Origin of the sequence: Arcobacter cryaerophilus gv. crypticus (genome assembly GCF_002993025.1) — a bacterium.
GTDB lineage: Bacteria > Campylobacterota > Campylobacteria > Campylobacterales > Arcobacteraceae > Aliarcobacter > Aliarcobacter cryaerophilus_B.
Window position 1 is genome coordinate 197,393 of sequence record NZ_NXGI01000002.1, and the last position, 230,686, is coordinate 428,078.

Genomic DNA, 230,686 nt, shown 5'->3' on the forward strand with positions numbered 1-230,686 from the left:
AAATAGTTTTAAGCAACAAAGAGGTTGAAAAACTAAAAGCTCTTTTACTTGAGTACGATATTAATATCAAAGATGAGAAAAGTAAAAATGATGGTTTAAATTTAGCTTTAAATGATAGTTCAAATCAGATTGCTTTAAAAGATGAAGAGCTAAAACTTCTAGCCGATAAACTTTTGGTGCAAACACAAATTCACCAAAAAATGGTAGAGGATTTTGATATTGCAAAATTAAAAATAAAAACTCTAACAGGAATAAAGCTAAATGTTATAGCTAAATTAAAAGAGAAACTAGGTAACTCTATACATGTAGATGAAAAAAGTGGAGCTATAAAATTTTCATCAAATATATTATTTGATCAAAACTCTTATATTTTAAAAGAGGAAGCTAAAAAAGAGTTAAGTAGTGTTTTGAAAAACTATCTTTCGCTTTTATTAGATGATAAAGAGATATCAAAATATATAGAAAACATAACTATAGAAGGTCACACAAACAGCGATGGAACATATTTGGCAAATCTTTTATTGTCTCAGCAAAGAGCATTGGCTGTTATGCAGTTTTTATATGAATCAAATATTGTGGATAAAAAGCTTTTAAGCACTTTTGTAAACTCAAGTGGAAGAAGTTCTGCTGATTTGATTTTGGATAAAAAAGGACTTGAAGATAAAGATGCTTCAAGAAGAATTGAAATTAAGTTTAATATTAAAAATGAAGAAGCTATAAAAGAGATACAAAACTATTTGGATAAACAAAATAAAAATAGAGTTCAGTAATAAAAAACCACTATATACTCCTACACATTTGGAAGAGCTAAGTAATGAAATAAAGCAAAAAATTGTAGAGAAAAACCTAAATATCTTTCAAAAGATATTTAAGTTTTTATTTGGGAAGAAAAGAGTTAAATCTTAGAAACTCAGCTTTAGCTCTTCTAAAATATTTTTAGAAAAAATATAAGCTCTCATATTTTGTGGGATTTTTTGAATTCTACAAATCTCTTTAAACTCTTTTGGTAATATCATTTCTACTTTTGGAGCTATTAGAATATATTTTTGAGTAATTGCAATATTTATTTTGTGAGAGATTGTTATTTCTTTTTGTTTGATTATCTCATCTCTTTGTTTTTTACTTATTAAAAATCCTCTTTTTTTTAAAGATTTATCGATAATTCTAAGATTTAGATTATCATCTTTTAAATTTTCAAAAACTTCTAACTCTTCAAGAGTTATTATAGGTTCTAATTTAAGATTTAAAGAGTTTAAATCATTTTCCAAAAAAGAGAAACTATTTTTAATTCCACTTTTGAATTCATTTAGAAATTTATCTGAAAAGTTGTGTCTAAAGTAGTTTCTTTTGTATTTTTCATCTATATTTGAGCTGTCAATAAAATATTTTATTTTATTATCTTTTAAATATTTTTCTAACTCATCTTTACTTATATTTAAAAGTGGACGAAAGATTTTGTAATCATTTTTTTCTTCAAACTCTTTTATTCCAAAAAGTTCAACCAGTCCAGCACCTTTTGATAGTTGCATTAAAAACCACTCTAAGCGGTCATTTAGTTGGTGAGCTGTTATTAGAGTTTCATAATAATTCTCTTTTATAATCTCTTCAAAAAAACTATATCTTATATCTCTTGCATTTTTTTCAAAATTTGAACTATTTTCTAGTTTAATATCTTTAATAAATATCTCTTTTTTATACTCTTTTGCCAAATTTAAAGCATATTCTATTTCATCTTTTGATTGTTCTCTTGTATTATAATTTACAATTGCAATATCAAAATCAATTTTGTGATTTAAAAGTAAGAAAAAAAGAGCACTACTATCAACTCCACCTGAAAAGGCCAAAAGATTTTTGCTATTTTTTATCTTACTAAAATCCAAAATCATAATATGTTTTTATATTTTTCTTAAAATCTTTGCTAGAAGTATATTTCCAGCTAATTGCGTCGCTTCTACTTCATAAATCTCTCCAAAAATTATTGGAAGTTCCTTTTCATTATCATTTATATAAATTTCTCCATCAATTTGCGGTGCCCAAAGAGTTTTTCTAGCACTTAAAAGATATTCATGCTCTTCACTTTCTCCATCAACATATACTTCAAAAGTTTTCCCAATATCATTTTCTAAGGATTTAATAGTTGTTTGAGAAATTATATCACCTAGAATTTCAGCTCTTTCATCTATTAATTCTTGCTCAATTTTATCATCTCTAGTTTCTGCTGATGTTCCTTCTTCATCTGAATATGAAAAAACATTTCCTCTATCAAATCCAAAATCTTCTACAAACTCACAAAGCTCTTCAAAATCTTCTTCACGCTCCCCTGGATGTCCTGCTATAAAAGTTGTTCTTACAAAAGAGTTTGGTTTTGATTTCATATATTTCATAAGCTCAATTAGTTTTTCAGCACCTTTTCCTCTTTTCATAATTTTTAGTATATTTTGAGATATATGTTGAAGTGGCATATCAAAGTAGTTTACAAAAACTTTTGAGTCAGCAATTTTATCTATTAAATTGTGTGTTGTTGTACTAGGATATAGATATAAAATTCTGGCAGTTTTTACACCATCTATATTTTCAACAGCATCAATTAACTGCTCTAATCCATCATTAAATCCTAAATCTCGTAAATATGAAGATGAATCCTGTGATACAAATGAGAAATCTTTGAAACCTTTTTTTACCAAAATATTAACTTCTTTTATTAAAGAATCAAGAGTTCTTGAATGAAGTTTTCCTTTGAATGATGGAATAGCACAAAATGAGCAAGATTGATTACAGCCTTCACTTAGTTTTACATAAGCATGATAGTTTGAGCCTGTTATTACTCTATCATTTTCTTCACTTGCTAAAAATACCTCATTTGAAAAACTACTTCTTTTTTCATGAACTAATCTATCAATTTTGTCATAATCTCCAACACCTGTAAAAATATCTATCTCAGTAAGCTCTTTTTGTAAATCATCTTTATATCTTTCACTTAAACATCCAGCCATAACCAAAACAGAATCTTTTTTTCTTTCATTATGTAAGTTTAAAGTTGTATTTATACTCTCTTCTTTTGCACTATCTATAAATCCACAAGTGTTTACTATGATTAAATCGGCTTGAGTTTCATCATCTGTTAGTTCATAGTCTTTTAATTTTCCTAACATTACTTCACTATCAACTAAATTTTTTGTACACCCAAGGCTTACCATATGTAGTTTTTTCTTTGGTTTTTCTTCACTAAATTTCATCTAATATTATCCATCATTTATAAATTTTTGAAAGATTTTAGCTAACTTTTGCATTTATATAAATTAATAAGTACAAAAATAGTATTATAAAAGTCTAAATAAAATTTAGGAGAAAATTATGTTTAAGAAATCAAATTTATTTTTGACTATTTTGATACTTATTTTAGGATTAGCTTTAAACTCTTGTGGTTCAACTAAAGGATTAGAAGCAGGAAATAGTAATCAAGTTTTAAAAAATACAAAGTGGGAACTTAAAAGCTTAAATAAAAAAGATATAAAAAAAGTTGAAAAAGTTGCTATCATAAATTTTGAAAAAGAGAATAAAGTTTTTGGAAATTTAGGTTGTAATAGCTTTTTTGGAAAAGTTGACATAAAACCAAATAATATTAATATTTCTAAAGTTGGTAGTACTATGATGATGTGTTCTGATATGAGTGTAGAACATGATTATATGGAAGTTTTAGATAAAGTAACAACTTATAAAATAGATGGAAATACTCTAATATTTTTTGATAAAAATAATCAAGAGATAGCAAGATTTATAAAAAGGTAGTTTTAACTACCTTTTTAATTTATTTTTTCACATCCAAATATTATCAAGAAGCCTGATATTTCCAAATCTTACAACTACTAAAATTATTGTATTTGATTGTTCAATTATACTGATTTCATCAAATTTTCTATCAACAACTTTTACATACTCTACATCAAGTCCAGCTAAAACATCATAGATTTTATCTTTTATTATTTTTGAATCTCGCTCACCTTTTGCTATTAGGTTTCCAGCCATATATATTGATTTTGAGATTTTAAGAGCTTCCTCTTTTTGTTCAGGAGTTAAATATACATTTCTAGAACTAAGTGCTAATCCACTATTTTCTCTTACAATATCACAAGCAACAATATTTATAGGCAAAAATAGGTTTTTTACCATTTGTTGTATAAGTGCTAATTGTTGAGCATCTTTTTTACCAAAATAAGCATTTGTAGGAAGTGTAAGATTAAACAATTTTAAAACAACTTGTAAAACACCATCAAAATGCCCTGGTCTTGTAAATCCTTCAAGTACATAGCTATTTTGTGGCGCTTTTATTAAAACTTCATCTTTTTCATACATAGTATTTATATTTGGCATAAAAAGATAATCAACCTTGCACATTTGACAAATTTTTATATCAGCTTCATCTTTTCTTGGATATTTATCTAAATCTTCACCTTTTAAAAATTGAGTAGGATTTACAAAAATAGATACTATTACAACTTCATTTTCAGCTCTAGCTTTTCTTATTAGTGAAATGTGACCATCGTGTAAAGCACCCATTGTTGGAACAAAACCAATTTTTCCAATTAAATTATTTCTAATATTTTGTAACTCTTCAACAGTTTTAACTATTTGCAATATATATTCCTTTAAAAGTTTTAATTATTTTTTATTTTTCACTGTAGTTTGGATTTAATTTTAATAAAACTAAATCAGCAAACATATTTCCAATAAGTGTTAAAAATGCTCCAATTATAAGTATTCCCATAATTACAGGATAATCATGGCTTAAAGCACTTTGATAAAATAGAAGTCCCATTCCATCTATTGAAAATATTGTCTCTAAAATTACACTTCCACCAATAACTCCTGGAAGTGAAAGTCCCAAAAGTGTAATAACAGGTGGATATAAGTTTGGTAAAATGTAGTATCTTAAAATTTTTTTATTATCCAATCCTCTAGCTCTTGCAAAAAAGATATAATCACTTTTTAAAATCTCAATTGTTAAAGCTCTTATATATAAAATCAAACTTCCAATTCCACCAAAAACTATTATAAAAATAGGAAGTGCTAAATGCCAAGCAAAATCTAAATAATAAGTTAAACTTCCATCATTTGGTACACTATGAAGTCCAGCTATTGGGAAAAGTTCAAATTGTATAGAAAAAACCAAAACCAAAACAAGTGCGAGATAAAAAGATGGCATTGAAAAACTTAAAAGTGAAAGTTGATTTGTAAATTTATCAAATATTGACTCTTTTTTCATAGCAGATTTAATTCCAAAATAAAGGCTTATTATAAATATTAAAATCATAGATACAATATTTATTGTCAAAGTTATTGGAATTCTACTTAAAATCTCCTCTTTTACTCTCTCTCCACTTGAAAAAGATATTCCAAAATCTAATTGCAAAATTGAGTAAACCCAAGAGAAAAATTGTACATATAGTGGTTTATCAAGACCGTATATAGCTTTTAGTTGCTCTATTGCTTCAGGAGTTATATTTGGATTTAACTCTCCACTTGCAAAAAATGAGTTAGGAGCTAAATTTATAGCAATAAATGATATTAGGCTAATAATAAATAGCATAATGATAAGATATAATAGTTTTTTTATAAAGATATTCATGGTTAAGATTATACAAAAGATAGGTTTAAATGATAGGTATAGATATAGTTAGTATTGATAGAATAAAAAAGATGCATGAAAAATTTGGTGATAAATTTTATGATAGATTTTTGTGCGAAGATGAAAAAAAACTTGTAAAATCTCCTCAAACTGCAGCTGGTTTTTGGGCTGCAAAAGAGGCTGCTAGTAAAGCTATTGGTACTGGAATTGGAGAGATTTGTTCATTTTATGATATAAAAATTAAAAAAGATGAAAACAATGCTCCAAAAATCAAATATAGTAAAAAATTAAGAAAAAGATTTAAAATTAAAAAATCAAGTGTTAGTATCACACATGATGGTGGTTTTGCAATAGCTGTTGTGGTAAATAGTTTAAAAAAATAAAGTTTGATATAAATCAACAAAAGAGTTTCAATAATATATTAAAATTACTTTACTCTAACATAGAGCTTGTACGAGTGGACTTGCCCCTAAATCTCTCCTAATAAGTCCACCGTACAATTTTTGTTCTATCAAATTATGAAAATCAAAACTAAGGTAAATTATATGAATATAGATTTTTTTCAAGATATTGAAACAATTATTTTAAAAGATAAATTAGGAAATTTTTTGGGTGTTGATGAGGATTTTGTATATACTTTTAAAGATGTTGTAAAACTAAGCGGTCATTCATGTCCAACAGTTGCTGGAGCTTATCTTATGACTATAAAAGCTTTAAAAGAGTTGTACAAAAATGAGTTGCCAGTTCGTGGTGAAATAAGAGTTGAGTTAAGAGATGCAAAAAGTTCTGGAACAACTGGAGTTTTAGCAAATGTAGCTTCATTTATAACAGGAGCCAAAGAAGAAGATGGATTTAAAGGACTTCAAGGGCAATACTTTAGAAATAATCTACTTAAATATGAAGCACCAATAAAAGGTGATATGAGATTTACAAGGCTTGATAATCAAGAAAAAGTTGAAGTTATGTATGATTTGTCAAATATCTCTTTGAGTGCTTTTGATGGAGGTTTAATGCAAAAAGGACTTCAAGGAATTGCAACAAAAGAGGAACTTGAAACTTTTGGAGCTGCTTGGCAAAAAAGAGTTAGTGAGATTTTATTAAAATACAAAGATGATGTAGTAAAAATAATAATAAACTAGGCTTAGTTCTTAAAGCTTTTAGAGTTTAAATAATTACCCAAAAAGCTTAAAGATGGTTTGAATAACTGTAGTATTTATTAAATCTACAAAAAATGCTCCACAAAGTGGAACTATTAAAAATGCTTTGTGAGAAGAGCCATACATATTTGTAATGGCTTGCATATTTGCAACTGCTGTTGGAGTTGCTCCCAAACCAAAACCACAATGCCCAGCTGCTAAAACACTTGCATCGTAATTTTTACCCATTACTCTAAATGTTACAAAATAAGCATATAAAATCATAATTAAAACTTGTGAAACTAAAATTACAGTTAAAGCACCAGCTAGATTTGATAGTTCCCAAAGTTTTAAAGATATTAGAGCCATTGCTAAATATAAAGATAATGATGCATTTCCAAATACATCAATAGCTCTATCAAAAATCTCAATCTTTAGGATATTTTCTAAGCTATTTCTTAAAATTACACCACCTGCAAGTGCCCAAACGAAAGTAGGTAGTTCAAACGCACTTCCTTTTGTTAAATTTGTTATAAAATCAGCAAAAGCCAAACAAGCTGCAAAAAGAGCTAAAGTTGATATTGCACTATTTGTTGTGATTAATCTCACAGCTTTTGGATACTCAAAAGGAACAAATTCATCAATTACTTTTTCATCTTTAGAGTCATCTTGTTTTCTAGATTTTTCATTAGCAAGTTTATATCTATTTATTAAAAATTTTGCCAGTGGTCCACCAATAATTCCACCCATTACAAGACCAAAAGTAGCAGCTGCCATTCCAAGAGCCATAGCTCCTTCAATTCCATATTTTGTCTCTAAAATCGAACCCCAAGCACCAGCTGTTCCATGTCCACCAGTTAGTGAAATAGAACCAGCAATAAGACCAATAAGTGGATCAATTCCTAAAACTGTAGCAAGAGATATTCCAACAAAGTTTTGAACTATAATAAAACCAGAAACTACTAAAATAAAAACTAAAAGAGATTTTCCTCCCTCTTTTAGTTTTGTAAAATTTGCACTAAGACCAATTGAGATAAAAAATATAAGCATAAAACTTGTTTGAAGTTCACTACTAGTTGTTATACTATAACCCCAAAAATTATATACAAATGTAGAAATTGTTGCTGCTACAAGACCACCAGCAACTGGTTCTGGAATATTGTATCTTCTTAAGAATTCTATTTTATTTACTAAAAATTTACCAATAAGCAAAACTATAACAGCAGCGATTAGTGTATAGTAGGCATTAAATGTAAAATTCATAAGTTTTCCTTTTTTAGAATATTTTATTGTTTTTTACTTAAATTTATATATCTTTCTAGGATTATTTTTGCAGCAATAGAGTCAATTCTTCCATCTCTTACTTGCTTTACTTCGCCTTTCATAAGCTCTTTTGCTTCAATTGAGCTTAGATTTTCTTCGCAAAATTCATAAGGAATTTTAAGTTCTAGTAAATTTGTGAAGTGTTTTATTCTATTTTGTGTATCTATACTTGAGCTTGGAAATCCAATTATTAGTTTTTCTATTTGCCACTCTTTTAAAAAATTATTTACTTCAAGAGCAGCTTGATTTCTATTTTTTCTAATAATTGCATTTTGTGGAGTTACAATATCACTCATAAGAGAGATTGCAACCCCAACTCTTTTTAGACCAACATCAATTGAAGCTAATCTCAATCTAAAATCTCACTTGCAACTTCAAATTTATTGTTTGCAGTCATTAGATGAATTTTTGGATGAATTTTATTAATCTCTTTAAATAGATTTTTGCTTAAGTGCATTCCAACTTTATACTCCTCTTCCTCACTAATACTATGAGCTCGTTCAAGTTCATCTATCCAAAATTGAGGGACATGAATTCCTGGAACTTGTGCAGATAAAAATAGTGCAGTTCTTAGTTTTGTAATAGGAAATAGCCCAAGTATTAGTTGTGATTTTTTCTTATCACCTTCTACATTCTCTTTTGCAATTTCAAAGCTTTCAAGTAGTTTTTTTACATTTTCAATGTCAAAAACAGGTTGAGTTATAACTCCAACAGCACCGTTTTGAATCTTTAAATTCATCTTTTTTTCCAAACTCCCAAAATTTTTAGCATATGCATTTACAACTGCAAATGGAAATATCTGTTTTGGTTCAATTTTAAAAGGTCTTCCTGCAAAATCCATACCATAGTTAAAAGATTTAATCATCTTTAAAAGCATTAAAGAGTTTGCTTCAAAAACACCTTTACTATTTGGTTGATCACTCATTTTTGCAGGATCTCCTGTAAGAGCTAAAATTGCTCTAATATCAAAATCATTAGCTCCTAGTAAATCAGATTGTAAAGCTATTTTATTTCTATCTCTCATTGTCATTGTTGCAATTACTGGTTTTTTAAACTCTGTTTGAAGCTTTAAAGCAGCAAAAAGTGAGTTATATTTTAATTTTGCCAAAGGATTATCTGTGCAAGTAAAGCCATCAACTTTTGAATCTATTTTAAATTTTTTGATTTTTTCTACAATATTGTGCATTGATGGTTCGTGTTGAGGTGTTGTTTCAAGTGTTAAGTATTTACCATCTTGAAGTTTAGAAATTAGTGTTTCAAACATAAAAAAGCTTTCCTTTTTAAACTATTTAGTTAAATTTGGCTAATATTATACCCTTTAATATTTAAAGTTTTAGGATATTTATGAAATTAGCAGTTTTTGATTTTGATTCAACACTTATGGATGGAGAAACTATAGATTTTCTTGCAGATGAGTTTGGAATTGGAAGTGAAGTAAAAAAAATAACAGAAGAGGCTATGAGTGGAAGATTGGATTTTTTTGAATCTTTAATTCAAAGAGTAGCACTTTTAAAGGGAATGGATTATAAAAAAGTAGTTGATATTTGTGCAAATCTTCCTTTAATGACAGGTTCAAAAGAGATTGTAAAAGAGTTACAAAAAATGAATTATAAAGTTGTTTGTTTTAGTGGTGGATTTAGATTAGGAACATCACCTGCTAAAGATAAATTGGGACTTGATGCAGATTTTTCAAATATTTTACACCAAAAAGATGGAGTTTTAACAGGACTTGTTGGTGGTGATATGATGTTTGGCTACTCAAAAGGTGATATGATACAAAGACTTCAAGGTCTTTTAAAAATATCAAAAGATGATACATTGGTTTGTGGAGATGGTGCAAATGATTTAAGTATGTTTGAAAAAGCTGATACAAGAGTTGCTTTTTGTGCAAAAGATATACTTAAAAAAGAGGCAAATATAATTGTTGATACAAAAGATTTAACAAAAATTTTAGATTATATAAAGGCTTAAGAGATGAAAGAGTTTGAAGAGATAAATTACTCAATTTGGTGTGATTTTATTGAAAGAGATTTTTTAGAAAATAGATTTCAAGAGATAATAAATGATGAAATTATAAAAGGTGCTACATCAAACCCAGCTATTTTTGAAGCTTCAATTACAGGTTCTGTGGCTTATAAACAACAACTTGATATGCTTCAAGCAAATGAGAATAAAGCAATTTATGAAGAGTTAGCATTTAAAGATATAAGAAGAGCAGCTGAGCTTTTAGAGCCACTTTATAAAATTAATACAAATAATGGATTTATCTCTATTGAAGTTGATCCTCTTTTATGTGATGATGCAGCTGGAACTATAGAAGAAGGACTTAGAATTTACAAAAGTTTAAATGCTGATAATGTAATGATAAAAATCCCAGCAACTACTGCTGGATATATTGCTATGAGAGAGCTTAGTTCAAGAGGAATTCATATAAATGCAACTTTGATTTTCTCACCACAACAAGCTAGAAATTGTGCAATGGCACTTGATGAGGGAATTAAAGCTTCAAATAAAGATACAAAAGGTGTTGTATCTGTTTTTGTTTCAAGATTTGATAGATTAATGGATACAACTTTAGGTGCAAAAGGTCTTGGTGCATCTAAACTAGGTATTTTAAATGCTACAAAATGTTACTATGAAGTAAATAAATTAGAGAATTCAAATATAAGAACACTTTTTGCAAGTACGGGTGTAAAAGGAAATGAGTTGAATCCTACATATTACGTAGATAATTTGATATATCCAAATTCTGTAAATACAGCACCTTTGGGAACTATCGAAGATTGGTTAAAAGATGGAAAAAAAGAGCAAAGTGTTATTATAAGTGAAGATGAGTGTGATAAATATTTTAAAAGTTTAGAACAAAATGGAATTAAATTAAATGATGTTTATGAAAAGCTTTTAAATGAAGGTCTTGATGCATTTAAAGTATCATTTAAAGAGTTATTATCAAAATTAAAACATTAATTTTGATTTAAGATATATTGGATAAAATTTATCCAATGATAAATATAAAAGGTAAAAAAATGAAAACATGGAATCCAAGTAGTTGGAGAGATTTTCCAATAAAACAACAACCAACTTATAATGATTTAGTAACTTTGAAACAAGTAGAAAAAGAGTTAGCATCTTATCCTCCACTTATTTTTGCAGGAGAGGCTTTAAATCTTAAAAAACAACTTGCTAAAGTTGTAAATGGTGAGGCTTTTTTACTTCAAGGTGGAGATTGTGCTGAATCATTTAATGTATTTAATGCTACAAATATAAAAGATTTATTTAAAGTAATGATGCAAATGGCAGTAGTTTTAACATTTTCAGGCGGTTGTCCTGTTGTAAAAGTTGGACGAGTTGCTGGACAGTTTGCAAAACCTAGAAGTGCTGATTATGAAGATATAGATGGATTAAGTCTTCCTTCATATAGAGGTGATATTGTAAATGATATAGATTTTGATATTGGTTCAAGAGAGCCAAAAGCAAAAAAACTTCTAAAAGCATATAATCAAAGTGCGGCAACTATGAATCTTTTAAGAGCATTTGCAAGAGGTGGAATGGCTGATTTAAATCAGGTTCATTTGTGGAATTTAGACTTTGTAAAAGATAACACTTTGGGTGCAAAATATGAAGAAATAGCAAATAAGATTAGTGAGAGTTTAGCATTTATGAAAGCATGTGGAATTACAAGTGAAAACTCTCCACAGCTAAATCAAACAACACTATTTACATCTCATGAAGCACTTTTATTAAACTATGAAGAGGCACTTACAAGAAGAGATTCAATCACAAAAGATTGGTTCAATTGTTCTGCTCATATGTTATGGATTGGAGATAGAACTAGAGAACTAGATGGTGCTCATATTGAGTATTTTAGAGGAATCAAAAATCCAATTGGTTGTAAAGTTGGTCCATCTATGAAAGAGGATGAATTAATCAAACTAATAGATGCTTTAAATCCAGAAAATGAAGCTGGAAGATTAAACTTAATTGTAAGAATGGGTAATGAAAAAATAGCTGAATATTTCCCTAAACTTTTAGCAAGAGTTGAAAAAGAGGGTAAAAAAGTTTTATGGTCAAGTGATCCAATGCATGGAAATACTATAAAAGCTGAAAATGGTTACAAAACTAGAGATTTTGAAGCAATTTTAGGTGAAGTAAAACAGTTTTTCCAAATTCATAAAGCTCAAGGCTCATATGCAGGTGGAATTCACCTTGAGATGACAGGACAAAATGTTACAGAGTGTACAGGAAGTAGATCTTCGGCTGTAAAAGAGAGTGATTTAGCAAGTAGATATCACACGCAATGTGATCCAAGATTAAATGCTGATCAAGCTCTTGAGTTATCATTTATGATAGCAAATACTCTAAAAGAAGCTAGAAAATAAGTAAAAAAGTAGATTAAATCTACTTTTTTATTTTAAAAACTCTTCAATATTTTTTGCCACTTTTTCTATCAATCTTTTTCTAGCTTCAATACTAGCCCAAGCTATGTGAGGAGTTAAAAGAAGTCTTTGTTTATTTTTTACACTTAAAAGTGGATTATTTTGCTCAATTGGCTCTTTTGTAACAACATCGAGTCCACAATAAATATCTTTTTCATCTAAAATTTTTGCCAAATCAGTTTCATTTATAATACCACCACGACCAAGATTAAGTAAAATAGCACCATCTTTTAAAAGATTTAGCTCTTTGTATCCTAATAAATCTTTTGTTTTTTCATTTAAAGGTGCATGAACAGATATAATATCGCAAGTTTTTAGCAACTCTTCTAAGCTTACACTTTTATACTCACTATTTTCATTTTTGCCACTTGTAGAGTAATAAAACACTTCACAAGAAAAAGCTTTTGCTTTTTTTGCAAAATCTCTACCTATCTCTCCAAGACCAATGATTCCAACTTTTTTTCCATCAAGTTCATAAAATGGCATATCTATATGAGTAAAAATATCGTTTTTTTGCCAATTTCCATCATCTACATATTTTTTGTAATAATCTAGTTTTTGCACAAAGTAAAAAATCATTGAAAACCCTAACTGCACAACACTTGAAGTTGAATAACCTGCTACATTTTTTACATCAATATTTGCTTCTTTTGCATAAATTAAATCTACATTATTTGTACCTGTTGCTGTTATGCAAACTAGTTTTACTTTTGAGTTTTCTAACTCTTCTTTTCCTACATAAACCTTATTTGTTAAAATAATATCTGCATCTTTTATTCTTTCTTTTGTTTCATCAGGGTTTGTTACATCAAAAGATATTACACTACCAAATTTCTCAAAGATTGATACATCTATATCAAATCCCAATGTTTTTCTATCTAAAATCACTATTTTCATTTTTTTTATCCTTTTAATTTATTGGTTCCCTATAAACTAAAAGGAACCATTTATGTTAAACTACTTTTATCGCAATTTATAAAAAATTGCTAAAGTAGCAAAATTCTAAAGGGCTTCGAGAACGAAGCTTCTTTATATTATTAATCTCTTCTATGAGCAATTCGTGGAGGAGTTACCTCTTTTTGTAAATCAATACTAAGATTATTGTAAAAAAGCTCTCCATAGTTTGTTTCACGGTTTATTGTCTCGTAGGCTTGAGTAATCGTGTTATTGTATTTTACTGCATCTTGAAGTATCTTTAAAATCTTTACAGAATCCAAAAAATTTACATGAGATGGTGCTTCTATTGATGAACTATAGTATTTGTGCATTCTTTCAACTAAGCTTTTATTTCTTATTTCTATAAAAACAGATTCTATTGGGGATTTAAAAAATAGTATTTTATTTTTTACATTTATAGATATATACGTTGTTTCCATTCCATATATCTTTCTTGAAAATGAGTCAAAAAGAAAAAGTTTTTTATTATAGTTATTGTTAAAAAGCTCATGCATAAGTTCAAGTATTTTTATTTTTTCATCTCTTGTAAAAAAATTTCCAATACTTGCAAAACAAAAACTAAGAACCGATTTTATAGAGTACCACTCAGTTGTATCGTAGTCATATCTTAGCATTTGGTTAATTCTTTCTTGTTTTAAATCTTCTATATCAGAACTATTTGTTGTTTTGTACACTTTTCGTACAGCACTATCTCTATACATTGGACCTGGGAATTGTGCTTGAATTACAAACCTTCTATTTTTTTCATGCTCAATTATATATTGAAGTCTTCCTTTGTAGTCTTCATCTATAATTCTAACCTCTTTTTGAGGTATAGAAGTAATAGATTTCAAAAACTCTTCACCACTACAAGCATCTTCCCAAATATACTCAGGGTATCTAAACTCTTTACAAATTTTTGCTTTAATTTCACTACTTATCTCAATACCACTAACTCTATCAATCCATGACGTAATTGTTCTTCTATCTTTATCAATCAAGTTAGCAAATTTTGAAATACTAAGGTTTGAACGATTAAATATCTCTATAAACTTTTCTATTGAATTTTTAAAATCCATAAGCTTCCTTTAATAAAATTTTCGTATATTGTACAAAAATAATGCATAAAAACAAATTATGTTCAAATTATAAAAAATGTATAAAAATTGTAAAATTAGATTTTAAATCATACATACAAAAAAAATCAAAATAGATATAATTTTCTCTACAATATTTTAAAAGGATATACAAATGACAAGTGCAGGAAAAAGATTTAGAGAAGCCCTAAAAGCTTCAAGTCCACTACAAATTGTTGGAACAATTAATGCTTACCAAGCATTACAAGCTACAAAAGTTGGGCATAAAGCTATCTACTTAAGTGGTGGAGGAATTGCAAATGCATCTTATGGTTTACCTGATTTAGGTATGACAATGATTGAAGATGTTTGTATTGATGTTAGAAGAGTTACTTCTATTTGTGATACTCCACTAATCGTTGATGCTGATACTGGTTGGGGACATGCATTTAATGTGGCTAGAACTGTTAAAGAGTTTATTAGAAGTGGTGCTGCTGGTATGCATATTGAAGATCAAGTTGCTGCAAAAAGATGTGGGCATAGACCAAATAAAGAGCTTGTAACTACTGAAGAGATGTGTGATAGAATCAGAGCTGCTGTTGATGCTAAAAAAGAGTTAGATCCAGATTTTTATATAATTGCTAGAACTGATGCTCATGCATCTGAGGGTCAAGCTGCTGCGATTGCTAGAGCTAAAGCTTATGTTGAAGCTGGTGCTGATGCTATTTTTGCTGAAGCTGTTCACACTTTAAAAGAATATAAAGAATTTACAGATGCTATGACTGTACCTGTTTTAGCAAACATTACTGAATTTGGAGCAACTCCAATGTTTACAACTGAAGAGTTAGCAAGTGTTGGTATTGATATGGTTCTTTATCCACTTTCAGCATTTAGAGCAATGAATAAAGCTGCACTTGCTGTGTATCAAGAGTTAAAAGATAAAGGTACTCAAGAAGGTGTACTTGGAACAATGCAAACAAGAATGGAGTTATACGATATGTTAAATTACCATGCTTATGAGCAAAAAATGGATGAACTATTTTCAAAAGGTAAAGCTAAATAGTTAGCTTTTCGTATTTTATTTAAAATTAAATCAAACTAAGGAGAAAATATGAGTACTACAAGTACAGAGTTTAAACCAAAAAAATCTGTTGCACTTTCAGGTGTAGCAGCTGGAAGTACAGCATTATGTACAGTTGGAAATACAGGAAATGATTTATATTATAGAGGATATGATATTTTAGAATTTGCTGAAAAAGCTGAATTTGAAGAGATTGCATATTTAATAGTTCATGGTGAGCTACCTAATAAAGAGCAGTTAAAAGCTTATAAAGCAAAACTTAGATCTTTTAGAGATATTCCAGAAGGTGTAAAAGTTGCATTAGAGCAATTACCAAAAAATTGTCATCCAATGGATGTTATGAGAACAGGTTGTTCAGTTCTTGGAGCATTAAATCAAGAAGATGAATCTCATCCAAAAGCTGCAGCACAAGATATTATTAATAAATTAATGGCATCTTTTGGTTCTATGCTTTTATACTGGTACCATTTTGCTTATAATGGAAAAAGAATCAATGTTGTAACTGATGATGATACAGTTGGTGGACATTTCTTACATTTATTACATGGTGAAAAACCAAAAGAATCTTGGGTTAAAGCTATGCATGTATCTTTAATTTTATATGCTGAGCATGAATTTAATGCTTCAACTTTTACTTCAAGAGTAATTGCTGGAACAAATTCAGATATGTATTCTTGTATTACTGGTTCTATTGGTGCTTTAAGAGGTCCAAAACACGGTGGTGCAAATGAAGTTGCATTTAGAATTCAAGAAAGATACTCATCAGCTGATGAAGCAGAAAAAGATATCAAAGAGAGAATTGCTAAAAAAGAGATTATCATTGGATTTGGACACCCTGTTTATGCTACAAGAGATCCAAGAAATGTTGTTATTAAAAAAGTTGCAAAAGAGCTATCTGAAGAGAATAAAAATATGTTAATGTATGACGTAGCTGCAAGACTTGAAGAAGTTATGTGGGATCAAAAGAAAATGTTCCCAAATCTTGACTGGTTCTCTGCTGTTTCATATAACCAAATGGGAATTCCAACAGATATGTTTACTCCTATCTTTATTATTGCAAGAGTTACAGGATGGGGTGCACACGTAATTGAGCAAAGAGAAGATGGAAAAATTATTAGACCATCAGCTATCTATACTGGACCAGAGCCTAGAGCTTTCGTTCCTTTAGAAGAGAGAAAATAATCTTTAAAATTTAGGCTAAATTTAGCCTAAATTTCTTTTTACAATAAATTTTAAAAAATAAAAAAACGGAAAATAAAATGACAAACGAAAAATATCTTAAACAATTAAATGGTTTAGATGTTAAATATTATGATGTAAAAAGTGCAGTTGAAGATATCACACCTGGTTCTTTTGCAAAACTTAACTATACATCAAGAGTATTAGCAGAAAATTTACTTAGAAAATGTCCAAGTGAGGATTTAAAAGATTCACTTATTCAATTAATAGAAAAAAGAACAGACAAAGATTTCCCTTGGTTTCCATCAAGAGTTATTTGTCATGATATTCTAGGACTTACAGCTTTTGTTGACCTTGCAGGTTTAAGAGAAGCAGTAGCTGCTAGTGGTGTAGATCCACAAAAAATCAATCCAGTTGTTCCAACTCAATTAATCGTTGACCACTCTTTAGCAGTTGAGTGTGGTGGATTTGATCCAGATGCTTTCCAAAAAAATAGAGATATTGAAGATAGAAGAAATGCTGATAGATTTGATTTTATTAACTGGACTAAAAAAGCATTTGATAATGTAGATGTTATTCCTCCAGGAAATGGTATTATGCACCAAATTAACCTTGAGAAAATGTCTCCAGTTATTCATAATATTGATGGAATTGCATCTCCTGATACACTTGTTGGAACTGATTCACACACTCCTCATGTTGATGCTCTTGGAGTTATTGCTGTTGGTGTTGGTGGACTTGAAGCTGAAAATGTAATGCTTGGAAATCCATCTTATATGAGAGTTCCAGAAATTATTGGAGTTGAAATAACAGGTACTAGAGGTACTGGAATAACTGCTACTGATATAGCTTTATCAATGACTTCTTTCTTAAGAGATAACAATGTAATTTCTGCATATTTAGAGTTTTATGGAAGCGGAATTAAATATCTTGATTTAGGTGATCGTGCAACTATTTCAAATATGACTCCTGAATATGGTGCAAGTGCTGCTATGTTTGCTATTGATGATAAAACTATTGATTATTTAAAAATTACTGGAAGAACTCCAGAGCAAGTAAAATTAGTTGAAACTTATGCAAAAGCAAATGGATTATGGGCAGATAGCTTATGCGAAGCTACATATGCAAGAACAATTAAATTTGATTTAACAACTGTTACAAGAACACTTGCAGGTCCTTCTCAACCGCATAAACTTCTTCCAACTTCAGCACTTGATTCTGAAGGAATTGCTAAAAAAATTACTATTTCAAATGATGTTATGCCAGATGGTGCGGTTTTAATTGCTGCTATTACATCATGTACAAATACTTCAAATCCAAGAAACGTTGTTGCAGCTGGATTATTAGCTAAAAAAGCAAATGAGCTTGGATTAAGTAGAAAAAGATGGGTAAAATCTTCACTTGCACCTGGTTCAAAAGTTTCTGAAATATATCTAAAAGATTCAGGATTATTAAGTGAATTAGAGAAATTAGGATTTGGAATTGTAGGTTTTGCTTGTACAACTTGTAATGGAATGAGTGGAGCACTTGATCCAAAAATCGAAGCTGAAGCAACTGCAAGTGGTGTTTACACAACTGCTGTTTTATCAGGAAATAGAAACTTTGATGGAAGAATTCACCCATTTATTAAAGAGGCATTCCTAGCTTCTCCTCCACTTGTAGTTGCTTATGCACTAGCTGGAAGTATTAGAGTTAATATTGAAACAGGTGTTATTGGAATTGACAAAAATGGAAATGAAGTAAGACTTAAAGATCTTTGGCCAAGTGATGAAGAGATTGATGCAATTGTTTACAAATCTGTAAAACCAGAGATGTTTGCAAAAATATATGACCCAATGTTTGCAAAATCAGACAAAGGTGAAAAAGCTGAGCCATTTTATAAATGGGATGCAAAATCTACATATATTCAAAAACCACCATACTGGGAAGATGCTTTTATGAGTATGCCAGCTCTTAAAAATTTAAGACCGCTTGGAGTATTCCCAAATGATATTACAACAGACCACTTATCGCCTTCAAATGCTATTCAAGCAAAAAGTGCATCTGGTGAGTATTGTTTAAAAATGGGATTACCGCTTGAAGATTTAAACTCTTATGCAACACATAGAGGTGACCATAATACTGCACTTAGAGCAACTTTAGCAAATCCAAAACTATACAATGAGATGGTTAAAGATGAAAATGGTAAAGTTAAACAAGGCAGCCTAACAAAAATAATGCCAGAAGGCAAAGAGTCAAGAATGTGGGAAGCAATAGAGACTTATATGGAAAGAAAACAACCATTAATTATCGTTGCTGGAACAAACTATGGACAAGGAAGTTCAAGAGACTGGGCAGCTAAAGGTGTAAGACTTGCAGGTGTTGAAGTTGTAATTGCTGAATCAATTGAAAGAATTCATAGAACAAACCTTGTTGGAATGGGTGTTTTACCACTACAATTTAAAGATGGTGAAACAAGACACACTTATAATATCGATGGAACTGAAACATTTGATATTTTAGGAAACATTGAGCCAAGAGGTGATTTAACAGTTTGCCTAACTAGAGCAAATGGTGAAAAAGTAGAGTTCAAAGTAACTTGTAGACTTGATACAACTGCAGAAGTTGAAGTTTACAAAGCTGGTGGAATTTTACAAAAATTTGCAAAAGATGTTATTGCAGGTAAATAATATTTTTAAAAGTGAAGCTTTTTGGCTTCACTTTTTTTTAATTTAAGATTTTCTAAAGTGATTAAAAATTATTTTAAAAAGTTTTAAAAGCTTAAAATCTAGGAGAATATAAATGAGTACATACAAACCACAAATAAAAGTTAAAGCAACTTATATGAGAGGTGGAACTTCAAAGGGAACATTTTTTAATATAGCAGATCTTCCAAAAGAGGCTCAAGAAGACAAAGTAAAAAGAGATAAACTTCTTCAAAGAATAGTAGGAAGCCCTGATATTTATAAACAACAAATGGATGGTATGGGAGGAGCAACTTCTAGTACTTCTAAAGCTATATTAGTTGGAAAATCAACTGTTGCAAATCATGATGTAGATTACTATTTTGGACAAGTTGCAATTGATAAAGATTTTATGGATTGGAGTGGAAATTGTGGAAATTTAAGCTCAGCTGTTGGACCTTTTGCAATTCATGAAGGACTTGTTGACAATGTTCCACAAAATGGTGTTTGTTGCGTAAGAATTTGGCAAGCAAATATCAAAAAAACAATCCTTTGTTATGTAACAATGGTTGATGGGCAAGTAAAAGAGATGGGAGATTATTATATTGATGGTGTTGCATTTCCTGCCCAAGAGATAAATCTAGAGTTTGCAGAGCCAGTTGATCCAAGTGAAGAGTTATTTCCTACTGGAAATTTAATAGATGATTTAGAAGTTCCTGGTATTGGAACATTTAAAGCAACAATGATAACAGCTGGAATTCCTACAATATTTTTAAATGCTAGTGATATTGGATATAAAGGAACTGAACTTCAAGCTGATATTAATAGTGATGCTGAAGCTTTAGCAAGATTTGAAAAAATAAGAAGTTATGGTGCTTTAAAAATGGGTTTGATTTCTGATTTAAGTGAAGCAGAAACAAGACAACACACTCCAAAAATTGCTTTTGTTGCACCAAAATCTGATTTTACAACTTCAAGTGGAAAAGAGGTAAAAGCTTCTGAAATTGATTTACACGTACGTGCTTTATCTATGCAAAAACTTCACCATGCAATGATGGGAACAGCTTCAGTTGCTATTGGTGTTGCTGCTTGTATTCCTGGAACTTTAGTAAATATAGCAGCTGGTGGAGGTGAAAAAACTGCTGTTGAGTTTGGACATCCATCTGGAACACTAAAAGTTGGAGCAGTAATTAAAAATGAAAACGGAAAATATATTGTTGATAAAGCTACAATGAGCAGAAGTGCAAGAATAATTATGAAGGGTGAAGTTTACGCACCTGCAGATATTATGGGATAAATTAAAATTAAGGCTTAGCCTTAATTTTAACTCTTTATATAAATTTTTAAATTACTTTAACTTCTCTTTTTTCAAACTATCTTCTAGTTTTTTTAAATCATCTATTTTTTCTTGAGCAGTTTTTACAAACTCTTCAAATGCAAAACCCTTTTCTATAATTTCATACAAATACGGTCTATCTTTTCGCCATTTTCTTATAGTTCTTGCATCAATTCCCAATAATCTTGCTTTATCTTGTTGTGTTAGTTTCATAAAAAAACTCTACAAGAAACAATCTATTAAAAAAATTCGGCTCATTGTTCCTCTTTAATTTATTATTAGGAATAATATGTATATAATCTTTTCATATTTCGGAAAACTATTCCTATTTTATATGTTTTAGGGGAAACAAAAATTGCTATTTAACTCATACGAATTCATATTTTTATTTTTACCAATAACTTTTATACTCTATTTTTATCTATTAAGCCAAAGATTAATCCTTGGTGCAAAGATATTTTTAGTAATTGCAAGTTTGTTTTTCTATGGATATTGGAATTTCTCTTATGTTCCTTTGATACTACTTTCTATATTTGTAAACTATAGTGTAGGATTAAGTTTAGTAAATCATGAGAAGATAAAAGTAAATAGTAAAACAATTTTAATCTTTGGTATATTGTTTAATGTAGGATTACTAGGATACTTTAAATATACAGATTTTTTACTTGATAACTTTAATGGTATTTTTGGCTCTAATATTCCACTTCCTCATATTATTCTTCCTTTGGGTATTAGCTTCTTTACATTTACTCAAATAGCATTTTTAGTTGATGCATATAAAAAAGAAGCAAAAGAGTATAGCCTTGTAAACTATATGCTGTTTGTAACATATTTTCCACATCTTCTAGCTGGTCCAATTTTACATCATAAAGAGATGATGCCACAATTTGCAAGTATTTATAACTGGGTTAAAAATTATAGAAATATAGCATTAGGACTTTTTATATTCTCTATTGGATTGTTTAAAAAAGTAGTAATTGCAGATACATTTGCAGTATGGGCAACAGCTGGATTTGATACAGCAACAACTCTAAACCTAATAGAAGCATGGGCTACAAGTCTAAGTTATACATTTCAACTATACTTTGATTTTAGTGGTTATACAGATATGGCTATTGGAATATCTTTGATGTTTAATATAAAACTTCCAATAAACTTTAACTCCCCATATAAAGCTTTAAGTATTCAAGACTTCTGGAGAAGATGGCATATGACACTATCTAGATTTTTAAGAGATTATATTTATATTCCTCTTGGTGGAAATAGAAAAGGTGAATTTAGAACATATACAAACCTAATAGCAACTTTTTTAATAGGTGGACTTTGGCATGGAGCTGGATGGACATTTATAGTATGGGGACTTCTTCATGGTATTGCACTTGCAATTCATAGATTCTGGCAAAGCTTAGGATTTAAAATGAATAAAATCCTAGCTTGGTTTATTACTTTTAACTTTATAAATATAACATGGATATTTTTTAGAGCAAAAGATTTTGAGAGTGCGATGAAAGTATTAAAAGGGATGTTTGATATTTCAAATATAGTTTTACCAAATCCACTAGCAGGAAAACTTGGATTTTTAACTCAATATGGAGTTGAGTTTGGTGGATTTATTGCAAATCTTGATAGTGATGGTGGTAAAACTTTAGTTCCAATGATATTTTTTGCATTTATTTTAGTTTTATTTTTCAAAAATTCTATGGAAAAAAGAGATAGTTTTAAAGCAAGTTATTTAAAAATTATTTATCTTGTATTCATTTTATTTTTATCTTTTTATTCAATGATAGCTGTAAAAACAGAATTTCTGTATTTTAATTTTTAGGATTTAATATGATAACAAACAAAAAATTTTCAATAATTGTTTTTTTTATATTTATAATTATTTTTCTTTTTGTATCTATTCCTTCTTTTTTTATTTACAAAATATTACTTAATTCAAAAGAAGATTTAACAATACAAGAAGTTGTAAAATTTCAATTAGAAAATGATGCTGTGTATAATTCTTTGGATATGAACACTTTTCAATATAAATTAGAATTAATAAAACATATTAAACCAAAAGTTATAGCACTAGGTTCATCAAGAGTTATGCAATTTAGAGAAGAAAGTTTTAATACAAACTTTATAACAACTGGAGGTGCAATGAATTATTTAAATGAGGGGTATTTGTTTTTACAAGAAATGATAAAAATACATAAACCAGAAATTATAATTTTAGGTTTAGATTTATGGTGGTTTAATGATAATTACAATCAACCAAATAATTTTAATCATATAAATAAAATAGAAGTAGATATAAAAAATAAAATAAATACAACATTTTCAAGAATTCTAAAAAAAGAGTTGGATTTAAATATGTTTTTTAGTTTTAAAGAACAAAACTATTTAACCAATTATGAAAATATTGGATTAAATTCAATTAAATACTCAAATGGTTTTAGAAAAGATGGCTCATATCATTATTCATTATTTATTTTAGGAGATGCAAAAAATAGTGATATAAAATTTTCAAATACTTTTAATAGAGTAGATAATGGGAGTAGTAGATTTAAATATGGAAACCATATTTCAAAAGAAAGAGTTGAAATTTTTAATGATATTCTTAAATTTACAAAAGATAATAATATAAAATTGATATTATTTATACCTCCTTTAGCGAATGAAGTTGTTGAAAGAATGGATAATTTGGGTAATAAATATAATTTTGTTATAGAATTTAGAAACTTAATAAAAAATAGTAATATAGAAAATTATGATTTTCATGATATGAGAGATTATTATAAGAATAGTTGTGAGTTTGTAGATGGTTTTCATGGTGGTGATGTAGCATATCAGAGAATATTAAAAAAAATGTATGATGAAAATTCAAGTTTATCAAAATATTTAAATATAGAATTTATAAATAAATCTATTGAAGAAAATGAAGGAAAAACTTTAACCATTTTTGATAAAAGCAAATATAAAAAAATTGAAGAGAATGATTATTTAGAATTAGGTTGTATTAAATAGTATTTAATTTTTTTCTCAAACCATTTTTAGTTACAATAAAACTTTATTTTTAGGAGTTAAAATGCAAAAATTAGAGTTATGGCACAATATTTCTTGCTCAAAATCAAACAGTGCAAAAGATTTTTTAGAGCAAAATAGTTTTGAAATATCAGTAAGAGATTATCTACTAAATCCACCATCAAAAGTTGAGCTTGAGGAGTTATTAAAAAAATTAAATATCTCTATTTTTGAGCTAGTGCGAACAGGTGAAGAGATTTACAAAGATTTAAAACTAGAAAATATCAAAGATGAAGAGAAACTAATAGAAGCTGTAATCAAAAATCCAATTTTAATACAAAGACCAATTTTAGTTGCAGAAAACATGGCTTTTATAGTACGACCACCAGTTAAAATAGAAGATATAGTAAATAAGTTTTGATAGAAAAGTTAAAAATAAATTGTCTTAAAAAAGTTTTAGCTATAATCTAAACTAAATTTTGAAAAATAAGAATAATTAGGATAAAAAATGGGTCAAACAATAACAGAAAAGATATTTAGTGAGCATGTAGGGAAAAAAGTTTTTGCTGGAGAGATTGTAAGAAGCAAAATTGATATGGTTATTGGAAATGATATTACAACTCCAATTTCAATAAAAGCTTTTGAAGATGGTGGTTTTGAAAAACTTGCAAATGCTGATGGATTTGCAATAGTTTTAGATCACTTTATTCCTGCAAAAGATATTGCAAGTGCAAATCAAGCAAAAATTTCAAGAGATTTTGCCTATAAACACGATTTAAAAAACTTTTTTGATGAAAAAGATATGGGAATTGAACATGCACTTTTACCCGAAAAAGGATTAGTATTACCAGGTGATGTAATTATTGGAGCTGATTCTCATACATGTACTCATGGAGCTTTAGGAGCATTTAGTACTGGAATGGGAAGTACAGATATCTCTTTTGGAATGATTACGGGCGGAAACTGGTTTAAAGTTCCTGAATCAATAAAAGTTGTATTCAAAGGAAAGCCAGCTCCATTTGTAACAGGAAAAGATTTAATCTTAGAAATTATTAGAATTTTAGGTGTTGATGGAGCTTTATATAAAGCTTTAGAGTTCACAGGTGATACAATTGCATATTTAAGTATGGATGATAGATTCTCTTTATGTAATATGGCTATTGAAGCAGGGGCTAAAAATGGAATTGTTGCATATGATGATATTACAAAAGAGTTTTTAGATACAGTTTCTAAAAATAACAATGGCTTAAGAGCTGAGCCAAAAATCCACTATAGTGATGCTGATGCTACATATTGTCAAGTAATAGAGATTGATGTTGAAAAACTAGAGCCTGTAATTGCATATCCATTTTTACCATCAAATGGTCACTCTATGTCTCAAGCAGTAAGTGATAATATAAGAGTTGATCAAGTATTTATTGGAAGCTGTACAAATGGAAGATTGAGTGATTTTAAAGTTGCTTCTGAAATTTTAAAAGATAAAAAAGTTGCACGACATGTAAGACTTATTATAACTCCAGGAACTCAAAAAATTCTAAGAGATGCTACAAAACTTGGATACATTGATATTTTAGTTGATGCAGGAGCAGTTGTTTCAAATCCAACTTGTGGTGCATGTTTGGGTGGATATATGGGAATTTTAGGAGATGGAGAAGTATGTATTTCTACAACAAATAGAAACTTTGTTGGAAGAATGGGTTCACGAAGCTCAAAAATATATTTAGCAAATAGTGCTGTTGCAGCTGCTAGTGCAATTTCTGGATATATTACAGATCCTAGAAGCTTATAATTATGACTATCAAGCCATTTGAAATACCATGTGTTATTTTAAGTGGAGGAAAAAGTTCAAGAATGGGAGAGGATAAATCTCTTCTTCCCTTTTCTTCTTCAAATACTTTAATAGAGTTCCAATTTAATAGATTAAAGCCATATTTTAAAGATATTTATATCTCTTCAAAAAACGATAAATTTGATTTTTTAAAAGATAAAACAAAACTTATTTTAGATAAAAATCAAGAAGTTTACTCTCCAATTCTAGCTTTGCAAACAATATTAGAAAAATTTGATAAAGTTTTTATAATAACAGTTGATACGCCTTTAATTAAAATATCTTCAATAAAAAAACTTCTAGAAAATTCAAATAATTTTGATATAACTATTGCTCAAACAGAAGAAAAAACTCACAATCTTTGTGGAATATTCTCAAAAAATATAAATAATATTATAAATTCAATGATAAAAGATGATATTCATAAAATAAATTACCTAGTAAAAAACTCAAAATTTCAAATCATAAATTTTAATAATGAAGATGAATTTTTAAATATAAATGAGAAAAAAGAGTATGAAAAAGCTCTTAATATTATAAAATAAACTAATAATATATTTAAAATAATAGCTTATTTAAGTAAGTATAATGTTATGATTTTTTAGATAATATATTTAATATTTTGTCAAAAGGAAGTTAAATGAAAAATGATGAGATGAAAAAAGCATTAGAAATTGTTGATAGCGAATTAAAAAAAGCTGGAATTTCAAGAAGAGATGCTTTTAGACTTGCAGGTCTTGGTGGAGCTGCTTTTTTAGCTGGTGGAACGAATGCTGAAGCTGCAACTATTGCAAAAGCTAGTGAAGCAAAAGGAAAAATCTTAATTATTGGTGGAGGATTAGCTGGTATTTCAACAGCTGCTAGATTATCAAATATCTTAAGCGAACCTGACATCACAGTAATTGAGCCAAATCCAAAATCTGTCTCATATCAAGCTGGAACTACTTTGGTAGCAAGTGGAATTTACTCTTCAAAAGATGAGTTAATTTATGAGACAAAAGATTTTTTACCAAAAGGTGTAACTTTAATCAAGGATAAAGCAGTAGAGTTTAATCCTGAAGCAAATAAAGTTACTTTGGCTTCTGGAGATATTTTAGATTATGATTTTATGATAGTTGCAGCTGGAGTTGTATTAGATTTTGGTTCTATAAAAGGTCTTGAAGCAATAGGAGAATCATATACAAATGGAGATGCTTCTAAAATTCTAAAAGTTTTTGGAAATAATGGAATTACATCTGTTTATAATATTGATAGTTCTGAAGATATGTGGAAACAAACTCAATCTTTTATAGAAAAAGCAAAATCAGGTGAAAATTTAAAAGCTGTTTTTACAGCTCCTAGTACAGCTGTAAAATGTGGTGGAGCACCAAAAAAAGTTATGTATCTTATGAATTCTAGGCTAAATGAAGCAAATGCAAGAGCAAATGTTTCATTAGATTACTATGATGATAGCGGAAGATTATTTGGTGTAAAAGAGTATGCTGATGCAATTGAGAAACAATTTATAGAAAGAAATATGAAGTGGAATTTTAATCATAATTTAGTTGAAGTTGATATTTCAAAAAAAATAGCAATATTTAATAAACACTGGGAAGAAAAAGGTGAATATGATAAAGATTTAGAAGAACATGAAATTGTAAAGAAAAATCAAAAAGTTGAAGTACCTTTTGACTTTTTACATATAACACCACCTCAAAAAGCACCAGATGAGATTGGAAAGTCTGAAATAGGTTCAGAAAGAGGTTGGGTTCCTGTACACAAAGAAACACTACAACATGTAAAATATAACAATATTTTTGCTCTAGGAGATATAGCTGCTGTTCCTATGGGAAAAACTGGTGGAACTGTAAGAAAACAGTACAAAGTATTAGTTGATAATTTGATTTCAGTTATGGAAGGAAAAGAACCAACACAATATTTTGGTGGATATACAGTTTGCCCACTTATTACAGATATTGGAAAAGTAATGTTAGCTGAGTTTGACTGGACTGCAAAACCAACTCCATCATTTCCTTTGGATCCAACGCAAGAGAGATGGATTTGGTGGTTAATGAAAGTTTATATGCTAAAACCTATGACTATGTATGGAATGTTAAGCGGAAAAGCTTAATTTATATGAGTTTTAAAAATTTCAAAAAAAAGGTTATTTAAATGAAAAAGTTATTTACAGTTTTATCTATTTGTTTTCTGTTTTTATTTGCAAATGCTCAAGAAACAGATAATCTAAAAGAGCCTACTTCAGAAGTAAAAGAGCTTATAAAAAAATATAAGTTAAAAGAAGTAGATTTTGATTATGTTAAAAAAGCTATCGGAGTTGGAAATAGGAGTTCTGTTGAAGCTATTTTAATTGATGCAAGACCTCAAGTGAAATATCAAAGAGGAACTATTCCTTCTAGTTTGAATATTGCAGATACTGATTTTGAAGCAGGTTATAAACAACTTTTAGATGTTTCAAAAGATAAAGAGCTAATAGTATTTTGTGGAGGATATGCTTGTACAAAAAGTGCTATTGTTGCAAATTTATTGATTAAAAAAGGTCATAAAAATGTAAAAGTTTATAATGCAGGAGAGCCTGAATGGTCTAAAAAAGATTATTTAGAGGTTGATACAATAGTTGTAAAAGCTTATTTTGAAAATAATAGTGCTTTGCTTGTAGATGCAAGACCACATGTTAAATATTTACAAGAGACTATTTTAGGAAGTATTTCAGTTCCTGATACAAATTTTGATAAATTAGCAGGAAGATTTCCTATTGATAAAGATGAAAAAATTGTAGTTTTTTGTGCAGGATATGAGTGTGAAAAATCAAATATAGTTGCAGATAAATTATATAAACTAGGATATGAAAATGTTGTTGTTTATGCAGGCGGTCTTCCTGAATGGAAAAAACAAGCTCTTCCAACAACAGTAGGAGCTAAAAAAATCGATACTGTAAAAAAAGAACAAAAACCGCAATTTAGTAAAAATGGTGCAAAAATTGGAAGCGATGAGGGAAGTATTGATGGTGAGTGGTTAAAAGCTTTTATTGTTGAAGATAAAATCCCAAATTATATACAGTTTGTAAATGTATTGCCAGAAAAAGAGTTTAAAAAAGGACATATTAAAGGTTCTATAAATATTGAAGCAGACAAACTTTCAGCAAAAGAGATTGTTTCAAAATTACCAAAAAACAAAACTATAATTTTTAATTGTAGTGCAGGCTCTAGATCTATTGAGGCTTGGATGAAACTAAAAAAAGATGGTTTTGATGTGAGTGAAATTTTTTACTTTGATGCAAATATTAATTGTAAAGGTGAAAATTGTAAAATTGAAGTAAATGAGCCTTTAGAATAAAAAGGTTTATTTATCTTTGACATAAAAAAAGGGATGGTTTTAAAACCATCCCTTTTTTATTTGAATGCAAATTTATTATTTAAGTGCTGCTTTAGCAGATACTACTAAAGATGCAAATGCAGCAGAATCATTCATAGCAAGGTTTGCTAAGATTTTTCTATCAAGTTCAATACCTGATAATCTTAAACCATTCATGAATCTTGAGTAGTTAATATCATTTAATCTACAAGCTGCATTGATTCTGATAATCCATAGTTTTCTAATATCTCTTTTTTTCTGTCTTCTATCTCTGTAAGCATAAACAAGACTTCTTTCTAACTGTTCTTTAGCTTTTCTAAAGTGTTTTCTTCTTCCACCAAAGAATCCTCTAGCTAGTTTTAATACTTTTTTGTGTCTTCTTCTTCTTACAACACCAGTTTTTACTCTTGGCATATTTTTCCTTTCTTTACCGTTATTTTTAATAAGGTGTCGGATTTATCCGAACTTATCCATATAATATGGAGGGACAAAATTACTATATTTTAGTAATTACGCTAAACATAAAGCTGAAAGAATTCCAGAAACATTTGTACTATGTACAGTTTGTGGTCCTCTCAAATTTCTTTTTCTTTTTTGCGTTTTTTTAGTTAAAATGTGGCTTCTAAAAGCAGAACCTCTTCTGATAGTTCCATTTTTCTTTACTTTAAATCTTTTAACAGCACCTTTAACGCTTTTCATCTTTGGCATAAAGAAATCCTTTCATATAAATTTGCATTTTTCATAGTGAAAAAGTTTTGGATTATACTCAAAAAAATATTAATAAATGATTAAAATATATATTTTATTTTAAATAGATAGTTTAAAAAAGATTAGTTAAAACTAATCTTTTTTAGGAGTTACAAGAAGATTTACGTATCTACCTTCTAGTTTTGGATCTTTGTCCATAACTGCAATATCTTGAATCACAGCCCAAACTCTTCTTAAAACTTCAACTCCAGCTTCAGGATTTGCCATCTCTCTACCTTTTAGAAAAACTCTAAATTTAACATGATTTCCTTCTTCTAAGAACTCAATTGCATGTTTTACTTTGTAGTTAATATCATTTTCAGCAATTTTTACAGATAGTTTTATCTCTTTAACAACTACTATTTTCTGATTTTTCTTTGCCTCTTTTTTCTTTTTCTCTTGTTGATATTTGAATTTACTATAATCCATAATCTTTGCAACAGGAGGAACACCATCTGCTGCTATAAGAACTAAATCAAGTCCAGCTTCATCTGCAATGGCAAGAGCCTGAGCAGTAGGAATGATTCCATAGTTTTCCCCACTATCATTTGTACATCTTACCTCTTTTGCAGTAATATCCTCATTCATAATTACATCTGATTTTTTATTATCTCTACTCAAATTCTACTCTCCTTGTTTATTTTATTTAGTAAGTCAATAAAATCTTGCTTACTTAAATTTGATTGTTCTCTAGTTCTTCTATTTCTTAAAGCAATAGATTTATTAGTAACCTCTTCATCTCCAATAACAACTATCATTGGAACTCTCTCTTTTTCTGCCATTCTAATTCTTTTATTTAAACTTTCGTTCATATTAAAGATTTTAGAATCAATACCATCTTCAACTAAATCTCTTTGTAACTCTTTTGCATATTCAAGATGAGAATCAGCAATTGGAACAAAAATAACTTGAGTTGGTGCAATAACAAATGGAAATTCACCAGCACAATGTTCAGTTAATATTCCAATAAATCTTTCAAAAGAACCAAGAATTGCTCTATGAATCATAACTGGTTGTTCTTTTTCACCTTTGTCATTGATAAATTCAGCATTAAATCTTGAAGGTAAGTTCATATCTACTTGAACTGTTCCACATTGCCATTTTCTACCAATTGCATCTAAAATTTTAATGTCGATTTTTGGACCATAAAATGCTCCACCACCTTCGTCAATTCCATATTGAATATTTTTCTCATTTAAAGCATCCATAATTCCAGCAGTTGTTTTTTCCCAGAAAATATCATCACCAATTGCTTTTTCAGGTTTTGTAGAAACTTCAATCTCATATTTAAAATCAAACATTTTAAGTAGTGAATCAACAAACTCTAATACTTCAAAAATTACTTCTTTTATTTGGTCTTGTGTACAAAAGATATGTGAATCATCTTGAGTAAATTCTCTAACTCTAAATAATCCATGCATTGCTCCTGACATCTCGTGTCTATGAACAACTCCATACTCAAAAAGTTTTTTTGGTAGGTCTTTATATGAAACTAGGTTATTTTTAAAGATTTGAATATGTCCAACGCAGTTCATTGGTTTTATTCCATACTCTTGATCATCAATAGTAGTAAAATACATATTTTCTTTGTAGTTTGCATAATGTCCTGAGATTTTCCACATTTCTGCTTTTAGAATTTCAGGTCCTCGAACTGGTTCATACCCTCTAACTCTGTGAGCTTTATATAAAAGATGTTCAAGTTTACTTCTTAATCTTGCACCATTTGGCAACCACATAGGAAGACCAGCTCCCACATCGTCATTAAATGTGAAAAGTTCAAGTTCAGTTCCTAGTTTTCTATGGTCTCTTTTTTTAGCTTCTTCAATCATTTTTGTGTAATCAAATAATGCTTGTTTATCAAAAAATGCAATACCATAAATTCTAGTAATCATCTCATTTTTTTCATCACCACCAAGATAAGCACCAGCAACACGTGTAAGTTTAAAACTTCTAATCATTCTAGTGTTTGGTAAGTGAGGACCTCTACATAAGTCTTCAAAATCACCTTGTTTATATATAGTTAAGGTATCATCTTTGATATTTTTTAAAACAGCTTGTTTTAATTCATCATTTTTGAACTTTTCAAAAAACTCTTCTTTTGTAGTTTCATGTCTAGTAATAGGTAGTTTTCTATCTGCGATTTCTTTCATTTTCTTTTCAATAGCAGGTAAATCTTCATCAGAAATTTTACTTTCTACTTTAAAATCATAATAAAAACCTTCTTTTACAACAGGTCCAACAAAGAATTTTGCTTCAGGATAAAGTTCTTTGATAGCTTGAGCCATCATGTGAGCGCAAGAGTGTCTTAAAATATCTAAAGATTCTTTTGAATCATCGGCTTTTATAATATCTCCTTTGATATTTAAAGCTTCCGCAGTCTGAAGGTCATAAACTTGACCATCATATAATAAACCAATTTGTTCCAATATTTTCCTTTTTTTCAAAGTTTTATAAAATGCAATTATTTTATCTTAAAAAAACTTAAACAATATAAATCACATAGTTATTTTAGTAAGATTTGGTTACAATTTATTTATGATTTTAAATATTTCTAAAATAAAAACTGAAGCATTGTTACTATTTTGTAGAGACTTAATAAATACGTATAAAGATGTAAAACCAAAAACAAAGTCTGATTTGGAACTTTATCATGAGTTTGAAACTATTAATAGTGATATTTTAAAACAACTTTCAAATATTTTATACGAACCAAAATATTATATAGATAATCAAAAGAACTTTAGAGTAAAAGCTATTTTAAAATGCTACAACTTTATATCAAAAGAGCTTGAAAAAAACCTCAAGCAAAATGAAGAGTTTAACCCATCACTTCTATATTTTTCTATTTTAGCACTTTGGTTTAAAGAGTTAAATAAAGAGGCAACTAGCAAAGAATTCATCTTTTTTACACTATATCCATATTCATTTATTTATGATAAGTTTTTAATAAAAATGAGTGATGTTGAGTATAAAATTATGAATATAAAAATGATAGATTTATCTGAAATAATAGTTTCAAAATACGATAGATTAGTTTTATAAAGATAGAATTAACTATCTTTATAATTTAAAAATTAGCAAGAAGGAACATTTCCTGAATCACTTGCAAACTCAATAGAGAAATCCATAACATGTTCAAGTAGGCTCTCTTTTATATCTCCAGCTTTTACATTTGGACAAAATTTCATAATCTCAGCTTGCGCTGTTCCATCTGCTTTGATTTTTCTCCACTCCTCTTGAGTATGTTTTAAAGCAAATTTTGCTCCATCCATTCCACAAGGCTCTTTAAGGAATTTTATAAATGCTTTTTGTCCTTTTTGAACATCTGCAAAAGCCGAAGTTGACGCAATAGCTAAAGCTAAAGTAGAGGCTGCTAATATTTTTAATAGTTTCATACTATTCTCCTAAATTAAATTTAGATACAATTATAACCTTTAGATATAAAAAGTGTCTTAAATTTATAAAAAAAAGAGTAAAAATTGCAATATAATATTTTAAAAAAAATTGTTCGCTATTTAAGTGAAAATGCCCGAGATATAAGGTTTATAAAAAGAGTTGATAACAATATAATTATAATAGAATTTAATAATAAGAATATTATATACTTTGATTTAAATAAATCAAATGCGAAAATATTTAAATCAAAAGAGCAAATATCTTTAAAAAAAGATTTTAATGCACCATTTGATGTGATGCTTCAAAAAAAGTTTACGAATTCAAAAATTCAAAGTATTGAGATTTATAACAATGATAAAATTATAAATATAAATGTAAATTCAAGTTCATCTTACAAAAAAGAGAATTTGATTTTGCAGCTTGAATTTACAGGAAAATATACAAATATTATAATTTTAGATGAAAATAGAACTATTTTGGAAGCCTTAAGACATATTGATGAGTATTCATCTTTTAGAGTTATAAAAGTTGGAGTAAAACTTGAAGAAATTCCTAAAAAAGATTTTGTACCAAAAGAGTATGAAATAGAAAATATTGAAGATTATTTATATCAGGTTTATGATGAACAAGTTAAAGAGAATTTAGAAAATATTAAAAAACAAAAAATTTCAAATATTGATAGAAATATTAAAAAATTAGAAAAAATTTTACACTCTTTACCAAAAAAAGAGGATTTGGAAAAAGAGTCTGAAGATACATACACTAAAGCAAATCTAATTTTAGCAAATTTGCATACTATAAAAGCGTATCAAAAAGAGCTAAAAATTGAAGATTATAATGGTAAATTGATAATTATAGAGCTTGAAAATATGAAAAATCCAACTATATTTACAAATGATTTATTTAAAAAAGCAAAAAAATTTAAACAAAAAGCTCTTAATATAACAATTGAAGAGAGTAACTTAAAAGATAAATTAGATTTCTTAAAAAAATTAAGATTAAATCTTCAAAATGCAAGTTCAATTGATGAGTGTGAATTTTTGTCTCCAAAAAAAGAGAAAAATCAGATAAAAACAAAAAAAGCTCAAAATTGTGAGAGTTTCTTTTTTGAAGGTTTTAAAATAATGTTGGGTGCTAATGAGCGAGAAAATATATATTTACTTGAAAATTCAAAAGCTAGTGATTTTTGGTTTCATCTAAAAGATAGACCATCTTGTCATGTTATTGTACAAAATAGTAAAAAAGATTTACCACAAAATATAATAGAAAAAGCAGCAATTTTATGTGCAAAGTTTAGTGTAGATTTTGGCGGTACTTATGAAGTTGATTTTACTCAAAGAAGAAATGTCAAAATTCAACATGGAGCAAATGTACTTTACAATCCTTATAGTACTATTTTGGTTAAAGTTTAACATAAGAGATAGTTAATAAAATTTAAATATAATATTTGAAATTGAATATTTTTTAGGAGAATATAATGAAAAAAATTAGAAATTTGACACTAAGTATAGTTTTAGCTTCAACACTATTTAGTGGATGTGCAACGACGGAGTTACAAACTAATGTAAGAATGTCTCAAAGTGTTTTTATTGACCCTGTTAAAAAAGAGTTAAGAACAGTATTTATATCTAGTAAAAATACTAGCGGACAGCCAATAAATCTTGAACAAAGTTTATCAAATGAACTACAAGCAAAAGGTTATAAAGTTGTTGATGACCCAGATGAAGCTACATATATTTTGATGGTAAATGTACTTTATTGTGATAAAAAACAAGAAAATAATGTAGCTGGTGCTGCTTTGGGGACAGGTGCAATTGGAGCTGGTGTTTCTGCATATAATAATGGGGGAGCAGGTCAAGCTATTGGAGTTGGATTAGGAGCTGCTGTAATTGGTGGACTTATTGGCAAAGCAACAGAAGATACTATTTATCAAATGCAAGTTGATATATTAATAAAAGAGAAATCAAGAGGTTCAGTGTTGACTCAAAATTCAACACTAGCTTCTCAAGCAAGTGTAAGAGATAGTAAAAAATCAGGATTTGTAAATAGTTTTGGTGGAGATGTAAGAAATACAGATGCTATTGGACAGATTAATTCAAATATAGCAAATGATAAAACTCAATATTATGAAGAAGAGAGAAAAGAGTATAAAACAGTAATGTTAGCAGAAGCTACAAAAATGAATTTAACTTTACAAGAAGCAACACCAATTTTAGAAAAACAGATTGCAAATCAAATCTCTGGATTATTCTAAAAAATTAAAATGCACTAAATTTTGGTGCATTTTAAAACTCTCAAAATATAATAATACAATCGATTTAAAAGCGAAATTTTAGTAAAATATTGTAATTTTAGTTTAAGGTAAGCTTTATGTTTAAAATACTTGGAAATTTATCAACAAGAGTAAAAACAGCTCTTGTTTTGTTTGTGCTTTTTTTGATTATTGCATATATAGATTCATACTTTCTATTTTGGCTCGTATTTGGAGTCGTTCTTATGGTTGCAGTACGTGAAGCAAAAATGCTATATGGATTAGAAGATAAGAGCATATATATCTATGTTTTATTACTTTGGTTAGCTGTATATTTCTATCCAATGCCTGTTGATTTAATATTTATTGTAGCAATTGGTTATGCTTCACAATTAGCATATAAAAGAAAACTTGATAAAAAGATGATTCTACCTCTTCTTTATCCAACAGCATCATTTGTTTTTTTAATCTCTTTATACAGTGAATTTGGAGTAATGGTACTATTTTGGTTACTAATAATAGTTGCAGCTACTGATACAGGAGCTTATTTTGCAGGAAAAACTTTTGGAAGAACTCCATTTTGCGAAACAAGTCCAAATAAAACTTTAGAGGGTGTTGTAGGTGGTATGGTTTTTGCTGTTATCTTGGGAGTTTTTACTTCTATAAATGAAGTTGGGATTTTAGGAGCTATTATAGTTTCAGCTATCGTATCGTTATCTTCAGTTTTTGGAGATTTATATGAAAGTTATCTAAAAAGAGAAGCTGGAGTAAAAGATAGTGGAAATATTTTACCAGGACATGGTGGAGTTTTAGATAGAGTTGATGGGTATTTATTTGGAGCGATAGTTATGTTAGTTTTATTAAGGATAATTATTTGATACTTCTTGGAAGTACAGGTTCTATTGGAGTAAATACTCTAGAAATTGCAAAAAAATTTGCTCTAAATGTTGAGGTTTTAGTAGCTGGAAGAAATATTGATTTACTAAATTCTCAAATAAAAGAGCATAATCCAAAAAAAGTGATAATTGCTTCTAAAGATGATATAAAAAAAGTAAATCACAAAAATGTATTTTTTGGAGAAGAAGCTATACTTGAAGCAATAGAAAATAGCTCTTCAAAAACTGTGGTAAATGCTCTTGTTGGTTTTTTAGGATTGAAACCAACATTAAAGGCTATAGAGTGCGGTAAAAAAGTTGCTTTGGCAAATAAAGAGTCTTTGGTAGTTGCTGGAAAATTTATTGATCAAAAAAATTTAAGTGCTATTGATAGTGAACATTTTGGACTTTGGTATTTGCTTCAAGATAAACAAATAGATTCTATGACAATTACAGCAAGTGGAGGTTCTTTTAGAGATTATCCGCTTGAAGCTTTGAAAGATGTATCTATAAAAGAGGCTCTTAATCATCCAAACTGGAAGATGGGAAATAAAATAACAATAGATAGTGCGACTATGACAAATAAAATGTTTGAGTTAATCGAGGCTGCTTGGCTTTTTGGTACAAAAAAACTAGATGCTGTTATTGAGCCAAAATCTTTGGTTCATGCATTTGTAAATTTTAAAGATGGAAGTACAACAGCTCATATTGCAAATGCATCTATGCAACTTCCAATATCTTATGCAATTTTAGGAAGAGTTGATTGTGAGATTTTAAAACCTATTAATCTACTTGAAATATCATCTTTAGAGTTTAAAAAAATAGAAGAGAGTAGATATCCAATCTGGTCTTTAAAAGATGAGATTTTAAATAATCTTGACTTAGGTGTTGTTTTAAATGCAGCAAATGAAGTTGCTGTTTCAAAATTTTTGAGTGGAAAAATAGGATTTTTGGATATTTCAAAAATAAGTTTTGAAGCTATAGATATATTTAATAGTTTAAAGGCTTCAAATATTGAAGATATTTTTGAAATAGACAAAGAAGTAAGGAGATATTTTGACTCTTGATTTGTTAATTCCTTTTGGAATTTTATTAATCTTAGTAATATATCTAATTTATACAAGAGTAAAGTTTGAGAAAAATATTGTAAAGCTATATGAAGATAAGCTAGAAGAGTGGAAAAAACATTCAAAAAATGATGAAAAAATAGAAACTAAAAAAGAGTTAGTAGCTCTTGTTTTTAAAAAAGATTATAAAATAACTATTGAATATTTTGATGAAAAAATAGAAGATAATCTAAAAAGAGCAAAATTTGAAATTTATAAATATGGAATTAAAGATGAAGAAAAATAAAAGAGTTTTAATTTTACATGGGCTTAATGGAAGCTCATATCCTCATTGGCAAGCTCATTTGGCAATGGATTTGATTAAAGAAGATTTTATAGTATCTTTTCCTGAGTTACCAAATAAAAATAGTCCAGATTTAAAAATATGGAAAGATTTCTTAAAAGTAGAATTAGAACATTTTAAGCCAGATATTGTAGTTTGTCACTCTTTGGCAAATATTTTATGGTTTCATATTTGTGATGAACTAGATATTAATTTAGATAAATTAATGCTAGTTGCACCCGTAAGAAATGAAGTCTTAGAAGATGCTAAAAGCTTTTTTCCTTATCCTGAGTCAAAAAATCTAAAAGCAAAAGAGATTATAATGGCGGCTTCAACAAATGATCCATATATGAGTTTAGAAGAAGCGATAGCTTTACAAAGTAAATTAAATATTGGTATGAAAATTATGGAAGATGCAGGACATATAAATGCTAGTTCTGGATATGGAAAACTTGATTGTGCTTTGGATTGGATAAAAAGAGAAGAAGTTTGTGAAAAACAGGAGTAAAAAAGTATGATACTAGCAATCGAAAGTTCTTGTGATGATAGCTCTATTTCTATTACAAAAATAGATACTTTAGAGCTAGTTTTTCATAAAAAAATATCTCAAGAAATAGAGCATAGTATTTATGGTGGAGTTGTGCCTGAACTTGCAGCTAGACTTCATATAGAAGCATTACCAAAAATTCTTGAAGAGTGTAAAGAGTATTTAAAAGATTTAAAAGCTGTTGCTGTTACAAATGCCCCAGGTTTAAGTGTAACTTTAACAGAAGGTGTTTCTATGGCAAAAGCAATTAGTATAGCTTTAAATATTCCATTAATTGCTGTAAACCATTTAAAAGGACATATTTACTCACTTTTTATAGAAAAAGAGGCAATATTTCCTATTACAACTCTTTTGGTTTCAGGTGGACATACTCAAATAATTGAAGCAAATAGTTTAAACGATATGAAAATTTTAGCAAAAACACTAGATGATAGTTTTGGAGAGAGTTTTGATAAAGTTTCAAAAATGTTGAATTTAGGATATCCTGGTGGTCCAATAGTTGAAAAGTATGCAAAAAATGGAGATGAAAATAGATTTTCTTTTCCAATACCACTTTCTCAAAGTCCAAAAATAGAGTTTAGTTACTCAGGACTTAAAAATGCAGTTAGACTTGAAATACAAAGACTAGAACGCACCACTTTAGAAGAACAAGATATAAGTGATATATGTGCTTGTTTTCAAAAAGCAGCTGTAAAACATATCTTGCAAAAGCTAAAAAAACTTTTTAAACAAAAAACTATCAAAAATTTTGCGATAGTTGGGGGTGCAAGTGCAAATTTATATTTACGAAGAGAACTTGAAAATATCTGCTTGGAATATAAATCAACTTTGCATTTAAGCCAGTTAAGGTATTGCTCAGACAATGCTGCTATGATAGGAAGAGTTGCGGTTGAGCAGTATCAACAAAATGATTTTATAAATCTAGAAGATTTAGATATAAAAAGTAGATTAAAGGAGTACTAAAATGGGAATAGTGGAAAAATTGTCTTTTGGTCTTGGCGCAAAACTAGAAGGAAATAGTTTTGATACAAAAAAAGAGGATAAAGACAAAGTGAAAATACAAAAGAAAATTGAAAAAGTAGTTTTACCAAAAAATCAGCATCAATTAGTTTTTTCTCTTGAAAAAAGAAATGGAAATCCAGTTACTATTATTGGTAAATTTCAAATAGAAGATGAAAAGATAAAAGATATTTTAAGATTACTTAAGACAAAACTTGCCTGTGGAGGTTCAATAAAAGATGAATATGTTGAAATCCAAGGTGATTTAAAAGATAAAATAAGAGTTATTTTAGTTGATAATGGATGGAAATTTAAAAACTAATAACTAATTAAAGGAGTATTTCCAGTGAAAAAGATATTTGATGAAGTAAGAAGTTTGGATAAAAGAGCAATAGAAGAATTTCACTTTACAGAAGATATCTTGATGGAAAATGCTTCTTTATCTCTAAAAAATTATATAACAAAAAAATTCAAAAAAAATAGTTCTATTTTAATTGTTTGTGGAAGTGGAAATAATGGTGCAGATGGCTTAGCACTTGCTAGACATCTTTTTGGAAAATTTGAAGTTTTTATATATTTGCTAAAAAATCCAAAAACTCAAATTGGAAAAATACAAGAAAAAAGAGCAAAAAGTTTAGGTGTAAATTTTGTAGATGAGATTTTTCAAGCAGATATTATAGTTGATTGCTTGTTTGGAACAGGCTTAAACAAAGAACTAGATGAAGATAGTGTATTTTTAATAAATAGTTTAAATAGCTTTAACTCATTTAAAATTGCCTGTGATATTCCAAGTGGAATAAATAACTTAGGACAGCTTACTAAAACAGCTTTTAAAGCAGATATTACGATAACTATGGGTGCTTTAAAAACTGCACTTTTAAGTGATATTGCAAAAGATTTTGTAGGAAAAATAAAAGTTGCAACTTTGGGATTGGAAAATGAGTTTTTTCAAACTAATACAAATAAATATCTACTTGAGAAATCTGATTTAGATTTGCCTTTAAGAGATATACAAAACACTCATAAAGGAACTTTTGGACACTTAAATGTAATTTGTGGAGATAAAATAGGTGCTTCAATAATAGCTTCGCAAGCTGCTTTTTCTTTTGGAGCAGGGCTTGTTACAATAGTTTCACAAAATGAAAAAAATATACCATTTCATATAATGCAAACTAAAAGTGTGAGTAAGAATTGTACAGCAATAGCTTTGGGTATGGGATTAGGAGAGTTTGAATCTCTTAAACTTGAAGAGATTTTAAAATTAAATATTCCAAAAGTATTAGATGCAGATATTTTTTATAATCCATTAATAGTGAAATATTTAGATGAAAATGTAGTTTTAACTCCACATCCAAAAGAGTTTATATCTCTTTTAAAACTAACAAATATTGCTGATATTTCTATTAAAGATTTACAAGAAAATAGATTTTTATATGTTGAAAAATTTTGTAAAATATATCCCAAAGTAACACTTTTATTAAAAGGTGCAAATGTAATTATTTCTCAAAATAATAATATGTATATAAATAAGTTTGGAAGTCAAAAACTAAGCAAAGGTGGAAGTGGTGATATTTTAACTGGTTTAATATCTTCACTTTTGGCTCAAGGATATAAACCTTTGGAAGCAACTATTTGCGGAAGTTTAGCACACACATTAGCAGCAAAAAAATATAAAAAAAACAACTACTCTTTAACTCCAAAAGATTTGATAAAAGAGATAAAAAAACTATGAAAGTAGTTATAATTCAAACTACAACTTCAAGTAAAGAAGAAGCAAAACAAATAGCTAAAATTTTGATTAAAGATAAACTTGCTGCTTGTATACAACTAAAAGAGATTGAATCTATTTATAATTGGGATGATAAATTATGTTGTGAAAGAGAAACACTTTTAAGTATAAAAACAAAAAAAGAGCTTTTTTCTAAAGTTAAAAGCAAAATCTTAGAACTTCATAGTTATGATATTCCAGAAATTATTGAGTTAGATATTTCAAATATTAGTGAAGATTATTTAAAATTTATAAAGGAAAATACAATATGAGTGATATTTTAAAAATAGGAAAATATGAGTTAAATAGTAGATTAATTGTTGGAAGTGGTAAATATAAAGATTTCCAAACTACTAAAGAAGCAACACTTGCAAGTGGAAGTGAGTTAATCACGGTTGCAATTAGAAGAGTAAATATTACAAATCCAAATGAAGAGAATCTATTAGATTATTTTAAAGATACAAATATTAAGTTTTTACCAAATAGTGCTGGATGTAAGAATGCTCAAGAAACAGTGACAACTTTTAGACTTATGAGAGAAGCCACAGGTATTGATTTAATTAAACTTGAGATAATTGGAGATTTTACTAAGACTTTGTATCCAGATGTTATTGAAACTATTAAAGCTTGTGAAATTTTAAAAAAAGATGGTTTTACAGTTATGGCATATACAAGTGATGATTTAATTGTTGCAAAAAGACTTGAAGATGCTGGTGCAGATGCAATTATGCCTTTAGCAGCTCCAATTGGAAGTGGTTTAGGTGTTCAAAACAAATATAATATTGCATTTATAAAAGATAGTGTAAAAGTTCCTGTTATAGTTGATGCTGGAGTTGGATGTGCTAGTGATGCTGCAATTTGTATGGAGCTTGGAGCAGATGGAGTTTTAACAAATACAGCAATAGCAGGAGCCAAAGACCCAATTTTAATGGCAATAGCTATGAAGCACGCAGTTATAGCTGGAAGATTAGGTTATAAAGCAGGAAGAATAGAGAAAAAACCATATGCAAGTGCTAGTTCTCCACTTGATGGTTTAATACAATTTTAGACAATTTCAAGGAATTTTGTATTTTCTACAATATTTCTTGAAAAGCTCTTGACAAAAGAGAAAATATATAATATAATTCCGTCCACTTTTTGAGTAAAAAGGTGTTTATCGGGGCGTAGCGCAGTCTGGTTAGCGCACCTGGTTTGGGACCAGGGGGCCGGAGGTTCGAATCCTCTCGCCCCGACCATTTATATAGTATAAACATGTGGTAGGTATAGCTCAGTTGGTTAGAGCATCTGGTTGTGGTTCAGAGGGTCGCCGGTTCGAACCCGGTTACTTACCCCATTATGTTTATTTTAAATTTTTTATGCTTCCATAGCTCAGCTGGATAGAGCAACGCCCTTCTAAGGCGTAGGCCGTACGTTCGAATCGTACTGGGAGTACCATTTTAGTTTAGAATACCAACTAAACTTTAAAACTTTATATGCGGATGTGGTGAAATTGGTATACACGCCAGACTTAGGATCTGGTGCCTTACGGTGTGGAAGTTCGAGTCTTCTCATCCGCACCACTTTATACAACTAAAAATTAATAATTTTGCGGGAGTAGCTCAGTTGGCTAGAGCTTCTGCCTTCCAAGCAGACTGTCGCGAGTTCGAGTCTCGTCTCCCGCTCCATTTAAAAGCCTTGTCTAAGAGTTAGTCTTTTAGGCAAGGCTTTTTTATTTCTAGTAAAAATTCTTTTAAAAAATAGCTCCACCGACACTCATTCCTACTGATCCTCCACTATTTATATTTGTACTAAGAAAACAACCAGTGAAAAGTATATTTATAAGAATTACTAAAAGTATATATTTGAAAAATTTCATTAAATGCTCTTTTGTTTTTTTGATATTTTATAATAAGGATTATTAAAAGAATAGTTTGAAATATATAAAACTATATTTATAGTTTAAAAGTAGTGCTTATCTAAAATAGATAAGCACTTTTAATTTAAGCAATAACTGCTAGAGTTTGACCTTCTTCAACTGCTTTTGAAGGTTCTGTTAGAATTTTACTAATTGTTCCAGAAACTGGTGCAACAACATCTATTTCCATTTTCATAGCTTCAAGTATCATTATTTGTTGATCTTTTTCAACTCTATCACCCTCTTTTACAAGGATTTTCCATACATTTCCATTTACAGGAGCTATTGCTTCTGTTCCATTGTAAACAGGTTTTGCAGGTGCTACTGGAGCTGCTTGAACAGGTGCTTGTTGAACTACTTGTTGCACAGGTTGTGCAACTTGAATATTTTGAACATCTCCTTCAAAAACCGATACATTAAATCTTTGACCATCTACAACTACCGTATAATTTCCATTTGACATTTTATTTTCTCCTATTTGTTTATTTTCATCTTTTTTTTCATTTTTTCTTACATTTAAAGGTGCATTACCTTTTAAAAATGTAATACCTTTTTCATCACAAGCTGCAGCTATAAAAATATTTTCTTCAGTTGCTTCTATTCCTTCAATTTCTAATCTTTGTCTCCAAACATCAACTTTTTTCTTTGGATCTTCATCTGCAATATCCAAAGGATTTCTTTTTGTTGGTTCAAGTTTTAGTTTTTCACTTGCTAGTTTTATAATATCTGGATCAGCTTCAACTGGAGTTTTACCAAAGTATCCCAAAACCATCCGACCATATCCAGGAGCTATTTGTTTCCATGGACCAAACATTACATTTGCATATGCTTGTTGCCAATAAAATTGAGATACAGGAGTTACACTTGTACCAAATCCACCTTTTACAACTACTTCTTGCATAGCCTTGATTACTTCAGGGAATTTGTTTAAAGTTCCATTATCTCTCATCATTTGAGTATTCGCAGTTAATGCACCACCTGGCATTGGTGAGAATGGAATAAGAGGTGAAACTTGAGTTGCTTCTGGTGGTAAAAAATAATCCTTTAAACAATCAGCTAAAACTTCTTCATATTTTAAAATTTTATCTATTTGCAAACCACCTAAATCATAGTTCATACCTTTTGTTGCATGAAGCATTGTAAGAATATCAGGTTGAGATGTTCCTCCACTAACTGGAGATGCTGCTAAATCTATACCATCTGCACCAGCTTCCAAAGCTGCTAAATAACAAGCAACCGAAACACCAGCTGTTTCATGAGTATGAAGTCTTATGTGAGTAGAATCTCCTAAAAGTTTTCTAGCCATTTTAATTGTTTCAAAAACTTTATTAGGACTACTTGTACCACTTGCATCTTTAAAACAAATAGAATCAAATGGTAAACCACTATCTAAGATGTTTCTTAGAGTTTTTTCATAAAAAGGAATATCATGAGCACCTGTACAATTTGGTGGCAAATCCATAAGTGTTACAACAGCTTCATGTTTTAAGCCATATTTTTTAATACATTGTGCACTATATTCAAGATTTTGAACATCGTTTAATGCATCAAAATTTCTAATAGTTGTTGTTCCATGTTTTTCAAACATTTTTGCATGAAGTTCAATTAATTCCCTGCTTCCAGTATCAAGCATAACTGTATTTATACCACGAGCTAGAGTTTGTAAATTTGCATCAGGACCAACAATAGCTCTAAATTTATCCATCATATCGAAGGCATTTTCATTTAGGTAAAAAAACAAAGATTGAAATCTTGCTCCTCCACCAAATTCAAAGTGAGTAATACCTGCTTCTTTTGCAGCTTCAACAGCTGGAAAGAAGTCATTCATTAAAACTCTTCCTCCAAAAACAGATTGAAATCCATCTCTGAAAGTAGTATCCATAATATCTATGTATTTTTTTGACATATTTTTCAACCTTTTTTGTTGTGATGCTGTATAGCAGCCATAATAGCAGCAACTTTTCTAGCATCAACACCATAAGAGCCTTGATTTGGACTTTGCGATATTACATTATTGTAAATAACTTGAGATGGAGTATCTTTATCTTTTTTTGGAAAAAATTCAACAAAAGTTACACCTTTTGCTTTTAATAAAAATCCAATAACCAAAAGTATAGACGTTCCTATTCCCATAATCATAAAAAAGCTAAATATAGCTTGTAGTAGGGCTTCCACATTTCTCCTTTAAGTATTTTATATCAACACTTGATTTTAAAGTACCGTATTCTAGGAAAATTTTATATTTTCTTCTTCTTTTTTGGTGCTTTATAAATTGTTGTTTAGTGCTTATTTTATCTAACTTTTGATAAAATTCTCTTATGAAAAAAGAGACATTAGAAAAAAGAACAAAAATAGCAAATGATATTATGTATTATATATACACTCATATTGAAACAAACATCGATATTGAAGAGCTTAGCATTGATTTAGAAATTAGTAAGTTTCATATGCATCGTGTTTTTAAAGAGATTTTTGGAAGAAATATTTATGAGAGTATAAAATCAATTAGGCTTCAAAAAGCTTCAAATTTACTTCTTACAAATAGATATTCAACAATTTCTAGTATTGTAAATTCATGTGGTTACTCTTCACAATCATCTTTTATAAAAATATTTAAAGATAGATTTGGTATGAGTCCAAAAGAGTGGAAAAATGGTGGATACAAAGAGTATTCAAATGAGATTATAAAACAATCAAAATTTGCTATGAAATCTAAAGCTAATTTTGACAATATTACACCAACTATTGTAAAAACAAAGGCTATAGAGAGCTATTATATACGTAATCGTGGTTATAATAAAAATATTGAAGAGACATGGCAAAAGCTTCAAACTTGGGTTTTGACAAATAATATAAAACAATATAAAAGAGCAGCACTTTTTCATGATAACCCAACAATTACTCCTCTTGATGAATGCCAATATATTGCTTGTATCATAGTTGATGATGATAAAAATATAAAAAGTGATAGAATCCCAAAATTCAAAATAGCTGAAGGTGTTTATGCTAAATTTGATTTAAAAGCAAAAAATGAAGATTTACTTCCATTTATTCAGTGGGTTTATCATGAATGGTTACCAAGAAGTGATTATGAAACAACAACAAAACCATCATTTGCAATATATGAAAGTGTTGATTTTATAAATTTAGACAATGAATATGATTTTAGTTTTTATGTTTCAATAAACTATTAAATGCTATTTAGCCATCTTTTTAAAAATTCATCTCTTGAATATAGTTTTGCTCCTAAATCAAATTTATACTTCATGTATGGATGTCCTAAATTCCAAAAGTCAAATTTGTTTTCTTCTAAATAAATAGCCAATAGTACCATTTGAAGTTTACCCCAATTGTTATACTCTTTAGATTTTGAAGAAAAACCTGTTAGTGAAGTATATGTTTTAGAAATAATATAACCAATCTCACCACTTACTAATTTTGCGTTATTTTTATCATATAATTCAATACTAACTAATTCAAAGTTTAAACTAATATTTTTTAATGTATTTAATTTTATTAATAACTTTTCGTAATTTTCTTCAATCCAAGAATCTTTATGATAATTTTTAATTTCATTTAAAACAGATTGAAAATCGTTATTTATACAAAAGTGATGCTCTCTATTTTTTATAAGAGTTTTTACCTTTTTACTAATATGAAGATTATTAAAATCTAAAATAGCATATTCAAATTGTATTTCAGGAAGTAGATAAAAATTATTTTCAAGAATAATAGAAGTTGAAATAAATCCAAATTTACAAAGCTTTATATAAGTTTCTAAGGATAAATCATCGCATAAGTAGTAATTTAAATTTTTATTTGGATAGATATTTTCAAAGATAAACTGCTTGTGTAGTTGCTCTTTTGATATTAGATATAAAAAATCTTGACTCAAAATATAAATATAGTTTAAAATAGAGAAAAATCTCTATTTTAAAAGCTTTCCCATTCATCATCATCTTTTTTAGATGATTTTATTTCAGTCTGTTTTATATCTATTTTTGTATCCATAGATTTTTTTGGAGCTGATGGTTTAGTTTCTGTAGTTTTTTTAGTAGTTTCAATAACTAAATTATTATTTTTAACTGTAGAATTAATTTTTTTATTCTCTTTTTCAACATCTTCTTTTCCCACAAATTGTTTGTTATGTGAGTCACTAACAATTTTTTTAGCAATACTATCCGCATTTATTGCAATAGTTTTTGTATCTGAAGCAATATTCGCATTTTGTTGTGTCTGTTGATCAAGTCCTGTTACTGCATCATTTATCTGTGTAATTCCAGCTTGTTGCTCTTTTGAAGCTGTTGCAATTTCATTTATTGTTTGACTTTGTTTTTCTATATTTTCAAGAAGTTCTGTATAACCTTGAATCATCTCAAAACTAATATTTTTTCCTTCATTTGCTTTTGATGTAGCATTTTGAACTATATTTTTTATCTCTTTAGCAGCTTCAGCACTTCTACTTGCAAGATTTCGAACCTCTTGAGCAACAACAGCAAAACCTTTTCCAGCTTCTCCTGCAGTTGCAGCTTCAACTGCAGCATTAAGTGAAAGAATATTTGTTTGGAATGCTATTTGGTCAATTACTGCAATTGCTTCATTAATTCTATTTACTTGATTATTAATCTCATCCATAGCATTTGTTGTCTGATTTGCTAATTGTTGACCTTTTTTTGCTGAATTACTAACTTCGTTTGAGAATCTAGTCATTAATTCTACATTATTTGCATTACTAATTACTGTTGATGTTATCTCTTCAAGAGCAGCAGCAGTCTCTTCTAAAGAAGCAGCAGCAGAATTTGAACTTTGATTTAGTACATTTACATTCTCTAAAAGCTCTTGAGAACTATTTTCTAGCATTAGCCCTGTTCCATATGATTGTCTTAATAAAGCAGAAATTTCATCTCCTAATTCATTCATAGCAACAGCAATTTTTGCATAAGGACTAGGAAATCTAGCTGTAAAGTCATATTTTTTAAAGCTATCTATTACAAAAAGTAATCTATTTATATCTCTTGCAATTGTATGTTCTAAGTAATGTTGCATTTTAATTAAAAGTTCTTTTAAAACTTTCAAATTTTGAGTATCTGGTTCAGCTTCTATTTTTGCAAGCATATTTCCACTTGATAGCTCTTTTATGAAAAGTTCAGTTGCATGTATAAACTCATCATCTTTTTTTATAGAGCTTTCAGTTTTTTCAATATTTTCATTTATTACTTTTGCAATTTCACCAAACTCATCATTACTTTTTAAATCTATTAGTGTAGCACTTTTACTCTCTTCATTTAAAAATGAGAAAAATCCTAATATACCTTGTTGAAGTTTATTTAAAGATTTTACAATAAAACTTATAGTTAAAGATGTAAATGTAATACTAATTGCCATAACAATAAGCGATAATATTACAATTAAAGTAAGAGATTTATTTGAAGATGATACAGAATTTTTAACCATATTTGTTGCATAGTTTGTAGTTCTTGTTTTTTGTTCCTCTAGAAGCTTCCCAAAAGTAACAGAAAGAGGAATCATTTTTCTTACGCTATCTTCATATTCAGATAATAAATAAGATAGTTTTTCTTCATCTTTATTATTAATTATTTTTCTTAGATTTTCATCTATTGGTTCATGTGATTTTTTCCAATCATTAAATGCAGCTTCTAAAGTAGCAAAAGCTTTTTTACCAGCTTCAGTTTGTCTTGGAGTACTTGCAAAGTATTGCCAGTTTTTATTAATATCATTCCAAGCTGTTTCTCTACTCTCTTTAATTGCTTGAAGATTTTTTGAGTAATCAGAATTTTTGTGAACTGAAAAAACCTCATGAGTCATAGCTCTAATTTTATATCTTAAAGTATCCAATTCAGCAACAGCTATTAATATTGGTATTCTTTCATCTGATATGTTGGTAAGATCATTTGATGAGCTTTTTGTATTAAAATATGAGACAGCCGAAATAGTAATCAATGATAAAATAAATACCAAAGATAAAGCTATTAATCTATTTTTTATAGACATAATTCCCCTTTTTAAATAAAGTTAAAAATTATAGCTAAATTAAGATAATATTTATAAAGAAGCTTTAGTTCTTTTGTATATCAATAGGTAGTAAAATAGTAAATTTTGCACCAAAATAAGGTGTATTGTTTTCGATAAAAGTATCATTTTTTACACTTATTTCACCATTTAGATGTTTTGTTACAATTTGTAGTGACATATAAAGACCAATTCCTGTTCCTTGGCTTTGATGTTTTGTAGTAAAATATGGTTCAAAAACCCTATCTATAAACTCATCTTTTATGCCTCCACCATTATCTAAGAATTCAATATATAAATTATTTTCATCATGATTTATTTTTATATATATTATTTTTTTTTCTATTTGGCTTGAAGATAAAATATCAATTGAATTTGAAAAAAGGTTAAGGATTACTTGAAATAATTCATTTTGATATGATAAAATCTCTACGTCATCTATGTGTTCAATAACTTTAATATTGAACTTATCAAATCTACTTTTTATTAAATCTTTAGATTTTTTTATTAGTTGTGATACATAAAATTTATTCATCTCTTTATTTGGAGAGAAAAAATTTCTAAAATCATCAATAGTATTTGATAAATATTCAGATGTTTTATTTATATTTTTTAAAGCTTCATAAAATTCATTATCATTTAAAATATTCATCTCTTTTTTTATTTTTAAAGAGCTTGAGATTGTAGATATTACAGATAGTGGTTGTCTCCACTGATGAGCTATATTTTCAATCATCTCTCCCATTGCTGCCATTTTTGATTGCTGATTTAAAATTGCCTCTTGTTCAAGTAATTCTTTTGTTTTTTTATCTATAGTTACGTGTAAGTTTTCATTTAAATGCTTTAATTCTTTTGTCTTTTCTTCAACTGTATATTTCAATTTTTTGTTTAAAATATTTAAAGTTGCTGTTCTATGGATAAATGCGATAGCACCAAAAAATACTAAAAAAATCAAAATCAAAACAGTTGTGTAGTCTATTGAAGTTTTAAACTGTACATTATTCCAACTATTAACAATAACCATAAGTTCACTAGCTGGTATAGTTGCCATTGTTTTATTTATTATTGGAATTAAATCTTTATACTCTTTTCTAACCATAATTTTTAAAGAAAAATCAATTCCTGTATTACCACTAACTTTTAAATCTTTGAATTCAAATTTTGCAATATTGTATGTAAGAATGGGTTTTATATCAACAAAAGCAAAAACTTTATTTTTTGAGACTAGATTTAATCCTTCTTCTACGCTATTTACTAAAATTAAATCAAGATTTGGATATTTCTCTTTTAGTAAATTGTGTACTGTGAAATTATTTCCAACTGCAATTTTTTTGTTTATAATTTCATCTAAGTTTTCTATAAAGTGTTCATCTTTTTTTGTAACTATTGATATTGGAAATTTTAAATACTCATTAGAGAAATATGCAAAATTTTTTCTTGATTCGCTCTCTCCTGTACTAAAAATAATATCACTTTTTTTACTTTGAAAACTTTTTATTTGTTCATCAAAAGAGTTAAAAAAAGTATTTGTAGTTTTTAAATTTAGTTTTTTTACAATAATTTCCCAAAATTCAGATGATATTCCAAGAGCTTTATTATTATCTTCTTCAAAACTAAATGGATACCAATTTTTCGTAATAGCAACATTGAAATGAGTTTTTTCTATAAAATCTTTTTCTTGTTTAGTTAATTCAATATTTGTGTTAATATCTTGTGAAAAAAGATTTATAACTAACAATATTGTAGTTAAAAATATTTTCATTTTTTTCCTTTTTAGAAACTAATAAATTATTATAGCAAGAAATTTTAATTTTTATTAATTTTTTCCTCTTTTATTGGTAAATTAGCAAGTGCTGCAACTATTGCTAAAGCTATATCTAAATACCACATTAAAGAGAAATTACCATAACTATTTATAAATAATCCACCTAAATATGCTCCAAAAAAACCACCAATTTGATGTGATAAAAGAGTTAATCCAAATAAAGTTGCAAGATATTTTGTTCCAAAAAGTTTTCCTACAATTCCTGCTGTTGGTGGAACTGTTGCAAGCCAAGTAAAACCAATTGCTATTGAGAAAATATAAAAAGTTAACTCAGTTTTAGGAGATAATAAATATATAATAATCATCAAAGCTCTACTTGCATAAATGAAAGCTAGGATATATTTCATTTTATACTTTGTTCCCAAATATCCAGCATATAAGCTTCCAAAAATATTAAAAAGTCCAATTAAAGCCAAAGAGTAAGCTGAAACATTTGCACTATGCCCACAAAGAGCAACTTCATGGGGAAGATGTGTAACCAAAAAAGCTACATGAAATCCACAAGTAAAAAATCCCAAGTTTAAGTATAAATAGCTTTTATCTTTTAAAGCTACTTTTAATTGCTCTTTTAATTTTATATCATTTTGTACGATATTTTCTTGTTTTATTTCTTCTTTACTTTTTGAAGATAGAATTTTTGCTAAAGGAATAGTTAAAAGTGTTGAAAAAGCAAGAGCTACCATAGAGTAAATCCATCCAAAACTATTTATAATAGCTTGTGATAGTGGAGCAAAAACAAATTGCCCAAATGATCCGCCAGCATTTATAAATCCACCAGCAAATGATCTTTTTTCGCTAGGAAGATTTTTTGCTGTTGCTCCTATTAATATTGAAAAACTTCCAGCACCAGCACCAGCTGCTACAAGAAGCCCTAAAGTTAAAATAATTGAAAATTCTGAAGTTAAAAAAGGAGTTAAAATTAAACCAAAAAACATCAATAAAGCACCAAAAACTAAAACACCAAAAGAGCCTTTTTTATCTGCAATTGCACCAAAAATTGGTTGAGTTAATCCCCAAATAAATTGCCCAATTGCAAGTGCTAAACTAATAGAGATAATATCAAGAGAAGTTGAAGAGTTTATAGGAGCTATAAATAAACCCAAAGATTGCCTAACTCCCATTGTAATTGCTAAAATAAGTGATGAAGAAAGTATTAAAATCCAAATAGTTCTATTTTGAGTGTTTGTCATTTTATAATCTTTTTTTTGGAATTTTAGATTAAAAAGTCTTAAACATAGTTTCGATATAATCTTTCATAATTTTAAAAATCACTCACAATATAGGATAATCTATGTCAAAACAACTACTACAAAAACAAGCAGATACAATAAGATTTTTAGCTGCTGATATGGTACAAAGAGCTAATTCAGGACATCCTGGAGCTCCTATGGGACTTGCTGATATTGCAACAGTTTTAAGCAAGCACTTAAATGTAAATCCAGCCGATGAAAAATGGCTAAATAGAGATAGATTGGTATTTTCAGGTGGTCATGCAACTGGTTTGGTTTACTCTTTACTTCATTTATGGGGATTTGATGTATCAGTAAATGATATGAAAAACTTTAGACAATCAGGTTCAAAAACTCCAGGACATCCAGAATATGGACATACTCATGGTATTGAAATCACGACAGGACCACTTGGACAAGGAATTGCAAATGCTGTTGGATTTGCAATGGCAGGAAAATATGCACAAAATTTATTAGGAAAAGATGTAATAAATCATAAAGTTTATTGTCTTTGCGGAGATGGAGATTTACAAGAAGGAATCTCTTATGAGGCAACTTCAACTGCAGGGCATATGAAACTTGATAATCTTGTAATTATTTATGATAGCAATTCAATCACGATTGAAGGAGATACAAGCCTTGCTTGGAGTGAAAATGTTAAAAAAAGATTTCAAGCGATTGATTTTGAAGTAATTGAAATAGATGGACATAATTTTGATCAAATTGATAAGGCTTTTGTTCAAGCAAAAAATTCAACACAACCAGTTCTTATTATTGCAAAAACTATTATTGCAAAAGGAGCTGTTACACTTGAAGGAAGTCATCACTCACACGGAGCTCCTCTTGGAGTTGATGAGATAAAACAAGCAAAAATAAAAGCTGGATTTAATCCTGATGTTGATTTTGAAGTGAGTGCAGATGTAAAAGGTGCTTTTGATAAATTAATTATTGGTTCAACTTTACAAAACAGTTGGAATGAAAGTTTATCTAAAGAGACAAAAGTAAAAATAGATGAGTTACAAAATCCAGATTTTGACAGTATTGTTTATCCAAATTTTGAAGCTGGAAGTAGTGTGGCTACAAGAGATTCAAATCATAAAATATTAAATGCTATTGCTGAAAAAATTCCTAGTTTCTTAGGTGGAAGTGCTGATTTAGCACCATCAAATAAAACAGAATTAAAAGATATGGGAGATTTTCCAAATGGAAGAAATATCCATTTTGGTATTAAAGAACATGCAATGGCAGCTATTGTAAACGCTATGAACTTATATGGTTTATTTAGAGTTTATTCAGCAACATTTTTTGTTTTCTCTGATTATTTAAAACCAAGTGCAAGAATTGCAGCACTGGCTTCTATTCCTCAACATTTTATTTGGACACATGATAGTATTGGTGTTGGAGAAGATGGACCAACACACCAACCAATTGAGCATTTAGGACAATTTAGAGCTTTACCAAATTTTTATACATTCAGACCTGCTGATGCAACTGAAAATGTTGAAGCATGGGAAATAGCACTTAAAATGAAAGCTCCAACAGCATTTGTTTGCTCACGTCAAGGTTTAAAAGTTTTAAAAGATGATAAAGCTTTTGGAAGTGTTTTAAATGGTGGATATCTATTAACAAAACGAGAGAATGCAACTATCACAATTATGGCAAGTGGAAGTGAAGTTAATTTGGCATTACAAACTGCTTGTGCTTTAGAAAAAGATGGAATTCTTGCAAATATAGTTTCTGTTCCTTGTTTTGATTTACTTTTAGAGCAAGATGAAACTTATATAAATAAAATTATTGATCCAAAAACAAGAGTTTATGCAGTTGAAGCAGCAAGAGCTCTTGAGTATTATAAATATGCAGATGTAGTATTTGGAATGGATAGTTTTGGAGCTAGTGGTCCTGCTGATAAGCTTTTTGATGAGTTTGGATTTACAGTTGATAAATTAAAATCAAAAATTATAGCAGACCTTAAAATTCTTAAGGAATAGATGAAAGATTCACTTTTTGTATATGGCACATTGATGCCAAACTGTCCAAATGGATATGTTTTAGAAAATATTATTGGAAAATTTGTCCCTGCAACTGTAAAAGGAAAATTAATAGATGCAGGTTGGAGTGCTAGCATGGGATATCCTGGTATTAGGCTTGAAATGGGAGATGATACTATTCATGGATTTTTGTTTTACTCTGATAATTTGATAAACCATTGGGAAAATCTTGATATTTTTGAAGGTGAAGAGTTTAGTAGAACTTCAATTATTGCTGAAAGATATGATGAGCTTGAAGTACAAACTTATATTTATACATTAAAAGATGAGATTATTGAGATGTATGAAGAGAAAATTTAAAAATGATAGGAAATTTAGGATTATTTTTTATTGCAGCTTTTTTTGAAATATTAGGATGTTTTGCTTTTTGGTTATATTTTAGACTTGAAAAAACTCCTTGGTGGATTGCATTGGGAGTTGTTTCTTTGATTCTTTTTGCTTATATTTTGACAAAAATCGATGTGGAACATGCAGGAAGAGTTTATGCGATTTATGGAGGAATTTACATAGTATCTTCTTTATTGTGGTTGATTTTTATTGAAAAAGAGAGTTTTAATCGTTGGGATATTATTGGTGCGGGTATTTGTATTTTAGGAGCAAGTATTATATTAATTGGAAATCAAAAATAGGATAAAAAAGAAATTTTAATAAGAGGCTTTTTTAAAACAATTTAAATAAACTTTAAACTTTTATATATTATGATATTCATTATCATTTTAAAAAAGGAAACATTTTGTGTAATAATACTCTTTTAGGACAAAGACTAAATTTAAGCAGTTCTAGTGATATTTTTGATAATTTAATCAAAAAAAATGAGTGGGAAACTTTGATTAGATTATTTAGTTTAAATATTTTGGATATAAATCATAGAGATTGTAAAGGTAGAAATATTTTATATTTTGCAATATTAAATAAAAAATATGAGTACATAAAGATACTTTTTGATTTAAGAGTTAGTTCTAAAGTAAACTTTTGTCTAAATGCAATCAATTTTGCTGTTTGTCTAGATGATATAAAATCTTTAGAGATACTTTTAAAATGTGGTTTAAATGTAGATGTTTTAGATGAAATAGGAACTTCACCTTTAATATATGCAATTTTATACAACAAAAAAAAGAGTGCAGAATTTTTGATTAAATTTGGTGCTGATCTTGAGTTAGAAGATTTTATGGGGAATTGTGCAAAGAAATTATTACAAAAGTAATAGATAGTTATAGATTTTAACTACAAATCAAATCTAAAATTTTCTCTATATTTTGATAGAAATTATCATTTTTTTCTATCAAAATTAAATCTTTTGCATAGCCTTTTGAAGTAATAAGTTTTGCACTTTCAACTTCTATGTTAAAATCATCAAAAACTTTTGCAATATATGCAAAAAGTCCTTTTTGGTCTTTTGTATTTATTTTCATAGATGCTAAATATTCACTATGATTAAAGTCTATTTTTACATCATCTTTTTTTATAATTGGTTTATTTATTCTTATTTTTTTATTCATATCAAAAGATTCATGTATTATTTCTTCAATTAAATAGAGCTCTTCATCTAAAGCTTTTTTTGAAAAGCATATTTCAAAATTCTTTTTATCATCATATAGTTTGAAAATATTCATACTATTCATATCCATATATTGAAGTCTTCCCAATAAATATCCCAAATTTAAAGGAATTTTTCTAATAATTCTAATTTTTAGAAAATCATCATTTATAATATCAAAACTGTAGTTTTGTACATCTTTTGCTTTTATTGCAATATTTAAGATATCTTTGCTTTTTAGTCTTAAAAACATCTGATTTGAAGATATTTGAGCTATTTTTCTTTTTAAAATATTTGGCAACTCTTGATATTTTTCCAAAGTCTTCATTTTATTTAGTTTTGAAACTCTAGTAATACTCTCTTTTATAAGTTCTGGATTTTCAAAAGCTAAGATGCTTTTTTTATAAAGTTCTTTTAAAAGCATTGAAATTGAGCTATTGTAAAGAGGTTTATTGACTGCACAAATATCACAATAAGTTACAACATATAAAATTTTTAGTTCATTTATATTTTTGAATAATCCTATAAAATTTAAAATAGCTTTTTGTGAATAAATATCTTCATTTGTTGCAGTTCTTGACATTTGGTCGTGGTGTTTTATGATATTTGCACCCATTTTTATAAATTCATCATCAAAACCAAAATTTTTCATGGTTTTTTTGAAAATATTTTCTCCAATAATATGATGATCTTTTTTTCTTCCTTTTCCAATATCATGAAAAAGTGCAACAAGTCTTGTTAAAATTTGCTCCTCTTTACAAAGAGAGTTAAAAACGGATTTAATAAACTCATCATCTATGTACATACTATATTTTACCGTTTGAAGGGTGTGAATATCTACTGGATGTTTATGATAACCATCAAATTGAGCTAGATTTGATGTTTTTTTGAAGTTGGGAATTAAACTATTTATTAGCTCACTATTATAAAATAGTTTTAAAATAGGGTACAAATTCTCATTTGTAAGAAGTATTTTAATATCTTTTTTTAGTGATTTATTTATAATTTTTGGTATTTTAACCTTACTTGCAAAGTATATGTAAGACCTATCAAAACCTTTTATTGTTTGAGGAAATGATATTAGCTCTTTTAAAAGAGTTTTTAAATCAACAAAACTTCTATGAAAAGAGCAATATATCTTATTTTCTAAAATATAAATACCTTTTTTAAATCTTGATTTTCGTAAAATTTCTAAGTTTGAAACATCAAAAAACATAGTTCTTATAAATTTTGAACTCATGTTTGAGTGAAAATTATGAATTATGTGAAGGCTTGAAAATAGTTTTGCCATAAACTCAAACTCATTTTTAAAATTCAGTTTGTTACTTACTTCAGGAAGGGAGTCAAAAGTAATTGTATCTACCTTTTTTTTATGAATAGTATGAAGAGCATTTCTTGTTTGAAATAAAAAATCTAAAGCAATTGTAAACTTTTTATAAGAATCATAATTCAATTTTGTACCTACAAGTTCTTTTGCTTTTTGAACATCATACACAACATTTAAAATCCAAAAAAGCATATTTGCTTCTCTTATTCCACCGTAACCATCTTTTAAATTTACTTGCATATTTAGTGGATATTTTAGTAATCTTTGAGTGTGAGTAGTTAGTTGTTCTTGTACAAAAGCTTTTTTATCTATTTGTCTTAGATTTTTTACAAACAATTCAAAATCTTCATAAATCTTTTTTGAACCAAAGATATATCTTGATTCAAGAAGTGAAGTTTTAATTGTAATATCACTTTTTGCTAAATCATACATTTCATCAATATTATCAATATTTACAACTCTTAATCCAAGATTTAATCCACAATCCCAAGCAAAGGCTACAAATTTTTCTATGATTTTTAAAATATCATAAGATTTACTATTTTTGTATAAAATCATAACATCAATATCAGAGTGTAAACATAACTCTACTCTTGCATAAGAACCTAATGCAACGAAGCTAACAAATGAATTATGCTTAAAACTATTTGCACTTAAATAAGAGAAAATTTGGAATAAAAATATATCTATATTTTTTGTATTTTGTTTGAAAAAGAGTTTACTATTGCTTGTATTTGCACTATTTTTATAATCTAGATAAGTTTTTTTAAATACTTTTGATATTTCAAAACTACTTTTATCTTTGAAGTTTTCTATATCAAAAGATTTAATCATTGTTTTGAAATATCTATTTCAAACTCTAAAATCATATTTTCAGCTAATTTATTTAGGTTTGATTTGTTGTTTGAATCATCAACACCAAAGCTTAGATTTAAAATATTCTTGTGATATCTTTTTAAGAATTCCAAGATATTTGGCGATTTTTTATTTGAGTTATTTATTGATGCTCCTAAATCAATAAGTTCTAAAACAACACTTTTTTTACCCATAAAAGCAGCATAATTTATAGGTTTTGCTCCAAAACTATCTGCTTGATTTACAATAGTATTGTTGTATTGAGATATTGTTTTAATATATTTTTCTTTATCTTTAAAAATTGTCGTATGGATGAGGTTTCTTCCTTTTTCATCTACAAAATTTGTGTCTACTCTTAAATCCAAAAGAAGTTTTAAAATATCATCTTTATCGTTTAAAATTGCAAACTCCAAAGCTGTAATACCTCTGTCATTTTTCGCATTGATATCAACTCCTGCAACAACTAAATTTTTTATAGTATTTAATAAAACTCTTCTATTTTCAACTCTTTTTTGCAAATCTTGCTCTAAAAGATGAAAAATAATATTATTACCATTTATATCAGTTGAATTTATTTGCAAGTTTTTTGTTCTTAAAATCTTAAATAATGAGAAGTTAAAATTTAATAAACTATCAAAAAACAGTGGTTTATTTTTAGAGTTTAATCTATTGAAATCAAGATTATAGTTTTTTGTTAAGGCCTCTAAAATATCTTTGTATTGAGCATTTTGATTTAAATTTTCTTTATAAATCAAATCAAGGTTTTGCTCATTTTCTAAATGTAAGATAATATTGATAAGAGTTTCAACTACACAAACATTGTCTCTATTTTTGAATTCTAAATTTGCACCTTTTTCAATATATAGTTTAATCAAATCCATATTAGCTATGCCATTTAATATTAAAATTGATAAAACTGTAAGACCTTCTACATTTTGTCTATTTAGATTTAATTTTTCAAGATTGTTTAATAAATAGTGAATTAAATCTCTATCTAAACTTCTTGTTATATTAAAAAAGATTGTCTCATTTTTATTATCCATTGCTTGAACATTTATATTTTGCTGTACTAATGCTTTTATTAATTCAGATTGACTATCTTTTTTTTCTCTATTTTGAATTTCTAAAAAGTGTTCAACTGCTTTCATTAAAATATTTTTATTTTCATGATTTTTTATATTTAAGTTAAAACCTAGTTCAGCTGCTCTTTTTATAAAAGCAAAAGCTTCTAAACCTTTTGTAGCAGCGAAAAATAAGTAGCTAATTGATTTGTTATTTGGGATTGTTGGATTTGCACCTTGATTTAATAAATATATAGCCAAATCGAGATTTTTGTAACAATTATCAAGATGTAAAACAGTATCTCCAATTTTATTTTTATGGTTTAAATCAATTTTTTCTAAAGAGACTATTTTTTTTATTATATTCATATTGCCATTTAATACAGCATCAAAAAGAACATTGTTTCCATTATTATCACAATTTGTAAAAGAACTTGTTTTTTGTATTAAAAATCTAACTATTTTTTTATTTGCATTATGAATTGATTCTTGCAGAACCGTTCTATTTTTGTTGTTTAAGTGGTTTAAATTAGCACCAAAATCTAATAAAGTTTCTAGAAGTTTACTGTCTTTTGAGTATATTGTATAAAATAATGCACTCTCTTTTAGATTGTTTTCAAGTTCAAAATCAATCTTATTTTCAAGTAACCATAAACAAGAATTGTATAAATCTTTTTTACAGCAAGCTATTAATATAGGTTCACCGTTTAAGTATAAAGAGTTTAAATCTATTTTCGATTTCTCTTTTATTTTATTTAAATTCTCAATATTTAAGTTATGGCTTAAAAGCTCTTTGATTAAATCATCATTTGAAAATTTCTTAGCACCAAGCAATCCTAGCATAATTTTTATTTCCTAAATTTTTTTTATTATATTACAAACAAAGTAATTTAAATATTAATTAAAGAATATTTCAAAAAGTGTTACCAAATTATACACTAAAAAGACAAAGCATATAAATATTTTGATTTTAAGCTATAAGTAAGATATTTTTATCTTTATTTAATTTTTTATCTGATAAAATTCCGTTCGTCCAGCGCTGGAGACTTTACTCTCTAAAAGGACTACTTTATGGAAACTATGTCTGATATGTCATATATTATTGACACACTCTACGTACTGTTTGCGATGACTTTGGTTGTTTTTATGTATCCTGGCTTTGCTATGTTGGAAGCTGGAATTGTTAGAACAAAAAATGTTACTGCTGTCTTAACTATCAATATTCTTATTTTTTCAATTGCATCTTTAGCATTCGTTTTAGTTGGTTATTCTTTAGCATTTGGAGAAGGACTAAACGATGAAAATATAAATTATGCAACAGTTTTATTTCAGATGGCTTTCGTTGGAAAGGCAATGAATGTTATGAGTGGTGGTATTAGTGAAAGAGCTAGAATAATACCAATAGCAATATTTACAGTAATTATGAGTTCTGTTTTATACCCTTTGGTGGTTAATTTAACGTGGGGTTCAAATTTCCTAAAAGATACAATCTTAGATATATCATCAATGCATGATTTAGCAGGTTCTACAATTATACATAGTACTGGTGGTTGGGCTTTATTGGCTGCTTTACTAATTGTTGGAGCTAGAACTGGAAGATATACAAAAGAGGGTGGAGTTAGAGTTATTCCTGCTTCGAATATTCCTTTGGTAACTTTGGGAGCTTTACTTTTATGGATTGGTTGGTTTGGATTTAATGGTGGAAGTGTAGGAAGTATTACTACAAAAGAGAATGCACATCTTGTTTCATTGGTAATTTTAAATACAAATACAGCTGGTTTTGCAGGAGCAATTGCAGTAGCTATTATGATGTATGTTATGTACAAAAAGTTTGATATTACAATGATTTTAAATGGTGGTTTAGGTGGTCTTGTTTCAATTACAGCAGCAGCTGATGTAGTTGGTGTTTACTCTCCTATTTTAATAGGGGCAATTGGTGGAATACTAGTTGTTCTTGGTGTATTTATGTTTGACAAATTAAGAATAGATGATCCTGTTGGAGCTTTATCTGTACATTTAATAAATGGAATTTGGGGAACATTAGCAGTTGGAATTTTCGCTTCAAATGGCGATGATATTACATTCTTAGGACAATTAAAAGGTGTTGTATTTGTTGGAGTATTTGTTTTTGTAAGTTCTTATGTATTGTTGTATGTTTTACATAAAATTATACCAATAAGATCAAAACGAGACCAAGAATTACAAGGTTTAGATGTTGAAGAGTGCGGTTTGGAAGCTTATCCAGAATTTAAACGAGCATTCTAATAATATTAGTTTAATAAAATTTTGTTAAAATAATTGAACTAAAGAAAGGATTAATATTGAAAAAAATAGAAGCTATAATTAAACCATTTAAACTTGAAGATGTGAAAGATGCATTAACTCAAGCTGGAATTTCAGGTATGACTGTATTAGATGTTAAAGGTTATGGAAGACAACAAGGACACAGCGAACTTTATAGAGGTGCTGAGTATGTTGTTGATTTTTTACCAAAAATTAAATTAGAGTTAATAGTTGCTGATGAAGATGTTGATAAAATAATAACAGTAATCACAGAAGCTGCAAAGACTGGAAATATTGGGGATGGGAAAATATTTGTTTCATCTATTGAAAAAATCATAAGAATTAGAACAGGTGAACAAGATGAGGAAGCTATCTAAATGGAAAAAACATTTATTTTAAATGAACCTTTGGATATGCACTTACATTTAAGAGATGGTGACATGCTTCGGCTTGTTGCCCCTCTTACTTCAAACAGTTTTAGTGGTGCTTTGGTTATGCCAAATTTAGTTCCTCCAATTACAACAAAAGATGCTTTATTATCGTATAAAAAAAGAATTATTGAAGCATGCAAAGATGATAATTTTACTCCATATATGACACTATTCTTTCAAAATAACTATAGCTTTGAATTTTTGGAAGAGATTAAAGATGAGATAATTGGAATAAAACTATATCCAGCAGGAATTACTACAAACTCTGAAACGGGAGTTTCTTCTATGGATATTGAAGTTTTAAGAGCTACTTTGGAAAATATGAGCCGCCTTGGAATTCCACTTTGTATTCATGGTGAAACAAATGGTTTTGTAATGGATAGAGAAAAAGAGTTTATGCCAATTTATGAAAGTATTGCTTCATCTTTTCCAAATTTAAAAATCATTATGGAACATATTACAACAAAAGATGCAGTAGAACTTTTAGATAAATATCCAAATCTTTATGCAACAGTTACTTTGCACCATTTACTAATAACTTTAGATGATGTAGCAGGTGGAATGCTAGACCCACATCTTTTTTGTAAACCAATAGCAAAAAGACCAGAAGATAGAACTGCACTTTTAAATGCAGCTTTAAAAGCTCATCCAAAACTTATGTTTGGAAGCGATAGTGCTCCTCATCCAAAACATAAAAAAGAGTGTTGCGGTTGTGCAGCAGGTGTATTTACATCACCAATTGCTTTACAAGTTTTAGTTGAACTTTTTGAAAAACATGATAGTTTAGATAATCTAAATGATTTTGTATCAAATAATGCAAAAAAGATTTATGGATTAAATTCAAAAGATAAAACTATAAAATTAGTTAAAAAAGATTTTACAGTTCCAGCTATTTATGAGTATAAAGATGAAAAAGTTGTACCAATGTATGCAGAAAAAACTATATCTTGGAGTATAGAGAGTATTAAAAAATAGGCTATTTTTATAGCCTATTAGAAATGAGAACTTTTTCTTTCACTTATTAGTTTTTTAATATTTTCAGCATTCTCTTTTGCTTTTTGTTCTCTTTCTTCTCTCATAAGTCTAAGAGATTCTAGAGTTTCTTGTTTCTCTTTATCAAGATTTGATCTAATCTCAATAGCTTTTCTATTGTTTGAAATTCCACAAACAGCCGAAAACTTCTCTTTTTTATTCACATAAACTATACTATCAGAAGATACTGCATTTTTGTTAAATACAATTATATCACCCTCTTTTAAATTTAAAATTTCTAAAGTAGTCATTTCTGTTTCAGCCATAATTGGTTCTATTTTCATTCTAGCACCTGAAATTAGAGTTTTTATATCTTGTTTTCTGCTTAGTTTTTTATTTTTACCTTCACTAAAAATCTTATCAACAATTTTATTTAATAGAGGTTCAATATAAGAAATAGGGTAGCAAATAGATAAAAAACCTGAATCTTCATCGATAGTTATTTCAAAAACTACAAGTAAAACTATATCGTGGTCTGAAACTATTTGTATAGCATTTGCATTTGTATCACTAGATTCTATTTTAAAATTTAAACTAGAAACATCACTCCAAGTTTTATATAAAATTTTAATAAACATTTTATAAAAATGCTCAAGAACTTTTATCTCTATTTCTGTTAATTCTCTATCTAGATTATCCATAGTGTTTACAGCACCACTTCCTAGTAAATCAGCTATTACCTTATGTGAAATTGTAGGGTTGCACTCTATTACTATTCTTCCATCAAGAGGTTTCATAGATAATGTACTAAGAGATGTAACTTGAGGAATAGATAAAATAAACTCACCATAAGTCATCTGTTCAATTGATGTAAGTTTTACATCTACAACTTTTCTAAGCATTGAGCTTAAATCATTTGTAAATTCTCTAAGCATCTTATCATGCATTGTTGTAAGAGCTTTTAGTTGGTCTAGTGTTACTCTATTTGGTTTTTTAAAGTCATAGATAGAGTAATTTTTCTCTTTAGCCGTAAATTTATCAAGTGGATTTGTTCCATCAATATCATCCCCTTGCTCAGCTATATCTAAAAGAGCATCTATCTCATCTTGACTTAAAAATTCTGCCATCGTTCATTATCCTCTTAATTCAATATCAACATCAATTGCACCCATTTCTTTAATCATTCTAAGGGTGTCTATAATCTCATTCATAGGAACTTTCATTACCTTCATAGAACGAACTAAATCAGATACAGTTGGCTCTTTTTTTGTATTTATCATAGCATTGTTTATATCAATTACTGGTTTGTCTGCAATTTTTACATTATCACCAATATCAACACCTTTATTTATAGACGGATTATTCCAATCTACTTCTCCTAATCCTGATTTATCAATTCTTATTGTGAAATTATTTCTTGCTATTACTATTGGTGAAATAACAATATCACCACCAGCAATAATAGATTCTCTATTTACATCAATTATAAGTTTTTTTCTAAATGTAGAGTCTAGTTCTATATTTTCAACTTTTGAAATAAAGCTTACTATTGACATATTGTTTGGTTTTTGAACTTCAATAGTTCTAGTATCCAAAGCAGTTGCAAGTTTTTGTCCAAATATTTCATTTATTTTTTTCTCTACTAAGTCAGCATTTTTTGCAGAATTTTTATATAGACTCAACTGAATAGATTTTTCACCTTGAAGTTCATAATCTATCTCATTTTCAACTGTAGCACCTTCATATATAAAACCTGTTGTTTTATTATTTGTGTTTGCTACAACAGTTCCTTGAGCAACTGCATAAACATTTCCATCAACACCTTTTAGTTGAGTCATTAAAAGTTCACCAAAATCTATAGATTTTGCATCACCAATAGTAGAAACTGTGATTTTAATTTTATCACCTTGTCTTGAAAATGCTGGTAAATCAGCAGTCACCATAACAGCGGCAATATTTTTTGAATTAATAGAACCAGCTGGAATTTTTATATATGAGTTTGTAAGTAAGTTTTGTAAGCTTTGCATTGTAAACTTAGATTTATCACCAGTTCCTGGTAATCCAACAATAAGACCATAACCAATAAGTTGATTGTCTCTTATTCCAATAACATTTGAAATATCTTTTATAGTTTGAGAATATAAAGAGCAAATAAGTAAAGAGATGATAATAAAAATTTTCAAAAAAATCCTTTATAAATTTTTAGTTTTTATTTTATCAAAACTTTAATAAAAAAAGGTATAATCAAAGCAAAAATTTAAATTATATAGGGCAAAAGATATTGAATATTTTCATCTACGGAAATCAAAACTTTAAAAATGAAGTAAATAAAATTTTAGTAAGTTCTAAAATAGAGTCAATTTTAGAAGATGTAAAAATAGAAGATATATTAAATATTGATGTACTAAAAGAGAAAATAGCTGCTAACCCAAACGATATTTATTTGATTGATGAAGATAAAATAATAAAGAAAAGCAGATTTAAATTTTTAAAGCAAAAAGATGGAATACAAGAAGAGTTTTTACTTCAGTATGGAGTTAATGATTTATCAATTGATTCATTAGAAGAGATACCAAACTATATAATTAGAAAATACGAAAGAAATGTTTCAAAAGAAAAAGATAAAAGTTTAGAGTTAAAAGATGAAGATTTGGTTTTGGATAGTGAGTTAGCAAGCCTTTTACAAAGTAAAGAACAAGAAGATGACAAACATTTGACTAGTTCTATTTTAGAAGAACCAGTTGGAATCAATATAAAAGAACTTGATAATTTAATTGAAGTTGACACTTCAGATGAAGTTAAAACAGAAACAAATTATATTAATATGGAAGATTTTGATGAAAATTTTGGTTTGAACAATGTCTCTTTCGATTATGATGATGATTCAACTTTTAATGAAGATTTAAAAAATGATGAGGATTTACTACAGGATATTTTGAATGCTAGTATAGTTGATGAAAATGATTATGAGTTTGTTGGTGAGACTTTTGAAGATACAAATTTTTTAGATGAGATTTTTCCAAATAATACAATTTTTGATATGAATGAAACTAGTATTGAACCTATAAATATAGTTTTGCAAGAAGAAGATAAAAAAGAAGATAGTCTAGAAAGTATTAAAGATTTTGATTTTGATAAAGTTTTTGAAGATATAGATGTTAGCAAAAATGAAGATATTAATAAAATAGATAAAAATATTGATATAATTGATAATTTAGAGGAAAAAGCCGAAGAAGAAAATCTAAATGAGCAAAGAATAGAAGAATTAGATGAGTTTATTTTAGAAAATTTTGATTTTGAAGACCTTGATTTGAAAAATCAAGAGCCAGCTGATGTAAGTAAAAAAGGAGAAGATATGAGTGATGATTTTTTAGAGCTAGATAGTTTAAATGAGCAAGATTTAATTGAAGCTTTGAGTAGTTCAAATATATCAAATACTATGCAAATTGATACTCAAAATAGAGAAGAACATCAACAAACAGAAAGTTTAAATAGTAATTTTGATATTGACAGTTCAAATATAAATGATATAGCAAGTTTAATATCAAAATTGTTAAATAATAAAACTTTAGAAATTACAATAAAAATAAAAGAGTAATATGGATTTATTGGCAATTGCTCAAAATACAGTTAAAATAATTTTGCTAGTTGGTATGCCAGCACTTATGGTTAGTATGGTTATAGGACTTATAATATCAATATTTTCTGCTGTTACACAAGTAAATGATGCGGCACTATCTTTTGTACCCAAAATGATTTTTGTATCTGCATTTATATTGTTTACACTTCCTTGGGTTGGAGATAATATTGAAACATTTACAATTGAATTATGGAATATGATTTTAATATTTGGTAACTAAATGATAAAAAAACTATACAATCTTAAAAAAACACAAACCGAACAAAAACTAATAGAAAAATCAAGTTTAGAACAAGAAGTTTATAAAATAGATGAAGAAGTTGGAGATTTAAATCATAGAATAAATACAACAACTGTTGAGAGATTAGGCTCAATTTCAGATTTTATGATTTTAGCTATGCACAAAGATAATTTAAGATTTGAGGTAAAAAATTTATTAAATAAAAAAAATCAACTTCTAAAAAAAATAGATGATATATTTGTAGAGATTATAGAATTGCAAAAAGAGAGTGAACAGTATAAATATATTTTGGATGAAGAGAAAGAGCAAAAAAGAAAAGATGCTTTGCGCTTTGAAATATTAGAGAGTGAAGAGTTTATTCAAAGTAGATATATTAAAGGAAAAAATTGATAAATAAAATTTTAATAATAATAGTTTTTTCATTGTCTTTAAATGCAGCTGTTGAAACAAGTAGTTCTTTAACTAAACAGAAAATGGAAGTTTTAGAGTTAAAAAATGAATTAAATAATTTTTATAATGAAAAAGAGAAAGAGTATCAAAGACAAAAAAAAGAGCTTGAAGATATCTTAACAAAAATAGAGCAAGAGAAAGCAGAAATTAAAAGATTATATGAAAAAAATGATGAAACATTAAAAGATATAAGAGCTGAGGTTGTTAAAAAAACTATAAAAGTTTTTGAACTTATGAAGGCAAAAGTTGCTTCTGATATTTTTGATCAAATGATACTAGAAGGTAAAATTGAAGATGTTTTTGATATAATCGTCAGATTAAAGGAATCAAATGTATCAAATATTATGAAAACTATGAGTGTTGAGAATTCATCAAGATTGGTTCAAAAATTAGAAAGATACAATAAAGATAAGCAGAAAAGGGACTAAAAAAATGGCAGATGAAAATGAAGTTGTAAAAAAAACATCAGATGGTAAAGGCTTACTAATAGTTTTATTGGTACTTGTGATTGTTCTTATTATGGCAGTTGCAGGTGGAACATATTTTTTATTAAATAAAATTTCAGCTAGCAATCAAGGTTCAAATAATAACACAGAAGAAGTTGCAAAAACTTCTTCTAGCTCACAATCTGGAAGCGATGCAAAATTTAAAGCAGATGTGAATGAATTGGTTTTAAATCTTACAGATTCAAAAGGTAGAGAAAAGATTATGAAACTATCTTTTTCTATTAGAAGTAGCGACCCTCTTATTGCAACAATAGTTCAGGATTATTTAGCAGAAATTACAGATGTTGTTATTACTCAAATAAGTTCAAGAAGTTCAGAAGAGCTATTAACTGTTGGTGGTAAAAATTTATTAAAAGATGAGTTAATATCAGAAATAAATAATGTAATTAATTTTGTTACAAAGAGTAATTCTAACGTTGTTAGTAATATTCTTTTTACAACTTTTGTAATAAAATAAGAGAAAATGATAGTAAAAGTTAGAAAAAAGAGTAGCAGCTCAAAGATTTTAAAATTAATTATTATAGTTGGACTTTTTTTTGGAATAGTATATATTTCTCTTTTAATAAAAGAAGAAAACCTTTTGTCAATTGAGCTTGAAAAAGCAAGGGAAGATGAAAAAATAGCTATTCAAATTGAGCATGAAAAAAAAGAAAAAGAGAAATTAGATGCTCAGAGAATTATTTTGATTGAAGTTGAGAAAGTTGTTGATTTAATTGGACAAAATAATATAAATGATATAAAAATTGTTAAGAATAAAGTTGTTTATATTTTAAATCCAAATACAAATATAGATGCTATAAATATTAGATATGGAGCTATGGCACTTATAAAAAAAAGTTTCAAAGAGATTGTAGTAGTAGTTGATTTGGAACATATTTTAAAAGGTAAATTAGGATGAAAAATATTTTATTTTTATTTATAATCTCTTTGTTATTTACATCTTGTGGAGCATTAACTGAACCAAAAATCGATTTTACAAAACCACCACAACAAGTAACAAAAGAACCTCCAGTTGTTAGAAAAAATAAAGGTTCTTTATACTCAGTTCAAGGAACATCTCTTTTTGCTGATAAAAAAGATTTACAAGTTGGAGATATAATTCAAGTTGTAATAAGTGAAGGAATTACACAAAAAAGTGATAATAAAAGAGAGTTAACTAGCGATAGAAAGAATGAATTTGGTGGGGGAATGTTTGCTTCTATGGGAGGAAATCCACTAAATAGTACAGTTGGAAATGTAACTAATAAAGCAAACTCTGTATTTGGAGTAAATTTTAATACAGAAAGTAGTGATAGTGATAAAGGAAAAGTAAAAACTCAAGTAAATGAGAATTTTGATACTAAAATATCAGCTATTATAGATGAAACTTATCAAAATGGTAACTATTTCATAAAAGGAAATAAAGAGGTTATAATTGATGGACAAAAACAAGAAATTGTAATAACTGGAGTTATAAGACCATACGATATAACATCTGATAATTCAGTAAACTCTTCACAAATCGCAAATTTGAAAATGCTTTATAAAAAAGATGGAGCAGAGGCTGATTTACTGCAAGTTCCATGGGGAACAAAAATATTAAGAGCAATATGGCCATTTTAAACTAAAATTAAGAAATGTAATGCAATAATTTTACATATTATAAAAAGGGAGTAAATATGTTTTCTACATTGAGTGTTTCTCAAACAGGGCTTAACACATCAAAGTATGCAATTGAAAATGTTAGTAACAATCAAGCAAATAGAAATACTCCAGGATACAAAAAAAGAGTAGCAGATTTAAGCGAAATTAGATTAAATGGCGTACATATAACTGGTCAGGGAGTAAATTTTGGTGGAATATCAAGAGTTACTTCACAATATATGTATGATAAATTTATGCAAGAAGCAACAAAAGCTAACTATTTGGATAAATCTTCAAATATGCTAGGTGGAATTGAAAAAATTTTTGCAGAAACTGATAGTAGTGGTTTCTCAGTTGATTTAAATAGATATTTTCAATCTGTTGAGAGTTTAAGAACAAATCCTAGTTCAGAAGTAAATAGAAGTTATATGCAAACTCAAGGTGCTGTTATTGTTGAATCTTTGCAAAATTTATATTCAAGTATAGAAAAACAAGCACAAATAGAAAAAGTTGAGTTAAAAACTGATGTAAAAAAAGTAAATCAGATTTTAAAAGAGATAGCAGATATAAATGTAAAAATTGAAAAATATGATCCATCTGTAAACGATTTATTGGATAAAAAAGATTTACTTGAACTTGAATTATCAAAATTTGTTGATGTTGATATAAATAGAGATGCTGGTTTTTATGAGATAAAAATAGGTGGAGTTGCTGCCGTTAGTAATAATATTTTTCATAAAGAGATAGAAATAGAAGATAGATTAACTCCTCAAATTGATAAGTTTAATCATATTAGACAAAATGCTGATGGTTCTAGTACAGTTTTTGATGCTTTGAAATATAATGCAGACTTTACACTAAAAACACCATCTTATGATGCTGATGATACTATAACTTATAAGTTAAACAATGAGTTCTCTGTAAGTGTTACGATTGGTGAGACTATTATAGGTGATTGGGATGGTGATCCAAATACTGCTCTTACAACTATGACTGTTGATAATGATAATTTAACAAGAGCATTTATGGTTAAGATAAATAGCGATCCAAATATGAGTAAACTTGTAACCGCTCATAATGGTGAATATACTCTTGACGCAAGTGGTAACAAAATTCCTATGTATCCAAATAGTGATAATTATTTAAAAATAGAGTCAAATTTACCAGGAGTTGAAAATGAGTTTACAGGAAGATTTAGTATTGAAAGAAAAACAGGGACAGCTGTAGATTCAAGAGAGACAATATATAAAAATGATAAAGAGAGTAAAATTGCACAAAGTGATACAGTTTTAACTATTTTGGATCAAGATTTGAATTTAAAAAGTGGTTCTATGAGAGCTCAAGTTGAGAATTTAGCTACTTCAAATCCAAATAATAAGTTCCAAAAATATTTAGACCAACTAGACCAATTTGCTCAAACTTTAGCAGATGTAAATAGTTCATACATAAGAGTTGGTGAAAATGATTATGTTTATGGAAGAGATGCTTCTGAAGCTCATAATACTGCACCATTTCCGCCAAATGGTGGAGATATTGTAAATATGAATTTGTTTAGTGGTTCTAGTATTAAAACATTAAAATTTGATAAAAATGCAGTAAATGATTTGAGTCAACAAAATTTGGATTATTTAGCAACACTTCAGTGGAAAGATAATTTATCATTTAAAAGTGGAGCACAAAATTCAAATGATGTAAACTCTACTTCTTTTGTTGAATTTTATAGAAATTTAAAAGTAGGAGTTTCTACTGATAAAGAGGAAGCTAGTTATGGCTTTGAAGTTCAAGATGCAATTGCTAATAATCTAGGAACAGCTTATAATGAAGTTGTAAAAGTAAATTCAGATGATGAGATGATAGATTTGATGAAATTTCAAGCAGCATTTAGTGCAAATGCTCAAGTTATTTCAGCAGTTGATGAAATGATACAAACTCTTCTTGGTATGAAGAGATAAAACTTAAAATAAGGAGTAGCAAATGGCAGAAGGAATCTTAGGACTAGGACAAGGTCAGGCAGCTTCACTAAATAGTGATATGCTCGAAAAATTAAAAGCTGTTGATAGAAAAGCTACAGTTGAACCAATAGAGAAAAAATTAGAGAAATTTGAGAATGAAAAAAAAGTTATTTCAGAAGTAACAACAAAAGTGAATGAACTTTTTGATGCTGTTAAAGTTTTCTCTTTAAATCAAAGTAGTGGGTCAAATGCTTTTCAACAAAAAAGTGCAAATGTTTCTGGAGAAGGAGTTGTTTTTGATTCAGATGATTTAAGTGCTTTAAGAACTGGAAGTATGAGAGTTGAAGTGGTTGAATTAGCACAAAAAGATGTTTGGCAAACGAGTGGTATTAGTGGTACTAAAGACCAGCTAGTAAATGCTGGAGTGATTACAATAAATGGTAAGAACATTGACACAAGTACAATGTCATATACAAAATTAACTGAAGAGATAAATAAATTAAGTGGAGTTCAGGCTTCTCTTGTAGATAGCTCAGATGGAAAATTTAGACTATCAATTAAAAGTACAGAAACAGGAACAGATAATAAAATAAATTTTAATACTAAGGATGCATCTGGAGATGATGTAGGACTTAGTGTAGGTGCTGCAAAGTTATTTGGTAATGGCACAACATTGGATGAGAGTCTTAATGTTTTAAAAGCTCAAGATATGGAATTAAAAGCAGATGGTGTGGATTATTCATCTAGCTCAAATACTGTTACAATTGATGGATTAAAAATAACAGCTACAAAAAAATCTGGTGATTCAACAATTAATATAGAAAATGATACAACAACTCTTTCAGCTCAAATGAAAAATTTCGCTGATAAATTCAATGAGTTAAGAGCAACTATTGAAAATGAGATTTATAGTGCTGATGCTAGTGTTGATAATAAAGGTGCTTTAAGAGATATGCTAGCAACTATCAAAAATGAACTTTTTGGAACAGGTTCAGGAGATAAATCTATATTTAGCTTTGGATTTTCTCTAGATGAGAAAAGTGGAGATATACTTTTTAATCAAAAAGATTTTGAAGCTTCAATAAAAAATGGAACAGCTGATTTAGAAGCTTTATTTGCAGGAACACCTGATAAAAAAGGAATTGCAACATCTGTGGATGAAGCAATTAGTATTAGTGGAGTTACAAAAAATCTTTTAGATTATGAGATAAATATGCTAGAAAGAGAAGAGAGATTAAAAAAAGATAAAGAAGCTGCAGAAACAACTCTTGATAATAGATACTCTATAATGGCTCAACAATTTGCTTCATATGGAGTTATGATAAATCAAATGGAATCATCTTTTGCTGGTTTAAAAATGCTTATTTTACAATCACAATCTTCTAATTAGGAATATTAAAAAAGGTGGCTTTTAAGCCATCTCGCATTTAAGTAAATATATAATATACTAAAATAAATTGTTTTTGGAGTTAAATTTTATGGGGATTGAGTTATATAATCAACAAAATGCAGTATCAGATGACCCTTATGCTTTGGTTTTAAAACTTTATGAAGGTATCATAAAGTATTTATCCTTTGCAAAAAATGCAATAAATAATGGTGATGTTGAAAGTAAATTTACATATATAAATAAGTCAATTGCAATATTTGATGAACTTAGAAATGTTTTAGATTTTGACGGAGGAGAAGTTGCATACTATTTGGATGGTTTATATTTGTACCAAATAGAGACTCTTTTTAGTGCTGGAGTTGATGATAATTTAAATTCAATCAATCAAGTTATCAAAGTTACACAAGGATTAATTGACGCATGGAAAGAAGAGACTGGTCTATAAAACTTTTGAAAGAGTTAATTTATATTGACTCATTAGAATCTTATGAGAAAGCAAATAATTTGGTTTCTTGGTATAGTGAGTATTTTTCTAAATCTAGTATAAATGAGTTAGATTTGGAATTAAATGACTTGAAAGTATTAGAAGAGTTATTTTATAGAAATATTAACTTTTTAAAAGAGCAACAAAAGCAAGCTGGCGAAGAGTTGAAGAATATAAAAAAAATGAAGAGTTTTCTAAAGCATTAGAAAACTATTTTATAAAATATCCTTCATCAAGATTATTAAATATAATATCTTTTGGAAGCTTTTTTCTAAGCCTTTTTATCAAACTTCTAATTGCATCTAAGCTTTTGAAATCTCCATCATATACAACATCTTCTATTAAAGTATAGTTTACACATTTTCCTTGATTGCATATTAGAAGATGAAGAAAATTCTTTTCGTTTTTTGTAAGTTCTATCTCACTATTATTGTGTATAAATTTTTTTGATTCCATATCAAATAGTGTCTCATTATCAAAATTGAAAATATTACTATTTTTTTTAAATTTTGCAAGTTTAAAAAGTAATTCTTGAATATTAAAAGGCTTTTTAATATAGTCATCACAGCCTTTTAAATAAGCACCTTTTATTGTATCAATATCAATATTTGCACTCATAATAAATACAATTGAGTTTTTATTAATTTGTTTTATTTTTTCTAAAAGTAAAATACCATTTAAGTTTGGAACAAAAATATCTAGTATAAAGAGTTCATAATCACCATTTATATTATCAAGTGCAACTTTACCATCATAAAAAGAATCAACAATAAAATTTTCACTTTCTAGCATATCTTTTATTGATTCATTTAATGAAAAATCATCTTCAAGCAAAAAGATTTTCATAATAATTCTCCCTAAAATTATTAATCATTTAGAATATATCTAAAAGTATTTATAGAGTTTTGACTTAAAACCTCTATTTCAAAATTATATTTTTTACAAATATCACTAACTATTGCCAAGCCCAAACCATGTCCCCCTGTATTTTTATCTTCTCTTTTATATTTTTTGAATATTCCTTTTGGATTTTCAATTTTAACACCTTTTGAGTGAAATTCAAGGATATTATCTTTTAAAATTATAGATATAGTTGAACCAATATTTGAATATTTTATAGCATTTGAGATATTGTTATCAACCAATCTGTTTAGTTCTATTTTACTCATTTTTGGATAAAAATTATTGTTAGTTATAAGTTCTATTTTTCTATTTTGACAATCTGCAATTGTACTAAAATACTTTACACGATTTTCTAACGCTTTTTGAAGATTTATTTCAACAATTTCGTACTCAATTTTATCTTTTGTATGAAGGAAAGTCATATCTTCATATGAATTTTCTAAAGTTTTCAAAGCTCCATCTATCTTTTTTGTATATTTATCTTCACCATAAAGTTTCTCTCTTAGTTGAATATTTATTGTAATAATTGATAGTGGAGTTTTTATTTCATGAATAGAGTGTGCAATAAATTTATCTTTATAGTTTAAAAGTAGCTCTTTAGTTCTTAGTTTATAAGTAAGATATATAGCAGTTGCTCCAGCAATAAAAACAAAAAATGAAACTAATTTTAAATATAAAATATCTCTAATAAATTTATTCTCATCAAAAACAATACAATATAAAATTTCGGCATCTGTATAAATTGGACTATCTTGAAGTAAGTAAGCTATGTGAAGCTCATCATTATCAATTTTTTTGTGATATGAAATGTAACTATTATTTCCCAATATTCCCAAAAGTTCACTTCCTTTTTTTAATCTACTTTCTAGTTCTTCTATTGTTTTTTTATGAGAAGGTGCAGTTTTAAAAGCAAAATTTCCAACATAATCATCAGAAATAATATATGAGATAGATCTTTTAATAATTGGAGTATTATTTATAAACTCTTGTATTTCTCTTAATTCACTAATAAACTCATCATAAGAGTATGATAGTTGAAAATATTTACCATCTTTTAGACTAGAAGTAGAGTAACTTACAAACTTCAGAAACTCTAAAGAGTATTCAGGAATTGCTACTTCTACTTCTTCACTATTTTCAAATTTATTAAACTGTTTTTTAAGTAAAGAAAAATCTACTCCAATATCTGTAAAAATTGAGCTATCTTCTATTATTAAATCTTTATTTATTATAAAAACTTCAAACTTATTATCTTTTAAATCTTTATTTAAAATTGTTTTTATAGTATCAACATCTAAACCATCTTCGAAAAGATTTAAAGCAATTTTGTGTTTTTCTTTTATAAACTCTTTTTTGTTGTGATACTTTTGTAAAACTTTTGTTAACAGAGCAGAGCTTTTATCTTTAATTTTGAAAAAAAGTATCTCTTGATTTTTTGAGTTATTTAGTTTTATATTTTCTTGTAGTATAAAATATGCAAATAGTGTAATAAATAAAAAAATCAAGATATTTACAAATAACAATGTTGATGATTTTGGTAATTTTATATTCAATTTTACTCCTAAAATGTTAATTCTACTCAAAATTAGTTTAAATTAGTAATTATTTTAAAAATTACTAATTTTGCCACTTGATTGACATTTAGCTAATATATAATTATTTTGCCGAAAAGGTTAATAAAAACGAACAAGGAAAATACTTTGAATAGTTCTATTAGTATAGGAGATTTCTATATGATAGATTTCTCGTCATCAAATGATTTAGGGGCAAAAACTACTTTTTACGACTATATCGAAGAAGAGTTTGAAGAAGATGATGAAAAAGACTGGATAAAGTTAAATAATAATGTTTTTATTGATATAGAAGGCATACCTTATTCTATATTCATCTAATTTTAAAAGAGAGGTTTTGCCTCTCTTTTTTTTATGCTAAATTGACTTTTTTTTCAGTTTTTATTTTTTCTCTATTTTCTTTAAAGTTTAAGTAAAACTCTATTTCACTAGGAGTTAAAATTTTTATAGTATTTGTACTTCCTGGAATTCCAACAGGATAACCAACCGTACATATATATAATCCTAATTTATTTAGAATTTCTCGTTTTTCTAAACTTCTTAACATTCTTTGAATCATCTTTGAAGCTTGAGCCTCTTTTACTGTTGTAATTGGTTCAACTCCCCAAAGAGCAGTTAGACCAGTAAGTGTCTCTTTATCGTGTGCAAAAGTATACAAAGGTGTTATTGGTCTATATCTTGACATTTTTCTAGCAGAATTTCCGCTACTTGTAAGTGATAAAATACCATCTGCATTTAAATCATCAGCAAGTTTTGTAACTGTTGCTTGAATTACATCAAACTCATCAAGATATGTAAATTTGTATCTTTTTTCGTGATCAAATATTTTTTCTGTTTGACTTATAATATTATGCATTGTTTCAACAACATTTACAGGGTTTTCTCCAACTGCACTCTCTTCACTTAGCATTACAATATCAGTTCCATCCAAAACAGCATTTGCAACATCTGAAATCTCAGCTCTTGTTGCTCTTTCATTTTGTGTCATAGATAAAAGCATTTGAGTTGCAGTAATTACAGGAATTCCTTTTGCATTTGATTTTTTTATTAACATTTTTTGAATTGTAGGAACATCATAATATGGAACTTCTATTCCTAAGTCACCCCTTGCAACCATTATTCCATCACTTGCTTCTATAATTTCATCAATATTTGAAACAGCATCAAATTTTTCTATTTTAGCTATTAGTTTACCTTTGTAATCTCCTAAAAGTTCTCTTGCTCTTCTCATATCTTTTGCATTTTGAACAAATGATATTGCAAAATAGTCAACTCTATTTTTTACTCCCCAAGCAATATCAATTTCATCTTTTTTTGTAATAACTTCAATATTTATAACTGTATTTGGAAAATTAACCCCTTTTCTTGAGCTTAAAGTTCCACTGTTCTCAATTTGTGCTTTTACATTTGGTGTTATTTCTATTACTTTTGCTCTAATAATTCCATCATATAAATAGATATATTCATCAATTTTGATTTTTTCTAAAATATCTGGATAATTTATAGATACTACATACTCTTTAGGTCCTTTTTTATATCCAACAATCTCTTCTTTTTCAAAAGTTACAGTGTCACCAGCTTCTAATAAAAAGGGTTCTTTTAGCTCTCCAACTCTTATTTTTGGTCCAGATATATCTTGAAGTATTCCTACAATCTTCTTTTTATTTTCCATGGCCTGTCTTATATTGTTTAAAGTTTCTTGATGATACTCGTGACTCCCATGTGAAAAATTAAGTCTAAACATATTTGCACCAGCATCAATTAATTTTTCAATCATCTCTAAACTATTACTTGCAGGTCCTAGTGTTGCTAAAATTTTTGTTTTTTTATCCATAAAATATCTCCTATTTTGTTTTGTTATTATATTAAATTATTGATTACTTTTTAATTACAAATTACTATAAAATAGATATAAGATGAATATTAGTATAATTTCGGATAATATTAATAGGAAGAAGATGAAAGTTATTATAAATGGGCAAAATAAAATTTTAGAAGATAATTTAAGCCTACAAGAAATTATACAAAATTTGAATATTGAAGATAAAGTTATGGCTTGTGCTGTAAATATGGATATTGTAAAAAAAGAGAGCTGGAGTAGTTATATACCAAAAGATAATGACACAATAGAGCTTTTAAACTTTGTTGGTGGTGGATAATTTATGAGTCGAGAAAAAGGAGACTTTGCTGAAAAAAGAGCAATCTCTTTTTTAACTGACTTAGATTTTATTATTGTTGAGACAAATTTTTATGCTAAAAAACTAGGAGAGATTGATATTATTGCAACAAAGGATAATGTCTATCATTTTTGTGAAGTAAAATCTGCACAGAACTTTGAGTTAGCTATTCAAAATTTAACAAAATCTAAGTTATCAAAGATAAAAAGAAGTGTAGATTATTATTTACAAATAAAAAAATTAGATGTAGCATTTTGTATTGATGCGATTATTGTAAATGATGATTCAATTGAGATTTTAGAAAATATTACAATGTAAAAAGACCAAAGGTGAAGGTCGCAGAAACACCTTTGGTTTTATTGTATATACTTTTGTAGTACAGAAGAATTATAATTTATTTTAATAGCAGTAAACTAGCATTTTGTAAAAATATTTTAAAATTTACTTTTATACTATTTTTATACATGTAATATTACTTATGGAGAGTTTTTTGTACGAAAAAGAGTTAGGGATTATAAAAAAATCAAATAGATTTAGAAAAAGAGTTGTTTTTGAAAAAGATTTATTTGATCTTGCTTCAAATGATTATCTTGGACTTGCACAAAATAGAAAGCTTTTTAAAAAAGCATTTAAAAGAGTTTCTAAATATCATTATTTTTCTCCAAAAGCATCTATGCTTGTAAATGGTTATTCTAAAATTCATAAAAAATTTGAAAATTTACTTTGTAAAGCAAATGGTTTTGAAAAAGGAGTTATTGTTGGAAGTGGATTTTTAGCAAATATCTCTATGATAGAAAGTTTAGTTAGAAAAGGTGATACTCTTTTTATAGATGAAGATTATCATGCAAGTGGGATTTTAGCTTCTAAACTTCTTCCTCAAAATCAAGTTGTAACTTTTTTTCATAATGATGAAAAAGATTTAGAAGAAAAATTAAGAAATTGCACATCAAAAGGACGAAAAATTGTAGCTATTGAGGGTGTTTACTCAATGAGTGGAAATATTGCAAAAAAAGAGATTTTTGATTTATCAAAAAAATATAATACTTTATTAATTGTTGATGAAGCTCATAGTTCAGGTGTTATTGGTGAAAATCTTTTGGGAATTTTTGATTATTATAATATAAAAATAGAAAAAAACCATATAAAAATGGGTACTTTAGGAAAAGCTTATGGTTCGTATGGAGCATATATTTTATCTTCAAAAAGTATAATAGAATTTTTACAAAATAGGGCAAAACCAATTATTTATTCGACAGCTCCATCTCTTTTTGATACAGCTTTAGGATACGAAAGTTTAAAATATATTTTAAAGAATAATAAAAAACTAAAGCAAAAAATTAATGAGAACTTAAGTATAATCCAAAGCTATTTAGGAATAAGTTCAAAATCGCTTATAATCCCAATACTAGTAAACGACAATAAAAAAGTTTTAAAGATACAAAAAATCTTAAAAGAAAATGGCTTTTTGGTTGGTGCTATAAGGCAACCAACAGTTAAAAAGGCGATTGTTCGGCTTATCGCAAAGATTGATATAAATTCTGATGAGTTGATAAAAGCTTGTAATTTAATAAAGGATTTAAATGCAAATAAATGATTTAATCAAAGGTAATAAAAAATTTAGAGAAGTTAGATTTTCAAAATATGAGACAGATTTAAAACAATTATCAAAAGAGGGTCAAAATCCAGATATTTTGTTTATTGGTTGTAGTGATAGCAGAGTTACACCTGAGTTGGTTTTGGATACAAGACCAGGTGATATGTTTACACTTAGAAATGTTGGAAATTTTGTTCCACCATATAATCCTGATGAAGATTTTCATGGAACAAGTGCGGTTATTGAATATGCTGTAAATATTTTGGAAGTTAAACATATCATTGTTTGTGGGCACTCTCATTGTGGAGCTTGTAAGAGTTTATATCAAGATTTAGGAGATAGTCCTGATTTGGTAAATGTTAAAAAATGGCTAGAATTAGGTAAAAAAGCAAAAGAGTACACACTTTTGGCAACACTTGATAAAAATGATAAAGAACAATTATATAGAACAACTGAAAAAGTATCTATTGTTTATCAAATGGAAAACCTTCTTTCTTTTCCATATATTGTGAGAAGAATAAAAGAGGGAACACTTCAAATTCATGGTTGGTACTATAAAATTGAAAATGGAAGTATTGAATTTTATGATGGAACTGATTGCACATTCAAACCACTAGAAGAGTTTAAAAATGAGTTATGAAACAAGAAAATTACCTAAAAAAACTATTGTTATAATATCGATTCTTATTGTTTTAGGAATTTTTGTATTTGTTTGGTTGGAAACATTAAAAAGTGAAAAGTTTAATGAAGTTTTGATTGACTTAGGACATAAAGATATTAAGGATTTAAAAGTAGTAAATAGAATGAATGTTGAAGATACTATAACTAAAGAAAAAAGTTATGTTTATAAATTAACATTTTTCGATAATACTTTAAATAAAACTTGTATAGGTTTTGTATCTAAGCAAAGAGACAGAACTTATACAAAAGATTTTGATTGTAAATAAGAGGAAATTATGACTTTGATTGAGAAATTGGAAAATGGTACTAGGTTAAACTATGAAGATGGAGTTAAACTTTTTGACTTAGATGTTATTACTTTAGGACATTATGCAAATAAAATAAGAGAGCAAAAACATCAAAAAAAGACATATTTTAATATAAATAGACATATAAATCCAACAAATATTTGTAAAGATGTATGCCAATTTTGTGCATATAGTGCAAGTAGAAAAAATCCAGACCAATATACTTTAAGTCATGAAGATATTTTAGAAACTGTAAAAAACTCATCTAAAAATGGCATAAAAGAGGTTCATATAGTTTCTGCTCACAATCCACACACTGGTTTAGAGTGGTATATGGATATATTTAAAAAAATAAAAAAAGATTTCCCAAATATACATATAAAAGCTCTTACAGCTGCTGAAATTCATTTTTTAAGTACACAGTATAATTTAAGTTATGAAGAACTTATTGATACTATGATTAAAAGTGGAGTTGATTCAATGCCAGGTGGTGGAGCTGAAATTTTCGATGAAAAGATTAGAAAAAGAATTTGTGGAGGAAAAGTAAGCTCAGAACAATGGTTAGAAATTCATAAACTTTGGCACAATAAAGGTAAAAAAAGTAACGCTACAATGCTTTTTGGACATATAGAATCAAGAGAACATAGAGTTGACCATATTTTAAGATTAAGAGAACTGCAAGATATTACAGGCGGATTTAATGCTTTTATTCCTTTAGTTTTTCAAACAGAAAATAACTATTTAAAAGTAAAAGAGCCAGTAACTGCAAATGAAATTTTAAAAACTTACGCAGTTTCAAGAATTTTACTTGATAATATTCCAAATATTAAAGCATATTGGGCTACTTCAACTGTAAAATTAGCTCTTATAGCTCAAGAGTTTGGTGCAAATGATGTTGATGGAACTATTGAAAAAGAGTCAATTCAAAGCGCAGCTGGGGCAAAAAGTAAAAATGGTGTTGCTCAAAATGAGTTTGTTGATTTAATAAAAAACTCTGGATTTATTCCAGTTGAGAGAGATAGCGTTTATAATGAACTAAAAATTTATTAAAATTTATTTAATAAATTTTAGTTCCCAAAATATTACATACAACAACCATTTCCACAGCAAGAGCTAATAGGTTCATCTTTATAAAACTTTATTACCAAATTATTAAACATCTCTTGTATTTGAAAATTATGTTTTTTACAAAAAGTTTTATTCATAATGTTTTTTATCTCAATTGCTTTAAAAAGAGCATCATCTTTTGAGGAAAACTCAAAGCTACCATTTAAATTACTATTTAAAAAACATTTACATTTATCTTGAATTAATATTTTATACATTTTTTTACCTTTAATTTTTAAACTCGAAAGCTTATCAAAAAATTTATTAAAGCAATAAAATAGTAAAAAAAAGTTAGAATAAAGGATTAATAACTACGGGGGAATATATGCATATTACAAATCTTCTATCACAATACTTTGGTAAATTTGCGAAAAAAGAGTTTCCAAAACCAATCCAAGAACTTATAAATGGTGCTTACACAAAATTTATGAAACTAGACTTGAAAGAGTTTAAAAATTCAAAACATTACAAATCTTTAAATGAACTTTTTACAAGAGATTTGATAATAAAAAGAGATATAGATATTTCAAAAGATATTTTTATTTCTCCAACTGATAGTTTAATTACTGAGTGTGGTAAGCTAAAAAATGATACAGCTTTACAAATAAAAGGTATGGAATATAGCGTTGAAGAGCTTCTTACTTATTATTGTAGAGATAATTTTTCAAAAGTAGAAAATGGTGAATTTATGAATTTTTATTTATCGCCAAAAGATTACCATAGATATCATTCACCAGTTGATTTTAAGCTAAAAAAACTAATACATGTACCTGGAAAACTATATCCTGTAAACTTAAAATATCTGAACAAAGAGATTGAGCTTTTTGTTCAAAATGAAAGAGTTGTTTTAGAGTGTGAAAAAGATGGAAAAATCTTTTATATGATTTTTGTCGGAGCTTTAAATGTTGGGCAAATGGTGTTTGAATTTGAGCCAAGAGTCGAAACAAATAAAGATGCAAAAGAGATAAAAGTTTATACATATGAGAATATTGAAATTTCAAAAGCTGACTGCTTGGGTTATTTTAAAATGGGATCTACAGTTGTAATGATTTGGGAAAAAGATTTTGTAATTTTAGAGGATTTATTAAACCAAAATGTAAAATTTGGTCAAAAAATTGCAAAATATTGATTTGTTAAATACTCTTTTAATAGCAACTACATTTTTAGCAATTGTCTTTATAATTTTATATATAAGACAATTAAAAAATGAAAAAAATATTTGTAAACAAGTTATTCATACTGCAAAAAAAGAGGTAGAAGAGAGACTTTACAAAGATGAACTTACAGGTCTTAAAAATAGAAAATCTATTGAAGATAGTATAAAAGGTAAAGATTCAGTTGTTGCTATTTTGCTTGATGTAGATTCTTTTGAAGATTTAAATGAACTTTATGGATTTATAAATGCTGAAGAAGTTTTAAAAGAGTTATCAAATATTTTAAAAGGCTTTGAAAAAACTCACAATATGGTTGCATATAGATTAAGTGGTGATATTTTTGCTCTTACAAATATAAACAATATACCATTTGAAGAAATTTTTATCTTAATTGAAGAGTTAAACAAAGCATTTTTGAATCGAAAAATTTTTGTTGATAAACTGAAAGTTGATATTGTTGTGTCTATGACAATTGGAGTTTCAATTTTTCAAGAAGAGCCTATATTAACTGCAGCAATGGCTTTAAAAAAAGCAAAATCATTAAATCAAACTTGCTTTGTTTATAATAATGAACTTGATTCCAAAGAGCTTATTATACAATCTCTTTACTGGAGAGAAAAGATAAAAAAAGCAGTTGAGGAAGATAAAATAACACCTTTTTATCAGCCAATAGTAAATAGAAACCAAGAGATAATAAAATATGAATCTTTGATGAGAATAAAAGATTTTGATTGTAATAATGAACTTGTTATTGTTACTCCCGATAAGTTTTTAGGAATTTCATTTAAGACAAAACAGTATTTAGAACTGTCAAGAATTATTATCTCAAAAAGTTTAGATAATCTTTTGAAAACTAAAAAAAATATAACTATAAATTTGAGTTTTAGAGATATTTTGAATTATGAATTTATAGATTATTTAGATAATGTTTTGGAAAAATTAAAGTTTGAAGATAGAAATAGGCTCGTATTTGAAATCTTAGAGAGTGAAAATTTGAGTGATTATGATTTTTTAGAAGAGTTTGTTTTGAAATATAAAAAACTAGGTTGTAAAATAGCAATAGATGATTTTGGAAGTGGATATTCAAATTTTATTAGAATAATAAGACTTAAGCCTGATTATTTAAAAATCGATGGAAGCCTAATAAAAAATATAGATAAAGATAATAACTCTTATGAGATTGTAAAATCAATAATTGCTTTTAGTAAAACTTTAAAAATTAAAACTATTGCTGAATATGTACATAGTGAAGAAATATTTAATCTTTTACTTGAACTTGATGTAGATGAATTTCAAGGTTACTATTTTGGAAAACCAGATGAGGAATTTTTATAAATTAATCTTCCAAAAAGTATTTTTTGGATAAATTTTATCAAAATATAAAAGGAGAAAAAATGAGTATTATTACAAAAATAGAAGAGCTTGATTTATCAGGTACAAAAAAAGGAAAAATTGTTATTTCAAATGTAACTGAGCCTTATGGTGCAAATACAGCTGATATTGTAAGTATCGCAATTGCACTAAACGGAGAAGATGTTCAATGGAAAGCACATATTCCTTATGAAAATATTGATGGATTAATAGAAGCTTTAAATAAAGCAAAAAATCTTAAAAAATAGAGCTAAAAAAATATATTGTGATATAATTCCTTCTATATTTAGGGGGATTTATGTTACAACTAAAAATTATTGGAAGAGTAGAAACTATATCGATTTTGGATTTAGAACTTTTTGATTTAGACGCAAAAATTGATACGGGAGCTTACTCAAATTCTCTTCATTGTGATGATATATTTGTAGACGAAGATAACTTTGTACATTTTAAATTGTTAGATAAAATTCATCCTTCATACCACGGAAAAAAATTAAAAATACCACTTTATAAAACAAAGAGTGTAAAAAGCTCAAATGGTCTTGTTCAATTACGAGCTTCTATAAAAGTTCAAGTAAAATTTGCAGGAAAAGTTTATCAAACTGTAGTTTCATTGACAAATCGTGCTGATATGAAATACCCTATGTTAATAGGAAGAAAGTTTTTAAAAGATAGATTTTTGGTTGATGTTTCAAAAAAGAATTTAATAAAGTAGGAAATAAAATGTTAGTTTATATATTATCAAGAAATAAAAATTTATATTCAACGCAAAGATTGTTTGAAGAGGCTTCAAATAAAGGCTGGGAAGTAAGAGTTATTGATTATTTAAAATGTACAATAGAGATTATGAAAAATGAGCTTGTTGTAAATTATGAGGGTGAAGTATTAAAAGTTCCTGATGCAATAATTCCAAGAATTGGTGCAAGTAGAACATTTTTTGGTGCAGCAATAGTAAGACACTTTGAGATGCAAGATGTATTTTCGACAACTGGGAATTTAGCACTTACAAGAAGTAGAGATAAGCTAAGAAGTCTTCAAGTTTTGTCAAAACATGGTGTAGATTTACCAAGAACTGTTTTTGCTTCAAATAAATCAAATGCAAAAGATGTAATAGCACTAAGTGGTGGAACACCTTTGGTTTTAAAAATTTTAGAAGGAACTCAAGGTGTTGGAGTTGTTTTGGTTGATAGTAAAAAAGCCGCAAAATCGGTTTTAGATGCCTTTTATGGGATGGATGTAAATTTACTTGTTCAAGAGTATATTGAAGAAGCTAGCGGAAGCGATATAAGAGTTTTTGTTGTAAATGGCGAAGTAGTTGCTGCTATGAAGCGACAAGGAGCAGAAGGAGATTTTAGGTCAAACCTTCATCAAGGTGGAAGCTCTAGCGTTTATAAATTAAATAGAAAAGAGAAAAGTATAGCTCTAGCAGCTGCTAAATCTATGGGGCTTGGAGTTTGCGGAGTTGATATGATAACTTCAAAAAGAGGACCTTTGGTTATGGAAGTAAACTCAAGTCCAGGATTAGAAGGAATTGAAAAATCAACTGGAATAAATGTTGCACTAAAAATAATGGATTATATAGAGAAAAATATAAAACCAGATTGTCCAACAAATCCAACAAAAAGAAAGATTAAAAAAGATAGCATAGGTGCATAATAAATAAAATATTATAAGTAAATATAATATTTTATTTTAAACTATTCATTTACTAATGTAATATATAATTTAATTTTTTAAAGGATAGATATGCGAAAAGTTATAGTTTTTTTAATATTTACTAATTTCTTATTTTCTTATGAAGAGTTAAATATTGATAATTTTGATGAAAAAATAAAAGGTAAAAATGCAATTATTGATTTTTATGCTTCTTGGTGTCCACCTTGTAAGATTTTGGCAAATAATTTAGAGGATTTTGAGATTATAAAACCTGATAATGTTGAAGTTTTTAAGGTAAATATTGAAGATGAATTAGTTTTGGCAAAAAAATATGGTGTAAAAAGATTACCAACTCTAATCTATTTTAAAGATGGGAAACCAATAAAAGAGTATGTGGGAATAAAAACATCTCAAGAGCTTTTAGATAGTTCAAAAATAGATTTTAAATAGGAGAGAGAAATGAAAAAATTATTACTATTTTTAATGCTATTTACTTATAGTTTTTCAGTAGAATTTGGCAATAAAGTATTGGAACCTGAAGAGGCATTTAAAGTAGTTTTTATAAAAAATGAAAATAGTTTAAATATAAAAGTAGAGCTAGGTAAAGATATCTATTTATATGATGATAAACTTCAAGTAAATATTACAAAACCTAAAAAAGTCGAACTTTTAAAAGAGTTAGAACTAGCAAAACCAGTTGCTTATGATGGTTTTATTGTTCATTTTGATGATTTAAATATTGAAATTCCATATAACTTATTAAAATCAAAACTAGATTCAAATAAGTATGAAATTGAGTTTAAGTTTCAAGGTTGTTCAAAAGCAGGGCTTTGTTATGCTCCAATGAGTGAAAAACAAGTTGTATTTTTTGAAGCAGATGTAAACGAAGAAGTTATCACTCAAGTTACAGAAGATATAAAACAAAAAGATGAATTAACATCTTCTTTAACACAAGACACAGAAGCTTTAAGTGAAACAGATAATATAGCAGCATCTTTAAAAGATTCTAGCACTTTAATTGTTCTTGCAACATTTTTTGGATTTGGTCTTTTATTGGCATTTACACCTTGCGTTTTTCCTATGATTCCAATTTTATCTTCTATTATTGTAAAAGCTTCACAAAATGAGAGTATGAGTGCTAAAAAAGGCTTCTTTTTATCTCTTGTTTATGTACTTGCTATGAGTTTTGCATATACAATAGCAGGAGTTATTGCTGGAATTTTTGGAGCAAACTTACAAGCATCTTTACAAAATCCTTATGTTTTAATCTCTTTTGCTTTTATTTTTATAGCTCTTGCTTTTTCTATGTTTGGATATTTTGAAATAAGACTTCCAAGCTCAATTCAAACAAGAATAAGTAAAACAACTGAGGGTAAAGAGAGACAAGGAGTTTTAGGAGTTGCAATTATGGGGTTTTTGTCTGCATTAATTGTTGGTCCTTGTGTTGCTCCTCCACTTGCTGGTGCTTTAGTTTATATAGGTCAAACTGGAGATGCAGTTTTAGGAGGAATGGCACTTTTTGTAATGAGTTTGGGAATGGGAGTTCCACTACTTTTAATTGGAGCTGGAGCTGGTAAGTTTATGCCAAAACCAGGTGGCTGGATGCAAAGTGTTACAAAAATCTTTGGATTAGTTATGCTAGGTGTTGCTATTTGGTTACTTGATAGAGTTATAAATCCAACAATATCTATGTATTTATGGTCATTTCTACTTTTAGGAAGTGCTATTTATTTAAGAGTTTATACACATATTATTTCACAACTTATATCAACAATAATATTTATTTTTGGTGTTATTATGATTGTTGGTGCTGTAAGTGGAGCAACAAATCCACTAAAACCACTTGATAAATTTACAAGTAAAGTTTCACTTGCACAACAAGATGAATTAAAATTTATAAAAATTCAAAATATTGCACAACTTGAAGATGCTATTTTAAAATCTTCAAAACCTGTAATACTTGATTTTTGGGCAACTTGGTGTGTCTCATGTAAAGAGTTAGATGAGATTACTTTTAAAAATGATGAGGTTATCAAAAGACTTCAAAATTTTACACTTTTAAAAGTAGATGTTACTCAAAATAGTGAAGATGATAAAGCAATTCAAAAAAAATTTGGAATTGTAGGTCCTCCTGCATTAATTTTTTGGGATGAAAATAAACAAGAGGTAAAAAGTGCAAAAATAGTTGGTTATAAAAATCCAAAAGAGTTTTTAGAAATCTTAGATAAAAACTTTAAGAATTAAATATCTTTAATATATAATAAATCCTTTTTTTAGGATTTATTATGGAATTTACTACAGAATTTTTAATTTTTGCTTCTATTGTTATTTTTTTATCGGCATTAGTTCAATCTACTATTGGTTTTGGCTTTCCTATGATAGCAACTCCTCTTCTTGCAATGGTTACAGATATGAAAACAGCTGTTATATATGTTGCTATTCCTACTTTAGTATTAAATTTAAGTGTATTAATTATTGAAGGAAATTTTTTAAAAACCATAAAGAGATTTTATCCTTTAGCGATTATGGCGATGATTGGAAGTGCAGTAGGAACACAAATTTTGATTTATAGTAATTCTGAAATATTTAAATTACTTTTATCAATTTCGATTCTTTTTTATCTTTTTAGCCAAAAAATATCTTTTGAAATGCCTTGGGTAAGAAGTAAACCAAATTTAGCAACTTTTGTTTTTGGTTTAAGTGCTGGTGTTATTGGTGGATTAACAAATGTTATGGCATTGGTTTTAATTATCTATTCTTTAGAGGCAAGACATAGTAAAAAAGAGATAATCCAATCTACCAATCTCTGTTTTATGTTTGGAAAAATTATTCAAATAGCCATTTTTATCTACCATGGTTCATTTACTCAAGAGATATTACAAACATCTTTATATAATCTTTTAATTGTTGGAATCTGTTTGATGATAGGTTTTAATTTAAGAAAAAAGATAGCTTCAGATAGTTACTTTAAATTTATAAAAGCTTTTTTATTTTTAATGGCAATAGCTTTGATTTTACAAACTTTTTTAAATTGAAGATGGGATATTAGCCCATCCTCATAATATATTATATAAATATAAATACACCAATAATAATTGGAATTAAATATATAAATCCGAATAAAGCTCCTAAAGACCACCATTTTGCTTGTGAAATATATCCAGCTCCATACCAAATAGGAGAAGGACCACAACCGTAAGGAGTAATAATTCCCATAACACCTAAACTTCCTAAAAGAAGAATAGTAAATGGAAGAATTTGTTCTGCTGGTAAAATAGATACAGCAATAGTAATAAATACTGGAAGTAAAGCACTTACATGTGCTGTTGTACTAGCAAAGAAGTAATGAGCAATATAAAATACTACAATCAAAGAGATTATTGCTACAGTTAAATTAATATCTCCAAATACACTTGATATATTTGTTTCAAGATATTTGATTAAACCAATTTTTCTTAAACCATCTGCTAAAGCAACTAAAGTAGCAAACCATATAAATACATTAAAAGCAGCTTTATCTGAAAGTAAATCATCCCATGTCAAAATACCTGATAAAATAATTACAGAAACAATACAAATAGCAGTTGTTGTAGCATTTATTCCTATCTCTTTTCCAAAAATCCAAAGTACAAGTGCAAGAATTGCAAGTCCCAACATTAAATACTCTTTGAAAGTCACACCACCTAATTTTTTTAATTCCTCTGCAGCCCAAACTGGTGCTTCAGGAGATTTTTTTTGTGTAGGTGGATATATTACATAAGTAAGCCATGGAGTTAAAATAAATAGAGGAATCATAAGAGGAAGCATAATTTTCGCCCACTCTATCCAAGGAACAATAATATGAGCATCATGTTGAGCAACCATTCCAACTGCTAAAACATTTGGAGCAAGAGCAGTTAAAAACATAGAACTTGTTACGCATGTTGATGCTATTGCAACCCAAGAGATATATGCACCAATTTTACGTGGCTCATGATCTGGTAAAGAGTTGAAAATTTGTGGAATATTAATAGCAACAGGGTAAATTGTCCCACCGCTTCTTGCTGTATTTGATGGCATAAATGGAGCTAAAACTAAATCAGAAAATGCAACCGCATAACCTAAGCCTAATGTGCTTTTCCCCATATATTTAACCATTAACAAAGATATTCTTTTTCCTAGACCAGTTTTTTTATAACCAGCTGCAAACATAAATGCTGCAAATATTAGCCATATTGTAGTGTTTGAAAAACCAGATAGAGCCCATTTAATACTCTCGCCTGAATTTCCCATTAAACCTAAAACAGCAATAAGAGAGATACCAGCAAAACCTATAAGAGCTGCTGGAATTGGCTCTAAAATTAAACCAATAATTACAGCTAAGAATATACCAAAAAATCTCCAAGCTTCAGTGCTTAAGCCTTCAGGTGCAGGAATAAAGTAAATAATTAGCCCCAATAATACAGGTACAAGTAATTTTATATTTTTACTTGACATAAAACCTCCTAATAAAAAATTAAGGAATTATAATATAAATTTATTACATTTAGATTATAAGAATATATTAAAGAATATTTTATAATCGAATCTTTGCTATACTTTATAAAAATTTAGGAGATATATTGAAAATTAAATTATTAATTACATTATTTATAGGGATGTTTTTTGTTGCATGTAGTGCAAAAAATGAAGTAGGAAAAAATGAAGAGTGGAAAATTCAAAATGATCCTTATTATAAACATAAAGTTAGTCAGTTTGAGATGTTAAAAGATAGAAACAATATTGAAATTATGATGTTGGGTGATTCTATTACTGATGAGGGTGAATGGAGTGAACTTTGGGGAAAAGTAGTTCAAAATAGAGGTATTAGTGGAGATACAACAAGTGGAATCTTAGATAGACTTTATACAGTAAATCCAAACATAAAAAGAGTTTTTATAATGATTGGCGTAAATGATATTATGAGAGGCACTAGTGAAGATATAGTTTTTGAAAACTATAAGAAAATTATAAAATTCTTTAAAGATAAAAATATAGATGTTGTTATTCAATCTACATTATATATAGGAGAGAGTAGAAAACAAAATTTTAATCCAAAAATTGAAAAACTAAATCAAAATTTAGAAGAGTTTGCAAAAAGCAATAAAATTGTTTTTATAAATCTAAATCCAATTTTTGCACCGCAAAAAACTCTTTTAAAGAATTTTACAAAAGATGATTTACATTTAAATGCAGATGCATACAAATTATGGATAGAAACTTTAAAAAAGCTTAAATATTAAAAAAATAAGAGATAATGCTTGACAACTGGATTTGTTTTTTTGTACAATGAAAAACATTTTATTTTGACAAAAAGGGAAAAGTATGAGAATAAGGACTAGTTTACTTACAATTGTTTTATTTAGTTTCATTTTCTCTGGTTGTGCAACAACCTCTACAAGTCAAAATAACCTCTCTACTCCAGATAATAAATATTCATACGATGCTAAGTCAAATCAAGAACAAAAACACTTAAAAAATCATAATTTTATAGATGATATTACATATTCAAAATATATGTCAAAAAGAGATATGACTATAAATAAAGAGTTATTTAGTTTTTATAATGAGTGGAAAGGGACAAAATATAGAATGGGTGGATACACAAAAAAAGGGATAGATTGCTCTGGATTTGTGCAAAAAGCTATTTTAGAAAAGTTTGATTTAAAACTTCCTAGAGATAGTAGATCTCAATCACTTGTTGGAACAACTATTAAAAAAAGTGAATTACAAATGGGTGATTTAGTATTTTTTCATACAGGAAAAACAAAGCATGTAGGTATTTATATTGACAATGGTCAGTTTATGCATGCTTCTACAAAAATTGGAGTTACAATCTCTAAAATTGATGATGACTATTTTAGAAATAGATATTGGAAAGCTACAAGAGTTTTAAAATAATTTTATAGATTTTAAATCTCTAAAATTTTAGACATACAAAAAAGTAAAATCACACAAACAACATACATTTTTAAGGCATAAAAGATATTTAACTTGAATATCTCCTTTGGATTACAGTTATATCTAGCACTCATTGTAAGATTTAATCCAGATATTGGAGAAGTTGATACTGTTGTTGCCCAAGCCATTAAAAATGTCATAGCAAGTAGTGTATGATTTGCACTGACAAAAAAATCTCCTAAAATTGATATAGAAATAATTGGATGAATTCCAACAAAAGCTAAGAAAATGAATATTAAAAGAGTAACTGCTGCAATTTTATAATCAAAAACTTCAAATGGCAGAGTGAAATTAAGTCCTAAAAGTACACTACTTGCCATTATTCCAAATAATCCTGCAACTAAAAAAAGAGATATTTCACTCTTCATTTTTGGTAATTCATCTATAATATGAAATTTTAGAATCTTAAGACTATTTATTAAACCTTTTTTTATAGGTAAAATAAATATTGTAAGTAAAAAAGCAAAAGAAGATATTAAAAGGATTATTTTAAAATCTTCATACAAATAGTGAGTAATTAGAACAAAAAAAGCTAATACAAGAGGTAAATATAATGTTTGTAAAGATAAAGGATAACCATAAAAACTATCTAAATCAAATTTACTTTTTATTACTTCAAGATATGTAATAAAAAATGCTATAAAAGCTATAACTGTTCCAAAAGATATTATTGAAAAGGCATTTAGATTTGGAGCATAGGTTAAAGCTGCTGCAAAAGCCACAAAAAAAGGTGACCAGTAAGCATCACTTGCAAAAGATCTAGTTAAAACAATAATTTGTAAAGGTGAGAGTTTTGCTTTTTTATACATTTTATCAGCTACTAAAAGTAATGCAGATAGATTTATAATTGAACCAAATAGATGAACTCCCAAATAAGTCTTAATAAAAGATATTTTTCCTCTAGGTAACTCCTCTTTATCTTTTTTAGGAGCTGTTATTAGTTTTAAAAATCCAACACTGATTAAAAGAGTTAATAGATATAAGTTTACACTAAATGCTTTTTTTATATCTATATAAAAATTATTAAAATAGCTATATAAAAATGAGATAAGTGTAAAAAATAGTAGAGTTAATATAAGTTTTTTTGATTTTATTGTAAAAAATAGTATAAAAAAAGCAATCCAAATAAGAATAACTGAAATCATTTTTAACTTATTGTCAAAAAAATATGAGTAAATTGAGAATACAAAACTCAAAAATATAAAAACTCCACCAAGTCTTGACAAATAAAGCATTTAAAACCTTTTTATTAAAATCGTATTATATAAAAACTTAGTATAATCCAAATAAAAAAGGACTTTCTTTGATACGATTAGGTTCAAACTCTCCTACAAGAGCTAAAATTTTAGAAGCTTTTAATATAGAATTTATACAAAATGGTGGGAATTTTGATGAAGATAGCATACTTACTACAAACCCAAAAGAGTTTTGTTTTTTGGCTACAAAAGGTAAATTTGATGAGCTTTATTCGAAATTTGGAGTAGAAGATATGCCTTTACTTGTTGCTGATAGTGTTGTAACATCTCAAGAAAAACTTCTTAGAAAACCAAAAGATTATGATGATGCAAAATCTATGCTAGAGCTTCAAAGTGGGAGTAAAACAAGTGTAATTTCTTGCTTTATTTTTAAAAGTAAAAATGTAGAGTTAATAGATATATCTATTACAACTTATGATTTTATGGAATTTAATAAAAAAGATATGGAAGATTATCTAAATAGCAAAGAGTGTTTTGGAAAAGCAGGTGCAATTATGGTTGAAGGTTTTTGTAAACCATATATAAAAAGTGTAAAAGGTTTCGAAAGTACAGCTATGGGGCTTAGTATAGAAAAATTAATTCCATTTTTGAATTCAAATAGTTTTAAATAATTTTCTATTAAAAAAAACAACTAAAGCTACAATAATAATTAAAAATACAAAAAAAGTTAGCATAATATTCCATCCAAATGCTTTGTAAATATATGAAGGAATAATAGAACCACTTGCTCCTCCCAAATAGTAAAAAGTAAGATACATTCCAGAAGTTAGTGATTTTTGTGAATTTTTCATTGAATTTGCAAGTTGAGTACTAACAGTATGAGTTGTAAACATTCCTATACAAACTAAAAATAAAAATAAAAACAGATATAAAATATCCTCATTTAGTAAAAAAATAATTGAAAAAATATAAAAAATAATAGCAATAAATATTGTATTTATTTCACCTTTAAAAAATGATACAATCTTTTTTGATGTAAGAGATACTAAAATTCCCATACCATATCCCAAATACAAAAGAGCAATTTGAAATTCTGAAACATTGTTTGATAGCTCTTTTGCACGAAATGGTAAAACATTTAAAACTCCAGAAAATACAAAAAATACAAAAAACATTACAAAATAGATTACTAAAAATCTTTTATCTTTTAAAATATTTATAAGATCTGAAATTTTAGGTTTTATAATATTTGCATCTCCATTAAAATCCAATCTTCTTATTAGTAAAATAGATATAAATATTGCAACAGATAGAGAATAAAATACATATTCATATGAAAATGTTGTAGCTATAAACCCTGAAAAAACTCTTCCAATAAGCCCACCAAAAACAGTTCCTGCAACATAAATAGACATATTAAATTTTATATTTTCATTATCTATGTTTGCCAAAATACTCATCAAAGATGTCAAAATAGCTGGAATTACTAAGGCTTCACAAACTCTAAAAAATAAAAATAGTTCATAATTTTGAGATAATCCTAATAAAATATTTGTAATAAGTAAAACTATTGAAGCATTTATTAGCATTTTCTTTGCATTTACTTTTTCTAAAATATATCCATAAATTATTGGAGCGATTGCTAGGAAAAATAGAATAACCGCTGTAAATTGTGAAGCTTCTATAATAGAGATATTAAATTTTGATGCAAGAAGTGGTTGAAGTGGTTGTGTTGCATACATAACAGACATTGTAACAATAAGACCATAAATAATAATTAGCAAATTACTTTTCAAATAGCATCCTTTTAAAAGTTGAATTTTACTCTTAAAGGTATTTGTTTATAGTTAAGCAAAAGATTAAAATTAGGGCTTAAGCCCTAATTTTATTAATCAAATGAAGGTTTTGGTGTAGAATCTGTTGATTCTGGAAGTTGTGGATAAGTAATAGCTGGTTTAGTACCTTTTAGGGCTTTTAAAAATGTTACAATTTTAGCTGCATCATTATCTGATATATCAATTCCCAACTGTACAGAACCCATCTCTTTTACTGCATCTGCTAGTGACCAAATTTGTCCATTGTGGAAATATGGAGCAGTTTCAGTAATATTTCTAAGAGTTGGAGTTTTAACCATACCATTTTCATCACCTTTAAAATCACCAACAGTTATAAATTTATATTTGTTAGCAACTTGAAATGGTTGCATTGTTCCACCAAGAGCAATTCCTGTATGACAAGCTGTACAACCTTTGTTTAAAAATGTAGTTAAACCTTCTTGCTCATCTTTTGTTAAAGCTTTTGTATCACCATTTAAGAATTTATCAAATCTTGATGGAGTAACTAAAGTTCTTTCGAATGTAGCAATTGCGCCTGTGATTTTATCAAAATCAACTTTTACATCTTTACCATATGCTTTTTTAAACTCTTCAACATAAGCTGGAATTGAGTTGATTCTTTCAACAACAAGTGCTGGAGGTGCAGCCATTTCTGGACCTGCTTGAATAGGACCAGCAGCTTGATCAGCTAAATGAGGACTTCTTCCATCCCAAAATTGTGCTTTAAAAAACACTGAGTTATAAACTGTTGGAGAGTTTAAATGGTGCGGATTTGCCGTCCAACCGTGACCAATAGCTGCTGGAACTGCATCTGCTCCACCAAGAGCTAAGTTGTGACATGTGTTACATGAAATAAGATTACTTCTTGAAAGTCTTGGATCAAAATATAGTTTTTTACCAAGCTCAACTTTTGAATCTGTAATTGGATCTTTTGGATCATTAATTAGTTTCATTAAAACTTGTTTGTTTGAAGGAATAGCTTCCAAACCTGCATTTTTTGATTTTGTAATCAAAGACTCACTTGCAAAAAGTGTACTTGCACCCAAAAGTAGTGCTAAAGAAATTTGTAGTTTCATAATTAAATCCTCCTAAATGATTTAATAAATCATAGGATAAATTTTATTAAATAAAAGTTAAATTTATAGTTTTTTTGAAATATTATTATAAATTTAACTTATAATACAAGATATATTTTGTCTTGTTTTAAATTAAATTTACGATTTGGTTTGGTAGAAGTTGTAGCGATTCTTCAACTTTTTTTGTATCACCATGTTCTATAAAATTGTCTTCATATTCAAAAGATTTTAAAGATATATTAGTAATGTTTTTTTCACTTAATGCTTCTAGTATAGCACTTAAAACTCCACCTTGTTTACATGAGTCACTAAAAATGTACCAAGAGTTATATTCTTTTGATAAATTTATTAAAGTATCAATGTCAATTGGTTTTACAAATCTTAAATCTAAAATAGCAATATCTTCTTTATGTAATTTTTCAACTTCAATAGCTTTTGATACACCACTTCCATATCCAATAAAAAGTTTATTTGAAGTACCACTTTTAAGTAATTCTGATTTTCCAAATTCAAATTTTGAAGCTTTAAAATCAAGTTTAGCAAATGCACCTCTTGGATATCTAATAGCACATGGACTATTTAAAGAGTATGCGAAATCCAAAGAATATTCCAATGTTTCATTATCTCTTGGAGCAAATAAAACCATATTTGGAATAAATCTTAAAAAACTAATATCAAAAGCTCCTTGATGAGTTTCACCATCATTTCCTACAATTCCAGCTCTATCCATAGCAAATACAACAGGAAGATTCATAATACAAACATCATGAATAATTTGATCAAAACCTCTTTGCAAAAATGTAGAGTAAATTGTTACAAATGGTTTAAAACCTTCTTTTGCCATAGCAGCCATTGAAGTAATTGCATGTTGTTCAGCAATTGCTACATCCCAAAATCTGTTTGGAAACTCTTTTATTAATTTATCCATTCCAGTTCCACTAGGCATTGCAGCAGTTACACCAACAATATTTTCATATTTTTTTGCTAGATTAAGTAGTGCATCTGAAAAAACTGCTGTAGCACTTTTTTCTGCACCTTTTTTTATAAATTCACCATCTTCAACATTAAAAGGTCCAACTCCATGCCAATGTTCATGTTGTCCTTCAGCAATTTTATATCCTTTTCCTTTTACTGTTCTTGCATGTACAATTACTGGTTTATTCATAGATTTTGCAATTTCTAAAACCTCAATAATTTCTTCAATATCATGCCCATCTATAGGACCAATATAATCAATTCCCATCTCTTCAAATAAAATTCCAGGAGTTATTAATTTAAAAGAGTTTTCAACTCTTTTTGCTAGATATGTTGTTCCTTCTGGCATATTGTTACGTATAAATTTATCAACACTTGTTTTAAAACTTTGATAAAACTTTCCAGCTAAAAGTTTTGATAGATATTTTGATATCGCACCTATTGGTTTTGCTATACTCATTTCATTGTCATTTAGAATTATTACAACTTGAAGTTTTAAATCTCCTAGCTCATTTAGTGCTTCATAAACCATTCCAGCACTCATAGAACCATCTCCAATCATAACAACTGGAACTCTATTTTCGCCTTTTAATTTTATAGCTTTAGCAGCTCCAACAGCAAGTGAAATTGAAGTTGAGCTATGACCAGCTACGAAATAATCAGCTTTATTTTCATTTGGTTTTGTAAAACCACTTAAACCACCAAATTGTCTAATCGTTTCAAACTCTTCCCATCTTGAAGTAAGAAGTTTATGAGGGTAACATTGATGAGAAACATCAAAAATAAATGGGTCATTTTCTACATCAAAAACATAATGCATCGCAATAGTTAATTCAACCGCCCCTAAAGTTGAAGAAAAATGTCCACCTTTTCTTGAAACAACATCAATAATTCGCTCTCTTATTTTAGAAGATAACTCATCTAACTCTTTTAATGATTTTCCTTTTATTTGCATCACTAAACTCTATTTTAACTCTTCTAAAACTTCATCCAAAAGCTTAAATAGTTTTGTATTTTGTTCATTTGTTCCAATAGTTATTCTAATTGCATTTAATCCATAACCAGTTAAATCTCGAACAATCATACCTTTTTCTAAAAGTTTTTGAGCTACATTTTTTGATATAAAATTTTTCAATAAAATTGTAATAAAATTTGTATATGAAGGAATATATTCAAAACCGTTATCTTGACAATATTCTTCATATCTTTTCATTTCAATAAAGTTTTTTTCTATACAATCTTGCACAAACTTCTCATCTTTCAAAGCTTCAATAGCAGCTGCTAAACTTAAAGTTGTTATATTAAAAGGAGCTCTTATTTTATAAAAAGTCGAAATAATATCTTCATGTGCAAAACCATAACCAACTCTCATTCCTCCAAGAGCGTAAGCTTTTGAAAAAGTTCCTAAATATATTGCATTTGGAAAAGTTTCTATTAACTCTTTTGGACAAATTCTTTTTTTCTCATCTTTAAAGCTTGCATACTCTTGATAAGCCCCATCAACTACAACTAATGTATTTTTATTAATAGTTTCTAAAAATTCATAAATATCTTTTTTATCCAAACACTCTCCAAGAGGATTGTTTGGAATACATAAGAAAATAATATCAGCTCCATGTTTTTTATAAAGATTACTAAACTCTTTTAAGTTGTGTTGAGATGATTCTGTTTTAATAATTTCAGCTCCAACTTGTTTTGCATAAATTTCATACATAGCAAAAGTTGTTTTTGCCATCAAAACTTTTGATTTTTTTTTGCATTTTGCATGAATTGCAAACTCTAAAACTTGATCACTTCCAGAACCTATAATTACATTTTTGCTATTAAGATTGAACTTATTTGCTAAAGCTTCTTTTAATTCAAACATAGAGTCATCAGGGTATAAGTGCATATTTTTTACTAAATTTTTTATTTTAGTTACAACTTTTGGATTAGTACCATATGGGTTTTCATTTGAAGCTAATTTTACAACCTCTTTTGGGTCTATTCCATACTCTCTTACAACTAATTCTATTGGTTTTCCAGCTTCATAAGTTGATAAATTTTTTAATACTTTATTGAATTTCATTTTTATTTTCCTTTTAAATATCTTTTATCTCTTTTACATAAGAGCCTAAAATTTTAATACTAGATTTATGTTTTTCAAAAACTTTTTTAACATTTTCATCATCTTTGTGTCCATCAAAATCTATAAAAAATATAGAGTCTCCTTCAACAATATGTGATTTTATTTTTGTTAAATTTATTCCCTCATTATTGAAATCATTTAAAAATCTTACCAATCCACCTTGTTCATCAGGAAGATTTACTAAAATCGAAGTTTTATCATTTCCACTTGGACTATTTTCAAAATCACTTAATATGAAAAATCTTGTTTTATTGTTGTCTTTATCTTCTATATTTTCAAATAATATTGGAAGATTATACAATTTTGCAGCAACATGAGAACATATTGCTGCACTATTTTCTTCAATTGCTGCTAGTTTTGCGGCTTTTGTAGTTGATTCTACAGGAATAAGCTCAACTTCATCAAGTCCAAAATTTGTCAAAAACTTTCTACACTGATCAAACGCTATATCTTTTGAATATATTTTTTTTATATCGCTTATTTTATCGCAAGTTGTAGCAAGTGTGTGATGAATATTTAATACAACTTCAGCAACTATTTTTGAGTTAAAATTTGTAAATCCATTTATTGTGTCATTTACAATTCCATTTGAAGAGTTTTCTATTGGAACAACTCCAAATTTTATTTTTTTAGACTGTAACTCTTTGAAAATACCTTTAATAGAACTAATTGAAACATAAGAACTCATAGCTCCGAATCTACTTTCAGCTGCTTGATGGGTGAAGCTTCCTTGAGGACCTAAATATCCAATATTTTCAGGTAATTCTATATTTCTTGATATTGCAAATATTTCTAAAAAAAGAGCTTCTATAGCACTTCTATTTAAAAGACCATTTTTTTCTTGATTGATTTTTTCAAGTCTATCAATAATAGATTTTTCTCTATCTGGTCTATAAATAGCTCCGCCACTTTTTGCTTTTAAAGCTCCAACTTTATGAACTAATTGCATTCTTTCATCTAAAAGCTCAAGAAGTTTATTATCAATACTATCAAGCTTATTTCTTAGTTCAAGTAAGCCATCTTCACAACTTGCCATACAAAATCCTTATTTTATAAACTCTTCTTCTAAAGCAATTAAATCTTCAAAAGTTTCTCTTTTTCTAATTAGTCTATCAATTCCATTTTCAACAGCAATTTCTGCTACTCTTCCTCTTGTATTGTAGTTACTTGCCATTGTAAAACCATAAGCTCCAGCACTATAAATTGCAACTAAATCATTATGCGCTGTTTTTGGCAGTTCTATATTTTTTGCAAAAAAATCACCACTTTCACAAACAGGACCTACAAGATTACAATCACTAAACTCTTTATTGTCATTTAAAACTTCAATTTTATGATAAGCATTGTATAAAGCAGGTCTTATTAAATCATTCATAGCTCCATCAACTATAACAAATCTTTTGTTTCCATTTACTTTTTCATATAAAACTTTTGTTACAAAAACTCCAGAATTTCCAACTATAAATCTTCCTGGTTCGCAAATAACTGTCAAATCAAGTCCAAACAGAACATCTAAAATTGATTGTGTATATTCATAAGTATCAATTAATACTTCATCTTTATACACAATTCCTAATCCTCCACCCACATCCATAAAAGATAGGTCTATTTTAATAGCTTTTAAATTTCTAATTAAATCAGCAACTATTTTGATTGCATCTTTAATTGGTTGAAGTTGAGTAAGTTGAGATCCAATATGACAATGCATTCCAGTTGGTTCTAAAGATTCACTATTTTTACACTGAATATACATTCTTTTTGCTGTATCAATATCTACACCAAATTTATTTTCATGAAGTCCTGTTGAGATATATGGATGAGTTTTTGGATCAATATTTGGATTTACTCTTATAGAGATTCTTGCAACTTTATTTAACTCTTTTGCAATAGTTTCAACTCTATTTAGCTCTTCAGCACTCTCTACATTTATCATTAAAATATCAAGTGTTAAAGCTTCTTTAATTTCATCATCACTTTTTCCAACACCTGAAAATATTATTTTGTATGGAGGAATTCCTACTTTTAAAGCACGTTTTACCTCTCCAATACTAACACAATCAGCTCCTGCTCCTAGATTTGCTAAATGTTTTATTACACTTAAATTTGAATTTGCTTTAACTGCATATGCAATCAAAGATTTTCTTGCTCTAAAAGACTCTTTTAATTGTGTGTATTGAGCTGTAATATGATCAAAATCATAAACATAATATGGTGTTTGATATTTGTTTGCCAATGCTTTAAAATCTATATTCATATAATAATCCTATTGTTAAAATTTTAAATCTAAACTCTTAAAAGTTTAAATTTAAAATTTTGATATAAAAAAAGATAAGAAAAAATTCTTATCTTTTAAAAATTTACTTATCAGTTCCATTCCAAGCAATTTTTGGTTTTCCACTATCTTCATCAAATGCAACTGCTGGCATACCCATTATATTGAATCCACTATCAACATAGTGAATTTCACCAGTTACTGCACTACTTAAATCACTTAATAAGTACATTCCAGAGTTTCCAACTTCATCAATTGTTACATTTTTCTTTAAAGGTGAGTGAGCTTCATTCCATTTTAGCATAAATCTAAAATCACCAATTCCAGCTGCTGCTAAAGTTTTAATTGGTCCTGCACTAATAGCATTTACTCTAGTTCCATCACGACCTAAATCTTCAGCTAAATATTTTGTAGTCATTTCTAAAGCAGCTTTTGCTACACCCATTAGATTATAGTTTGGAATATATTTTGCTCCACCATAGTAAGTTAGAGTTAAAATTGAAGAGTTAGAAGATAAAAGTGGTTTTAATTCACGAGTAACTTCTATTAGTGAAAATACAGATACATCCATTGCTATATCAAATGCTTCTTTTGTTATATTGTGAAATCTTCCACTAAGTCCTTCTTTTGGAGCAAAAGCAATTGAGTGAACAATAAAATCAATCTCACCTAAATCTTTTTTTAAAGACTCTCTTAAAGCAACTATCTCTTCAGGTTTAGATACATCACAAGGGTAAACTAGATTAGAGCTTCCAAATTCAGCAGCTATTGGTTCAACTCTTTTTTTAAGTGCATCATTTAAATATGTAAATGCAATTTGTGCACCTTGTGCATGACAAGCTTTTGCAATTCCATAAGCAATTGATTTATCATTTGCTACACCTAAAATAACACCTTTTTTACCCTTCATTATCATCTTATATCCTTTGTATTTTCTAAAATTTTTATAAAATCTTCTATTTTCCATGAAGCCGTTCCAATTAAAGCTCCATCAACATTTTCTATTTCGCAAAGCTCTTTTACATTTTCAACTTTTACGCTTCCACCATAAAGTAAAGGTTTGTCGATTTTTGATTTTATTGCATTATGCACTTGCTTTATATCTTCATTTGTAGCAGTAACACCTGTACCAATTGCCCAAACAGGTTCATAAGCAAGAATCAAATTTTCATAATTTGTATCAATTCCAATAAATTGTTCAAAAATATACTCTAAAGTTTTTTCTAAACCATCTTTTTTTACTTCTAAAGGTTCACCAATACAATAAATAATTTTAAATCCTAAATTCTTATAAAACTCATATTTTTTTGAAACCTCTTCTTGAGTTTCACCTAAAATATGTCTTCTTTCACTATGACCTATTAAAATAGTTTTTATATCAAACTCTTCAAGTTGCTCTAAACCAATCTCGCCAGTAAAAGATCCATTTTGAGTAGGATATGCATTTTGAGCACCAATAAAAAGTTTATAATTTAATTCAAATGAGTCCAAAGATGTTGAAGTAGGGAAGATGTAAACTTCATCTTGAACTTCATTTGATTTTAAATATTCATTTAATTTTTTAACAAATAAACTTGTGCTCTTTCTCGTATGATTTGTCTTAAAATTACTTGCAATTATTGCCATTTATTTATCATCCTCAATAACTAATGCTTTAACTCCAGGTAATATTTTCCCTTCGATTAACTCTAAAGAAGCTCCACCACCAGTGCTTATAAATGTCATATCATCTTCATCACCAGTAATTCTTACTAAATCAGCTGTATCTCCTCCACCAACAACAGTTGTTGCATATGAACTAGCTACTGCATGAGATATTTTTGTACTTCCTTTTGCAAATTTTTCCATCTCGTAAACACCCATTGGTCCATTCCACAAAATTGTATTTGCATCACTTAAAACTTCACTAAATAAAAGGGCAGTTGCAGGTCCTATATCAAGTCCCATCCAAGATTTTGGCATCTCTTGAACTGGAACAATTTTAGCAATTGCTTCAGCGTCAAAAGCTTCAGCTGCAACAATATCAACTGGTAAGTAAAGTTTTACACCTTTTTGTTTTGCTAAATCCATAATTTTTAAAGCTTCAGGAATTAAATCCTCTTCAACAAGTGATTTTCCAATTTCATGACCTTGTGCTTTTAAGAATGTAAATGCCATTCCTCCACCAATTACAATTTTGTCAACTTTTGGAACAAGGTTATAAAGAGCTTCAAGTTTTCCAGATACTTTTGAACCACCAACTATTGAAACAAATGGTCTTTTAGGATTTTCAACAATATGGTGGAAAAATTTAATCTCTTTTGCTAGTAAAAATCCAGCAGCTTTATGCTTCATATCAAAATATTTTGCAATTCCTTCAACTGAAGAGTGAGCTCTGTGAGAAACTCCAAATGCATCATTTATATAAACATCTGCCATGGAAGCTAATTTTTTACTAAGTTCTTCATCATTTTTTGTCTCACCATCTTCAAATCTCATATTTTCTAAAAGCATTATTTCACCAGTTTTTAACTCATTAGCCATTTTTAAAGTTTCAGTACAAACTACATTTGGTGCTAGTTTTATCTCTTGTTTTAATAAAATATGTAATCTTTTTGCTATTGGAGAAAGTGAATATTTTTCTTCAAAACCACCTTTTGGTCTTCCAAAGTGACTAGCTAATATAACAGAGCAATCGTTGTCGATACAATATCTAATTGTGTTTAGAGCACTTCTAATTCTTCTATCATCAGTTATATTGTTGTATTCATCAACAGGAACATTAAAATCACATCTTATAAATACTTTTTTACCAGTAATATCTATGTTTTTTATCTCTTGAAGTTTCATATTATTCCTTATTTTTTTGATACATAAATAGCTAAATCTACAAGTCTAGCCGAATATCCCCACTCATTGTCATACCAGCTCATAACTTTTATCATATTTCCACCAATAACTTGTGTTAAATCTGAAGCAATAATTGTTGAGTTTGTATTTCCTATAAGATCGCTTGAAACTAGCATATCATTATCAACTGCTACTATTCCAGAAAGTTCTTTTGATTTTTGAGTAAATAAAGCATTGATTTCTTCTTTTGTAGTATCTTTTTTAATTAAGAAATTTACATCTACCATTGAAACATTTGGAGTTGGGACTCTTACACTTTGACCATGAAGTTTTCCATCAAGTTGAGGCATTATTAATTTCATAGCTTTAGCAGCACCTGTGCTTGTAGGAATCATATTAGCAGCACCAGCTCGGGCTCTTCTTTTATCAGATTTATGTTTTACATCTAGGATGTTTTGGTCATTTGTGTATGAGTGAATAGTTGTCATTAAACCTTTTTCTATTCCAAAAGCATCATCAATTATTTTTGCTATTGGTCCAAGACAGTTTGTAGTACAAGATGCATTTGAAACTATATTTTCACCATCATAAGTTGACTCATTTACACCTATAACATAAGTTTTTGTATCATCTTTTGCAGGAGCACTCATAACAACTTTTTTAGCACCATTGTTTATATGAACTTGGCATGACTCTTTTGTTAAATATGCACCTGTACACTCTAAAACAATTTCAGCTCCACAATCTTTTGCAAAAGTTAGCTCTTTTGCATCTCTTGTTGAATAAAGTTTTGCATTAATTTTCCCCATTTTTAGGTAACCATTTTCAACTTTAACATCACCTTCAAAAGTTCCATGAACAGTATCGTACTTTGTAATATATTCAAGCATTGAAGCTTCTGCTGTATCATTTATAGCAACTAGCTCTATGTCACTTCTTGTAGCAATAATTCTAGCTACACATCTTCCTATTCTCCCAAATCCGTTTATTGCAACTTTAATAGCCATCTAATCCCTTTATTAAAATTCTAAATGGCAAATATTTTATCTAAAAATTGCTATAATATAATTTAATCATAAAACAAAGGTAAGTTTTTTTTGAAAATTGCGATTTTTGGTGGTAGTTTTGACCCAATTCATATTGCTCATAAAAAGATTGTGGAAACAGCTTTAAAAGAACTAGATATTGATAAATTAATCATAGTTCCCACATATCTTAACCCTTTTAAAAAAGATTTTTTGTTTGAACCTAAAGATAGATTTAAGCTATTGCAAAAAGTTTTTAAAGATGAAAAAAGAGTTGAGATTTGTGATTTTGAGATAAATCAAAAAAAACTAAGCTACACTTATGAGACGATTAGATATATTAAAAGTTTGTTAAATCCTAGTAAAATCTACTTTATAATAGGACAAGATAACCTGAAATCTCTTCATAAATGGCATAACATAGATGAATTAAAAGAGAATTTGGAGTTTGTAGTTGCTTCAAGAGATGGTTATGATTTGGTCTCAAAGGAGTTTAAAACTATCGATATAGGTATAGATATTAGCTCTACAAAGCTAAAAGAAGATCTAGATTTAAACTTTGTGCCAAAAGAGATTTGGCAAGATTTAATAAATTTAAAAAAAGGAAAAATTTGAATAGTAGAATAAATAAAATTAGAGATATTTTAGATGATAAAAAAGCCTCTGATATTGAGATTTTTGATTTAACATCAAAAGATTATTTAGTGGATTATGTTGTTATTGCTACAACTTTAAATCCAAAACATGGATTTGCGCTTTTAGATCATTTAAAAACTGAGTTAAAACCAAGTGGTGAAGAGTTTTTAAGAGTTGATGAAGATGATAACTGGACTGTTATTGACTTAGGAGATGTTTTTATTCATTTAATGAGCGAAAAATATAGAGAAAAATATAATCTTGAAGATTTTTTAGATAGTTTTCAAAGACCAAAAGAGTAACAAATAAAAACAGAAGAGATTACATAATCTCTTTTGCTTCAATTCCAAGAAGTTTAAGTCCTGTTTTTATACTTAATTTTGCCATACTTAAAACTTTTAAGTAAGTCTTTTCTTCATTGCTTCCAATAATTTTGTGCTCATTATAAAACTTATGAACACTAGAAGCTAGATTGTATAAATATTCAGTAATTTTTTGCATATCTCTTTTTGAAAAAGCATCTTCTAAAACAGATTTTAAAAGAAGTGATTCATAAACTAAATTTAAAGCTTCACTATTTAAAGCTTCAAAACTCTCATCTTTTATATCTTCAAAACTTAAATTTGATTTTACAAAAACTTGATTTATTCTAGCGTGTGCATAATTTATATAAAAAATTGGATTGCTTGAGTCTTGATTTTTTAGCATATCAATATCAAACTCCAAGTGAGTATCGCTTTTTTTAGTTAAGAATATAAATCTTAAAGCATCACTTCCAATTTCAGTTGTTATATCAGACATTAATATAACATTACCAGCTCGTTTACTCATTTTATAAGGTTGTCCACCTTTAAGAAGTTGAACCATTTGAGATAAAATAACTTCAAGTTTTGAAGAGTCATTTCCTAAAAATTCAATAGCAGCTTTTACTCTTGTGATGTATCCGTGGTGATCAGCACCCCAAATATTTATATATTTATCAAAGTTTCTATCAAATTTATTTTTATGGTAGATTATATCTCCAGCTAGATATGTAGGAATTCCATTTTCTCTTACAACAACTCTATCGCTATCATCACCATATTTTGTTGAGTTTAAATAAACTTTTTCATCTTTTGTATAAAGCGAACCATTTTTTTCTAAAACATCTTTTGTATTTTCCCATGAGCTATAAAGAGATTTTTCAGATACGAAATTTTCGAAACTTACTCCTAAGTCACTCAAATCTTTGATGATAATTTGCATTACAATATCTTTTGCAAAAATCGCCATCTCTTCAAATCTGCTTTCATCATAGATAATATCTTTTCCATATTTTTCTATTATTTTCTCTGCAATTTCGATTAAATATTCGCCTCTATAATAACTCTCTGGATATTTAACCTTCTCTTTAAATATAAAATCTCTAGCAGCTAAACTAACGCTAATTCCAAGAAGTTGCATTTGAGCACCAGCATCATTTATGTAGTACTCTGTTGTTATAGGATATCCTAAATACGTTCCAACTTTATATAAAGTATCTCCAAAAACAGCACCTCTTGCATGACCAATATGAAGAGGTCCAGTTGGGTTTGCACTAACATACTCTAGAAGTATTTTTTCAGTTTTTACTTCACCTTTTGCAAAATCATCTTTTTTCAATAATGCTTCATTTGTAAGTTTTTCAATAAAACTTTTTGATAAAGTAAAGTTTATAAAACCTTTTACAGCTTCTATTTTCTCAAATAATTCACTATTTTCAAGTTTTGAAACTAATTCATCTGCTAAAATCATAGGAGATTTTTTTAGCTCTTTCGCCAAAGAAAAAGCAACAGGTGTTGCAAAATGACCAAGAGAACTATCTTTTGGTTTTTCTAAAACAATACTTTTTTCTAATTTTTTCTCTATAAATTCTTTAACTATATTTTGCAAGTTCTTCTCTTATTATTTATTATAAAATTCATATTTTATGAATTTTTTATCTCTTCTTTTTGTGTTGGAATTTCTGTTTTTTTATCTGTTTCAGTTGGTTTATTAGCTACTTCTTCATTATCATCTTCTTTAATAGCTTTTTTGAAGTTTCTAATACCAGTTCCTAAACCCTTTGCAAGTTCTGGGATTTTTTTCCCACCAAATAAAATCAATACAATTATAACTATAATTACTAGTTCCATTCCGCTTGGCATACTCATAAAAATCCTTTATAAAATTAAGCTTGTTTTGTTTCTGTTGAAGAAGTTGATTTTGTATCTGCTTTCTTCTCATTTTCTTCTACTTTTGAAGCAGTTGCTACTTCTTCATCGTCTTCTTTTACAGCTTTTTTGAAGTTTTTAATACCACTTCCTAAACCTTTTGCAAGTTCTGGGATTTTTTTCCCACCAAATAAAATTAACACGATTAAAACAATTACTAATAATTGCATACCACTTGGCATATGCATAGCTATTCCTTTTTTTGATATAAAAAATATTATAACCAAAAAAGCTTAAAGATTTTTAACTATAATCACTTTATTAAAAAGATAGCTAGTTTAAATCCAATTAATACAAAAAATATTGACCCAATAAGATTTGATAAAATATTTAATATAGCATAATTTAATGAGCTATTAAAGAGTAAATAACTATCTAATGCAAAAGTAGAAAATGTTGTAAGACCACCTAAAAATCCAGCTATTAAAAATGCTTTGATTATAGTTGAAACATCATGTGTAGAAAAATAAGCATATAAAATACCTATTATAAAAGAGCCAAAAATATTAACTAAAAGTATTCCAAAAGGAAAATTTCCCAACTCCATTTTATGAACATAATCTACAGCATAAAATCTTAAGATAGAACCAAATGCTCCACCAAATCCAACAGCAATAGCTATTTGAAAATTAAGAGACATAGTTTTTGTACTCTTTTTCAAAAACTTCTTTCATATTTTTTTCACAATCTTCATACCAAGATGTATTTTTACTTGCAAGAACAGGCTCTAAATATACAACTTTAACAACTCCAGGAGATGCTTCAATTTTTTGAGAGTTCACGATATTTCTAGTGTTAAACATAACAACTGGTTGAATTTTTAAGTTAAATTTATTTCCAATCATTTTTGCGCCAGCTTTAAACTCACCAATGTAAGTTCCATCACTTCTTGTACCTTCTGGAAACATTGCAATTGGGCGACCTTTTGATAATCTATCTTTTACTTCACTTAAAAGATGAATAAGCCCAGCTTTATTCTCTCTATCAATACTTATCATTTTTGGTGCTTTTATTATGTGTCCAAAAAAGAATAGGTCTGTTATCTCTTTTTTTGCAACCCAAGCTATATTTCTATTATGTAGATGTTCCATTACAATAATATCAAGCATTGATTGATGATTTATTAAGATTAAATCACAGCTTTCATCTAAATTTCCTTCAATTTCAAGCTTGATTCCAAGAAAAAACATCTGGATTTTCATCCATATTTTTATAACTTTATGTGTATGATTTCTAAATAAATACATAAAAAATACAACAATTGCAACACTTATGGAAAATTGGATAAAAACTATTAAGCCTCTAATTTTTTTCAAAACTTTCCTCCTTTACCCAACCAACAAAATCACTATCAACGCCTAAAACTTTTACAAAGTTTTCTCTTTTTTCTAAAGCTTCAACTTTTTCATCTTTTTGTGTTCTAAAGAAGACTGTTGAGTTTTTTGTTGGTAAAATATATATATAAGAGTCTGTTTTAATTACACCTTTTTGATTTGGTAAGTTATATAAAACAGCAACAATTAAAGATAAAAAAGTGAAAAATAGAACAATCTTCCATCTTTTCCAAATATAAATTAAAAGAAAAATTACAAAAACAACAATAGCTGCTATTTTTTTATATTTTTCAAAAGTAGAGTCATTTGGATTCAAATCAGTTTGAGTACTTACTAACTCATTTTGCAAAACAAGTGGTACTTTTACCTCTTTGAAACTATTAGTTGCAGTATTAAAATATGTAAAAATTAGATTTTTTTGAAAAATTGGAGTCACAAAATAGTAAACTAAATTTTCAATATTTTCCCACTCTTTTATATTTGAAACTCCTTGTTCTTCTATATTTTTCAAAGAAAAATCACTTAAATTTGAGTTTATTGCATCTAAGTCAATTATTGTAAGGGCATTATCATTGTTGTATTGCTTTGTTTTATATGCTTTTAATATAATATTTTCAGCTACGATATTTGAGTATCTATCATCTGCTTTTCCAATATTTGAGATTTTTAGTTGTAGCGGTGCTAGTGTACTTTGATCTATTAATTCATTTGAATTAAAAAGACTAATCTCAAAAAGTGGTAGTGAAAAATTTGTATTTTTTACTTTGAAGTAGTAACTATTTTCATATTTATCATTTGATATTTTTTTCCAAGAAGAGTTTGGATTTAAAACCTCAATATTTGAAGAGTTTAAAAATTTTGTACTTATATTTGTAAAATGTGAAGTAGTAATCATAGCTTCAATTTTTATTTCAAATTTTTGATTTTTGTATATATTTGTTGGTGTTTTTGTATATGATAAATATAAGTTTTTTGCTGCAAATAAATTTATAGAGCAAAAAGTTGCAAAGATTAAAAAGAGTATCGATACTTTTTTCATAAGTTGTTAGCTAGATTAAAATAGAAGAACTCTTCTATTTTAATAAACCTTTTAGCATATTTACACCATCAGTTGAACCTAAAATATCTTCAATAGCACGTTCAGGATGAGGCATTAGACCAAATACATTTCTCTCTTTATTACAAATTCCAGCAATATTCGAAATACTACCATTCATACTTATTTCTTCACCATCTTTTGTGCAATATTTTAGAAGTATTTGATTGTTTTTTTCAAGCTCTTTTAATCCAACTTCATCAATAAAATAGTTACCATCATGATGAGCAACTGGAAGATTTACAACATCTGCAATATTCAAAAGTCTTAAAAAATCATTGTTATTGTCAATAACTTTAAGAGTGTGATATTTTGAAATAAAGTGTAAAGTATCATTTCTTTTCATTGCACCTGGAAGAAGCCCAGCTTCAAGTAAAATTTGAAAACCATTACAAATTCCTAAAACTTTTCCACCATTTGAAGCAAATTTTTTAACATCTTCCATAATGTTTGCAAATCTAGCAATTGCACCACTTCTTAGGTAATCTCCATACGAAAATCCACCTGGAACAATAACTAATTCAATATTTTCTGGAAGTTTTGACTCTTTATGCCAAACAACAAAAACTTCACAACCTAACTTTTCAAAAGCATATTTTGCATCAAATTCACAGTTTGTTCCTGGAAATTGTAGAACTGCTACTTTCATAATTAACCAACTATATCTATACTATAATCTTCAATTACAGTATTAGCAAGAAGTTTTTCACACATTTTTACAACTTCTTCTTTTGCTTTTTCTTTGTCATTTGAGTTTAATTCTATAATAATTTGTTTTCCTACTCTTACATCTGATATTAAATCTTTAAATCCCAAAGTTCCTAAAGCATGATTGATTGCCTTACCTTGATCATCTAAAACACCTTTTTTTAATCCTACATTTACTATTGCTTTCATCATTTTTCCTCTAAATTTTTTGCAAATTATATCTAAAGATTTATTTGCTTAGTCTTTCTAAAATTGTTTTATATCCACTTAATATTTTATCTTCTATCTCTTTTGGAACAACAACTGCTAATTTCTCTCCAGATTTCAAAGATTTTGATTGTTCTTTCCAGTTCTCTTTTTTACCGAAATCTCTTAAAATTTGTTTATCCATTGAGATGAAGTTACTGTTTTTAAAATCTTCTAAAGCTATAAATCTTGAACTTTCAGGAGTTAAAACTTCGTCTCCTAAAACCCAATTACCATTTTCATCTACAAAAATTTCGAACTTTGTATCAACTACAACTATTCCTCTATCTTGTGCAAAAGTTGTAAAATCTTTAAAAAGTTTTTCCAAATTAGAGATAATTTCAGGGAAAGTTTCTCTTACTTTCTTAGAGTTTAGAGGCTCGTCTTTTAAGCCTTTTGTTGTTGGAGTAAAAAGTGGAGTTTCAAATTTATGCCACTCTTTTAGATTTGAAGGCAAATCTAATCCATATGGATCTTTTCCATCTTGTAAAGCTTGAAATAAAGAACCTGTTAAGTAGTTTCTAAAAATTAATTCAAATTGTACAACTTCTCCATCGATATTTGCTTCAAGAGCTTTGCATAGCTTCATAAGTTGACATCTAGGAGAAACAGATATGTTGCTAGATATTTTTTCATCTAAAATTGCAGTTTTTATACCGCTATTTGCTGCAAATTTTGCTCCAAAATTTGATATCTCTGTTTGTATAATTCCTTTTCCTTTTATTTCAAAATTTAAAGGAATATCAAAAACAGATGTTCTATCACTTCTTACAAGTAAAACTTTTGCTTCATCTCCTGGACAACTATATAAATCAGCATTTTTTCCTATATAAAAAAGGTTGTAGCCAATATTTTCTAACTCATCAAAACCTTTTTTTGTAGTTGTTTTTTTATTTTCTGGCCAAAGATTTAAAGATTTAATTTTTTCTATATTCATAAAATTTCCTAAATTATTTATTCATTATAATTAAGCTTTTTAAAACTGCTAAAGATGTATTTAATTGGTTGTCATTTTGTAAATCATCTTTTGAAATGATTTTTTTACTCTCATCTTTTACAGCTTTTTCTTCAGCTTTTAATTTATCATCAACCTTGTTTAGCTCACCCTCAAGATGTTTTTTAAGGTCAGCTTCTTTTATTTTCAAACCATTATCTTCACTTTGAACAACTTTTCCAGCACTTGCAATAATATCAGGAGTTACACCCTCTGCTTGAATTGTTCTTCCACTTGGTAAATAGTATTTTGCGATAGTTAATTTTATATTTTCAGTTTTTTCATTGTCAATTGAAAGAACAGCTTGAACTGAACCCTTTCCAAAAGTTTTTTCACCTATTAAAATAGCTCTTTTGTGATCTTGTAAAGAACCACTTACAATTTCAGATGCCGAAGCAGAACCTTCATTTACAAGAACAACTAAAGGTAAATCTGTTTTTGTTCCAAATTTGCTTGCTTCAAATTTTTCTTCATCTGAAGCATCTCTTCCTTTTTGTGAAACAATAACTCCATTTTTTACAAATAGATCAACAACACCAATTGCTTGATTTAAAAGACCACCAGGATTATTTCTTAAGTCAAGAACTATTCCTTTTACATCTTTATTTTCTTTTATAGCTTTTTCTAAATCATTTGTAACTTTTGTATCAAAGCTTGAAATTCTAAGATATAAAAGATTTTCTCCCTCTATTTTTTTTGCAAAAACAGATTGAACTTTTATAATATCTCTTTTCATTGCAATTTCTAGAGGTTTATTATCACCTTTTCTTACAATTGTTAGTTTAATATCTGATTTAGGCTCACCTCTCATCATATTTACAGCTTCATCTAAAGTTATTCCAATAGTTGAAGTATCATTTATTTTTAAGATTATATCACCTGATTTTACACCTGCTTTAAATGCAGGAGTATCATCTATTGGTGATATAACAGTTAAGGCACCATCTCTCATACCAACAGTAATTCCTAGCCCACCAAACTCTCCAGAAGTTGCAATACTCATCTCTTTACTTGCTTTTTTATCCAAATAACTCGAATGAGCATCTAGTTCTTGCATTAAACCCTTTAATGCTTTGTCAACAATTTGTTGAAGTTTAATATCATCAACATAATACTTTTCAACAGTCCCAATCACTTTTGTGAGTTTTGATAAAGATTCAAATCTTGTTTGTTCGTTTTCAACAGGTGTTTCTTTTGCAAATATATTTTGAGACAATACAAATGCAATAGATGTTGCTATTAATAATTTATTCATTTCGTGATAACCTTTAAAATTTATAGACTAAAATTATACAAAAAAGTTTATAAAAGTAATATTTTATGAAAAATTTTGTAATATATCAACTACTTTTTAAAAAGGCTAGGCATATGAGTATAAAAGATGATGTGAACTACATCAAAAATGAGTTAAGTAGTGAAGAGAAATTCCTTGAAAGTTTTGTAAAAACTGAGAGATTTTTTAAGAAATATAAAAAATTAATATTTGGATTAATTATTTTAGTAATAGTTGGTTCAATAGTATTTTTAGTTAAAAACAAATTAGATGAAAAAAATCTTTATGAAGCAAATATTGCTCTAAGTAGTTTTCTTGAGAATGGAAATCAAAACTCTTTAAATGAACTTAAAGAGAAAAATAAAGATTTATATGAAATAGCTTTGTATTTAGATGCTAAAAATGAGTTTAAAAATGCAAATATTAATCTCAAATATTTAAAAGATTTACTTGATTTTCAAGTTGCACTTTTAAATTCAAACCAAGCAGAGCTTGATTTAGTTTCAAAAAAAGCAGATTTTTTACTTAAAGATTATGCTATTTTTAATCAAGCTTTAATACTAGTTAACAGTAAAAAATATGATGAAGCAAGAGAAATTTTAAGTAAAATATCTCAAGATTCAAGAGCTTTTGAACTAGCAACACTTTTAAAACACTATTTAGTTACAAAATAAGGAATAAAAAAAATGAAATCTATACTATTGTCAATCGTTGCAATTGCACTTTTTACAGCTTGTTCTGGTAAAAAATATTATGAACCAGAAGAAACAAGTAGCAATATTGAGTTAAATAAGAAGTCTATGTCATCTTCAATAAAATCTATGAATAGAGTTGGTGCAACTTTAAAAGATAATGAAGTTATTACTAAACAAGGAATTTCTAGCTTTAAACTGCCAGAAGGATTTGAGTTTTTAAACTTTACTGATGATGGAAAAGTAATAGCAACAAATTATGTTGATAAAATTTTAATTGGTGAAAAAGAGAGAACTGTTAAAGATATAGTTGTTGCTGCTTCAAGAAAAGATGAAAAACTAGCACTTATCTATTCTAACAATAGTATGGAGCTAATAGATATAAATACAGATAAAACTCTTTTTAAAGAGTACTTACCACTATCATTAGCAAATGATACGAGAATTTCAAATCCTTTATTCATGGGAAATTTAATTTTATTTCCAAGCTTAAATGGTAAAGTTCTTATTTTATCATCTGCTACAAATGAAGTTGTAAGAAATATATCTGTTGAGACAGATAGTGAATTCAAAAATATTATAAGTCTTGAAATTGAGAAAAAAAGTGAGAGTTTGATTGTTGCAAATCCAAATAAAATTGTATCTATATCTGCTAGAGATGTTATTAGTAAGGATTATGATATTAGAGATATGATTGTAAAAGATGGATATATTTATATTGCAACTGTTGATGGTAATATTATAAAACTTACTCCAAACCTAGAAGAAGTTGCAAAAAGAAAATATAAATATGCAAAATTCCATGCTTTGGCATATGGAAGTAGTTTATATGCTGTTGAGTCTCAAGGTTTTCTTATAAATATAAGTGACGATTTTAAAACTGATACTATATATGAGTTTAGTTTTGATAATGAGAAAAGATTAATAGCAATAGATAATAAAATCTATTTTAATTCAGATTATATAACTCTTCCATAAAAGAATAGTGGATTTATCCACTATTTTTAAACTTAGAAAATTATCCTTAAACCTATTGTTTTAGCCAAAGTTTCTATTTGCTAAAAGCTCAATCAAAACTGTTGCGTATGAACCTTTTGGTAAAATGAAATCTAAACTACAAGATTTATTTGCTTTATCATATTTGCAAGATAAAATCTCTGGAAATACAATCGCTTCTCTTCTGTAACCTTTTTCACTTATTTCACTATCGTCATATTTTTGTTCAATTTTCAAAGCATCATCTTTAGCTTTAAAAACATCTCTTCCTGGAAGCAAACCAGTTGGAGTTATTAGTTTTTCTTTGAAGTCCACTATGATTTTTTCATTTATAGAGTTTGGAGTAAAAAGTTTTTCATTTTTTATATCATAAAAAATATCTCCATCTAGGAGTTTAAATCCACTATTATCAAGTTTTAGTCTTTCAACCAACCAAGCATTAAAAAATGTGCTTTGATAAGCACTAAGAAGCATCTTTGCTACTTTTCTATCTTTAATTATTGCATCACCAAATAGTAAATCTTGTGCTTTTTCTAAATTCTCTTTTACATCTCTTCCAAATCTTTGATAACCAAAATAGTTTGGGAAACCATTTTTAGATACAAATTTAAGAAGTTTTTCAATACAAAAAAGCTCTTCAAGTTCAAGCTCATGAAGATTTATTTTAAATCTATTTCCTTTTAAATCACCAATATTTAGTTTTTTATTATGTAAAAAACTATCAAGTATCTCTATTTTTTTTGATTTAAAATTTTTAATCTCTTTTTGATATTTTTTTGGAATAGATATGTATTGAATTGTAGTTGCTCTTTTATCTTTTAGCCCAGCATATCCAATGTCACTCGAATAAACACCTAAGAATTTTGATAATCTATCGATTAACTCCCAAGTATCACAGTTTTGCTTTTTTATTTTTAAAATTAAGAAGTTCCCATACGATGAGAATTTTATTGGCTGTTCTTCGACTATAAAATCGACATCGTTTTGGACAAATTTAAAATTTAGAACTTTATCATTTGCTGGATAAATTCTTTTTATCAATATGCTACTCTTTTTTGCTGTTCTTGCTCATATACTGTTCTGCACTCTGTACAAAACTTTGCAAAAGGTTTTGCTTTTAATCTTCCTATTGGAATATTTATTCCGCACATATCGCAAATCCCATAAGTAGATTCCTTTATCTTTTTTAATGCATCTTCAATTTGATTTAACTCATCTAGTTGATGATTTGCAATCATTCCCTCTTTAAATGAGTCACTAACAAAATCAGCATAATCTAAATCATCATTTAAATCTTGATCTTTTAATTGGTCAATACTATCCCTACTACTTCTGACATTATTTAAAATTATCTCTTTTCTCTCAAGCAATATTGCTTTTAATTCATCAATTTGACTTTTGTTTGCCATTATTTTCTCCTGTGTAAAGTCGCAATTATATCTATTATTAACAGATATTTAACTTAAAATTGGTAGAATATTCTATCAGTACGAGGAGCAGGGCATTACAACACTAAGCAAAGTCTATTTGATAACTATATTTTTTATAGCATTTATTTTCTTTTTTTTATTTTTGTATTCAAATACTTTTTATAAAAATAATAGAAATTATGATATTTTAGCTATTACAAAATTATCAAATCTTTCATATTCAAATAATGATTATAGATTTAAAGATTATGAAAAGAGTTTTGATAATATCATTTATTTGAACCCAAAAATAAGTAATTTTGGATTTGTTTATGAAGAGTAGTGTTTTTATAAATCTTATTTTTTTGTTACTTCATAAACAAAAAACAAAATATATATCTATTTTTATATTATCAACTTTAACAATATTTTTACTATCAACAGTAATTTTTATAAAATCTTCTTTGCAAAATGAGATTTTAAAAACAGTAGAAAATCATAATGATTTTATAATACAAAAAGAGTTTGGTGGAAGAGTTTTTGATATAAATAATCAAGTAGAAGAGAAAATAAGAACAATTTATGGAGTTAAAAACATCACAAAAAGAGTTTATGGAAGATATAAATTTTTGAGTGAAGATGTTTATTTTATTATTGTTGGAGTAGATTTTTCAAATATAAATAAAGAGTTAAAAAATTTAGGACTTCAAAATATATCAAAAGATGAGATGATTATAGGTTTTGAAGTAGCTAATTTACTAAAAAAATATAAATATACAAACAATTACGATTTTTTTCTTCCAAGTAAGGAAGTAAAAAGAGTAAAAATAGCAAAAATATTAGAAAAAGAATCAAATATTATATCAAGTGATATTATTATTTTGGATATAAACCTTGCTAGAGATATCTTAGGCATAAACAAAGATTTTTCTACTAATATTGCCTTTGATGTTCCAAATGAACTTGAAAGAGCAAATATAAAACAAAAACTTCAAAGATTGGATTTAGATTTAAATATTATTCAAAAAGAAGATATTTTAAAGAAATATGAGACAATTTTTAACTATAAAGGTGGAGTTTTTTTAATACTTTATTTGATAGTTTTATTTGCATTTATAATGATTTTATATCAAAGATATTCTCAAGTAAGTATAAATGAGAGAAAACAAATAGCTATTTTTAAGGCAATTGGATACAGTGTTCGAGATATTATAAAAATAAAAATGAGTGAAAATTTTATTGTAGCTTTTGTATCTTACCTTTTTGGAGTTTTATTAGCATATTTTTTTGTATTTGTTTTGAACGCTCCAATATTAAAAAATATATTCATTGATTTCTCAAATATAAAAAATGATTTTATACTCTATCCATATATTGAATTTTCTACTTATATAACACTTTTTTTGTTTTTTATGGTTTTATTTTTAAGTTCAGTTTTAATTCCAGTTTGGAGAATTTCAGCAATAAATCCATACGAAAGTTTAAAATGATAGTAGCAAAAAATATAAGTAAGATATATTTTGAAGGAAGTAAAAAAGAGTTTTATGCTTTAAAAAATATAAATTTTGAGATAAAAAAAGGCTCATTTGTCGTATTTAAAGGAGTAAGTGGTAGTGGAAAATCAACACTTCTATCTATACTTTCTACTATTTCAAAACCTAGTTTGGGTGAAATTCTTTTTGAAAATGAATCAGTATCAAAATATCCAGATATTCATGCTAGTAATTTTAGAGCAAAAAATATTGGTTATATATTTCAATCTTTTAATCTTTTTGAAGATTTAACTGTTTTTGCAAATGTTAGTTTTCCTCTTATTCCTTTGGGATTTTCACAAAAAGATATTGATAAAAAAGTTGAAGAAACATTAATATTATCAAATATTTTACATAAAAAAGATGAGATAGTTTCAAATCTTTCAGGTGGAGAAAAACAAAGGTGTGCAATCGCAAGAGCATTGGTAAATAAGGCAGACACTATCTTATGCGATGAACCAACATCTTCTCTTGATTTTGAAAACTCTTTAAATTTTATAAAGAGTTTACAAGAGTTAAAAAAATCTGGAAAAACTATAGTTGTAGCGACTCATGACCCAATTTTTTTTGAGTTAGATTTTGTAGATAAATTTTTTGAGTTAAAAAATGGAGTTATAGTTGAGTAGTATTTTTTTATCAAATGAGTTATTAATTTTTCTATTTTTACAAACCACTATTTATACTCTTTTACTAATATCTTTTATATATTCAATAACTATTTTAAGGAATTGGGATTTTAAAAAAAGTACAATTTTACAGTATAAACTTGAAAAAAGATCATATTTAGTGATTTTAATCATTAGTTTTTCTCTTTTTATAAAAATTTTACTATTCTTTTATTTTATATTTTCTATTGATAATTTATCTCATTTCGTTGTAGGTGCTATGTGTGCAGCTGGTATTTTCTCTTTAGAATATGGTGAAATTTCTCTTTTTTTAAAGCTTATAAATCTATTTTTTATTGGTGTTTGGTTTGTTTTAAACTCTTTGGATTTAAAGCGAAAAGATTATAAATATACAAAAATAAAATTACTACTTTTTGTTTTTATATTTATTTGTCTTACTTTTGAATATGTTTTGGATTTAATATTTTTAAGTAATATTCCACTAAATGAAGCAGTTGAGTGTTGCTCAATTATATTTGAAACAAGTAGTATTTCTAGTAAAATACCTTTTGGATTAGCTAATTCAAACTTAATACTTATATTTTATATACTTTTTATTTTGATTGTTATTTTAAATATTCAAAAAAAATCTATATTACTTCTTTTATTTAATATCTTGTTTGTTTATATATCTTATTTTTCTGTAACTTACTTTTTTTCAACTTATATTTATGAACTTCCAACACACCAATGTCCATTTTGTATGCTTCAATCTGAATATTATTTTATAGGATATTTTATTTGGTCATCACTTTTTTTAGGACTTTTTTTCTCTATTTGTTCGGCAGTGTTTTATAGAATTAAGAGTTCAGATATTTATAAGTTTTATAAACTATCTTTACTTTTTACAACTATTTTTGTTTTTTTGGTAAGTTTTTTTGTTTTAAAATATTATGTAGTAAATGGAGTTTTTTTATAAATCCGTGATAATACACGGATTTATATATTTATGATTATTTTTTGTCAGCTTCAGGTGCTGTTTCTTTTGTCTCTTCTTTTGGAGTTTCAGCTTCTTCTTTTTTATCTTCTTCTGTAACTTTTTCTTCTTTTTCTTCAGCATTAACTACTGTTTCTTTTGTCTCTTCTTTTGGAGCAGCTACTTCTTCTTTTTTCTCTTGAACAGGTGCTACAACTTCAGTTTTAGGAGCTTCAACTTTTGTTTCAGCTGGTTTTTTATCTTCTGTACATCCTACAAATAGTAAAGATGCTGCTGCTAATGATAATAATACTTTTTTCATTTTAAACCTTTTTATGTATATTTTTTGTTTATAAAAACAAATTGCGGAATCATATCAAAACATTTGTGAAATAATTGTGTAATAAATTAATCTTTTATAATTTTAAACAAATTATAAAATTTACTAACAATATATAAAGTATGATATATGGAAATTGGAATTGGAGGAGCTAGTCGGACTCGAACCAACGCATGTCGGATTTGCAATCCGAGGCATTACCAGCTTTGCTATAGCTCCAAAAAAAATTATAATATTTTTGTGTATTTACTTTTATAAAAAAGAGTGGCAGAGGACAAGGGATTCGAACCCTCGGAGGCTTTCACCTCGCCGGTTTTCAAAACCGGTACAATCGACCAACTCTGTCAATCCTCTACAACTTAATGGTGCGAATGGTGAGAATCGAACTCACACTCCGAAACCGGAACGGGATTTTAAGTCCCGCGCGTCTACCTATTCCGCCACACTCGCACAAAATTTAAGAACCTTTTTAAGCTTTCACTTAAAATGGACTGGAATTATAATAGCTTTTTTTTTATTTGTCAAGGGTTTTTTGAAAATATTTTAAAATTTAATTTTTATAAGATTTAATACAGATTGAAAATTAATATTTGTATAATCACTAATATTTATTTTTATAAGTTTAAAGGATTAAAATTGAGAAGTGATGAAGTAAAAAAAGGTTATTCAAGAGCACCACATAGATCTCTTTTGAGAGCAACTGGTCTTAAAGATGAGGATTTTAATAAACCATTTATTGGAGTTGCAAACTCTTTTATAGAGATTATTCCAGGACATTTTTTCTTAGATAAAGTTTCAAAAATTATCAAAGATGAGATTAGAAAAAATGGTTGTGTACCTTTTGAATTTAATACTATTGGAGTTGATGATGGTATTGCTATGGGACACGATGGTATGCTTTTTTCACTACCAAGTAGAGAATTAATTGCAAACTCTATTGAAACTGTTATGAATGCACATAAACTAGATGCAATGATAGCTATTCCAAATTGTGACAAAATTGTACCAGGAATGATTATGGGTGCTTTAAGAGTAAATGTTCCAACTGTTTTTGTAAGTGGTGGAGCTATGCAAAAAGGTTATAAAAAAGATGGAACACCAATAGATTTGGCAACTGCATTTGAAGCTGTTGGAAAGTTTGAAGCTGGAGAAATCAGTGAAGAAGAGTTAAAAGATATTGAATGTAATGCATGTCCAGGAGGTGGAAGTTGCTCTGGAATGTTTACTGCAAACTCTATGAATACTCTTATGGAAGCAATGGGAATTGCACTGCCAGGAAATGGAACAATTTTAGCTTTAACACCGCAAAGAGAAGAGTTATATAGAAAAGCAGCTAGAAGAATTTGTGAAATAGCTCTTGATAAGACAAATAGTGAGAAGTTTAGATTAAAAAATATTTTAAATGAAAAAGCTGTAAGAAATGCTTTTGCTGTTGATATGGCAATGGGTGGAAGTTCAAATACAGTTTTACACATGCTTGCAATTTCAAAAGAAGCAGGAGTTGATTTTGAACTAAAAGATATAAATGCTATTTCAAAAAGAGTTTCACATATTGCAAAAATATCTCCATCTTTAAGTACTGTTCATATGGAAGATATAAATAAAGCTGGTGGAGTTAGTGCTGTTATGCATGAAATGAGTAAAAGAGGAGACGATATTCTTTTAGATAATCTTACAGTTACAGGTGAAACTTTAAAAGAGAGAATAAAAGATTCAAAAATTCTTGATACAACTATTATTCACACTATTGATAATCCTTATTCGCAAGTTGGTGGATTAGCAATTCTTTATGGAAATTTAGCCGAGCAAGGAGCTGTTATAAAAACTGCTGGAATTACAGGTGCTAGAGCTATGAGCGGAAAAGCTGTTTGTTTCGATGGACAAGCTGAAGCTATAAAAGGAATAGTTGGAGGAAAGGTAAAAGCTGGAGATGTTGTAGTAATTAGATATGAAGGTCCAAAAGGTGGTCCTGGAATGCAAGAGATGCTAGCTCCTACAAGTTTGATTATGGGAATGGGACTTGGTGATAGTGTTGCACTTATTACTGATGGTAGATTTAGTGGAGCTACAAGAGGTGCATCTATTGGACATGTTAGTCCAGAAGCTGCTGAAGGTGGAATGATTGGTTTATTAAAAGATGGAGATATTATAAATATTGATGTTGATAAATATATTTTAAGTGTCGACTTAAGCTCTGATGAAATTGCAAAAAGAAAAGCAGATTTTAAACCAATAAAAAAACCTATTAAATCATCTTGGCTTGGTCAATATAGAGCTTTAGTTACAAATGCAAGTAATGGAGCTGTATTAAAAACAGATTTATGATCTTTTGGTTATAAAATTTACTCTTGATTAACCTATCATTGTAAAATAGTTTACATTGATAGGTTAAAGTTCTAAATATAAATTTTAATTATTAAGGATTTAAAAAGTGAATAAAAAACTTTTCTTTACAACTATACTGTTAGCTAGCTCTTTGCTTGCAAAAAACATTGAATTTGAAGAGATGGAAAAAAATCCTCAAAGGATTAATCCAAATCAGCCAAATCAAATTTTATCTTTTGGAAATAGTATAAAATCTTCTGTTAGTTCTATTGTAAACATTTCTGCAAAAAAAAGTGTAAATCCTAATGTTGATACTTTACCTTTACAGATGTTTGATGATCCATTTTTCAAAAAATTCTTTGGTGAAGAGTTTTCAAATCAGTTTAAGCAAAATAGGGTTCAAAGATCTTTGGGTTCTGGAGTTATTATCACAAAAGATGGTTATATTGTAACAAATAACCATGTTATTGAAAATGCTGAAGAGATAAATGTAACTATAGGCGATGACCCAACTGAATATAATGCGAAACTAATTGGTAAAGATAGCGATAGTGATATTGCTGTTGTAAAGATTGAGATAAATAAGCCTTTGGTACCTATTAAATTGGGTGATTCTAGCTCTTTATTAGTTGGTGATGTTACTTTTGCTATTGGAAATCCTTTTGGAGTTGGAAATACTGTAACTATGGGAATTATCTCTGCATTAAATAAAAATAGAGTAGGGATAAATAGATATGAGAATTATATTCAAACAGATGCTTCAATAAATCCTGGAAATAGCGGTGGAGCTTTGGTTGATAGCAGGGGTGCATTAATTGGAATAAATACAGCAATTTTATCAAAAAGTGGTGGAAATGATGGTATTGGATTTGCAATTCCTGTTGAAATGGTAAAAGATGTTGTTGGAAAACTTGTAAGTGATGGAAAAGTTATAAGAGGATATTTAGGCGTTGTAATTGTTGATTTAGACAAAGATAGTCAACAAGTTTATAAAAGAAAAGAGGGAGCTATAATTTTAGATATTTCAAATGATACTCCAGCTGCAAAATATGGTCTAAAAAGAGGGGATTTAGTTTACTCGATAAATGGTAAAGAGACTAAAGATAGAAATAGTTTACAAAATGCAATTGCATCTTTTAAGCCAAATGAAAAGGTTAAACTTCAAATTGAAAGAGATAAAAAAGATATAGTTGTTGAGATAGTTTTAGCTGATAGATCAATAATTTCAGGAGTGCAACCAGATAGTGACCATACAATTTTAAGTGGATTAAAAGTAAGTCCAATAAATGCTGAGATTATAAAAAAATATAGATTGCCACTTGAGAGCATGGGAATCTTAATTACAGATGTAGAACCAAAATCAAAAGCTGAAAGATCTGGATTTTTAGCAGGAGATATTATTATTCAAATAGAAGATGTTGAGGTTAAGAATTACTCAAATATAGAAACAGCTTTAAAAAGATATAATAATCAGCATAAACGAGTTTACATAAATAGATATGGGCAGACACTTATGTTTGTAATTCAATAAAAAGGATAAATTATTATTAAAATACTTATGATTGAAGATGATTTAGAGCTAGCTCAAATCATTACAGATTATTTAAAATCATTTGATATAGAAGTAACTACAACAGATAGTCCATATAATGGACTATCTATGTTGAATTTAAGTAAAGAGTATCAGCTTTTGATTTTAGATTTAACTTTACCTGAAATTGATGGATTGGAACTTATTCCAAAAATACGAGAAAAATCTCAAATCCCAATAATAATAAGTTCAGCAAGAGATGATATTTTAGATAAAGTTATGGGTTTAGAGCGAGGTGCTGATGATTATTTACCAAAACCATATAATCCAAGAGAGCTACAAGCTAGAATTAAAACAATTTTAAAAAGAGTTGATAATAAACTTGATGATAAAAAAGCACAAAAAGATAAAGTTTTTGAACTTAAAGAGAGTGATATGCAAATTCTTTTTAAAGGTGAATCTTTGACATTGACTTTAGCTGAGTATGATATTTTAAAACTTCTTATTCAAAGAAATCATGGTGTTGTTTCAAGAGAAGATTTTATTTATACAAGTGATAATATAGAAGATGAGTCATCTTTAAAAAATATAGATGTAATAATCTCAAGAATAAGAACAAAATTGACAAATATAGATAATACTAAACAGTACATAAAATCAGTAAGAGGTATTGGTTATCAGCTAATATGATAAGAAATATCTCTATATCAACTTTTGTAAATATAATTTTTGCTTTAGCTTTTGTATCTATCTTTTTAACTTTTGCAATGTTTATGAGATATGACAAAGAGAGACATGATTTAAGTTTACAAAATAGATATGAGATGATTGCTGAAAATTTTTTGATACTTTTTCAAGACCATCCAAATGCTCAAAGATTAAATGAACTTTATAAAAAGTTTAATGTAAAACCAATAGAAGATAGAGATAGAAAACTAGAGATTATAAATAATGCTCAAGAGCTAAAAATTACACAAAATTATCTCGGAACTTATAGAGTTTATAGGTTTGATGATATGTACTATATATATGTGCAACGATATGGTTACAATATTATTTTAAGAGATACAAAGCACCATAACTACAATTTTGCGTTTATAATTGCTGGATTTATTCTTTCTTTAATTATATTTATATTTTTGTATGAAATTTTAAATAGAAAATTAAGACCTTTGAAGCTTTTAAATAAAAAAATTATTGAATTTTCGAATGGAAATAAAGATATAAAATTGGAATACAAGAGTAGTGATGAGGTAGGAACAATAGCTAAAAACTTTAATGAGGCTATAAATATTATAAATAATCAATCGAAATCCAAAGATTTATTTATGAGAAATATGATGCATGAGCTTAAAACTCCTATTACAAAAGCTATGTTTATTGCTGAAACACTTGAAGATGATAAAACAAGACAGAACCTTCAAAGAGCATTTAGAAGAATGGATGATATTATAAAAGAGCTAGCAACTGTTGAAAAGCTTACTTCAAAAAATACTATGATTTATAAAGAGAAGATAAATTTTTTAGCAATTTTTAAAAAAACAACAGAGTTAATGCTTATAAATCCAGATAATATTGAGCAAAAAATAGAAGATTTTTGGTTTGAAGCTGATATATATATGATATCAATCGCTTTAAAAAATCTCATAGATAATGCAATTAAATTTTCAACAAATAAAAAAGCAATTATACAAGCCAACCAAAATATTATAAAAGTAATATCACAAGGAGAGCCTTTGAAAAATGAACTCTCTTTTTATACAGATGCTTTTTATCAAGAAGATAAAAGAAGTAGTGGTTTTGGACTAGGGCTTTATATTGTTAAAACTATTGTGAATCTACATAAATTTTCTTTGGATTACGAATATGTTGATGGTAAAAATTGTTTTATTATAAAGCTATTAAATAATAGTTAATTTAAAAACTTTAATTTTTATCTGCTCTTACATCTTTCATTATTTCTAGCCAATCTTTATTAAAATTTTTTTTGATAAACTTTTCTTTATGAGGAATTATACAGTTAGAGCAATCATGATGTATAGAGTTCTCAGATACAAATTTTGAACCACTTTTTGAATCGATACTACAGCAAGAGTACAATATTTTATCATCTACATCTTTTAAACCTTTATCATTGAATCTAAAATATGAGCAAGCACATAAATAGCAGTTTAAATCTTCCATCTCATGGCATTTTTTATTTAAGTTATATAAAGGGCAAAAATCTGGCTCATTTTTTTTCATATTCTCATATTTAAAATATTCAATTATCTCATCTACTGATTTGTCTTCAAGTTTGTTCATAATAGTTTTGTGTAATTTTGCTTGGTTTAAAAACCACTCTTCATATGTCATAAATACTCTTTTTTATAAAATACTTTATTATATTAAAATCTATTTAAGAGTAAAATTTTAATTGTAAAAGGAGTTGTAAATGTTCAGATTTTTATATATTATTTTGTTTTCTTTATTTTTTACATCTTGTTCGGTTAAATCGAATTTGATTCAAAATGAGTTTACAAATATAAAAAAACAAAATACATACGATAGATGTGCTAATTTTTCATATATTAGCTTAAGCGATGATATAAAATATGGGAAAATATTTACAGAATATATTAGCTTAGACAGCTCATGTAAATGGAATGGAATGGCAAGAGGATATTTTGTATCTTTATTTATGGATACAATTAAGGCAAAATCATATAAAGTAGTTGAGAAGAAAGAGTTTGAGAATATTGAAATATCTACTTATTTGGTAAATGATTTATATTATGTAAATATAATCAATAAATATAAGGTTTTTGAAGATAAATTCATGATAGATTATAGTGGAGTTTACTCTACATATTTGATAAAAAATTATGATAAATCTTATGAAAATTTATATTTAAATAAACCTAGATTAGATACAGACTATTTTAATAGTTTGGTTAGATTCAATTTCTTTTATTCATATTTTTCAAAAGATAGTTCAGATTTCGGGAGGTAAAAATGCAAAGTAGAGGTTCATCATTTATATTAGGAATATTCCTTTTTTTTGGTTTAATTGGTTTAGGTTCTCTTATAGCAAATGGAATTGTAAAATTTAAAGAGCTTGATAGAACAGTTGTTGTAAAAGGTTTATCAGAAAAAGAGGTTTTAGCAAATGTTGTAATAATGCCAATAAAAATGACACAAACAAGCAATGATTTAGAAGCTTTGATTCAAAAAATTGATTATGATACAAATCAAGTTATAAAATTTTTAAAAGAAAATGGCTTGAAAGATGAAGATATAACTTTAGGTGCTGTTTCAATAGTTGATAAGATGGCAAATGAGTTCTCAAATCAAGATTTTGCTATGAGATATTTGGCTTCAAAGGTTATAAATATTTATAGCACAGAAGTTGAGAAAATTAGAGCATTAAACAGCAAATTATCAGAACTTTCTCAAAAAGGTGTTTTATTTAAAACAGATGATTATGATAGTAAAATAGAGTATATTTATACAAAATTAAATGAAATAAAACCTAGTATGATTGAAGAAGCAACTTCAAATGCAAGAGCCGTTGCACAAAAGTTTGCACAAGATTCAAATAGTAAATTAGGAAAAATCAAAAAAGCTAGTCAAGGTCAGTTTGAAGTTGCAAGTCGTGATAAAAATAGTGATCATATAAAAAATATTAGAATAGTTTCAACTATTGAATACTATTTGGCAGATTAAAATATTTTTAAGAGGATTAAAACCCTCTTAAAGTAATTCCTAAAATAACAGCAATAATCCCTAAAAATATATTTATAGGAATAAGATATTTTGCCAATGGATTTAGTTGATTTTTAGCACTTTTAAAATCACCACTATCAAAATCTTTTTGAGCTTTGTTTCTTTTTATATAAATAACTATAAAAATAGCAGTCATAATAAGCCAAATAATCTCTTTAGCAATTACAAATTTGTATAGAGAAGTCTCTTTAAAATCTAAAGCTAAAATTAAGATAATGGCAGTTATTAAAAGGGTAATAGTAGAAGGAATAACCATAGAAAAAAATCTTTTTAGATTTTCTAAAGTTCTTCCTAATTTTATCTTTGGCTCTTCTATATTTTGCATAGAGTAATGAATTGCAAATCTAATTACAATCATACCACCTATCCAAACTATAGCAGATATTACATGAAGAAAAATAATTAAAGTTGAAAAATTATTAAATAATTCACTCAATTTTAATCCTTATAAATTCTCTTTTGCATAAGCTAAAGCAGCAATTTTTGCTTCTTTAATTTTTGTTGCATCTTTTCCACCAGCAGTTGCAAAATCGGGTCTTCCACCACCACCACCACCAACAATTGGAGCAATATTTTTAATCCAATCACCAGCTTTAATATTTGTATTTTTACTTCCAGCAACTATTAAAACTTTGTCATCTTTTGCTTGTAAAAGTAAAATTGCTAATTTTTCATTTGCATTTTTCATATCATCAACAATTTTCTTTAAATCTCCATTTTCAATCACACAAACTACAACTTTTGTATCACCAATAATCTCTTCGTTTATTGGAGTTTGATTTTGATTTTGAACATTTTGTATTTGATTTTTAAGCTCTTTTATCTCAGATTTAAGTTTTTTAACCCCAGTAATTAAATCATTTGATTTAATCTCAGCTTGAAGTTCATTTAGTTTGTTTATCTGCTCTTTTGTATATTTAAATGCACTTGCTCCTACTACAGCTTCTATTCTTCTTATTCCTGCACTTACCCCTGACTCTTTTATGATATAAAAAGTTCCAATATCTGCTGTATTTTTTACATGAGTTCCCCCACAAAATTCAACAGAAACATCTCCAAAACTAATAACTCTTACAACATCACCATATTTCTCTCCAAACATAGCAATTGCACCTTTTTTCTTTGCTTCTTCAAGTGGTAATTCTTCAACAAAACCAGTTAAAGCTCTATTTATCATAGAGTTTACTAAATCTTCAACTTCATCTATTTGCTCATTTGTCATAGCTTTTGGATATGTGAAGTCAAATCTTAGTTTTGATGAGTCGTTAAAAGATCCAGCTTGAGAAACACTATCTCCTAAAACCATTTTTAAAGCACTTTGTAGCAAGTGAGTTGCACTATGATGTTTTGCTATTTCATATCTATTTACAACAACAGCTTCAACTATTTCATTTTGAGATAGTTTTATATTTTTTACATCAATTTTTGATAGGTTTAGATTATGAAACTTTGAAGTTTCAATAACCATAATATTGTTACCATTTTTCTCTATAGCACCAATATCTCCATTTTGTCCACCACTTGTTGCATAAAAAGGAGTTTTATCTAAAAGTACCCATCCTATTTGATTTTCTAAAGATTTTACTTCTTTGAAATTCTCATCAAGCAAAGCTAAAACCTTTGAGTTATAACTAATATTTGTATATCCTACAAATTCATTTAAACCATATTTCTCAAGTAAAGTTTTAAAATCACCATCATTTGAACTATCTCCACTACCTTTCCAAGCAGCTTTTGCCATAGTTTTTTGATTTGTCATAAGCTCTTCAAACTTATCTATATCTACTTTTAGACCTTTATCTTTTAGCATATCTTCCGTTAAATCAAGAGGAAATCCGTAAGTATCATATAGTTTAAATGCAACTTCTCCACTAAAAATATTTTTTGTATTTTCTAATTCATCATTAAATAGTGTAATTCCAGCAGAAATTGTTTTGAAAAATCTCTCTTCTTCAAGTGTTAATTGCTCTTTTATATAGTTTGCATTCTCTTTTAATTCAACATAATGCCCACCCATAATATCAACTAATGTATCTACAAGTTGTGCCATAAATGGTTTTCTAAGACCTATTAAATATCCATGTCTAATAGCACGTCTTAAAATTCTTCTTAGAACATAAGGACGACCTTCATTTCCAAATAAAATTCCTTGCGATAGCATAAATGATGTTGCTCTTAAGTGATCTGCAATAACTCTATATGATCCAATATTTTCTTTAGTAGCTTTTTTATTTGCAACTTTTTCTAAAGCTTCAATTATTGGTTTGAAGTTTGAAGAATCAAAATTGTTAAATACTCCCTCTTTTATTGCAATAACTCGCTCTAATCCCATTCCAGTATCAATAGATGGTTTTGGAAGAGGAACTAGTTTTCCATCTTTTGTTCTTTCATACTGCATAAATACAAGATTCCAAATCTCTAAAAATCTATCACCATCTCCACCCATTTTATCTTCAGGAGTGTTGAAATGCTCTTCTCCTTGGTCATAAAAAATCTCACTACAAGGACCACAAGCTCCTGTATCACCCATTGACCAAAAATTATCTTTATCTCCAAATCTTAAAATTCTTGAAGAATCTATATGTTTTGTCCAAATTTCAAATGCTTCATCATCGCTTTCATGTACTGTAACCCAAAGTTTATCTTTTGGTAAGGCAATATTTTTAGTAATAAATTCCCAAGCATAAGCAATAGCTTCTTCTTTAAAATAATTACCAAAAGAGAAGTTTCCAAGCATTTCAAAAAGTGTATGATGACGTGCTGTATAACCTACATTTTCTAAATCATTATGCTTTCCACCAGCTCTAACACAAAGTTGACATGATGTTGCTCGAGGATTTTTTGGAGCTGGTATGCTACCTGTGAAAATATCTTTAAACTGAACCATTCCTGCATTTGTAAACATCAAAGTTGGGTCATCTGGTACCAAAGGCATTGAAGATATTATTTCATGACCTTTACTCTTAAAAAACTCTAAATACTCTTTTCTGATATCCATTATACTATTTTCCATCTATAAAATTTTTCTACATTTTATCAAAAATATTATTTACTCTTGATTAGTAGGATTAGTAAAAAATGTTAAAAATAAAACAAAATTTAAGGTTTTTATAGGTAAAATCTTTGAACTTTAATTGTAGATATACAAGAAAAAGTTCAAATAAGGTTTAAGAAAATAATAATAAGGATAAAAAATGGGTAAATATATTGAATTAACATCAGCAAATTTTGATGCAACAACAAAAGAAGGTGTATCTTTAGTAGATTTTTGGGCTCCTTGGTGTGGTCCTTGTAGAATGATTGCTCCAGTTATTGAAGAGTTAGCAGGAGATTTTGAAGGAAAAGCAAATATTTGTAAAGTAAATACAGATGAAGAGCAAGATTTAGCAGTAAAATATGGAATTAGATCAATTCCTACAATTATTTTCATGAAAAATGGAGAAGTTGTTGATCAACTAATCGGTGCTACATCAAAACAAGCTTTAACAGATAAAATAAACTCTTTAATATAATTTGAATTAAAATTTTAAAAGGTTTAAAGGAAGGTGATTTTCATCTTCCTTTTTTTAATTTTGAACTTATTTAAGATAGATATAAAATATTAAATGATAAAATTTTTCCTTAGTTTTGTTTGCACTTTTATATTAGCTTACAAAATTTTTTAGTACCATTCTATTTTAAAAGAGTTATGGTGAAATATATATTTAGAAAAAATAAGGACTTAAGATGTTAGATTTAGCAATTATTGGTGGAGGACCAGCTGGACTTACAGCAGGTTTGTATGCTACAAGAGGTGGTTTGGCAAATGTTGTAATGTTTGAAATGGGAATGCCAGGTGGTCAAATTACAGGTTCGAGTGAGATAGAAAATTATCCAGGTCAAGGCGAAGTTATGACGGGTATGGATTTAATGGCATCTTGGCCAGAACAGTGTCAAAAATTTGGTTTAAAACATGAAATGGCACAAGTTGAAAATATTACTAAAAATGGCGATACATTTAAAATTTTAACAAATGACAACAGAGAATTTGAAGCAAAAGCTGTTTTGATGGCAACAGGTTCAGTTCCTAGACGTGCTGGATTTAAAGGTGAAAATGAATTTTTTGGAAGAGGAGTTTCTACTTGTGCAACTTGTGATGGATTTTTCTATAGAGGAAAAGAAGTTGCAGTTATTGGTGGTGGAGATTCAGCTTTAGAAGAGGCTTACTATTTATCAAAAATGTGTAAGAAAGTATATTTAGTACACAGACGTGATACATATAGAGCAGCTCCTAGTACAATAGCTCACATAAAAAATGCTGAAAATATTGAAGAAGTTACAAATGTAGGAGTTGAAGAAGTTTATGGTGATAACAGTGGAGTTTTAGGTCTTAAAGTAAAATGCAATAAATCAGGTGAAATAAGAGATTTACCAACTCCTGGAGTTTTTGTTTTTGTTGGAAGAAATGTATTAAATGCACCACTAAAACAAGCTGATGGAACTTTTTTATGTGATGTAATTGAAAGTGGAGAAGTTGTTGTTGATTTAAAAATGAAAACAACTACAAAAGGACTTTGGGCAGCTGGAGATATTAGAATTGATGCAGCAAAACAAGTTGTTTGTGCAGCAGCAGATGGTGCAACAGCAGCAGTTGATATAATTGAATATTTAGGATAAATAGATGGTTAAAATAGGTATTTTGGGTAGTTCTGGAAGAGTTGGAAGTTTACTAATAGATGATTTAAAAAATGATACAGAGGCAAAAGTTTCTTGTGTTCATGTTTTTGATAAAATAGAAAAAGTTTTACCACCTGATGCGATTGTAACAAATGATATAAATATTTTATTTGATGAAAGTGATGTAATTATTGATTTCTCAAGTCCAGTTGCAACTGAAGAGCTTTTAACTGCAGTTGTTGAGGGTGGAAAAAGAAAAGCGCTAGTAATTGCAACTACTGGATTGAGTAAACATCAGCAAAACTTACTTCTTGAAGCAAGCAAGCTTGTACCTATTTTATACGCTACAAATATGAGTTTAGGAGTTGCAGTTTTAAATAAACTTGTAGCTCTTGCTTCTAAAACATTAAGAGATTTTGATATTGAAATTGTTGAACAGCACCATAAGCATAAAGTAGATGCACCTTCAGGAACTGCACTAACTTTGGCTGAACATGCAGCAAGTGCAAGAGATTTAGATCTTGATAGTGTAAGAGTTTCAGGTCGTGATGGACAAATTGGAGCTAGAACTAAGGATGAAATTGCGGTTATGGCTTTAAGAGGTGGAGATATAGTTGGAAGACACACAGTTGGTTTATATAATGATGGAGAATTTTTAGAGCTTAATCATACAGCAACTGCAAGAAATACTTTTTCAAAAGGTGCAATAAAAGTTGCAAAATGGCTTGTAAAAAAAGATGCAAATCTTTATTCAATCAATGATGCTTTAGGGCTATAATAAGGAAATCAACAATGTGTGCAATAGTAGGAATTTACGGAAATGAAAATGCTGCAAGATTAGCCTCAATAGCTCTTTTTGCTATGCAGCACAGAGGTCAAGAAGCAACTGGAATTTCATCATCATGTGATGGAAAAATATATACAAAAAAAGATAGAGGTTTGGTTTCTGAAGTATTTAATGAAGAGGCTTTAACTTACTTAAAAGGGAATATGGCAATTGGACATAATCGTTATGCAACAGCTGGAAGTGATTCTGTTTTAGATGCTCAACCTGTTTATGCAAAATATAAATTAGGTCAAATATCAATCGTTCACAATGGTAATCTTATAAATAAAGATGAAGTTAGACAAGATTTAATTGATAAAGGTGCAATATTTCAAACAGGAATGGATACTGAAAATTTAATTCATCTAATAGCAAAAAATACAAAAGATCATTTAAAAGATAGAATTATTGAAGCTTTAAATAGAACTATTGGAGCATATTGCTTTATTGTTCAAAGTAGAAGTAAACAGTTTGTAATACGAGATAGATATGGAATTAGACCTCTGTCTTTAGGAAAATTAAAAAGTGGTGGATATATAGTTGCTAGTGAAACTTGTGCTTTTGACTTGGTTGGAGCTGAATTTATTAGAGACGTAAGACCTGGTGAGATGTTAATATTTAGTGAAGAAGATGATATTGAATCTGTTCAACTTTTTGAACCAGAATTTAGACCATGTGCGTTTGAATATGTATATTTTGCAAGACCAGATTCTGTAATTGATGGTAAAAATGTATATACAATAAGAGAAAATATGGGTAAAGCACTAGCAAAAAATGATGCAAATAGCAAAATAAAATATGATATGGTTGTTCCTGTTCCAGATAGTGGAGTTCCAGCAGCTCTTGGTTATGCAGCAGCTAGTGGTATTCCTTTTAAATATGGGATTATTAGAAACCACTATATTGGAAGAACATTTATAGAACCAACTCAAGAGATGAGAAACTTAAAAGTTAAAATGAAACTAAGTCCTATGAGTTCAATTATTGCTGGAAAATCTTTACTTGTAATTGATGATTCAATTGTAAGAGGAACAACTTCGAAAAGAATAGTTAAAATGTTAAAAGAAGCAGGTGCAAAAGAGGTTCATTTTAGAGTTGCAAGTCCAGAGATAAAATTTCCTTGTTTTTATGGAATAGATACTCCTACAAAAGAGGAGTTAATATCAACTCAAATGACTAAAGAAGAAGTTTGTAAATATATAGAAGCTGACAGTTTAGAGTATCTTTCAATAGATGATTTAGTAAGTGCAATAGGAGATGATAGGCACTATGCACTTGAAAGTTTTGATGGAGACTATTTCGTAAAAGCATAATGAGAAAAGATTTTAAAGAGGTATTGACTATTGGTCGATACTTCAAAAAAAAGTTTGGCGAAAAAGTTTATAAGATTCCAATATCTATATCAGGTTTTACATGCCCAAATATAGATGGAACAAAAGCAAAGGGAGGCTGCTCTTTTTGTGAAAATGACTCATTCAGCCCAAATTTACAAGAGAAAAAATCTAAGTTTAAATTAAATCCAAATATAGAACATAATCCATTTTTAGAAAACCAGCTAAAACAACTTGAAATGCAGTTTATTGCAACAAAAAAAAGATTAGAAAATAAATTTAAAGCAAAAAAATTTATAGTATATTTTCAATCTTTTACAAATACTTATGCTCCACTTTCAACTTTAAAATCTTTATATGAAAAAGCTCTTAGTTTTGATGATGTTATAGGACTTAGTATTGGTACAAGAACAGATTGTGTAACAGATGAGATTTTAGATTATTTGTATGAAAAATCTAAAGAAAAAGAGATTTGGATAGAGTATGGAATTCAAAGTTTTTTTCAAACTACACTAGATAAAATAAATCGAGCAGATGATGTTGAAAATATGAGATATTGGATAAAAAGAACAAAAGATAAAGGCTTAAATGTTTGTGGACATTTAATTTATGGTTTACCAGATGAGAACCAAGAAATGATGCTAGAGACATTTAAACAAACAATTGATTTGAAAGTTGATAGTATTAAATTTCACCCACTTTATGTTGTAAAAAATACACTTCTTACAAATGAGTTTAAAAAAGGAAGATTTACCCCAATAAGTGAAGAACTTTATATTGATACAGTTGTAAAATCAATTATAAATTTACCACCAAATATTTCAGTTCAAAGAGTAACAGCAGGAATAGATGATGATACACTTTTATCACCTTTTTGGTGTAAAAATAAACACCAACAGATGAAAAATATAAGAATTGCTCTGGAAAAAAAAGGGTTTATTTATTAATATTTATTTGATTTGTAATAAATAATTCACAACATTTTCTATAAAAGCATCATGTTTTCTATCTTTTCTATATGCAATGTATAGTTTTCTTAGCATTTTTTGATTGCCAATTCTTGATTCAAATAAAGCACCCGATTTAAGCAATGATTCAATAGCATTTCTTGAAACAATAGAAACAGCTGGAGTTGAATTTTTATCAGAGTGTAAAACAGTTTGAACAATAGTTGTAGCACTTGTAACTTCACTTGTAACTTCAAATGTATCACAATCAGGATAGTTAGCTTTTTCAAGACACTCTTTAAAAATTGACCCTGTATTTGACTCAGGATTTCTACAAATCCATTTATAAGATAACAAATCTTCAGGTTTTGCTCTTGTAGGAAGTTTTTGGTTTGAGAATATTACTATTTCATCTTCCATCCACTCTCTATAAATAATCTCATCATTTGAGATATAGTTTTCAACAAGCGCAATATCGATTTTTTTATCTAGTAAGTCTTCTATGGCTTCATGTGAAACAGATACATTAATTGATACATCATTGTGAATATTCTCTTTTAGATTATTTAAAAATCTAGGAAGAATATAATTTCCTATTATAAAACTAGCACCAAAAATAAAAGTTGTTTTTTTATTCATTATTTTTAAAAGTTCTTTTTCGGCATTATTAACACATTTTTCGATTTTTAAAGCAATTCCATGAAGAATTTGCCCCTCTTTTGTGAGTTTAATACCATTTTTTTTTCTATCAACAATTTGAACATCTAGGTAATCTTCTATAAACTTCATTTGTTGAGTAACAGCTGGTTGAGAAATACCTAGTTTAGCAGATGCCTTTGAAAAAGACTTCTCTCGTACAACTGTTAAAAAAGTCTCTAGTTTAGCAAAATCATTGAGCATTAAATTCTCCAAAAATAAATTATCAAAATGATAACATTTATTTATATATAGAATAATTAAGAGATATAATATTTTTATAAATTTTATGATATAATCTAGCTTTATTGGAGAAAAAATGTCTGAAAATTTATTAATATCACTAAACGATTCACAAAAAAGTGCTGCGCAACATATAGATGGTCCTTTACTTATCTTAGCAGGTGCTGGAAGTGGAAAAACAAAAACAATTACTACTAGATTAGCATATTTAATCTCTATTGGAATAGATCCTAAAAGTATTTTAACTCTTACATTTACAAATAAAGCTGCAAATGAGATGCGAAATAGAGCTTTCTCTCTTTTAGATACAAGCAGTTTAAATACACCTCCACTTTTATGTACATTTCACAAATTTGGACTTCTTTTTTTGAAGTTTTATATAAGTGAATTAAATAGAAAGAATAATTTTATAATAATAGATAGTGATGACAAAAGAAGAGTTTTAAAATCAATAAATAAAGAGATACCAACTGCGCTTTTAGGAAGTGAAGTATCAAAATATAAAAACTCAATTATGACTCCAAGTGAAGTAAAAGCACAAGCACAAGGGAAACTTTATAGTGAAATTGCAGATATTTATGAAAAATATGAAGAGCATTTATTGAAAAATAATCTTGTAGATTTTGATGATTTACTTCTTTTACCTTATAAGATTTTAAAAGATAATCAAAAATTAGCAGAATCAACAAGCCAAAAGTATCAATATATTATGGTAGATGAGTACCAAGATACAAATGAACTTCAATATAGACTCTTGCGACTTCTTTGCTCAAACCATGATAATCTTTGTGTAGTTGGAGATGATGATCAAAGTATTTATGGCTGGAGAGGTGCTACAATTAAAAATATTTTGAATTTTAATGAACATTTCGAAAGAGCAACTATTGTTAAACTTGAAGAAAATTATAGATCAACAGATACTATTTTATACCATGCAAACGCTTTAATTGAGCATAACAGAGATAGGTTAGGCAAAAAACTTGTAGGTACAAAAGACAAAGGTAGTTCTATAAAAGTTTATGAATCTCACGATGAAAATGAAGAGACAAGAAAGCTTGTTGATGATATAAAAAAATTGTTACAAACAGATGAAAAAGCTAAAGATATTGCAATTTTATTTAGAGTAAATGCTCTTAGCCGTTCTTTAGAAGAGGGATTTAATAAAGCAGGACTTAATTATAAACTTGTTGGTGGAATGAAATTTTACGAAAGAACAGAGATAAAAGATTTAATAGCTTATTTTAGAATTTTAACAAACTTAAGCGATAATTTTTCTATAAAAAGAGTTATAAACAAACCAAAAAGAGGAATAGGTGCAACTACTATTGATAAACTTGAAGAGAAAGCAAATGAGTTAAATAGTTCTATTTTTGATATGATTCAAAAGTTAAATGCTGATGAATTAAGTGCAATTGTTGGTAAGAAAAATGCAAGAACTATAAAAGTTTTTGAAGCATCTATTTTAGATTTGAGAGAACTTATGATTCAGTCAAGAATGAGACTTTTAGATAGTTTTGAAGAGACTTTTGATTATCGAGCCTCTTATGATAATCTTCCAGATGGTTTTGAAAGACAAGCAAATATTGATGAGTTTTATGGATATATTAGAGATTATTTTATTCAAAATCCACATTTAGATTTAAAAGATTTTTTAAATGAAATTGCATTAGAAAATCAAAATGATGAATATAGTAATGATGCTATTTCCATGATGAGTATTCATGCTTCAAAAGGTTTAGAGTTTAAACATCTTTTTATTATTGGGCTTGAAGAGGGATTTTTCCCAATTATCGGGGATAGTACAGATTTAGAAGAAGAAAGAAGATTAGGATATGTTGCATTTACAAGAGCTATGGATAACTTAACTCTATCTTTTGTACATTCAAGATTTTATAAAGGGAAAAGAACTCAATTAAATAAAAGTAGATTTTTGGTTGAAAGTGCTTTATTAAAAGGAAGTTTAGTTATTGAAAAAAGCTCTGGATTTAAAAAAGGTGATATGGTAAGTCACAAGATTTTTGGGCAAGGAAGAGTTGAAAAAGCTGTTAATGCTGGAAAAGATTATAAGCTTACTATAAATTTTGGTGGACAAAAAAGAGATATTTTGTCATCTTTTGTAGAGAAAAACTAGAGGTAAAGTTTGCAAAAAAGAGTTTATGAAAAAGGTGAAATAAACAAGCTTTTTGTTGTAAATAAACCTATGTTTATTAGTTCAAATTTTTATTTAAATAGATTTAAAAAAGCTTATAAAAATAAAAAAGCTGGATTTAGCGGAACTCTTGATCCTTTTGCAAAAGGTTGTTTGATTGTTGCATTTGGACAATATACAAAGCTTTTTAAATATTTAGAAAAAACTCCAAAAGTTTATAAAGCTGTCGTTTGGCTTGGAGTTAGTTCTGAATCTTTGGATATTGAGAGAATCCAGAATATAGGATTTCAAGAAAAACTTGATACTGATTTTATAAAAAAAGAGATTGAAAAATTAAAAGGTGAAATAGAGTATATTCCTCCGAAATTTTCAGCTAAAAGAGTAAATGGACAAAAAGCTTATGAGATTGCTAGAGAAGGATTGGAATTTGAGCTAAAAAGTTCAATTATGAAAGTATTTGATATAAAATTCATTAGATACAATCATCCTTTTGTAAGTTTTGAAGTAAAAGTTAGTGAAGGCACATACATTCGATCTTTAGCACAAATATTTTTAAAAAATATAGCCTGCGTTGGAACTTTGAGTTATCTTGAAAGAGTTAATGAGGGAAAATTTTATTTTGAAAATCATAAAGAGTTAAATCCGCTTGATTTTATAGATTTACCAAAAAATAACTATACTGGAACAAAAGAGTGGTTAGAAGTTGGTAAACGAATTTCAAAAGATTATTTGAGTATAAAAATAGATGGAAAATATATAATAGAAGTTGATACATTTTTTTCTATCATAGAAATAATAGGTGATGAAGTTAAATATTTATTAAATAAAGTTCCAAAAATAAAGGCAACAAATGACTAAAAAATCATATGCAAAGGTAAATATCTTTTTAAAAATTGTTGGATTAAGAGATAATTATCATCTAATAGCTTCAAGATTTGTAAGAGTAAAAAATCTTTTTGATACTATTAGTTTTGTACAAAAAGATGTTGATAATTTTTCAATTGAGGGAAATTTTTCATGTTTATTGGAAAAAAATACAGTTTATAAAGCTTATAAAGAACTTGAAAAATTTGATTGTGTAAAAGAGTTTTTTAAAAAAAATATTGTAAAAATAGATAAAAATATTCCAGAATTTGCAGGACTTGGTGGTGGAAGTTCAAATTGTGCAAGCTTTTTAAATATGGTAAATCAAGCTTGTAATTTGAATTTAAGCAAAGAAGAATTGGCAAAAATTGGATCAAACATTGGAGCTGATGTACCTTTTTTTGTATATGATTTTGATAGTGCAAATGTTAGTGGAATTGGTGAAATTGTTGAAGAGTTCAAGGAAGAGTCACTTAATATTGAAGTTATTACTCCAAAAATTCCTTGTGATACAGCAAAAATATATAAAAATTTTAGGAAAAAGTTTTATAAAGAGGCTGATATAAAAAGAGATAAAGATGAAGTTAAAGAGCTTTTTGCTACAAATTCAAAAGATATTTTAAAAAAATTTAGTATAAATGAAGCAAATGATTTATATTTTTCAGCTTTGGATTTAAACCAAGATTTAAAAAAATTCGAAAAAGACAATTGGTTTTTTAGTGGAAGTGGAAGCTCATTTTTTAAAATTTTATAAGGAAATTATGTGGCAAAAAAAGAATTAAAAAAGAATTTAGTATTTAAAAATAAAAAAGCATTTCATGATTTCACAATTTTAGATAGCCTTGAAGCTGGAATTGTGCTTGAAGGAAGTGAAGTAAAAGCTATACGAGAAGGAAGAGTAAACTTAAAAGATAGCTTTGTGAGAATAATTAAGGGAGAAGTTTTTCTTTTAAATGCACATATATCACATTTAAGCACAACTCATAGCACATATAGACCAGATGAAAGAAGATCAAGAAAACTACTTTTACACTCAAAACAAATAGCAAAAATGTACTCAAAAGTAACAAAAGATGGAATAACGCTAGTTTGTACAAAATTATATTTTAATAACAAAAATATGGTAAAAGTTGAAGTTGCAACTGCTGAAGGTAGAAAACTACATGATAAAAGAGAAGTTTTAAAAGAAAAAACTCTAAAAAGAGAGAGTGAACAGGCTATAAAATCTTATAAATAAGATAATTTTTATCTTGATTTTATTTTAATGAATCCTTATAAATAAAGCTAATTTGTTAATTTATTGTTAATTTTTTTGTTTAGTTTAAGTTTTTCTTCGATACTATTTTGGCTAATAAGTGACTTTTTGTGACTTGTATATAAATTTTGTAGGAGGAAATTGATGCAAAACAGTGCACAAATTGAGTATGACTACTCTGTTGCTAAGTGTTTTACATTTACAACAATCTTGTTTGGTATCATTGGTATGACAATAGGTGTTGTGCTTGCTTTTCAATTGGCTTTTCCAGAGCTAAATTATTTAGCAGGAGAGTATGGTACTTTCAGTAGATTAAGACCATTGCACACAAATGGTGTTGCTTTTGGATTTACACTGAGTGGGGTTTTTGCTGGTTGGTATTATATATCACAAAGGGTTTTAAAAGTTTCATTAAAAGAGTCACCTTTTTTAATGGTAGTTGCAAAACTTCATTTTTGGGTATATTTTATAACAATTCTATTAGCTGTTGTTACTCTATTTATGGGTATTACAACTTCAAAAGAGTATGCGGAGCTTGAGTGGCCACTAGATATTCTAGTTGTTGTTTTCTGGGTTCTATGGGGTATTTCGATTTTTGGAATTATAGGAATTAGAAGAGAAAGAACACTTTATATTTCTATTTGGTATTTTATTGCTACATTTATAGCAGTTGCAATGCTTTATTTATTCAATAATATGGAAGTTCCAACTGCACTTGTAAGTGGATATGGTTCTTGGATACACTCTGTTTCTATGTATGCTGGTACAAATGATGCTATTATTCAATGGTGGTATGGACACAATGCTGTTGCATTCGTATTTACTACTCCTATTATTGCATTAATTTACTACTTCTTACCAAAAGAATCAGGTCAAAATATTTATTCATATAAATTATCAATCTTAGCATTCTGGGGATTGTTATTTGTTTATTTATGGGCTGGTGGACACCATTTAATTTATAGTACTGTTCCTGATTGGATGCAAACTATGGGTTCTGTTATGTCTGTTGTTTTAATTTTACCATCATGGGGATCTGCAATTAATATGCTTTTAACTATGAAAGGTGAGTGGAATCAGTTACAATCTAATACTGTAATTAAATTTATGGTTTTAGCTTCAACATTCTATATGTTAACAACACTTGAAGGACCAATTCAGTCTATTAAATCTGTTAATGCTATTGCGCACTTTACAGATTGGATTCCAGGACATGTTCATGATGCAGTTTTAGGATGGTTGGTATTTATGATTATGGCTGCCTTATTCCATATGGTTCCTAGAATGTTTAAAAGAGAGATATATTCAAAATCATTGATGGAGACACAATTCTGGCTACAAACAGTTGGAATTATTTTATACTTTACATCTATGTGGATTGCAGGTATCACTCAAGGTATGATGTGGAGAGCTTATGATGAGTATGGTTCATTAGTTTACTCATTTATTGATACAGTTACAGTGTTACATCCATACTATACAATTAGAGCGGTTGGTGGTTTAATGTACTTAATCGGATTCTTTATGTTCGCTTACAACATCTATAAAACAATTAGATGTGGTAGAGTTCTTGATAAAGAGCCAGTAAATGCAACTCCAGTAGCTGCTTAAGAAAGGGGAAAAAATGTTTCATTGGTTAGAACAAAGACCGTTTTTCTTTGCGGTAATGGTATTTATATTTGTTGCATTTGCAGGTGTAATTGAAGCAATTCCAGACTTTGCAAAGCAAGCAAGACCAACAGTTGGCACAAAGCCATATTCAGTGTTGGAATTAACAGGAAGACATGTTTATATTAAAGATTCGTGTAATGCATGCCACTCTCAGTTGGTAAGACCATTTAAATCAGAAACTGATAGATATGGTATGTACTCTTTAAGTGGTGAATATGCTTATGATAGACCATTCTTATGGGGTTCAAAAAGAACTGGACCTGATTTAATGAGAGTTGGAAACTATAGAACTACAGATTGGCATGAAAACCATATGAGAGATCCAAAAGCAGTTGTTCCAGGTAGTATAATGCCTGCATATGAGCATCATTTTACTAATATTGCTGACATAGAGACTGCATATGCGGAAGCTTATACTGTAAAAACAGTATTTAACACTCCATATGATCAAGAAGGTATGCCAAAACTGGGAACTTGGGAAGAAGCAAAAGCTGCTGCTCTTTTAGAAGCACAAGCTATTGCTGCTGATATGAAAGATGAGAAAGTGAAACAAGCTGTTGCAAATGGTGAAGTTCCTGAAATTGTTGCATTAATTGCATATTTAAATTCTTTAAAATAGAGGTTCATTATGGATTATGAAACACTGATGACGGTTCAAGGTTATGCAAAATTCTTTTTGATATTAGTAGTATTTATACTATTTTATGCCTATGCTTTTTCCTTGTATAGAAGGCAAAAGAGAGGTGAAAGAGATTTTGAAAAGTATTCAAAGCTTGTACATGATGATTCGAGTGTTTCTGTTCCTCTTGAAGAAAGAGATATTAAAAAAGTTATAGGTAATAAGGAGAAATAAGATGAAATCTATGGTTATAGGTGGAATAATTCTTATCATCGCATTAATGGCAGGAACTTACTTTGTTGCAGGTGATGCTTTTATTAGTGATGATTATATCAATGCATTAACATTTTTAGGAGCAACTGCTATTCTTACAATTAGTACGTTTGTTGTTTTAAAATATATTAATCAGATGAAGAATGATACAGCAAGTGGTGAACTAGCTGATGAAAAATGGGATGGAATTGGTGAGTATAAAAACCCTGTTCCAACAGGTTGGGCTATAGCATATATTGGTGCAATTATTTGGATGTTTTGGTATTTCACAATTGGTTATCCAATTAATGGATTTTCTCAAATTGGTCAATGGAATGAAGAAACAAATGAATTTAATGCTAAATTTGAGCAAAAATGGACAAATCCAAATGAGCAAACTCTAAAAGCAATGGGACAATCTATATTTTTAGTACAATGTGCTCCTTGTCATGGAGTTGATGCAGAAGGAATTGCAGGAAAAGCTCAAGATTTAACAAAAAGAATGAGTAAAGAGCAAATTGAGTTTACAATCAGAAATGGTTCAAATTATTTAACTGAAGCATATCCAGGTGGAATGCCTCCAATGATGCTTAGCGAAGATGTTGATATTAAAGAAGTTTCTGCATATGTAGCAAACGGATTTAAAGGAGAACAACCAGTAGCTTATGCAACTTGTGCAGCTTGTCATGGTGATAATGGAGAGGGAATGCCAATGGTAGGTCCAAATATTAAATCTTATGATGATTCTATTGTAACAGCTGTTTTAAAACAAGGTAAAAAAGGTCTTTTAGGTCATATGCCAAGCTTTAACGAAAGATTAAATGAGACTCAAGAAAAAGCTTTAGCTTCATATATTAGAAGTTTAGGAGATAAGTAATGGCAAATAATACACAAATGAATGAAAATGAAAGAGGAATTTTTAAATTACACGGTATAACAGGAATGTTAATAGCTGTTGTTTTACTTTTAACAATTCTTGCAGTATTAGTTTTTAATGGTGTTTTAGTTCAGCAAAGAGAAGCTTCTAATGCCTATCAAATTAATCAAGACTTAAATGCTTTAAAAGCAAATAGTCCTGATAACCACAAACATTACCAATTAATTGGTAATGGTAAATAAGGAGTGAAGTATGGACAGATTAATTACTATTTTGCTTTTGGTTTCGGCTCTTATGACGATTTATTATGCATTTTTTGACCAAGCAAAAGTATTTGTTGGTTAAATGAGAAATTTTAATTCTTTAAAAGTAGGGGTGATTTTTTCACTTCTACTTTTTTTATATACAAATGGTTTTGCACAAAATTTTATATTAAAAGATGATTTAATAGATATAAGAGCAAAAAATAAGATTGTTGAAATTGGTAGTGAAGTTAAAACAAAAACAGGTGTAAATATTTATGTTTATGCAACTTCTAGTTTCAATTTAGATAAAAGTATAACTACAAAAGATAAAATAGATTATATAAAAAATTATGAATTAGATATTTTAAAAAATCTTGAAACCCCTTACGTGATAATAACAATTTCACTTGAAGATACTCATGTGAATCTATACTACAGTGACAGTTTAGAAAAAATAATAGATAAAAATGAAATCCTTGATGATTATGTCGTGCCTTTACTGGCATCAAAAGATAAAAATACAGTTGCTTCAAAAGTAAGTGCCTCTGTTTTAAATGGATATGCAGGAATAGCTGATAAATTAGCAGATTCAAAAAATATTGAGCTTGAGAGCAATATTGGGAATCAAGGAAGAGTCGCTAGTACAATCTGGAGAGTATTTATATATTTTGTATTGATTTCAGCACTTTTAGCATATATCTATTCAGTTCTACGAAAGAGAAAATAGTATGAAAAAAAGAAATTATTGGCCACTATATTTTATAGCAATTTTTGTTTTTACTGTTTATATGATTATTTGGACAATATATAAAGCAATGCAAGCCCCTGTTGTAGAAGATAGAAGTTTTATGCAAAAATACCAATATGTAGATGAAAATTATAACTCTATAATGACATCAAATATAAATTTTTTAGAAAAATATAGTTTAGAATTAGATTTAAATGGAAATATTTTTCCACTTACAACAGAAGATATAAAATATGGTCAAAGAGTTATTGAAAAATATTCAAAACATAAAAATGTTTTAAAAGTTGGAGAAAATAGCTTAAAAATTTTAGTTTTAAATAAAATAACAAAAGAGATAGTTCCTTTAAATATTGATTTACTTATTACGAAAACTATGTCAGATGATAGTAATGTAAATCTAAAAGATGAAAACTTTACAAAAGATAAAAATATTTATACTACAAATTTTAATCTAAGTGAAGAGACAAATTGGATTATAACAGGAAGTTTTAAAGTAGAAGATGAGACAGGATTTATCTTTATAAAAACAAATGCTAAGTAAAAAAAAACTTATTATTTTTCCTACGCAAAGGGCAATTAGAAACTATTTAGAGACAAAAAAGTCTCTAAATACTCTTTTGCCAACTTGCCTTACAATTGATGATTTTTTAAAAAAATCTATATACTTTGAAAATAAAATATATTGTGATGAAGAGCAAAGAATACTTCTTTTAAGTGAAGCTATAAAAGATATTGATATTAAAAAACTAGGAATTAGTTCTAGTTTTACAAAATTTTTAACTCAAAGCGAATATATATATAGATTTTTTTTAGAAATATCAAGTGAAGGTATTGATATAAATGATATTAAAACAAAAGATACTTACGAGTTTTATAGTGAGCATTTAGCAATATTAGGTGAAGTTTTAAAAAATTATAAAGAACTTTTAGATAAAAATTTGTTTGTTGATAGATTAAATTTAAAAGATAATTATAGGATAAATCTTTATTATTTAGAACTTTTTGAAGATATTACAATATATTTTGAAGGATATTTTACTAAACAAGAGTTTGAAATTATTCTAGAAATATCTCAAGTTAAAGATTTAAAGATAAACTTCTCTTCAAATATTTATAATCAAAAGTCTCTTCAAGTATTTAAAAATATAGATTTTGAACTAAAAATAGATCATATTTATACAATTAATCTTTCAAAAAAAGAGATAATAAACGAAATATTATCAAAAGAAGTTAGTAGAAATATCGAAATCAAAGGTTTTTCTTCAAGATTGAATCAAATTTCATATATAAAATCATCAATAGTTAATTGTGTTAATTTTGGTATAAATCCAAATAAAATTGCAGTAATATTGCCTGATGAGAGTTTTGCTACAGCTTTAGAGCTTTTTGACAAAGAAAATTATTTTAACTTTGCTATGGGAAAGAGTATTGTAAATAAAAATATATATCAAAAAGCAAATGGAATATATAATTTTATATTAGAAAATGAGATAAAAAATATAGAAAATCTAAAGTTTTTGGATTTGGATTTTGAATTTATAGAAAAAGAGATTAAACATTTTTGGAATAAACTTTGTAAAAAGGAGAAATTTATACAAATAACAGATTTTTTGAAAAATAATGAGCAAAATATTGAACTGTTGGAAAAATATGATGAGATGATATATAAGTTGAATTTTGTACTTTTTTCACAAAATTTTGATTTGAGACTAAAAGATATTTATAAAATTTTTCTTCAAAAATTATCAAAAATATCTTTAGATGATGCACATTCTGGAAAAATAACAGTTATGGGACTTCTTGAAACACGGCTTATAGATTTTGATGCTATTATTATTTGTGATTTTAATAATTCATTTATTCCAAAAATTTCATTAAAAGATAAATTTCTATCTACAAAAGTCAAATATTTAGCAAATTTACCAACAAAAATCGATAGAGAGAATCTTCAAAAATACTATTATAAAAGATTGATTGATTCTTCAAAGAATATATTTATCTCTTATGTTGAATCAAAAGAAGATGATATTTCAAAGTTTGCTTATGAGTTATTTCCTGATATAAAAATTTCAGCAAATGATGAAGAATATAAAGGTATTTTATATAATAACAGAAAGCTTGAATACAAAGATGAAGAGATTTTGTTAAATATTGATTTGGAAAAACAATCTTGGTCAGCAAGTGGATTAAAAATGTTTTTAGAGTGTAAAAGAAAGTGGTATTTAAATTATATTTTAAAACTAAAAGAGCATACACTTTCAAAGCTTCCAAAGAGTTTTGAGCTAGGTAATATAGTACATAGTATTCTCGAAGAGTATTATAAAAATGAAAATTCAAATATAGATGAGATTTTTTTAAAATACAAAAGTGATAACCCTTTTTTAATTCTTGATTTAGAGGTTTTTAAACATAATATTAAAAAGCTTTTAGATGATGACAAAATAAGATTGGAAACTAGGCAAATAGTTGAGATTGAAAAGAAATTCTCTATAAATTTTAATGGATTTGAATTAATTGGAGTTATAGATAGAGTAGATAAGTTTGAAGATGGTTTTGAATTAATAGATTATAAAACTTCAAGAAGTTTAAAAATTGATACAATTAATACCTATAATAAATCATGTGATTTTCAACTAGAGTTTTATTTTTTGGCAATAAAAAATTTGTATGAATCTGCAAATATAAAAGCTTTTTATTATGATATTTTTGAAAACTCTTTGAAGCAAGAAGTTGTTTTAAATGAAAAACTAGAACTTTTACAAACAATTTTTGATGATTTAAAAATACAAAGTAAAGATAAGATTAATTTTTGCAAAACTGAAGATAAAGCTATTTGTAGCTATTGTTCCTATAAAATAATTTGTAATAGAGACTAGAATTTTTAAAAAAGGGTTTTTCAACCCAATTTTAAACTATTTTATAAGTGAAGATATTGCTTTAAAGTTTGGATTTTTTGCATCTAAAGTTAGTTCAAATAAAATTGATTCATAAGTTGTAGGAACAGCACCTGCTTGAATTAATCTTTTAATTGCCATTTTATGATCAAGTTTGCTTCTACTTCCACAACAGTTTGTTACTAAAATAACATTAAAACCATTTTCAAGTAAATCAATACAAGTTTGAAGAACACAAACATGAGTCTCTATTCCAGCAACAACTATATTTTTTTTGCCACTTTGTTTAAAAGCATTTAAAATATCGCTATTTTGACAAGCTGAAAACGTAGTTTTTTCATAGGCTTCATATTCACTTATAAGCTCTTTTAAAGGCTCTATAGTTTCACCTATTCCTTTTTTATACTGTTCATTTACAATAATAGGAACATCTAAAGTTTTCATACCTTTTACAAGTATTGGAAGAGTTCTTAAAAGCTCATCTTTATTTCCAATATGTGGAAAAAGTCTCTCTTGAACATCAACTAAACAAAAAAGTGTATCTTCTAGTTTTATTCTCATATTTTATCCTTTTAAATGGTTCCCATTTTAAAGGAACCGTTCATTTAATAACTACTTTTTAACAGAACTTATAAAAAGTTCCTAAAAGTAGCTTGTTCTTTAGAACTCTCTTTGAGAAAACTCTAAAGGGCTTTAAGAATAAAGCCTTGAAAAAGAAATATATCAAAACAGTGTAGCTAGAAACTAGCTTTTAAATCATAGAAATTGTTATTTAAATGCCATAGCTTCAGCTCTTTTTAGAAGCTCAACTGCACCTTTTTTTATAAACTCATTTGCAAAATCTCTTCCAGCACTCTCAAAAGAGTTTATATCTATGATTTTTTCATCTTTTATATATTCAGTTCCATCAGGAAGTCCAACTATTGCAGATATTTTTACACTTTTGTCATCTTGAATTGTTGCTTTTACACCAATTGGAACTTGACAACCACCTTGAAGTGCATCTACAAATCCTCTTTCAATTGTTGACTCAATTTGCGCATTTTTATCATTTAAAACTTTTACAATTTCAATAATTTTTGGGTCATTTGTTGTCTCAATTCCCAAAGTCGCTTGTCCCATAGATGGAATCATAACATCTGTTGAAATAGGAGTGAAATATGTAACCTCATTTTGCAAATTTAACTTCTCAATTCCAGTTGCTGCAAGTATTATTGCATCATACTCACCAGCATTTAGTTTTGCTATTCTTGTATTGATATTTCCTCTTAAATCTTTAAGTTCAATATCAGGTCTTAACATCTTTATAGCCATTCTTCTTCTTAAACTTGTAGTTCCAACAACAGCACCTTTTGGTAAATCTTCAATTGTTTTGTATTTGTTACTTAAAAGTGCATCTTGAGGATTAAATCTTTTTGAAACAGCAGCAAGAACTAAACCATCTTCAAACTGTGTTGGAACATCTTTTAGTGAGTGAACAGCCAAATGTGCAGTTCCTTCAAGCATTGCAACTTCAAGCTCTTTTGTAAAAAGACCTTTTCCACCAATTTTTGCCAAAGGAACATCTAAAATCTTGTCACCTTTTGTAGTAAACTCTTGAAGTTCGACTTCCATATTTGGGTAGTGTTTTAAAAGCTCTGCTTTTATATACTCACTTTGCCAAAGTGCTAGCTGGCTTCTTCTAGTTGCAATTACAAGTTTATCCATCATTTCCTCTTTCTATTTTTTTATTAAAGATTTATATAATTCTTTAGTTGGGTCAATCTCACCATTAATATATATAGTAGGAGTTCCAGAAACTAAAAGATCATCACCAGATGCTATCTCTTTTTCAAGATTACTAACTATCTCTTTTTTATTTAAATCTTGAATTTTAATATTTGTTTGTAACTCTTTATTGAATGCTTCTAAAATAGTTTTTTCATCTGTTGTTGATGGTGCAAAATGTTTTGTCCAGTCAATTTTATATGCTTTTAAAACTACTTCTTGTCCTAATTTTGTTTTTGCTATGTCAATCAATTTAGATAAAGTTGTAGATGCTGGGTGTATATGAGTTAGTGGAAAAGCGTAGTAATAAAGTGCAATATTATCGCTATTTTTATTTACAAATTCAATAACTTCTGGAACATATTGTGCACAAAATGGGCAAAGAGGATCTGAAAAAATAACAATTTTATCTTTTGCTTTTTCACTTCCAGCTATTAGTTTTGATTTTTGATAGTATTTATCTGTTATATTTGGAGCGATAGTAGATTTAAGTGATTTTGATGTTTTTATATCGAATAAATCTGTTGCTACAACTTTTCCATCACTAAATAAAGTATCTTTAACTTTCATGTTTTTATCTTGAATTACTGCATCAAAATCCAAAATGTAGCCATACCAACCTTTTACTTCAAGCTCTTTTTTATAAAAAATTTTTATATTATTTGCTTTAACATTTGGATTTTGTGATAATCTCTTTTTCTCAAAATCAATCACTAGGTTATCATTTGCAAATAGAGTTGCACTTGCTATTGAGCTTAAAACTAATAGTTTTGTAAATTTATTCATATTCTTTCCTTTTAAATAATTTTATAGTCTATCTTTTTTTGATTAATTGAAAGTTAATTTTCAACTTCTCGATTTTACTGTAATTTTTTTAATATCAAATAACTCTTTTGCTTTATTTAGCATTTTTGAATTTAAAATATCATCAATTTGTAACTCTTTAGAATATATTGCTTCATTATGACTTTTTGTTATATCTGCAACACATCCACTTCCTAACTCTATGTCTTCAATCATTGAACCAGTTTCATTTAAAAAACTATCATTTTCTTTTGTAGGCTCATTTAATAAGGTGGCCTCCTCCTTTTTAAAATTTAACTCAATATTTGAGCCAAAAATATCTTGAGCAAATGTTTTTATAAGCCCAAAATATTTAAAAAGTAACTGCCTGTCTTCATCTTTTGCATAAGAGATAATATTTAAAATATTGTTTGAAAATCCATCAAAAATAAAATTCTTTTCAAAACATTCTCCTAAAATAGGGTCTCTGTCATAAACTTTTTCTATTAATATTTGATATTTATCACTATCTTTATTTGTCTCTTCTTCAAAAGGTACATAAGATATATCTTCAAAATTACTTTTTTCTATAATATTATCTTCTATAATAGTCTCTTTATTTTTTGATTCTTCCTTGATTTGAGGTTTTGGTTCTATATTAATCTCATTTTTAGTTTCAGGTTTTGTAGGAGTTTTTTCTATTTGTTCTATAATATCATCTATACTTTTTAGATTTGTTGCCTCAATTAGTTTAAGTAAAGTTAAAATTAATACAAATCCATCGTCACTATTTAAAACTAAAAGATATTTAGCTTCACTTAAAATTCTAAAAAATCTATCAAATAAAGTAATATCAAATCTAACATCTTTTGAAATCATTTTGTCTTTTAAAAAAATAGTAATTTCATCACAAATTTGACCAACTTCATATTCTTGAAGTTCTGGAAGTAAAGGATTTATATCTTCTTTATTTAATATAACTTTAAATATTTTTTCCATTAAAGCTGGATTTATTAATCCTAGCATATCAACAACACTAGAAGTGGTAACTCTTCCTTTTGAGAAAATAATAGCTTGGTCAAGTAAAGTCAAAGTATCTCTTAAGCTTCCTTGTCCACTTCTTGCAAGTATTTCCAAGGCATCTTTTTCGAACTCAATATTTTCTATATTTAAAATATGAGAAAGATGATGAACAACATCATTTTGTGATATTTTATTAAATCTAAAGTGTTGAGTTCTACTAAGAATTGTTGCTGGAAGTTTTAAAGCATCAGTTGTGGCAAGTATAAATTTTACAAAAGCTGGAGGCTCTTCTAAAGTTTTAAGCAGAGCATTAAAAGCTTGAGTTGTAAGCATATGAACTTCATCAATTATGAAAACTTTATATCTTGCTATATTTGGTTTGTATTTTGTATGTTCTATTAGTTCTTTTATATCGTCAATTCCACGGTTACTTGCAGCATCCATTTCAATAATATCGAGATGTTTTCCACTTTTTGCACTAAGGCAATTTTCACAAACTTCACAGGGTTTTGAAGATGGTCCATTTTCGCATAAAAGTGCTTTTGCCATAATTCTAGCAGTTGAAGTTTTTCCACTTCCTCTAAGTCCAGAAAATAAATAAGCATGAGATAATCTTTTGCTATCAAGGGCAAGACTTAGAGTTTGAGAAATAGTATTTTGCCCTATTAAGTCTTCGAATCTTTCAGGTCTGTATTTAAGAGCTAAAACCCTATCATCTTTTATATTTGCACTCATAGTTCGCATTTCCTCATTTCAAATTTATTTTTTCCTAAAATTATTTTTACCATATCAGAATTTATCTTTCCAGTGTATAAAATATCTATATTTAGCTCATCTTTATTATTGTTTTGTAAATCTTGACTTAGAGCTACAACTCTTTTTGCAATTGCATCACCTGTATCAATTAAAAGTACATTTTCTCCAACAATATCAAGAATTGTTCTTTTTACCAAAGGATAATGAGTGCAACCTAAAACTATTGTATCAACTTTGTTGTGAAGCATTGGTTTTAGCCAATTTTCAAGCATAGTATAAGTTTTTAAACTATTTATCTCGCCATTTTCAATTTGTTCAACCAAACCAATACATGCTTGTTCATATAATTTTACTTCACTTTTAGTTGTTAATTCATTTGCTAAAAGTTGATATTTTTCACCTTTGAGAGTTGAAGCTGTTGCTAAAATACCAATATTTCGTGTTTTTGTATTGTTTATTGCTGGTTTTATGCCAGGTTCTGTACCTATTATTATTAAAGATGGGAAAACTTCTCTTAAATGCTTTATTGCAACTGATGTAGCAGTATTACAAGCAATTACAAGTGCATCTATTTCATGATTTTTTAATAAATAATTTGCAATTTTTTCAGATCTTGAAAATATCTCATCTTTATTTTTATCACCATAAGGTGCATATAAAGTATCAGCTATATAAAATATATCTGCACCTTTTAGATTTTTGACAATTGCATTTAGTACAGTTAATCCACCAAGACCTGAATCAAAAACTCCTACTTTCAACTTTTTCCTTACTGAAAATTTGCGAAATTATAACTAAAAACATATAACTAAAATGTTAAGCAAGATCTATTTAAAATCTTTTTTATTTATAAAGCGAAAACTTAAAATTTTAATTGAATAAAAGGAAAATAAATTTTAAGTTTTCTAAATGATTATTGTGTATTTTGTGAGTGGTTATATATAAAATTAAGTTTTTGTAAACCTAAGGAAAAATCCTTAAGTTTTATTTTTTATCAAACAATTCCTTGTTCAATCATAGCATCAGCTACTCTTCTAAATCCAGCAATATTTGCTCCTAATACAAGGTTTGTTGGTTCTCCAAACTCTTTTGCAGTTGCACTTGCTGTATCAAAAATATGTTTCATAATTTTTTCTAGTTTTGCATCAACTTCTTCAAAAGTCCAAGAAACCATAGAAGCATTTTGAGCCATCTCTAATTGACTTGTAGCAACTCCGCCTGCATTTGCTGCTTTTCCTGGTCCATATGCGATTTTTTCTGCAACAAAGAAATCAACAGCCTCATTTGTTGAAGGCATATTTGCACCTTCACTTACACAAACACAACCATTTTTAATTAATTCTTTTGCATCTTCTATGTTTAGCTCATTTTGTGTTGCACTTGGGAATGCAGCAAAACATGGAACTGACCAAACTGCATTTCTTCCTTTAGGATAAGAATCTACAGGAATATATTTTGCATTTTTTCTATATTTTACATACTCTGTAAGTCTTGCTCTTTGATTCTCTTTTAAATCTTTTAAAAGTTCTAAGTCAATACCTTCTTCATCTAAAATCATTCCAGAAGAATCACTACAAGTAATTGGTAATGCACCTAAGTGATATAGTTTTTCAATAGTATAAATAGATACATTTCCAGAACCAGAAACTGTACATCTTTTACCTTTTAAACTTTCTCCTCTAGCTTCAAGCATATTTTTTGCAAAATATACACAACCATAACCAGTTGCTTCAGTACGTGCAAGTGATCCACCCCATTTTAGAGATTTTCCTGTTAAAGTTCCATCATAAGTGTTTGCAAGTTTTTTATACATACCAAACATATATCCGATTTCTCTTCCTCCAACACCAATATCTCCAGCTGGAACATCTGTAGTTGCTCCAATGTGTCTATATAATTCAGTCATAAAAGCTTGACAAAATGCCATTATTTCATTATTTGATTTACCTTTTGGGTCAAAGTCACTTCCACCTTTTCCACCACCAATTTGAAGCCCTGTTAAAGCATTTTTGAATATTTGTTCAAACCCTAAGAATTTAATAATTCCAGTGTTTACACTTGGGTGAAATCTTAATCCACCTTTGTATGGCCCTAAAGTCGAACTAAACTGTATTCTATAACCTTTGTTGATTTGGATTTCTCCCTTATCATCAACCCAAGTAACCCTAAACATAATCTGTCTTTCAGGTTCAACTAATCTTTCTAAAACTTTATTCTCTTTATATTTTGGATATTTTTCGAATAGTGGTTCTAGTGAGTGTAAAACCTCTTCAGCAGCTTGATGAAACTCATCTTGTCCAGGACTTGTTCTTTTTAGATATTCTAAAAGTTCGTTTATATTTGCCATTTTCCTTCCTTTTATTCAAATTTCGGGAAAGGAGTTTACCAGAAGAATTATTTGATTTTGTTTAAATTTAGGTAAAATCTTTACAAATTTATAAAAATATTACCTTTTTTCTCATTTTTAAGTAGGTTTTAAGTATTTTATTCGTTCATTGAAGCAAAAAAATCATCATTGTTTTTTGTTTTTTGCATTTTTGGATATAAGAATTTTAAAACATCAACTTCATCCATTTCACTCATAGCATTTCTTAAAATCCAAGTTTTTTGTAAAATATCAGGTGTTAAAAGAAGTTCTTCTTTTCGTGTACCTGATTTTACAATATCAATAGCTGGATAAACTCTTTTATTAGCTGCATTTCTACTTAATACAACCTCAGAATTTCCTGTTCCTTTGAACTCCTCAAAAATAACTTCATCCATTTTTGAACCAGTATCAATAAGTGCTGTTGAAATAATTGTTAAACTTCCACCCTCTTCAATATTTCTAGCAGCTCCAAAAAATCTCTTTGGTTTATGTAGAGCATTTGCATCAACTCCACCTGAAAGAACTTTACCACTACTTGGTGTAACTGTATTGTAAGCTCTTGCTAATCTTGTAATAGAATCAAGTAAAATTACAACATCTTTTTTCATCTCTACAAGCCTTTTAGCTTTTTCAATAACAATCTCTGCAACTCTAACATGATTGTGTGCTGGTAAGTCAAATGTTGAACTATATACTTCACCTTTTACACTTCTTTGCATATCAGTAACCTCTTCAGGTCTTTCATCAATTAATAGAACCATTAAAGTAACTTCTGGATGATTTTTTGATATTGCGTGTGCTAACTCTTTTAGAAGTTCTGTTTTACCAGTTTTTGGAGGTGCCACTATTAAACTTCTTTGTCCTTTACCCATTGGAGCAAAAAGATCTAAAACTCTTCCTGTTAATTTTTGTGAATCAAATTCAAACTTAAATTTTGATGTGGAATAAAGAGGAGTTAAATTATCAAATAAAGGTCTATTTTTAGAATCTTTTACTGGTAGATAATTTATAGCTTCAATCTTAAGTAGTGCGTTATATTTTTCACTATCTTTATTTGGTGGTCGAACCTGTCCAGTAACAATATCACCTGTTCTTAGTGCAAATTTTCTAATTTGTGTGGCACTTACGTATGAGTCATTTGAAGTATCAGAAAAGTTTCCATCAATTGCTCTTAAAAAACCAAATCCACCATCTTTTATTTCTAAAATACCAGTAAAAAGTATAAAACCACCTGCATCTATTTGAGAAGCAAGTATCATAAACATTAAATCTTGTCTTTTTAATTCTTGTGGGTTTTCAACATCTAAATCATTTGCTATATCGATTAGAGTTTCAATTGGAAGTTCTCTTAGTTGCTCTATTTTATATCCATCTACTGGTATATGAGTTCTTGTTTTTTTACTATTTTTTGGTTTTAAATCTTCTTTTGACTCTTCCATGAGTTTTTTACCTTTGAATTTACATATATTATGTATTTTTTGTAGTTTTTGTAGCTTTTAAAAAAAGTGAAATGTGATTTTAGTTAATATTTATAAATTTGTCAAGAAAAGTAAAAAAGAGAGTAAAAAATTTACTCTCTTTTAATTTGATATTTATATTAATTATAAATCAGAAGAGTGTTTTGCTAAATAATCAGCAACACCAGCTTTATCAGCTTTCATTCCTTCGTCACCTTTTGACCAACCAGCTGGACAAACTTCACCATGCTCATTTGTAAATAACATAGTATCAACCATTCTAATCATCTCATCGATGTTTCTTCCTAGTGGTAAATCATTGATAACTGAATGTCTTACTGTTCCATCTTTATCAATTAAGAAAGAACCTCTTAATGCAACTGAATCACCAAATAAAACATCAAAATCTTTTGAAATTTGTTTTGTAATATCTGCAACTAAAGGAAATTTAACTCTTCCAATTCCACCATTTTCAACTGGAGTTTCTCTCCATGCAAAGTGTGAAAATTGAGAATCAACTGAACAACCTATTACTTGAATTCCTCTATCTTCAAAATCTTTGATTCTGTTTGAAAATGCAATAATTTCTGATGGACAAACAAAAGTAAAATCTAATGGGTAGAAAAATAGTACTGCACCATTTTTCCCGATATTTTTATATAAGTTAAAATCTTCTGAAATTTGACCATCTGCTAATACAGCTGTTGCTGTAAAATCTGGAGCTTTTTTTGTTACTAACATATTTAATCCTTTTTATTTTTTTAAAATTTAATCGTGAAATTATATCACTTTTATTTTAGAGAAAGCTTAAAAAGAAAAATATTTTTTAAAAGATAATATTTATCTTTAATAATATATTTATTTTTACTTTGATACAGTTTTACAAAATTTTTTATGGAGAATAAATATGGCAGTAAAAATTACTGATATTTGTATTAGCTGTGATGCATGTTTAGATGAGTGTCCAGTTGGAGCAATAGTAGATAATGATGATAACCCAACAGGCGAAGATGTATATTTTGTATATAAAGACAAATGTGTTGAGTGTGTTGGACATAACGATGCACCAGCTTGTGCAGATGCATGCCCTACTGAGGGTTGTATAGTTTGGGATGAAGTTGGTTCTAGTAAGATAGAAAAAGATGATAGAGGAGAGGTTGGAGAAGCTGTTGTAGAATAATAAAGTTCGAAAACTTGCTTTTTTATCTTTTTTTAGATAAAATCCGCGACTAAAAAAACAAAGAGGATTAGATTATGGAAAGAACATTATCAATAATAAAACCAGATGCAGTTGCAAAAAATGTAGTTGGTAAAATTTTAGATAGATTTGAAAGTGCTGGATTAAGAATTGCAGCTACAAAAAAACTACAATTAAGTAAAGCAGATGCTGAAGCTTTTTATGCAGTTCATGCTGCTAGACCTTTCTTCAAAGATTTAGTTGAATTTATGATTAGTGGACCTGTTGTGGTTTCTGTTTTAGAAGGAACAAATGCAATGGCAAAAAATAGAGATTTAATGGGTGCAACAAATCCTAAAGAGGCTGCAGCTGGAACAATTAGAGCTGATTTTGCAGATTCAATTGATGCAAATGCAGTACATGGAAGTGATTCTTTAGAAAATGCGGCTATTGAAATTGATTTCTTTTTTGCACAAAGAGAAATTTGTTAATCTAAATGAAAATAGAGTTTAAAAAAATACCTCAAGAAAAAAAAGAGTTTAATACTTATTTAAATTCAGTTAAAATTGAAGGTACTTTTTGTAGAATTTCGTCATCGTTAGTAAAAATTGAAGCAAAGTTGATGGGTAATATTGAAATAGATTGCTCAAGATGTGCAGCTTTAGATACTTTGAGTATAAATGAAGATTTAAAACTTCTTTTAAGTGATGGAGTATTTAAAGGAAACGAAGATGAATTTTTAGTAATAGAGATTGAAAATAGTTTGATCGACTTTGATGAAATAATTCAAAGTGAAGTAAACAGTATAAAAAGTGACTACTTACTTTGCAAAGTTTGTGATGAAAATAGTAGTATATTTGAACAAGAATTTTAAAATAGGAGAATAATTATGGCAGTACCAAAAAGAAGAGTATCTCATTCAAGATCAGCAATGAGAAGAACTCATTATAAGATTGTATTAAAAAGACCAGTAAAAGATAGTGATGGTTCTTGGAAAATGCCTCATATGGTTAACCCAAACACTGGTGAATACAAAAACTAATGATAAGAATAGCAATAGATGCAATGGGAGGGGACTTTGGTCCCGAACCAATAATAGAAGGGCTTATTCTAGCCATTAGAAACAATAACAATTTTACAGCAATAGCTGTAGGAGATAAAGAACAACTTTCAAAACTTATACCACCTACTTTTAATGACAGAATAGAGATTTTGGATACAAAAGATGTTATTAGTATGCATGATAGTGCAACTGATGCTTTAAAAAGAAAAGAATCTACTATTTATAAAGCAATAGAACTTGTGAAAGATGGTAAGGCAGATGCCGTTGTGTCAGCTGGTCACTCTGGAGCTTCTATGTCTTTGGCTACACTAAGAATCGGAAGATTAAAAGGTGTTTCTAGACCTGCTATTGCAACACTTATGCCTACAAGTGAAAATCAGAATACTTTAGTATTAGATGTTGGAGCAAATGTAGATAGTGATGCAAAGAACTTATTTCAATTTGCAATTATGGGTCAAGCTTATGCACAAGTTGTATTAAGATTGGATGAACCAATAATTGGGCTATTAAGTAATGGAGAAGAAGAAAGTAAGGGCAATGAAGTAACTAAAGAGGCTTATAAGTTAATTTCAAAAATTCCAAACTTTGCTGGAAATGTTGAAGGAAATGATATCTTTAAGGGAACAGTAGATGTTGTTGTTTGTGATGGTTTTGTAGGAAATATCCTACTAAAAACAGCCGAAGGCGTTGCTGATACTATTAGTAAAATTATGAAAAAAGATTTAAAAAGATCTCTTATTTCAATAACTGGTGCAGTTTTAATGAGAAAAGTTTTTAAAAATCTAAAATTAAAAGTTGATTATGCTGAATATGGTGGGGCTCCACTTTTGGGAGTAAAGGCACCTGTAATAATATCTCATGGAAAATCAAATCCTAAAGCTATAAAAAATGCAATTTTTCAAGCAATTAATGGTGCTAGCTCAAATTTAGATTCTGTAATTGAGCAAAGATTAGAGAAATATTTAATAAATGAAAGTAGTAGCAAAGAGCCTACTCTTTAAGGAAAATGATATGAAATATGCCGCTTTTAGGTCAATTGGTGCTTATATTCCACCAAAAATAATGACAAATGCAGATTTTGAAAAATTAATTGATACAAATGATGAGTGGATTACAAAAAGAACAGGTATAAAAGAGAGAAGATTAGCCGAAGATAATGAAGCTTCTTCTGATTTAGGTGCAAAAGCTGCAGAAGTTGCAATAAAAAGAGCAAATATTTCTAAAGATGAGATAGATTTAATAATTTGTGCAACAGTAACTCCTGATTTTTTATGCATGCCTTCAACTGCTTGTTTAATTGCTTCAAAATTAGATATAAAAGATGTTATGGCTTTTGATGTAAGTGCTGCATGTACAGGTTTTGTGTATATTTTAAATATTGCAAAAGCTTTTATTGAGTCTGGTTTAAAGAAAAATGTTTTAATAATTGGAGCTGAAAAATATAGTTCTATTTTGAATTATGAAGATAGAACAACTTGTTTTATCTTTGGAGATGGAGCAGGAGCTGCAATAATTAGTGCAACAGATGATAAAAATGAAGCAATAATTGATATTAGTTGTTCTAGTGATGGAACTTATGAAGATTTAATAAAAACTACTGGTGGTGGAAGTAAGCATCCATGTAGCCAAGAAGTTGTAGATGCAAAAATGGCTTGTATTTCTATGAAAGGAAATGAGACTTTTAAGCTTGCTGTTAAAACATTGACTTCTGATGTTGTAAAAATATTAGAAAAGCATAATCTTACAAATAAAGATATTACTCATTTTATTCCTCATCAAGCAAATTATAGAATCATAAAAGCTGTTGGCGAAGCATTGAATATAAGTGATGAACAAACTGTTGTAACAGTTGATAAGTATGGAAATACATCAGCTGCATCAATTCCAATGGCTATGAATTATGCTTTTGAGCAAGGTAAAATTAAAGCTGGTGATACTATACTTTTTGATGCATTTGGCGGTGGATTAACTTGGGGTTGTGCATTATTTAAATTTGCACCTAAAAAATAGTTAGTTAAACTATTTTTTAGTTAAATTTACTATTTTTTGGATTATTTTTAAAAGCATTCATCGATTTGTTTTTCGGATTTTTATTACTATTTTCCAAAGTTGCACTTATATTTATAAAAACAATATTATCATTTTTAATAATTTGAAAAATAGAATTAAATGGTATTTCAACTAAACTTCCAAAGTTATCTTTTCCAAATCCAGCTTCAAAATATAAGCTTTCATCTTTTATGTGTGCCGATTGAAATGTATAACCAGCTAAAGTAAATAGTGAAAATTTACTCAAATTATCTTTTAAGTCATTTGGTAAATCTGGATTAAAAGTTATATTTGAAATATTTGCAATAACACTAAAATCAATACCTTTTGATATGAAAAAATCAATTTGTTCTTTACAATGATTTTGTATCAATTCTTGAAATTCTATATTTTCTGTAATATTTTGTGTCAAACTATATCCTTTTATATCTCATTTTTTATTTTTTCAAGCTCTTCTATTTTTGTTATAAATTGCTCTTTTTTATCTTTTACAAAAAGTATTCTATCTTTATTTATCTCTAAATATTGCTCTTTTGAGTATTTTATAATCTTAAAAAGGTAGTTTCTTTTTGAAGTTAAGAAGTCTTCTATTTTTTCAAAACCAAAATTTGCTTTTAGTTTTGCAACTATTTCATCTTCTCTTGGACAATTTATAGAAAATCTACTTGGTTCTTTTTTGTATAACTCTTCGCTTTCTACTATTTGTTGTTCAAAATGAGCAATAGTTGCTTGTGTAATTTGAATATATGAATAAGATAGTGCACCATTAAAATATCCAAATTTCTTTCTTAAAGCTGAAATATTTTCTAAAATTGCTTTATAGAAAACTCTTATAACATTTTCATAAACTTTTGCAGCAAAGTGTCTTGTATTTGAAAACTCAATATCTGAGGCTATTTCTCTATTTTTTCTTATAAGTTCATAGTTTTCTTGCCATTTTACAATATCATTTTTTACTATTCTAAAAACTTCTCTAAAAGATTCATCAGTATCTAACTCAACATTTTTAAGAAGTTTCATTGATCTTTTAAACATTTTATCAATAGTTTGGTCATCGTAAAATAAAGCTTTGTAAATAGCATCACTATCTACCCAGAATGTTTCAAAATCAAATTTTTCTATTTTTTCACCAAATAGTGATTTTGAAATTTCAAATCTTGTAGATTTTTTTCTTTTTATATTTTTAAATGTCTCATGTGCAATTTTATCCATGATACTTTCTAGAGAATTGTATATAGTAAATAGTTCATTTGAATATTGTTTATAAATATTATCAAAAGCTTCAAGAACTCTAGGTTCACAAGACTCTAAAATCTCAACTAAAGCATCATAAACTTTTATTATTGTTTCATACTCTTTTACTAAAATATCACAAAAACTTCTTAAATCTTTTTTTATAGCAAACTCTTTTGCTTCAGCAGCTTGCGGTCTAATAGTAGTTTCAATGAAATCTAAAACTTCTTGAATATTTGAGTCTTCTAAAAGTTTTGTATTATGTGTTGTATCAGCTAATTTTATAGACTTTATTCTATTTTTATGTTCAGATAAAAGTTTTTCAATGATATTGTTATTTTCAATTTCACTTGTTAAAAGCTCTTTTTTTAATTCAGATAATAGATTTATATTTTCATCTTCTATTAAAATATCTTTCTCTTTAGCTCTTCCTTCTAGTGCTTTTATTGCTGAAATTGGTACAACTTTTGCAAAATATTTACCAAATTTATCTTTTACATAATTCGTAGTTGTATCTACTTGTTCAGTAGTTAATTTATCTTTTTGATTTAATACGCACAAAGATTTATTTTTGAAATGTTGCATATACTCTTCTAAAACTTGTGCTTCAGATAGTTTCCCAGCATTATCAATAAGTGTTAACCAAATAATTCCACCAACATCTTTTAAAACTCTTTTTGTAACATCTGTATCACTTTGTGACTGAGAGTTAAGCCCTGGAGTATCAACAAAAGATATATCTTTTAAAATAGGCATTGGAGCATAAAGAGTAAGATATTTTATATTTTGCATCTCATCTTGTCTTTGGTCTGTAAAATCAGCAATGCTTTCTATTGGTGCAAATTCTGTTGCTCCTGAATAGTATGTAATTTTAAGTTTAAAATCTTCACCATAATTTATAAAATTTACTTTAGAAGTAACAGGTGTAATTCCAGTTGGTAAAATATTTCTTGAGAGTAGGGCATTTAAAAATGTAGATTTTCCAGCACTAAATTGTCCAGTAATTGCAACTTCCATAGGATATCTAGCTCTTTTTAATTGTTTATTTAAAATTGTATGAAACTGAATTGATGGATGGAATTTTTCATCTAGAAGTTTATCTACTGTTTTTTGAATTTCACCAACTAATCCATCTTCATAAATTATCTCTTTTATTGAGTTGTTTTCATGATATTCATTAGCGAAGCTTTTTAGGATAGAATAATTTGCGCTCATTAGTTTAATCCTTTTATATTTAACATAATACTTTCAAGTTTTTTGATATTTTTGTGTAAATTTATAGACAATTCAGCTTTATTTTTTTCATTATCTTCAAATGTTGAGATTTTCTCCTGAAGAGTTTCCTCTTCTTTTAGTAGTCTTTGTTCAAACTCTTTTATTGGAGCATTTAGTGTGGCAAAAAAGTTTTCAATTAAAAGTGAACTAACTTTTTTTGCTTTTATTTTAATATCTTCTTCGATAGCTTTGAATTGATTTTTAACTATATCTTCAATATTTCTATCAAGTTCATTTAGCTTTGTCTCTTTTGCATTTGTTACAGCTACAATTATTTGATTAACCATAATCTCATTGTTTGAAGTTAAAAATCCACTTTTAAAATCTTCTTGAAAAAATCCTCTAGCATCAAAATTCTCATTTTTGTGTCCAATTAAAAAACCTAAATCATGATATTTTTGTTCGCACTGTTCGCCTATTGTTTGCGATTTTTTGATAAATCTATATCTATAATCTCTTATAACATCAATAATTCCATCTTTAATTGCAGTTTCAACAATAACTTTTACTCTTGCATTTTCAGGTCGTTTTTTTGTTTTTTCCAAAGAGTATCTAGTATCATTTACAACTCTTTGTTTTATTATAGTTTGAAGTTCAAATAGCTCACTTTGCAAAAATGTTTCTAAAGAGTCAATATATGATTTAGCATCATTTTTATAGTAATTTATATCTTCATTCATAGAAGAAAGAACTTTTTTATTCGTATCTTTTTTCTTATTAAATTCTATTAATTCTAGTTCAAGCTCATCTTTTGATTTATTTAATAAAGTTAGTTCATAGTGATTAAATCCTATTTGTTTCTCTAAAACTCTATTTATTTGAGTTTTTGCTGATTGAATTACTAAATCTCCTTTCGCAGAAGAAGTCCCAAATAAACTCTCCATTAAATAATTTTCTATCTCTAAAATTCCTGTATCTTCCAAAGTAAATCCAGCTTCTAGTGCTTCTTTTTCTCTTCCTGTTCTATGTAAAAGTGCCATATACCCTGATATTGGAATAAACTTTATAGTTTTTAAAATATGATCTAGCTGTGAGTCTTTATTTTGAGCTTTTAGTTGTCTTTGTATTGAAGTTTTAGTATATTGTATAACTTCATCTAGATTTTTTTTAGTTACAGTATCAGCTCTTGTAATTACAACCAAAAGTTTTGATATATTTTGATATAAAACAGCATCAATTATAAACTCAACATCTTTTAAAGTTGCACTTTGAGATACATTCATAAGATGTATCATCATATCACACTTGCTAATATACTCTTTAGTAATCTCTTCTCTTTGAATAACAGGGTCATCAAGACCTGGAGTATCAACTATTTCTATTCCATCACTTAAAAATTTAAGATTGCTTCCAAGTTCAACATATTTTACAAGGTTACATTTTTTTGCACTATGTTCTGCCGAAGTATAAGATTTTAAATCATTTATATCAACTTCATCAAATCTTGAAGTTTCTCGTACATAATTTTTTAGATTTTCACCAAAAACTCTATTTGTTTCATCTACAAAATCTCGCATACTTTCTAAACTATTTGCACTATCTTTTATCTTTTGCCACTCTTTTTTGTTCCAGTAAAAAACTTTTGCATTATCAGTTGGATTATGTTTTACAATTGTTAAATTTGCAGTTTCAGGAACAACAGCACTTCCTAGAATCTCTCTTCCCATTAAAGCATTTAACATTGTAGATTTACCAGCATTCATAACACCTGTTATTCCAATAGAGAACTTTTGATTGTTCATATAAGAGTTTATATCTTCAAGTTCTAGTAAAATTTCTTTACTTTTTAGCTCTTTTTTTAGTTCATTTAAAGTATTTTCAATAATAATTTTTAACTCTTTAAATGATGTTTTACTATCATTATCAATCTTTTTTATATGTTCTAAATCACTATCTTCTATATTTTTATTTTCAAATAATGAAATTAGTTTTTTAAAACCTTCTGTATTTAAAATATTTTGATTATTTAAATACTCAAATGATTCAATTAAAGTTGTTATTAAATCTTTAGAACTTTTTTCATAAATCAATTCGATAATATTGTTTTGAATATGATGAAACTCATTTATATTTGATGGAGTTTTAATATTTATTTGTTGACAAAGTGTTTTAAAGGAGTTTAAATTTAAGTATTTATCGTAGTTTTTTCTATTTGCACTAATAATTAATGCAAATATTGTAAAAGAGTTATCATTTAAAATTACATCAAGAGGCTCAAGCTCTAAATTTTTCTGAAAACTAATACCATGGTACAACAAAAAATAGTCATTTGATAAACTCATCCATTCTCTCCTAAATAAAAAAAGTTAAATATCTCTAATGATATTTAACTTTTTCTATTATTTACATTTATGAAGGTAAAACCTTCATAAATAACTATCTAAGTGCTACCAATTTTCTTCTTAAGTAAGCAATTTTATTTTGTAGTGGTAAATGTTTTGGACAATGGTCTTCGCAAGCCAGAAGTGACATACAACCAAATACTCCATCATCATCACCGATTAGTTCATAGAAATCTTCAGCTGTTCTGCTGTCGTGTGGATCTATTTCAAATCTAGCAACTCTATTTAGTCCAACTGGTCCAACAAAGTTTGGTCTCATTAGCATTGTTCCACAAGAAGCAACACAAATACCACACTCAATACATCTATCAAGTTCAAAAGTATCATTTGCAACTTTTGGCTCAATTCTATCTTCAAGTTTTGATATATCTACTTTATGATCTGAGTGAACCCAAGATTCAACTCTTTTACTCATACTATCCATCCATTTTCCAGTATTTACTGATAAATCTTTGATTAGTTCAAATGCAGGCATTGGCATTAATTGTAATTTTCCAGTTGGATAGTTTGCGATTAATGCTCTACAACCTAATACTGGTTTTCCATTAACCATCATTCCACAACTTCCACAAATTCCAGCTCTACAAACAAAGTCAAAAGATAAATCAGGATCGTGAAACTCTCTTATTTGAGTTAGAGCAATAAAAAGAGTCATACCTGGTGTCTCTTCTAACTTATATTCAACGAAGTGAGGTTTTGAAACCTTGCTTCTAGGATTATATTTAAGAACTGAAATTGTAATTTCTCTACCTTTTTGCGTGCTCATTATTTATCTCCTGCTCTTTCATTTTTCTCTTTATAGTTCATTGGTAAATCAAATGGCATTAATGCATCTTGAATTTGATGTCTATCTTTTCCTTCAGATTCCATTTTCTCAGTTATACTATCAACTTGCTCTTGTCTAACTGCTGATAATTCATGCTCAATAATCATACCTTTTGCACCATATCCTCTAAATGCAGGAGGCATTTCCATTTTCATAATATCAAGCGGTTCATAAGTAATAGTTGGTTCCATATCATTTGGATTTGTCCAAGATGTAAGAGTTCTATTTAACCAATTTTTATCATCTCTCATTAAGAAATCTTCTCTATAGTGAGCACCTCTTGATTCAGTTCTCTCTCTTGCACCTTTAGCAACACAAAGTGCTACTTTCAACATTTTTGGCACTCTATAAGCTTCTTCAAGTTCTGGATTTCCAGCTCTTTCTTTAGATTTAATATTAATTTTTTTAGTTTTAGCCAAAAGTTCTTTTAACTCTTCAACAGCTTCTTTTAGTGGTTCTCCACTTCTAAAAATTCCAACTTTGTCATCCATTAGTTGTTTCATTCTATTTTTGATTTTGAAAATATCTTCACTACCTTCATAAGCTAAAAGTTCATCTAAATATTTATCTTGCTCATCTAAGAACTTTTGTACAGTTTTTGTAGGAATTGTTACATCATTTTCCAAACAATAATCAGCAAAGTAGTTACCAATAATCATACCAGCAACAACTGTTTCAGAAACACTATTTCCTCCAAGTCTATTAAATCCGTGCATATCCCAACAAGCAGCTTCACCACAAGCAAATAATCCTGCTAAATTTTGAGATTCTCCTGTTTTTTTTGTTCTAATTCCACCCATTGAGTAGTGTTGCATTGGAAGAACTGGAGCCCAACCTTTTGGACCTTCATCAGCTGGATCTATTCCGTTGAAAATTTGACAAATCTCTTGAACATCTCTTAAGTTTTTCTCAATATGCTCTCTTCCTAAAATAGAAATATCTAGCCATACGTGATATCCATAAGGAGAAGGAACACCTTTACCATTTCTAATATGCTCAATCATTCTTCTTGAAACAACGTCTCTTGATGCTAATTCTTTTTTCTCAGGCTCATAATCAGGCATAAATCTGTGACCATCAACGTCTCTTAGAATTCCACCATCTCCTCTACAACCCTCTGTTAATAAAATTCCAGATGGTACGATTGGTGTTGGATGGAACTGAACAGCTTCCATATTTCCTAAAGTTGCAATTCCAGTTTCTAAAGCAATTGCAGCCCCTGTTCCTTCACAAATAACAGCATTTGTTGTTTGTTTAAATACTCTTCCATATCCACCTGTTGCTATACATGTACCTTTTGCAACATAAGCTTCTAATTCACCAGTAATTAAATCTCGTACAATTGCTCCATAACATCTTCCATTTTCATGAATTAAGCTTAAAGCTTCTTTTCTATCTCTAATATCAACATCATGTCTTAAAGCTTCATTTGCAACACCAAAAAGCATAGTGTGTCCAGTTGCATCTGCTGTATAACATGTTCTCCATTTTTTAGTACCACCAAAGTCTCTTGAAGTTATAAGTCCGTGTCTATCTTCATCTTCTGTAATAGTTGTTTTTTTAGCATTTATAACAGCTTCTCTAGTACCTTTTTCAACTCTACTCCAAGGAACACCCCAAGCAGCTAACTCACGAATTGCTTTTGGAGCAGTGTGAACAAACATTCTTGCAACATCTTGATCACATCCCCAGTCACTACCTTTTACAGTATCTGCAAAGTGTAAATCTTCATTATCTCCATCAGACATCTTAGAGTTTCCTACAGATGCTTGCATACCACCTTGCGCAGCAGCACTATGAGATCTTTTAACTGGAACTAAAGATAAAACAGTTGTACTTAAACCTTTTTTTTGTGCAGCAACAGCAGCTCTAAGACCTGCAAGTCCTCCACCAATTACTAATGCATCACAGTAATTAATTTTCATTATGCGATTCCTCCAACACTTTTAGTTTTTAAGTCATAATTCATAATATGTGCAGATGGTTTAAATGAATCTCTAGGAACATTGTTTTTAGAGTTTTCGTAACCAATTTTCATATAAGCAGCAAGTGAAGCAAATCCTAAAACTAAGAAAAATACTGTTAATGCCCATTTAAGTTTTTTAAGTGCTTTTCTCGTTGCTTTTGGATTTTCACCATCAAACCATCCCCATTTTACGCAAAGTCTATAAAGACCAATTGTTCCATGGAATTCAACAGCTAATAATAAAAGAATATATAGTGGCCACATATATTCATCCCAAACTCTTGCACTACTTTCGTAAGGACCTATTTGATCTGGATGTGTCATAATTACATACAAATGCACTGAACCTAAGAAGAACATTGCAAATCCTGTAAATGCTTGTGTAAACCATAGTTTTGTGTCATCATGTCCCATACTTTTTGCATGAGCTTTTATTACTTGATACTGTTTAAAGTTACCTGGTAATTTTCTCATTCCTAAAGCTGCATGAACAATAAAAATAACAAAAATAACAAGTGCAGCAATAGATACTAAAAGAGGATTTCCATCTTCAAATATAAAGCTACCTTCTAATAATTTTGTAACTTGGTACATAAAATCATTTGACACCAAAATTGATGCAACAAGCATCATATGCGCCCACATAAATAAAGCTAAAAAACCACCTGTAAAACTTTGAATAAAGTCAAGTTTTGCAGGTAATCTACTTTTTTTCCCTTCTTCTGTTTTCCCTAAATAACCCTCTATTAGGTCACTCATTTGCTATCCTTTTCTTTAGATTTAGATTTAACAACATAATATCAAATTATAGGTTTAAAATTAGTCAATAAAAAAGGTTTTTGTTAAAAAAATATAAAAGATTGTAAAAAAGTGACATTTAGCCCATTATTACTGGACTAAATGTTAAAATATAGTTTTAGAGTGTTACTAAAATACTCACTATAAAAATAGAGATTTCACAGCTAGTTGTGCAAAGTTTATTAAAGTATCAATATTTAATACAGGAATAAAGAATACAACAGCAGAACCAATACCACCAACAACAGTTAATATTGCAACAAAAAGTATTGCATAAGTAGAAACTCTACTGTCGTTGAAATCTTCGCTTATGCACTCTTCTTTTGGAGGGTAAAAATACATAACAGCAATTAATCTTAGATAATAGTACATTGAAACTATTGTTGCAAAAATTGCAAAAATTGCTAATGCAACATATCCAGCTTTTAATGCTTCTGTAAATACATAAACTTTTCCTATAAAACCTATAGTTCCAGGGATTCCTGCAAGTGATAGCATAAATATTGTCATCATTGCAGCTAAAAATGGTCTTTGTTTTGCTAAACCTTTAAAGTCATCAAAAGTAACTTTAATATTTGTCTCTGAAATAATATGAGAAGCTAATCCAAATGCACCAAGTGCAGATACTAAATAAGCTATTAAATAGAACATTATAGAGTATGCAGCTTCAATATTTACTATTGAATTATTTGCATAACTTAAAGATATAAATGCAAGAAGTAAATAACCTGTGTGTACTATTGAAGAAGCTGCTAACATTCTTTTTACAATATCTTGTGTAATAGCAAGCCAAGTTCCAAATAAAAGAGTCATAATAATTACAACTTGTAAAATAGTATCCCAGAAATCTATGATTGGAGCTATGTAATCTAAGATTAATCTCATAAAAAATGAGAATATAGCAATTTTAAATGTAGATGCCATATATGCTGTAATAATCATAGGGGCACCTCTATAGATATCTAGTACCCAAGATTGGAACGGAAATGCTGCAATTTTGAAAAGGAAAGTAAATAAAATTAGAGTTAAACCAATATATAAAAGCTCAAGATTTGAACCATTACTTGCTTGAATGTATGAATAAATATCTGCTAAATTTGTACTTGCAACAGTTCCAAAAACTAAAACAAGTCCTAGTAGGAAAAATGCACCAATAAATGCACCAAGCACTAAATATTTAAAAATAGCTTCAACTCTTTTTGAATCATCACTATTGTAACCAACCATAATATATACACTAAATGATGCAATTTCTAATGCAATAAATGCAGTTATTAGCTCATTTGCTTGTGCTAAAACCATCATTCCAAATAGAGAAAAAAGTAAAATACTAAAAAATTCACCTTTGAAATAACTTCTATGTTGTAAATAGTGTTCACCAATTAAAATTGTTAATAAAGTTCCTAAAATCAATAAAATATTAAAGAAATTCGAGAAAGTATCGAAAGTCAAAACATTATTTAAAAAACTATCATAAGGTTGAACAGAATATAGAGTATTTGCATTTAAAAGTGCAAATACTAATGCCGAAACTAAAAATAGTGAAGATACAAAAATATGACTTTTTACACTAATTTTTTCATACATACTCATAAATAACAGAGCAATAGCTCCAAATAAAACCAGTAAAGTTGGAATTAAATAAATAAAATTACTCATTTTGTTGCTCCAATTTGTAAAATATCTTGTAAGTAGTGCGTAACTGTTGGTTCAAATTTATCTATAAAAACTTCTGGATAAAATCCCATAACAAACACTAAAACAACCCATGGAACAAGTCCAACAATCTCTTTAATTTTTAAATCTCTCATATTAAGTTCAGCTGAACCTTCAGGTCTATCTTGCAAAATTGCTCTTTGAAACATCCAAAGCATATAAGAAGCTCCAATAACAACTGATAAAGCAGCAATAGCACCTAGATAAATATTAAAGTTAAATACACCAAATATTATAAGTAATTCAGAAACAAATCCATTTGTACCTGGAAGTCCAACATTTGCAAAAAGCATAACAGCAAAAACAAATGTAAAAATAGGAGCTTTTTTTGCAATTCCACCTAAATCTTTTATAGTTTTAAATCCTGTTTGTTCTTGCATTAATCCTACAAGTAAAAATAGTGCTCCAGTTGCTATTGCGTGAGCAATAATTAAATATAAAGCCCCATTTATACCATAAGAGTTTAGCGAAAAAATACCAGCAGCTATGAAACTTAAGTGAGAAGCTGACGAGTAAGCAAACATTCTTTTAATATCATCTTGCATAAGTGCAGCTATTCCAAAGTATACAAGACCAAAAAGACCAATAATTACAAACCAAGTTGAAAACTCAATATAAACCTCTGGAAATAGTGGTATCATAAATCTTAAAATAGCATAAACTCCTAGTTTTGCCATAATCGATGATAGTAAAAATACAGCACCAGTTGGAGCATTTTTATATGTTTCCATAATCCAAGTATGAAGAGGAAATAGTGGAATTTTTATAGCAAATGCTACTAAAAAACCTAAAAATAACCAAATTTTTGTATTGTAATCAAGTATTGATATTTGCATTAGTTTATCATAAGCAAAAGACCAAACACCAAACTCATTATGATATGCAACACCTAGGTATAAAATTGCTACAAGCATTAAAAGTGATCCAGCCATTGTATAAACTGTTACTTTGATTGTTGTAAAAACTTTATCACCAAATCCAAATTGACCAATCATAAGAAAAACTGGTAAAAGCATAATTTCCCAAAAGAAGTAGAAAAGAACAATATCTAATGAAAGAAGAGTTCCAGTAACACCACTTTGAACTAAAAGCATATTTATCCAATAGCCTTTAGTTTTACCTTCCCATAAAAGTAAATATGAAGTTGGAATTAAAATTGCAATCATCATTAAAATTGTTAATGAGATTCCATCTAAACCAATATAGTAATTTATACCATATGTTTCAATCCAAGCAACATTTGTTACAAATTGCATTCCAGAACTTGGTTCAAATTCTAAATAAAGTTTGAGCACAAGTGCTAAAATAACTGTAGTTGTAAGAAATGCAATATTTCTAATAGTATTTACATCTCTAGTTGTTATCATTAAACCTAATGCTACAATAGCAGGTAAAAATATAATAAATGAAAGAATATCTGCACTCATATTATAACCCTAATTTTAAATATAGATATACAAATATACAAGACATTCCAGCAAGCATAAATGCTGCATAGAATCGTACATTTGCATTTTGTATTAATGCTACTTTTCTTCCAATAGCTACAAAATAGATTGAAGATTTCATAATAAATGCATCAATAATTTTTGCATCTAAAACTTTATCAATAAAACAAGATGCTGCTTTTGAAGTTTTAACAAATAAAATATCATAAAGCTCATCAACATAAAGTTTTCTTCCAACAAAACCAACTTCAAGCTCAGGTTTTTCTAAATCAAATCTTGCATATTTTTTGTATGCAATAAATATACCAAAAGAAGCAACTAGAACTGAAAGAGCCATTAAAATATACTCTGTACTATGAGATAGAGTAATTGTTTTTGAATTTAAGCTTCCAAGCCAAGTATCTACCATATGTGTTCCACCAAATATAGAAGGTAGATTTAAAAATCCAGCTGTAACAGCACCTATTGCTAATACTACAAGTGGAAATGTAATAGTTTTACTTGTATATACATACTCTTTTTTATGATGATTTGGTGTAACAAAAACAACAAAATATAGTCTAAACATATAAAATGCAGTTAAAAATGCAGTAAATAGTGCAATTCCATATATTAAGTAATGTCCTTCTTGAAATGCAGCTGCTAGTATTGCATCTTTAGAGAAAAATCCAGAAAATGGTGGAATTCCTGAAATTGCAATAACTCCTATTAAAAATGTTGCAGAAATTATTGGCAATATTGCTCTATGTTTAGCAATATTAAAAATATTTTGCTCATGATGAAGTGCAATTATAACTCCACCAGCTCCCATAAATAGCATTGCTTTAAAGAATGCATGTGTGAAAACATGAAATAATCCGCTTGAGTAAAATCCAAGTCCAACAGCTATAAACATATAACCTAATTGACTCATAGTTGAGTAAGCAAGTATTTTTTTAATATCTGTTTGTCTTGTTGCAATGATAGCAGCAAGTAAAGCTGAAAATGCTCCAATATATGCTATAAATATTCCAATTTCTTCTATTCCTGTATATAAGAAATGGAATCTTGCAACCATATAAACCCCGGCTGTAACCATTGTTGCTGCGTGAATTAGTGCTGAAATTGGTGTGGGACCTGCCATTGCATCTGGAAGCCAAGTATATAGTGGAATTTGAGCTGATTTTCCCATAGCTCCTATAAATAATAATACTCCAGCTAATAAAAGCCAACCATTTGATGCATTTGATAAATTTGCTTCAATTGAAGAAAAAGATAAGTCAACTTGACCTAATGCAAAAAATAGTGTTGCAACTCCTAAAAGGAATCCAAAATCTCCAACTCTGTTTACAATAAATGCTTTATTTGCAGCAATAACATTGTTTTTTTCACCATAATAAAACTTAATTAAAAGGTATGAACAAACTCCAACACCTTCCCAACCTATAAATAAAATTATTGGATTATCTGCAAGAACTAGAATTAACATTGATGCTAGGAATAGATTAAAGTAAGCGAAGAATTTACCAAAACCTTCGTCATCTTTCATATAACCAACAGCATAAATGTGAATTAACCAACCAACAAAAGTTACAAACATTGACATAAAAATAGATAAATTATCTCCTAAAAATGCCATATCTACATTTAAGTTTTCAACATTTAACCATGTAAATATATGTTGTTTAAATATAATTTTTTCTTCAAGCATTCTTAAAAATAAGCTAAGAGTTATTAAAAAAGAAATTAAAGGAGTCAATGTTCCAATTATTGCAAAATAATTTTCTGATATTTTCTGTTTTTTTATATTATAAAAATATAGACCACCATTTAAAATAGCCCCAAGTAAAGGAGCTAAAATTATCCAAACTAAAAGATTTGTACTCATCTTTTTTCTCCTTGAGATAGAGATGTAAATAGATCTGTATCCAAAGATTTTTTAGATCTAAACAGCAATATAACTATTGATAGGAATATCGCAGCTTCAGCAGCAGCTATAGATATAACCATAATTGAAACAATTTGAGGGTCAATATTAAAATGGTATCTAGCAAATGTTACTAAAAATAGATTTACACCATTTAACATAAGTTCAAGTGACATATAAATCACAAAAATATTTCTTCTAGCAATTACTCCAATTGCACCAATTGAGAATAAAATCATAGATACAAAAGCATAAGAAGTTAGTGATATCATCTTTTTAATCCTCCTTTGAAGTTATTTTAGTTTTTCTTCTTTTTGCAAGAACAACAGAACCTACAAGTGCAATTAGAAGTAAAATTGATATTAACTCAAATGCTACAATCCAATCATTATAAAGAATAAGCCCAACTGGTTTTATAGTTCCAAAATCACCTTCAATAGGATATAAATCTTTGCTAGGTAAATTTGATACAGCCTTTAAAACTAAAATATTTAGAGGAATCATCAAAATAGCACCAAAACCTATAAGCATAAACTTTTTAGGTTCTTGCGGTAAATCCTCTTCTTTGATATTTAAAAACATTAAAATAAATAGAATTAAAGCCATAATAGCACCAGCATAAACGATAATTTGTACCATAAACAATAAAGTAGCATTTAAAAGTGCAAACAGTCCAGCAACACTTAGCATAGTAATCAAAAGCCCCAATGCACTAAACATTGGACTTTTGTAAACTAGCATAGCAATAGCACCAGTAATTGCAAAAAATGCTAAAGCAATAAATAGTATATCAGCCATTATTCAAAATCCTTTGATCTCTCATTTTTCATAAGAGCTTTTTTATCTAATACAAACTCTTCTCTAGTTGAAGCTGTAAAAGAGAAAATTCCAGTATCCATTCTGATTGCATCACATGGACAAGCTTCTACACAATATCCACAAAATACACATTCAAGAAGGTCTATTTTAAACTCTTTTGGTCTTTTTTCATCAACACCATCAAATCTTTCTTCTGCTTCTATAAAAATACATTCAGCAGGACATGCTGTTGCACACATAAAACAAGCAACACACTTTTCAGATCCATCGTCATGTTTTGTAAGTCTATGAACACCTCTATATCTTTCAGTTATATCTGTTGGTTGAACCTCTGGATATTGTAAAGTATTTAAACCTTCTACATCTCTTAGATTTTTAAAGAAGTGCTTAAAAGTTGTTTTCATTCCTCCAGCAATAGCAGGAATGTATAGCTTATCTTTAAATGAACTTCCATATCTTGGTACTATTTTTATTGCCATCTTAATTTCCTAACACAACAACAATTGCTGTTATTACAATATTTAATAAAGCTAGAGGAATTAAAACTTTCCATCCTAGCATTTGTAGTTGGTCATATCTAATTCTTAAAACAGTCCATCTAACCCACATATAAACAAAAGCCATCATGAAAAATTTAACCATAAAAGTTCCAACTTGAAGAACTGCAGTTGCAATATTTACTCCATTTGTTCCAAGTCCAGTTACTAAAAATGATATTAAAACTCCCACGATTACTAAACACAATGACCAAAAAATTACAGTTAATATTTTTGTCTCTTTTTCTCTGCTTGTATCGTTTCCAACTCTTTTGTTATTTTTCTTCATCCATCTTGTAAATATAAATATTTTAATAGGAAGTAAAATAATTATTGCCAAAATAACATAATTTATATTTGATTGAATAGTTGCTGTATCCATCCAAGGAATTTGATAACCACCAAAAAATAGCGTTACTATTAATGCACTTGAAGCACTCATAGCTGCATATTCACCAACTTGAAAAAGTCCAAATTTCATTGCACTATATTCTGTATGATATCCAGCAACTATTTCACTCTCACCTTCTGCTAAGTCAAATGGAGCTCTATTTGTTTCTGCAAATGAACACACAATAAATATAACAGCAGCTAAAGGTTGAATAAATATTCCCCACATAGGAATAACTCCAAGATAAGTTCCCGTTTGTGCATTTACAATATCTGTTAGATGAATTGAACCATAAGATACAATCATAGATATAATTGCTAATCCCATAGCAGCTTCATAAGATATAACTTGAGCAGAAGCTCTAATTGAACCTAGAAGTCCATATTTACTTTGAGATGAATAACCACCTAAAATAATTCCATAAACACTAAGTCCAGCAAATGCTAAAAACCACATAATACCAAGTTCATTTGGTATAGCTTGCATTGTGTGAGCTTTTCCATCTATTGTTAAAACATCAGCATATGGAATAACTGCAAAAGTTAAAAATGAAGCCATAAATACTATAGCAGGAGCAATTGTAAAGAAAAACTTATGTTTTATATGAGAAGGTGTGAAATCTTCTTTAAAGATAAGTTTTAACATATCAGCAAGTGCTTGAATAAGACCACCTAGTCTTATAACTCCAATGCTACATCTGTTTGGACCACTTCTATCTTGAATAAATCCAGCAATTCTTCTTTCCCACCAAACCCAAAGTGGTGTTAACCCAACGGCAAGAACCACTGATAAGGCAATATTTACAATAATTATAATTGTAGTACTCATATAGTTCCTTTTTCAATCATAAATTTAATATTCTCTATGATTGTTGTAATTGTAGGCATAGGACTATTTTTATCTAATTTAGAAACAACTTTTTGTCTTATTCCATCACAGTTTATGTATGAACCACTTTTTTCGTAAAAAGATGCAACAGGAATTGCAATATCAGAGTTTCCTACTGTTAAACAGTGATGAGAGAATAAAGAGATAAGTTTTTTATTTTCAAGTAAATTTAACTTATCTTCAAAATAGCTATTTTCTAAAACAAAAATAGTTTTTGCTTCACTTAAAGCTTTATCAAAAAACTCTTTAGTTTCATCTATTTCAAGTTCTTTGAAAGATCCTCTATTTGCAGTTTTATCAGCTTTTTTTAACCAATCATCTGCAAAAGATTCATCAATAGTATTTGGAGAATATCCACTTAGTTTTATATTTAGCTTACTTGCTAGTTCTTTTACATTTATCATCTCTTCATAAGATAAATTAGGACTTAAAAGTATTAATTTATTTTCATGACTTGATAACTCTTTAAAGATATTAATAATAGCATTTGAAATATTTGTCTCATTTTTATTAATTAATGCAGTTGTAAATCTATTTGTTGCATCATTTTCATAAGACAATCTTCCATAATCACACATAAACCAACCGTTTACTGCTTTATTTGTTCTTGGTCTAAATCTATAAATCATATCATCTTTATATTTCTCTTTTCTATGATCTACATTTATATTACACCCTTTTGAACAACCATTACAAATAGCCTCAAAACTTTGTAAGAACCAAACTCTTTGTTTAAATCTAAAATCTTTGCTTGTTAATGCTCCAACAGGGCATAAATCAACAACATTCATAGCATATGGATTATCCAAAGGACGCCCTGGAAATGTTCCAATAACTGAGTGATCTGTTCTATCTATAACTCCTAGTTCTGCTGTTTTTGTAATATCTTTACAAAATCTTACACATCTAAGACAAAGTACACATCTTTCTTGATCCAACATTACATTTGAACCTAAATCAACTCTTTTTCTTGCATGATTTTTATCATCAACATTTACTCTTGAAGCATAAAAACCAGATTCCATATAGTAATCTTGTAGTTTACACTCACCAGCTTGGTCACATGTAGGACAATCTATAGGGTGATTTATAAGTTCAAGTTCTAAAATATCTTTTCTTACACTCTCTATTTTCTCACCTTTTGTTCTTACAATCATTCCATCTTTTATAGGTGTGTCACAGGCAATTTGAGGTCTTTTTTGACCCTCAATTTCAACCATACACATTCTACAATTTCCATCTTTTCCCAACGCTTGATGATAACAAAAGTGAGGGATATGGATTTTTTCATCCAATAGTTTATCAATCAACAAGCTACCTTTCGTAGCTTGAAATTGAATTCCATTAATTGTTATACTAACTTGATCAGCCATAAATTCATATCCCCTTATTTTTTATTTACCTGTATATAATTGTCTAGGTCTAGCAATTTTATGTTTTGGATCTCTTTTAAACTCTGCCCATTGAGCAATCCAACCTGGAGTTCTTCCAATAACAAAAATAGGTGTAAACATCTCCACTGGAATTTTAAGTGCTGTTAAGATAACTCCTGAATAGAAATCTATATTTGGATATAAACCTCTTTCTTTAAAGTAATCATCTTTTAATGCAGCTTCTTCAACAGCTGTCGCAATGTCAATTAGTTTTGAGTCAAGATTTAATTTCTCTTTTAATTTACCTTGTAAATCTCTTAAAGTATCGGCTCTTGGGTCTCTATTTTTGTAAACTCTATGTCCAAATCCCATAAGTCTAAATGGATCATTTTTATCTTTTGCTTTTGCTATAAAACTAGCAACATTTTTAACATCACCAATCATTCTTAGTTGATCCATAACTTTTTCATTTGCTCCACCATGAGCTGCTCCCCAAAGTGCTGAAATACCAGATGCAATTGCAACATAAGGGTGAGCTTCTGTTGAACCTACATTTCTAACAGTTGTTGTAGAAGCATTTTGTTCATGGTCTGCATGAAGAGTTAAAATAGCATCTAGTGCATCAACTTCAATTTGAGTAATCTCTTGATTTGAACCATCAGCTAAATGTTTCATTTTTCCACCTGGATATGCTCTTAACATATATAATAGATTTTCTGTGAAATATCTATCAATATCTGGATAAATCATAGGTGTTCCAATTGAGTTTCTATATGCCATAGCTGCAATTGTAGGCATTTTTGCCATAATTCTATTTTGCATAGTTTTGTACTCTTCTTCATCTTCTAAATGTAAGTGGTCTTTATAAAATGCAGATAGTGCCATTGTTGAAGCTGCCATTGTTGCCATTGGGTGAGCTCTATCAGGTAATGCATCAAATAATCTAATAATTCCCTCATCAACAAAAGATCTATGTCTTATCTCTAAATCTAAGTTTTTTGACTCATCTTTATTTGGTAATCTTCCATTCATTAATAAATATGATACATCCAAAAATGAGTGTTTACCAGCTAAATCAGCTATATCATAACCTCTGTATTTAAGTTCCGAGTTTTCACCATCAATAAATGTAATTTTTGATTCACAAGCAGCTGTTGAAGTATAACCTGGATCAAAAGTAAACATTCCAGAATCTTTGTAAAATGTAGAAATATCTACAACAGATGGTCCTCTTGTACCATCTATAATATTGTACTCATAAGATTTACCAGTTCTATTGTCAGTAAAAGTCATTGTATTCTTTGCCATTTTTTCTCCTTAGTTTTGATTATTTTTTATATAAGCGTCAAATTCACTTCTAAATTTTTTTACAATACTTGCTATAATATCTTTAACAGCAGGTGCAAAAACACACACTGTTTTTCCATTCATAGTTTCGCAAACATCAAGTATAGTTTGTAAATCATTTGAAGAACCACAACCTTCTATAATATCCCTTATAATTTTATCAATCCAACCACAACCTTCTCTACAAGGAGTACATTGTCCGCACGACTCATGATGATAAAATTCAATAATATTTTTCGCAACTTCGACCATACACGCACTATCATCAATTACAATCATACCTCCTGTACCTAAAGTTGAACCTATATCCCACATAGACTCATAATCCAATACAGCTTTTTCTACTTCAGTTGCTGTTAGAATTGGACATGAAGTTCCACCTGGAATAATAGCTTTTAGTTTTTTACCTTCAAGCATTCCACCACCAACTTCATTTAAGAAGTCAATCATTTTATTTCCATATTGAAGTTCATAAACCCCTGGGTTTTTAACAGGTCCTGAAATAGCAAAAAGCATAGTTCCAGGTGATTTTGGTGTACCATATTTTGTATAACCCTCTGCTCCATTTTCAACAATATTTGGAACTGATGATATAGTTTCAACATTATTTACAGTTGCAGGATCTCCATAAAACCACTCACACTCTTTTCCATGAGGTTTTAATCTTGGGTGTCCTCTTTTTCCTTCGATTGATTCAATAAGTGCAGATTTTTCTCCACAAATATATGCTCCTCCACCTCTGTGAACTGTAATATCAACTTTAAAATCATATTTGTCCATGATTTTATCACCAATAATTTTTGCTTTATAAGCTTCTTGAATTGCTTCATTCAATCTATCAATAAAAAACTTATACTCACCTCTTATATAAATATAAGCATGATTAGCTTGAATTGCCCAACAAGTACAGATAATTCCTTCTATTAAAAGGTGTGGATCGTATTGGAAAATTTGTCTATCTTTAAAAGTTCCAGGTTCACTCTCATCACCATTTACAATTAAATATCTAGGTCTTTCATCAACGGCAGGCATAAGTTCCCATTTAGGACCACAAGCAGCTCCTCCTCCACCTTTTCCTCTAAGTCCAGATTTTGTAACTTCAGCAGTTACATCATTTGGAGCCATAGTAAAAAGTTTATCTATAGAAGAGTATCTTCCATTTGCAAGAGCAACTTCAAGTTTGTGTGAATTTGGGATATCAAAATTTTTACTTACTATTTTAGTTATCATTTTTGCACTCCCAAATTATTTTTTCTAATTTCTCTTTTGTTAGTTTTCCGTGATAAACATTATTTAATGCAATCATTGGAGCATCTCCACAAGCACCTTGACACTCTACTTCACTAAAAGTAAAAAGTCCATCGGCACTTGTTTGACCTGGTTCAAGTCCTAAAGTTTCTTTTATGTAAGCTTTTAACTCTCTTGCACCCATAAGCATACAAGATACTGTTTTACAAAGTTCAATATGGTGTTTTCCAATTGGTTTTAAGTTAAACATAGTATAAAATGTTGCCACTTCATATACTTGCATTGGACTTTTTTCTACTTTTTGTGCTACATAAACCATAGCTTCTGGGCTTACCCAACCTTCTTGCTCTTGTACTAACCAAAGAGCTGGTAGCATACAAGAGTCAATTTTTGGATATCTCGAAGCATACTCTTGAAATTTTGCTTCATTTTGTGGTGTATATTTAAAACTACTCATTATCTATCAAACTCCCCAGCAATAAAATTCAAGCTTGCCATTGTAACAACAGCATCTGCTAGCATTGTACCTTCAACTATTTTTGAATAAGCAGCTAAAGAATAAAAACATGGTGGTCTACATTTAACTTTGTATGGTCTTCCGCTTCCATCACTTACGATAAAAAACCCTAATTCACCATTTGTAGCTTCTGTTGAGCTATAATACTCACCTTTTGGAACTAAAGTTCCTTCAAATGTAAGTTTAAATTGATTCATTAAACCTTCAATATTTCCATAAACATCTTTTTTATTTGGTAATACAAGATTTGGAGCATAAACATTTATAGCACCATCAGGCATATTTTTCATAGCTTGTCTTATAATTTTTATAGATTGAATAGACTCTTCAAATCTACACATCATTCTGTCATAAACATCTCCATGGCTTCCAATAACTAAATCAAAATCAAAGTTTTCGTATCCATAGTATGGTTTATCTTTTCTTAAATCATGAGCAACTCCAGCTGCTCTTAAGTTTGGTCCAGAAATACCATTTGCAAGTGCAAAATCAGCTTTTATAACCCCAATATCTTGAGTTCTATCATGGAAAAGTTTATTATGAGCTATTAAAGATAAAACATCTTCTATAGCTTTTTCAGATGTTTTTAAAACTTCTTCTAAATCTTTGTCAAAACCATCATATAAATCAAACTCTAAACCACCAATTCTTGTATAAGTATTTGTAAGTCTAGCACCTGTAAGTTTTGATAATAAATCATAAGCTTGATCTCTTGCTCCAAATAAGTACCATAAACTTGTAAGACCACCTAAATCAACCATATTTGCAGCATTACAAACAAAGTGGTCAATTATACGGCTTAATTCACCAAGTACAACTCTTATCATTTTTGCTCTTGGACTTATTTCAATTTTCATCATATCTTCAATTGCTTTTGCCCATCCGATATTATTTAAAATAGCACTACAATAATTTAATCTATCTGTATATGGTATTACTTGTGAATAAGTGTGGTGCTCACAGGCTTTCTCAAAACCTCTATGTAAATATCCAATTTCTGTCACACAAGCAGCTATTGTTTCACCTTCAAGTGCAACAAAGTTTCTTATAGTTCCGTGACTTGCTGGATGAGAAGGTCCAACATTTAAAAGCATTAAATCAGATATCTCTTCATCTGTATAGCCTTTTGATTTAAGAAGCGGTAACATCTCATCCATTAAATCTTCAGTTTCTGTACAAATTTGACCTTGAGTTATTTTGTAATCTTTTCTTAAGGGATGACCAACAAATTGTTTATGATTTAAAACTCTTTTTAAATTTGGATGATTTAAAAATATAACACCATATTGATCATAAGCTTCTCTTTCAGCCCAATTTGCAGAATCAAAAATATCGCAAACTGTATCAATACTTAAAGTCTCATCACTTACAAATGCTTTTACAGTAGTCTCTTTTTTAAAATCAGAGCTTCTTAAAACATAAACAACTGCAAATCTTGATGGTGTAGAATCTGGAAATTTTGAGTAATCAACTACTGTCATATCTAAAAGAATTATAAAATCTTCATCTTTTTTTAATCTTAAAAGAGTAGATTTTAAATCTTTTGAATCAACTAATAAATCACACTTAAGCATCTAAAAATCCTTTGTATTCTTTAACTCTATCTTTAATAATTGACTCATTTTTAGCTTTTTCTTGAATTCTCATAATTGCATCAAGAACAGCTTCTGGTCTTGGAGGACAACCAGCAACGTACTCATCAACTGGAATAATCTCATCAATTCCTTGAACAGTCGCATAATTATCATAAAACCCACCGCTACAAGCACATGCTCCCATAGATATTACCCATTTTGGTTCACACATTTGCTCATAAATTTTTTTTAAAATTGGAGCTTGTTTGTATGAAATAGTTCCAGCAACTATTAATAAATCTGCTTGTCTTGGAGAAAATCTTACAACTTCGGCTCCAAATCTTGAAACATCGTATCTTGAAGCAGCAACTGCCATAAATTCAATACCACAACATGCAGTTCCAAATGCCATAGGCCAAAGAGAATATGACCTTCCCCAGTTAATAGCTGCATCTAACTTTGTTGTAAGTATGCTATCGCCTAAACTTGATTCAACTCCTAATCCCATGATAAAGCCTTTTTCTTATAGATATAAATTAATCCAATAAATAACAGTCCCATAAAGATAAACATCTTAAATAGTCCAGCAACTCCTAGATCAACAACATTTACAGCCCAAGGAAACATAAAAATCACTTCTACATCAAAAAGTAAAAATGAGATAGCAACTAAATAGAATTTTACAGAAAATCTATTGTTTGTTGTTCCAATAGGATTCGTAATTCCACTTTCATAGACATTGTTTTTCATAACAGAGTCTTTGTTTTGAGGACCAATAAATTTGGTAAGCATAAAAACAACTGCAAGAATTACCCCAATGGCAATAAATATAGCAGATGCTAAGATTAATTCAGCAGACATCTTCTTTCCTATTTTTATAAAATATAATCAGACTTTGATTGTACACAAATTTTTTAAACTAAACAATTTTAATGCGGTTTTATAATCAATTAAAAATATAAGTGTGAAAAAATGTAATACTTTCTAATCTTGACAAATTAACTCTGCTTAAAATATCTAAAATATAAGCTTTTTCTTAATTAAAGCTTAATTTAAATTTGCTACAAAAAGGAACATCAAGAGATATTAAAGAAGATAATGATAGAGTAAAATCTTACTTAAACCAAAGGAAAAATTATGAAAAGAGCAATAGCACTTTTAGAAAAACACAATCTTTTAAAAATAATTTCTGATGAATTAGATATAAATTTAGAAATACCACACATTGCATATATAGAGGTTAAAAAGCCCGATTCAAAAGCAATTTTATTTACAAATGCAGTTGATAGAAAAAATGAAAAAAAATTTAAAGAGCCAGTATTAATGAATGTTTTTTGTAATGAAGAGGCGGTTAAACTTTTTATTGGGGATGGAGATAAAATTGGTAATGAAATAGAGAGTTTATTAAAATTAAAACCTCCTGTTACTTTTAGTGAAAAACTATCAACTTTGGGTAAATTATTCTCACTTAAAAATACAATTCCAAAAAAAATTAAAAGTAAAGGTTCTTGTCAAGAAGTTATAAAACTTGGAAGTGATGCAAAACTTAGTGATTTACCAGTTATCCAAACTTGGGAAGATGATGCTGGAGCTTTTATTACTATGGGACAAGTTTATACTCAAAGTTTAAATGGTGAACTTAAAAATCTTGGTATGTATAGACTTCAAGTATTTCCTGATAATACTCTTGGAATGCATTGGCAAATACATAAAGATAGTAATCACTTCTTCCATGAATATAAAAAAGCTGGTAAAAAAATGCCTGTAAGTATTGGAATTGGTGGAGATCCTATGTATATTTGGTGTGGACAAGCACCGCTTCCTATTGGTATTTTTGAGCTTATGCTTTATGGATTTGTTAAAAACTCTCCAGCAAGGCTTGTAAAATCAATTACAAATGATATTTGGATTCCTGAAGATAATGACTATGTTATAGAAGGATTTGTTGATACAAGTAAACTAAAAATTGAGGGTCCTTTTGGAGATCATACTGGTTATTATACTTTAGATGAAGAGTTTCCTTTTATGGAAGTAAGTGCAATTACAAGCAAAAAAGATCCAGTATTTTTAGCAACGGTTGTAGGAAAACCACCACTTGAAGATAAATATATGGGATATGCAACAGAGAGAATATTTTTACCACTTTTAAAAACAACTGCACCTGATTTAATTGATTATTATATGCCTGAAAATGGTGTTTATCATAATCTTATTTTAGCAAAGATAAATAGTTTTTATCCAGGGCATGCAAGTCAAATGATGCATGCATTTTGGGGAGTAGGGCAAATGAGTTTTGTAAAACATGCTATTTTTGTAAATAATGATGCTCCAAAATTAACTTCACATGATGAAATTATTAAATACATTTTAAATAGAATCAATATTGAGGACATTTTAGTTTCAAAAGGAGTTGTAGATCATCTTGACCACTCAAGTGCTAAATTTGCAGTTGGTGGAAAATTGGGACTTGATTGTACAGGGAAAGAGATAGATGAGCTAGGAATTACACTTTTAGAAGATAATGAACTTTTAAACAAAATGCAAAATATAAGTAAAGAGATAAAAGGACTTAAGCAATACTATACAGATACAAAAAATCCAGTTTGTGTTATAAGTGTAGAAAAAACAAGAAGTCAAAAATATCTTTTTGAGGAGCTAAAACCACTATTTTCTCATATAAAAATTTTAGTAATTGTGGATGTTAAAGCAAATGATTTAGAAAATCCATATATGTTAATTTGGAGAGTTACAAATAATATTGATTCAAATAGAGATTTATTTGTAGAAGGAAACACTCTGTGTCTTGATGGAACAAATAAAAACTCTTTAGATGGTTTTACTAGACGTTGGCCAGGAGATGTAAATTGTACAAAAAGTGTTATTGATAGCTTAAGAGAACGAAATATTATTGATATTGATGATGAGTTCATAAAAAAACATCAATTGTATTAGAAATTCAAAAAAGATAAAAAGAGCTACCAAAATAGCTTTTTTTATCACAATTAATTAAATATCTATTTTAAACTAATACCAACCCTTTGTTTTTCCAAATCCACACTTATAACTTTTAGATTTTCAAGATTTTGATTTATACTTAAAACTTCACTTGGATGAGAAACTCTTTTTTGGCTAATTTGTGAAATATGAAGTAGGGCATCATTTTTTAGTCCAATATCTACAAAAGCACCAAAATCAGTTATATTTCGGACAATTCCATTCAAAATAAATCCCTCTTTTAAGTCGTTTATATCCAAAATATCATTTGAAAATTTTACTTGATTAAACTCTGTTCGCACATCATATCCTGGCTTGAGCAATTCATTTACTATATCTTTTAGTTTTAAAATAGAACAATTTAGCTCAAGTGCCATTTTTTCAAAATCTTTTATCTCTTCTAGCTCTTTAATAGTATATTTTTTTTGTAAAATTGAAGTAAGCTCATAATCTTCAGGATGAATAGCAGTATTATCTAAAATTGATTTTCCATCTTTAATTCTCAAAAATCCAACACTTTGAATAAATGCTTTTTCTCCTAAACCTTTTACTTTTAAAAGTTGCTCTTTTGAACTAAATTTTTTGATTTTTTCTCTATGTTCAACTATATTTTGAGCTAATTTTTCACTAATTCCAGATATAAAAGATAGAAGCTTATATGAAGCAGAGTTTAAATCAACTCCAACTTTGTTTACTAAATCTATTGTTATATTCTCTAATTTTTTTTCTAGCTCTTTTTGATTTATATCGTGTTGGTATTGACCAATTCCTAGTGATTTTGGGTCAATTTTAACTAATGCTGCCATTGGGTCTCTTAGTCTTTGTGCAATAGATATAGCTCCTCTTATTGTTACATCAAGGTTTGGATACTCCAAAGAAGCTATTTTTGAAGCCGAATAAACACTAGCTCCAATTTCACTAACTATTGCATAATTTACTTCAAAATTCTCTTTTTTTAACTCTTCATTTTTTAATAACTCATCAATAAAATTTGCAGTTTCTCTTGAAGCAGTACCATTTCCAATAGCAATAGCGGTAATTTTATATTTTCTAATAAGTTCTAGTACTATTTTTGATGAATTTATTAAATCCTCTTTAGGTTTTGTAGGATATATAACAGAACTATCTAAAAAATATCCATTTTCATCAATAACTGCAAGTTTACAACCAGTTTTAAATCCAGGGTCAATTCCTAAAATTACTTGATTTACAAGTGGAGCTGTAAGAAGTAGCTCTTTTAGGTTTTTTCCAAATAGTTCTATGGCTTCAATTCCAGCTTTCTCTTTTAGGTTTGAAATAGCCTCTCTTTTTAAAGTAGGTAGTAACAATCTTTTTAAACCATCTTTGTAAGCATCAAATACTAACTCTTTTGAGCTAGAAGCATTTGTAGGAATTTTGTATTTTTTAATATTTTCTAAAATATGATTTTCATCAATTTCAACTTTAAGTGATAGTTGCTTTTCATTTACAGCTCTTAAAATTGCTAAAACTCTATGAGATTTTATATATTTTATTTTTTCATTTGTATTTGCAAAATTTGAATAAAGACCATTTTTATCAAAATCTTTTGTAGGACTTACTTCTAAAACTCCCCAATTTTGGATTAAATTTCTTAAAACTTCTTTTGATTTAAAATCATCTGCATATCTTTGAGCTATTATATCTTTTGCTCCATTTATTGCTTCGTTTATGGTTTTTATATTTTCATTTAAAAATTGATTCGCTTTTTGTTCACACTCTTCTTTTGTATATTTCATACTTTGAATAATATTTGCTAGTGGTTCAAGTCCATTTTCTAAAGCAGTTGTAGTTCTTGAAGATTTTTTATCTTTAAATGGTGCATAAATATCTTCCAAAGCTTGTAAAGTTGTAGCTTCATCTAAAAATTTTATTAGTTTTTCATCTAAAAAGTTTTTTTCTTTTAATAGATTTTTTATCTCATCTCGTCTTTGAATTAATTTTTTTGAATATTCAAAAACCTCTTCAAATATCCTAAGTTCAATATCACTTGCACCATTTGTAAACTCTTTTCTATATCTTGCAATAAAAGGAATAGTGCATCCTTCATCAAGAAGTTTTATTATATTTTCAATAATATTTATAGGTAAATTTGTTTTGTCTTTTAGTAGTTTTATTAAATTCATAAATTTTTCTTTTCTTATTTTTTGGAAATTGTAGCTAAATTCATAAGCAAGCAGCTTATGAATTTAAATCTTAAGGTTTTTTAGTGCCTCAATCTTCTATTAAACTTGCTTTACTAGTTGGCGTAAAACTATCGCTATAATCAAAGCTATCATATTCGCTATAATCAACAGTAAAAATTTTAGGATATCCCAACTTTACAAGCTCTTTATCGATGTTTTCTTCACTTAATCTATTTTTTACTTTATCCATAATTTGCTCAATATGTTCTTCTTGTACATTAGCCTCTTTTAAATCATAAATAATAGCTAAATTCATTTTTCCCTTCTTTTTTAAAATTAAATATTAACACTCTTTATATAAAAACTACTCAAAATAAAAATAATTGCCTTGATAGATTCAATAGAAGCTGTCTCATCAACTGTATGATAACCTGTTGTTGGAATTTGCAAGGTTGAGCCTTGAATTTGTCCATTTGATTCCATAACAAGTCTTCCTAGCTCTGTACTTCCAATACTAAGAGGTTTTAATCCCTCTTTTTCTCTTAATTTATTTTTTTCAATTATAAACTTATCTTTACAAGAAAATGATATTTTATTTTTCTTACAAAATTTTTTCAACTCTTTTAAAATAGGTGATTTAAACTTTGCATTTACATCTTTATTTCTTAAAACTACAAGTTGCTTATCGGCTTCTTCTCTATTTTCAAAAGGACTTGTATCAAGAACAACTAGTTTATCTGTTGATATTTTATTTTTTTTAAACCATTCGTGAACAAATCTCCAACTCTTTCCAGCTTCTTCTTGAGCTGTAAAAAAAGCAGTTCCAGCAAATCCATGCTGATAAAGATATAAAATAATTGCAGCACTTAAAACATTGTCAAGTTGTGCAGAGATTAAATTTCCATTTTGTTTAAGCTTATCCACAAAAGCAATTGGAGTGCCAGGAAGTAGGTGATTTAACCCATCTATTTTAAATATTAGATTATTTATCTCTTCTTTTAAAAAAGCATCTGTAATTTTCCCAATACCTAAATAGCCTCCACTAAATGGCTCGTAAGCATGAACGCTTTGATTTATATATCTTTGTGAAATTTGTTGAAAAGTTTGTTCTGAAAGTGAATTTCCTCTTAAATCAGAGCGATTTTTTGCTAAAAAAGCTGCAAACTGGAACTCATTTGGACCGGTACAAATAACACCATGTCTATCTATGTGTGCACTTAAGATACCATTTGATGGATCTTTTCCACTAGCAACTAAAAGTCCATCATAATGCTCTGTTTTTATACCAATCTCTTCAAGTTCTCTTTTTAAGTAAAGTAAAAAAGAGTGCTCAGCTCCTGTAACAGAAGGAACCCGAATAAGTTGTTTTAGCAAATCTAAAAATAGAGTAAAATCTTTTGGCTCATTTGAAAATGAAGCACTCAAACTATTCTCCTAAAGTTTTATAGAATAAAAGTTTATTCTGTGGTGGAATTATAAACTATATTTTAAATATTAATCTAAAAAAGAGCTTAAATTTATCTATAATTTACTATAGTTATTTAATCAAGATTATTTTAATTTGTATTTAAACTTTTCGAGATATAATTACACAAAAATTACAATTATAATAAGGAATAGTATGGCACAATTATCAGAACTTGAACTTTTAAAAGCTTCAAGAAATCCGCTTAGAGTAATAGACGATTTATACAAAGAAGCATTAGAAGGAATTCCTTTGAAAGATGAGTATATTGGGCTTTTAAAATGGTACGGAATGTATCCTCACATAAATAAAGATGGATTAGAAGATAAAAAATATTTTATGAAAAGAATAAAATTAGTTGATGCTAGAATGAACTTAGAACAACTAAGAGTTATGGGAGAAATTGGACAAAAATATGCTCAAGGTTTGGTTGATTTTACAACAAGACAAAATGTTCAGTTTCACTATATTGAAATAAAAGATATTCCAGCTATTTTTGATTTACTAAATAGTGTAAACCTAACTTCAAGAATGGCATCAGGTGATGGTCCTAGACCTATTATGACATGTCCTGTTACTGGGATTGATGAAGGTGAGATTTATGATGTTCAAGAGCTTTTAAAAGAGGTTGATGCATATTTTGATAAAAATGATGATAGATTTTGTAACTTTCCACGAAAATATAAAATAGGAATTAGTGGTTGTAAATGCCATTGTGCTGCACATGAGATTCAAGATGTTGCTTTTACAGCTTTTAAAACAGAAGATGGTGAAGTTTTATTTGATTTAACTATTGGTGGTGGATTGTCAAAATCAAAACAAATAGCAACAAGAGCAAATAAATATGTAAAACCAGAGCAAGTTTTAGATGTAGCAGTTGCTTGTGCAGAAATTTTTAGAGATAATGGAAATAGAGATAATAGAAACAAAGCAAGAGTTAGACACCTTTTAAATGATTGGGGAATTGAAAAGTTCGTAGAGGAGATTGAAAAAGCAATTGGATACAAACTTCAAGATGGTTTAGAAGCTCCAGTTGTTGCATCTTTTGAAAATAGAAATCACTTTGGAATAAACAGACAAAAACAATCAGGGCTTTCTTATGTTGGATTTGCAACAAATTCAGGAAGAGTTGCTGGAGAGGATTTTGTAAAGTTTTATGAAATTTGTAAAAAATATGGTGCTGGTGGAGTTGCACTTACAGCAACTCAAAATTTTTTAGTTTATGATATAAAAGATGAATTTGTTCAATCTTTGGCAGATGAATTTGAAGCTTTAGGTTATCCATATGCACCAAATCCATTTAGAGCAAGATTACAATCATGTACAGGAAAAGAGTTCTGTAAATTTGGTATAACTGAAACAAAAGAGTTTGCAAAAAAAGTTGTTCTTGAGCTTGAATATAGATTTCCAGATTTCAAAGAAGATGTAACTATAGCTATTTCTGGTTGTGGAAATACATGTTCTCATCCACAAATTGCTGATATTGGATTTGTTGGAGCTATGATTAGACACGAAGGACAAAGAGTTGAGGGTTATGATGTACTTTTAGGTGGAAATTTAGAAGGTACAAGTAAAAGTAGAATTGCTAGAAAAATTGGTGTAAAAGTTCCTTCAAATGGTCTTGTTGATTATATAGAAAAGCTTATTAATGACTATAAAAATGATAATTTGGGACAAGAAAGATTTAAAGATTATTTAGCAGTTTTACAGCCAGTTGGTTCTGTAGAAGATAGTGAATAAAAATTGTGCTAGTAAAGTTGAGTTTTCTTTCTGAACTCTCAACTTTTTAGTAACTATTTCATTTTTTTATGAATAAAATAGTTTTAAAATAGGTTAATAATACTTCTATCTGAAATTCTATCCAATCTTGTTGGAGTTGTTCTGTTATCATTTTCTACTTGTTTGTTAAACTTAGATATAATTGCCTTAGTATTTGCCAAAAATGTTGGTTTATCTTTTGGATCAAGTCCTTCAAATTTTGGTCTTTGTAAAACAGTCATTGGATCAATTGCAACATTGTTTCTATACATTCCTAAGTGTAAATGTGGTCCTGAACTAAGTCCAGTTGAACCAACATATCCAATATGTGTACCTTTTTTTATCATTTGTCCTTGTCTTAGACCTTTTGCAAATCCATTTTGATGTGCATATAAAGTTTTATATCCATTTTGATGATTTATGATAACAGTTTTTCCATATCCACTTTGAGTTCCCACAAACTCAACTCTTCCATCACTTGCTGCATATATATTTCTTCCTGTAGGCGCTGCAAAATCAGTACCTAAATGAGCTCTATATCTTTTTAAAACAGGATGGTATCTTTTGTTTGTAAAGGGACTTGAAATTCTTGTAAATGTAAGTGGTATTTGGAAAAGATAAGTTTTTGTAAACCCAACACCATTTTCATCATAATATTTATCATCTTTGCTATTTCTAAATCTATAAAATGGTTTTCCATTTATTTGAATCATAGCAGCATTTATTTCGGGCATACCATGAAGTTTTCCCATATAAGTTTTTTGATTGTATTCAATAGCTATAAAATCACCTTTTTTCATCTTTTTAAAATCAGCATTTGAGTTACTAAATAGAGAGCTTAAAATAGCTGCTATTGTAACATCTCCTGTTGCTTTTAGAATATCATTTGATATAGATTCTGTTATAGGAATAGCTATTAATTCAGAAGTTTCAGTATAGTTAATAGGTAGAGTTTGAAATTTGTAATCATTTGAACTATCTTTATAAATATGTATTTGCATATCTAATGAGACTGGAATTAAAGCTTGTGTTAAACTTCCATCATCTTCTGTGTACAAAAAAAATCTATTTCCTGATTGAATTTCACTACAAAGTTCTTGATCTTCTTTGTCTAAGTCATAATATAATTTTAAAGGGATTTTATTTTTTTCCAAGAATGTTAAAAAACTTTCTCCTTTTTGCCAAGAAAGTTCTTCTATTTGAGCTGAAAATAGAACATTAAATAAAACACAAATAAGTAAAATAATTTTTTTCACAATCTATAATCCCTTTTTATTAAAAAATTAGGACAAGTATTATACAATCCCAAAACTTAAAAAGAAAATGGAGCATAATTTGTTAAAGCTGGTTATTGTAGTATTTTTATCTGTAAATCTTTTTTCTAAAGATTTTTTAGAGTTGTATAGAACTCAAGGGATAAATGCAGTAGAAAAAGAACTTGAAAAGAGTTTAAGAGATGTTAATTCATGGAAAAAGTACCTTGAAAATAAAAATGTAGATTACGGTTTTTATGAGACAAAAGAGTATGTTATTGTTGCACAAAAAAACAATAAAGAGATGAGTTTATTTGCAAAAAATGGAGATGATTTTAAAAGAATCTCAAAAGATAATATCATTATTGGTGAAAAAGCTGGTGATAAATATTTAGAGGGTGATAAAAAAACTCCTGAAGGTTCTTATGATTTAGTTCAAAAAAGAACAGGTCTTGACCAATTTTATGGACCTTTAGCACTTGTTACTTCATATCCAAATAATTTTGACCAAAGTTTAAATAAAAAAGGTCATGGAATTTGGATACATGGAATGCCTTTAAATGGAGATAGAGAAAATTATACTCAAGGATGCTTAGCACTAAATAATGAGAAATTAAAAGAGCTAGAAAAAAATATTGATTACAAAAAAACAGTATTAATAACTAGTAGTGATGAGTTCAAAAAAGCAAAAAAAGAAGATATAGCTCTTATCTTAAGCTCAATTTATAAGTGGAAAGATGCTTGGAAAGTATCAAACATAAATGAGTATTTGTCTTTTTATTCAAAAGATTTTAAAAGATCTGATAGAACTGATTTTAATACTTTTGCAAATCAAAAAAAGCAAGTTTTTGCTAAAAATGAGAATAAAATAATTAATCTTTATAATATGGATATAAGTCCTTATCCAAACTCTTTGGGTAAAAAAATATATAGAGCGGTTATGGATGAGGAATATTATAGTCCATCTGTTAAGTTTGTTGGTAAAAAAGAGCTTTTTATTGAAGTTGCAAACAACAAAGTACAAATTTTAGCTGAAGATTAAAAACATTTTTAACTCTTTTTAGATACAATCGCCTTAAAAATTGACAAAGATTTAAGGCGAAAAATGCAAAAAAAAGATATGAATATAGAAGAGATAGCAATAGCGCACTCTTTAACAAAAGATGAGTTTGAGAATATAAAAAAAATCTTAGGAAGAGAACCAAACTATGTTGAAGTTGGTATCTTCTCTGCAATGTGGAGCGAACACTGTTCTTATAAATCAAGTAAAAAATATTTAAGTGGATTTCCTACAAAAGCGCCATGGGTTATTCAAGGTCCTGGTGAAAATGCTGGAGTAATAGATATTGGTGATGGATATGCTGCTGTATTTAAAATGGAATCTCACAATCATCCAAGCTTTATTGAACCTTATCAAGGAGCTGCAACTGGAGTTGGTGGAATATTAAGAGATGTATTTACAATGGGCGCACGTCCAATTGCTAGTATGAACTCAATTAGATTTGCTTCAATTGAAGGCAATAGTGAAACTGCAAAAAAACATAGATATTTATTAAAAGGTGTTGTTGCTGGAATTGGTGGATATGGAAACTGTATGGGAGTTCCTACTATTGGTGGAGAGACAAGTTTTGAAGAGTGTTATGCTGGAAACAATCTTGTAAATGCATTTACTTTAGGTCTTGCAAAGACTGATGAGATTTTTTACGGACGAGCTGAAGGTATTGGAAATCCAGTTATTTATGTTGGAAGTAAAACAGGACGAGATGGTCTTGGTGGTGCTGTTATGTCAAGTGCCTCTTTTACAGAAGATAGTGAAAGCAAAAGACCAACTGTTCAAGTTGGAGATCCATTTACTGAAAAACTACTTTTAGAGGCTTGTTTAGAACTATTTAAAGCTGATTTAATTGTTGGTATTCAAGATATGGGAGCTGCTGGACTTACATCGAGTTCATTTGAGATGGCTGGAAGAAGTGGAAGTGGAATGATTATGCACTTAGATAAAGTTCCTGCACGAGAAGAGGGAATGACTCCTTATGACTTTATGTTAAGTGAATCTCAAGAAAGAATGCTTATTTGTGCTAAAAAAGGTTGTGAGCAAGCTATTATTGATATATTTCAAAAATGGGAACTAGATGTTGCTGTTATTGGAGAAGTTACAAGTAGTGGGCATATGGAGCTATTTTGGCATGGAGAAAAAGTTGCTGATGTTCCTGTTCAACCAGTATCAGAAGAAGCACCTATTTTAGATAGACCTATAAAAGAGCCTGAATATTTAAAAACTGTTGCAAATATCAATATGGATAAAGAAATTTCAAATCAAATTGCTTTTGATGAGTTATTTAGTGATATGGAAGTTGTAGATAAATCTTGGATTTACTCTCAATTTGACTCAATGGTTCAAACAAATACAATTAAAGGTCCAGGAAGCTTGGATGGTTCAAGTATTAGAATTAAAGAGACTGGAAAAGCTCTTTCAATGAGTGCTGATTGTAATACAAGATTTTGTTATATAAATCCACAGCTAGGAGCAGCAGCTGCTGTTATGGAAAGTGGTAGAAATGTTGCTATGAGTGGAGCTGTTCCAAAAGCAATTACAGATTGTTTAAACTTTGGAAATCCACAAAATCCAGAGGTTATGTGGCAGTTTAAAGAGAGTTGTGAAGGTATTAAAAATGCTTGTAGAGCTTTAAATACTCCTGTTATTGGTGGAAATGTTTCACTATATAATGAAACAAATGGAGTTAGTGTATTCCCAACTCCATCTATTGCAATGGTTGGAGTAAATGAAGATGCACAAAATGTACTTCCTTCAAAACTTCAAGGAAATGGAAATATACTATATCTTTTAGGTGATACTTATAGTGAATTTGGTGGAAGTTTATATCTAAAAAAACTTTATGGAAAAGTTGCTGGAGTTCATCCAAAAGTTGATTTTGAAAAAGAGTTAGCTTTATGGAATACAGTAATTGAAGCAAATAAAGCAAAACTATTAAAAAGTGCTAAAGATGTAAATCTTGGTGGAGTTGCTATATCTCTTGCTAAAATGTCAGTTGTTGGAAATATCGGAGTTGAAGCAAATATATCACTTGAGGATTCAAAAGATATTTTTAGTGAATCTTTAAGTAGAGCAATAGTTGAAGTTGAGCTAAAAAATTGTGAAGCTTTTGAAAAATTAGCTTCTAAAAATGGTGTTTCTTGTGTAGGTATTGGAAAAACTGGTGGAGATAAATTTATAATAAATGATATTTTTAAAGAGTTAGATAATTTGAGTAAAGTATACTTCAACAGATTTAAAGAAGTAATAGAACAAGATCAATAAGATAATAAGGTAAATAATGAGAGCATTAATTAGTGTAAGCGATAAAAGTGGTGTTGAAAATTTTGCTAAAGAACTTGTAAAATTAGGTTATGAAATCATAAGCACAGGTGGAACATATAGTAAGTTAAAAGATGCAGGAATTGCAGTAATTGAAGCAAATGAAGTTACAAAATTTCCTGAGTGTTTTGAAGGAAGAGTAAAAACTTTAAATCCATATATTCATGGTGGAATTTTGCATAGACGAGATAAACAATCTCACCTTGATGAGGCAAAAAAGCTAGGAGTTGAGGGAATTGATTTAGTTTGTGTAAATTTATATCCATTTAAAGCAACAATAGAAAAAACTAATGATTTTGAAGATATTATTGAAAACATCGATATTGGTGGACCAGCGATGGTGAGAAGTGCCGCTAAAAATTTTGATAGTGTAATTATTGTAACAGATGTTGCTGATTATGATTTAGTTTTACAAAATCTTAAAAATGAGACAAATACAATTGAGTTTAGAAGAGATATGATGATTAAAGCTTATGAACATACAGCTTCTTATGACTCTATGATTGCAAACTATATGAACAAAAGATTTAATGGTGGATTTGGAGCTAAACAATTTATTGTTGGATCTAAAGTATTTGATACAAGATATGGAGAAAATCCTCATCAAAAAGGTGCTTTGTATGAGTTTGAAAATCAATTTTCAAATAAATTCAAAACTATAAAAGGTGAAGCATCATTTAATAACATGGGCGATATTTCTGGAGCTGCTAGAATTGCTGCTGCATTTGGAACAGACAATGCTGTTTGTATTGTAAAACATGGAAATCCATGTGGTTTTGCTATTAAAGATACACTTTTGAACTCTTATGTTGAAGCACTTAAATGTGACCCAGTTTCTGCATTTGGTGGTGTTGTTGCTGTAAATGGAACTGTAGATAAAGAACTTGCAGAAAAAATGAATGAAATTTTCCTTGAAGTTGTTTTTGCAGCAGATTTTACAGCTGAGGCAGTTGAAGTTTTTGAAAGTAAAAAAAGAATAAAACTATTCTCTCAAGGAACAAAATATTTAGAACTAGCAAATGATAGTTTTGATTTCAAAAGAGTTGATGGTGGTTTTGTATATCAAGAGGCTGATAAAGTTGCAGATGATGAGGTTAAAAACTCTAAACTTATGTCTTCAAGAGCTGCAAGTGAGCAAGAAGTTAAAGATATGGAAATAGCTTATAAAATAGCAAGTTTGACAAAATCAAACTGTGTAGTTTATGTAAAAAATTCTGCAATGGTAGCTGTTGGAATGGGAATGACATCTAGAGTTGATGCAAGCAAAGCTGCTTTAAGAAAAGCTAGTGATATGGGAATTGATGTAAATGGAGCTGTATTAGCATCTGAAGCATTTTTCCCATTTAGAGATAGTATTGATGAGGCACAAAAAGCTGGAGTTAAATGTGTAATTGAACCAGGTGGAAGTATTAGAGATGATGAGATTATAGAAGCTGCAAATGAGTATGGTATGGCATTGTATTTCTCAGGAATTAGACACTTTTTACATTAAATCTTTACATTAAACTTATCTATACCAAATTTTTTGGTATAGATTTTAAAGGCAAAAATTGAGACTTTTTTTAAATCTTAAACTTCTTTTTTTATTAATCTTTTTAAATATAAACTTGTATTCAAAAGATTTAACAAAAGTTACAATTCAACTATCTTGGTTTGATCAGTTCCAATTTGCTGGTTATTATATGGCAAAAGAGCAAGGATTTTACAAAGATGCTGGACTTGATGTTCAGATTTTGCCATTTTCTTTAGGTATGAATATCCCAAAAATGGTAAATAATGGAAATGTAGATTTTGCAATAGGAAGAGAAAATCTAATCCTTGAAAAAGCAAAATATCCAAAAATTATCGCTCTTGCAGCAATTTTTCAAGCAACACCTTTAGTACTTCTAACTACAAAAGAGTCAGGAATAGATACATTTAATAAGTTTGAGAATAAAAGACTTATGAGAACAAAAGATGATGGAAGTGAAGTGTCATTAAGAGCTATGCTAACATCTAGTAAAATAGATTTAAAAAGTATAACTCAAGTAGAACACTCGCACAATATTTATGATTTGATAGATAAAAAAGTTGATATTATCTCTGCTTATACTTCAAAAGCACCATTTATATTAGAAAAAGAGGGAATAAAATATAATATTTTTTACCCAAAAGATTATGGTTTTGATATGTACAGTGATTTTTTGATAACAAATATTGATAAATACAACAATGATTATAATATTGTTGAAAAATTCAAAAAAGCATCTTTGCAAGGATGGGAATACTCTTATAGTAACATAGAAAAAAGTGTTGATATTATTTTGGAAAAATATAATACTCAAAAACTTTCAAAAGATGAGCTTCTTTTTGAAGCAAATGAGTTAAAGAAATTATCATATTTAAATGATAGTAAATTAGGAGATATGAAACAAGAAAAAGTTCAAAGAATATATGATTTATATAATGTTATGGGATATATAAATAGTGAATTTAAAATAGACAATTTTATAGGATATGATAAAAAAAGTAGACTAGAAAAATGGTTGTATTTAAAGTTTGAAGAGCATTTTAATTTATCATTTTTATGGAAACTTATATTAATTATTTTTATTATTACAGCTATTTTTGTCTATAGACAATATTTTATAATAAAGCTAAACAAAAGGTTAAAAAACCTCGTAAATATAAAAACAAATAGATTAAAAATAATGAATAAAAAGCTTGCAACAAGGATAAAAAAAGAGTTAGATAAGCACCAAGAAAAAGATAGAATTTTGGCTCAACAACAAAAAATGGTAGCAATGGGACAGATGATTGAAAATATTGCTCATCAATGGAGACAACCTCTTTCTGTGATAAGCACAAGTGCTAGTGGGTTAAAATTAAAAAAACAGTTAAATATTTTAGAAGATGAAGAGCTTATAAAAAGTATAGAGCAAATTGTGGATACTGTAAAATATCTATCTGATACAATAGATGATTTTAGATATTTTTTTAAACCTCAAAAAGATAAAACAAAATTTAGTTTAGTAAAAAATATTGAAAAAAGCTTGAGCTTTTTGGAAGCAACTTTAAAAGAGAACCTTATTAAAGTTGAGTTTGATTATGAAGATATTGATATTATTGCATATGAAACAGAGCTTATGCAAGTTTTTATAAATATTATAAGTAACTCAAAAGATGCTTTTATTGAGAAAAAAATTAAAGATAGAGTTATTTTTATATCAATAAAAAACTTTCCAAATAGGATTTTAATAGAGATAAAAGATAATGCAGGTGGAGTAGAAGATGATATTTTAGATAAAGTATTTGAACCATACTTTACTACAAAACACCAATATAGTGGAACAGGAATAGGGCTTTATATGTCGAATCAGATTATAAAGACACATCTAAATGGAGATATTTTTATGAAAAATTGTAGTTTTAAATATAAAAACATTGAACAAAAAGGTGTTATTACAACAATTATTTTAACTAAAAATATATTTGAAGAGATAAAAAATTGAATTATTTAGAAATAGATAAAAACCATCTTTGGCATCCTTATAACTCTTTGCCATCAAAAAGTCCAATTTTGGCTGTTAAAAAAACGAAAAATTGTAAGATTTTTTTGGAAAATGGCGAAATTTTAATTGATGGAATGAGCTCATGGTGGAGTGCAATTTTAGGTTATAACAACAAAAAAATATATAAATCTTTGAAAAAACAAGCAAAAACTATGCCTCATATTATGTTTGGTGGACTAACTCATTCTCCAGCTTCAATTTTGGCAAAAAAACTTGTAGAAATAACTGGTTTAAACTCTGTATTTTTATGTGATAGTGGTTCTGTTTCTGTTGAAGTCGCTTTAAAAACAGCAATTTTGTATCAAAAAGCAAAAGGAAAAGAGAAATTTAAATTTTTAGCTTTAAAAAATGCTTACCATGGAGATACTTTAGGTGCTATGAGTGTTTGTGATCCTGAAAATTCAATGCATTCATTATATGGAGATTATTTAAGCCAAAATATTTTTGTAGAAGCTCCAGCATTGGGTTTTGAATCAGATTTTAGCGAAGCTTTGAAAGATTTAGAGGAAACTTTACAAATACATCATGAAAAAATTGCAGGATTTATTCTTGAACCAGTTGTTCAAGGTGCTGGAGGAATGAGAATTTATAATCCAAAATATTTAGAAAAAGTAAGAGAAATTTGTACAAAATATGATATTTTGATGATTTTAGATGAGATTGCAACTGGTTTTGGACATACAGGAGAGATGTTTGCTTTTAATCATACAAATATAAAACCAGATATTTTAACTATTGGAAAAGGTCTTACTAGTGGAACTTTAACAATGGCCGCAATGATTACATCTAAAAATATAAGTGATACTATTTCAAATAGTGATATTGGTGTTTTAATGCATGGACCAACATTTATGGCAAATCCACTAGCATGTAGTGTTGCAAATGCTACTATTGATGAGCTTTTAAACAATAATTGGAAAAAAAGAGTTTTAAAAATAGAGAAAATTTTTAGAAAAGATTTAGAAAAAGTAAAAGATAGTTTTTTAGTCAAAGATGTAAGAAATATTGGAGCAATTGGAGTAATAGAGCTAAAAGATGATATTTATGCTTCACAACTTCAAGATTTTTGTGTAAAAAATGGAGTTTGGCTTCGTCCTTTTGGAAAACTTTTTTACTCTATTGTTGCATACACAATATCAAAAAAAGAGCTAAAAAAAATCACAAAAACCATGATAGAAGCAATAAAATATTTAGAAAAACAAGTTTAAATAGTTAAAACAGAAAAAGTTTCATCTTTTAAAGCATTTGTCAAAAATTCACCAGTATGCGCTATTTCAATACCAAGTTTTTCTAATTCAGCTCTTGCACCATAATCTTCTACACAAACAATACAAGCACTCATTGTTACACCTGTGCTTAATATATACTTTAATTTTTCTTGAATAAAAGTCTCTTTTACAAGTAAAATTGATGGTCCCCAAATCATTAAGTGTGCTGTTTTCCAATATTTTCTATCTAAAACTACACTTGAATATAGAAGTGGAAAATTATTTGCAACTTCAATATCTCCATTGGTCCAAACGATAAGTAAATTCTCTTTCATCTAAAATGCCTTTTTTATAATCTTTTAATTTGTATAATACTATTTTAAAGGAAATAAATCTATGAAATTTAATAATTTAACACAAGATGAAAAGTATATAATAGAGCAAAAAGGAACAGAATATCCATTTAGTGGTATTTACAATGATTTTTATGAAGAAGGAATTTATCTTTGTAAAAAATGTAATGCACCTTTGTATAAAAGTGAAGATAAGTTCAAATCATCTTGTGGATGGCCAAGTTTTGATGATGAAATAGTTGGTGCTATTAAAAAAGTTCCAGATACGGATGGAAGAAGAGTTGAAATTATTTGTCAAAAATGTGGTGGACATTTGGGACATATTTTTGAAAAAGAGGGTTTGACTTCAAAAAATATAAGGCATTGTGTAAACTCTTTATCTTTAAATTTTAAATCACAAAAAGAAAAGTTACAAAAAGCATACTTCGCAGCAGGTTGTTTTTGGGGAGTAGAATTTTTGTTTCAAAAGCAAATAGGAGTTTTAGAAGTAGTTTCAGGATATATGGGTGGAGATATAGAAAATCCAACATATGAGATGGTTAGTAGTGGGTTTAGTGGACATTTGGAAGTTATAGAAGTTGTTTTTGATGAAAGTATTGTAAGTTATGAAACTTTAGTGAAACTTTTTTTTGAAATTCACGATTTTACTCAAACAAATGGACAAGGTCCAGATATAGGAAGCCAATATTTAAGTGCAATTTTTTATTGTGATGAAAATCAAAAGAGCATCGCACAAAGTTTGATTGAGAATTTAGAGAAAAAAGCTTACAAAGTTGCTACAACTTTAAAACCTGAAGTTAAATTTTATAAAGCAGAGAGTTATCATCAAAACTATTATAATAAAAGTGGAAAAACTCCATACTGTCATAGTTATAGAAAAATTTTTTAAAATATAAAAGAGTTAAATTGTAGAAAAACTATGATAGATTTCAAACTAGAAAAATCTAGTTTGAAACTCCTAAAATATAATAAATTGGTTTTTTATCAAGTCTTTCAAGTTCTACATTATATTTTTCTGCCCATTTCCAAATAGTATCATGAAACTCTTCAATTATCTCTTTTGAATCGTTTTCATCACATTTTATTTTAAAAAAATCTGTTTTATTTGACAAACCAACATAGGCATTCATTTTTTTTAAGTGGTCGTTTAGAGTGATTATCTGTTTTGAAAATTTTTCATAACCTTTTGTTACATCTATAGCTTTTTGAGCTTGTTTTAAAGAAGATTCGTTGTTTGAATAACCAAGTTGTGATACTATAACTTCAGCTGTTACATCTAGTTTCATATTTATCCTTTTAATGAAATTTGTATATACTAGCAAAAAAAATTTGAAAATATGATTTAAAAGGTATAAAAAATGTCAGTTTTAATGAGTTTAGCAATGTTTCCAACAGATACAAAGGGAAGTAAAAGCAAAGAAGTATCGCAGATTTTAGAAATTATAAAAAATAGTGGATTAGATTATCAGCTAACATCTATGAATACAATTGTTGAAGCAAAAACTCTAAAAGAGCTATTGGATTTATTAAATCTTTGTTATTTAAAACTCGAAGAATTAGGATGTAATAGAGTATATGCAGTTGCTAATTTTGATATAAGAACAAGTGGTGAAAATAGAATCCAAACAAAGATAAAGTCAGTTGAAAACCATATAGGAAAAGTTTCTAAATAGTTTGTGTATAATTTAATGATAAATAAAAAAGGGGCAAAATGAATTTCGAAAATTTTTATGAAAAAAGTCGTAGAGCAAATGCAAATATGAGTTTAGATGAGTTCATTGAAAAATTAAAAGAGGCAAATGGTAGTTTTGTAAGTGATTTACACTCAAAATTTATATATAGAACAAAAGATGATATATTAAAACCTTATCAAGTAGAGCTTATAAAGCTTCAATCGCATCTTGAAAAACATAATGAAAAGATGATTATACTTATGGAAGGAAGGGATGCTTCTGGAAAAGGTGGGGCTATTAGAAGAATCACTAGATATATGAATGAAAAGCATTATAGAGTGGTTGCACTTGGAAAACCTTCAGATGTTCAAAAAACACAATGGTATTTTCAAAGATATGTAGAGCAATTTCCAAAAGGTGGAGAGCTAGTTATATTTGATAGAAGTTGGTACAATCGTGCTATGGTTGAGCCTGTTTTTGAATTTTGTACACAAAAAGAGTATGATGTTTTTATGAGAAGTGTTCAAAGATTTGAAGAGGATTTAATCGATCATGGATTTCATTTTCTAAAAATTTATCTATCTGTATCAAAAGAAGAACAAGCAAGAAGATTTGAAGAGAGAGAAGAAAATCCTTTAAAACAGTGGAAACTAAGTGAAATTGATTTACAAATGCAAAGTAGATGGGAAGAGTTCACTCAAAAAAAATACGATATGTTAAAGTACACAAATACTCCAAAATCACCTTGGACAATTATAAGAAGTGATAGTAAATTTCTTGCAAGACTTAATTCTATAAAAGTTATTTTAAACTCAATTCCTTATGAAGGTCGAGATGAAAGATTGGATTTTTCAGTTGATAGTGATGTTGTGATTACTGCTGAAAAAGAGCTTGAAATTATGGATTACAAGAGAAATTCAGGAATTACTCAAGGCTTAATCTAAAAGTAATTCTGGTCTATATTCAAAGTGCATGGTATCATAGTGATACCATCGCCCTCCCCAAATAAAACCATATTTCTCAAATATTTTTACAATTTCAAGAGGAATTTGGTTTTTATACTCAAGATTTTTTCCATTTTTTTCCCAAAGCCAATAGTTTGAATACTCTTTATTTAAATCAATAGCTATTGCGAAACTATGAGTGCTAAGCCTATTTGTACCACTAATTTTTCTAAAATTATAAACTCCATCTGGATTTATTATATATTTTTTAAACTCTTTTGGTAAATTTTCTAGTTCACTACTTATCTTTTCTAGTTTTTTATCTATACCATTTATTTTTGTAACCCATAAAGTTTTATTTTGGCTTTTTTCTAACCATTTGATTTTTACAAGATTTTTTTCTATCTCTTGTCTATTTTTACCATATATTTTTTTGAAAAACTCTTCATTTCTAAATCTTCCAGCATCTTCATTTTTTGATGGAATATAGTTTTTATTTTCATCTATTTTTACATATTTCATACTCATTTGATTTTCTAAAGAGCTATTTTGAATAATCTCTTCATAGCTTAAATCTTTATTATTTGTAGAAAATTGTAGTTTTGAGCCATCTTTAAAATAGATAAAATTATCTTCATATTTTTCTAAAAAAAGTGGATAAGCAAGAATTAACCTCTTTGCAATATTTTCATTTGCAAAGAGGTTTAAAGATAGTAAAAGTAGAAATAAAACTCTATTTCGCATAAACTTTTTTGATATTTTCTACTTTTGATGACATATTTAACAAAAGCATATCTGCAAGTACTAAAGCCATCATAGATTCAGCAACAACACTTCCTCTTATAGCAACACAAGGGTCATGTCTTCCTTTTAGTTTACAAACAACTTCATCTCCAAAGCTATCAATAGTATCTTGCTCAATAAAAATAGATGGAGTTGCTTTGAAATATACTTTTACATTTATATCATCACCATTTGAGATTCCTCCCAAAATTCCACCACTATGATTTGTTTTAAATCCGCTTTTTCTTATTTGGTCGTTGTTATCAAATCCCAAAACTTTTGAAGCTAAAATTCCATCACCAATTTCTACAGCTTTAACAGCATTTATGCTCATCATTGCATTTGCAATTTGAGCATCTAATTTATGATAAATTGGCTCTCCCAAACCTATTGGAGTATTTTTTACATTTATAATTGCAACTCCACCAACACTATTGTGAGAGTTTTTTGCATCTAAAATAGCATTTTTTTGAGCATCTTCTACACTTTTATCTAAAGCAAAAATTTCTGAATTTCTAGCATTTTCAAAATCAAAACTTTTTGCTTCAACTCCATTTATCTCACAAATTCCACTTCTTATATCAATATTTAGCTCATTTAAAAGAAGTTTTGCAATAGCTCCAGCTGCAACTCTTGCTGCTGTTTCTCTAGCACTACTTCTTCCTCCACCTCTATAATCTCTTATTCCATATTTATTAAAATATGTAAAATCAGCATGACCTGGTCTGAATAAATCTTTTATATTTGAGTAATCACTTGATTTTTGATTTTCATTAAAAATAATCATAGCAATACTTGTTCCTGTTGAATAACCTTCAAAAACACCACTTAAAATCTCAACAACATCGCCTTCATTTCTCTTTGTTGCGAACTCATTTTGTCCAGGTTTTCTTCTGTTCATTTCTGATTGAATAAACTCTTCATCAATTTTTATTCCAGCTGGAACACCATCAACTATACATCCTAGAGCTTTTCCATGTGATTCACCAAATGTTGTAAATCTAAATCTATGTCCAAAACTATTCAATTTTCTTCCTCACTTAGTTTAGCAATAGCAATTTTTGCAGCAGCTTGTTGTGCTAATTTTTTACTTTTACCACTTGCACTTCCGTAATTAATACCATCAATCCAAATAGATACTTCAAACTCTTTTTTGTGGTCAGGTCCATATGAACCTTCAACAACATATTCAGGAATTGATGCAAATTTTGCTTGAGTTATCTCTTGCAGAGCTGTTTTGTAGTCACTAAATAGTACATCAAGATTTATTTTATCATAACAATTTTCAAGCAGATTTAAAATAATCGGCTTTAGTCTTTCTAATCCACTTTCAAGATATATTGCACCCATTATTGCTTCAAATGCATCTGAAAGTATAGAAGATTTCGTTCTTCCTTTGTTTCTCTCTTCGGCATTTGATATAAATATATAATCTCCTAAACTTATCTCATTTGCTAATTTTGTAAATCCATTTTCATTTACCAAACTAGCTCTAATTTTAGAAAGCTCTCCCTCATTTGAAGTTGGAAAGTTTGTATATAAATACTCTCCTACAATCAAGTTTAAAACAGCATCACCTAGAAACTCTAGTCTTTCATTGTTGTATGGTTTTTTGAAACTTTTATGAGTAAGTGCTTCGATTATCAGATTTTTATTTTTAAACTGATAATCCAAACACTTTTCAAGATTTGAATAATCACTCAATTTTTATCCTTTATTTTAAAATTATAAAATTATAACACAAATATATTTTATTTTATTGCAGTGATTGATTTGAAAGCTCATAAGCTTTTGTCAAATGATGCTTTACTTCCAAAGTTAAAATAGAGTGACAATTTGGACATCTAGCTTCATAAAAAGGGTTTGGGTGCTTACAAGAGTTACAAATAAATTCAAAAGTTAAATTTGTTTTTATATCTTTTTGATATTTATTTATTAGTATTAAAATATTCAAATCAAAATCGCTACTAGTTGAAACACTATTTATATAATCTTTTGCACTATAAAGTTCATTTAAAAACTGATTATTTTTTATTTTATCAAAATCAATATCCTCTTTTTTTTGATACCATAAAATATCAATTAATTTTTCACACTCAAACATATCTATATTTGAGAATAAAAAATCCTTATTGAATTGAATTAAAAAAGTTGCAAAAATTCTTTGAATAATTTTATTTTCTTTAAAAATTTCAAATAAAAGTTCAGTTCTTTTTTCATAAGATAAAATTGGATCATTTAATATAATTAAAGTATCAAAATATATTTTTTCTACACTAACATCAACATTTAATTCTTCTAAAGCTTGAGCAATCTCTTTTGATTTTTTAAAATTTTTTAGTTTTTCATTTACTAGTAAAAGACTTTGTAAGGCATTTTTATTTCTAGGAGAAAATTTTAGAATTCTTAAAAATATCTCATTTGATCTTTGTAAAAAACCGCCTTTAAAATATGTATTTCCAAGAAGTTCAAGAAGCTCTTCTTTTTTAACTCTATCTTTTACATGTTCTAAAAGTGCTAAATATACACTTATCGCTTTATTGTTATCACCTTTGTGTAAAAAAGTAGATGCTAAAAGTAAAATTGAGTCAAATGGTAGATTATAAGTTTTGTAAAGGTTTATATAGTCATTCTCTTTTAAATTTCCTAATTCAAATCTACGAGATAGTTTTCTATAATCTTTTCTTGCAGATTTTTCTTTGTAAATACCATATGAGTATGTAAAAAAAGATATTAAAAAAATCATAAAAACTAATAAAAGTATTCCAATAATAGGGTCTCTATACTCTAAAACTAAATTATCCAATTACATAACCTTTTTTAAATAATAAAGTCACACTTTAACATAAAAGTACATATAAAAAAATAAAAGTGTATAATCCCAAAATGATAAGAAAAGAGTCTATAGAGAGTTTAAAAAATTACCTTGATATTGTTGATGTTATTTCGCAGTTTTTGGAATTAAAAAAATCTGGTGCAAATTTTAAAGCTTGTTGTCCTTTTCATGGAGAAGAGACACCATCTTTTGTTGTTAGTCCTTCAAAGCAAATATATCACTGTTTTGGTTGCGGAGTTGGTGGAGATAGCATCAAATTTTTGATGGAATATGAGAAACTTTCATATCCTGAAACTATTGAAAAATTAGCTTCAATGTATAACTATACTTTGGAATATGATACAAGTATTGTAAAAAAAACTGATAATAAAGTTCTTGAAGATATAAATGCTTTTTATCAAAAACAGTTTTTTTTGGATGAAAATATACAAAACTATATAAAAGATAGAGGAGTTTTTCAGCTTTCAATAGAAAAATTTGAAGTAGGTTATGCAAGTAGTTCAAATAGCACAATAGATTTTTTGAAATCAAATCATTATAACTTAAATGACGCAATAGAGCAGGGTGTTATTAGCCAAGGAGAAAATGGGCTATATGCAAGATTTATTGATAGATTGATATTTCCAATTTACTCAATAAATGGAAAACTTGTTGGTTTTGGAGGAAGAACTCTTACAAATCATGGAGCAAAATATGTAAACTCTCCACAAACTCCTCTTTTTAATAAATCTAAACTTTTGTATGGCTATCACTTAGCAAAAGAAAAGATATATAAAACAAAAGAGATTATAGTTTGTGAGGGTTATTTGGATGTGATAATGCTTCATCAAGCTGGATTTAATAGTGCAGTTGCAACTTTGGGAACAGCACTTACAAAAGAGCATTTACCACTTTTAAGAAGAGGAGAGCCTAGAGTTCTTTTATCTTATGATGGAGATAAAGCTGGTCAAAATGCTGCTTTTAAGGCTTCCGTTATGCTTAGTCAAAATGGTTTTGATGGAGGAGTTGTTATTTTTGAAAATGGAGCTGATCCAGCTGATATGGTAAAAGATAGAAAAATTCAAGAGCTAGAAGAGCTTTTTTCAAATCCAACTCCTTTTGCAAATTTTGCAATTAGTTATATTGTTTCAAGTTACAATATAAGTAATCCTGTTGAAAAACAAAAGGCATTAAGTGAAGCAAATGAGTATTTAAATAGTTTAAGCCAACTTTACCAAGAAGAGTATAAAAGATTTTTAGCTCAAAAATTAAATATAAAAGAGAGTTTGATAAAAACATCAAATACTATACACAGAAAAAATAGTATTGAGCTTTCAAAAGTTGATATTGCAGAGCTTTGTATTATAAAATCAATACTTGATGAGCCCAGAAGATTAGATATAGTTTTAGATAAAATAGATAAATCAATGTTTGAGCATCATCAAGAAGAGTTTGAAGAGTTGCTAAATGATATAAATAGTAGCTCTTTAAATAAAATTATATTAAATGATAAGCTAGAAAGCTATGATGAGGTACGATTAAATAGGGAATTATTGGTTCTTTTACACAAGTTTTATTCGAATAAACTTTTAACACTATCTTATGACACTAGTATGAATTTTAAAGAGAAAGTAAACCAAATAAGAAAAGTAAAGGATAATTTATATCAATTAAAACAAGGAAAACTTGTAAGCTATAATTTATGATTTAAAATATTTTTAATGCTAAATAAAAATAGTTAAAAAATTAAATCATTATATATTTATTTTTAGGGGAGATTAAAAATTGTCAATATTTCAAAAAAGTGTTTTAAAAACTTTCAAACAAGATGAAAAACTAGTAGCTCTAAGATGGGCTTCTTTTCAAAACTACAAAACAAAAATCGAAGCTATAAAAGATTTTAAAGAAGAAGAGTATCAAGATGATAATATTCTTCTTGTATATTAATCCCATAAAATAGTGATTTTGGAGAGTATATTTTTAGAGTTATATACTTTTTTGTATACTAAAAAGTGTATTTTCTCATGAACTCTTCTATATCCTTTTTATTAAAAAGAACTTTTGCATTATCTTCTATCTGAAAGTATTTCAACATTTTTTTTGTTCTTAGGTCTAATAATTTATCTTTTTTAATTTGATATATCAAAGAAACTTCTTCTGATGTAAGATATTTTTTTTCCTTTATTAGATTAATTCTTTCAATTTGTTCAAAAGTATTTTTTTCACTATCTAAAACTACATAATTATTTTTGATTAATATTTTAAGTTTTATAATATAATCTTGTGTTATGAATTTTGCTAATTCTAAAATATTTTCGTTATGATCTTCAGATGAAAAATCATCTCTATATTCTTCACTAATATTTTCAAAAATAACACTATCAGCAAGATCAGCAAAAAAAGTATAATCTTCATTTTCATATGATTCTTGAATTTTGTCTATTTCATTGGTTATAGTATCAAGTGAAAAAAACTTAACTTTCTCTATTTTATTATTAAGTTCTTTTTCAGCATATTTTTTTAATTTCGTAAGTTCTTTCTTTTTTAATAACATCGTGATCCATTACCATTCATTTAGGATAGTATATCTAAAAATCATTGTAATAAAAATGGTGAATAACAAATAATTATTTACTAAAATTAAATATATCCATAATTAATTTTTTATTTGTTATGGAGATATCTTTCTCTTCTTTTATTTTAGATATTGGACCTAAAATATCTTTTATAGCATTTATTTTTGTAATTGAATTCATTCTGTATTCTCTATCTGTTATTGTTATAATTGGATACATATTGTTAGATTTTCTGCCAGTTATAATTCCACTTAATAATAAAACTCTAATAACATCTTCTCTTATTCTTGAAAAAGCTTTTTCTGATAAGTCATAATTACATTTTTTTATTGTTTCATTAATATAATCTACATGAATAGTTGTTTTATTTTCAAATAAAATTTTATCTAATAATTTACAAAAGACTTCATACCTTTCATGTTTAGAAAATCCACTTTCTTTATAAACAGCATAAGAAGCATTTTCTTTGTAGTTGTTAATTAATCTATTTAAACCATCAATTATATATTCTTCTAATGAAATTAAATAATCATGATACATATTGTTTGGAATGACCCCGAAAATATAGACACAAATTAATTCAGTTAATTAAAATAACAATTTAGAGAAAATTGTAAATAATTGAAGGAATTATAAATACCTATAAAAAACGATGGAATATTGAACAAGGATATAAAGATTTACGAGAGTATTTTCAATTTGGAAAAGAAGAAAATAGAATCTTTGAGGCACTCGTTGCTAGGATTACTCTATCTTTCTTTGCTTATAATCTTACAAGCTATATCAATCGTATCAATAATGAACCACAAACATTAGGAGAGCTTTTTAGAGATCTAGAGTGTCAACTAGAAACCCTAGCAATTTCAATGGAACTGTTTCTAAAAATATTAGAACAATTGATTGAATCTACTCAAATTGTCAAGAGAAATAAAGATTTAGAACAAATCATCTTAATGCTAAGGGTTTACACTAAAAAACAGTTAGGTTTTATGTGCGAAAGTTGAGTTATTAAATTAAACTACTTTAGTTTATAAAAAAAAATTAATTTTTTATACATAATATTACATACTATAATTGATGCTAGAAAATAAAAATCAAATTAATATTAAAAGATTAGCTATAAAAGAAGGATTCAAAGAAGAGTTTATAATTGAAGAGTTCTGGAAAGAAGATAGCCTTAAATTCAACTTTGATTGTACAGCTTGTGGAAAACCTCCATGTTTATGCTCAGCTATAATATATACAAAAAAATTGTAACTTCATAATTTTTTATATAAACAAAATATAAGTGATATAAGCACTTTTTATAGGATTTATTTTGTACAATACGAAACTTTAAAAATTAAGGACAATATTTGATTACTATACAAATGAAATTAAAAGATATTATTGAAAAAATAATGATTCCCGAATCTAAAACTTTTTTAAATGAATTAGATGAAATGATAAAAAACAATAGTTCAAGTGAAGATGATTTAGAAGCAAAAAAAGATATGGAATATTTTGTAGAAGAACTTCAAACTATATTAAAAACAATTGATAATAATCAACTAAATGATAAAGAAGCTGAAGAAATTTATGGAAAAATAAATTTTATGCTAGAAATGCATGAGGCTGAACATTTAGATAATGAAAATTAAATATATAGTTAATCCAGTTATCTGTTTTAAATAATATATTTGGTTTATCGCTAGTTTTTGAGTTTAATCCCGTACCTTTTATTTATATATTAGTAAATCTTTGTAGCAAATACTAATATATAAAATCATCTTCCAATATGTAAAAGATGGAAGATTGTATTAATTAAATTTGTTTTATATACAAAACTCCAATATCCCTTTAAAGAAAGTTTAATAAAATCTTAGATATTATTCCCGTTCGAAAAATGCAAATTAGTATAAAAAGACAACCCTAGTTATGCTTATAAACAAGAAGAGGATGAAAAGATGTACGCAATTATCAAATGTGGTGGAAAACAGTATAAAGTATCAGAAGGTGATATTATAAATATTGATTACACTGGTAAAGCTGCTAAAGAGACTTTAGAAATTACTGATGTGCTTGCAGTTAACAATGGTGAGCTAAAAATAGGAACTGATGTAGCAAATGCTAAAGTTGAAGCAGTTGTTGTTTTAGACGGAACAGGTGTAAATAGAGATAAAAAAGTTATTATTTACAAAAAAAGAAGAAGAAAAGATTCTAAGTTAAAAAGAGGTTTTAGAAAAAGCTTCACTAAAATTAGAATTACAAAAATTGCTGCTTAAGCATTAAAAAAATTTAAGGAGAGATAAAATGGCTCACAAAAAAGGTCAGGGTAGTACTCAGAATAATAGAGATTCAGCTGGTAGAAGACTTGGTGTTAAGAAATATGGTGGTGAAGTAGTAACTGCTGGAAATATCATTATTAGACAAAGAGGAACTAAAGTTCACTTAGGAAATAATGTAGGTATGGGAAAAGATCATACAATATACTCTTTAATTGACGGTGTTGTTAAATTTGAAATTAAAGATAAAAAAAGAAAAAAAGTTTCTGTTTACGCTTCGTAAGCAAGAGATTTAGTTTTTTTGAAAAAGGGTGTATGTTTTGCCATACACCCTTTTTTTATTTATAAAGGAAAACTGTGTTTATAGATAGTGCAAGATTTAGTGCAAGTAGTGGAAAAGGTGGACAAGGTTGTGCATCTTTTAGAAGAGAAAAGTTTGTTGTTCAAGGTGGTCCTGATGGAGGAGATGGAGGAAAAGGTGGTGATGTTTACTTTGTTGTAGATAGCAATACAGATACTTTATCTTTTTATAAAGGAAAAAAAGTTTTTAAAGCTGATAAAGGTCAACCAGGAATGGGAAGACAAAAAACTGGTAAATCTGGAGAACATCTTATTTTAACAGTACCTCCTGGAACACAAATAATAGATGATAATACAAATGAAGTTTTATATGATTTGCTTAAAGATGGTGAGAAATTTTTATTTATTGAAGGTGGAAAAGGTGGGCTTGGAAATGTTCACTTTAAAAATTCGAGAAATCAAAGACCTACATATTTTCAACCAGGACTTCCAGGTATTACAAAAAATATAAGATTGGAGCTTAAGCTAATTGCAGATGTTGGACTTGTGGGTTATCCAAATGTTGGAAAATCTACTTTAATATCTGTTACATCAAATGCAACTCCAGAAATAGCAAACTATGAGTTTACAACATTGACTCCAAAATTAGGAGTTGTAAATGTTGGTGATTATAGTTCATTTGTAATGGCTGATATTCCTGGAATTATTGATGGTGCAAGTGAAGGAAAAGGGCTTGGATTAGAGTTTTTAAAACATATTGAAAGAACAAAAACACTTTTGTTTACAATAGATGTTGCGAACCATAGAGCAATGATTGATCAATACAATGTTTTAAAAGAAGAGCTAGTGAAGTTTTCACAAGAGCTATCACAAAGAGATTTTGCAATAGTTTTGAGTAAAATTGATGCTTATTATGGTGAAGATTTACAAAAAGATATAGAAGAGTTTTTAAAAGCTTTAAATCTTGAAGCTTCTAAATCAAATGAGTATAAATTTGATACAAATTTACCATATTTTGTTCAAGATTTAATTTTTGAAAAAAAAGATAGTAGTAAACCATATTTTGTTTTACCAATATCATCTTTGGATAAAACAAATATAAATCCATTAAAGTATGCCCTATACACAATGCTAGGAAAGTAAATGAAACGATTAGTTATCAAGGTTGGAACTGCTGTTTTAACTCAAGGTGAAGAGCTAGCTTTACAAAGAATGAAAAATTTAGTGAAGTTAATCTCGATACTAAAAAATGATAAAAAATTAGAAGTAATCTTAGTTAGCTCAGGAGCTGTTGGAGCTGGTTATACAGAATTAAAACTTGATAAAACAGTTTTAGCAAATAAACAAACTTTAGCAGCTATTGGTCAACCAAAATTGATGAAAACTTATCAAGAGATGTTTGAAGAGTTTGGTATTACTATTGCTCAAATGTTATTTATAGCAGATGATTTTGATTCAAGAAAAAGATCTAAAAATGCAAAAAATGTTATGGAAATATTACTTCAAAATAGTGTAATTCCTATTATAAATGAAAATGACGTTATTGCAACTGAAGAACTAATTGGTGACAATGATCAGCTGGCAGCTTATATAACACACTATTTTAAAGCTGATATCTTAGTTATTTTGACAGATATCGATGGATATTATGATAAAAATCCAAGAGAATTTAGTGATGCAAAAATTCAAAAAATAATAAATAAAATATCACAAGATGAGCTTGAGAAAAAACCTAGTGCAAACTCAAAATTTGCAACAGGTGGAATAGTTACAAAACTAAAAGCTGCTGATTTTTTAATGCAAAAAGATATTCCAATGTATTTAACTAGTGGTTTCGATTTAACAAATGCTTATGATTTTTTAGTTCATAATAATCATAAAAGTGGAACAATTTTTAAAAAATAAGGAGAATATTTTGAGTAAAAAAGTTTTATTTATGGGAACACCATCTTATGCTACAGAGATTTTAAAAGAGCTTTTAAGCAACAAGAATTATGAAGTTATAGGAATTTTTACTCAAGAAGATAAACCAGTTGGTAGAAAACAAGTTTTAACTCCTCCTCATATAAAACAATATTGCCTTGAAAATAATATAAATATTCCTATTTTACAACCAAAAAAACTAAAAGATAATCTTGTAGCTTATATTTCTATAAAAGAGTTAGAACCAGATTTTATAGTTGTTGCTGCATATGGACAGATTTTACCAAAAGAGATTTTAGGTCTGGCTCCTTGTATAAATCTTCATGCTTCTATTTTGCCAAATTATAGGGGAGCTAGTCCTATTCAAGAAGGTATTTTAAATGATGATGAATATTTGGGAGTTACTTCTATGCTTATGGAAGAGGGGCTTGATTGTGGTGATATATTAGGATATTCATATCTTAAAAATGATAAAAATATATTAGTTGATGAGGCTTTTACTAAACTTTCAACTTTAGCATCTAAACTTACAATTACAACTTTAGATAATTTTGAAAATATTAAAGCTATAAAACAAAATGACTCAAGTGCTAGTTTTTGTAAAAAAATTAAAAAAGATGATGGTGAAGTAGATTTTGATAGTTCAAAAAATCTTTTTTCTAAATACAAAGCTTACTCTTTTTGGCCAGGAGTTTTTTTAAAATCTGAGCTTAAATTAAAAGATATAGAATTTATTGAAGATAGTTCACAAAATATTGCTGGAGAGATTTTAGAAATAACAAAAGATTATATTGTTGTTGCTTGTAAAAAAGGTAGTTTAAAAATAAGAATTCTGCAGGCCCCCTCGAAAAATTCTATAAGTAGTGTTGAATATATAAAAGGTAAAAGATTAATTGTAGGAGATATTTTAAGCTAATTTTACTGTTTATTTCAGTTTAAAAGGTTTTGTTATACAATTTTACAAATTTTATAAAATATATATATTCTTAAATTTGGAATAAATCAATTAAAAAAATTAAATTAAATTTTATTAAAGTAATTAAAGGAAAAATATTATGTCAAAAGAGATAGTTTTAGATGATTATGCTTTTTTAGTAAGTGAAACAGATGAAAAAGGGACAATTCTTTTTGCAAATGATGATTTTTGTAAAATCGCTGGATATGGAATTGATGAGTTAATAGGCAAACCACATAATACTGTAAGACATCCAGATATGCCAAAAGCTGCATTTAAAGATTTATGGGAAACTGTTAAAAAAGGTAATATCTGGACAGGATATGTAAAAAATGCTACTAAAGATGGAGACTACTATTGGGTATTTGCAACAGTTTATCCAACAATCACAAGTGAAGGAACAAAAGGTTATTTATCTTGCAGAAGAAAAGCTAGTGCTGAAGAGATAAACGCTCATGAAAATTCATATAAACAATTAAGAATGAGTGAAAAAGCAGCTTAAGATTTATTTTTAAATCTTAAGCTAAATATGAAGTAAACAAAGTAATTGTAAATAGACTTAAAATAACACCTAAAACCAAAGAGTTTATAGCAATTTTTTCATCTAATCCACCTTTTATAGCTAAAACAGCAGCCATAGTCATTGGTGGCATTGCAACTTCTATTATTGTTACTTTTACCCATGTTTCATCGATTCCATAAAAATATTTAAATATAAATAAAACTATAATTGGCACTATAAGCATTTTTAAAACAACTGCAACTGTTACAATATGTAACTTTGAAAATATATGTTTTAATTCAAGTTTCATTCCAATAGCAATCATAGCAATAGGAACTAATGTTGAGCCAAGATTTTGTGAAGTATAGATTAGAAATTTTGGTATTTCAAAGTTTTTTGCAAATATTGTTATTATAAACATTATCATTGGTGGAAATAAAAATATTGATTTTGATATATTTAAAACAGAGTTTTTTCTTCCACTTCCCCAAGTTATAATAATCATTCCAACTGATACTAAAAGTAAAAAAGAACCAAAAATATCATAAATAACTCCATAAACAATATAATCTTGACCATAAAAAGCATCAATATATGAAAAACCTATAAAAGAAGTATTTCCAAAAGTTGCCATAATCATAAAAGTAGCAAGTGTAACCCTGCTTAATTTCATCATTTTTCCAATAGCATATGATAAAAATAGGTTAAAAAATATTATCCCCATAAACATGAGAATAAGCCATAAAATTTTTGTATCTAGTGCTAGTGGATATATTTTTGAAAAAACTATTGCAGGAAGAGAAAAATATATAATAAAATCTACAAGCTGTTTTGAATTATCTTGAAAAATAATTTTAAATAAATAACCAAAAAGTAAATATATAGCTATTGGTAAAACTGGGTCTAACATAAAAAAACCTTTTTTTGAAATAAAGTTTTGATTATAATTAATATAATCTTCTACTTTAATTATATATAATCCTCAAATGAAAATTATAAGATTAAATGAAGTTAATTCAACACAAAGCTATTTAAAAGAGTATATACAAAAAAATACTTATAAAAATCCACTATGTGTAACTTCAAAAATACAAACAGCAGGAGTTGGAAGCAGAGGGAACTCTTGGATTGGAAAAGATGGAAATCTTTTTTTCTCATTTGTTCTAAGTAAGGAAGATTTACCAAAAGATTTACCACTTCAAAGTGCTAGTATATATTTTACATATATTTTAAAGGATATTCTGGCGAAAAAAGGTTCTAAACTATTTTTAAAGTGGCCAAATGATTTTTATATTGAAAACAGAAAAATTGGTGGAGCAATAACTTCTACAAATAAAGATTTACTATTTTGCGGTATAGGTTTAAATCTTATTGAAGTAGATGAGAATTTTGGAAAGCTTGATATAAAGGTTGATATTGATGATGTTTTGAATTTATATTTTATTGATATAGAAAAGAAAATTTCATGGAAGCAAATTTTTAGTCTTTTTAAGATAGAATTTATGCATTCTAAAAATTTTCAAGCAACTGTTGATGGTATTAAAGTTTCACTTGAAGATGCTATTTTAAATAGCGATGGTTCTATACAAATTGAAAACAAAAAGGTGTTTAGTTTAAGATGACAGAAATTATTTCAATAGCAAATCAAAAAGGCGGAGTAGGAAAAACTACAACTGCTGTAAATCTTAGTGCTGCATTAGCTCTAGATGGTAAAAAAGTTCTTTTAATAGATGCAGATCCACAAGCAAATGCTACAACTTCTTTAGGTTTTCACAGAGATACATATGAATATAATATTTATCATGTAATGCTTGGAACAAAAGAACTTTCAGAGATTATTTTGGATTCTGAAATAGAAAATTTAAAAGTAGCACCTTCAAACATAGGTCTTGTAGGAATAGAAAAAGAGTTTTACAAAAACACTAAAGAGCGAGAGCTTGTATTAAAAAGAAAAATTGATACAGTTAAAGCTGATTATGATTATATAATAATTGATTCACCACCAGCTTTAGGACCAATTACAATAAATACTTTAGGTGCTTCAACTTCTGTTTTAATACCAATTCAGTGTGAGTTTTTTGCTCTTGAAGGTTTGGCACAGCTTTTAAATACAATAAAACTTGTAAAACAAACTATAAATAAAAATCTTCAAATAAAAGGTTTTTTACCAACTATGTATTCTGCTCAAAACAATTTATCAAAACAAGTTTTTGCAGATTTGGCACAACACTTTGAAAATAAACTATTTAAAATAGATGATGACTCATATGTTGTAATTCCAAGAAATGTTAAATTAGCAGAGAGTCCTAGTTTTGGGAAACCAATCATGCTTTACGATACAACATCTATTGGTACAAAAGCATATACAAACTTAGCAAAAGCAATTATTGGTTAAATTTTTTTAAGAGGAAAATAAGATGGCATTAGGAAGAGGATTAGGAGAACTTTTAGGTGAAGTAGAGACAGCTTATGGTAAATCTGCTGGAAACTCAAATAATGGAATTAATAAAATTGAAGTATCTTTAATTAAGCCAAATCCAAATCAGCCAAGAAAGATTTTTGATGAAGAAAAGCTTCAAGAGCTAAGTTATTCTATAAAAGAGCATGGTCTTTTGCAACCGATTGTTGTAGTTGAAGATGAAGATGGAACTTATACATTAATAGCTGGAGAGCGAAGATTAAGAGCCCATAAACTAGCAAATATAGAAGAGATAAAAGCAATTATAGTAAATGAAGATGAACTTAAATTAAGAGAATTAGCTTTAATAGAAAATATTCAAAGAGATGACTTAAATATTATTGAGTTGGCTTTTTGTTATGCGCAACTACTAAATGAACACAATATTACTCATGAAGAGCTATCAAAAAAAGTCTTTAAAAGTAGAACTTCTATTACAAATACTTTAAGATTATTACAATTAAGTTCATATGTACAACAATTTTTAGCTACAGATAAAATTAGTGCAGGTCATGCAAAAATGATGATAGGATTAACAACTGAAGAGCAAAAAAAGATTTGTGATACTATTCTTGGGCAAAAACTTTCTGTAAGAGAAACAGAAAAATTAATAAAAGATTTAAAAGAGAAAGATGTTTCAAAACCAAAAAAAGAAAAAGTTACAAATAGTTACAATATTAGTAATCTCAAATCATTTACCGAGTTTCTAAAAAATGATAAAATCAAAGCTAAAATAGATAAAAATTCAATCAAAATTGAATTTAACTCTCAAGAAGATATAGACAAGATAAGTAGTTACTTTAAGATACAATAAAATAAAAAAATCCATATTCTTAACCATTTTAATATAAATTTATAGATAAATTTGATAAAATAAAAACGTTTTAGTTAAACTAAACTGTAAAAATATGGAGGAATGAATGTTAGACATAAGTCCTGTACTATTGCTTAGTTCTGGTATCATCTTTCTTTTGGTGGTTGCTAGGCTAAACAGTTGTCTTTTCAAGCCTCTACTTCAACATATGGATGAAAGATCTGCTCAAATCAAAAAAGATTTGGAAGATTCAAAGTCAAATAGTGCTGATGTAGATGGTTTTTTAGCAGAAGCAAATGATTTGCTTTCAAAAGCTAAAAGAGAAGCAGCTGCTATTAGAGAGCAAGCTTATAAGGAAGCAAAAGATAGTGCTGATGTTAAACTTGCAAGTGCTAAATTAAATTTAGAAGCAAAATCTGCTGAATTTGCTAAAAGTTTACAAGATGAGACGAAAGCATTAAGAGCCTCTTTATTGTCATCAATGCCACAATTTAACGAAAGCTTAAAATCTAAGCTTAGTTCAATATAGGAAGTGATAATGAAAAGAGTACTATTACTAGTAGCTATGGCTATGGTTCCAGTTGCATTATTTGCAAGCGAAGGTGCGGAAACGAACTATGATATAGTTCAAAGAACCGTTAATTTTATTATATTTGCTTCGATTTTATGGTATTTACTTGCTGATAAAATTAAAGCATTTTTTGCTAATAGAACTTTAGGAATTCAATCTGAACTAGATAAAGTTCAAGATAGTTTGAAAGCTTCTAAAGATAGAGTTGATGAAGCTCGAAAAAAATTAGAGGATGCAAAAAAGATTTCTGCTGAAATAATTGAAAGTGCAAAATCTGATATTGAAAATATTAAACAAAAAGTTTCAATGTCTATTGATTCAGATATTGCAAATTTAAGTAAAAATTTAGATGAAATGATAAAAGTTGAAATTTCTAAAGCTAAAAAACAAGTTGTTGCTGAAATACTTGATGAGCTGTTGAATTCAGAAAATATTAAACTATCTCAAGATGAGTTAGTAAATATTGTTCTTAAAAGGGTAGCGTAATGAAAGATTTAGTAGCAAAAAGATATGTAAAAGCTTTGGTTGATGGAAGAGATTTAAATAATGTTACTTTGATTTCTGAGAAATTAAATGAAGTTTCAAAAGCTTTCAAAAGTGATAAATTTAAGTCTATTTTAGCATCTTCTGATGTTAGTGAAGTTGAAAAAACTAAATTTGTTTTATCTTTAATTGATAAAGCAGATAAAAGTTTAGAAAACTTTATTAAATTACTTGGTGAAAAAAGAAGATTAGATATTATTCCTGAAATAGCTTTTGAGTTAAAAACTCAAATCGCAAAGATGAATAGTAATTATATTGGAACTGTTTATACAAATAAAGAGTTATCAAATAGTTATATATCTTCTATAGAAGAACAATTTAGTAAAAAATTTAATGTAAAACTTTCATTGTCACAAAATGTGTGCGATTATGATGGTATTAAAGTTGATATAGATGGGCTAGGTGTTGAGATATCTTTTTCAAAAGATAGATTAAAAACTCAGCTAATTAATCATATTTTAAAAGCAGTTTAGAACTTATAAAGGAGAATTTGAATGGGTGCAAAAATTCAAGCAGATGAAATCAGTTCGATTATTAAAGAGAGAATTGATAACTTTGAATTAAATGTAGATGTAAACGAAACTGGTAAGATTATATCTTATGCAGATGGTATTGCTCAAGTTTACGGTCTTAAAAATGTTATGGCTGGTGAGATGGTTGAGTTTGAGAACGGCGAAAAAGGTATGGCTGCAAACTTAGAAGAGTCTTCAGTTGGTATTGTTGTTCTTGGTAGGGGTACTGGTCTTAGAGAAGGAACTTCTTGTAAAAGATTGGGAGAACTTCTTGAAGTACCAGTTGGTGAGGCATTAGTTGGAAGAGTCGTAAATGCTCTTGGTGAACCAATTGATGGTAAAGGTGCAATTAATTCAACTGAAACAAGATATGTTGAAGAAAAAGCTCCTGGAATTATGTCAAGAAAATCTGTTCACGAACCACTACAAACTGGTATTAAAGCTATTGATGCATTAGTTCCAATTGGAAGAGGGCAAAGAGAGCTTATTATTGGTGATAGACAAACTGGTAAAACAACTGTTGCTATTGATACAATTCTTAACCAAAAAGGTGAAAATGTTATTTGTATTTATGTTGCAATTGGACAAAAATCATCTTCAGTTGCTTCTGTTGTTAGAACATTAGAAGATGCTGGAGCTATGGATTATACAATTGTTGTAAATGCATCAGCTGCTGATTCTGCAACACTTCAATTTTTAGCACCATATACAGGTGTTACAATTGGTGAGTTTTTCAGAGATAATGGAAAACATGCACTTATTATATATGATGATTTATCAAAACATGCAGTTGCATATAGAGAGATGTCGTTAATTTTAAGAAGACCTCCAGGAAGAGAAGCATATCCAGGAGATGTATTCTACCTACACTCAAGATTACTTGAAAGAGCTGCAAAAATGAGTGATGAAAAAGGTGCTGGTTCAATGACTGCGCTACCAATTATTGAAACTCAAGCTGGAGACGTTGCTGCATATATTCCAACAAACGTAATTTCAATTACTGATGGACAAATTTTCTTAGAAACTAACCTATTTAACTCAGGTATTAGACCTGCAATTAATGTTGGTTTATCAGTATCAAGAGTTGGTGGAGCTGCACAAATTAAAGCTACAAAACAAGTTGCTGGTACACTTAAACTTTCACTTGCACAATATAGAGAGCTTGAAGCGTTTGCACAATTCGCATCAGATCTAGATGAAGCAACAAGAAGAGAGTTAGAGCTTGGACAAAGAATGGTTGAAGTTTTAAAACAAGGTGTTAATAAACCACTTGTTATTGAAAAACAAGTTGTAATTATTTATGCTGGTACTAAAGGGTACTTAAATGATATTGCGGTTAAAGATGTTGTAAGATTTGAAAATGAATTACATCCATTTATTGAGCAAAAATATTCAAATATTTTAGATGCAATTAAGTCAAGTCAAAAAATTGATGATAATACAGAAGCGCAATTAAAAGCTGCATTAGAAGAGTTTAAAACTGTATTTAATGCAAACTAAGGACTAGTCTATGGCTAACTTAAAAGAGATAAAAATAAAAATAAATAGTGTTAAAAATACTCAGAAAACTACAAAAGCTATGAAGCTTGTATCTTCTGCAAAACTTACGAGAACTAGACAATTGTCTGAGCAATCAAGAAGCTATGCAAGAAAGATAAATGAAGTTCTTTCTGATATTGCAGCACGAGTTAGCAAAGTTCAAGATGATGGAAATATTGGTAGAGAATTTGTTCAAAATTCAACTCCAAAAACAGTTGATATTGTTTTTGTAACTGCCGATAAAGGACTTTGTGGTGGTTTTAATGTGGCAACAATTAAAACTGTTAGTAAGTTAATAAGTGAATATGAAGCAAAAGGTGCAAAAGTAAGATTAAGAGCTGCTGGAAAAAAAGGAGTTGAATTCTTTTCATTCCAAGGTAAAACTCTTGAGCAAAAAGCTATTGATTTATCATCAGCTCCAACTTATGAAAAAGCATCTAATTATATAAAAATTGCTGTTGAAGATTTTAAAAACGAACTTACTGATAAAGTGATAATTGTTTATAATGGTTTTTTAAATATGCTAACTCAAGAAATTAGAGTAAAAGAGATATTGCCAGTTGGTTTAGAAAAAGTTGAAATAACTGAAACTACTTCTATGCTAAATATTGAACCAGATGATGATGATGAAGTTTTGAAAGAATTAACTGATAAATATATTGATTTCAATATGTATTATGCACTAATAGACTCATTAGCAGCTGAGCACAGTGCTAGAATGCAGGCTATGGAAGCTGCAAGTAAAAATGCAAAAGAGAAAGTAAATAGTTTAACAGTTGAATACAACAAAGCAAGACAAGCAGCAATTACAACAGAGCTAATAGAGATTATTAGTGGTGTTGAAGCATTAAAATAATTTAATAAGGAGAAGCCCTATATGAAAGGTAAAATTATTCAGGTAATGGGTCCAGTCGTTGACGTTGAGTTCGACGGGTACTTACCAGAAATAAACGAAGCTATTGATGTTACTTTAGACGATAAAACTAAAGATAGATTAGTATTAGAAGTTGCTGCACATATTGGTGATAGTAGAGTAAGAACTATTGCTATGGATATGACAGATGGATTGACAAGAGGTCAAGAGTGTATAGCTACAGGAGGTCCTATTAAAGTTCCTGTTGGTGAAGCAGTTTTAGGAAGAATTTTTAACGTTATTGGTGAACCAGTTGACGAAGGTGCTCCTATTCCTGCAGATGTTGAAAGATGGTCTATACATAGATCAGCTCCTGCTTTTGAAGAGCAATCAACAAAAACAGAGATGTTTGAAACAGGTATCAAAGTAGTTGACCTTTTAGCACCATATTCAAAAGGTGGAAAAGTAGGACTATTTGGTGGAGCTGGAGTTGGAAAAACAGTTATTATTATGGAATTAATCCATAATGTTGCGTTTAAACACTCAGGTTACTCTGTATTTGCTGGAGTTGGTGAAAGAACAAGAGAAGGAAATGACCTTTATCATGAGATGAAAGATTCAAACGTTCTTGATAAAGTTGCACTGTGCTATGGTCAAATGAGTGAACCACCAGGTGCTAGAAATAGAATTGCTCTTACTGGTCTTACAATGGCTGAGTACTTTAGAGATGAAAAAGGACTTGATGTTCTTATGTTCGTTGATAATATTTTTAGATTTGCACAATCAGGTTCTGAAATGTCAGCACTTTTAGGAAGAATTCCTTCAGCTGTTGGATACCAACCAACACTTGCAAGTGAGATGGGTAAATTACAAGAGAGAATTACATCTACTTCTAAAGGTTCTATTACTTCAGTTCAAGCTGTTTACGTTCCAGCGGATGACTTAACAGATCCAGCACCAGCTTCTGTTTTTGCTCACCTTGATGCAACTACAGTTTTAAATAGAAAAATTGCAGAAAAAGGTATTTATCCAGCGGTTGATCCACTAGATTCTACTTCAAGAATTTTAAGTGCTGATATTATTGGACATGAACATTATAACACTGCAAGAGGTGTTCAATCAGTTCTACAAAAATATAAAGATTTACAAGATATTATTGCAATTCTTGGTATGGATGAGTTATCAGAATCAGATAAACTTGTAGTTGCACGAGCAAGAAAAATTGAGAGATTCTTATCTCAACCATTCTTCGTTGCTGAAGTATTTACAGGAAGTCCTGGAAAATATGTTGAGCTTAAAGATACAATAGCAGGATTCCAAGGAATTTTAGATGGTAAATATGACCATGTTCCTGAAATGGCATTCTATATGGTTGGTGGAATAGATGAAGTTATTGCAAAAGCTGAGAAAATGAAATAAACCATAAAGGGTTATAGTATGGATACAATTAAATTATCAATAGTTACTCCAACAGGTAGCATATTTAATGGTGATGTTAAAACTGTAACTCTCCCTGGAAAAGAGGGAGAGTTTGGGGTTTTACCTGGTCACTCATCATTAGTATCAACTCTTAGTGTTGGTGTAATTATTATTGAAAAAATCGATTCTACTGAAGCTGTCGCTATAAATTGGGGACATGTTAAGGTAGATGAAAAATCTGTTGATGTATTAGTTGATGGAGCTATTGCATTAACAGGTGGAAAAGATTCAGAAATTTCAAAAAATATTGAAGCAGCAAAAGAGTTAGTAAACTCAGTTAAAGATTCAAAAGTATCAATGGCTGCAGTTGAAGCAAAAATTAATTCGTTTGCATAAAAATATATGATTTCTACATTACTAAATTATTTGGCAAATAGTAGCGCTATAACTTACATAGTTTTAGCGCTATTGTCAGTTTATACGATAGTTGTTTTTTGGATTTTCTTTTATAGAAATAATGCATTAAACCGATTAATAGCAAATGAAAAAAGATCTTTAGAAATTTTAACAACAAGTCAATCAAAATTTTCTCCATTTTCCCTTTTAACTCAGTGTTCAAATGGAGTTGCTTCAAAAGAGATTTTACATGCTTGTGAGATAAATATTATTAAAGATGCAAGCACTGGTGTATCGTGGTTAGCTATTATATCATCAACTTCTCCGTTTATTGGGCTTTTTGGAACAGTTATTGGAATATTAGAGTCATTTGCAAAATTTGCAAATCAATCAAAAGTTGCATTTTCAATTATAGCTCCAGCTATTAGTGAAGCATTAGTTGCTACTGCTGCTGGTATTTTTGTAGCAATATTTGCTTATACATTCCACCAAATTATTTCAAGAAAAATATATGAATTAAATATCTATTTGAAAGCTCAGGCTGAAATAATAGTAGCTAAAGGGTAAAAATTGTTTGATTTTAATCAAAAACCAGATTTAAATATTACACCTTTGGTTGATATTATGCTTGTGCTTCTTGCAATTTTAATGGTTACAGCACCTGTTATTGAGTTTGAAGAGCCTATAAATCTTCCAACAGGAAGTAAATCTCAACAATCTCAAGATGTTGCTAAAATTGATATTATTATTACAAAAGATAGAAATGTTACTTTAAATAAAAATAAGATTGAAATATCAAATTTTGCAGATAGCTTTTTGCTCTTTTCAAAAGGGAAAGACCAAAACACTCCAATACATATAAGAGCAGACAAGAGCTTGAAGTATGATGATATTATATATGTTCTAAAATCAGTTAAAGAAGCTGGTTTCTTCAAAGTTGCTTTAGTAACAGATGGATAAAAATGCAAAATAATTCTTCATTTATTATTTCAGGTGTTATTGCATTTTTTATCTATTTTTTAATATGTTTTTTAGTTATGTACTATATCTTTTCTCCAATGAAAGAGAGTATAAATATAACTCCTAGCTCAACTACTATAGAACTTGATATGATAGAAGAGATAGCAGAAAAAAAAATGGTTGAAAGAAAAACAGAAAAAATTGTAAAAGAAGAAGTTGTTGAAAAATCTACTTCAGCTTCAAACGAAAAAAAACCAGATTTAAAATCTTTATTTGCAAATGTTAAAGAAACATCAAATAAAGTTGTAAAAGAAGAGGTTAATAATGTTGAAAAATCTATTGACCCCAAAAGATTTAAATCTAAATTTGAAAAAGAGAAAAAATCATCAAATATAAAAATTGATAAGTTATTAGAAGATGAAAAAACGGCAACAGATTCAAAGCTTAAAAGCTCTGCAAAAGGAGATAAAAGTGATGATTATGCAAGTAAAATTTATGAAATTTTGCAAGCAGGGGCTCCAATATCTCAAGATACAAAAGTTTTAGCAAAAGTAATAATAATAGTTGATGAAAATGGAAAGTTTGATTATAAAATACAAAAAGCATCTAGCGATGAGGGTTATAATGAGGCTCTAAAATCATATTTAGATACTCAAAGAGGAGTTCCATATCCAATTCCACCAAATGGAAAAAGTGTTAGATATTCAGTTGATTTTAAATTTGAAGGATAAAAAATGAAAAAAATATTTTTATTAATAGCTATATTTATTAGCTCTGTTTTTGCAGAAGTTGATGGGCACTTAGATATTGTTAAAAAAGGTATGGTTTTACCAAAAGTTGGCGTTTCAATTGCTAGTGATAGTTTAGAAAAAGATACTTTAAGTAAGATAAAAAAAGCACTTATAGATGATTTTAATGTAAGTGGACACTTTGAGGTTGCAAATATATCATCTGTATCAGCTTATGATAGTTTACCAGATATTTTGGGATTATCAAATCAAGGTATAAATTTATTTGTAAATCTTTCAGCAAAAAAAGATGCAAATGGTAACTATACTTTGATGACAAAGTTATATGATATAAATTCAAGAGCTTTGGTTTTGGAAAAAAATTATACAACTTCACTTGAAGAGAGATTTGTATTTTTAGCTCACAAAGCTGCAATTTCTATAAATGATCATTTTAAGGCTCCTAGTATATCTTGGATGGATAGATTTGTAGTATTTTCAGTTTATGAAGGTCCAGGAAAAGCCGATATTATGATAGGTGATTATACTTTGACTTATAAAAAAAGAGTTGTAAGTGGTGGTCTTAATATATTTCCTAAATGGGCAGACAAAGAGCAAAAAACTATATACTATACATCATATAACTATAAAAGACCAACTTTAGTTAAATTAAATATATATAATAGAAGTAAAGATGTAATTATGGATTCAGATGGTATGTTAGCTTGTTCAGATGTAAGTGCAGATGGAACTAAACTTTTAGTAACTGCATCTCCAACAGGGCAACCAGATGTATTTTTATATGATACAAGAACAAGAGCAAAGAAACAGATAACAACTTTTAGTGGAATCGATGTTGGTGGGCAGTTTGTTGAAAATGATAGTAAAATTGTATTTGTATCAGACAGATTAGGAAATCCAAATATTTTTTCTCAAACTATTGGTTCAAGTGGAGTTGAAAGATTAGTTTTTCATAGTAATAACAACTCATCAGTTACTTCAAGTGGAAATAATGTAATTTTTAGTAGTAAAGATGCAAGTAATGAGTTAGGTAAAAGTTTTAATTTATATCTTATCTCAACTAAATCAGACAGTCTAAAAAGATTGACTTCAAGTGGTGTAAATCAGTTTCCAAAATTTTCTACAGATGGACAAAGTGTTTTGTTTATAAAAACTGATGGAATTAGTTCTGTTGGTATAATTAGATTAGAGCATAATAAATCATTTTTATTTCCATTAGCAGGTAAAAGAATTCAATCAATTGATTGGTAAAAATTTTAAAATATTTTAGGGCTATATGCCCTAAAATATCAAATCTCTCTCAAATTTACTTTTTTTCTTAAAAAAGGTTCAATTCATATAAAATATTAGAAAAAAAACAAAAAATATAAACAATAATTAAGTTTCACTTTAGTAATATTCTTTGAAAATTTTATTTTAAGGAAAAATATGAAAAAGTTAGGTCTTTATTCAGTTTTAGTTTCGGCTTTACTATTTACTACAGGTTGTAGCGAAAAAAATGCTGATGTAAATGATGTTGTAGCGCCAGATAGTTCATCTGTTGAAGCACCAATCCAAGATGGTACTCTTTTAGAAAGAGCTGGTAATGGAAACTATTATATGATTAATGGTCAAAGAGTTTTAGTAGAGCATGTATATTTTGATTTTGATAAATACAATTTAACATCTGCTAATAAAGATAAGGCTGTAAGCAATGCTTCTAAACTTTCACAAGTTTCTTCTGATACTACAATTAAAGTATTCGGAAACACTGACGAATGGGGAAGTGATGAGTACAATTATGCTTTAGGTTTAAAAAGAGCAAATTCTGTTAAAGATGTTTTAGTAGCAAATGGTGTAAAAACTAATGTTACAATGGTATCTTTAGGTGAAAGCAATCCAGTTTGTACTGAAAAAACTAAAGAGTGCTGGGCAGATAACAGAAGAGTTGAGCACGAATTAGAAAAATAGTTTTTATGAAAAAAATTATACCTTTATTATTCGTAATAACTTCATTAACCGTAGCCGAAGAGGTTTCGGTTTATGGAGCATCTAACCAAGATAGCTCATATGGACTATCAGCATCTGAAAAACATATACTAAAAAATCAATCAAATATAAGTAATTTATCTTCTAAACTCGATGAAATTAATGGTTTAGTAAAATCTATTAATGGAAGATTAGAGGGCTTAGAGTCTACATATGAAGGTGATTCAAAAAAATTAAATGATTTATCTTTAAAATTAAATCAATCTTCAGATTTAGCTTCTAACGAGCAAGCTTCAAATGTAAATCAATCAGATTTGAATAGTTTAAAAGCAGCTCTTACAAAATTAACAACTATGGTTAATAAAATAAATGCAGAGTATGTTTCATCAACAGAATTAGAAAAAAATATGCAGCAGTTTGTTACTAGAGAAGAGTTTGAAGCAGTAAAAAAAGCTATGGGAATTAAAACTCCACAAGGATCTGCTAAAACAACAGTTGAACCAAAAGAAAAATTGCTTGATACGACTTCAAATATTAATTCTATTGAACTTAAAACTGCAGATGATAAAATAAAATTTATGGCAGAAGCCAAAAAAGATTATGATGCAAAAATTTATAATAATGCTATTCCAAAGTTTGAAAAGCTAATTGAAATAAACTACAAACCTGCTGAAAATAATTACTATTTAGGTGATATGTTATTTAAAAGAAAAAAATATGATCAGGCTATTGTTCACTTCAAAAAGTCAGCAATGCTTAATGATAAAGCTTCTTATATGCCAACATTATTACTAAATAGTGCTATATCATTTGAAAATACAAAAGATAAAGATAATGCTAAGAACTTTTACAGTACTTTAATAGAACTTTATCCAAAGAGTCAAGAAGCTAAAACCGCTAAAACAAATTTAAATAAATTATAAAAGGAATTAAAATGTCAAATAAAGTAATTGGAATAGAATATACACTAAAAGATGCAAAAACTGGTGAACAGTTAGATACAAATGTAGGACAAGCTCCACTAGAGTTTGTTTCAGGTAAAGGTCAAATAATAAAAGGTTTAGAAGATAAACTTGTAAATATGTCTGCAAATGAAGAAGCTGATGTTTTAGTTGAAGCTAAAGATGGTTATGGTGAGTACAATGAAGAAGCAGTTCAAGCTTTACCAAAAGAGCAATTCGCAGGTATTGAATTAGTTGAAGGTATGAGTCTTTATGGTCAAGGTGAGCATGGAGAAACTGTTCAAGTTGTTGTAAAATCATTTGATGATACAAATGTAACAATAGATTATAATCATCCAATGGCTGGAAAAACTTTGATGTTTTCAGTTGCGATTTTAAGCTTAAGAGATGCAACTGATGAAGAGATTCAATCAGGTGTTGTTGGTGGATTTGCTGCTATGGGTGGCGGATGTTGTGGTGGAGGTGGTTGTGGAACTTCAGATAACCACGATGACCATGGTCACGGTGGTGGTTGCGGTTCTCATGACCATGATGATCATGGACATAGCCATGGTGGTGGTTGTGGAACTGGTGGTGGACACGGTGGATGTGGTTGCCACTAATTTTATTTTTATAAATAAAAAAAACTATAAAAATTGCCCAAGTGTAGAGATACATTTGGGCAATTTAATTTTAATATAAGAGGTTAAGATGAAAAAAGTTGCTTTTATATTCCCTGGACAAGGAAGTCAAACTTTTGGGATGGGAAGAGATTTTTTTGAAAATAGTGATATTGCAAAAGATATGGTAAAGAAAGCTAGTGAAAGATTAAATATAGATTTTGAAAAACTTCTATTTGAAGAGAATGATAATTTAGGAAAAACTGAGTTTACTCAACCTGCTATTTTACTTGTTAGCTCAATTGCTCTTGCAGTTTTTAAAGAAAAATGTAAGATTGAACCAGAGTTTGTTCTAGGTCACTCTCTTGGTGAGTTTTCAGCTTTAGTTGCTGCTGGTGCAATTGATTATTTAGATGCAATCGAGCTTGTAAATAAAAGAGGAACTTTTATGAACGAAGCTTGTAGTGGTGGTGGTGCTGGAATGATGGCACTATTAGGTTTAAATGATGAAACAGTTGAGACTATTTGTAAAGAGCAAAGAGAAGCTGGAAAAAAAGTTTGGCCAGCTAATTACAATATGGATGGACAGCTTGTACTTGCAGGTCTTAAAGCTGATTTAGAATCATTAGTTGATATTTTTAAAGCAGCTGGTGCAAAAAGAGCATTAGTTTTAGATATGAGCGTTGCAAGTCACTGTGAACTTTTACAAAGTGCTGTTGAAAATTTAAAACCATATTTATTTGAATATTTAAATGATGAATTTTTAGATGTTGTTTCAAATGTAAGTGCTGAAGTTTACAATACAAAAGATGAGGCAATTGAACTATTATCTTCTCAACTAATTAGTCCTGTAAAATATAAACAATCAATCAAAGCTAATGATAGCAAAGTTGATTTATATATCGAGTTTGGAAATGGTGCAGTTTTAAAAGGTTTAAATAAAAAAAGCTCTGAAAAACCAACTTTAAATGTATCTGATATAAAAACTTTAAATGAAACAGTAGAGGTTTTAAATGACTAAATTAGCAATTATGGGAGCTATGCAAGAGGAGATTGATCCTCTTTTAGAGTTCTTTAAAGATTATAAAACTATTGAGTATGCAGATAATAAGTATTATGAGGTAAATTACAAAGGTCTTGATATTGTAATTGCACACTCTAAAATTGGAAAAGTATTTGCAAGTTTAACTGCAAGTACACTTTTACAAAAATTCTCTTGTGATACTTTACTTTTTTCAGGTGTTGCAGGTGCTATTAATCCAAAATTAAATATTGGTGATTTAATAGTTGCTACAAAACTTTGTCAACATGATTTAGATATTACAGCTTTTGGACATCCTAATGGTTTTGTTCCA

244 protein-coding genes and 8 tRNA genes (1 of these 252 only partly in view) are annotated in these 230,686 nt (G+C 28.2%); 149 read left to right on the forward strand and 103 right to left on the reverse strand.

Annotated elements, in window-relative coordinates; all coding sequences use genetic code 11:
* Positions 1-770, forward strand: a 770-nt coding sequence (locus CJ670_RS01395; protein ID WP_105938584.1) for an OmpA family protein, incomplete at its 5' end; no start/stop codon positions are given.
* Between the two features lie 132 nt (positions 771-902).
* On the opposite strand, the gene tilS is transcribed toward CJ670_RS01395, so the two are convergent.
* On the reverse strand, positions 903-1,886 hold the full coding sequence (gene tilS / locus CJ670_RS01400; protein WP_105938585.1) for a tRNA lysidine(34) synthetase TilS: 984 nt from the start codon (positions 1,884-1,886) through the stop codon (positions 903-905).
* Positions 1,887-1,895: 9 nt separating this feature from the next.
* On the reverse strand, positions 1,896-3,236 hold the full coding sequence (gene rimO, locus CJ670_RS01405) for a 30S ribosomal protein S12 methylthiotransferase RimO (protein ID WP_105938586.1): 1,341 nt from the start codon (positions 3,234-3,236) through the stop codon (positions 1,896-1,898).
* A gap of 118 nt (positions 3,237-3,354) precedes the next feature.
* Between rimO and CJ670_RS01410 the strand changes: the two genes are divergently transcribed.
* The gene (locus CJ670_RS01410; protein WP_105938587.1) at positions 3,355-3,789 is read left to right on the forward strand and encodes an META domain-containing protein; all 435 of its coding nucleotides are present in this window, start codon (positions 3,355-3,357) and stop codon (positions 3,787-3,789) included.
* A gap of 27 nt (positions 3,790-3,816) precedes the next feature.
* Here CJ670_RS01410 and panC read toward each other — a convergent pair whose 3' ends face one another.
* Positions 3,817-4,635: a pantoate--beta-alanine ligase gene (gene panC / locus CJ670_RS01415; protein WP_105938588.1), complete on the reverse strand. Its 819-nt coding sequence runs from the start codon at positions 4,633-4,635 to the stop codon at positions 3,817-3,819.
* Between the two features lie 31 nt (positions 4,636-4,666).
* Positions 4,667-5,626, reverse strand: a complete 960-nt coding sequence (locus tag CJ670_RS01420) for an ABC transporter permease (RefSeq protein WP_105938589.1) — start codon at positions 5,624-5,626, stop codon at positions 4,667-4,669.
* Positions 5,627-5,655: 29 nt separating this feature from the next.
* On the opposite strand from CJ670_RS01420, the gene acpS reads away from it, so the two are divergent.
* Together acpS and CJ670_RS01430 are read left to right on the forward strand one after the other, a co-directional pair.
* Positions 5,656-6,009: a holo-ACP synthase gene (acpS, locus tag CJ670_RS01425; protein ID WP_105938590.1), complete on the forward strand. Its 354-nt coding sequence runs from the start codon at positions 5,656-5,658 to the stop codon at positions 6,007-6,009.
* 162 nt (positions 6,010-6,171) lie between these two features.
* On the forward strand, positions 6,172-6,765 hold the full coding sequence (locus tag CJ670_RS01430; RefSeq protein WP_105938591.1) for an ML domain-containing protein: 594 nt from the start codon (positions 6,172-6,174) through the stop codon (positions 6,763-6,765).
* A gap of 33 nt (positions 6,766-6,798) precedes the next feature.
* Here the strand turns inward: CJ670_RS01430 and gltS are convergent, their stop codons facing one another.
* From gltS to CJ670_RS01445, 3 genes are read right to left on the reverse strand one after another with little or no spacing between them, the layout of a single operon-like run.
* Complete coding sequence (gene gltS, locus CJ670_RS01435) at positions 6,799-8,025, reverse strand: sodium/glutamate symporter (RefSeq protein WP_105938592.1); 1,227 nt, start codon at positions 8,023-8,025, stop codon at positions 6,799-6,801.
* Between the two features lie 23 nt (positions 8,026-8,048).
* Complete coding sequence (gene ruvX, locus CJ670_RS01440) at positions 8,049-8,438, reverse strand: Holliday junction resolvase RuvX (RefSeq protein ID WP_105938593.1); 390 nt, start codon at positions 8,436-8,438, stop codon at positions 8,049-8,051.
* Positions 8,435-9,349: a methylenetetrahydrofolate reductase gene (locus CJ670_RS01445; protein WP_066162907.1), complete on the reverse strand. Its 915-nt coding sequence runs from the start codon at positions 9,347-9,349 to the stop codon at positions 8,435-8,437. Before CJ670_RS01445 ends, ruvX begins: the two co-directional genes overlap by 4 nt.
* Before the next feature lie 80 nt (positions 9,350-9,429).
* Here CJ670_RS01445 and serB point away from each other — a divergent pair, with 80 nt between their 5' ends.
* From serB to CJ670_RS01460, 3 genes are read left to right on the forward strand one after another with little or no spacing between them, the layout of a single operon-like run.
* A complete protein-coding gene (gene serB / locus CJ670_RS01450) occupies positions 9,430-10,056 on the forward strand; it encodes a phosphoserine phosphatase SerB (RefSeq protein ID WP_066162905.1) in 627 nt (208 codons plus the stop codon).
* 3 nt (positions 10,057-10,059) lie between these two features.
* Complete coding sequence (locus tag CJ670_RS01455) at positions 10,060-11,052, forward strand: transaldolase (protein ID WP_105938594.1); 993 nt, start codon at positions 10,060-10,062, stop codon at positions 11,050-11,052.
* Between the two features lie 59 nt (positions 11,053-11,111).
* A complete protein-coding gene (locus tag CJ670_RS01460; RefSeq protein WP_105938757.1) occupies positions 11,112-12,464 on the forward strand; it encodes a class II 3-deoxy-7-phosphoheptulonate synthase in 1,353 nt (450 codons plus the stop codon).
* 27 nt (positions 12,465-12,491) lie between these two features.
* Here CJ670_RS01460 and CJ670_RS01465 read toward each other — a convergent pair whose 3' ends face one another.
* Together CJ670_RS01465 and CJ670_RS01470 are read right to left on the reverse strand one after the other, a co-directional pair.
* Positions 12,492-13,418 carry a D-2-hydroxyacid dehydrogenase gene (locus CJ670_RS01465; protein ID WP_105938595.1) on the reverse strand — a complete coding sequence of 309 codons (927 nt, stop codon included), beginning with the start codon at positions 13,416-13,418 and terminating at the stop codon, positions 12,492-12,494.
* A gap of 140 nt (positions 13,419-13,558) precedes the next feature.
* Entirely contained in the window at positions 13,559-14,536 is a 978-nt protein-coding gene (locus CJ670_RS01470; protein ID WP_105938596.1) for a hypothetical protein, read from the reverse strand.
* Between the two features lie 172 nt (positions 14,537-14,708).
* Here CJ670_RS01470 and prpB point away from each other — a divergent pair, with 172 nt between their 5' ends.
* The 4 genes from prpB (at position 14,709) to prpF (ending at position 20,753) form a co-directional block, all read left to right on the forward strand.
* Complete coding sequence (gene prpB / locus CJ670_RS01475) at positions 14,709-15,596, forward strand: methylisocitrate lyase (protein ID WP_105911833.1); 888 nt, start codon at positions 14,709-14,711, stop codon at positions 15,594-15,596.
* A gap of 48 nt (positions 15,597-15,644) precedes the next feature.
* Positions 15,645-16,796 (forward strand): bifunctional 2-methylcitrate synthase/citrate synthase, encoded by a 1,152-nt coding sequence (gene prpC, locus CJ670_RS01480; RefSeq protein ID WP_105938597.1) that lies wholly within the window; start codon positions 15,645-15,647, stop codon positions 16,794-16,796.
* Between the two features lie 77 nt (positions 16,797-16,873).
* The gene (gene acnD / locus CJ670_RS01485) at positions 16,874-19,462 is read left to right on the forward strand and encodes a Fe/S-dependent 2-methylisocitrate dehydratase AcnD (protein ID WP_105938598.1); all 2,589 of its coding nucleotides are present in this window, start codon (positions 16,874-16,876) and stop codon (positions 19,460-19,462) included.
* A 112-nt stretch (positions 19,463-19,574) separates the two neighbouring features.
* Positions 19,575-20,753 (forward strand): 2-methylaconitate cis-trans isomerase PrpF, encoded by a 1,179-nt coding sequence (gene prpF, locus CJ670_RS01490; RefSeq protein ID WP_105938599.1) that lies wholly within the window; start codon positions 19,575-19,577, stop codon positions 20,751-20,753.
* Between the two features lie 51 nt (positions 20,754-20,804).
* Here prpF and CJ670_RS01495 read toward each other — a convergent pair whose 3' ends face one another.
* Positions 20,805-21,005: a helix-turn-helix domain-containing protein gene (locus CJ670_RS01495; RefSeq protein ID WP_105938600.1), complete on the reverse strand. Its 201-nt coding sequence runs from the start codon at positions 21,003-21,005 to the stop codon at positions 20,805-20,807.
* 142 nt (positions 21,006-21,147) lie between these two features.
* Between CJ670_RS01495 and CJ670_RS01500 the strand changes: the two genes are divergently transcribed.
* The 7 genes from CJ670_RS01500 (at position 21,148) to CJ670_RS01530 (ending at position 28,959) form a co-directional block, all read left to right on the forward strand.
* Entirely contained in the window at positions 21,148-22,614 is a 1,467-nt protein-coding gene (locus tag CJ670_RS01500) for an MBOAT family O-acyltransferase (protein WP_105938601.1), read from the forward strand.
* Between the two features lie 8 nt (positions 22,615-22,622).
* On the forward strand, positions 22,623-23,801 hold the full coding sequence (locus tag CJ670_RS01505) for a hypothetical protein (protein ID WP_105938602.1): 1,179 nt from the start codon (positions 22,623-22,625) through the stop codon (positions 23,799-23,801).
* 61 nt (positions 23,802-23,862) lie between these two features.
* On the forward strand, positions 23,863-24,219 hold the full coding sequence (locus tag CJ670_RS01510; protein ID WP_105938603.1) for an ArsC/Spx/MgsR family protein: 357 nt from the start codon (positions 23,863-23,865) through the stop codon (positions 24,217-24,219).
* An 87-nt stretch (positions 24,220-24,306) separates the two neighbouring features.
* Positions 24,307-25,587 carry a 3-isopropylmalate dehydratase large subunit gene (locus tag CJ670_RS01515; RefSeq protein WP_105938604.1) on the forward strand — a complete coding sequence of 427 codons (1,281 nt, stop codon included), beginning with the start codon at positions 24,307-24,309 and terminating at the stop codon, positions 25,585-25,587.
* 2 nt (positions 25,588-25,589) lie between these two features.
* Entirely contained in the window at positions 25,590-26,171 is a 582-nt protein-coding gene (mobA, locus tag CJ670_RS01520; RefSeq protein ID WP_105938605.1) for a molybdenum cofactor guanylyltransferase MobA, read from the forward strand.
* 95 nt (positions 26,172-26,266) lie between these two features.
* Entirely contained in the window at positions 26,267-27,736 is a 1,470-nt protein-coding gene (locus CJ670_RS01525) for an NAD(P)/FAD-dependent oxidoreductase (RefSeq protein ID WP_105938606.1), read from the forward strand.
* A gap of 41 nt (positions 27,737-27,777) precedes the next feature.
* Complete coding sequence (locus CJ670_RS01530; protein WP_105938607.1) at positions 27,778-28,959, forward strand: rhodanese-like domain-containing protein; 1,182 nt, start codon at positions 27,778-27,780, stop codon at positions 28,957-28,959.
* 75 nt (positions 28,960-29,034) lie between these two features.
* On the opposite strand, the gene rplT is transcribed toward CJ670_RS01530, so the two are convergent.
* From rplT to thrS, 4 genes are all read right to left on the reverse strand, one after another.
* Positions 29,035-29,391 (reverse strand): 50S ribosomal protein L20, encoded by a 357-nt coding sequence (gene rplT, locus CJ670_RS01535; RefSeq protein WP_105911716.1) that lies wholly within the window; start codon positions 29,389-29,391, stop codon positions 29,035-29,037.
* A 96-nt stretch (positions 29,392-29,487) separates the two neighbouring features.
* On the reverse strand, positions 29,488-29,685 hold the full coding sequence (gene rpmI / locus CJ670_RS01540; RefSeq protein ID WP_105911717.1) for a 50S ribosomal protein L35: 198 nt from the start codon (positions 29,683-29,685) through the stop codon (positions 29,488-29,490).
* 132 nt (positions 29,686-29,817) lie between these two features.
* Positions 29,818-30,312 (reverse strand): translation initiation factor IF-3, encoded by a 495-nt coding sequence (infC, locus tag CJ670_RS01545; protein ID WP_207761805.1) that lies wholly within the window; start codon positions 30,310-30,312, stop codon positions 29,818-29,820.
* Between the two features lie 29 nt (positions 30,313-30,341).
* Entirely contained in the window at positions 30,342-32,150 is a 1,809-nt protein-coding gene (gene thrS / locus CJ670_RS01550; protein WP_105938608.1) for a threonine--tRNA ligase, read from the reverse strand.
* A gap of 109 nt (positions 32,151-32,259) precedes the next feature.
* Here thrS and CJ670_RS01555 point away from each other — a divergent pair, with 109 nt between their 5' ends.
* Positions 32,260-32,766 carry a hypothetical protein gene (locus tag CJ670_RS01555; RefSeq protein WP_105938609.1) on the forward strand — a complete coding sequence of 169 codons (507 nt, stop codon included), beginning with the start codon at positions 32,260-32,262 and terminating at the stop codon, positions 32,764-32,766.
* 32 nt (positions 32,767-32,798) lie between these two features.
* Here CJ670_RS01555 and CJ670_RS01560 read toward each other — a convergent pair whose 3' ends face one another.
* The gene (locus tag CJ670_RS01560) at positions 32,799-33,119 is read right to left on the reverse strand and encodes a cytochrome C (protein ID WP_105911721.1); all 321 of its coding nucleotides are present in this window, start codon (positions 33,117-33,119) and stop codon (positions 32,799-32,801) included.
* An 84-nt stretch (positions 33,120-33,203) separates the two neighbouring features.
* Between CJ670_RS01560 and CJ670_RS01565 the strand changes: the two genes are divergently transcribed.
* The 16 genes from CJ670_RS01565 to CJ670_RS01640 all read left to right on the forward strand — a co-directional run bounded on the left by CJ670_RS01565 (position 33,204) and on the right by CJ670_RS01640 (position 42,613).
* A complete protein-coding gene (locus tag CJ670_RS01565; RefSeq protein WP_105938610.1) occupies positions 33,204-34,532 on the forward strand; it encodes an NFACT RNA binding domain-containing protein in 1,329 nt (442 codons plus the stop codon).
* Between the two features lie 65 nt (positions 34,533-34,597).
* Positions 34,598-35,374, forward strand: coding sequence for a complement resistance protein TraT (locus CJ670_RS01570; protein ID WP_105938611.1), 777 nt, complete (start codon positions 34,598-34,600; stop codon positions 35,372-35,374).
* Between the two features lie 116 nt (positions 35,375-35,490).
* Positions 35,491-36,249, forward strand: a complete 759-nt coding sequence (locus CJ670_RS01575; protein ID WP_105938612.1) for a phosphatidate cytidylyltransferase — start codon at positions 35,491-35,493, stop codon at positions 36,247-36,249.
* Entirely contained in the window at positions 36,246-37,313 is a 1,068-nt protein-coding gene (gene dxr / locus CJ670_RS01580) for a 1-deoxy-D-xylulose-5-phosphate reductoisomerase (protein ID WP_105938613.1), read from the forward strand. Before CJ670_RS01575 ends, dxr begins: the two co-directional genes overlap by 4 nt.
* The gene (locus tag CJ670_RS01585) at positions 37,303-37,599 is read left to right on the forward strand and encodes a hypothetical protein (protein ID WP_105938614.1); all 297 of its coding nucleotides are present in this window, start codon (positions 37,303-37,305) and stop codon (positions 37,597-37,599) included. The genes dxr and CJ670_RS01585 overlap by 11 nt, the downstream gene beginning before the upstream one ends.
* Positions 37,586-38,143 (forward strand): RBBP9/YdeN family alpha/beta hydrolase, encoded by a 558-nt coding sequence (locus CJ670_RS01590; RefSeq protein ID WP_105911770.1) that lies wholly within the window; start codon positions 37,586-37,588, stop codon positions 38,141-38,143. The genes CJ670_RS01585 and CJ670_RS01590 overlap by 14 nt, the downstream gene beginning before the upstream one ends.
* A gap of 6 nt (positions 38,144-38,149) precedes the next feature.
* The gene (gene tsaD / locus CJ670_RS01595; protein ID WP_105938615.1) at positions 38,150-39,145 is read left to right on the forward strand and encodes a tRNA (adenosine(37)-N6)-threonylcarbamoyltransferase complex transferase subunit TsaD; all 996 of its coding nucleotides are present in this window, start codon (positions 38,150-38,152) and stop codon (positions 39,143-39,145) included.
* Between the two features lies 1 nt (position 39,146).
* The gene (locus tag CJ670_RS01600) at positions 39,147-39,503 is read left to right on the forward strand and encodes a translation initiation factor (RefSeq protein ID WP_105911728.1); all 357 of its coding nucleotides are present in this window, start codon (positions 39,147-39,149) and stop codon (positions 39,501-39,503) included.
* Between the two features lie 24 nt (positions 39,504-39,527).
* Positions 39,528-40,913, forward strand: coding sequence for an NAD(P)H-hydrate dehydratase (locus tag CJ670_RS01605; RefSeq protein ID WP_105938616.1), 1,386 nt, complete (start codon positions 39,528-39,530; stop codon positions 40,911-40,913).
* Positions 40,910-41,221: a divalent-cation tolerance protein CutA gene (gene cutA / locus CJ670_RS01610; RefSeq protein ID WP_105938617.1), complete on the forward strand. Its 312-nt coding sequence runs from the start codon at positions 40,910-40,912 to the stop codon at positions 41,219-41,221. The genes CJ670_RS01605 and cutA overlap by 4 nt, the downstream gene beginning before the upstream one ends.
* Positions 41,218-41,997 (forward strand): thiazole synthase, encoded by a 780-nt coding sequence (locus CJ670_RS01615; protein ID WP_105911731.1) that lies wholly within the window; start codon positions 41,218-41,220, stop codon positions 41,995-41,997. Before cutA ends, CJ670_RS01615 begins: the two co-directional genes overlap by 4 nt.
* A 109-nt stretch (positions 41,998-42,106) precedes the next feature.
* Positions 42,107-42,184: transfer RNA gene (locus CJ670_RS01620), tRNA-Pro, on the forward strand.
* Positions 42,185-42,205: 21 nt separating this feature from the next.
* Positions 42,206-42,282, forward strand: a tRNA-His gene (locus CJ670_RS01625).
* A 24-nt stretch (positions 42,283-42,306) separates the two neighbouring features.
* Positions 42,307-42,383, forward strand: a tRNA-Arg gene (locus CJ670_RS01630).
* Positions 42,384-42,423: 40 nt separating this feature from the next.
* Positions 42,424-42,508 (forward strand) — tRNA-Leu (locus tag CJ670_RS01635).
* 28 nt (positions 42,509-42,536) lie between these two features.
* A tRNA-Gly gene (locus CJ670_RS01640) sits at positions 42,537-42,613 on the forward strand.
* A gap of 65 nt (positions 42,614-42,678) precedes the next feature.
* On the opposite strand, the gene CJ670_RS11025 is transcribed toward CJ670_RS01640, so the two are convergent.
* From CJ670_RS11025 to CJ670_RS01650, 3 genes are all read right to left on the reverse strand, one after another.
* Complete coding sequence (locus CJ670_RS11025) at positions 42,679-42,804, reverse strand: hypothetical protein (protein WP_265735151.1); 126 nt, start codon at positions 42,802-42,804, stop codon at positions 42,679-42,681.
* A 124-nt stretch (positions 42,805-42,928) separates the two neighbouring features.
* Complete coding sequence (locus tag CJ670_RS01645; RefSeq protein WP_105938618.1) at positions 42,929-44,749, reverse strand: biotin/lipoyl-containing protein; 1,821 nt, start codon at positions 44,747-44,749, stop codon at positions 42,929-42,931.
* Positions 44,750-44,754: 5 nt separating this feature from the next.
* Entirely contained in the window at positions 44,755-45,018 is a 264-nt protein-coding gene (locus CJ670_RS01650) for an OadG family protein (RefSeq protein ID WP_170144482.1), read from the reverse strand.
* Between the two features lie 143 nt (positions 45,019-45,161).
* Here CJ670_RS01650 and CJ670_RS01655 point away from each other — a divergent pair, with 143 nt between their 5' ends.
* A complete protein-coding gene (locus CJ670_RS01655) occupies positions 45,162-46,037 on the forward strand; it encodes an AraC family transcriptional regulator (protein ID WP_105911733.1) in 876 nt (291 codons plus the stop codon).
* On the opposite strand, the gene CJ670_RS01660 is transcribed toward CJ670_RS01655, so the two are convergent.
* From CJ670_RS01660 to CJ670_RS01675, 4 genes are all read right to left on the reverse strand, one after another.
* Entirely contained in the window at positions 46,034-46,738 is a 705-nt protein-coding gene (locus tag CJ670_RS01660; protein ID WP_228154182.1) for a GNAT family protein, read from the reverse strand. The two genes, CJ670_RS01655 and CJ670_RS01660, sit on opposite strands and share 4 nt — an antisense overlap.
* Before the next feature lie 38 nt (positions 46,739-46,776).
* The gene (locus CJ670_RS01665; RefSeq protein WP_105938620.1) at positions 46,777-48,855 is read right to left on the reverse strand and encodes a HAMP domain-containing methyl-accepting chemotaxis protein; all 2,079 of its coding nucleotides are present in this window, start codon (positions 48,853-48,855) and stop codon (positions 46,777-46,779) included.
* Between the two features lie 64 nt (positions 48,856-48,919).
* Positions 48,920-50,635, reverse strand: a complete 1,716-nt coding sequence (locus CJ670_RS01670; RefSeq protein WP_105938621.1) for an ATP-binding protein — start codon at positions 50,633-50,635, stop codon at positions 48,920-48,922.
* 44 nt (positions 50,636-50,679) lie between these two features.
* Positions 50,680-51,888 carry an MFS transporter gene (locus CJ670_RS01675; RefSeq protein WP_105938622.1) on the reverse strand — a complete coding sequence of 403 codons (1,209 nt, stop codon included), beginning with the start codon at positions 51,886-51,888 and terminating at the stop codon, positions 50,680-50,682.
* Between the two features lie 101 nt (positions 51,889-51,989).
* Between CJ670_RS01675 and tkt the strand changes: the two genes are divergently transcribed.
* The 4 genes from tkt to CJ670_RS01695 all read left to right on the forward strand — a co-directional run bounded on the left by tkt (position 51,990) and on the right by CJ670_RS01695 (position 55,179).
* Positions 51,990-53,915, forward strand: a complete 1,926-nt coding sequence (gene tkt, locus CJ670_RS01680) for a transketolase (RefSeq protein WP_105938623.1) — start codon at positions 51,990-51,992, stop codon at positions 53,913-53,915.
* Positions 53,916-54,275, forward strand: coding sequence for a gamma-glutamylcyclotransferase family protein (locus CJ670_RS01685; protein WP_105938624.1), 360 nt, complete (start codon positions 53,916-53,918; stop codon positions 54,273-54,275).
* Positions 54,276-54,277: 2 nt separating this feature from the next.
* Positions 54,278-54,604, forward strand: coding sequence for a YnfA family protein (locus CJ670_RS01690; RefSeq protein WP_105938625.1), 327 nt, complete (start codon positions 54,278-54,280; stop codon positions 54,602-54,604).
* Positions 54,605-54,708: 104 nt separating this feature from the next.
* Positions 54,709-55,179: an ankyrin repeat domain-containing protein gene (locus CJ670_RS01695; protein ID WP_105938626.1), complete on the forward strand. Its 471-nt coding sequence runs from the start codon at positions 54,709-54,711 to the stop codon at positions 55,177-55,179.
* A 16-nt stretch (positions 55,180-55,195) separates the two neighbouring features.
* On the opposite strand, the gene CJ670_RS01700 is transcribed toward CJ670_RS01695, so the two are convergent.
* Together CJ670_RS01700 and CJ670_RS01705 are read right to left on the reverse strand one after the other, a co-directional pair.
* The gene (locus CJ670_RS01700; protein ID WP_105938627.1) at positions 55,196-57,673 is read right to left on the reverse strand and encodes a [protein-PII] uridylyltransferase family protein; all 2,478 of its coding nucleotides are present in this window, start codon (positions 57,671-57,673) and stop codon (positions 55,196-55,198) included.
* Positions 57,670-59,598: an ankyrin repeat domain-containing protein gene (locus CJ670_RS01705; RefSeq protein WP_105938628.1), complete on the reverse strand. Its 1,929-nt coding sequence runs from the start codon at positions 59,596-59,598 to the stop codon at positions 57,670-57,672. Before CJ670_RS01705 ends, CJ670_RS01700 begins: the two co-directional genes overlap by 4 nt.
* 228 nt (positions 59,599-59,826) lie before the next feature.
* On the opposite strand from CJ670_RS01705, the gene CJ670_RS01710 reads away from it, so the two are divergent.
* Genes CJ670_RS01710 through pyrC form a run of 3 tightly spaced genes read left to right on the forward strand, consistent with a single transcriptional unit; the run spans position 59,827 to position 62,444 of the window.
* Complete coding sequence (locus CJ670_RS01710) at positions 59,827-61,020, forward strand: ammonium transporter (protein ID WP_105911744.1); 1,194 nt, start codon at positions 59,827-59,829, stop codon at positions 61,018-61,020.
* 56 nt (positions 61,021-61,076) lie between these two features.
* A complete protein-coding gene (locus CJ670_RS01715) occupies positions 61,077-61,415 on the forward strand; it encodes a P-II family nitrogen regulator (RefSeq protein WP_066154063.1) in 339 nt (112 codons plus the stop codon).
* Positions 61,416-62,444 carry a dihydroorotase gene (gene pyrC, locus CJ670_RS01720; RefSeq protein WP_105938629.1) on the forward strand — a complete coding sequence of 343 codons (1,029 nt, stop codon included), beginning with the start codon at positions 61,416-61,418 and terminating at the stop codon, positions 62,442-62,444. It abuts the gene before it with no gap.
* A 17-nt stretch (positions 62,445-62,461) separates the two neighbouring features.
* Here pyrC and fliM read toward each other — a convergent pair whose 3' ends face one another.
* Together fliM and CJ670_RS01730 are read right to left on the reverse strand one after the other, a co-directional pair.
* Entirely contained in the window at positions 62,462-63,568 is a 1,107-nt protein-coding gene (gene fliM, locus CJ670_RS01725; protein ID WP_105911746.1) for a flagellar motor switch protein FliM, read from the reverse strand.
* Positions 63,569-63,574: 6 nt separating this feature from the next.
* A complete protein-coding gene (locus CJ670_RS01730) occupies positions 63,575-64,624 on the reverse strand; it encodes a flagellar basal body P-ring protein FlgI (protein WP_105938630.1) in 1,050 nt (349 codons plus the stop codon).
* Positions 64,625-64,722: 98 nt separating this feature from the next.
* Here CJ670_RS01730 and CJ670_RS01735 point away from each other — a divergent pair, with 98 nt between their 5' ends.
* The 11 genes from CJ670_RS01735 to CJ670_RS01785 all read left to right on the forward strand — a co-directional run bounded on the left by CJ670_RS01735 (position 64,723) and on the right by CJ670_RS01785 (position 72,933).
* The gene (locus CJ670_RS01735; protein ID WP_105938631.1) at positions 64,723-66,039 is read left to right on the forward strand and encodes a hypothetical protein; all 1,317 of its coding nucleotides are present in this window, start codon (positions 64,723-64,725) and stop codon (positions 66,037-66,039) included.
* 1 nt (position 66,040) lies between these two features.
* Positions 66,041-66,301: a flagellar biosynthetic protein FliQ gene (locus tag CJ670_RS01740; protein ID WP_105911749.1), complete on the forward strand. Its 261-nt coding sequence runs from the start codon at positions 66,041-66,043 to the stop codon at positions 66,299-66,301.
* A complete protein-coding gene (locus CJ670_RS01745; RefSeq protein WP_105938632.1) occupies positions 66,302-66,712 on the forward strand; it encodes a hypothetical protein in 411 nt (136 codons plus the stop codon).
* The gene (locus CJ670_RS01750; RefSeq protein ID WP_105938633.1) at positions 66,709-67,200 is read left to right on the forward strand and encodes a MotE family protein; all 492 of its coding nucleotides are present in this window, start codon (positions 66,709-66,711) and stop codon (positions 67,198-67,200) included. Before CJ670_RS01745 ends, CJ670_RS01750 begins: the two co-directional genes overlap by 4 nt.
* A 4-nt stretch (positions 67,201-67,204) precedes the next feature.
* Positions 67,205-67,735 (forward strand): flagellar basal body-associated FliL family protein, encoded by a 531-nt coding sequence (locus tag CJ670_RS01755; protein ID WP_105938634.1) that lies wholly within the window; start codon positions 67,205-67,207, stop codon positions 67,733-67,735.
* A gap of 6 nt (positions 67,736-67,741) precedes the next feature.
* Positions 67,742-68,176 (forward strand): hypothetical protein, encoded by a 435-nt coding sequence (locus CJ670_RS01760; protein ID WP_105938635.1) that lies wholly within the window; start codon positions 67,742-67,744, stop codon positions 68,174-68,176.
* Entirely contained in the window at positions 68,173-68,880 is a 708-nt protein-coding gene (locus CJ670_RS01765) for a flagellar basal body L-ring protein FlgH (RefSeq protein ID WP_066154095.1), read from the forward strand. Before CJ670_RS01760 ends, CJ670_RS01765 begins: the two co-directional genes overlap by 4 nt.
* Positions 68,881-68,936: 56 nt before the next feature.
* Positions 68,937-70,853 (forward strand): FlgK family flagellar hook-associated protein, encoded by a 1,917-nt coding sequence (locus CJ670_RS01770; RefSeq protein WP_105938636.1) that lies wholly within the window; start codon positions 68,937-68,939, stop codon positions 70,851-70,853.
* A gap of 22 nt (positions 70,854-70,875) precedes the next feature.
* On the forward strand, positions 70,876-72,243 hold the full coding sequence (gene fliD / locus CJ670_RS01775) for a flagellar filament capping protein FliD (protein WP_105938637.1): 1,368 nt from the start codon (positions 70,876-70,878) through the stop codon (positions 72,241-72,243).
* Between the two features lie 88 nt (positions 72,244-72,331).
* The gene (gene fliS, locus CJ670_RS01780; protein WP_105911757.1) at positions 72,332-72,688 is read left to right on the forward strand and encodes a flagellar export chaperone FliS; all 357 of its coding nucleotides are present in this window, start codon (positions 72,332-72,334) and stop codon (positions 72,686-72,688) included.
* The gene (locus CJ670_RS01785) at positions 72,664-72,933 is read left to right on the forward strand and encodes a hypothetical protein (RefSeq protein ID WP_105938638.1); all 270 of its coding nucleotides are present in this window, start codon (positions 72,664-72,666) and stop codon (positions 72,931-72,933) included. Before fliS ends, CJ670_RS01785 begins: the two co-directional genes overlap by 25 nt.
* 4 nt (positions 72,934-72,937) lie before the next feature.
* On the opposite strand, the gene CJ670_RS01790 is transcribed toward CJ670_RS01785, so the two are convergent.
* The gene (locus CJ670_RS01790) at positions 72,938-73,573 is read right to left on the reverse strand and encodes a response regulator transcription factor (protein ID WP_105938639.1); all 636 of its coding nucleotides are present in this window, start codon (positions 73,571-73,573) and stop codon (positions 72,938-72,940) included.
* Between the two features lie 20 nt (positions 73,574-73,593).
* Positions 73,594-75,183: a sensor histidine kinase gene (locus CJ670_RS01795; protein ID WP_105938640.1), complete on the reverse strand. Its 1,590-nt coding sequence runs from the start codon at positions 75,181-75,183 to the stop codon at positions 73,594-73,596.
* Between the two features lie 180 nt (positions 75,184-75,363).
* Here CJ670_RS01795 and CJ670_RS10780 point away from each other — a divergent pair, with 180 nt between their 5' ends.
* Entirely contained in the window at positions 75,364-75,522 is a 159-nt protein-coding gene (locus tag CJ670_RS10780) for a hypothetical protein (RefSeq protein WP_165785166.1), read from the forward strand.
* Positions 75,523-75,553: 31 nt separating this feature from the next.
* On the opposite strand, the gene pyk is transcribed toward CJ670_RS10780, so the two are convergent.
* Entirely contained in the window at positions 75,554-77,035 is a 1,482-nt protein-coding gene (pyk, locus tag CJ670_RS01805) for a pyruvate kinase (RefSeq protein WP_105938641.1), read from the reverse strand.
* A gap of 124 nt (positions 77,036-77,159) precedes the next feature.
* Between pyk and thiS the strand changes: the two genes are divergently transcribed.
* The 6 genes from thiS (at position 77,160) to mqnE (ending at position 80,990) form a co-directional block, all read left to right on the forward strand.
* Positions 77,160-77,360 carry a sulfur carrier protein ThiS gene (gene thiS, locus CJ670_RS01810; RefSeq protein ID WP_105911763.1) on the forward strand — a complete coding sequence of 67 codons (201 nt, stop codon included), beginning with the start codon at positions 77,160-77,162 and terminating at the stop codon, positions 77,358-77,360.
* Between the two features lie 3 nt (positions 77,361-77,363).
* A complete protein-coding gene (locus tag CJ670_RS01815; RefSeq protein ID WP_105911764.1) occupies positions 77,364-77,696 on the forward strand; it encodes a YraN family protein in 333 nt (110 codons plus the stop codon).
* A gap of 172 nt (positions 77,697-77,868) precedes the next feature.
* Complete coding sequence (locus CJ670_RS01820) at positions 77,869-78,972, forward strand: aminotransferase class I/II-fold pyridoxal phosphate-dependent enzyme (protein ID WP_207763597.1); 1,104 nt, start codon at positions 77,869-77,871, stop codon at positions 78,970-78,972.
* Positions 78,959-79,612: a carbonic anhydrase gene (locus CJ670_RS01825; RefSeq protein WP_105911766.1), complete on the forward strand. Its 654-nt coding sequence runs from the start codon at positions 78,959-78,961 to the stop codon at positions 79,610-79,612. Before CJ670_RS01820 ends, CJ670_RS01825 begins: the two co-directional genes overlap by 14 nt.
* A complete protein-coding gene (locus CJ670_RS01830) occupies positions 79,602-79,919 on the forward strand; it encodes a hypothetical protein (RefSeq protein WP_105938643.1) in 318 nt (105 codons plus the stop codon). The genes CJ670_RS01825 and CJ670_RS01830 overlap by 11 nt, the downstream gene beginning before the upstream one ends.
* 9 nt (positions 79,920-79,928) lie before the next feature.
* Entirely contained in the window at positions 79,929-80,990 is a 1,062-nt protein-coding gene (mqnE, locus tag CJ670_RS01835) for an aminofutalosine synthase MqnE (RefSeq protein WP_105938644.1), read from the forward strand.
* A 32-nt stretch (positions 80,991-81,022) separates the two neighbouring features.
* Here the strand turns inward: mqnE and CJ670_RS01840 are convergent, their stop codons facing one another.
* Positions 81,023-81,265 (reverse strand): hypothetical protein, encoded by a 243-nt coding sequence (locus tag CJ670_RS01840; RefSeq protein ID WP_105911769.1) that lies wholly within the window; start codon positions 81,263-81,265, stop codon positions 81,023-81,025.
* A gap of 107 nt (positions 81,266-81,372) precedes the next feature.
* Between CJ670_RS01840 and CJ670_RS01845 the strand changes: the two genes are divergently transcribed.
* From CJ670_RS01845 to CJ670_RS01880, 8 genes are all read left to right on the forward strand, one after another.
* Positions 81,373-82,176 (forward strand): phosphatidylserine decarboxylase, encoded by an 804-nt coding sequence (locus CJ670_RS01845; RefSeq protein WP_105938645.1) that lies wholly within the window; start codon positions 81,373-81,375, stop codon positions 82,174-82,176.
* Positions 82,163-83,536: an EAL domain-containing protein gene (locus CJ670_RS01850; protein WP_207763598.1), complete on the forward strand. Its 1,374-nt coding sequence runs from the start codon at positions 82,163-82,165 to the stop codon at positions 83,534-83,536. Before CJ670_RS01845 ends, CJ670_RS01850 begins: the two co-directional genes overlap by 14 nt.
* 59 nt (positions 83,537-83,595) lie before the next feature.
* Positions 83,596-83,820 (forward strand): hypothetical protein, encoded by a 225-nt coding sequence (locus CJ670_RS01855; protein ID WP_105912576.1) that lies wholly within the window; start codon positions 83,596-83,598, stop codon positions 83,818-83,820.
* A 50-nt stretch (positions 83,821-83,870) separates the two neighbouring features.
* The gene (locus CJ670_RS01860; RefSeq protein WP_105912577.1) at positions 83,871-84,287 is read left to right on the forward strand and encodes an ATP-dependent zinc protease family protein; all 417 of its coding nucleotides are present in this window, start codon (positions 83,871-83,873) and stop codon (positions 84,285-84,287) included.
* Positions 84,288-84,295: 8 nt separating this feature from the next.
* The gene (rimK, locus tag CJ670_RS01865; protein WP_105938647.1) at positions 84,296-85,228 is read left to right on the forward strand and encodes a 30S ribosomal protein S6--L-glutamate ligase; all 933 of its coding nucleotides are present in this window, start codon (positions 84,296-84,298) and stop codon (positions 85,226-85,228) included.
* A 90-nt stretch (positions 85,229-85,318) separates the two neighbouring features.
* Complete coding sequence (locus CJ670_RS01870) at positions 85,319-85,678, forward strand: thioredoxin family protein (protein ID WP_105938648.1); 360 nt, start codon at positions 85,319-85,321, stop codon at positions 85,676-85,678.
* 9 nt (positions 85,679-85,687) lie between these two features.
* The gene (dsbD, locus tag CJ670_RS01875; RefSeq protein WP_105938649.1) at positions 85,688-87,472 is read left to right on the forward strand and encodes a protein-disulfide reductase DsbD; all 1,785 of its coding nucleotides are present in this window, start codon (positions 85,688-85,690) and stop codon (positions 87,470-87,472) included.
* Between the two features lie 41 nt (positions 87,473-87,513).
* Entirely contained in the window at positions 87,514-88,263 is a 750-nt protein-coding gene (locus CJ670_RS01880; RefSeq protein ID WP_105938650.1) for a sulfite exporter TauE/SafE family protein, read from the forward strand.
* A gap of 31 nt (positions 88,264-88,294) precedes the next feature.
* Here CJ670_RS01880 and CJ670_RS01885 read toward each other — a convergent pair whose 3' ends face one another.
* A complete protein-coding gene (locus CJ670_RS01885; RefSeq protein WP_105938651.1) occupies positions 88,295-89,704 on the reverse strand; it encodes an anion permease in 1,410 nt (469 codons plus the stop codon).
* 125 nt (positions 89,705-89,829) lie between these two features.
* On the opposite strand from CJ670_RS01885, the gene CJ670_RS01890 reads away from it, so the two are divergent.
* Both CJ670_RS01890 and CJ670_RS01895 read left to right on the forward strand, forming a co-directional pair.
* On the forward strand, positions 89,830-90,489 hold the full coding sequence (locus tag CJ670_RS01890) for a GDSL-type esterase/lipase family protein (RefSeq protein ID WP_105938652.1): 660 nt from the start codon (positions 89,830-89,832) through the stop codon (positions 90,487-90,489).
* Between the two features lie 82 nt (positions 90,490-90,571).
* Positions 90,572-91,147: an NlpC/P60 family protein gene (locus CJ670_RS01895; protein ID WP_105938653.1), complete on the forward strand. Its 576-nt coding sequence runs from the start codon at positions 90,572-90,574 to the stop codon at positions 91,145-91,147.
* Positions 91,148-91,158: 11 nt separating this feature from the next.
* Here the strand turns inward: CJ670_RS01895 and CJ670_RS01900 are convergent, their stop codons facing one another.
* Positions 91,159-92,442, reverse strand: a complete 1,284-nt coding sequence (locus tag CJ670_RS01900; RefSeq protein ID WP_105938654.1) for a tellurium resistance protein TerC — start codon at positions 92,440-92,442, stop codon at positions 91,159-91,161.
* Positions 92,443-92,510: 68 nt separating this feature from the next.
* On the opposite strand from CJ670_RS01900, the gene maf reads away from it, so the two are divergent.
* Positions 92,511-93,074: a septum formation inhibitor Maf gene (gene maf, locus CJ670_RS01905; RefSeq protein WP_105938655.1), complete on the forward strand. Its 564-nt coding sequence runs from the start codon at positions 92,511-92,513 to the stop codon at positions 93,072-93,074.
* Here maf and CJ670_RS01910 read toward each other — a convergent pair.
* The 10 genes from CJ670_RS01910 to gap form a co-directional block, all read right to left on the reverse strand.
* Positions 93,057-94,199 (reverse strand): MFS transporter, encoded by a 1,143-nt coding sequence (locus CJ670_RS01910; protein ID WP_228154183.1) that lies wholly within the window; start codon positions 94,197-94,199, stop codon positions 93,057-93,059. The genes maf and CJ670_RS01910 overlap by 18 nt on opposite strands.
* Before the next feature lie 92 nt (positions 94,200-94,291).
* Positions 94,292-95,314, reverse strand: coding sequence for a cytochrome-c peroxidase (locus CJ670_RS01915; RefSeq protein WP_105938656.1), 1,023 nt, complete (start codon positions 95,312-95,314; stop codon positions 94,292-94,294).
* Between the two features lie 127 nt (positions 95,315-95,441).
* Positions 95,442-97,244, reverse strand: a complete 1,803-nt coding sequence (dxs, locus tag CJ670_RS01920) for a 1-deoxy-D-xylulose-5-phosphate synthase (protein ID WP_105938657.1) — start codon at positions 97,242-97,244, stop codon at positions 95,442-95,444.
* A 9-nt stretch (positions 97,245-97,253) separates the two neighbouring features.
* Complete coding sequence (gene hisC / locus CJ670_RS01925) at positions 97,254-98,357, reverse strand: histidinol-phosphate transaminase (RefSeq protein ID WP_105912248.1); 1,104 nt, start codon at positions 98,355-98,357, stop codon at positions 97,254-97,256.
* A 13-nt stretch (positions 98,358-98,370) separates the two neighbouring features.
* On the reverse strand, positions 98,371-99,453 hold the full coding sequence (gene pheA / locus CJ670_RS01930) for a chorismate mutase (protein WP_105938658.1): 1,083 nt from the start codon (positions 99,451-99,453) through the stop codon (positions 98,371-98,373).
* A 9-nt stretch (positions 99,454-99,462) separates the two neighbouring features.
* Positions 99,463-100,671 carry a diaminopimelate decarboxylase gene (gene lysA / locus CJ670_RS01935; protein ID WP_105912246.1) on the reverse strand — a complete coding sequence of 403 codons (1,209 nt, stop codon included), beginning with the start codon at positions 100,669-100,671 and terminating at the stop codon, positions 99,463-99,465.
* Positions 100,672-100,774: 103 nt separating this feature from the next.
* On the reverse strand, positions 100,775-101,605 hold the full coding sequence (gene fabI, locus CJ670_RS01940; protein WP_105938759.1) for an enoyl-ACP reductase FabI: 831 nt from the start codon (positions 101,603-101,605) through the stop codon (positions 100,775-100,777).
* Entirely contained in the window at positions 101,602-102,315 is a 714-nt protein-coding gene (locus tag CJ670_RS01945) for a triose-phosphate isomerase (RefSeq protein WP_105938659.1), read from the reverse strand. Before CJ670_RS01945 ends, fabI begins: the two co-directional genes overlap by 4 nt.
* A complete protein-coding gene (locus tag CJ670_RS01950) occupies positions 102,316-103,518 on the reverse strand; it encodes a phosphoglycerate kinase (protein WP_105938660.1) in 1,203 nt (400 codons plus the stop codon). It lies immediately after the preceding gene.
* 8 nt (positions 103,519-103,526) lie between these two features.
* Complete coding sequence (gene gap, locus CJ670_RS01955) at positions 103,527-104,525, reverse strand: type I glyceraldehyde-3-phosphate dehydrogenase (protein ID WP_105938661.1); 999 nt, start codon at positions 104,523-104,525, stop codon at positions 103,527-103,529.
* A gap of 90 nt (positions 104,526-104,615) precedes the next feature.
* On the opposite strand from gap, the gene nadD reads away from it, so the two are divergent.
* Positions 104,616-105,158, forward strand: coding sequence for a nicotinate (nicotinamide) nucleotide adenylyltransferase (nadD, locus tag CJ670_RS01960; RefSeq protein WP_105938662.1), 543 nt, complete (start codon positions 104,616-104,618; stop codon positions 105,156-105,158).
* The gene (rsfS, locus tag CJ670_RS01965) at positions 105,155-105,481 is read left to right on the forward strand and encodes a ribosome silencing factor (RefSeq protein WP_066157980.1); all 327 of its coding nucleotides are present in this window, start codon (positions 105,155-105,157) and stop codon (positions 105,479-105,481) included. Before nadD ends, rsfS begins: the two co-directional genes overlap by 4 nt.
* A gap of 19 nt (positions 105,482-105,500) precedes the next feature.
* Here the strand turns inward: rsfS and argS are convergent, their stop codons facing one another.
* The 10 genes from argS to CJ670_RS02015 all read right to left on the reverse strand — a co-directional run bounded on the left by argS (position 105,501) and on the right by CJ670_RS02015 (position 113,043).
* Positions 105,501-107,090 (reverse strand): arginine--tRNA ligase, encoded by a 1,590-nt coding sequence (gene argS / locus CJ670_RS01970; RefSeq protein ID WP_105938663.1) that lies wholly within the window; start codon positions 107,088-107,090, stop codon positions 105,501-105,503.
* 35 nt (positions 107,091-107,125) lie between these two features.
* Complete coding sequence (gene tatA, locus CJ670_RS01975; protein WP_105912240.1) at positions 107,126-107,350, reverse strand: twin-arginine translocase TatA/TatE family subunit; 225 nt, start codon at positions 107,348-107,350, stop codon at positions 107,126-107,128.
* A 17-nt stretch (positions 107,351-107,367) separates the two neighbouring features.
* Entirely contained in the window at positions 107,368-107,598 is a 231-nt protein-coding gene (locus CJ670_RS01980) for a Sec-independent protein translocase subunit TatA (protein WP_105938664.1), read from the reverse strand.
* A 65-nt stretch (positions 107,599-107,663) separates the two neighbouring features.
* Complete coding sequence (gene crcB, locus CJ670_RS01985) at positions 107,664-108,050, reverse strand: fluoride efflux transporter CrcB (protein WP_105938760.1); 387 nt, start codon at positions 108,048-108,050, stop codon at positions 107,664-107,666.
* On the reverse strand, positions 108,040-108,726 hold the full coding sequence (locus CJ670_RS01990; RefSeq protein ID WP_105938665.1) for a lysophospholipid acyltransferase family protein: 687 nt from the start codon (positions 108,724-108,726) through the stop codon (positions 108,040-108,042). Before CJ670_RS01990 ends, crcB begins: the two co-directional genes overlap by 11 nt.
* A complete protein-coding gene (locus CJ670_RS01995; protein WP_105938666.1) occupies positions 108,713-109,783 on the reverse strand; it encodes a hypothetical protein in 1,071 nt (356 codons plus the stop codon). The genes CJ670_RS01990 and CJ670_RS01995 overlap by 14 nt, the downstream gene beginning before the upstream one ends.
* A gap of 34 nt (positions 109,784-109,817) precedes the next feature.
* Positions 109,818-110,489 (reverse strand): phosphoribosylformylglycinamidine synthase subunit PurQ, encoded by a 672-nt coding sequence (gene purQ, locus CJ670_RS02000; RefSeq protein ID WP_105938667.1) that lies wholly within the window; start codon positions 110,487-110,489, stop codon positions 109,818-109,820.
* A gap of 2 nt (positions 110,490-110,491) precedes the next feature.
* Positions 110,492-110,737, reverse strand: coding sequence for a phosphoribosylformylglycinamidine synthase subunit PurS (gene purS / locus CJ670_RS02005; RefSeq protein ID WP_105908335.1), 246 nt, complete (start codon positions 110,735-110,737; stop codon positions 110,492-110,494).
* A 40-nt stretch (positions 110,738-110,777) separates the two neighbouring features.
* Positions 110,778-111,731, reverse strand: coding sequence for a phosphoribosylaminoimidazolesuccinocarboxamide synthase (locus tag CJ670_RS02010; RefSeq protein ID WP_105938668.1), 954 nt, complete (start codon positions 111,729-111,731; stop codon positions 110,778-110,780).
* A 13-nt stretch (positions 111,732-111,744) separates the two neighbouring features.
* Positions 111,745-113,043, reverse strand: coding sequence for a S41 family peptidase (locus CJ670_RS02015; RefSeq protein WP_105938669.1), 1,299 nt, complete (start codon positions 113,041-113,043; stop codon positions 111,745-111,747).
* A gap of 113 nt (positions 113,044-113,156) precedes the next feature.
* Between CJ670_RS02015 and CJ670_RS02020 the strand changes: the two genes are divergently transcribed.
* Both CJ670_RS02020 and CJ670_RS02025 read left to right on the forward strand, forming a co-directional pair.
* Complete coding sequence (locus tag CJ670_RS02020; protein WP_105938670.1) at positions 113,157-113,735, forward strand: hypothetical protein; 579 nt, start codon at positions 113,157-113,159, stop codon at positions 113,733-113,735.
* 12 nt (positions 113,736-113,747) lie between these two features.
* Complete coding sequence (locus tag CJ670_RS02025; protein WP_105938671.1) at positions 113,748-114,731, forward strand: hypothetical protein; 984 nt, start codon at positions 113,748-113,750, stop codon at positions 114,729-114,731.
* A gap of 60 nt (positions 114,732-114,791) precedes the next feature.
* Here CJ670_RS02025 and CJ670_RS02030 read toward each other — a convergent pair whose 3' ends face one another.
* A complete protein-coding gene (locus tag CJ670_RS02030; RefSeq protein ID WP_105938672.1) occupies positions 114,792-115,790 on the reverse strand; it encodes a tRNA pseudouridine(13) synthase TruD in 999 nt (332 codons plus the stop codon).
* A complete protein-coding gene (gene dksA, locus CJ670_RS02035) occupies positions 115,787-116,158 on the reverse strand; it encodes an RNA polymerase-binding protein DksA (protein WP_105938673.1) in 372 nt (123 codons plus the stop codon). The genes CJ670_RS02030 and dksA overlap by 4 nt, the downstream gene beginning before the upstream one ends.
* Before the next feature lie 118 nt (positions 116,159-116,276).
* On the opposite strand from dksA, the gene CJ670_RS02040 reads away from it, so the two are divergent.
* From CJ670_RS02040 to CJ670_RS02055, 4 genes are read left to right on the forward strand one after another with little or no spacing between them, the layout of a single operon-like run.
* The gene (locus CJ670_RS02040) at positions 116,277-116,501 is read left to right on the forward strand and encodes a hypothetical protein (protein WP_105912229.1); all 225 of its coding nucleotides are present in this window, start codon (positions 116,277-116,279) and stop codon (positions 116,499-116,501) included.
* Entirely contained in the window at positions 116,491-117,648 is a 1,158-nt protein-coding gene (locus CJ670_RS02045; protein WP_105938674.1) for an ABC transporter permease, read from the forward strand. Before CJ670_RS02040 ends, CJ670_RS02045 begins: the two co-directional genes overlap by 11 nt.
* Positions 117,645-118,316: an ABC transporter ATP-binding protein gene (locus CJ670_RS02050; RefSeq protein WP_105912227.1), complete on the forward strand. Its 672-nt coding sequence runs from the start codon at positions 117,645-117,647 to the stop codon at positions 118,314-118,316. The genes CJ670_RS02045 and CJ670_RS02050 overlap by 4 nt, the downstream gene beginning before the upstream one ends.
* Positions 118,309-119,274 carry a hypothetical protein gene (locus CJ670_RS02055; RefSeq protein WP_105938675.1) on the forward strand — a complete coding sequence of 322 codons (966 nt, stop codon included), beginning with the start codon at positions 118,309-118,311 and terminating at the stop codon, positions 119,272-119,274. The genes CJ670_RS02050 and CJ670_RS02055 overlap by 8 nt, the downstream gene beginning before the upstream one ends.
* Positions 119,275-119,308: 34 nt before the next feature.
* On the opposite strand, the gene CJ670_RS02060 is transcribed toward CJ670_RS02055, so the two are convergent.
* The 4 genes from CJ670_RS02060 to CJ670_RS02075 form a co-directional block, all read right to left on the reverse strand.
* Entirely contained in the window at positions 119,309-119,593 is a 285-nt protein-coding gene (locus CJ670_RS02060; protein ID WP_105938676.1) for a hypothetical protein, read from the reverse strand.
* A 161-nt stretch (positions 119,594-119,754) separates the two neighbouring features.
* A tRNA-Cys gene (locus CJ670_RS02065) sits at positions 119,755-119,830 on the reverse strand.
* A 46-nt stretch (positions 119,831-119,876) separates the two neighbouring features.
* Positions 119,877-119,965: transfer RNA gene (locus tag CJ670_RS02070), tRNA-Ser, on the reverse strand.
* 9 nt (positions 119,966-119,974) lie between these two features.
* Positions 119,975-120,061, reverse strand: a tRNA-Leu gene (locus tag CJ670_RS02075).
* A 186-nt stretch (positions 120,062-120,247) separates the two neighbouring features.
* Here CJ670_RS02075 and ilvD point away from each other — a divergent pair.
* The 4 genes from ilvD to CJ670_RS02095 all read left to right on the forward strand — a co-directional run bounded on the left by ilvD (position 120,248) and on the right by CJ670_RS02095 (position 125,383).
* Positions 120,248-121,936, forward strand: a complete 1,689-nt coding sequence (gene ilvD, locus CJ670_RS02080; protein WP_105938677.1) for a dihydroxy-acid dehydratase — start codon at positions 120,248-120,250, stop codon at positions 121,934-121,936.
* 106 nt (positions 121,937-122,042) lie between these two features.
* Positions 122,043-123,467: a Do family serine endopeptidase gene (locus CJ670_RS02085; protein WP_105938678.1), complete on the forward strand. Its 1,425-nt coding sequence runs from the start codon at positions 122,043-122,045 to the stop codon at positions 123,465-123,467.
* A 12-nt stretch (positions 123,468-123,479) separates the two neighbouring features.
* On the forward strand, positions 123,480-124,157 hold the full coding sequence (locus CJ670_RS02090; protein ID WP_228154187.1) for a response regulator transcription factor: 678 nt from the start codon (positions 123,480-123,482) through the stop codon (positions 124,155-124,157).
* Positions 124,154-125,383: an ArsS family sensor histidine kinase gene (locus CJ670_RS02095; protein ID WP_105938679.1), complete on the forward strand. Its 1,230-nt coding sequence runs from the start codon at positions 124,154-124,156 to the stop codon at positions 125,381-125,383. The genes CJ670_RS02090 and CJ670_RS02095 overlap by 4 nt, the downstream gene beginning before the upstream one ends.
* A gap of 10 nt (positions 125,384-125,393) precedes the next feature.
* Here the strand turns inward: CJ670_RS02095 and CJ670_RS02100 are convergent, their stop codons facing one another.
* Positions 125,394-125,822, reverse strand: a complete 429-nt coding sequence (locus CJ670_RS02100; RefSeq protein ID WP_105938680.1) for a hypothetical protein — start codon at positions 125,820-125,822, stop codon at positions 125,394-125,396.
* A gap of 79 nt (positions 125,823-125,901) precedes the next feature.
* Here CJ670_RS02100 and CJ670_RS02105 point away from each other — a divergent pair, with 79 nt between their 5' ends.
* Positions 125,902-126,459, forward strand: coding sequence for a hypothetical protein (locus CJ670_RS02105; RefSeq protein ID WP_105938681.1), 558 nt, complete (start codon positions 125,902-125,904; stop codon positions 126,457-126,459).
* A gap of 2 nt (positions 126,460-126,461) precedes the next feature.
* Positions 126,462-127,172, forward strand: coding sequence for an SIMPL domain-containing protein (locus CJ670_RS02110; protein ID WP_105938682.1), 711 nt, complete (start codon positions 126,462-126,464; stop codon positions 127,170-127,172).
* A gap of 16 nt (positions 127,173-127,188) precedes the next feature.
* Here the strand turns inward: CJ670_RS02110 and CJ670_RS02115 are convergent, their stop codons facing one another.
* Together CJ670_RS02115 and alaS are read right to left on the reverse strand one after the other, a co-directional pair.
* The gene (locus CJ670_RS02115) at positions 127,189-127,668 is read right to left on the reverse strand and encodes a hypothetical protein (protein WP_105938683.1); all 480 of its coding nucleotides are present in this window, start codon (positions 127,666-127,668) and stop codon (positions 127,189-127,191) included.
* A gap of 9 nt (positions 127,669-127,677) precedes the next feature.
* Entirely contained in the window at positions 127,678-130,230 is a 2,553-nt protein-coding gene (alaS, locus tag CJ670_RS02120) for an alanine--tRNA ligase (protein ID WP_105938684.1), read from the reverse strand.
* Between the two features lie 196 nt (positions 130,231-130,426).
* Between alaS and trxA the strand changes: the two genes are divergently transcribed.
* The 5 genes from trxA to mnmL all read left to right on the forward strand — a co-directional run bounded on the left by trxA (position 130,427) and on the right by mnmL (position 134,992).
* Positions 130,427-130,744, forward strand: a complete 318-nt coding sequence (trxA, locus tag CJ670_RS02125; protein WP_105911084.1) for a thioredoxin — start codon at positions 130,427-130,429, stop codon at positions 130,742-130,744.
* A 214-nt stretch (positions 130,745-130,958) separates the two neighbouring features.
* Entirely contained in the window at positions 130,959-131,888 is a 930-nt protein-coding gene (locus CJ670_RS02130; protein ID WP_105938685.1) for an NAD(P)/FAD-dependent oxidoreductase, read from the forward strand.
* A 4-nt stretch (positions 131,889-131,892) separates the two neighbouring features.
* Positions 131,893-132,666, forward strand: coding sequence for a 4-hydroxy-tetrahydrodipicolinate reductase (gene dapB, locus CJ670_RS02135; RefSeq protein WP_105938686.1), 774 nt, complete (start codon positions 131,893-131,895; stop codon positions 132,664-132,666).
* Between the two features lie 14 nt (positions 132,667-132,680).
* Positions 132,681-134,027, forward strand: a complete 1,347-nt coding sequence (purF, locus tag CJ670_RS02140) for an amidophosphoribosyltransferase (RefSeq protein WP_105911081.1) — start codon at positions 132,681-132,683, stop codon at positions 134,025-134,027.
* On the forward strand, positions 134,027-134,992 hold the full coding sequence (gene mnmL, locus CJ670_RS02145; protein ID WP_105938687.1) for a tRNA modification radical SAM protein MnmL/YtqA: 966 nt from the start codon (positions 134,027-134,029) through the stop codon (positions 134,990-134,992). Before purF ends, mnmL begins: the two co-directional genes overlap by 1 nt.
* Before the next feature lie 3 nt (positions 134,993-134,995).
* Here the strand turns inward: mnmL and CJ670_RS02150 are convergent, their stop codons facing one another.
* Positions 134,996-135,892, reverse strand: coding sequence for a LysR substrate-binding domain-containing protein (locus CJ670_RS02150; RefSeq protein WP_105911079.1), 897 nt, complete (start codon positions 135,890-135,892; stop codon positions 134,996-134,998).
* A gap of 115 nt (positions 135,893-136,007) precedes the next feature.
* On the opposite strand from CJ670_RS02150, the gene CJ670_RS02155 reads away from it, so the two are divergent.
* The 12 genes from CJ670_RS02155 to CJ670_RS02210 all read left to right on the forward strand — a co-directional run bounded on the left by CJ670_RS02155 (position 136,008) and on the right by CJ670_RS02210 (position 147,487).
* The gene (locus CJ670_RS02155) at positions 136,008-138,062 is read left to right on the forward strand and encodes an ATP-dependent helicase (RefSeq protein ID WP_105938688.1); all 2,055 of its coding nucleotides are present in this window, start codon (positions 136,008-136,010) and stop codon (positions 138,060-138,062) included.
* Positions 138,063-138,071: 9 nt separating this feature from the next.
* Positions 138,072-138,938: a tRNA pseudouridine(55) synthase TruB gene (gene truB, locus CJ670_RS02160; protein ID WP_105938689.1), complete on the forward strand. Its 867-nt coding sequence runs from the start codon at positions 138,072-138,074 to the stop codon at positions 138,936-138,938.
* Positions 138,931-139,698, forward strand: coding sequence for a 4-(cytidine 5'-diphospho)-2-C-methyl-D-erythritol kinase (locus CJ670_RS02165; RefSeq protein ID WP_105938690.1), 768 nt, complete (start codon positions 138,931-138,933; stop codon positions 139,696-139,698). The genes truB and CJ670_RS02165 overlap by 8 nt, the downstream gene beginning before the upstream one ends.
* A gap of 9 nt (positions 139,699-139,707) precedes the next feature.
* Positions 139,708-140,181 (forward strand): SsrA-binding protein SmpB, encoded by a 474-nt coding sequence (gene smpB / locus CJ670_RS02170; RefSeq protein ID WP_105938691.1) that lies wholly within the window; start codon positions 139,708-139,710, stop codon positions 140,179-140,181.
* A 162-nt stretch (positions 140,182-140,343) separates the two neighbouring features.
* On the forward strand, positions 140,344-141,810 hold the full coding sequence (gene ccoN / locus CJ670_RS02175) for a cytochrome-c oxidase, cbb3-type subunit I (RefSeq protein ID WP_105938692.1): 1,467 nt from the start codon (positions 140,344-140,346) through the stop codon (positions 141,808-141,810).
* Positions 141,811-141,823: 13 nt separating this feature from the next.
* Positions 141,824-142,489 carry a cytochrome-c oxidase, cbb3-type subunit II gene (gene ccoO / locus CJ670_RS02180; protein ID WP_105911073.1) on the forward strand — a complete coding sequence of 222 codons (666 nt, stop codon included), beginning with the start codon at positions 141,824-141,826 and terminating at the stop codon, positions 142,487-142,489.
* Between the two features lie 9 nt (positions 142,490-142,498).
* On the forward strand, positions 142,499-142,723 hold the full coding sequence (locus tag CJ670_RS02185; RefSeq protein WP_105911072.1) for a CcoQ/FixQ family Cbb3-type cytochrome c oxidase assembly chaperone: 225 nt from the start codon (positions 142,499-142,501) through the stop codon (positions 142,721-142,723).
* Position 142,724: 1 nt separating this feature from the next.
* The gene (locus CJ670_RS02190) at positions 142,725-143,618 is read left to right on the forward strand and encodes a c-type cytochrome (protein ID WP_105911071.1); all 894 of its coding nucleotides are present in this window, start codon (positions 142,725-142,727) and stop codon (positions 143,616-143,618) included.
* A complete protein-coding gene (locus tag CJ670_RS02195) occupies positions 143,618-143,860 on the forward strand; it encodes a DUF4006 family protein (protein WP_105911070.1) in 243 nt (80 codons plus the stop codon). Before CJ670_RS02190 ends, CJ670_RS02195 begins: the two co-directional genes overlap by 1 nt.
* Before the next feature lie 103 nt (positions 143,861-143,963).
* Positions 143,964-144,590 (forward strand): hypothetical protein, encoded by a 627-nt coding sequence (locus CJ670_RS02200; protein ID WP_105911069.1) that lies wholly within the window; start codon positions 143,964-143,966, stop codon positions 144,588-144,590.
* 1 nt (position 144,591) lies between these two features.
* A complete protein-coding gene (locus CJ670_RS02205) occupies positions 144,592-145,152 on the forward strand; it encodes a hypothetical protein (RefSeq protein WP_105938693.1) in 561 nt (186 codons plus the stop codon).
* The gene (locus CJ670_RS02210; RefSeq protein ID WP_105938694.1) at positions 145,142-147,487 is read left to right on the forward strand and encodes a PD-(D/E)XK nuclease family protein; all 2,346 of its coding nucleotides are present in this window, start codon (positions 145,142-145,144) and stop codon (positions 147,485-147,487) included. The genes CJ670_RS02205 and CJ670_RS02210 overlap by 11 nt, the downstream gene beginning before the upstream one ends.
* 36 nt (positions 147,488-147,523) lie before the next feature.
* Here the strand turns inward: CJ670_RS02210 and CJ670_RS02215 are convergent, their stop codons facing one another.
* The 8 genes from CJ670_RS02215 to CJ670_RS02250 form a co-directional block, all read right to left on the reverse strand.
* Positions 147,524-148,066 carry a hydrolase gene (locus CJ670_RS02215; protein ID WP_105938695.1) on the reverse strand — a complete coding sequence of 181 codons (543 nt, stop codon included), beginning with the start codon at positions 148,064-148,066 and terminating at the stop codon, positions 147,524-147,526.
* Between the two features lie 207 nt (positions 148,067-148,273).
* Entirely contained in the window at positions 148,274-149,212 is a 939-nt protein-coding gene (gene hemC / locus CJ670_RS02220; RefSeq protein WP_105938696.1) for a hydroxymethylbilane synthase, read from the reverse strand.
* A 12-nt stretch (positions 149,213-149,224) separates the two neighbouring features.
* Complete coding sequence (locus tag CJ670_RS02225) at positions 149,225-150,058, reverse strand: thioredoxin domain-containing protein (protein WP_105911064.1); 834 nt, start codon at positions 150,056-150,058, stop codon at positions 149,225-149,227.
* A gap of 60 nt (positions 150,059-150,118) precedes the next feature.
* Positions 150,119-151,813 (reverse strand): DNA polymerase III subunit gamma/tau, encoded by a 1,695-nt coding sequence (locus tag CJ670_RS02230; protein WP_105938697.1) that lies wholly within the window; start codon positions 151,811-151,813, stop codon positions 150,119-150,121.
* Positions 151,810-152,595, reverse strand: coding sequence for a glutamate racemase (murI, locus tag CJ670_RS02235; RefSeq protein WP_105911062.1), 786 nt, complete (start codon positions 152,593-152,595; stop codon positions 151,810-151,812). Before murI ends, CJ670_RS02230 begins: the two co-directional genes overlap by 4 nt.
* Before the next feature lie 233 nt (positions 152,596-152,828).
* A complete protein-coding gene (gdhA, locus tag CJ670_RS02240; protein ID WP_105911061.1) occupies positions 152,829-154,181 on the reverse strand; it encodes an NADP-specific glutamate dehydrogenase in 1,353 nt (450 codons plus the stop codon).
* A 137-nt stretch (positions 154,182-154,318) separates the two neighbouring features.
* Positions 154,319-155,641: a transcription termination factor Rho gene (gene rho, locus CJ670_RS02245; RefSeq protein ID WP_105938698.1), complete on the reverse strand. Its 1,323-nt coding sequence runs from the start codon at positions 155,639-155,641 to the stop codon at positions 154,319-154,321.
* A 162-nt stretch (positions 155,642-155,803) separates the two neighbouring features.
* The gene (locus tag CJ670_RS02250) at positions 155,804-156,400 is read right to left on the reverse strand and encodes a peroxiredoxin (RefSeq protein WP_105911059.1); all 597 of its coding nucleotides are present in this window, start codon (positions 156,398-156,400) and stop codon (positions 155,804-155,806) included.
* A gap of 166 nt (positions 156,401-156,566) precedes the next feature.
* On the opposite strand from CJ670_RS02250, the gene CJ670_RS02255 reads away from it, so the two are divergent.
* The 6 genes from CJ670_RS02255 (at position 156,567) to CJ670_RS02280 (ending at position 159,909) form a co-directional block, all read left to right on the forward strand.
* Complete coding sequence (locus CJ670_RS02255) at positions 156,567-156,839, forward strand: DUF362 domain-containing protein (protein WP_105911058.1); 273 nt, start codon at positions 156,567-156,569, stop codon at positions 156,837-156,839.
* Positions 156,840-156,913: 74 nt separating this feature from the next.
* On the forward strand, positions 156,914-157,327 hold the full coding sequence (ndk, locus tag CJ670_RS02260) for a nucleoside-diphosphate kinase (protein WP_105911057.1): 414 nt from the start codon (positions 156,914-156,916) through the stop codon (positions 157,325-157,327).
* Between the two features lie 5 nt (positions 157,328-157,332).
* Positions 157,333-157,710 carry a hypothetical protein gene (locus CJ670_RS02265; protein ID WP_105911056.1) on the forward strand — a complete coding sequence of 126 codons (378 nt, stop codon included), beginning with the start codon at positions 157,333-157,335 and terminating at the stop codon, positions 157,708-157,710.
* A 15-nt stretch (positions 157,711-157,725) separates the two neighbouring features.
* The gene (rpmF, locus tag CJ670_RS02270; RefSeq protein ID WP_105938699.1) at positions 157,726-157,878 is read left to right on the forward strand and encodes a 50S ribosomal protein L32; all 153 of its coding nucleotides are present in this window, start codon (positions 157,726-157,728) and stop codon (positions 157,876-157,878) included.
* Entirely contained in the window at positions 157,878-158,900 is a 1,023-nt protein-coding gene (gene plsX, locus CJ670_RS02275) for a phosphate acyltransferase PlsX (RefSeq protein WP_105911054.1), read from the forward strand. Before rpmF ends, plsX begins: the two co-directional genes overlap by 1 nt.
* Before the next feature lie 10 nt (positions 158,901-158,910).
* Positions 158,911-159,909, forward strand: coding sequence for a beta-ketoacyl-ACP synthase III (locus tag CJ670_RS02280; protein ID WP_105911053.1), 999 nt, complete (start codon positions 158,911-158,913; stop codon positions 159,907-159,909).
* A gap of 16 nt (positions 159,910-159,925) precedes the next feature.
* Here CJ670_RS02280 and CJ670_RS02285 read toward each other — a convergent pair whose 3' ends face one another.
* The 20 genes from CJ670_RS02285 to CJ670_RS02380 form a co-directional block, all read right to left on the reverse strand.
* A complete protein-coding gene (locus CJ670_RS02285) occupies positions 159,926-160,360 on the reverse strand; it encodes a hypothetical protein (protein WP_105911052.1) in 435 nt (144 codons plus the stop codon).
* 11 nt (positions 160,361-160,371) lie between these two features.
* Positions 160,372-162,396 carry a dynamin family protein gene (locus CJ670_RS02290; protein ID WP_105938700.1) on the reverse strand — a complete coding sequence of 675 codons (2,025 nt, stop codon included), beginning with the start codon at positions 162,394-162,396 and terminating at the stop codon, positions 160,372-160,374.
* Positions 162,396-164,738 (reverse strand): dynamin family protein, encoded by a 2,343-nt coding sequence (locus CJ670_RS02295; protein WP_105938701.1) that lies wholly within the window; start codon positions 164,736-164,738, stop codon positions 162,396-162,398. Before CJ670_RS02295 ends, CJ670_RS02290 begins: the two co-directional genes overlap by 1 nt.
* A gap of 94 nt (positions 164,739-164,832) precedes the next feature.
* The gene (locus tag CJ670_RS02300; RefSeq protein WP_105911049.1) at positions 164,833-165,564 is read right to left on the reverse strand and encodes a fumarate reductase iron-sulfur subunit; all 732 of its coding nucleotides are present in this window, start codon (positions 165,562-165,564) and stop codon (positions 164,833-164,835) included.
* Positions 165,564-167,549, reverse strand: a complete 1,986-nt coding sequence (locus CJ670_RS02305) for a fumarate reductase flavoprotein subunit (RefSeq protein WP_105938702.1) — start codon at positions 167,547-167,549, stop codon at positions 165,564-165,566. The genes CJ670_RS02300 and CJ670_RS02305 overlap by 1 nt, the downstream gene beginning before the upstream one ends.
* Positions 167,549-168,349: a fumarate reductase cytochrome b subunit gene (locus CJ670_RS02310; RefSeq protein WP_105911047.1), complete on the reverse strand. Its 801-nt coding sequence runs from the start codon at positions 168,347-168,349 to the stop codon at positions 167,549-167,551. Before CJ670_RS02310 ends, CJ670_RS02305 begins: the two co-directional genes overlap by 1 nt.
* Before the next feature lie 180 nt (positions 168,350-168,529).
* A complete protein-coding gene (locus CJ670_RS02315) occupies positions 168,530-170,047 on the reverse strand; it encodes an NADH-quinone oxidoreductase subunit N (RefSeq protein WP_105938703.1) in 1,518 nt (505 codons plus the stop codon).
* The gene (locus tag CJ670_RS02320) at positions 170,044-171,531 is read right to left on the reverse strand and encodes a complex I subunit 4 family protein (RefSeq protein ID WP_105938704.1); all 1,488 of its coding nucleotides are present in this window, start codon (positions 171,529-171,531) and stop codon (positions 170,044-170,046) included. Before CJ670_RS02320 ends, CJ670_RS02315 begins: the two co-directional genes overlap by 4 nt.
* Position 171,532: 1 nt before the next feature.
* Entirely contained in the window at positions 171,533-173,419 is a 1,887-nt protein-coding gene (nuoL, locus tag CJ670_RS02325) for an NADH-quinone oxidoreductase subunit L (protein WP_105938705.1), read from the reverse strand.
* The gene (nuoK, locus tag CJ670_RS02330; RefSeq protein WP_105911043.1) at positions 173,416-173,730 is read right to left on the reverse strand and encodes an NADH-quinone oxidoreductase subunit NuoK; all 315 of its coding nucleotides are present in this window, start codon (positions 173,728-173,730) and stop codon (positions 173,416-173,418) included. The genes nuoL and nuoK overlap by 4 nt, the downstream gene beginning before the upstream one ends.
* Positions 173,731-173,734: 4 nt before the next feature.
* A complete protein-coding gene (locus CJ670_RS02335; protein WP_105911042.1) occupies positions 173,735-174,256 on the reverse strand; it encodes an NADH-quinone oxidoreductase subunit J family protein in 522 nt (173 codons plus the stop codon).
* Entirely contained in the window at positions 174,256-174,756 is a 501-nt protein-coding gene (locus tag CJ670_RS02340; RefSeq protein ID WP_105911041.1) for a NuoI/complex I 23 kDa subunit family protein, read from the reverse strand. Before CJ670_RS02340 ends, CJ670_RS02335 begins: the two co-directional genes overlap by 1 nt.
* A gap of 1 nt (position 174,757) precedes the next feature.
* Positions 174,758-176,032, reverse strand: a complete 1,275-nt coding sequence (locus tag CJ670_RS02345; RefSeq protein ID WP_105911040.1) for a complex I subunit 1/NuoH family protein — start codon at positions 176,030-176,032, stop codon at positions 174,758-174,760.
* Positions 176,029-177,465, reverse strand: coding sequence for an NADH-quinone oxidoreductase subunit G (locus CJ670_RS02350; RefSeq protein ID WP_105938706.1), 1,437 nt, complete (start codon positions 177,463-177,465; stop codon positions 176,029-176,031). The genes CJ670_RS02345 and CJ670_RS02350 overlap by 4 nt, the downstream gene beginning before the upstream one ends.
* Before the next feature lie 21 nt (positions 177,466-177,486).
* Entirely contained in the window at positions 177,487-178,773 is a 1,287-nt protein-coding gene (locus CJ670_RS02355; RefSeq protein ID WP_105911038.1) for a citrate synthase, read from the reverse strand.
* Positions 178,774-178,782: 9 nt separating this feature from the next.
* Positions 178,783-180,042, reverse strand: a complete 1,260-nt coding sequence (nuoF, locus tag CJ670_RS02360) for an NADH-quinone oxidoreductase subunit NuoF (RefSeq protein ID WP_105938707.1) — start codon at positions 180,040-180,042, stop codon at positions 178,783-178,785.
* Positions 180,032-180,517, reverse strand: coding sequence for an NADH-quinone oxidoreductase subunit NuoE family protein (locus CJ670_RS02365; RefSeq protein WP_105911036.1), 486 nt, complete (start codon positions 180,515-180,517; stop codon positions 180,032-180,034). The genes nuoF and CJ670_RS02365 overlap by 11 nt, the downstream gene beginning before the upstream one ends.
* The gene (locus CJ670_RS02370; protein ID WP_105911035.1) at positions 180,517-182,151 is read right to left on the reverse strand and encodes an NADH-quinone oxidoreductase subunit D; all 1,635 of its coding nucleotides are present in this window, start codon (positions 182,149-182,151) and stop codon (positions 180,517-180,519) included. The genes CJ670_RS02365 and CJ670_RS02370 overlap by 1 nt, the downstream gene beginning before the upstream one ends.
* The gene (locus CJ670_RS02375) at positions 182,144-182,659 is read right to left on the reverse strand and encodes an NADH-quinone oxidoreductase subunit B (RefSeq protein ID WP_105911034.1); all 516 of its coding nucleotides are present in this window, start codon (positions 182,657-182,659) and stop codon (positions 182,144-182,146) included. Before CJ670_RS02375 ends, CJ670_RS02370 begins: the two co-directional genes overlap by 8 nt.
* A complete protein-coding gene (locus CJ670_RS02380) occupies positions 182,650-183,012 on the reverse strand; it encodes an NADH-quinone oxidoreductase subunit A (protein ID WP_105911033.1) in 363 nt (120 codons plus the stop codon). Before CJ670_RS02380 ends, CJ670_RS02375 begins: the two co-directional genes overlap by 10 nt.
* 276 nt (positions 183,013-183,288) lie before the next feature.
* On the opposite strand from CJ670_RS02380, the gene CJ670_RS02385 reads away from it, so the two are divergent.
* The gene (locus CJ670_RS02385) at positions 183,289-185,103 is read left to right on the forward strand and encodes a menaquinone biosynthesis decarboxylase (protein ID WP_105938708.1); all 1,815 of its coding nucleotides are present in this window, start codon (positions 183,289-183,291) and stop codon (positions 185,101-185,103) included.
* A gap of 62 nt (positions 185,104-185,165) precedes the next feature.
* Here the strand turns inward: CJ670_RS02385 and CJ670_RS02390 are convergent, their stop codons facing one another.
* From CJ670_RS02390 to CJ670_RS02400, 3 genes are all read right to left on the reverse strand, one after another.
* Entirely contained in the window at positions 185,166-187,289 is a 2,124-nt protein-coding gene (locus tag CJ670_RS02390) for a helix-hairpin-helix domain-containing protein (protein ID WP_105938709.1), read from the reverse strand.
* Between the two features lie 88 nt (positions 187,290-187,377).
* The gene (locus CJ670_RS02395; protein WP_105938710.1) at positions 187,378-187,605 is read right to left on the reverse strand and encodes a hypothetical protein; all 228 of its coding nucleotides are present in this window, start codon (positions 187,603-187,605) and stop codon (positions 187,378-187,380) included.
* A gap of 20 nt (positions 187,606-187,625) precedes the next feature.
* Positions 187,626-188,714, reverse strand: coding sequence for a peptidase M42 (locus tag CJ670_RS02400; protein WP_105938711.1), 1,089 nt, complete (start codon positions 188,712-188,714; stop codon positions 187,626-187,628).
* A 196-nt stretch (positions 188,715-188,910) separates the two neighbouring features.
* Between CJ670_RS02400 and CJ670_RS02405 the strand changes: the two genes are divergently transcribed.
* Positions 188,911-190,494, forward strand: coding sequence for a nitrite/sulfite reductase (locus CJ670_RS02405; RefSeq protein WP_105938712.1), 1,584 nt, complete (start codon positions 188,911-188,913; stop codon positions 190,492-190,494).
* 83 nt (positions 190,495-190,577) lie between these two features.
* Here CJ670_RS02405 and CJ670_RS02410 read toward each other — a convergent pair whose 3' ends face one another.
* On the reverse strand, positions 190,578-191,768 hold the full coding sequence (locus tag CJ670_RS02410; RefSeq protein ID WP_105911027.1) for a peptidoglycan DD-metalloendopeptidase family protein: 1,191 nt from the start codon (positions 191,766-191,768) through the stop codon (positions 190,578-190,580).
* 79 nt (positions 191,769-191,847) lie between these two features.
* On the opposite strand from CJ670_RS02410, the gene CJ670_RS02415 reads away from it, so the two are divergent.
* The 5 genes from CJ670_RS02415 (at position 191,848) to bioA (ending at position 199,900) form a co-directional block, all read left to right on the forward strand.
* Positions 191,848-192,807, forward strand: a complete 960-nt coding sequence (locus CJ670_RS02415) for a L,D-transpeptidase family protein (RefSeq protein WP_228154184.1) — start codon at positions 191,848-191,850, stop codon at positions 192,805-192,807.
* Between the two features lie 63 nt (positions 192,808-192,870).
* Positions 192,871-195,084, forward strand: coding sequence for a phosphoribosylformylglycinamidine synthase subunit PurL (gene purL / locus CJ670_RS02420; protein WP_105938713.1), 2,214 nt, complete (start codon positions 192,871-192,873; stop codon positions 195,082-195,084).
* Between the two features lie 16 nt (positions 195,085-195,100).
* Positions 195,101-196,633, forward strand: coding sequence for a bifunctional phosphoribosylaminoimidazolecarboxamide formyltransferase/IMP cyclohydrolase (gene purH / locus CJ670_RS02425; protein ID WP_105938714.1), 1,533 nt, complete (start codon positions 195,101-195,103; stop codon positions 196,631-196,633).
* Positions 196,634-196,691: 58 nt separating this feature from the next.
* The gene (locus tag CJ670_RS02430) at positions 196,692-198,632 is read left to right on the forward strand and encodes an ABC transporter substrate-binding protein (RefSeq protein WP_105938715.1); all 1,941 of its coding nucleotides are present in this window, start codon (positions 196,692-196,694) and stop codon (positions 198,630-198,632) included.
* Positions 198,629-199,900: an adenosylmethionine--8-amino-7-oxononanoate transaminase gene (gene bioA / locus CJ670_RS02435; RefSeq protein WP_105938716.1), complete on the forward strand. Its 1,272-nt coding sequence runs from the start codon at positions 198,629-198,631 to the stop codon at positions 199,898-199,900. The genes CJ670_RS02430 and bioA overlap by 4 nt, the downstream gene beginning before the upstream one ends.
* Here the strand turns inward: bioA and CJ670_RS02440 are convergent.
* Positions 199,897-200,235, reverse strand: a complete 339-nt coding sequence (locus CJ670_RS02440; RefSeq protein ID WP_105911021.1) for a DsrE family protein — start codon at positions 200,233-200,235, stop codon at positions 199,897-199,899. The two genes, bioA and CJ670_RS02440, sit on opposite strands and share 4 nt — an antisense overlap.
* 61 nt (positions 200,236-200,296) lie before the next feature.
* On the opposite strand from CJ670_RS02440, the gene CJ670_RS02445 reads away from it, so the two are divergent.
* Positions 200,297-201,142 (forward strand): bifunctional methionine sulfoxide reductase B/A protein, encoded by an 846-nt coding sequence (locus CJ670_RS02445; protein ID WP_105938717.1) that lies wholly within the window; start codon positions 200,297-200,299, stop codon positions 201,140-201,142.
* A 55-nt stretch (positions 201,143-201,197) separates the two neighbouring features.
* On the opposite strand, the gene CJ670_RS02450 is transcribed toward CJ670_RS02445, so the two are convergent.
* Positions 201,198-201,539 carry a hypothetical protein gene (locus tag CJ670_RS02450; RefSeq protein ID WP_105911019.1) on the reverse strand — a complete coding sequence of 114 codons (342 nt, stop codon included), beginning with the start codon at positions 201,537-201,539 and terminating at the stop codon, positions 201,198-201,200.
* 72 nt (positions 201,540-201,611) lie between these two features.
* On the opposite strand from CJ670_RS02450, the gene CJ670_RS02455 reads away from it, so the two are divergent.
* Together CJ670_RS02455 and ppk2 are read left to right on the forward strand one after the other, a co-directional pair.
* Positions 201,612-201,926, forward strand: a complete 315-nt coding sequence (locus tag CJ670_RS02455) for an MTH1187 family thiamine-binding protein (protein WP_105911018.1) — start codon at positions 201,612-201,614, stop codon at positions 201,924-201,926.
* A gap of 38 nt (positions 201,927-201,964) precedes the next feature.
* The gene (gene ppk2, locus CJ670_RS02460; RefSeq protein WP_105911017.1) at positions 201,965-202,870 is read left to right on the forward strand and encodes a polyphosphate kinase 2; all 906 of its coding nucleotides are present in this window, start codon (positions 201,965-201,967) and stop codon (positions 202,868-202,870) included.
* Here the strand turns inward: ppk2 and CJ670_RS02465 are convergent.
* The 4 genes from CJ670_RS02465 to CJ670_RS02480 are packed head-to-tail and all read right to left on the reverse strand — an operon-like array spanning position 202,862 to position 206,459.
* Positions 202,862-203,614 carry a M15 family metallopeptidase gene (locus CJ670_RS02465; RefSeq protein WP_105938718.1) on the reverse strand — a complete coding sequence of 251 codons (753 nt, stop codon included), beginning with the start codon at positions 203,612-203,614 and terminating at the stop codon, positions 202,862-202,864. The genes ppk2 and CJ670_RS02465 overlap by 9 nt on opposite strands.
* Positions 203,604-204,680, reverse strand: coding sequence for a chorismate synthase (aroC, locus tag CJ670_RS02470; protein ID WP_105938719.1), 1,077 nt, complete (start codon positions 204,678-204,680; stop codon positions 203,604-203,606). Before aroC ends, CJ670_RS02465 begins: the two co-directional genes overlap by 11 nt.
* Positions 204,677-205,357 carry a ribonuclease III gene (rnc, locus tag CJ670_RS02475; RefSeq protein ID WP_105938720.1) on the reverse strand — a complete coding sequence of 227 codons (681 nt, stop codon included), beginning with the start codon at positions 205,355-205,357 and terminating at the stop codon, positions 204,677-204,679. Before rnc ends, aroC begins: the two co-directional genes overlap by 4 nt.
* 52 nt (positions 205,358-205,409) lie before the next feature.
* Complete coding sequence (locus CJ670_RS02480) at positions 205,410-206,459, reverse strand: tetratricopeptide repeat protein (protein WP_105938721.1); 1,050 nt, start codon at positions 206,457-206,459, stop codon at positions 205,410-205,412.
* Positions 206,460-206,539: 80 nt separating this feature from the next.
* Between CJ670_RS02480 and dnaG the strand changes: the two genes are divergently transcribed.
* Positions 206,540-208,174, forward strand: coding sequence for a DNA primase (gene dnaG, locus CJ670_RS02485; RefSeq protein WP_105938722.1), 1,635 nt, complete (start codon positions 206,540-206,542; stop codon positions 208,172-208,174).
* Positions 208,175-208,253: 79 nt separating this feature from the next.
* On the forward strand, positions 208,254-208,415 hold the full coding sequence (locus tag CJ670_RS10785) for a hypothetical protein (protein ID WP_165785167.1): 162 nt from the start codon (positions 208,254-208,256) through the stop codon (positions 208,413-208,415).
* Positions 208,416-208,473: 58 nt separating this feature from the next.
* On the opposite strand, the gene CJ670_RS02490 is transcribed toward CJ670_RS10785, so the two are convergent.
* Both CJ670_RS02490 and CJ670_RS02495 read right to left on the reverse strand, forming a co-directional pair.
* On the reverse strand, positions 208,474-209,022 hold the full coding sequence (locus tag CJ670_RS02490; RefSeq protein ID WP_105938723.1) for a helix-turn-helix domain-containing protein: 549 nt from the start codon (positions 209,020-209,022) through the stop codon (positions 208,474-208,476).
* Between the two features lie 73 nt (positions 209,023-209,095).
* Positions 209,096-209,584, reverse strand: coding sequence for a hypothetical protein (locus CJ670_RS02495; RefSeq protein WP_105938724.1), 489 nt, complete (start codon positions 209,582-209,584; stop codon positions 209,096-209,098).
* Positions 209,585-209,676: 92 nt separating this feature from the next.
* Here CJ670_RS02495 and CJ670_RS11080 point away from each other — a divergent pair, with 92 nt between their 5' ends.
* The 9 genes from CJ670_RS11080 to CJ670_RS02535 all read left to right on the forward strand — a co-directional run bounded on the left by CJ670_RS11080 (position 209,677) and on the right by CJ670_RS02535 (position 214,988).
* Positions 209,677-210,048 (forward strand): hypothetical protein, encoded by a 372-nt coding sequence (locus CJ670_RS11080; RefSeq protein ID WP_425352265.1) that lies wholly within the window; start codon positions 209,677-209,679, stop codon positions 210,046-210,048.
* 73 nt (positions 210,049-210,121) lie between these two features.
* Complete coding sequence (locus CJ670_RS02500) at positions 210,122-210,301, forward strand: hypothetical protein (protein WP_105938725.1); 180 nt, start codon at positions 210,122-210,124, stop codon at positions 210,299-210,301.
* A gap of 98 nt (positions 210,302-210,399) precedes the next feature.
* Positions 210,400-210,684 carry a DNA repair protein Rad50 gene (locus tag CJ670_RS02505; protein WP_105938726.1) on the forward strand — a complete coding sequence of 95 codons (285 nt, stop codon included), beginning with the start codon at positions 210,400-210,402 and terminating at the stop codon, positions 210,682-210,684.
* 306 nt (positions 210,685-210,990) lie between these two features.
* Complete coding sequence (gene rplU, locus CJ670_RS02510) at positions 210,991-211,308, forward strand: 50S ribosomal protein L21 (protein WP_105911000.1); 318 nt, start codon at positions 210,991-210,993, stop codon at positions 211,306-211,308.
* A gap of 28 nt (positions 211,309-211,336) precedes the next feature.
* Complete coding sequence (gene rpmA / locus CJ670_RS02515) at positions 211,337-211,591, forward strand: 50S ribosomal protein L27 (RefSeq protein ID WP_105910999.1); 255 nt, start codon at positions 211,337-211,339, stop codon at positions 211,589-211,591.
* A gap of 74 nt (positions 211,592-211,665) precedes the next feature.
* On the forward strand, positions 211,666-212,751 hold the full coding sequence (gene obgE, locus CJ670_RS02520; RefSeq protein WP_105938727.1) for a GTPase ObgE: 1,086 nt from the start codon (positions 211,666-211,668) through the stop codon (positions 212,749-212,751).
* Positions 212,752-213,513, forward strand: a complete 762-nt coding sequence (proB, locus tag CJ670_RS02525; RefSeq protein ID WP_105938728.1) for a glutamate 5-kinase — start codon at positions 212,752-212,754, stop codon at positions 213,511-213,513.
* Positions 213,514-213,523: 10 nt separating this feature from the next.
* Complete coding sequence (gene fmt / locus CJ670_RS02530) at positions 213,524-214,447, forward strand: methionyl-tRNA formyltransferase (protein WP_105938729.1); 924 nt, start codon at positions 213,524-213,526, stop codon at positions 214,445-214,447.
* A gap of 139 nt (positions 214,448-214,586) precedes the next feature.
* Complete coding sequence (locus CJ670_RS02535) at positions 214,587-214,988, forward strand: PAS domain-containing protein (RefSeq protein ID WP_105938730.1); 402 nt, start codon at positions 214,587-214,589, stop codon at positions 214,986-214,988.
* A 16-nt stretch (positions 214,989-215,004) separates the two neighbouring features.
* On the opposite strand, the gene CJ670_RS02540 is transcribed toward CJ670_RS02535, so the two are convergent.
* On the reverse strand, positions 215,005-215,898 hold the full coding sequence (locus tag CJ670_RS02540) for an AEC family transporter (protein ID WP_105938731.1): 894 nt from the start codon (positions 215,896-215,898) through the stop codon (positions 215,005-215,007).
* Between the two features lie 76 nt (positions 215,899-215,974).
* Between CJ670_RS02540 and CJ670_RS02545 the strand changes: the two genes are divergently transcribed.
* From CJ670_RS02545 to CJ670_RS02635, 19 genes are all read left to right on the forward strand, one after another.
* Entirely contained in the window at positions 215,975-216,610 is a 636-nt protein-coding gene (locus CJ670_RS02545; RefSeq protein ID WP_105938732.1) for a biotin--[acetyl-CoA-carboxylase] ligase, read from the forward strand.
* Positions 216,607-217,383: a ParA family protein gene (locus CJ670_RS02550; RefSeq protein ID WP_105910992.1), complete on the forward strand. Its 777-nt coding sequence runs from the start codon at positions 216,607-216,609 to the stop codon at positions 217,381-217,383. The genes CJ670_RS02545 and CJ670_RS02550 overlap by 4 nt, the downstream gene beginning before the upstream one ends.
* A gap of 22 nt (positions 217,384-217,405) precedes the next feature.
* A complete protein-coding gene (locus CJ670_RS02555; protein ID WP_105938733.1) occupies positions 217,406-218,260 on the forward strand; it encodes a ParB/RepB/Spo0J family partition protein in 855 nt (284 codons plus the stop codon).
* Positions 218,261-218,366: 106 nt separating this feature from the next.
* A complete protein-coding gene (locus CJ670_RS02560; RefSeq protein ID WP_105910990.1) occupies positions 218,367-218,789 on the forward strand; it encodes a F0F1 ATP synthase subunit B family protein in 423 nt (140 codons plus the stop codon).
* 9 nt (positions 218,790-218,798) lie between these two features.
* Positions 218,799-219,317 carry a F0F1 ATP synthase subunit B gene (locus CJ670_RS02565; RefSeq protein WP_105910989.1) on the forward strand — a complete coding sequence of 173 codons (519 nt, stop codon included), beginning with the start codon at positions 218,799-218,801 and terminating at the stop codon, positions 219,315-219,317.
* Positions 219,317-219,847, forward strand: coding sequence for a F0F1 ATP synthase subunit delta (locus CJ670_RS02570; protein WP_105910988.1), 531 nt, complete (start codon positions 219,317-219,319; stop codon positions 219,845-219,847). Before CJ670_RS02565 ends, CJ670_RS02570 begins: the two co-directional genes overlap by 1 nt.
* 21 nt (positions 219,848-219,868) lie before the next feature.
* The gene (atpA, locus tag CJ670_RS02575) at positions 219,869-221,386 is read left to right on the forward strand and encodes a F0F1 ATP synthase subunit alpha (RefSeq protein ID WP_105910987.1); all 1,518 of its coding nucleotides are present in this window, start codon (positions 219,869-219,871) and stop codon (positions 221,384-221,386) included.
* Positions 221,387-221,396: 10 nt separating this feature from the next.
* Positions 221,397-222,281, forward strand: coding sequence for an ATP synthase F1 subunit gamma (atpG, locus tag CJ670_RS02580; protein ID WP_105910986.1), 885 nt, complete (start codon positions 221,397-221,399; stop codon positions 222,279-222,281).
* Between the two features lie 21 nt (positions 222,282-222,302).
* On the forward strand, positions 222,303-223,697 hold the full coding sequence (gene atpD / locus CJ670_RS02585; RefSeq protein WP_105910985.1) for a F0F1 ATP synthase subunit beta: 1,395 nt from the start codon (positions 222,303-222,305) through the stop codon (positions 223,695-223,697).
* 18 nt (positions 223,698-223,715) lie between these two features.
* Positions 223,716-224,093 carry an ATP synthase F1 subunit epsilon gene (gene atpC, locus CJ670_RS02590; RefSeq protein ID WP_105910984.1) on the forward strand — a complete coding sequence of 126 codons (378 nt, stop codon included), beginning with the start codon at positions 223,716-223,718 and terminating at the stop codon, positions 224,091-224,093.
* Between the two features lie 6 nt (positions 224,094-224,099).
* Positions 224,100-224,660, forward strand: a complete 561-nt coding sequence (locus CJ670_RS02595; protein WP_105910983.1) for a MotA/TolQ/ExbB proton channel family protein — start codon at positions 224,100-224,102, stop codon at positions 224,658-224,660.
* A gap of 3 nt (positions 224,661-224,663) precedes the next feature.
* Positions 224,664-225,053 carry a biopolymer transporter ExbD gene (locus CJ670_RS02600; RefSeq protein ID WP_105910982.1) on the forward strand — a complete coding sequence of 130 codons (390 nt, stop codon included), beginning with the start codon at positions 224,664-224,666 and terminating at the stop codon, positions 225,051-225,053.
* 2 nt (positions 225,054-225,055) lie between these two features.
* A complete protein-coding gene (locus CJ670_RS02605) occupies positions 225,056-225,784 on the forward strand; it encodes a TonB C-terminal domain-containing protein (protein ID WP_105938734.1) in 729 nt (242 codons plus the stop codon).
* A gap of 3 nt (positions 225,785-225,787) precedes the next feature.
* The gene (gene tolB / locus CJ670_RS02610) at positions 225,788-227,053 is read left to right on the forward strand and encodes a Tol-Pal system protein TolB (RefSeq protein ID WP_105910980.1); all 1,266 of its coding nucleotides are present in this window, start codon (positions 225,788-225,790) and stop codon (positions 227,051-227,053) included.
* A 177-nt stretch (positions 227,054-227,230) separates the two neighbouring features.
* Complete coding sequence (locus CJ670_RS02615; RefSeq protein WP_105910979.1) at positions 227,231-227,752, forward strand: OmpA family protein; 522 nt, start codon at positions 227,231-227,233, stop codon at positions 227,750-227,752.
* Between the two features lie 5 nt (positions 227,753-227,757).
* Complete coding sequence (locus CJ670_RS02620) at positions 227,758-228,693, forward strand: tetratricopeptide repeat protein (RefSeq protein WP_105938735.1); 936 nt, start codon at positions 227,758-227,760, stop codon at positions 228,691-228,693.
* Between the two features lie 11 nt (positions 228,694-228,704).
* Positions 228,705-229,334 (forward strand): FKBP-type peptidyl-prolyl cis-trans isomerase, encoded by a 630-nt coding sequence (locus CJ670_RS02625; protein WP_105910977.1) that lies wholly within the window; start codon positions 228,705-228,707, stop codon positions 229,332-229,334.
* An 88-nt stretch (positions 229,335-229,422) separates the two neighbouring features.
* Positions 229,423-230,352, forward strand: a complete 930-nt coding sequence (fabD, locus tag CJ670_RS02630; RefSeq protein ID WP_105938736.1) for an ACP S-malonyltransferase — start codon at positions 229,423-229,425, stop codon at positions 230,350-230,352.
* On the forward strand, positions 230,345-230,686 hold the 5' portion of the coding sequence (locus CJ670_RS02635; RefSeq protein WP_105910975.1) for a 5'-methylthioadenosine/adenosylhomocysteine nucleosidase. The gene runs 357 nt beyond the window's last position; the window shows 342 of its 699 coding nt (coding positions 1-342); it begins with the start codon at positions 230,345-230,347; its stop codon lies beyond the right edge, outside the window. The genes fabD and CJ670_RS02635 overlap by 8 nt, the downstream gene beginning before the upstream one ends.

Coding starts and splice junctions, on each gene's coding strand:
- tilS (WP_105938585.1), bottom strand. CDS start 1,886: ATGATTTTGGATTTTAGTAAGATAAAAAATAGCAAAAATCTTTTGGCC.
- rimO (WP_105938586.1), bottom strand. CDS start 3,236: ATGAAATTTAGTGAAGAAAAACCAAAGAAAAAACTACATATGGTAAGC.
- CJ670_RS01410 (WP_105938587.1), top strand. CDS start 3,355: ATGTTTAAGAAATCAAATTTATTTTTGACTATTTTGATACTTATTTTA.
- CJ670_RS01420 (WP_105938589.1), bottom strand. CDS start 5,626: ATGAATATCTTTATAAAAAAACTATTATATCTTATCATTATGCTATTT.
- acpS (WP_105938590.1), top strand. CDS start 5,656: ATGATAGGTATAGATATAGTTAGTATTGATAGAATAAAAAAGATGCAT.
- CJ670_RS01430 (WP_105938591.1), top strand. CDS start 6,172: ATGAATATAGATTTTTTTCAAGATATTGAAACAATTATTTTAAAAGAT.
- gltS (WP_105938592.1), bottom strand. CDS start 8,025: ATGAATTTTACATTTAATGCCTACTATACACTAATCGCTGCTGTTATA.
- CJ670_RS01445 (WP_066162907.1), bottom strand. CDS start 9,349: ATGTTTGAAACACTAATTTCTAAACTTCAAGATGGTAAATACTTAACA.
- serB (WP_066162905.1), top strand. CDS start 9,430: ATGAAATTAGCAGTTTTTGATTTTGATTCAACACTTATGGATGGAGAA.
- CJ670_RS01455 (WP_105938594.1), top strand. CDS start 10,060: ATGAAAGAGTTTGAAGAGATAAATTACTCAATTTGGTGTGATTTTATT.
- CJ670_RS01460 (WP_105938757.1), top strand. CDS start 11,112: ATGAAAACATGGAATCCAAGTAGTTGGAGAGATTTTCCAATAAAACAA.
- CJ670_RS01465 (WP_105938595.1), bottom strand. CDS start 13,418: ATGAAAATAGTGATTTTAGATAGAAAAACATTGGGATTTGATATAGAT.
- CJ670_RS01470 (WP_105938596.1), bottom strand. CDS start 14,536: ATGGATTTTAAAAATTCAATAGAAAAGTTTATAGAGATATTTAATCGT.
- prpB (WP_105911833.1), top strand. CDS start 14,709: ATGACAAGTGCAGGAAAAAGATTTAGAGAAGCCCTAAAAGCTTCAAGT.
- prpC (WP_105938597.1), top strand. CDS start 15,645: ATGAGTACTACAAGTACAGAGTTTAAACCAAAAAAATCTGTTGCACTT.
- acnD (WP_105938598.1), top strand. CDS start 16,874: ATGACAAACGAAAAATATCTTAAACAATTAAATGGTTTAGATGTTAAA.
- prpF (WP_105938599.1), top strand. CDS start 19,575: ATGAGTACATACAAACCACAAATAAAAGTTAAAGCAACTTATATGAGA.
- CJ670_RS01495 (WP_105938600.1), bottom strand. CDS start 21,005: ATGAAACTAACACAACAAGATAAAGCAAGATTATTGGGAATTGATGCA.
- CJ670_RS01505 (WP_105938602.1), top strand. CDS start 22,623: ATGATAACAAACAAAAAATTTTCAATAATTGTTTTTTTTATATTTATA.
- CJ670_RS01510 (WP_105938603.1), top strand. CDS start 23,863: ATGCAAAAATTAGAGTTATGGCACAATATTTCTTGCTCAAAATCAAAC.
- CJ670_RS01515 (WP_105938604.1), top strand. CDS start 24,307: ATGGGTCAAACAATAACAGAAAAGATATTTAGTGAGCATGTAGGGAAA.
- mobA (WP_105938605.1), top strand. CDS start 25,590: ATGACTATCAAGCCATTTGAAATACCATGTGTTATTTTAAGTGGAGGA.
- CJ670_RS01525 (WP_105938606.1), top strand. CDS start 26,267: ATGAAAAATGATGAGATGAAAAAAGCATTAGAAATTGTTGATAGCGAA.
- CJ670_RS01530 (WP_105938607.1), top strand. CDS start 27,778: ATGAAAAAGTTATTTACAGTTTTATCTATTTGTTTTCTGTTTTTATTT.
- rplT (WP_105911716.1), bottom strand. CDS start 29,391: ATGCCAAGAGTAAAAACTGGTGTTGTAAGAAGAAGAAGACACAAAAAA.
- rpmI (WP_105911717.1), bottom strand. CDS start 29,685: ATGCCAAAGATGAAAAGCGTTAAAGGTGCTGTTAAAAGATTTAAAGTA.
- infC (WP_207761805.1), bottom strand. CDS start 30,312: ATGAATGAGGATATTACTGCAAAAGAGGTAAGATGTACAAATGATAGT.
- CJ670_RS01555 (WP_105938609.1), top strand. CDS start 32,260: ATGATTTTAAATATTTCTAAAATAAAAACTGAAGCATTGTTACTATTT.
- CJ670_RS01560 (WP_105911721.1), bottom strand. CDS start 33,119: ATGAAACTATTAAAAATATTAGCAGCCTCTACTTTAGCTTTAGCTATT.
- CJ670_RS01570 (WP_105938611.1), top strand. CDS start 34,598: ATGAAAAAAATTAGAAATTTGACACTAAGTATAGTTTTAGCTTCAACA.
- CJ670_RS01575 (WP_105938612.1), top strand. CDS start 35,491: ATGTTTAAAATACTTGGAAATTTATCAACAAGAGTAAAAACAGCTCTT.
- CJ670_RS01590 (WP_105911770.1), top strand. CDS start 37,586: ATGAAGAAAAATAAAAGAGTTTTAATTTTACATGGGCTTAATGGAAGC.
- tsaD (WP_105938615.1), top strand. CDS start 38,150: ATGATACTAGCAATCGAAAGTTCTTGTGATGATAGCTCTATTTCTATT.
- CJ670_RS01600 (WP_105911728.1), top strand. CDS start 39,147: ATGGGAATAGTGGAAAAATTGTCTTTTGGTCTTGGCGCAAAACTAGAA.
- cutA (WP_105938617.1), top strand. CDS start 40,910: ATGAAAGTAGTTATAATTCAAACTACAACTTCAAGTAAAGAAGAAGCA.
- CJ670_RS01615 (WP_105911731.1), top strand. CDS start 41,218: ATGAGTGATATTTTAAAAATAGGAAAATATGAGTTAAATAGTAGATTA.
- CJ670_RS11025 (WP_265735151.1), bottom strand. CDS start 42,804: ATGAAATTTTTCAAATATATACTTTTAGTAATTCTTATAAATATACTT.
- CJ670_RS01645 (WP_105938618.1), bottom strand. CDS start 44,749: ATGTCAAAAAAATACATAGATATTATGGATACTACTTTCAGAGATGGA.
- CJ670_RS01655 (WP_105911733.1), top strand. CDS start 45,162: ATGAAAAAAGAGACATTAGAAAAAAGAACAAAAATAGCAAATGATATT.
- CJ670_RS01665 (WP_105938620.1), bottom strand. CDS start 48,855: ATGTCTATAAAAAATAGATTAATAGCTTTATCTTTGGTATTTATTTTA.
- CJ670_RS01670 (WP_105938621.1), bottom strand. CDS start 50,635: ATGAAAATATTTTTAACTACAATATTGTTAGTTATAAATCTTTTTTCA.
- CJ670_RS01675 (WP_105938622.1), bottom strand. CDS start 51,888: ATGACAAACACTCAAAATAGAACTATTTGGATTTTAATACTTTCTTCA.
- tkt (WP_105938623.1), top strand. CDS start 51,990: ATGTCAAAACAACTACTACAAAAACAAGCAGATACAATAAGATTTTTA.
- CJ670_RS01685 (WP_105938624.1), top strand. CDS start 53,916: ATGAAAGATTCACTTTTTGTATATGGCACATTGATGCCAAACTGTCCA.
- CJ670_RS01690 (WP_105938625.1), top strand. CDS start 54,278: ATGATAGGAAATTTAGGATTATTTTTTATTGCAGCTTTTTTTGAAATA.
- CJ670_RS01700 (WP_105938627.1), bottom strand. CDS start 57,673: ATGATTAAATCTTTTGATATAGAAAACTTCAAAGATAAAAGTAGTTTT.
- CJ670_RS01705 (WP_105938628.1), bottom strand. CDS start 59,598: ATGCTAGGATTGCTTGGTGCTAAGAAATTTTCAAATGATGATTTAATC.
- CJ670_RS01710 (WP_105911744.1), top strand. CDS start 59,827: ATGGAAACTATGTCTGATATGTCATATATTATTGACACACTCTACGTA.
- pyrC (WP_105938629.1), top strand. CDS start 61,416: ATGGAAAAAACATTTATTTTAAATGAACCTTTGGATATGCACTTACAT.
- fliM (WP_105911746.1), bottom strand. CDS start 63,568: ATGGCAGAATTTTTAAGTCAAGATGAGATAGATGCTCTTTTAGATATA.
- CJ670_RS01740 (WP_105911749.1), top strand. CDS start 66,041: ATGGATTTATTGGCAATTGCTCAAAATACAGTTAAAATAATTTTGCTA.
- CJ670_RS01745 (WP_105938632.1), top strand. CDS start 66,302: ATGATAAAAAAACTATACAATCTTAAAAAAACACAAACCGAACAAAAA.
- CJ670_RS01755 (WP_105938634.1), top strand. CDS start 67,205: ATGGCAGATGAAAATGAAGTTGTAAAAAAAACATCAGATGGTAAAGGC.
- CJ670_RS01760 (WP_105938635.1), top strand. CDS start 67,742: ATGATAGTAAAAGTTAGAAAAAAGAGTAGCAGCTCAAAGATTTTAAAA.
- CJ670_RS01765 (WP_066154095.1), top strand. CDS start 68,173: ATGAAAAATATTTTATTTTTATTTATAATCTCTTTGTTATTTACATCT.
- CJ670_RS01770 (WP_105938636.1), top strand. CDS start 68,937: ATGTTTTCTACATTGAGTGTTTCTCAAACAGGGCTTAACACATCAAAG.
- fliD (WP_105938637.1), top strand. CDS start 70,876: ATGGCAGAAGGAATCTTAGGACTAGGACAAGGTCAGGCAGCTTCACTA.
- fliS (WP_105911757.1), top strand. CDS start 72,332: ATGGGGATTGAGTTATATAATCAACAAAATGCAGTATCAGATGACCCT.
- CJ670_RS01785 (WP_105938638.1), top strand. CDS start 72,664: ATGGAAAGAAGAGACTGGTCTATAAAACTTTTGAAAGAGTTAATTTAT.
- CJ670_RS01790 (WP_105938639.1), bottom strand. CDS start 73,573: ATGAAAATCTTTTTGCTTGAAGATGATTTTTCATTAAATGAATCAATA.
- CJ670_RS10780 (WP_165785166.1), top strand. CDS start 75,364: ATGATAGATTTCTCGTCATCAAATGATTTAGGGGCAAAAACTACTTTT.
- pyk (WP_105938641.1), bottom strand. CDS start 77,035: ATGGATAAAAAAACAAAAATTTTAGCAACACTAGGACCTGCAAGTAAT.
- thiS (WP_105911763.1), top strand. CDS start 77,160: ATGAAAGTTATTATAAATGGGCAAAATAAAATTTTAGAAGATAATTTA.
- CJ670_RS01815 (WP_105911764.1), top strand. CDS start 77,364: ATGAGTCGAGAAAAAGGAGACTTTGCTGAAAAAAGAGCAATCTCTTTT.
- CJ670_RS01825 (WP_105911766.1), top strand. CDS start 78,959: ATGCAAATAAATGATTTAATCAAAGGTAATAAAAAATTTAGAGAAGTT.
- CJ670_RS01830 (WP_105938643.1), top strand. CDS start 79,602: ATGAGTTATGAAACAAGAAAATTACCTAAAAAAACTATTGTTATAATA.
- mqnE (WP_105938644.1), top strand. CDS start 79,929: ATGACTTTGATTGAGAAATTGGAAAATGGTACTAGGTTAAACTATGAA.
- CJ670_RS01840 (WP_105911769.1), bottom strand. CDS start 81,265: ATGTATAAAATATTAATTCAAGATAAATGTAAATGTTTTTTAAATAGT.
- CJ670_RS01845 (WP_105938645.1), top strand. CDS start 81,373: ATGCATATTACAAATCTTCTATCACAATACTTTGGTAAATTTGCGAAA.
- CJ670_RS01855 (WP_105912576.1), top strand. CDS start 83,596: ATGAGTATTATTACAAAAATAGAAGAGCTTGATTTATCAGGTACAAAA.
- CJ670_RS01860 (WP_105912577.1), top strand. CDS start 83,871: ATGTTACAACTAAAAATTATTGGAAGAGTAGAAACTATATCGATTTTG.
- rimK (WP_105938647.1), top strand. CDS start 84,296: ATGTTAGTTTATATATTATCAAGAAATAAAAATTTATATTCAACGCAA.
- CJ670_RS01870 (WP_105938648.1), top strand. CDS start 85,319: ATGCGAAAAGTTATAGTTTTTTTAATATTTACTAATTTCTTATTTTCT.
- dsbD (WP_105938649.1), top strand. CDS start 85,688: ATGAAAAAATTATTACTATTTTTAATGCTATTTACTTATAGTTTTTCA.
- CJ670_RS01880 (WP_105938650.1), top strand. CDS start 87,514: ATGGAATTTACTACAGAATTTTTAATTTTTGCTTCTATTGTTATTTTT.
- CJ670_RS01885 (WP_105938651.1), bottom strand. CDS start 89,704: ATGTCAAGTAAAAATATAAAATTACTTGTACCTGTATTATTGGGGCTA.
- CJ670_RS01895 (WP_105938653.1), top strand. CDS start 90,572: ATGAGAATAAGGACTAGTTTACTTACAATTGTTTTATTTAGTTTCATT.
- CJ670_RS01900 (WP_105938654.1), bottom strand. CDS start 92,442: ATGCTTTATTTGTCAAGACTTGGTGGAGTTTTTATATTTTTGAGTTTT.
- CJ670_RS01915 (WP_105938656.1), bottom strand. CDS start 95,314: ATGAAACTACAAATTTCTTTAGCACTACTTTTGGGTGCAAGTACACTT.
- dxs (WP_105938657.1), bottom strand. CDS start 97,244: ATGCAAATAAAAGGAAAATCATTAAAAGAGTTAGATGAGTTATCTTCT.
- hisC (WP_105912248.1), bottom strand. CDS start 98,357: ATGAAATTCAATAAAGTATTAAAAAATTTATCAACTTATGAAGCTGGA.
- pheA (WP_105938658.1), bottom strand. CDS start 99,453: ATGGCAAGTTGTGAAGATGGCTTACTTGAACTAAGAAATAAGCTTGAT.
- lysA (WP_105912246.1), bottom strand. CDS start 100,671: ATGAATATAGATTTTAAAGCATTGGCAAACAAATATCAAACACCATAT.
- fabI (WP_105938759.1), bottom strand. CDS start 101,605: ATGATAATGAAGGGTAAAAAAGGTGTTATTTTAGGTGTAGCAAATGAT.
- CJ670_RS01945 (WP_105938659.1), bottom strand. CDS start 102,315: ATGGCAATAATTGCAAGTAATTTTAAGACAAATCATACGAGAAAGAGC.
- CJ670_RS01950 (WP_105938660.1), bottom strand. CDS start 103,518: ATGAAACTTCAAGAGATAAAAAACATAGATATTACTGGTAAAAAAGTA.
- gap (WP_105938661.1), bottom strand. CDS start 104,525: ATGGCTATTAAAGTTGCAATAAACGGATTTGGGAGAATAGGAAGATGT.
- tatA (WP_105912240.1), bottom strand. CDS start 107,350: ATGAGTATGCCAAGCGGAATGGAACTAGTAATTATAGTTATAATTGTA.
- CJ670_RS01980 (WP_105938664.1), bottom strand. CDS start 107,598: ATGCATATGCCAAGTGGTATGCAATTATTAGTAATTGTTTTAATCGTG.
- crcB (WP_105938760.1), bottom strand. CDS start 108,050: ATGTCTCTTAATTTTCAAATAGCTATTGCTGTTGGATTTGGTGGAGCA.
- CJ670_RS01995 (WP_105938666.1), bottom strand. CDS start 109,783: ATGAAAAAAGTATCGATACTCTTTTTAATCTTTGCAACTTTTTGCTCT.
- purQ (WP_105938667.1), bottom strand. CDS start 110,489: ATGAAAGTAGCAGTTCTACAATTTCCAGGAACAAACTGTGAATTTGAT.
- purS (WP_105908335.1), bottom strand. CDS start 110,737: ATGAAAGCAATAGTAAATGTAGGATTAAAAAAAGGTGTTTTAGATGAT.
- CJ670_RS02010 (WP_105938668.1), bottom strand. CDS start 111,731: ATGAATATAGAAAAAATTAAATCTTTAAATCTTTGGCCAGAAAATAAA.
- CJ670_RS02015 (WP_105938669.1), bottom strand. CDS start 113,043: ATGAATAAATTATTAATAGCAACATCTATTGCATTTGTATTGTCTCAA.
- CJ670_RS02020 (WP_105938670.1), top strand. CDS start 113,157: ATGAGTATAAAAGATGATGTGAACTACATCAAAAATGAGTTAAGTAGT.
- CJ670_RS02025 (WP_105938671.1), top strand. CDS start 113,748: ATGAAATCTATACTATTGTCAATCGTTGCAATTGCACTTTTTACAGCT.
- dksA (WP_105938673.1), bottom strand. CDS start 116,158: ATGGCAAACAAAAGTCAAATTGATGAATTAAAAGCAATATTGCTTGAG.
- CJ670_RS02045 (WP_105938674.1), top strand. CDS start 116,491: ATGAAGAGTAGTGTTTTTATAAATCTTATTTTTTTGTTACTTCATAAA.
- CJ670_RS02050 (WP_105912227.1), top strand. CDS start 117,645: ATGATAGTAGCAAAAAATATAAGTAAGATATATTTTGAAGGAAGTAAA.
- CJ670_RS02060 (WP_105938676.1), bottom strand. CDS start 119,593: ATGAAAAAAGTATTATTATCATTAGCAGCAGCATCTTTACTATTTGTA.
- CJ670_RS02095 (WP_105938679.1), top strand. CDS start 124,154: ATGATAAGAAATATCTCTATATCAACTTTTGTAAATATAATTTTTGCT.
- CJ670_RS02100 (WP_105938680.1), bottom strand. CDS start 125,822: ATGACATATGAAGAGTGGTTTTTAAACCAAGCAAAATTACACAAAACT.
- CJ670_RS02105 (WP_105938681.1), top strand. CDS start 125,902: ATGTTCAGATTTTTATATATTATTTTGTTTTCTTTATTTTTTACATCT.
- CJ670_RS02110 (WP_105938682.1), top strand. CDS start 126,462: ATGCAAAGTAGAGGTTCATCATTTATATTAGGAATATTCCTTTTTTTT.
- alaS (WP_105938684.1), bottom strand. CDS start 130,230: ATGGATATCAGAAAAGAGTATTTAGAGTTTTTTAAGAGTAAAGGTCAT.
- trxA (WP_105911084.1), top strand. CDS start 130,427: ATGGGTAAATATATTGAATTAACATCAGCAAATTTTGATGCAACAACA.
- CJ670_RS02130 (WP_105938685.1), top strand. CDS start 130,959: ATGTTAGATTTAGCAATTATTGGTGGAGGACCAGCTGGACTTACAGCA.
- dapB (WP_105938686.1), top strand. CDS start 131,893: ATGGTTAAAATAGGTATTTTGGGTAGTTCTGGAAGAGTTGGAAGTTTA.
- purF (WP_105911081.1), top strand. CDS start 132,681: ATGTGTGCAATAGTAGGAATTTACGGAAATGAAAATGCTGCAAGATTA.
- mnmL (WP_105938687.1), top strand. CDS start 134,027: ATGAGAAAAGATTTTAAAGAGGTATTGACTATTGGTCGATACTTCAAA.
- CJ670_RS02150 (WP_105911079.1), bottom strand. CDS start 135,892: ATGCTCAATGATTTTGCTAAACTAGAGACTTTTTTAACAGTTGTACGA.
- CJ670_RS02155 (WP_105938688.1), top strand. CDS start 136,008: ATGTCTGAAAATTTATTAATATCACTAAACGATTCACAAAAAAGTGCT.
- CJ670_RS02165 (WP_105938690.1), top strand. CDS start 138,931: ATGACTAAAAAATCATATGCAAAGGTAAATATCTTTTTAAAAATTGTT.
- ccoN (WP_105938692.1), top strand. CDS start 140,344: ATGCAAAACAGTGCACAAATTGAGTATGACTACTCTGTTGCTAAGTGT.
- ccoO (WP_105911073.1), top strand. CDS start 141,824: ATGTTTCATTGGTTAGAACAAAGACCGTTTTTCTTTGCGGTAATGGTA.
- CJ670_RS02185 (WP_105911072.1), top strand. CDS start 142,499: ATGGATTATGAAACACTGATGACGGTTCAAGGTTATGCAAAATTCTTT.
- CJ670_RS02190 (WP_105911071.1), top strand. CDS start 142,725: ATGAAATCTATGGTTATAGGTGGAATAATTCTTATCATCGCATTAATG.
- CJ670_RS02195 (WP_105911070.1), top strand. CDS start 143,618: ATGGCAAATAATACACAAATGAATGAAAATGAAAGAGGAATTTTTAAA.
- CJ670_RS02200 (WP_105911069.1), top strand. CDS start 143,964: ATGAGAAATTTTAATTCTTTAAAAGTAGGGGTGATTTTTTCACTTCTA.
- CJ670_RS02205 (WP_105938693.1), top strand. CDS start 144,592: ATGAAAAAAAGAAATTATTGGCCACTATATTTTATAGCAATTTTTGTT.
- CJ670_RS02210 (WP_105938694.1), top strand. CDS start 145,142: ATGCTAAGTAAAAAAAAACTTATTATTTTTCCTACGCAAAGGGCAATT.
- CJ670_RS02215 (WP_105938695.1), bottom strand. CDS start 148,066: ATGAGAATAAAACTAGAAGATACACTTTTTTGTTTAGTTGATGTTCAA.
- hemC (WP_105938696.1), bottom strand. CDS start 149,212: ATGGATAAACTTGTAATTGCAACTAGAAGAAGCCAGCTAGCACTTTGG.
- CJ670_RS02225 (WP_105911064.1), bottom strand. CDS start 150,058: ATGAATAAATTTACAAAACTATTAGTTTTAAGCTCAATAGCAAGTGCA.
- CJ670_RS02230 (WP_105938697.1), bottom strand. CDS start 151,813: ATGAGTGCAAATATAAAAGATGATAGGGTTTTAGCTCTTAAATACAGA.
- gdhA (WP_105911061.1), bottom strand. CDS start 154,181: ATGGCAAATATAAACGAACTTTTAGAATATCTAAAAAGAACAAGTCCT.
- rho (WP_105938698.1), bottom strand. CDS start 155,641: ATGGAAGAGTCAAAAGAAGATTTAAAACCAAAAAATAGTAAAAAAACA.
- CJ670_RS02250 (WP_105911059.1), bottom strand. CDS start 156,400: ATGTTAGTAACAAAAAAAGCTCCAGATTTTACAGCAACAGCTGTATTA.
- CJ670_RS02255 (WP_105911058.1), top strand. CDS start 156,567: ATGGCAGTAAAAATTACTGATATTTGTATTAGCTGTGATGCATGTTTA.
- ndk (WP_105911057.1), top strand. CDS start 156,914: ATGGAAAGAACATTATCAATAATAAAACCAGATGCAGTTGCAAAAAAT.
- CJ670_RS02265 (WP_105911056.1), top strand. CDS start 157,333: ATGAAAATAGAGTTTAAAAAAATACCTCAAGAAAAAAAAGAGTTTAAT.
- rpmF (WP_105938699.1), top strand. CDS start 157,726: ATGGCAGTACCAAAAAGAAGAGTATCTCATTCAAGATCAGCAATGAGA.
- plsX (WP_105911054.1), top strand. CDS start 157,878: ATGATAAGAATAGCAATAGATGCAATGGGAGGGGACTTTGGTCCCGAA.
- CJ670_RS02280 (WP_105911053.1), top strand. CDS start 158,911: ATGAAATATGCCGCTTTTAGGTCAATTGGTGCTTATATTCCACCAAAA.
- CJ670_RS02290 (WP_105938700.1), bottom strand. CDS start 162,396: ATGAGCGCAAATTATTCTATCCTAAAAAGCTTCGCTAATGAATATCAT.
- CJ670_RS02295 (WP_105938701.1), bottom strand. CDS start 164,738: ATGAGTTTATCAAATGACTATTTTTTGTTGTACCATGGTATTAGTTTT.
- CJ670_RS02300 (WP_105911049.1), bottom strand. CDS start 165,564: ATGAGCACGCAAAAAGGTAGAGAAATTACAATTTCAGTTCTTAAATAT.
- CJ670_RS02305 (WP_105938702.1), bottom strand. CDS start 167,549: ATGAAAATTAATTACTGTGATGCATTAGTAATTGGTGGAGGACTTGCA.
- CJ670_RS02310 (WP_105911047.1), bottom strand. CDS start 168,349: ATGAGTGACCTAATAGAGGGTTATTTAGGGAAAACAGAAGAAGGGAAA.
- CJ670_RS02315 (WP_105938703.1), bottom strand. CDS start 170,047: ATGAGTAATTTTATTTATTTAATTCCAACTTTACTGGTTTTATTTGGA.
- CJ670_RS02320 (WP_105938704.1), bottom strand. CDS start 171,531: ATGAGTGCAGATATTCTTTCATTTATTATATTTTTACCTGCTATTGTA.
- nuoL (WP_105938705.1), bottom strand. CDS start 173,419: ATGAGTACAAATCTTTTAGTTTGGATAATTTTAGCTCCTTTACTTGGG.
- nuoK (WP_105911043.1), bottom strand. CDS start 173,730: ATGATATCACTAACTTCTTATGCTTTTGTATCTATGATTTTATTCTCA.
- CJ670_RS02335 (WP_105911042.1), bottom strand. CDS start 174,256: ATGGCTGATATACTATTTATTGCTTTAGCATTTTTTGCAATTACTGGT.
- CJ670_RS02340 (WP_105911041.1), bottom strand. CDS start 174,756: ATGGCAATAAAAATAGTACCAAGATATGGAAGTTCATTTAAAGATAAG.
- CJ670_RS02345 (WP_105911040.1), bottom strand. CDS start 176,032: ATGAGTACTACAATTATAATTATTGTAAATATTGCCTTATCAGTGGTT.
- CJ670_RS02350 (WP_105938706.1), bottom strand. CDS start 177,465: ATGGCTGATCAAGTTAGTATAACAATTAATGGAATTCAATTTCAAGCT.
- CJ670_RS02355 (WP_105911038.1), bottom strand. CDS start 178,773: ATGGCAAAGAATACAATGACTTTTACTGACAATAGAACTGGTAAATCT.
- nuoF (WP_105938707.1), bottom strand. CDS start 180,042: ATGATAACTAAAATAGTAAGTAAAAATTTTGATATCCCAAATTCACAC.
- CJ670_RS02365 (WP_105911036.1), bottom strand. CDS start 180,517: ATGAGTAGTTTTAAATATACACCACAAAATGAAGCAAAATTTCAAGAG.
- CJ670_RS02370 (WP_105911035.1), bottom strand. CDS start 182,151: ATGCTTAAGTGTGATTTATTAGTTGATTCAAAAGATTTAAAATCTACT.
- CJ670_RS02375 (WP_105911034.1), bottom strand. CDS start 182,659: ATGGGATTAGGAGTTGAATCAAGTTTAGGCGATAGCATACTTACAACA.
- CJ670_RS02380 (WP_105911033.1), bottom strand. CDS start 183,012: ATGTCTGCTGAATTAATCTTAGCATCTGCTATATTTATTGCCATTGGG.
- CJ670_RS02385 (WP_105938708.1), top strand. CDS start 183,289: ATGAAAAGAGCAATAGCACTTTTAGAAAAACACAATCTTTTAAAAATA.
- CJ670_RS02390 (WP_105938709.1), bottom strand. CDS start 187,289: ATGAATTTAATAAAACTACTAAAAGACAAAACAAATTTACCTATAAAT.
- CJ670_RS02395 (WP_105938710.1), bottom strand. CDS start 187,605: ATGAATTTAGCTATTATTTATGATTTAAAAGAGGCTAATGTACAAGAA.
- CJ670_RS02405 (WP_105938712.1), top strand. CDS start 188,911: ATGGCACAATTATCAGAACTTGAACTTTTAAAAGCTTCAAGAAATCCG.
- purL (WP_105938713.1), top strand. CDS start 192,871: ATGCAAAAAAAAGATATGAATATAGAAGAGATAGCAATAGCGCACTCT.
- purH (WP_105938714.1), top strand. CDS start 195,101: ATGAGAGCATTAATTAGTGTAAGCGATAAAAGTGGTGTTGAAAATTTT.
- CJ670_RS02440 (WP_105911021.1), bottom strand. CDS start 200,235: ATGAAAGAGAATTTACTTATCGTTTGGACCAATGGAGATATTGAAGTT.
- CJ670_RS02445 (WP_105938717.1), top strand. CDS start 200,297: ATGAAATTTAATAATTTAACACAAGATGAAAAGTATATAATAGAGCAA.
- CJ670_RS02450 (WP_105911019.1), bottom strand. CDS start 201,539: ATGAAACTAGATGTAACAGCTGAAGTTATAGTATCACAACTTGGTTAT.
- CJ670_RS02455 (WP_105911018.1), top strand. CDS start 201,612: ATGTCAGTTTTAATGAGTTTAGCAATGTTTCCAACAGATACAAAGGGA.
- ppk2 (WP_105911017.1), top strand. CDS start 201,965: ATGAATTTCGAAAATTTTTATGAAAAAAGTCGTAGAGCAAATGCAAAT.
- CJ670_RS02465 (WP_105938718.1), bottom strand. CDS start 203,614: ATGCGAAATAGAGTTTTATTTCTACTTTTACTATCTTTAAACCTCTTT.
- dnaG (WP_105938722.1), top strand. CDS start 206,540: ATGATAAGAAAAGAGTCTATAGAGAGTTTAAAAAATTACCTTGATATT.
- CJ670_RS02490 (WP_105938723.1), bottom strand. CDS start 209,022: ATGTTATTAAAAAAGAAAGAACTTACGAAATTAAAAAAATATGCTGAA.
- CJ670_RS02495 (WP_105938724.1), bottom strand. CDS start 209,584: ATGTATCATGATTATTTAATTTCATTAGAAGAATATATAATTGATGGT.
- CJ670_RS02500 (WP_105938725.1), top strand. CDS start 210,122: ATGCTAGAAAATAAAAATCAAATTAATATTAAAAGATTAGCTATAAAA.
- rplU (WP_105911000.1), top strand. CDS start 210,991: ATGTACGCAATTATCAAATGTGGTGGAAAACAGTATAAAGTATCAGAA.
- rpmA (WP_105910999.1), top strand. CDS start 211,337: ATGGCTCACAAAAAAGGTCAGGGTAGTACTCAGAATAATAGAGATTCA.
- proB (WP_105938728.1), top strand. CDS start 212,752: ATGAAACGATTAGTTATCAAGGTTGGAACTGCTGTTTTAACTCAAGGT.
- CJ670_RS02535 (WP_105938730.1), top strand. CDS start 214,587: ATGTCAAAAGAGATAGTTTTAGATGATTATGCTTTTTTAGTAAGTGAA.
- CJ670_RS02540 (WP_105938731.1), bottom strand. CDS start 215,898: ATGTTAGACCCAGTTTTACCAATAGCTATATATTTACTTTTTGGTTAT.
- CJ670_RS02545 (WP_105938732.1), top strand. CDS start 215,975: ATGAAAATTATAAGATTAAATGAAGTTAATTCAACACAAAGCTATTTA.
- CJ670_RS02550 (WP_105910992.1), top strand. CDS start 216,607: ATGACAGAAATTATTTCAATAGCAAATCAAAAAGGCGGAGTAGGAAAA.
- CJ670_RS02555 (WP_105938733.1), top strand. CDS start 217,406: ATGGCATTAGGAAGAGGATTAGGAGAACTTTTAGGTGAAGTAGAGACA.
- CJ670_RS02560 (WP_105910990.1), top strand. CDS start 218,367: ATGTTAGACATAAGTCCTGTACTATTGCTTAGTTCTGGTATCATCTTT.
- CJ670_RS02565 (WP_105910989.1), top strand. CDS start 218,799: ATGAAAAGAGTACTATTACTAGTAGCTATGGCTATGGTTCCAGTTGCA.
- CJ670_RS02570 (WP_105910988.1), top strand. CDS start 219,317: ATGAAAGATTTAGTAGCAAAAAGATATGTAAAAGCTTTGGTTGATGGA.
- atpA (WP_105910987.1), top strand. CDS start 219,869: ATGGGTGCAAAAATTCAAGCAGATGAAATCAGTTCGATTATTAAAGAG.
- atpG (WP_105910986.1), top strand. CDS start 221,397: ATGGCTAACTTAAAAGAGATAAAAATAAAAATAAATAGTGTTAAAAAT.
- atpD (WP_105910985.1), top strand. CDS start 222,303: ATGAAAGGTAAAATTATTCAGGTAATGGGTCCAGTCGTTGACGTTGAG.
- atpC (WP_105910984.1), top strand. CDS start 223,716: ATGGATACAATTAAATTATCAATAGTTACTCCAACAGGTAGCATATTT.
- CJ670_RS02595 (WP_105910983.1), top strand. CDS start 224,100: ATGATTTCTACATTACTAAATTATTTGGCAAATAGTAGCGCTATAACT.
- CJ670_RS02605 (WP_105938734.1), top strand. CDS start 225,056: ATGCAAAATAATTCTTCATTTATTATTTCAGGTGTTATTGCATTTTTT.
- tolB (WP_105910980.1), top strand. CDS start 225,788: ATGAAAAAAATATTTTTATTAATAGCTATATTTATTAGCTCTGTTTTT.
- CJ670_RS02615 (WP_105910979.1), top strand. CDS start 227,231: ATGAAAAAGTTAGGTCTTTATTCAGTTTTAGTTTCGGCTTTACTATTT.
- CJ670_RS02620 (WP_105938735.1), top strand. CDS start 227,758: ATGAAAAAAATTATACCTTTATTATTCGTAATAACTTCATTAACCGTA.
- CJ670_RS02625 (WP_105910977.1), top strand. CDS start 228,705: ATGTCAAATAAAGTAATTGGAATAGAATATACACTAAAAGATGCAAAA.
- fabD (WP_105938736.1), top strand. CDS start 229,423: ATGAAAAAAGTTGCTTTTATATTCCCTGGACAAGGAAGTCAAACTTTT.